This window comes from Micromonospora narathiwatensis (genome assembly GCF_900089605.1).
GTDB classification, from domain to species: Bacteria; Actinomycetota; Actinomycetes; order Mycobacteriales; family Micromonosporaceae; genus Micromonospora; species Micromonospora narathiwatensis.
Map to the genome: position 1 here is coordinate 2,340,873 of NZ_LT594324.1, position 224,333 is coordinate 2,565,205.

The window sequence follows — 224,333 nt, forward strand, 5'->3', positions numbered from 1 at the left end:
CCGGCACCTCCCGGCGGGCGAGCAGGATCCGGCGCGGGCGCGGCAGTGGCTGGAACAGGCGCTCCACCTCGCCGCCGGGCTGGCCGACCCGCGGCAACGGGTGATGTCCACCGTCTTCTACGAGCAGGGTCTGGCCCTGCTGGACAGCCGGGCGGGTGAGCCGGCCCGCGCGCTGCGGCTGATCGACGACGGGCTGGCCCGGCTGACGGCCGTGCTCGCCCCCGGTGAACGTCCGCAGGATCTGGCCCGGCTCCGCCACAACCGGGCGCAGGTGCACCTGGCCCTGGGCGATCCGGAGCGGGCGCTGGCCGACCTCGACGTCGTGATCGCGCAGGATCCCGACAACTGTGAGTACTACGTGGACCGGGCCGCCCTGCACCGGGCGGCGGGCCGGTGGCGTGCCGCGATCAGGGACTACGACACCGCCGTCCGCCTCGGACCGCACCTGCCCGAGGCGTACTACAACCGGGCCGTGCTGCGGCACGAGCGGGGTCGCTCCGAGCGGGCCCGGGTCGACCTGGAGCGCGTACTCGCCATCGACCCCGGGCACCTCGACGCCCGGATCGCCCTGGTCAACCTGCACCTGGAGGGCGGCACGGCCGACGCTGCCGAGGCCGCCGCGCGGGCCGGGCTGACGCTCGCCCCGCAGGAGCCCGCGCTGCTGTGCACCCTCGGGCTGATCCGCTCCGAGCGCGGCAGCCTCGCCGAGGCCGAGGAGCTGCTGAGTCGGGCCCTGGACGGCGATCCCGAGCTGGTCGAGGCGTGGACGAACCGGGCCGCCGTACGGTTCGACCGTGGCGAGTTGGTCGCCGCCGTGGCCGATCTGGACCGGGCGGTCGCGCTCTCCGCGGCGCCCGTGCCCCGCTACAACCGGGGTACGGCGTTGGCGCGGCTGGGGCGGTGGGACGACGCCGCCCGCGATTTCGCCGACGCGCTCGCCCAGCCCGGTGTGGACCGGGCGCTGCGCCGCGACCTGCGCGCGGAGCTGGCCCGCTGCCGCCGAGCCCTGGCCGGATGATCCCGCCCGCCGCCCGCCGCCGGCGGGACGGGATGACCTCGCCGCCGATCGCCCGCCTGGCTGGCCGGTGGCGGTCGACGGTCGGCTACCAGGTCACCGGCAGCGCCGGAGGGCCGAGGATCGCGTGCCCTGCCTTCCACGACACCTGATCGGCGGGCACCGCGAGTCGCAGACCGGGAAGCTCCCTCAGCAGCAGCGCGATGGCGGTGCGGACCTCGAGGGCCCCCAGGTGGGCGCCGATGCAGTGGTGCGGGCCGTACCCGAAGGACAGGTGCGGGTTCGGATCACGAGCGAAGTCCATCCGCTCCGGGTCGGGAAAGACCGCCGGATCACGGTTGGCGGCGTCGTGCGACGGGATGACGATGTCGCCCTCGGCGAGCCGGGCGCCGCTGGGCAGCTCCACGTCCGCCATGACCCGGCGCGGCATCTCGTCGCCGTTGGAGGTGGAGTAGAGCCGTTCCAGCTCGGTGACGGCGGAGTCCACCTGCTCCGGATGGTCGAGCAGGTACTCCCACCCGGTCCGGTCCTTCTCGTACGGGCGGGTCCGCAGCACGTGGACGAAGGTGGCGATCGAGCTGGCGGCGGTCTCCCAACCGCCGACCACCAGTGAGATCGGCAGCTTGACCTGGACGTCCATCGGTTCGGTGGCGGCGGCCGTCGCGATCCGGGTCAGCAGGTCGTCGGTGGGACAGCCGCGTCGCTGGTCGAGCTGGTTCCACAGGTAGCCGCCCATTTCGTCGGCGGACCGGGCGGCGTCGTCGCGGCTGAGATCGCCGGCGCCGAGGAACATGTCGCCCCACCGGCGGAACTGCAGCCGATCTTTCTCGGGCAGGCCGAGCAGGTCGCAGACGACGTCGAGGGTGAAGGGGATGGCGAAGTCCCGGACCAGGTCGGCCGGGTGGCCGCCGGCGATCAGTTCGGCCAGTCGGGCCTCGGCCGCCGCCCGTACGGTGGTGTGCAGGTCGGCCACCGCCCGCTTCGTGAACGAGTCCTTGACCGTGCCCCGCACCCGTGCGTGCTCCGGACCGTCCATGCCGAGCATCGTTCCCGCCACGTCGATCTGATCGGCGTGCGCGGCGGCAGCCCGAGAGAACACGTCCTGCCGGCGCAACACCTCCCGCACGTCCGCGTACCGGCAGATCAGCAACGCCGGGACCAGCTCGCCACCGACCTGGCGGACGATCGGCACCACGCCGGACCCGGAGGCGGCGAACCGCGCGTAGTGCGGGTGCTTCTCGGGGCCGGGCGGGCGGTTCACGCCGTCGGCGTCGACGTAGAAGGGATGGGGCAATCCAGTGGCGATGTCCTGACCCGGGGTGATCATTTGCACACGATCTCATCGACCAGCACTCTCGGCAATCGGTCGATGGCGAACTGTTATGTCACCTCGTGTTCCTGCCTGGGACAGGAACTGTCGGGCACCGTGCTAACGGCCCTTGGCGTCCTCGGTGGCGGCTTCCCGGACCAGTTGGTTGGCCTGTTGGGGGGCGATGCCGGTAGCGCGCATCAGATCGCTGGCGGCGCTGCGAATCTGCAACGTGATGGTCTCGCCGAACGGGCCGATCTGGGCCCGGTCGCTCTGCCCGGCCAGGCGGGCGGCCTCGAGGATGCTCTTCCGGGCCTGCCCGGATCCCCGGGCGGTGGCGCACTCGCGGCGAAGATGGCTCAGGGCGTCACCGAGGGCGCTGACCGCCCGGTGCAGCGACGGCGGTAGTGGCTCCTGGTACTCCAGGAGGGTGGCCACCCGCCGGATCATCACCCGGATGTCGGTGGTGAAGCCGTCCAGCTGGTTGGCGGCGGCGCGGATCTGCTGGTAACGGCTGCGACGCTGGTGGCGCCACCACGGGGCGATGGTCACGACCTCCTCGGCGCCCAGCAAGGCTTCGTTCAGGTGTTTGGCGTCGGTGTCGACGGTGTTGAGGCGGCCCATTGCCTGCATGGCCAGGTTCCGGTCGCCGGCGGCGAGGGCCTGGGCGGTGGTGTGGATGGCGGCGGCGAGGTTGGCGAAGAACGGCTTGGCGGCGCGGTCAACGGACCGTAACGGGTCCAGGGGCAGCAGCGTTGCCACCGCGAGGAAACCGACCGAGGCGCCCACGGCGGCGTCGAGGATGCGGGGTAGTTCGAGGTTGCGCTGGTTGCCGGCGAGCGTGGCGAACAGCGTGGCGGTGGCGCCGGCCTGACTGACCAGGGCGCCGCTGCGGCCGGCGACCAACAGGCCCAGGGCGATGGAACTGGAGACGACCAGGGCGATCTGCCACGGTCCGCTGCCGATGAAATAGAGCAACGCGTCGGACACGGTGATGCCCAGTCCTACGCCGATGAGTAGTTCCACGGTCTGTCTGGTGCGTTGTCCGGTTGCGGAGGCGATGGTGGCGAGGGCGGCGGCGGGCGCGAAGACCGGCGCGTTGCGGCCGAGGAAGTCCGTGGCGATGATCCAGGCCGCGGCCGTGGCGAGCCCGGCCTGAACGGCGATCACCGCGATGGCGGCCAGTTGCCGGGTGGCGAAGAAGGACCGTACGGCCGCCCGCGCCCGCCCGGAGGGCCCGGCCGGATCGCTGGGCCGCTGGTTTCGGGCACCCCGGAAGGCCATGGGACGGCCTTCCCGATCCGCCGGAAACAATTCCGGTCACCAGACCTTATCCGGGCGGGTCCGAGCCCGATCAGCGCTGCTCGGCCCGGGCACCGACGGTGAGGGTGCTCGGCGTTGAGGCGAGCGCGGTGCCCGGTTTCGACCTCGCCCGTTCCGTCGCGCTGCTCCTGTTCCCGGACAGCCTTCCACCGAGCCGGACGACGGCCCCGCGTAACCGGGCACCGCAGCGCCCGGCAGGGATCACGTGACAGCGGAGAAGAATGTGGTGTCCTCGGTGAACCTCCTGCGGCCCAGACGCAACAGAGAAGGCGATGGACAACGAGGAACTGATCGCCGCCATGGCGGGCGGTGACGACACGGCACTGCGCGAGCTGTTCTCGCGGCATGCGCCGTGGCTGGCTGCCCGGCTGCGCGCGGTGCTGCCCGCCGCCGACGTGGAGGACGTGCTGCAGGAGACGTTCCTGGCGGCCTGGCGGGGGGCCCGAGGCTACCGGCGGGAGGGTGCCGGCGGGTGGCTGTGGGGGATAGCCCGCCGGCAGGCCGCGCTGTGGCTGCGCCGGCGCGGGCGGCCCGAGGCGTTGCTGTCCGCGGTGGGCGACAGCCACGAGCCGCAGTCCGCGGACCCGGTGGAGGCGGCACTGTCCAGGCTGGAACTGGCGGATGCCGTCGAGGCGTTGGGGCCGGCGGGCAGTCCGCAGCGCGAGACGTGGCGGCTGATGTATGTGGAGGACAGGGCGGTGGCGGAGGTGGCTGAGCTGATGGAGGTTCCCGAGGGCACGGTGAAGAGCCGCGCGTACCAGGTCCGCCGGCTGTTGCGGGCGGCGCTGCGGCGGGACCGGCCTCTGCGGGACGGGAGCGGGCGATGACCGGTGAACATGAGGTGACCGGCGACCGCGAGAACCCGGCAGACGTCGATCTGGGCCGGGTCTGGATCGGGGTGGCCGCGCAGGTGTGGCGCCGCCGTCCCGGGCCGGTGGAACGGCTGGCCGCTCGGGTGCTGCGCGCACCGGGCCTGGCCCGGGCGCTGGTGACCACGCCGTCGCTGCTGCTCGGGTGGATCATCGCCACCGCGGTGGTGCTGGTCGCCGGGACGCTGGCCACCCGGGGGACCGGGACACCGTACGTGGCTCTGCTCGCCCCGGGCGTCGCCGCGGCGGGCATCGCGTACGCGTACGGGCCGGGAGTCGACCCCGCCTGGGAGCTGTCGTGCAGCATGGCGGTCAGCGACCGGATGGTGCTGCTGGTCCGGGCACTGGCGGTGTTCGGCCTGAACGCGGTGCTCGGGCTGGCCGCCTCGGCCTCGTCGGGCGCCGTCACGGCGGTCACGTTCGGCTGGCTGGTCCCGATGACCGCGGTGTGCGCGCTGGCCCTGGCCGCCGCGACACTCGCCAGGTCCGCGAACGTGGGCGTGGTGGCGGGTGTCGCCGGCTGGGTGATCACAGTCTTGTCCGGGCAGGTGGTTGCCGGACGGCTGACCGCCGCGGTCACCGATTCCACGCTGGCGCTTCCCTATCTGGCATTCGCCGGCTGCTGCGCGGCGATCGTGCTGTACACGACCCGGATCCCGAAAGGAGCGTCATGAACGTCGAGACCACCGAGCTGACCCGGCGACTCGGCCGAACCCAGGCGGTGGCCGGGGTGACGATGGCGACCGGACGCGGGGTGTTCGGACTGCTCGGCCCGAACGGGGCGGGCAAGACATCGCTGCTGCGGATGCTGGCCACGGTGCTGCCGCCGACCTCCGGGCGTATCCGGCTGCTCGGCCGCGATCCCGGCGACTACGGGCAGCGCAAGCAGATCCGGCGCAGGCTCGGCTACCTGCCGCAGAACCTGGGTTACTACCCGGGGTTCACGGTCGTGGAGTTCGTCGAATACTTCGCTCTGTTGAAGGAGATGCCGCCGTCGGAGGTGCACCGCGCGGTGGCGGCTGCGGTCGAGCGGGTGGGCCTGGGTGACCAGGCGAAGGCGAAGCTGCGTACCCTCTCCGGCGGGATGCTGCGCCGGGTGGGGGTCGCCCAGGCGATCGTCAACGAGCCCGAACTGCTGCTGCTGGACGAGCCGACAGCCGGACTGGATCCCGAACAGCGGGTGGCGTTCCGTGCCCTGCTGCGCGACGTCGGACAGCGCGCCACCGTGATCGTCAGCACGCACCTGGTCGAGGACGTCGGTGCCGCCTGCACCCAGGTCGGCCTGATGGACCGCGGAAGGATCGTCTTCCGTGGCACCCCGGAGGAGTTGACCGTCCGCGCCGAGGGCACCGACGCGGCGGGAGATTCCCCGCTGGAACGCGGATACAGCGCGATCCTGGCGCAGGCACGGGCATGACCGCCGCGCACCCCGCACCGGTACCGACCCGGGCGGCGCCGGATTCGCCCCGCCGGCTCGACGCGGCCGGGCGGCTGCTGCGGCTGGAACTGCGCCGCAACGCGATGCTGTGGATGCTGCCGCTGACCGCCGCGCTGTTCTGGCTCGTCAACCACCGGCAGAGCATGGCGTACCCACCGTTGTGGAATGTCCGCGCCATGACCATGCAGACCACGGCGGTGGCGGTTCTCGCGCCGACGGTCGTCGGTGCCGCGGCCTGGACCGGGTCGCGGGAGGGCCGCCATGGCCTGGCCGATCTGGTGGTGGGCACCGCCCGGCCCCGCTGGGCCCGTCAACTCGCCGCCTGGGCCGCCACCACGGGCTGGGCGATCGTCGCCTACCTCGGCTGCGTCGCTGCCGTGTACGGTGCCACCGCCTGGCAGGGTGCCTGGGGCGGTCCGCTGTGGTGGCCGGCGGTGGTCGGCGCGGCGAGCGTGCCGGCGTTCGCCGCGCTCGGGTTCGCTGCCGGGGCGCTGCGCCCCAGCCGGTTCACTCCGCCGCTGGTCGCGGTCGGCGCTTTCCTCGCGCTCGAACTCGGCGCACAGTTCATCCACGGGGACCGGTCGTACTGGCAGATTTCCCCGCTGGTCGCCGGTCCCTGGGAGATCGGCCCCAACGAGGGCGCCGCGATCTTCCACCCCTACCTGCCCGACCTGCCCATCGCCCAGGTGATCTTCCTCGCCGGTCTCACCGCGGCCCTGCTGGGCGTACTCGGTCTGCCCGTCGGCTCCGGTGGGCGGTGGCTGCTCCGGTGCGCCGTGGTCATCACGGCGGTGGGTCTGCTCGCGGCCGGCAGCGCCGTCGCCCTGGCCGGCACCGGCCGGCTCGGCGCGCACGGCATGATTTCCATCCCCGCCCTGCACGATCCGGCCGATGACCGTCCGATCCGCTACACCCCGGTCTGCAGCAACACTCCGATCCCGGTCTGCCTGCACCCCGCCTATTCCTTTGAACTATCCGTGGTGGCGGACGCACTTGAACCGGTGCTCGACGAGGTGGCGGGCCTGCCCGGCGCGCCGGTTCGCATCGAACAGGTTGCCGCGAACTATGCGCAGGGAGCGGACAACACCGTCGAGGTCCGGGCGGACGTCCCTTCGTCGAGCGGCGCGACGCCGGTGCTCCATCTGCTCCTGCCCAACCAGCTACCGGGCCCCCACCTGACCGGCCGCGAACTGGCTGCCACGGTGGCGACGCAGACCGGGCACGAGATCGTGGCGAGCGTTGTGGGCGCGGGCCGCCGCCCCACGTCCGCCCAGCAGGCGGTGACCGCGGCGATCCTGAAGACCTTCGCCACAGAGCCGGACGCGCAGATCGCCGCCGCGGCTCAGCGGTTCGCCGCGCTGCCGTCCGACGCGCGGCGCGCCTGGCTCAGGGAGCATCTGGCCGCGCTGCGGGCCGGCCACATCACCCTGGCGCAGCTGCCATGACCGGGGACAAGGCGCGTCAGGCGACGGCCGGTGGGGTGGCTCACCTCCAGGCGCTTCGGCCGGGCCTGCGCCTGGCGCGTCTGCATCTGGCCAGCCGCCGGGTCCCGGTGGCGCTGGCCGCGGTCGCGGCCTGCGCCGTCCTGCTGCGGGTCGCGCTGCACTGGCCCTGGGACGCCTACGGCGCGCTGCAGTTGCCGCTGATCTTCGAGGCCGCGTGCGCCGCGGTCATCGCGGTCACCACGGCAAGCCCGTTCGGTGGGCCGGAACGCGCCACCGGCCGGCGGCTGCCGTTCCTCCGGCTGGGCGCCGTCTTGGCGCTGACCACCATCGCGGCCGGTGCCCTGGCGGCCGCCGGCGTCGGTGCGCACCTGGCGGGCGGCACCCTGGAGGTGCTCCGCAACACGGCCGGGCTGACCGGCATCGGCCTGCTCTGCGCCGCCCTGCTCGGCGGGGCGCTGGCCTGGACCGGCCCGACGGTCTACCTGATAATCGCCGTGTACGCGCTGTACACGCAGTGGCACGGTCCGGCCCTGACCACGCCCTGGATCTGGCCGGCCCGACCCGGGCACGACATCGGCGCCGTACTGTGCGCCGGCCTGGTGTTCGCCGCCGGAATGTTGCTCGTCACGGTGCGCGGAGCCCGCGATCCGGTCGACTGAGCACGTGTCGACGGGCAGCGCCCGGAACATCCCTCAACGAGGTTCCGCGCTGGACGGCGTTCGTGCGAGGGCCGCGGCCCGCGGTGGTTGACCTTGGTCGGCGGGTGGTTGCGGCGCGGTGGGCCGCGCTGTCTCGCCGGTGGCGAGCGCCGCTGCCGCATCCGGTCCGGCCCGGAGCCGCCCGCCGTGGACGGCGCCGACCGCGGCCACCAGACAGATCGTGGCGGCCGCCAGGAGCGTCAGCCGGTCGCCAACGTGGACGGCGGCGGAGCCGAGGGGGATCGCCAGCGCGATCGGACCGAACATCGCGGTGTTGGCGGTCCCGGCCGCGCGGCCGAGCAGCGCGGCCGGCGTGTACGTCTGCACCGCGGTCACCGCGGCGACCAGGGCCCAGGGCAGGCCGACGCCGGCGATCACCGAGGCGACCACCGATCCGGGCCACCAGGGCAGGCAGCGGAGCAGGCAGTTGACGGCGAACAGCGCCGTGCCGGCGACGCCCATGGTGACCGGGCTCCACCTGTTGATGAGCCGCCCGACGACGAGACCGCCGACGACGGAACCGGCGCCCTGTGCGCTGAGCAACACCCCGAGGAACGTCGCCGGCAGGCCCAGCTCCGTGGCGACGATCTCGTAGTTGGCGGCGGTCGTGAACCCGGACATGGCGATCGACACGGCGGCGAGCCCGACGGTGACACGCGTCGCCCGCTCCGCGAGCAGGACGGCGAGCCCGGCGCGCATGCCGTGCTGGCGAGCAGCCGGTTGGCCGGGTTGCGGATGCGTCAGCCGCACGGCCGCGTACAGGACGGCGACCAGGACCGGCATCGCCGCGCTGAGCAGGGCGACCGCGTGGCCCCCGCGCCACGCGTACAGGCCCACGCCGGCCAGGGGCGCGACGAGCTTCATGCCCTCCTGCGCGCTGGAACGCCAGCCGTTGACGTCGCCGAGTTCCGTGGGGGACAACGCGGATGGCAGCAGCGCCGTCTCGCCCGCGTCGATCAGCACGTAGCTGACCCCGTACGCGCCGGACACCAGGAAGATCAGCCACGTCTGGTCGGTGTCCCGGACCGCGAGGAGGCTCAGGAGAACGGCGGACAACCCGAGGTTGACCGCCATCACCAGCGGTCGCCTCGGTGCCCGGTCGAGCAGCCCGCCCAGCCAGGGGCCGGCGAGGACCGGGGTGTAGACACAGAGCCCGGCGAGGGCCGCGAGGCTGGTGGATCCGGTGAGGTCCAGGATCCAGATCCCGGCGACCAGTGCCATGGCGCCGCTGCCGAAGCCGGACAGCAGCGAGATCGCCACGAACAGGCCGGCGTTGCGGCGCATCGATCCTCCAAGGTTGAGTCGAGACGGCTCAAATCCTCAACCTTGAGCAGAGGTCAGGCAATATGGTTCGGAGGTGTCAATGTTCTGTTGACACGAGTGCTCCCAAGTTTGTCGCGACCGCCTGCGTCGGCCCTGGCAACCGTTCGGCTCCCGCTTCGGCCAGGTCGACCGCGAGGAGCGAGGCCAGCGCGTACAGCGCGCCGGGATCGGCGTCGAGGGCCACCTCCGCGGTCGTCCGCACGAGGGCCGCACGCCGGAAGCGCGTATCCCACCGCCGGTCCGCGTCGATCCATCGCTGGAGATCGAGGACCGCACTCCGGATCGCCGCGATCCGGGTCGAGTATCCGAAATCCTGTTCCTGCCGCCGCGACCGTCGCGCGGTGGCCAGGCGCTGCCGGCGTTGCTCTGCGGCCTGCCGGCTGCCGAGGCCGAGAGCGGCAGCGATCTGAGCCCACGTCGCACCCGCGTGGCGCACCCGGTCGATCAGCGCCAACTCCCGCTCGTCCAGCCGGACGCGATCGGCGGCGATGTCGGCCAGCTGAGTCAGGTCGGGCGTCACATGTCAACGCTACATTGACAGCGGAGGGCGAAGGCCGCCCGGTTGGCGGGCGGCACGCCACGGACGGCGATCCTGCCGGAGGCAGGGCTCAAAGCATCTGGAGATACTCGCCGTAACCCTCACGTTCGAGATCGTCACGAGGGACGAACCGAAGTGCGGCGGAATTCATGCAGTAGCGCAACCCGCCGGCTTCCACGGGACCGTCGTCGAACACATGACCGAGGTGGCTGTCCCCGTGTGCGGACCGGACCTCGGTACGGGTCATGCCGAGACTGGACTCCTGACGTTCGACCACGTTCTGCGGTTCGATCGGCCTGGTGAAGCTCGGCCAGCCGGTCCCGCTGTCGAACTTGTTGGTGGAGGCGAACAGGGGTTCACCGGACACGACGTCGACGTAGATGCCCGGCTCCTTGTTGTCCCAGTACGCGTTGTCGAAGGCTGGTTCCGTCCCCGCCTCCTGAGTCACTCGATACTGGTCCGGCGACAGCCGGGAGATCGCCTCAGGGGTCTTGCGATACGGGTGTGACACCGGTTGCTCCTCCCGGACGGGTCGTAGACAGGAGAGGCTCGGCTCAAGCCGACCACCGCACGCGTACCCCGCCTGCCCGTGACTAGTCGCGGCCTCGGCGATGGGTGGTGCCGGACGGGACGGCCCGGCGCGCGCGAAACGCTCGGCACGGCGGCGGTCAGCCGGCCAGCCAGAGCGAGGCCCGCTTGATGTACACGACCTGTGCGGCGAACGCGACCAGGGCCACCGCCACCCCGAGTCCGATCGCCAGCGCGGTGCCTGCGCCCGACACCCCGGTCAGCAGGGCCGCGCACACGCCGATCAGCAGTGCGTTCACCGCGCCGACCATCGCCGCCGTGGTCAGCAGCAACTGCCACCGATTGGGCTTGGTGGCCACCGCTGCCGAGATCGCCCGGACGTCGCCACCGCCGGTCACCGCGTCGGCGAAGAAATCGTGCTCGCCGGCCAATCGCTGGTGGTAGTACGCACGGATGCGCTGGATGCGCTTGAGGTCCAGCGAGTTCTCCACCATGTTCTGCACCAGCCGGCCGAAGGTGAGCAGCCCGGTGATCACCAGGGTCGGCAGCACCGCGCCCAGGTACGGCTTGGTCAGGTGCCCGCTGCTGGAGACGAAGCCCAGCCCGATCAGCGAGGCGGAGAGCAGCGACAGGAACACGGTCGCCCGCCCGACGGACTCGGTGATCGTGGCGCTGCGGGAGGTCTGGAGCACGAAATGCTCGGTGGTCAGGGCGCTCAGCAGCCCCTGTTCGCGCGCGTCGTCGTCCATGCCGCCCCCCCCAACGGTGCTGGATACGGCCAGGATACGAAGGTCAGAGCGCCCCGTGGTCCGGTACGGAGTTAGCCGAGACGCCGGGTGAGCAGCCGGTCCAGGGCGGGACCGTACGGGGTCGGGTCGATGTCGCCCTCGAACACGACGGCCAGCTCGTCGACGTCGAGGTCGGGGGACACGCAGTAGTCGACCATGCCGCCGTTGGAGGTGACCAGCAGCAACCGCGTCGAGGCGATCTCCTGCTCCTCGTCCCAGTCCGCGAGGCCGTCGGGCTCGCCGGCCTGCTCGGCGATGGTCCGCATGTGCCTCGGGTGCATCGGCCCGAACGCGGTGCGCCCGCCCGAGGTGAAGCCGGCGTGGACCTGCCGCAGGAACGCCCGCAGCGGCTCGGGGAATTGCTCCCAGAACGGCGGCTCCACGAAGCTGGCCGGGTCGAAACCGATCCAGGACAGCAGCCGGCCGTCGGAGTCTGTGGCCAGGTAGAGCAGGGCGGGCTCGTCGTCGGCGAGGTACGCCCGGACGTCGGCGAAGCGGGTCCGCAACGCCACCGCGAACTCCGGCAGCGCCGCGAGAAGCGGCTCGTTCCACAGCGCCAGCGCCGCCGCGAGCCGGGCCCGCGGGTCGGTCGCCGTCGCGATCGGCTGCCACTGGTACGGCAGGCGCCGCGCCTCGGCCGAGCCCGGTTCGACGAGCACCAGGTCCAGGCCCGGCAGGGTGTCCGCGACGGCGGCGAGATCAACCTGCGACACCGTGTTCTCCTGTCAACCCTGGCTGCGCAGCAGCTGGCCGATCGTATCCCGGAGCTGCTTGCGTACCGCGGACTCCAGCTGGAGCTGGCTCGCCTGCCATTGCGGGTCCACCCCGCTCATGCCGGCGACGCTACGTGAGGACTTCGACAGGTTCGACTTGTACGACAGCCATTGCAGGTTCACCCGCGCGTTGACCACCTGGTACATGTTCTGCGGGCTGAGCCGCAGGAAGCCGGGCATGTGAATGATCTCCGCCAGCGGGATGATGTGGTCCGGTGACACCGCCGACAGGCCGTTCGTGTTCGGGCCGCCGATGGTGTGCCCGGAGGACGCCGGATACGCCGGATCACGGGCGCCGATCGGCGGGCGGGGCTGGCCGCGCAGGCTCACGTTGCGGAAGTCCGGTGGGCTGAGATCGCGAAGCACGCGGTAGAGCGGGCGGACCGCCGAACTCGGCGGGACGCGCCAGTGCTTGCCCGGCGCCGGTGGGGCCGGTGGCTGCCAGCCGGCGGGCACCTGCTTGGTGGCGTCCCCGATCGCCTTGAGATCGGCGGGCCTCGGTCGGGTGAGCTCCGGTGAGCCGGCGGCGGTGTCCTCAAGCGTCTTCATCGCCTCGATGCAGGCGTTGATCCGCGCCTTCGCCTTGGCGAGTTCGGCGTTGAGTTTCGCGGCCTCGGCGTTGTACGCGGCGTAGGCGCCCTGCTGCCGCGGCAGGGTGAACAGGTGCGGCTTCGCGTTGTGCGCCTTGATCTTCGCGTCGACCCCCAGCAACGCGGCGAGCGGCTCCGCGCACAGGTCGGCCGGGGCCGCGGACGCCGGGGCGCCCGGGAGGACCAGGAACGCGCAGGCGAGGACGAGGACGAGCAGGCGTGCGCCTCGGCGCGTTGACGCAGGTCGCAGCATCGGTTGCCGACCCTCCGTGATCGCGGTGATACGCTATCGATCCAAAACATATCGAACGACCGCCATGTTGGGAAAGTCAGCCCACAGTGGCGTCGCGACTGTTCGCGGTTGCCCGGTGGTGACATGCCAGGGGAGGCGTAGGTGTCACAGGAGCCGGGACAGCCCACGCCGCCGCAGTTCCCGCCACCCGACGACGCCCCATCGACGGGCGCGCAGCCGCCCGCCAGCGAGCGTCCGCCGATCCCCGAACCCCGGGACCACGAACCGCCGCAGGCCGGGGAAGCGGTCCCGCCCGGCCAACCGCTGCCATCGCCACCCGCACCGCCGCCACCGCCCCCGCCGAATGCCCCCGGCCAGCCCGTGGCACCGCCACCCCGGCAGCCCCTTCCGCCGCCACCCGGCTATCCCGTGCCGCCGCCACCGGGACATCTCATGCCACCGCCACCCGGGCAGCCTGCGCCGGGATACTCCGGCCCGCCGGTCCAGCCCGCGCCGTGGCCGATCGCGCCGCCCGGGTACGGGCCGGGCGCGCCAGCGGGGCCCCCGGTCGGCCCGCTTGTGCCCGGAGCGCCCGGCGGGCAGCCGCCCTACCCACCCGCGCCCACCGCCGTCGGCGGCGGCAAACGGGTCTGGATCATCGCCGCGGTGGCCGCCGGGGTGCTGCTCCTGGCCGCCTGCGGCGTCGGCGCGTACCTGGTGGTGGGTCACACCGGCGTGTCGAAACCGCCCGCCGTCACCGACGAGACCCGGATCCGCAAACTCGTCGAGGACTTCGCTGCCGCCGTCGACCGTGACGACCAGCAGGCAATCCTGAATCAGGTCTGCGCCGCCGAGGCCGAGGACATCATGGCGGACGACGACTTCGACCCCTCCCTCGCGCCGCCCGCCAACCCGCCCTCGGTCCGGCCGGTGACGGTCGCTGACATCCAGGTCAGCGGCGACACCGCCAGCGCCCGGGTCTCCCGCCCGTCGCAGCCGGACGTGACCCTGCACTTCCGCAAGGAGGGCGGCGCGTGGAAGGTCTGCGCCCCAGCGGGTGACCCCGCCGAGCCGAGCGCGAGTGCCAGCCCGACCGGCTGACAACGGGGCTCACCCGGGCCGTGGCGTTCCCGCAACGACCACGACCACGATCACGGCTCGGGCGTACCTTGATCCTGCCCGACCGCCGCGCGGCGCTGCCGCTGGGCGGTGGCGAGCCGGACGGCTGCCCAGACCGCGGTCGCCCACGCCGCGGCGAGCAGGTACCCGCCCAGAACGTCGGTGAGCCAGTGCACGCCCAGATACAGCCGGGAGAAGCCGACCAGCAACACCAGCAGCCCGGCGCCCGCCCAGGCCGACACCCGCACCGCCGGCACCGGCCAACGTCGACAAGCCAGGTACGCCAGCGACGCGTACGCCGCGACCGCCTGCGCGCTGTGCCCGGACGGGAACGAGAACCCGCTCGCCGCCGAGATCATGTCCGGCAGCGTCGGCCGGGGGCGGGCGATCAACAGCTTCACCCCGTTGACCAGGGCGCTGGTGCCCCCGCTGACCAGCACCATCAGCGCCGCGGTGCGCCACCGGGAGCCGGGCAGGGGCATGGCCAATGCCGCGACGGCCACCAACGCCAACGCCATCCAGATCCCGCCCAGCTCGGTGACCACCCGCAGAGCGGCGGTGAGCCCCCCGGTCCGGTGAGCGACCACCCAGGCGGTCGCCGCGGCATCACCCGCCGCCAGATCGTCGTTCTCCCGTACGCTGTCGGCGAGCTCGCCCAGCCCCCACCCGGCGGCGGCGATCATCAGGAAACTGACGGTCAACGGCAGACCGAGCGCCCCACCGGGTGTGAGGCGGGCAGCCAGCCAGGACCGTACGGCCATGCTGCCGACAGTTTGCTCTCGCGGACTCATGCGTTGATCACCACCCGTGCGACGGTAGCGCGTGGGGATGGTGGCACCGGGCGTCGCCCCGGACCTGTGCTCTGCCTACTGGCCGAAGGTGAAGCGCAGGTTCGCGTTGATCAGTTCGTTGAGTCGTCTGCGCAGGTGTCCCAGCAGCGACGGGTCGGGCACCGGTTCGGCCACCAGCAGGCTCCAGCGCAACCGCGTACCGCATCCGCCGTCAGGCACCAGGTCGAAACGCACCTGAGCGTCCGGTAGCCTGGGCCACAGCGACGACCAGACGACCAGGCGCGGATGCTCGGCGCGCAGGATACGGGGTGCCTGTTCGTCGTCCAGCAGGTGCAGCCAGGGACGTGCCGGGTCGCGGGCGGGCTCGGTGAGCGCCTCGAAGACCACGGCCGGTGGTGGCGGCTGGGTGCGCGTACGGCTGCCGGCTTCGAGCATGTCTCGGGCTACTGGCCCTCGCCGGCCTCGACGAGTCGGGCGAGGTTCGCCAGCGCCATGCGCGTACCGGTCTCGTTGTCGGCGGCGGGGACACTGTCGGGGATGCCGTCGTGTACGACGAGGACGTCGGTGCCGCCGTCCACGTCGGTCAGCGTGGTGGTCATCGTCATGACGCCGCCAAACGCCGGATCACCGGTCTCGAACTCGAACTCTTCGACCACCTGCTCGTCGGGCACGAGCCGGAGGAAACGACCGTGGTAGGTGTCGGTGTGGGACGACGACTTGCCGGCACCCTCGGTCGTGTCGTAGGTGAGCGAGACGCGGAAGGAACCACCTTCGCGGGCGTCGAAGTGATGGACCTGGCTGCTCATGCCGGCTGGTACCCGCCACCTGGCGATCGCGTCGGCATCCACCAGCGCCCGGTAGACGGCGGCGCGTGGGGCCTTGACCTGCTGAGAGACGCGAGTCGAATACATGGGCTCAACATAGTGCGTACGCCGGTCCGGCACCGGGTGACCGGATCGACCCGGGCGCCGGCGAGGGATGATGGCCGGGTGGGCAGAGGGCGATGGGCGGGCGTGCCGCGCCCGGTTCGGGTGATCGTCACGGCCGCCGTACTCGTGTTCGCCTACGGCGGGTTCGTACACCTCATCGACCTGTTCGGCGGCAGGGCCGGCCCGCTTCCGTCGACCCCTGCCTGGCTGTCCCTCTACTTCGTGTCGCTGACCGTGCTGGACCCGCTCGCGGCGCTGCTGCTGGCGTTGCGCCGGGTCGAGGGGCTGGTGCTGGGCTGCGTCGTTCTCGCCACCGACGCGATGGCGAACGGGTACGCCAACTACGTGCTGGACGGCACCGAGGGAGTCACTGCCGGGCGGATCGGGCAGGCAGTCGTCGCGGTGCTCGCCGTGGCGCTGGTCGTGGCCGCGCCGCGTATCGCGCCATGGCTTGAGCCGGTGTCGGGGCTCCGCGGAGATCCGCGCCCTCGTCGGCGAGGCGCTCCTTGGAAAGGTCGTCGATGCCGAAGCGCGTCCGGCCGGCCAACAGGTCGGTGCGCCCTCGGCGTCGACACTAACCCCAAACCGAACCCACTCGACCTGAAACACCCACACGGCCAGTGACGGCTTGCCTCACACCACCAGGGGCTCTTCTGCTCACTCGGCTCGTGGCGGATGCGGCTGGGCATGTCGGGCGAGGGCCGCCGCGGCGGTGACAGCGAGCACGAAGCCCAGCACCGCCACCGGCGCGAACCCGGACCGGACGCGGTCGCCGAGCAGTAACCAACCGACCAGCGCCGGCGCCACGGTCTGCCCGACGATGGTCGACGCGGAGGCGACCGTCACCGACCCGCGTTGCAGCGCGGTCGCGTACAGGAGCAGCCCGTTCAGGCCTGCGATCACCATCGCGTAACTGATCGGGTTGGTAATCAGGGCCCATACCGTGTCGATCCGGCCGAGCAGCCGGGCTCCGAGGGCCGCTGACCCGAAGGACAGCCCGGCCAGCAGGCCCGGCAACGCGGGACTGCGCATCCGAGGGCTTCCCAGATATGCGCCGACGGTCAGCGTGATCACCGCCCCGAGCAGCCACCAACCGGCCATCCTCGGCACCTCGGACGGCGGCCCGGTGACGGCCGAGATCACCAGCAGCGCCAGTCCGACGATCACCCCGCCGATCGCGATCGCGTCCTGCATCACCAGCCGGACGCGCAGTACCAGCATGGCGAGGACCGCGACGATGCTGAGGTTCGCCGCTCCCACCGCCTGGACCGCGAAGAGCGGTACGGTCCGTAGCGCGGTGAAGGTGAGTCCGGACGATGCTCCGTCCAGCGCCAGGCCCGCGGCGTACGGCCCGGTGCGCAGCAACCGCCACAACAGCCGAGGATCAAGGTGCGCGGTGGCCGCGATCCGCCGCGCCCCGATCGACTGGAGCGTGGCGGCGGTGGCACTGCACAGCGCGGCGCCGAGCGCCAGCACGAAGCCAAAACTCATGATCGGCCCCCGGGTCGTCGATGCCGGAAACAGTCGGTGGAGACCTGGACATACCCGTCTGCGCGCCGGATTCGCGGGGAGGGGCCGAAAGGGTGCGTGGCCGATGGCGGGTCCGGGGGTCGGGAGCGTTCCCGCGCAGTTGCGTCACCCCGGCGGATGACCCGGGACGGGGTGTGCTCGATCGTGCTCCGTCGATCGTTCCCGGGCGTTGTCGACGCGGCTGCCGCCCACCAGGCCCGACGTGCTGTTAGCGCTAACGATCATGGTGGTCCCTCGCTTTGCCTGAGGGGCTCAAGTCCCTCCCACCTACGCGTCCGCGGCGGGTGGCCCCCGGAGCGGCGCGCGCCGTGGTGCCGACCGGCCTGGGCGCGCCGTTCGCGTCAGCGGCGGCGGTGGCGTTACGGGCAGCGCGCCGGCGGTTGCGACCACGCTCGGCTCGGAGGTGGGCGCGTGCGGCAAGCGATCTCGACCCGGCTCCGACGTCGGCCAGTTCCCACGCGGGCGGGTGTGGATCAGCGCCCGGGTTTCACCGTTGCCGTGCCCTTCGTCCGCGACGGGGTCCGGGCGTACCCGTGGTTTGGCGGGGGCGGCACCTCCAGGTCCGGTGGCCGTCGACCCCGAAGGGCCGGTTCCCGGGTTCGCCGGTAGCCGCTGGTTCGCCACCAGGGTCCGCCTCCGCCATCCCGGCAGGTGCTCGCCCCCACTGTCGACGTTGCGAGATCGTGACATTGAGGTTTCGGCCAGGTGTTGACGATCTTGATGTGAGCGCTAACGCTATCCACAGTGCAACGTGTACGGCCGGCGATGGCACCCGTTTCGCGGAGGGGAAGAGCGTGAGTAGGAGACTGTGGACCGCTGTCGGAGGCGCCCTGCTGGCGCTGAGTTTGGCGGCATGTAGCGGTGAGGGTGCGGGCGGCGACGGTGCCCGTAGTACGGACAAGCCCGGTGACCTGACGATCGGCGTCTCGATGCCCACCCAGACCTCGGAGCGATGGATCGCCGACGGCAAGGCGGTGAAGGAGAAGCTGGAGCAGAAGGGCTACAAGGTCGACCTGCAGTACGCGGGGGACGACATTCCCACCCAGTCACAGCAGGTGGACCAGATGATCACGCGGGGTGCTGACGTGTTGATCATCGCGGCGATCGACGGCACGGCGCTGAGCAGCCAGTTGCAGGCCGCGGCGACCGCGAAGATCCCGGTCATCGCGTACGACCGGCTGATCCGGGACAGCCCCAACGTCGACTTCTATGTCAGCTTCGACAACTACAAGGTCGGAGTCGCCCAGGCCAATGCGCTGCTGGTGGGTCTCGGTCTGCTGAACAAGGACGGATCAAAGGGCACCAAGACCGGGCCGTTCAACATCGAGCTCTTCGCCGGCTCGCTCGACGACAACAACGCGCACTTCTTCTTCAACGGGGCGATGGACACGCTCAAGCCCTTCCTGGACAACGGCTCTCTCGTCGTCAAGTCCCGGCAGACCGGCATCGAGCAGGTGGCGATCCTGCGGTGGCAGCAGGAGACCGCGCAGAAGCGGATGGAAGACCTGTTGACCTCGAGCTACAACGACCGCTCGCGCGTCGACGGCGTCCTCTCGCCGTACGACGGGCTGTCCCGCGGCATCATCACGGCGCTGCAGAACGCCGGGTACGGAACGGGGACCAACACGATGCCGATCGTGACCGGTCAGGACGCGGAGATCGCCTCGGTGAAGCTCATCAACGACGGAGTCCAGAGCTCCACCATCTTCAAGGACACCCGCCTGTTGGCCGAGCAGGCCGTCATCGCGGCCGAGGCGTTCCTGCAGGGCAAGGACGCGGAGGCCAACGACACCAAGACGTACGACAACGGGGTCAAGGTTGTTCCGTCGTACCTCCTGCCGGTGCAGACGGTGTACAAGGACGACATCAAGCCGGTCCTGATCGACTCCGGCTATTGGACGGCCGAGGAGGTCGCCACCGGACGGGCCAAGAGCTGAGTCGACGCTCGGGCTCGGTGGCGGCGACGTCACCGAGCCCGAGCGGGCGAGGTCGCCACCGAACCCGCGCCCACTCCGTCCCGTCAGCTGGGACGGACCCGAGGACCCAGACGACGAGGAACCAGGACGATCGCCATGGACGACACGATCCTCGAGATGCGTAACATCACGAAAACCTTTCCGGGGGTGAAGGCGCTCCACGATGTCACGCTCGCCGTCCGGCGAGGAGAGATCCACGCCATCTGCGGTGAGAACGGCGCCGGCAAGTCCACCCTCATGAAGGTGCTGTCCGGCGTCTACCCGACCGGCTCGTATGACGGTGAGATCGTCCTCGACGGCAAGCCGGTGCATTTTCGCGGCATCCGGGACAGCGAGGCTGTCGGCATCGTCATCATCCACCAGGAACTCGCCCTGGTGCCGTACCTGTCGATCGCCGAGAACGTCTTCCTCGGCAACGAGCGTCGCGGGACCGGCGGCCTCATCGACTGGAACCGGGCCAACGCCGAGGCCGGTGCGCTCCTGGCGTCCGTCGGGCTGCACGAGAACCCGGTCACCCCGGTCATCCAGCTCGGCGTCGGCAAGCAGCAGCTGGTGGAGATCGCCAAGGCGCTTTCCAAGGAGGTACGTCTGCTGATCCTGGACGAGCCGACCGCCGCGCTGAACGACGTCGACTCGGCGCACCTGCTCGACCTGCTGCGTCGGCTTCGCGAGCAGGGGATCACCTGCATCATGATCTCGCACAAGCTCAACGAGATCACCGCGATCGCCGACTCGACGACCGTCATCCGCGACGGGCAGACGGTCGAAACGCTCGACATGAGTTCCGGCGAGGTGACCCAGGAACGAATCATCCGCGGCATGGTGGGTCGCGATCTGGAGAGCTACTACCCCGACCGGGTCTCGACACCGGGCGCGGAGGTGCTCCGGATCGAGGGGTGGACGGTGCGGCACCCCGTTCAGGACCGCAGGGTGGTCGACGGGGCCAGCCTGAACGTCCGGGCCGGTGAGGTCGTCGGCATCGCCGGGCTGATGGGGGCCGGCCGGACCGAGCTCGCCATGAGCGTGTTCGGCCGCTCGTACGGACGCGACATCACTGGCCGGTTGTTCGTGCACGGCACGGAGGTCAAGGCCGGGACCGTCGCGGAAGCGATCGAAAACGGCATCGCGTACGCCACGGAGGACCGCAAGCGTTACGGGCTCAACCTCATCGAGGACGTGTGCCGCAACATCTCGGCGGCGGCGCTCGGCAAGCTCGCCCGCGCGGGACTGGTGAACGGCAACGAGGAGATCAAGGTTGCCGAGCGGAGTCGGCGCGACATGAACATCAAGACGCCGAGCGTGATGACCGCGGCCGGGAAGCTCTCCGGCGGCAACCAGCAGAAGGTCGTCCTGTCGAAGTGGCTGTTCACCGACCCGGACGTGCTGATCCTCGATGAGCCGACACGCGGCATCGACGTCGGCGCGAAGTTCGAAATATATACGATCATCAACCAGCTTGTGGCCGACGGAAAAGCGGTCATCCTCATCTCGTCCGAGCTGCCCGAGCTGCTCGGGATGTGTGACCGCATCTACACGCTCTCTGCTGGCCGCATCACCGGAGAGCTGCCGGTGGGCGAGGCAACCCAGGAGAACCTCATGGAGCTCATGACGAAGGAGAAGGAGCTCGCCGGATGACAAGCACCAAGGAACCCGTCGCGCCGGACCGCCTGTCGTCCCAGAGTTCGTCGGCCGTCGCGTTGCACACCGGGACCAGCGACCCGCGTACGCTGATCATGCGCAACCTGCGACAGAGCGGCATCTACGTGGCCTTCGTGGTCATCGTCGCGCTCTTCGCGATCCTGACCGACGGTGTCTCGTTGAGCCCCGGGAACATCACGAACATCGTCCTGCAGTACTCATACATTCTGGTGCTGGCGATCGGCATGGTCATCGTGATCATCGGCGGCCACATCGATCTGTCGGTGGGATCGGTGGTGGCGCTGACCGGTGCGGTCTCCGCCGTCGTGGTGATCCAGCAGGGCCACCCGTGGTGGCTCGGGATCCTGGCCGCGCTGGCCGTGGGCATCGCGGTCGGCGCCTGGCACGGCTTCTGGGTGGCGTACGCCGGTATCCCGGCCTTCATCGTCACCCTGGCCGGCATGCTCCTGTTCCGCGGTCTCACCCTGCGGGTGCTCGGCAACATCTCGCTGTCACCGTTCCCGGCCGAATACCAGCAGGTCGCCGCCGGCTTCTTGAACGGACTGATCGGCGGAGACGGCTACGACGCCTTCACCCTCCTCATCGGCGCCGTCGCGGCGGCGGGCTACGCGGTGAGCGGCTTCCGTACCCGCGTCGCGCGCGTCCGCTACGACCAGCCCGTCGAGTCGTTCCCGCTGTTCGTGGCCCGGGTGCTGCTGGTGGGGGCAGTGATCATGTACTTCGCCTGGCAGCTCGCCCACGCGCGCGGCCTGCCGATCGTTCTCATCGTTCTCGCGGTCCTTGTCCTCGTCTACGCCCTTCTCACCCGGCGCACGGTCTTCGGCCGTCAGGTCTACGCGATCGGCGGTAACCTCTCGGCGGCGATGCTGTCCGGGGTGAAGGTCCGTAAGGTGAACTTCTGGATGTTCGTCAACATGGGCTTCCTGGCGGCGGTGGCCGGCGTCATCTACTCCTCGCGGTCGAACGGTGCTCAGCCCGCCGCCGGCAACATGTTCGAGCTCGACGCCATCGCCGCGGCCTTCATCGGTGGCGCGGCGGTCACCGGCGGGGTCGGCACCGTGGTGGGCGCCATGGTCGGCGGCCTCATCATGGCGGTGATGAGCAACGGGATGCAGCTCATGGGCGTCGACCAGTCGATACAGTCAGTCGTGAAAGGCCTCGTGCTGCTCCTCGCCGTGGCATTCGACGTGTACAACAAGCGGCGCGCTGGAGCCACCCGCTGACGGCACGGAGCCGGAGACGACGTAGAACCGCGTCCGCGGCGGGACCCTCCGCCCGGTGACCCTTCGGTCAGACGGCCGGGTCACCGGGCGGTGCCGCACCCGCCCGGGCCTCCCACCTGTCGTCGCCATGATCATCGGCCGTCGCCGGCCACTCAGGCGGTCGGCGCGCTTTCGGGTTTGAGCGGATGGAACGGCATGCCGGTTGGTATGCCTGTGGGGTGACGGAGCAAGCCAACAACGAGCAGCCCCCGGGGGGCGGCAACGGGCCGACGGAGGACGGTGGAACAGCCTCCCAGACACCGCTGACGGGTCACCCCACGGCAGGCAGGACCGCGGGGCTGACGCTGCTGCTCGGCGCGTTGGGCGTGGTGTACGGCGACATCGGCACCAGCCCGCTGTACGCGCTGAAGACGGTCTTCACCCTCGACCGCAACCTGAACCCGAACACCCACGACGTGTTCGGCGTCATCTCGCTGATCTTCTGGACCATCACCCTGATCGTGTCGATCAAATATGTGATCTTCATTCTGCGGGCCGACAACGACGGCGAGGGCGGGGTGATGGCCCTGGCCGCTCTCGCCCAACGGGCGCTGCGCAACGCCGGTGGCCGACGCGCCACGGCGGTGTTGGGTCTCGGGGCGCTGGGCGCCGCCCTGTTCTACGGCGACAGCGTCATCACCCCGGCGATCTCGGTGCTGTCGGCGATCGAAGGTCTGGAGGTCAGCTCGCCGGAATTGGCGGTGGTGGTGCTGCCGATAGCCGGGGTCATCCTCACCCTGCTGTTTGCCTTCCAACGATGGGGCACCGGGCGGGTCGGAACGATATTCGGGCCGATCATGGTGCTCTGGTTCGCCTGCCTGGGCGTGGCCGGCGCGGCAGAGGTGCTCCGGCATCCGAGCATCCTGGCCGGGCTGTCACCGACATATGCGGTCCTGTTCATCGTGCACCATCCGCTCATCGCGTTCATCGCGATGGGCGCGGTGGTGCTGGCGATCACCGGCGCCGAGGCGCTCTACGCCGACATGGGTCACTTCGGCCGCGCCCCGATCCGCCGGGCCTGGTTCGCGATCGTGTTTCCCGCGTTGACCCTCAACTACCTCGGCCAGGGGGCGCTGATCCTCCGCGCACCGGACAGCCGGGCCAACCCGTTCTTCCTCCTGGTGCCGCACTGGGCGCAGCTGCCGATGGTCATCCTGGCCACCGTGGCCACCGTGATCGCGTCCCAGGCGGTGATCTCCGGGGCCTTCTCGGTATCCCGGGAGGCGATGCGGCTGGGTTTCCTGCCGCACCTGCGCATCCGGCAGACGTCCCACCGCGAGTACGGGCAGATCTACTCGCCCGGGGTGAACTGGAGCCTCTTCGCCGCAGTCCTTCTCGTGGTGTTCGCGTTCGGGTCCTCCACGAAACTCGCCGCCGCCTACGGAGTGGCGGTCACCGGCACATTCCTGATCACCACGACCCTGGTCCTCGTCGTCGCGAGGGCGCGGTGGCGCTGGTCCACCCGGCGCGTGGTGCTGTTCGGGGTCGTCTTCGGCAGCATCGAGCTGATCTTCTTCACCGCGAACCTGGCCAAGGTCAGCCACGGCGGCTGGTTGACGCTGCTCATCGCGATCGTCCTGTTCACGATCCTGGTGACCTGGCGGCGCGGAGCCGCGCTGGTCACCCCGCGACGCACCGAACGGGAAGGCCCACTGGCCGACTTCATCGACGCCCTGCACGCCGCAGACATCCCGCGAGTGCCGGGCACCGCCGTGTTCCCGCACCCGAACAAGGACACCACCCCGCTGGCACTGCGCGCGAACGTCGCGCACAACCACGTCCGGCACGAGCGGATCGTGCTCATCACCGGCCGCACCGCGAACGTCCCGCACATTCCCTGGGATCAGCGACTGACCATCGACGACCTCGGCGACCCGAACGACGGCATCATCCACATCACCGCCGTCTTCGGCTTCCAGGACCCCACCGACTTCCCCGAGGTCCTACGCCACGCCGCCAGCCATCCCCTCGCCAGCGGAATCAACCTTGATCAGGTCTCCTACTTCGTCTCGAGGATCACCCTCCGGTGCACCCCACATCCCGGAATGGCCATCTGGCGTAAACGTCTGTTCATCGGCCTGGCCCACAACGCGGCCAGTCATGTCGAGTTCCTTCACCTGCCCGAGGAACGGACCATCGTCCTCAGCGCCGAAGTTCCCGTCTGAATCCGATCAGACGCGCCGCCAGTCGCGCCCTTCGTGACCGCCCCGCTGGCGGGCCACGTCGAGCAGTCCGTCGAGGGCTTCCCGCGACCGGCCGGTCGCGGTGGCCAGCGCCCCGAGCGGGTCGGCGTGCCCGCGCCCGGTCAGGTCCTCGAAGACGGCCAGTAGGTCCGCTTCGAAGCCGTCGGCGGTGGCACCGCGGGCCTGGGCCAGCTCGGCCAGCCGGCCCTCGATGTAGCGGCGCACCATCACCTGGTACGCCCCGACGCTTGGCAGTTCGTGGAACTCGGCCACCATGTCGTCGACCTGCCGGCCCAACCGGTGCAGGGTCGCCGAGGTGATACCGCGTTCCCGGATCTCGGGTGCCGCGTCGTCGGCCAGCCGGATGACGACCTCGTCCGGGCCGGTGATGCCGCCCGATCCCGAACCGGTGCGCCAGCGGGCCGTGACGGCGCAGCCCTGGTTCCTGCGGGACAGCTCAACGGGCCGGTCGCGATTCTCCTGGGACATGCCCATTCCCCCTATCGAGGTACACCCCGTGCACACCCTCGTTGCACGCCTGGTACGTGCCGACTGCCCGCCGCCTGTGCCGGCCGGCGGCCCAGATACCCGAGCGCGTCCCCACCCCGCTCGGCGTTGTCGAACACCGCCAACGCGACCATCGTGGCCAGCCGCCGGGACGCGGCCACGATGGCCCCCTCGATGTCCGTCGCACCCCGGGGCCATGCGATCTGATGGCGGGCCGCCTCGATCGCCGAGCGACACAGCTCCGCCACCACAGGCCCGCGGACCTCGGCGACGATCTCCTCGTTACGCGCGAGGGGCATACGCGTCGTCCAGGTAGCGGGCCACCGGAACGGAGCCCGGCCGCAGGGTCACCACCGACCGCTTGGCCCGGGTCACCTCGATGATGCGGGCGGCACCGAGGGCGAGCCGGCCGAGCGCGTCGGGCAGCCGGGTGTCGTGAGTGAACACCACCACCTGCCGCTGTTCGGCCAGCTCGGCGAGCAGCCGCGCCAACCCGTCCACCTTCGCCGGATCCATGCTCTGCACCGGGTCGTCGACCACGATGAACCGGAACGGACTCTCCGGCGCGCAGCCGCGCGGCAGGAACGCCGCCAACCCCAGGGCGTGCATCTCGCCCTGGCTCATCACGCCCAGCGCGGTGCCGTTGTCGGCGCCGTCCACGCTGACCGGGATCGCCACCTGCCGCCGGGTGTTCGCACCCTGCAGGGTCATCGCACCCAGCTCGACGTTGCTCTCCTGTCGCAGCTGCGCCCACATCCGCTGCGAGTGCTCCGCGAACGGTGCCACCCGCTGGTTGCGCAGCTGCGCCCCGGTCGCCCGCAACCACGCCCGCGCGGCCTTCACCCGGGCCAGGGCGCGTTCCCGCTCCGGCAGGGCCTTGGCCGCCGCGATCCAGGCCCGCAGGTCGCCGGCCACCGCCTGCCAGCCGGTGTCACGCCGGCGCAGCAGATCCTTCGCGTACGCCTGCACGGCCGGCGCCGCCGCGAGCACCGCCGGGTAACGGGCGGTCAGGTGGTCGGCCAGGTCCTCCGGCCCGCCCGGTGCCAGCCGCAGCGCCGCCGTGGCGGCGTGCAACTCGTCGACTGGCACGCCGGCGGCGGTGCCGTCGGGCACGTCCAGGTCGTCGATCAGGTGGTGCGCCCGCTGCAGCAGCGCGGTCAACCGGGCGGCGGCGGCCTGCGCGGCGAGCGTACGGTCACGCAGCTCGCCCAGGGACGCGGCGGCGGTGGCCCACCAGTCGCCGTCGAGGCGACCCGTCGTGCAGACCGGACACTGCCCGTCACCGACGTCGTCGTGGTGCTCGATGGCCAGCCGGAGCAGCTCGGCGCTGCGCAGCGACGCCCGCGACCGGCCGCCGTCGTGCCGGCGCGCGTCGACGGCAGCCTCCCGCAGATGCCCGGCGAGGCGGGTCACCTCGTCAGCGTCGGGTAGCTGCATTGTCACCAGCCGCCGGCACAGCAGCACCGCCTTGTGGGCGGTCGGCTCGTCCGGCTCGTCGACGATCGCGGCCAGCGCCGCCAGGTCGGGGCGGGTCACGAGCAGTACCGCCGCGCGGCGCGCCCGGTCGTCCGGCACCTCGGCGAGGATGGCGGCGAGGCCGGCGCGCTGTGCGCGTACCTCGTTGATGGCGGCGTCGATCGGGCGTGCGGCGGCCAGCAGCCGGCCGTCGGCGTCGGTGATCGCCTCCAGGCCGAGGATCGCGGAGATCGCGTCGAACAGCTGGCTCTGCGTGCCGGCGGTGAGCCGGCCCAGCTCGGCGGCGCTCAGGAACGGTCGGTACAGCTCCAACGGCCGGGCCAACCCCAGCTCGGTGAGGTCCGTGTGGCTGCCGTGCGCGCTGGTGACACTCACCTCGGCCGCGCCCAGCTCCGCGCCAGCGGGCCACGAGCGGACCACCCGGGTCGGCGTAGCGTCCCCGTCGACGCGCAGTTCGACGGCGATCCGGCACTGGTCACCGGCGTGCAGGTTGCGCCACCCGGTACGCCACACGCTGTTGCGGTCGGCCCAGCGGGCGCTGTCCCCGGTCAGGGCCAGCTCCACCGCCTCAGCGAAGCTGGACTTGCCGGAGCCGTTACGGCCGACCACCACCGTCAGCCCCGGGCCAGGCTCGATGGCCAGAGTGCGCTCCGGGCCGACGCCGCGGAAACCGGCGACGGTGACCGACGAGAGCCAGATCCGCGCCCGCGGCTCATCCGCCGCGGTGCCGCGCAGCTCTAGGGCGGTGGGCTCGCCGGCCAGCGCCGCGTCCAGGTCAGCCTCGCCACTGAGCGCGGCGAGGACCACCTCGGCGGTGTCATCGGGTACTCGGTCGGCGGCGAGCCGATCGAGGATGAGCTCGACCAGGGGTTCGGTGCGGTTCATGCGGTGACCTCCGCTTGATGCGGGTGGGGGAGGGCGTTCGAGTGCAGTGGTGGTGCTGGCCCGAGACGAACCGCAGGCGGTGGTGATGTGACGACGCCCTGTAGTTGCCTCTACTTATGGATCGGCGATCAGTTCGCCAGCGCAACGCGCCCGTCGCGGCTTGGCGCTGGGCAGTGAGGCCGACCTGGGAAGGGCGTCAACGGGCGGGGCGCCACTCGCCGCAGTTCTCCGAATGGAAGGCGTAGTCGGAAGAGCGGATGGTGACCTGCACGCGGCGGGCGCCGTTGGTGAAGTAGTTGTCGATCGTGTTGCCCGCACGGTCCTGGCGCTCCCAGTAGCAGCCCTCGACGTCGCGGGTGACGTAGGTGCCGGCCTTGATCTCCTTGCCGACGCGGTAGGTGCCGGAGCCGAACAGCCGCCCCTGGGCCTCCAGGTCCGCGTCCGCCTGGCCGCGCTGCACCGCCTGCCGCCACTTCTTCGCATGCGGGTGGGTGGGGCAGAGGGTCAGCGCCGCGTTGATCTCCGGGATCTGCTCGCTGCTGGCCGCGAAGTTGGCCTCGGCGTAGACGTCGTCCGGGTCGACCTCGGCGCACATCTCGTACAGCGTGGAGATGTCCTGGTCGTTGTACTTGGAGATCTTGTAGGCCTGCTTCTCGACAGCGGTGACGATGTCGAGGCTGCCGACGACCTCACAGGAGCTCGGCTTGGCTGCCCAGACCTCCGCGAAGCCGGGCCGGCCGTCCTTCCCGCCGTGCACGGTGAATGGCGAATCGCCCCATTCGCTGTCGGTCTCGCACTGCAGTTTGACCGGCACCTGGTGGGGGATGTTCTTCGGGTCGTCGGGGTAGGTGTCGCTGCTGTCGGGGATGCCGTCGCCGTCCCGATCGGAGGGCTGTGTCGGGCTCAGTGTCGGACTTGGCGTCGGGGACGGGCTCGGTGAAGCAGACGAACTGGCGGAAGAGGTTGGCCCGCTGGCGCTCTTCCGGCCGTCTCCGCAACCGGCCAGCGCGAGGGCCGGCAGCAGAAGGGCAACCAGAACAGCGCCGGCCGATCGGCCAGGGTGAAGGGTGGACTTGACGGGGCTGGTGGCCCGTGCAGGTGTCGAAGGAATCGTGCGGTCGTGGCGGGCCATGGTTACTCCGGGTGAAGATCCGGCTGGGGCAGTTGCCGCGCTGGGAGAAGCCGGGGCGGTGAGGTAGCTGCGGAGACGTTGTGGCGTTGATGTCGCGAACGGATCGGTGGCCTGTTGACCCCTTACCGGACCAGGTGGCCAGGCGGAGGGTGGTACCTGGTCTGCTGCCGTCTTTAGTCGGTGACGGTGATGACCATCTGGAGGCCGCTATCCGGGTGGTAGCTCCAGGAGGCACGGAGTTGGTCCCATTCACCGCTCTGCCGGCCGTCCAGAGCCCGGGTCGCCAGGACCTCCTGCCTGACCGAGTCGGGCATCTTCAGCTCGGACCAGTAGCACTCCAACTTGCTGAAGCTGAGCCCGCGGCTCTTCTCGCCAGCGCCGTGCAGGATGAGCGTCCGGCCCCCGTCGCCCAGTACGGCGTCGCCCGCGTGGGTGCTGCCGCACTCCTCATTGGCCGATTCGAGCGGCGACTTTCGCTGGACCAGCGTTGAGGCGGCCGTGCTCGTCCGAAACGCCGTGTAGACACCGGCACCGGCCAGCAGAAGCGCCGCGACAGCGCCTACCGCGATCAGCGTGATCGCGCGGCCGCTGAGGTTGGGAGTCGGCTTGCTCCCGGCACTTTCCGCCCCACCCGCGCCCGGCTGCTGTGCGGTGTTGGGCTCTTGCAGGGAATCGGCCGGCGCGGGTGGTCCGGACTGGCCCGTGGGTGGCGCGAACGGGGTAGCGCGGGCGGGGTCGGTCATGACGATTTCCTTTGTGAACAGGGGCCAGGGACAGGGGAAGGGCGGGGCGGGCGGTGGTGCCCGCCCCTGGGCGAGTGGTTGATCAGGCGAGGGAGACCGTCACGCCGCCGGAGAACAGCGAGTCGTGGAGCTCGAGCTTGGCGAGCTTGACGTTCTTCGGGATGTCGAAGACGACGACGCCGGTGACCTGGTTGCCGGGGTTGATGTCGTTGAGGAACGTCTCGGCGTTCTTGTTGGCGTAGAGCGCGGCGCTGCTGTCCGACGAGTACTCGGTGCCGTCGGCGGCGTACGCCTTTTGGCTGCTGCCGTCGAACATCTGCGACTCCTTGCCGATGTTCTTGACGTTGATGGTGACCAGGCAGAACTGGCCCTGCGCCTTCGCGCCCAGCATGTCGTTGCCGATCTTGGCGACGCCGCACTTCGACGACTTCACCGTGAACTCGAACTTCCCATCGCGGGCGGGCTGGCCGATCTTCGTGGTCTTCGGCTTGTCGTTGCCCTTGGCGCCGCCGGCGTCGGCCTTGCTGCCGGTGCCCTCGTCGGTGCTGCCGGCGCCGCAGCCCAGCGCGACGAGGGCGGTGGCGATCAGGGCGAGGGTTGTGGTCTTGCGCATCGATTCCTCCTGCTGTGAGCGTGGCGGCGTCAATGAGAGCATCATCTGTGAACTCTGTCAACGGACATGATGCTTGACAGGTGTGACACACTGCGGAGGTGCAGGAGACACCGACCATCACGGCGGCGGAGATCGCCCGGCTCGCCGGGGTCGGTCGCGCCGCAGTCAGCAACTGGCGCAAGCGACACGTCGACTTTCCCGCCCCGGTAGGCGGCACCGCGGCCAGCCCGGAGTTCGACCTGACCCAGGTCGAGCAGTGGCTCCGCGCCCAGGGCAAGCTCCCCGAGCTGGCCACCGCCGAGCGGCTGTGGCGACGCCTCGCCGCGGCCAGCGAATCCCCGGCCGCCGGCCTTGCCGCCGTCGGCGCCCTGCTGCTGGCCCGGCAACGCGGCCAACGCCCCCGCCGACCAGCCGACCCGCACCTCAAACCGCTGCTACCCGACATCGACGCGCTCGCCGACGAACTCGGCCCGCAGGGCGCCTTCGACGAGCTGTGGCAACGCTTCTCCGCACCCGGACCCGGCCGCCCGTTCGCCACCCCCGACGACCTTGCCGACCTCATGGTCGAGCTCGCGGGCGTCGGCGGCGGCTCCGTCCTGGACCCCGCCGCCGGCTCCGGCGCCACCCTGCGGGCCGCCGTCCGCTCCGGCTGCACCTCGGCCTACGGGCAGGAACTCGACGAGGATCTCGCCCGGCTCGCCGGACTGTGGCTGGCCCTACGGGAGGTGCCGGGGGAGGTCTGCACCGGCGACTCGCTGCGCGCCGACGCGTTCGCCGGCCGCACCTTCGACGCGATCGTCTGCCACCCACCGTTCGGCGTCACCAACTGGGGCGATGAGGAACTCGTCCATGACCCACGCTGGATCGTCGGCACCACACCACGTACCGAACCGGAACTCGCCTGGGCCCAGCACGCCCTGGCCCACCTGCGGGTCGGCGGGCACGCCGTACTGCTGATGCCGCCCACCGTTGCCAGTCGCCGCGCCGGCCGACGCATCCGCGCCGAACTGCTGCGCCGTGGTGCCCTGCGCGCCGTCATCGCGCTCCCGCCCGGGGCCGCCGCGCCGCACGGCGTACCGCTGCACCTGTGGGTGTTGCGGCGGCCCGCGCCCGACGCGCCGCCACCGGCGCGGGCGCTGCTGGTCGACGCCGCAGGCGCCGACCTGACCGAGACGGGTCCGCGGATCCTCGCCGCGTGGCGGGCCTTCACCGTCGCCCCCGAGGCCGAGGTCGAGGAGGCCGGCTTCGCCCGCGCGGTCCCGGTGATCGAACTGCTCGACGAGGAGGTCGACCTCACCCCCGCGCGCCGGCAACCCGCCGTCGAGGGCAAGGCCACCGGAGAGCATCTGGTACGCACCAGAGAGCGTCTGGCCGCCATCGTGGGCGACCTGCCGGCGCTGATGCCGCAGGTCACGCCCGCGCCCGAGGGGCCGGACGGGGAGTTCCTGTCGGTGGGGGAGTTGGCCCGGGCCGGTGCGCTGCAACTGATCGGCCCCATCCGGGCCGCGTCAGCCGAGGGCGGCGAACCGTCAGCGGGCGGGCCGCCGGTACTGACCGTGCAGGATGTGCTGAGCGGTGAAGGCCCTTCCGGGCGGGACGACGGCCGGCTCGGGCAGGAAATCCCGCTCGCGGTTGGGGACGTGGTCGTGCCGATGATCGCCCGGCAGCTCACCGCGCGGGTGGTCACGACCGAGGGGGCGCTACTCGGGCGCAACCTCTACCTGCTGCGGCCCAATCCGGCCGCGCTGGACCCGTGGTTCCTCGCCGGGCAGCTGCGGACGTCGGCGAACGAGAAGCAGGCGTCGAGCCTGTCGGGGACGCTGCGCTTCGACATCCGGCGGGCGCAGGTGCGGCGGCTGTCGCTGGACGAGCAGCGGGCGCACGGTGAGGCGTTCCAGCGGCTGGACGCGTTTGAGGCCGCGATGCGGCAGGCAGCATCGCTCGGCGCGGAACTGGTTCAGCTCACCGCCGACGGGCTGGCCCGCGGCGCAGTCCGCCCTGACGGGGAGTCGCGGTGAGGTCAGACCTCCAGGATCTCCCAGCCCTCGCCGAGCACGACCTGGATCTGGTCGGGTCGCGAGGTGATGACCCCAGCCTGGTTGGCCAGCGCCACCCAGGCGGCGTGACCGGCACCGAGCCGGCCGGTGTGCCGGGCCATGCTGCCGATGGTCGGAGCCTCGTCGTCGTTGTCGAGGTCCAGCGCCGGCAGCACAGTACGCACGGCGGGGTTGCGGCGCAGCATCCGCAGCAGCTCGTGCTCGTCAGGGTCCAGCAGGCTGTACGCCTCGAGCAGGCAGGCCAGTGGCACCGCCACCGTGCCCTCGGCGTCGGCCACCTCGACGACCGTTTCACCGACGGCCGGTACCCCATGCACGTACGCGAGCAGGGCCCCGGTGTCGAGCACCCAGTACGGCCGACTCACGCGGCCGAGCGCCGGTCCAGCTCCGCCCGCAACTCGTCGGCCGGGCGGCCCAGCAGCTCCGCCACCCGGGCGATGGCAGCCTCGCGCGCCTCCGGCGTGACCTGGCGTGCGGCCAGCCGCTGCGCGGCGCCGATCGGGTCGTACGGGAACTCGCCGTGGCCCGCAGCCCGCAAGGCGGCCCGCATGTCGTCGGATATCCGACGGCGGCGCAGCGCCTCGGTGACGTACGCGGAAACCTGGCGGGCGGGCAGCGCGTCCAGCTGCTCGGCCACGTCATCCGGGACGGAGATCGTCACACGCCGACTCATACACCGGAGCCTAGCGGAGTATGAATCCTCCGTCAGCAACGCCCCGCTGACGTTCGGTTGATCAATCCCGCCGACCGGACGACCGCAACAAAGCGGGACATCGGTCATACTGCTTGACTTAAAGCAATCGAAAGGAATCTGGTGAGCACCAAGCACCAAGAGCTGGCGAACTTCATCTGGTCGGTGGCCGACCTGCTGCGCGGCGACTACAAGCAGTCCGAGTACGGCCGGGTGATCCTCCCGCTGACCGTGCTGCGCCGCCTCGACTGCGTGCTCGAACCGACGAAGGACGCGGTGCTCGCCCGGCACCAGCAGCTCAAGGACATGGGCGTGCAGAACATGGACCCGGTGCTGCGCAAGACCGCCGGGCTGTCGTTCTACAACACCAGCGAGATGTCCTTCCGTAAGCTCCTCGGCGACCAGGACCACGTCGCGCTCAATCTGCGCGCCTATATCGGCGGCTTCTCGCCCGGCGCGGTGGACGTGCTCGACAAGTACGGCTTCGACACCCAGATCAGCCGGCTCGCCGAGGCCGGGCTGCTCTATCAGGTGGTCGCCAAGTTCGCCGACATTGACCTGCACCCGGACGTCGTCTCCAACCACCAGATGGGCTACGTCTTCGAGGAGCTGATCCGCCGCTTCTCCGAAATCAGCAACGAGACCGCCGGTGAGCACTTCACCCCGCGTGAGGTCATCAAGCTGATGGTCAACCTGCTGCTCGCCCCCGACGAGGACGAACTGATCACGCCAGGCATCGTCCGCAAGGTCTACGACCCGGCCTGCGGCACCGGTGGCATGCTCACCGAGGCCCAGGAACACATCCAAGCCCACAACCCGCACGCCACCGTCGAGGTGTACGGGCAGGAACTCAACGGCGAGACGTACGCGATCTGCCGCTCGGACATGATGCTCAAGGGAGGCGACCCGACCAAGATTGCCTTCGGTAACTCGTTCGGCCAGGACGGCCACGAGGGTGAGCGCTTCGACTACATGCTCGCCAACCCGCCGTTCGGCGTGGAGTGGAAGAAGGTCGAGAAGTTCATCAAGGACGAGCACGCCCGCGGTCACGCCGGCCGCTTCGGGGCCGGCCTGCCTCGGATCAACGACGGTTCGCTGCTCTTCCTCCAGCACATGATCTCGAAGATGAAGCGCCCTGAGGACGGCGGCAGTCGCCTGGCGATCGTCTTCAACGGCTCGCCGCTCTTCACCGGTGCTGCCGGGTCGGGCGAGTCGGAGATCCGCCGGTGGATCCTGGAGAACGACCTGCTCGAAGGCATCGTCGCCCTGCCTGACCAGCTCTTCTACAACACCGGCATTTCCACCTACTTCTGGATCCTCACCAACCGGAAGGAGCCGGCCCGCCGACGCAAGGTCGTGCTGCTCGACGGCCGCGACTACTGGACCAAGATGCGCAAGAGCCTCGGCGACAAGCGCAAGATGCTCACCGACGAGCACATCGCCGAGCTGACTCGCGCCTACGTGGAGGCGCTGTCCATCGCGGACGACCCGGAGCACCCGCAGTACGCCAAGGTGAAGGTCTTCAAGACCACCGACTTCGGCTACCAGCGCATCACCGTCGAGCGCCCGCTGCGCCTGCGCTTCGAGGTCACCGAGGAGACGGTCGCGCTGCTCGCGGAGGCGAAGGCGGTCCTCAAGTACGCCGAGCGGGAGTCGCTGCTGGCGGCGGTGAAGTCGCTGATCGGTACGCAGTCGAGGACGCGGGCTGAGTTTGCGATGAAGCTGAACGGGCTGGGGAAGCTGCCTGCGGCGGTGGAGAAGGCGGTGTGGGAGGCGTTCTCGGTCAGCGATCCGCAGGGGGAGGTGCAGACCGACCGCAAGGGCAACCCGCTGCCGGACCCTGATCTGCGCGACAACGAGAACGTGCCGCTGGACGAGGATGTCCACGACTACCTCAACCGCGAGGTGCTTCAGTACTTCCCCGACGCGTGGATTGACGAATCCAAGACCAAGATTGGTTGCGAGATCCCCTTCACGCGGAACTTCTACGTCTATCAGCCACCTCGACGACTGTCCGAGATTGACGGCGAGATTAAGGCGCTTGAGGCAGAGATCCAGACACTGCTCGGCCAGGTGACCAAATGAGCGGTGGCTTGGGCGGCCCAGGTATGCGAAGAATCAAGACGGTTGTCACCAAGATTGGAAGTGGTAAGACTCCGAATGGTGGTGGCCGGTCTTACCAGGACGACGGAGTTATGTTTCTTCGAAGCCAAAACGTGCACTTCGCCGGCCTCCGGCTCGACGATGTTGCGTTTATTGGTGAGGATGTCCATCGAGAGATGAGAGCGTCCTGTGTGCTTTCAGGTGACGTGCTTCTCAATATTACGGGAGCGTCCCTCGGCCGGGTTGCGCGAGTGCCGGACAACTTCGGTGAAGCAAACGTTAACCAGCACGTATGTATTATTAGGCCAGGTGCTGGGGTCGATTGCCGCTTTCTCGCCTATGCGCTTTCGTCATCGAATGTTCAAGAGCAGATCGCCGCACTGCAAATGGGTGGCAATCGCGACGGATTGAACTTCGAACAAGTGGGAAACCTGGCCATTCCGTTACCGTCGGAGACTAGCAAGCAGGAGCGCATCGCCGACTTCCTCGATGCCGAACTGGCTAGCGTTGATGCCTTGGTTGGGGCTAAGATGCGGCAGATTGCCCTGCTGCATGAGCGACGCGAAGCAATAGTGGCATCGCGTGTTTCGGAGCTATGCAACGACCATGGCTCAGTTCCGTTGCGACGGATTTGGTTGGGAATCGAGCAGGGCTGGAGCCCGCAATGCGACGATGCTGAGGCTGACCGCGATAACTGGGCTGTTCTTCGGACCAGCGCTGTCAGCTCCGGCAGATTCGATCCACTGGCACACAAACGACTTCCAGTCGATGTTCAGCCAGACTTGCGCTATGTCATTAACGATGGCGATCTCTTGTTAACAAGGGGAAGTGGCTCTGCGGCGATGGTCGGGGTTGCGGCAGTTGCAGATACAGATGGGAGGCGTCTGCTGCTGAGTGACCTTCTCTATCGGGTGAGACTGCAGCCGGGGTGGCCAAGCGGGCTAGTGGCCTCGGTGATTGGTAGTCGTCCAGCAAGGGAGCAGATTTCGTTGCTGCTTAGGGGGCAGTCAGGGCAGACGATTAAGCTGCGCGGCCAAGATGTGGGCGAGATCCTAATCCCTTGTGTACCGCCTGATCGCCGCGGGGCGATCGCAGCCGAGATCGCGGTCACTTCTACTTCACACGTTAGCGCTGCCAGAAAGATTGAAAATAGCCTTGCCCTCCTGCATGAGCGACGGCGTGCGTTGATTACCGCAGCCGTAACCGGACGCCTTGATCTACCAGCGGCTTGGGAGGCGGTCGCATGAGCCCAGTACATGGGGAGCAAACCTTCGAGTCGGCAGTCGAAGGTTCGCTGCTTGGCTCGGGTTGGCTGCGTGGCGCGTCGAGTAACTGGGACCGGCAATTGGGACTCGACACTGCTGAGCTGTTCGCGTTCGTCGGCAGAACGCAGCCGGACGAGTGGACGAAGCTGCTGGCCTACCACGGGAACAACCCGGATGAGGCGCAGCGGCACTTCGCTCAGTACCTCGCCAAGCAGGTCGACGAGCGTGGCCCCCTCGACGTCCTCCGTCGTGGTGTCAAGGACAAGGGTGTCCTGATCCGCCTTGCCTACTTCAAGCCAGCCCACGCCATCACCGACGATGCGCTCAAGCTCTACCGCGCCAACCGCCTCACCGTCACCCGGCAGCTCGCCTACTCGACGAGCAACAACAACACCCTCGACCTGGTCCTCTTCGTCAACGGCATCCCGCTCGCCACGGCCGAGCTGAAGAACCCGCTGACCGGCCAGACTGTCGAGGACGCGAAGGGGCAGTACCGCAAGGACCGAGACCCGAGGGAACTGCTCTTCGCGCGGCGTACCCTTGTGCACTTCGCCGTGGATCCCGACCTGGTCTTCGTCACCACGAAGCTGGCCGGCGACAAGACCCGGTTCCTGCCCTTCAACACCGGCTCCGACGGTCCGGGCGTCTCTGGCGGCGCCGGCAACCCGCCGGCGGGCGCCTCCGGTTATCGCAGCTCGTACCTGTGGGAGCAGATCTGGCACCCGGACACCTGGATGGACCTGGTCCGGCGGTTCCTGCACACCGACAAGGAATCGCGGAACCTGATCTTCCCGCGCTACCACCAGTGGCATGCGGTCACCCAGCTCACCGACCATGCCGCCCGCAACGGTTCCGGCCACAACTACCTGGTCATGCACTCCGCCGGGTCGGGCAAGTCGAACACCATTGCCTGGTTGGCGCACCGGCTCTCCAGCCTGCACACCGCACCAGCGCTCGACGAGGACGCGCGGGCGAAGGGGCTGCGCCCCAACGAGCCGGTCTTCGACAAGGTCATCATCATCACCGACCGGGTGGTGCTGGACCGGCAGTTGCAGGACACCGTCTTCCAGTTCGAGCACGTGCCCGGCGTGGTGCAGCGGATCGACAAGGACTCCGCCCAGCTCGCCGCCGCCCTCCAGGGCGAGACCGCGAAGATCATCATCACCACGATGCAGAAGTTCCCCTACATCCTCGACAAGGTGCAGGGGCTCAAGGGCAAGCGGTTCGCGGTCATTGTCGACGAGGCGCACTCGTCGCAGTCCGGCGACTCGGCCGCCGCGCTGAAAAAGGTGCTGCTCAAGCTCGGCAGCGACGACGTGGACGAATCGGGCGATCTGCTCACCGCGTCGGCCCTGGCGCGCGGCCGGCACGAGACGCTGTCGTACTTCGCGTTCACCGCCACCCCGAAGCCGAAGACCCTCGAACTCTTCGGCACGCCGCACCCGGTCACCGGCAACCCGCAGCCGTTCCACACGTACTCGATGCGCCAAGCCATCGAGGAGGGCTTCATCCTCGACGTGCTGCGCAACTACCTGACCTACAAGGCGTACTGGAAGCTGGCCAACGCCAACCCCGACGACCCGGAGGTCGACCCGAAGAAGGCCGGCGCCCAGCTTGCCCGCTTCGCCAGCCTGCACCCCACCATGCAGGCGCAGAAGGCCGAGATCATCGTCGAGCACTTCCGCAAGCACACCGCGCCGCAGCTCGGCGGGCGCGCCAAGGCCATGGTGGTCACCGGCTCCCGCGAGGCCGCCGTCCGCCTGCACACCGCCATCCGCAAGTACGTCGAGATGCATCAGTACGTCGGCTGCGACTCCCTGGTCGCCTTCTCGGGCGAGCTGGAAATCGACGGCGTCGAGCACACCGAGGCGCGGATCAACGGGTTCAGCGAGGGCGAACTGCCCGAGAAGTTCGCCTACACCGCCGCCGACGACAAGCACGCCGGCACGCCCAGGGCGAAGCAGGACACCGAGTACAAGATCCTGGTCGTCGCCGAGAAGTATCAGACCGGCTTCGACCAGCCGCTGCTCACCACCATGTACGTGGACAAGCTGCTCAAGAGCGTCGCCGCGGTGCAGACCCTGTCCCGGCTCAACCGCACCCACCCGCTCAAGGCCCAAGGCGACGTCTTCGTACTCGACTTCGTCAACGAGGCCGGCGACATCGCCGAGCAGTTCAAGCCCTACTTCGAAACCGCCGCCACCACCCCCACCGACCCCAACCTGCTCTACACCGCCCAGAACGCGGTGACCGGCTACCCGATCCTGGTCGACTCCGAGATGCAGGCGTACGCCGAGGCGCTGCTCGCCGCCGAGCAGAAGGCGACCAGCGACACCGCGCTCCAGCGGGCCCACGCCTCCCTCTACCGCTTCACCGAGCCGGCCGTTCAGCGCTTCAAGGCCTTGGCCGAGGACGACCAGGAGGCCGCGGACGACTTCCGGTCCGCGCTGCGCGACTACACCCGGATGTACGCATTCCTCAGCCAGATCGTGCCGTATCACGATGAGGATCTGGAGCGCCTCTACCTGTACGGGCGGGCGCTGCTCAACCGGCTGCCGCGTCGGCAGGACCCCTCCGTCGACATCGGTGAGGTGCAGCTGACCCACCTGCGGGTCAGCAAGACCGGCGAGCACGACGCGTCGCTGTCGCCGGAGGGGGAGCAGATGCTGCCCGGCTTCGTCGGCGGGGGAGCGGGCCGGCAGCACGACCCGGAGAAGGTCGCGCTGTCCGAGCTGATCGACGCGTTCAACGACAAGTTCGGCATCGGGCTGGGCGAGGCCGACAAGGTCTGGGTCGAGCAGCAGATTGTCGCCCTGGCCGAGGATGGCACGCTCGAAGCTGCCGCGCTGGTCAACGACGAAAGCAACTTCGGCGTCGTCTGCGACAAGCGGATCGAGGACGTGATCCTGTCCCGGCACGACGACAACGGCAAGCTCATGCAGCGCTACCTCGACGACGACAACCTGCGCTCGCAGCTCAACCAGTTCGCGCGCCGCCAGGCATACCAGATGATCCGCCGCCGCAAGGGCATCGCCTGACTTTCGACCACAGCCGAGAGGAGGACGGGTGTCCCCGTCCGAGCCCCCCTTCCACCTTTGGATTGCCGCGGACGAAACGCGGACGGTGGTCGCTCTCGCCCCGCTCAAGGTGTCCGGGGCACCGGTCAAGCACGAGTGGGGAAGCATCACGGACCTGCGAGCCGTACCGGTGCCCGAGAAGGCTCCCAACGTCGCCGGCATCATCGTGCTCGCCACGCTGGTGCTGATCGGTGCCTTCGGGCTGTGCCTCAGCGGCGCGCCATTCCTGGTGATCTTCTTCCTGGCTGCGCTCGTGTTGGGCATCGGCCTGGCGGCGGCGTTGTCGAAGGCGTCTCCTTCTCAGGTGGTGGCACCGGACCAGGTAGCGTTCCCGAACCTTCACCAGACGCTCGACGAGGAGGAGCGCGAGGACTTCCTCGACCTGGTGGAGTCGGCCGAGCGAGCCGGCCGCGCCCTGCCGGGCGTGGAAAGGGTGCTCGATCCGGCAGAAGGAGGAGAGCTGCTCGCCCAGGTCTTGTGGGAGGCAGCCGACGTGCTCAGCCGCCGGCAGCAGCTACGCCCCCAGGTGGTGCGCCAGCAGCAGCCGACACCGACCGCCTCGCCGACTAGTCCTGCCGCCCAGGCGCTGGCCGAACAGCGGGAAAAGGCGAGGGCGCTGTGGGAGGAGACCGAGGTGGAGCTGTCCCGGATCCGCACCGCGATCGAGCTCGCCGCAGTGGCCGCAGAGAACGCCGCTCACGACCCGAGCGCCCACGATGCCGTTCGTGAGGCGTATCGGGAGTTGGCTGACGTGTACGGCGAGCGTTTCTAGGGGGAACCGGATGCAGGCGCAGGAGCGCGTCGCTGAGCGGTACGAGCTGACGTACCCCCTCGGCCACGGAGGTATGGGCGAGGTTTGGGCCGGCTTCGACGAGAAGCTGGACCGGCCCGTCGCCATCAAGTTCCTCCGCAAGCTCACCATCCCTGAGAGCGAGCGGGACGCCGCGGTCGAGCGGTTCATGCGGGAGGCCCGGGTCACCGCACGACTCGACCACCCCGGCGTGCCCAGCGTCCACGACGTGGGCCACCACAGCGACGACCTCTACATCGTCATGCAGCTCGTGCCGGGCATGCTCCTCTCCGACCTGATCGCCGAACATGGCCGGCTCGCCGTACCCTGGTCTGCCGCCATCGGGGCGCAGATCTGCTCGGTGCTCGCGGTGGCGCACGCCGCCTCGCTGGTGCACCGCGACCTGAAACCGCAGAACGTGATGGTCACCCCGACCGGTTCGGTGAAGGTGCTCGACTTCGGCGTGGCGGCGTTGCTCGGTGCTGACGTGCCCAGGCTGACCGCCACCAGCCACACCCTCGGCACGCCCACCTACATGGCGCCCGAGCAGGCACTTAACAGCGCGGTCGGTCCGCGCGCCGACCTCTACGCGCTCGGCTGTGTCCTCTTCGAGTTGCTGACCGGCGACCCGCCCTACCGGGCCGACAATCCGCTCGGCATGCTGCACCGGCACATGAGCGACCCGATCCCGTCGGTCGCTGAACACCGTGCCGGCGTACCCGACGGCCTAGTGCAGCTCGTCTTCCGGCTGCTCGCGAAGGACCCGCAGCACCGCCCCGCCTCGGCCACGGAGGTCTACGAGATCCTGGCACCGCTCGGCAGGGTCGAGCAGGACTCGGCCGGAGACCTCGCGATGACCGTCGCCGACGGGCAGCCGGTCGACCCGACCATGCCCTACCGCTATCCCTTTGGCCCCCTGCCACCCCGCACGCCGCTGCCACCGACACGAGTCGACGTCGTCCAGCCACGGGTCGCAGCGGAGGTCATCGAGCCGCCGTCCCTCGACGAGCTGGCCGAGGTGGAAGACCGCGCCTGGGAGTTGGCCGAGGAAGAGCGATTCACCCAGGCCGCTGCCCTGATCGAGACGGCGCTGCGTCCGCTGCGGAAGGGGCATGCCGCCAAGCAGCCGAGGGTCCTGGAGTTGCGGCTAAACCTGGCCAACCTGTACGTCCTCGCCGGAGCGTTCCGGCAGGCGCTGCCCGAATTCCAGCGACTCATTCCCGACTTGGCCGAACGCCCGGTGCCGGATGAGGAACTGATCTGGCAGTGCCGGCAGCAGGCGGCGGTCTGCCAGGCGGAGCTGGGCGAGGCAAGCGGCGCCTTGATCGAGCTCCGCGCGCTCCTCGCCGAGGAACAGCAGGTGATGCCGCCGGACGCGCCGGAGTTGTTCCCGCTACGGCAGCAGATCGCCATGCTCGCCGCCGGCGTAGGCGAGGTGATTGATGCCCGACGTGAGCTGACTGAGCTGTGGCGTGACGTGAGCGCCCGGTACGGGCCGGAATCAGCGCAGGCGACCGAGATCAAGGCTCTGCTGACTCACCTGGAACGGCTGGGGGAGAGCGTGCCTGGGGTGGCCGACAGAACTGCTGGACGACACGGGACGGCGTGAGAGGCGAGAAGCATGTTCGAACTGGAAGATGCGGTCAAGCAGTGCGTCGAGCGAGTGGCGCGGTTCCGCCGGCAACACCAGCGCATTGGCGAGCAGAACACCAAGGCTGGGCTCATCGAGCCGATTATCGGGGCGCTGGGCTGGGATCTGTTTGACCCAGACGAGGTGCACCGTGAGTACCGGCGGCGGGGCGTTGACAATCCTGTGGACTATGCCCTGCTGCTCTTGCGCACCCCCCGGCTGTTCATCGAGGCGAAGGGGCTGGGCGAAAATCTCGACGACCCGCGCTGGGCCAACCAGACGATCGGCTACGCGACCATGGCTGGGGTGGAGTGGGTCGCCTTGACCGACGGCGCGGAGTGGCGGGTCTACAACGCGCACGCTCCGGTGCCCATCGAGCACAAGCTCTTCCGGGCGGTCCGGCTCGAGGACGACGTCGATGCAGCCCTCGAGCTGTTGTGCCTGCTCAGTAAGCAGAACATGGGGGACAACCGGATTGAGGACCTCTGGAAGGGATTCTTCGTCGACCGGCAGGTCCACACCGAGCTGACTGATCTGTTCGCTGGATCGGACCCCGCATCCGAACTGGTTGACCTGCTTGATAGCCGGATGCCAAGGCTGAGCCGTGAGGAGATCCGGCAGAGCCTCATCCGCGCGCGGGCCACCTTCGACTTTCCGATGTCGGCGGCAGTCGCCGCTCCGCCGGCCCAGCGGCAATCCCTTCCGCCCCAGGCGTACGAGCCTCCTACACAGCGGGCGGCGCCCGAGCCGGTCCCGGTGGCATCGGCGTATCCGTCGCCTGTAACGAGAAGTTCGAAACGAGCACCACACGTGACGCCGGACGAGCGGAGGCTGAAGCTCGTGGATCTCCTCGCCGCCGGGCGCCTACGGCCGGGCACCACGCTCTTCGGCCGCTACCTCGGGCAGCAACACACTGCGGAACTGCTAGCGGATGGCCGGGTGCGGTACCGGGGGGAGGTTCACAACTCACCCTCCAGCGCAGGGGAGGCGGTGAAGATCGCGATCCATGGCCGGGACATCACCGACAGCCGCAAGGCGACCGACGGACTCGACTTCTGGCAGGCGCAGGATGCGGTGACGGGTGACGTGGTCACGCTTAAGGAGATCCGCCGTCGCGTCGCGTCGGGGAGGTAGCGATGTCGTCCGGTTGGCTTGGACTGCGCGACCTCATTGCCGTGCTCGATGACGAGCACTCAGGCACCGCCCTCCGGCGCTACTTCGCGCCCGGCGCTTTCACTGGCAGCCAGTTCGAGGCGTTGGGCGGCAGCCCAAAGGCCCTGCACCGGGACGCGGTGGTCGCCGAGGACCTGATCGCTGTTGAGCTGCTGAACGCGCGCGTCCCTCCCGGGGTTGCTCTCGACCTCCTGCAGGGCGATCTTGGTCAGCGGATCAGCGACGAACTGCGCAAGATCCCGATCGGCGTGGACCTGAGCGACGAGAGTGCGAGGACGTACATCGAGGACGGTGGTCCAGCAGAGCTCGCGTGGCGGCTGCTGACCAACCGTCATGGCGTGAACAAGGCCATCGCTGGGAAACTCCTGGCCCGCAAACGTCCGAGGCTCATCCCGGTTTACGACAGTGTCGTGGCGTGCGCGCTTCGTGGCCGCCCTGGGTTTTGGCTCTGGCTACACGAGCAACTCCGAGCTGAGGATCTTCTCATGACGCGGATGTTGCGGAAGCTACGGGTCGAGGGCGATGTCCCGACGCATGTATCCGACATACGCATTTTCGACATCGTTTTCTGGATGCGTCATAGAGGTGACCACAGAAGTCGTGGCTGTCCCGGGCTGCCGAATGTCGGCCCAAGCCTATGAGTCTTGCTCCGACGTGTCCGCGACGAAGACGCCGATGCCCATTCGACCGACAAGCTCACCCAGCTCAATCATCGAGTCCAGGGCGCGCCGCACCGTGACGTGGCTCGTGTCGTACTCCTCAGCAAGGAGGCGAGCGGACGGGAGCTTACTTCCCGGCGGATAGATCCCAGCCCGGACCTTCGCGCGGAGATCATCTCTGATCTGGCGCCAGAGCGGCTGGGCGTACGGCATGCGGCCAGCAAAGCAGCCGTCGAGATGAGCATGTAAAGCATCCCCATCCTATCTTTACAGGCTTTACAGGTTTGCTAACCTTCTCCCATCAGCGACAGGGAAGAGCGGGAGGGACATGGGCAGGCGGTGGAAGTGGTTCTTGCGGCCGGGACGCGTCGCGATTGACCTGGTCGGACCGGTCGTACCGGATGGCAACGTGCCGGGGAGCTGTCGGCGGCCGACGGGGGAGGACGGCGTACTCGATGGGCGGGTGACCTCGCGGTGCGACGGCGCGGTCGTCTACGAGCGGCCCGAGCGGTGGCGGGCGGCTCCGCCGCGGAACCAGCGCGCGGACCGCGACGACCCGCGGCCGCCCGGCGAGCAGCCCGACCGGCAGCGGCGGGGGAGTGGCCCGGTCGAGGGGCGGGGTTCGGATGGCTGAGGACGTGGGGTCGACGGTGCCGCGCCGGCAGCTCGGGCGGGCGTTGCGGGAGTTGCGGACCGAGGCGCGGATGACGTTGGACGGCGCGGCGCAGGCGTTGCAGTGCAGTCGGCAGAAGGTGTGGCGGATCGAGGCGGGGCTGTGTGCGGTGCGTGGGTTCGACGTGCGGGGGATGTGCGAGCTGTACGCGGCGACGCCCGAACTGACCGGCGCGCTGGTCGCGTTGGCGGGGGAGACGCGGGCGAAGGGCTGGTGGCACTCGTACGGCGACACCATCCCGGACTGGTTCGAGCTGTACGTCGGGTTGGAGGCCGCCGCCGGCCGGCTGCGCGAGCACGCCGACGCGCTGATCCCCGGGTTGTTGCAGACCCGGGGGTACGCGACGGCCGTCTGCCAGCACCGGCCGGACCTGCCCGACGAGGAGCGGGAGCGCCTGGTCGAGGTGCGGCTGCAACGGCAGGGCCTGCTGCTGCGGCGGCTGCCTCCGCCGCCCCGGTTCGACGTGATGCTCTCCGAGGCGGTGTTGCTGCGGGTCGTCGGTGGCCCGGCGACGATGGCGGAGCAGCTTCGGCACCTGGTGGAGGTGAGCCGGCTGCCGCACGTGTCGATCCGGGTTGTGCCGTTGGCCGCCGGCCCGCACGTGGGTGCCGTCGCGGGCGCGTTCGTGCTGCTGGACTTCCTGCCCACCAACCGGGTCGAGCCGGAACCGTCGGTCGTCTACAGCGAGTCGTTGACCGGCGCGCTCTACCTCGATCGGAAGGAGGAGATCGCCGCGTACGAGAGGGTCTGGGTCAGCCTCGACTCGCTGGCCCTGGACCGGGTCCAGTCCCGACACCTGATTCGCAAGATCCTGGAGGAGGTTCACCATGGTTGACCTGACCGGCGCGCATTGGCGCACCAGCACCCGCAGCGGCGACAACGGCGGCAACTGTGTCGAGGTTGCCGACAACCTGCCCGGCGTCGTCGCCGTACGCGACAGCAAGGACCGCAGCGGCCCGGTCCTCACCTTCACCCCGGACGCCTGGGCGGCCTTCGTCCGCGTAGTGCCGCCGTCGCGCTGATGAGCGAGCGGTCGCGGTGACGCGTCGGTCCCGGACAGTCGCGAGCCGGCCCCCGGACCGCCTCATCCGGTCCACGCGACCACTGCTGCGGTCCGGGACACCGCCGTCGCGGTCCTTGCCCCGGCGGGGCAGCGCTCGGCGGTCCCAGACGGTGTTCGCGGTCCCGGGCGGTACTCGGCGGGCACGCCGGTCCGGGACCGAGGCCCCGGTACCGTCGCTCCGGTCCCGGCCGCCCGGGCCGCCGCCCAAGCTTGAGCTCACGGGACACTGCGGTCCCGCAAGGTGCTCAACCGATAGCCACGCGCTGGCGGGCACCAGCTGTCCAAGCGCCATCGCTGCCGGGTTCGTCACGTCCTGCGCGTCGAAGCCACCACACCCGACCATCTCGCGCCCGGCCTGTTAGGCCGGGCGCCGCGTGACAGGCCACCACTCGCGATTCCTGTCGGATCAAGCCGTCCCGGTGGCGCTTCTGTCAGCAAGCCCGCCGGCCCACCGTCTGACAAAATCTGACCCGATCTAACAGGACCTGACCCGGCGGGTGGGCCAACGGCTGGTATCGATAGGACCCGGGGCGGTTAGGATCGGCGACGCTGTCAGTCCTGACAGAGGCTGACTATGGATGCAGCTGCGGTGCGGCATTCCGCGGCTGTCGCCGTGGCCTGCGGGCGATGCGGCGACCCGTGCGAGCGGTCGAGAGGGACTGTCTTGGGCGCTCGTCGCGGCCGAGATGGCCGTGTGGTTGTCAGCCCGCGTGTGGGGGCTCGGCTGGGTGCGGCATTGGGGGCTCGGTTGGGGGCGTCGGCGATTCGAGGCCCCAAACGAGCCTTGCCGGCCGGCCCTGTCAGGTGACTGAGCTGCGGAAACCTGAGCCGATAGGAACCCGTCGGCAAGATCAACCCGCCCAGACTCCCTAACTTCTTAGGGACTCTCAGGGGGTTCTTACGCGGGTAGGACATGTTTCGCACGGACAGTCGCCGGCCACAGTCCGACATCTGATGCGGAAAGAACCTGGAGCGCAGGTTCGCCATGGTTGACCTGACCGGCGCGCACTGGCGCACCAGCACGCGCAGCGGCGACAACGGCGGCAACTGCGTCGAGGTCGCCGACAACAACCTGCCCGGCGTCGTCGCCGTGCACGACAGCAAGGTCGGCACTGGGCCGGTCCTCACATCCCCGACTCCTGGGTGGCCTTCTTGGGCGCAGCTCCATCGTCGAGCTGCGGGGGGTGAAGCGGTGCGGGCCCGTCCGCGTTGGCCCGGGTCCGTGCCAACGCACCTGCCGACTCGTGAATGCGCTTCGGTCGCCGGTCTGTCAGGAAGCCGACAAAGTCGCCAGGGGCTCAGCTAGCCTTTCCCGCCTATGGTGGACTGCTCCGCCCGCCGATGGACCGGTTGTCGTGCCGGCTCAGGGCCTAAATCCGTGGTAGACGAGGAGTCGGTGCATGGTCGCGGCACGCGAGACGACGCTGCAGGAGTTGCTGGAGGGCTCGAAGCAGTATCAGGTGCCGCTCTACCAGCGCACCTACTCGTGGACCAAGTCGCAGCTCGCTCGCCTCTGGGACGACATCCTGAAGTTGGCCGAGGACCGGGTCGACGAGGCAAACGCCACCCACTTCATCGGCTCCCTCGTGCTCGCGCCCAGCCCGACCATCAGCCCGGCCGGCGTGGCCGAATACCTGGTCGTGGACGGACAGCAGCGGCTCACCACCCTGACCATCCTGCTGTGCGCCATCCGCGACCACCGCGCCCAGCACGAGGACCCAATGCATCGCGACCGGCTCAACCAGCAGTACCTGGTCAACCCGTGGAAGCCGGAGCCGCAGCGGCTGAAGCTCGTCCCCACCCAGGCCGACCGGGCCGCCTACCTGGCCTGCCTCGACTCGACCCCGGAGGCCGGGGGCGCCGACCCGGTGGGCGCGGCGTATCGGTTCTTCGTCGCGCAGCTGGCCGCCGCCGACGACCCGGACGACCCGCTCGACATCGAGCGCATCGAGAACGCCGTCATCTCCGGCCTTGCGCTGGTGTCCGTCACCGCCCAGGCCGGCGACAACGTCCATCGCATCTTCGAGTCGCTCAACAACACCGGCCTCAAACTCACCCAGGCCGACCTGCTGCGCAACTACCTGTTCATGCGGCTGCCCACCCGGGGCGAGACCGTCTACCAGTCACTCTGGCTGCCGCTGCAGAAGCGGCTCACCTCGGAGCAGCTGGAGCTGCTGTTCTGGCTCGACCTGGTCCACCGCGACCAGCGGGTCAAGCAGACCGACGTCTACTCGGCCCAGCAGACCCGGCTCAACCGACTGCACTCCGAGGAGGAAATCGAGGCGGAGGTCAAGCGGTTCAGCCGCCTCGGCGCGCTGCTCCGGGTCATCCTGCACCCCGCCGAGGAGAAGGATCCGGGCGTACGGCGGCGGCTGGCGCGGCTCAGCGCCTGGGGCACGACCACGGTGTACCCGCTCCTGCTGCACCTGCTCGACCGGCGTGACCAGGGCAGCGCAACCTCCGAGCAGGTCGCCTCGGCGATGCTGTACGTGGAAAGCTTCTTCGTGCGGCGCCTCCTGACCGGCCGTCCCACCAACAACCTCAACCGGATCCTGCTCGCCGTCGTCACCGAGATGGACCAGGACCCGCCGGTGGACCAGGCCGTGCGGAGCTACCTGTCGATCGGGCGCAAGTACTACTCCAACGACGCCAGCGTGCGGGCCGCGGTACGGTCGATTCCGTACTACCTCAACGGCCGCGCGCACCAGCGCAAGCTGATCCTCCAGTGGCTGGAGGAGTCGTACGGCAGCAAGGAGCCGGTGACGCCGGACTCCCTGACCATCGAGCACGTCCTGCCGCAGAGCCCCACCACCGAGTGGCGGCAGATGCTGGCCGCCGATCTCGGGCCCGACGAGAACTTCCGCGAGGCGCACGAGGCCCTGGTCCACACGCTGGGCAACCTCACCCTCACCGGCTACAACTCCGAGCTGAGCAACAGCTCCTTTCCGGTCAAGCGGCTCCAGCTCGACAAGAGCGGAGTCCGACTCAACCAGGAGATCGCCGCGCGGGAGCGGTGGGGCCGCCCCGAGATCCATGCCCGCGCCGACGACCTCGCCGAGCGCATCGTCGCCATCTGGCCGGGCCCCAACGAGCAGGCGGCCGACTCGCCGGAGGTGCCCTGGGACGTCATGGCCAAGGCCCTCGCCGAGCTGCCCGCCGGCTCCTGGACCACGTACGGCGACCTGGCAGCACTGATCGGCAGCCACCCCGTGCCGGTCGGGGCCCGGCTCGCCAACCACCCCGTGCCCAACGCGCACCGGGTGTTGCAGGTCGAGGGGACCGTCTCGCCCAGCTTCCGGTGGTCCGACCCCGACCGTACCGACGACCCGCGCGACCTGCTGCGTGCCGAGGGCGTGAAGTTCGACGAGTACGGCCGGGCCGATCAGGCGCAGCGCATGGGCACCGAGGATCTGGCGCAGCTCGCCGGGGTGACGCCCGAGGACGTGCCGGAGCGACTGCCTCGACCCCGTTCGGGCGAGGACGTCGACTACGCCGAGCGGTTCATCGAGCAGCTCACCGCTCTGCAGGGCCCGGCGGTCGCGACCGCCACGCACGTCGTGCTCGACGCGTGGACGACGATGGGTGGCACCCTCCTGTACGGCATCGGCGGGGAGACCTCCTGCTTCCTGATGGCGCGCCCCAGGCGACACGAACTTGGCGACATCTGGCCGGCGGCGATCTACCCGAGCGGGAAGTTCGAGGTGGTGTTCCAACACCTGAGCACCCGTACGCCATTCGACGACGTCACCCTGCGGGAGGAGCTTCGGCAGCGGTTGAACCAGCTGCCGGGCGTGGACATCGCCCCCGCGAAGATCGCCCTGCGGCCGGGCTTCCCCCTGACGGTCCTCGCCGACGCCGATGCGCGGGAGGCACTGCTGGATCACCTGCGCTGGTTCTACGACCAGGCGCGGACGCCCGCCGAGGACAGCCTCGCCATGGACTAGTCTCCCACCACCCACCCCGGAGGGTCCGACCGTGCCCCAGCTCGCCTTCGCCAACACGTTCTGGCAGAGCTACGACGTCCTGGAAAAGCCGGTCAAGGCCGGTGTTCGTAAGGCGATGGAGAAGTTTCAGCAGTTCAGCATCGCCGATCTGCACGCCGACAAGGGCCTGCACCTGGAGTCGGTGCACAACGCCCGGGACTCGCGGATGCGGACCATCCGGATCAACGACTTCTGGCGCGGTGTGGTCCTCGCTCCTGACGACGGTAGCGACACGTTCCTGCTGCTGAGCGTCGTGCGGCACGACGACGCGTACACCTGGGCGGCGAAGCGCCTCTACACCGTCAACACGGCGACCCGGGCCCTGGAGGTCCGCAACGTCGTCGCGATCGAGCAGCTCACGCCTGCGTTCGAGAAGGCGGCAGCCAAGGCACCGACGCTGCTCTTCGCCGGGCATTCGGACACCGTGCTGCGCGACCTCGGCATCGACGACCAGGTGCTGCGGGCGGTCCGCACGATCATCGACCAGTCGCAACTGGAGGCGTTCGGCACGCTGCTGCCCGAGGACCAGTTCGAGGTGCTGCAGTACCTCGCCGAGGGATTCTCGCCCGACGAGGTCTACCGTGACCTCGTCGCCGAGCGTCGGCCGTCCGACGCCACGCCGGAGCCGAGCGAGAGCCTGGCGATGGCGATCGCGAACACCACCAGCCGAATCACCCTCGTCACCCGGCCCGACGAACTCGCCGAGATCCTCGACAAGCCGTTCGAGGCCTGGCGGGTGTTTCTCCACCCATCGCAGCGGCGCGTCGCGTACCGGGTCTCCTACCACGGGCCGGCCCAGGTGACTGGCGGGCCGGGCACCGGGAAGACGGTGGCGGCGCTGCACCGGGTCAAGCACCTGCTCTCCCGTACGCCCGATGCTCGGGTGCTGCTCACCACGTACACCAATGCCCTTGCCGCGACCCTGCGGGAGCACCTGGCGCTGCTCCTCGGCGACGAGAAGCAGCTGGCGCGGGTGGAGGTGACCACGGTGAACGCCTTCGCCAACCGCACCGTGCGCACCCTCGCCGGCCGGGTGCCGACCCCGATCGGGGACGCCGATGAGCGGCAGGTCTGGCGACGGGTGTGCCGGAAGTTGACCCTGCCCTGGAGCGAGCAGTTCCTGGCTCAGGAGTTCCGGCACGTCATCCTCGCCCAGGACGTGCACAGCCGGGACGGCTATCGCGCGGCCAGCCGGCGCGGCAGGGGGTCGGCACTTGGCACCCGGCAGCGCGACCGAGTCTGGGACGCCGTCGAGATGTTCCAGGCCGAGCTGTCCGCGGCCACCTCCGCTACGCATTTGCAGATCTGCGCCCGGGCGGCGCAGTTGCTCGCCGACGCCGACCTTACCGTCCATGGGTTCGGGCACATCGTGGTCGACGAGGCGCAGGACCTGCACCCGGCACAGTGGCGGGTGCTGCGGTCCGCGGTGTCGCCCGGCCCGGATGACCTGTTCATCACCGGCGACCCGCACCAGCGGATCTATGACTCACGGGTGTCGCTCAGCGCCCTCGGCATCTCCGTCGCCGGTCGCAGCAGCCGGCTCCGCATCAACTACCGCAGCACCGAGGAGATCCTCTCCTGGTCGACCCGAGTCCTTGTCGGGTCGCGAGTCGATGACCTCGGTGGCGAGGGTGAGGACAGCCTCATCGGCTACCGGTCCCTGCTGCACGGCAAGCGACCGCAGGCGCAGGGGCATCCGACGCCGCAGGCGGAAGCCGCAGCCCTCGTCAAGCGGGTGGGGGAGTGGGTGGAACACGGCGTCGCGCCGAGTGAGATCGCGGTCTGCGCGCGGTTCAACACGACGCTGAGCAACGTGTACGACGAGTTGGCCGGTGCCGGCATCCCGGCGGTGCGGGTGCGGGACCAGCCGGGTGCGGACGTCGAAGGAATACGGCTCGCCACGATGCACGCGATGAAGGGCCTGGAGTTCCGCTGCGTCGCGGTGGTGGGGGCCACGGCGAAGGCCGTTCCCTTCGCCAAGGAGGTCACGCCGAGCGAGGTCGATCAGGTCCAGCACGACAGCGACCTGCTCCGGGAGCGCTGCCTGCTCTTCGTCGCCAGCACCCGCGCCCGGGAGGCGCTGTACGTGTCGTGGAGCGGCGAGCCAAGTCCGTTCCTGTCGTTTGTCTCTGGCAGCCAGCCCAGCTGATCCCGAAGGAGAAGCATGAAGGAGCCCCTGGCCTTCGCCGAGATCCTGGCCGTGCTGGATGATTCTCGCTCGGTCCCCGACCTTCAGCGCTACTTCCTGGCGGATGGCGATGCGGCATTCACCGGTGGGCAGTTCGACCGACTTGGCGGCGGCGGGTGCCGTCCCGAAATCGCGAACATCCTTACCGCCGAGGACCTGATCGCGGTGGAACTGCTCAGTGTGGAGGTGCGGCCGCGCCCGGCGCTCGACCTGTTGCAGGGGCAGCTCGGCCGAAGGCTGGCGGCGGACTTGGCGAACATCCCCGTCAACGTCGAGCTGGGCGCTGACGACGCGTTCCCGCTGATCGTGAAGGGTGGTTACGCGGACAAGGCGTGGTGGACGCTGCGCGATGCGGACGACATCGGCTGGGTCATCGCCGGCAAGCTGCTCGCCCGCAAACGCCCGAAGCTCGTGCCGGTGTACGACGAGGTGGTGTCCTGCGCACTCGGCACCGGAAGCGGCTTCTGGGAGTGGCTGCACGGCAAGCTCCGCGAGGAAGGCAATGTCCTGGCACAGCGCCTCGACGCCCTGCACGGGAAGGCCGGCCTGCCGGCGGCGGTCAACCGCCTTCGGGTTCTTGACGTCGTGTTCTGGATGCGACACCGAGACGGCCATGGCGGTAGGGCGTGCCCCGGGCTGCGGCTGCCCTGACATCAGACGACCACGGTGGGGAGCGACAAGATGCGCGAAATCACGGTTCGCCTCGACGGTGTGGACCCCGACAAGTACGCAGACATTGCGAACGCCATCTGGATGCAGATGAAGGCGACCGGCTGTGACTTCACCGTCACACCGGACGAGGAGTCTGTGCCAGACCAACTCGACAAGCGCTGGGACGAATACAGTCAGGTGTCGTGGGAGGAAGGTGGACGACGCGGCACCCCGCAGGCAGCCGCGGCCAGCGCGGACCGGGCTGACATCCGGGATCGTGCCGATTCAGACGAGTGACAATGCGAGCGAGAGGCGCAATGCACTCCGCTGAACGCGCCTGCGTCAACTGCGGCGAAGCCGTACACGGCCGGGCGAACTCGCGCCATCGTGGCCCGGACATCGCGTGGTTCATCCATTGTCACCCGTGCGCCGCCCTGGTCGCGGACCAGATGGAGCCGCTCGACCTTTTGCCCGACGGCAGCGGCGCCGACATCTATCGGTGCCGAAACTGCGGCATCCACCGCGTCTGCCGCACGGGGTGGCGGACCCGGTGCCACGTCTGCCTGGACGAGCGCTCCTCCGGGCTCGCCCTGGCAGCCGGCGAGCGGCTGCTGTTCCGACTGCCGGCTGAGCCCGCCCTCGCGCAACAGGTAGGTCGGTTCGCCGGACTCTCTGGCGGCGAAGCCGTTCCCGTGCGTGCCGCCGCCGAATTCCAAGCCGCGATCGCACTCGGCGAGGAACTCGACCGGCGTCGCCGCGACGGTTGGACTGATCTGGCCGGTGACGTACACGGGCTGCCATGGTATGGCGAACGGCAGGCGACCTCGTCCCACGGGACCTGGGGTGTCCACGCCCGCTGCGGGTCGTGGCAGCGGGTCCGCGACCGGTCATGCCCAGAGTGCCCGCCGGAGCCAGAGGACCGGTCGTTTACAGCGCTGCGGGACACGCCCTACCTGCTGTACCTGGTGCGGCATCGCGGGCTGCTGAAGTTCGGTGTTGGCGGCGCGCGCCGAGTGCGGCAGCACCTGCTCGCGGGCGCGGAACTGGTGGAGGTCGTCGAGGGCCGTCACGCCGACGTCATCGCCGCTGAGGCGACCCTCAAGCGGCAGAAGCGGCATACGGCGGTGCCGCTGCGAATCTGGCGAACCTGGCGGATGCCGGCCTCGTTCGGAGCAGGCACCGAGGTGGTTCGAGCCGATGTTCGAATCCGGCTCGCGGACGTCCTGACCGAAGGCCAAGACGTCACCGGTCGTTTTGCGAGGTATGGATCCGCTGCCAAATATTGCGCGGACCCAGGTCTCAGAAGCAGCCCACGGCGCTGATGCGTGACGGTCACCCGAACGGCTATGGTCGATGGATCGTGGAACGCCTCCCCTCGACCATTGCCAGGCGGATCATGCGACTGTTGGCGGCAGGGGTGTGCAGCCGAGATCGATGCCGACCGTGTGCCCTCCGCACTCGCTCGCGATGGGCTGGTATTCATCCGGCAAGGCAGCATCGGCGGGGTCAGAGAATTGCTCGATCACTGGACCGAACCGGTCAGCCACCCACATCAGTCAACCGACGGACTGACGGTCATCGTGCCACGACACCGGTCCGTCGATGGGGAGAACGAAGCCGGATTCTCCGCTGCTGGCCTGTCTCCGCACACAGACCGGAGCCTGGTCGCCCGGCCTCCCAGTGTGCTGGCCACGGTGATGGTTGTGCCGGCACTCACCGGCGGAGAGTCCGTACTGGTCGATGGGGCTCGCGTGCTGGCCCTCCTTCGCCGTGACTTCGACGACGGGGTGATCGCCGGGCTGAGACTGAGGCCACGAAGCGGCGGCAACGGACCACCCCTCATCGAACTGCGTGGCCGCCTCGCCCGTCTTCGCTATCGCGACGACCAAATCGGCAGCCCGCACAGCCTCAGCGGGCGGGAGGACGTCCTGGCGGCGCTCCGTCGCCTGATCGCCGCGACGAGGAACAGGTTTCGTCTGGCCGACGGCGACGGCTATCTCGTCCACAACCACCGGGTCCTGCACGGGCGGACGGCATTCAGTGGTAGTCGTCGCCTGGTACGGCTGCTCGCCGAGGTTGAGGGCGGTCACCCGTACGCCTGGCTGAACCGGGGGTTCCGACTTGCGGATTCCTAGACCCAGACCGACTTCGGCGCTCAGCTCGGAACGCGTCCGGCTTGCGGCGGCCTTGGCCAAGGCACCGGTGCCCGCCGACAGCGCCTTCCCGCTGGTGATCCGAGACGTCCTCGAGGCACACCCCGATCCCGAGCCGACGCTGCGTCAAATTCTCGATGACCGGACCGCCCGGGCGCGGCTGCGGTTCGCGGCGCTGTACGCGCTTCTGCTGCGCCTGCGGCGCGAGGAACGCCATGCCGAATACAGCGCAGTCGTCCGCCACTACGAGGGCGAATTCGGGGCGGAGCCGTACTTCGACACCTTCCGGGCGATCGTGGCCCGCACCCGGGGCGACCTCGCCTCGCTGCGCAGCGCCGTGGAGTACTCCCGGCAGGCGGTTGCCTCGATGCCGGACGTTGCCGCAGTGGTGCACCAATTGGCTGCCTTCTGGGTGGAGTTCCTGGAACGCCTGGAGCAGCCGGGAAGTGCACGCGACCTCGACGAGGTGGAGCGGCATATCGACCGAGCGATCACCCTGTCGCAGGGCAGGATTGCCCACTATTTCGAGACGAAGGGCCGTCTGCTCGCGCTGCGTGGGGAGTTCGAGGCGGCCAGATCAGCCGTCGCACAGGCGATCGAGTTGGAACCGCGCACGTCCCGCGACTACCTGCGCCGACTGACCCAGTACCAAACCACCCGAATCCGAATCGACCTGATGCAGGAGCGGGCCCGGTGGGCTCAGGCTCATGATCGGTTCCGGACCGAGTTGACCGAGTTCAAGGCCCAGCAGCTCCAACTGCTCGGCCTGCTGGCGGCGGTCGTTGCATTCATCGCCACCGCGGGTAACATCGCGAGTCAGAGCGAAGGAATAGACGGTGTTCGGCTGATGCTTGTGGCATCCGGCGCGGTTGGCGTCGTATTCGGTACCTTCTCCCTGGTCAACAACAGCGGCATTCGCCGAGTGATTGCCGCGGTCGTACTCGGCTGCGCGCTGATCGGAGCGGGGATTCTGGTGCCGGCCGCGTGGATGTCATGAAAGACGAGCCAGCGGTGAAGGTACGAGCACTGATCACCACAGCGGGCGGCGCGAGGGCGAATGAGGACCGCGCCGGCCACCGGGGCACCCTGGCCTGGGTGATCGACGGTGCCACCGACCTCTACCAGGATGGCGCGCTTCCCGCAGACAGCGATGTGCAGTGGCTTGTGGACACTGTCGACCAGCATCTGACGTCCGCCGGCGCGGACGGATACCGCGGGGCAGCCGCGACGCTGCTCGACATCGTCGCCGACGATGTCGCCAGGCAACAGCGGGCCTTGGGGTTCCCCACCGGTCGGGTCCCGCCCGCCTGCTCGATTGCACTCTGCGTCGACCAGGGCCTTCGGTATGACATCAGCCGGGTTGGTGACGCTACAGCCGTCGTCGCAGGTCGCGAACCTGCCGTCCTGGCCACCGGATACTTCGATCGCCGAGAGGCGGCGGCAGTCGAGATGGGCGAGGCCGACCCGCAGCGGGTGATCGCCGCGATGCACGAGCGGCGGCTTCACACCATGACCTCTGGCGACACCGAATCCGTCTTTTCCGGCCATCCTCGGCGTCAGTTGCGTCCACACAGTGTCGCCGGCACCTGGGTGGCCACCGACACCATCCTGCTCTGCACCGACGGCTTCGCCCGGCTGGTCACCGACTATGGGCTTTACCAAGAGTGGGCAGACGTGATCACCGATGCCATCGAGCGCGGGCTGCCGTACCTGGAAGCGCTGATCCGGCAAGCCGAGGACGGGGCGGCAGGTGGCGGTCGCCGGTTCAAGCGGGCCGACGATGTCGCCGCCGTGCTGCTCACCCGCAACTGACTCCGCGCCCTGATGGAAGGACCCAGATGACCGACCGACCCCCGTACCTGGTCGAGCGCAACCCAGGGTATTTCGAGTATCAACTGCCGATCTCCGTCAAGTTGGTTGTCGACTATCACGGTCGGGTTCCGTTGCTCAGGAACGAACGCGACGAGTGGGAGCTGCCGGGCGGCAAGCTCGAGGTGGGCGAAACACCCGAGGAGGGGGTGTGCCGGGAAGTCGCAGAGGAACTCGGACTGAGCGTCACCGGGGTCGACATCATTGACAGCTGGGTCTATGAGATCACCCCGGTCCGGCACGTCTTCATCGTCAGCTACGGAGCCGTGTACCTGGGGGATGAGGAGCTCGCGTACTCCGCCGAGCACAAGGAGCTCGGGGTGTTCGCGTACGACGACGTGCCGGGGCTGCACATGCCGGAGCCGTACAAGCGGACCGTCGCCCGCTGGCGTGAGCGCAACCGGTCCTCGACCCACGCCACCTCCATGTGAGCTGATCGTCGGAAGGGCCGCGGATCGTTACGGCGTATCCTCGGTGGCTCGGGAGCGTCCACGACTGGCGAGGGCGGGACGGATGCGCGATCCAGACGACTTCGATCTTGAGGAGATAGCGGCCGCGCTGGAGGACCAGAGCGCGTACGACCACCGGTGGTTGATCGACCCGGCAACCGGCGAGGTGCTGCTCTGGACGGCCGATGGCGGCATCGACGGCAAGACGCCGGTGGACCTCGACGAACTCGACCTCGTGCTCATCGATCCGGCACCGCCCCGGGTCTGGTACCGGGACATGGCCGACTTCGCGGATCTGCTCAGCGACGAGGGCGCCGGCCGCAGGCTGCGGCGAGCGATCGAGGGCAAGGGCGCGTTCCGGCGCTTCCGCGGCGAGTTGTACGAGGAGTATCCGCGCCTGGTATCGGCCTGGCAGGGCTTTCACGACGCCCGGGCGCTGCGGCGTGCGATCGACTTCCTGGTGGACAACGACCTCATCGCGCAGGAGGCGGCGGAACGCGCCCGAGCCGAGCATCTGGACCCGGCGGTGCCCTGACCGCTTGCCTCAGCGGTGGGGCTGGGCCTTGACGGTGGAGAGGAAGGCGGCCCATCCGGGCTGGGTGAACCGCAGGCTCGGTCCGGATGGGTCCTTGGAGTCCCGTACGGCGACGACGTCGGGGAGGTTGGTGGCGACCTCGACGCAGTCGCCGCCGTTGTCGCCGCTGCGTGTGCTCTTGCGCCAGGCGGCGCCGGTCAGGTCAGTCATGCCGCATCTCCCCGATGATCCGCTTGATCATGTCCTTCGATTCTGCCTCACCTAACGTGAGGGCCTCTACACCATTCCAGGTGTTCTGGTAGGCCGCGAGTTCGTCGGGCTTGTCGAGGTAGAGCGCCCCGGTCAGCGATTCGCTGTAGACGACGGATGGTTCGGGTGCTGTTCGTCCCCCCTTCGTGGCGGGAAAGTCGAGGATGACGAAGGATCCGGCTACCGCCCCGGGGTGCGGCCCCGCGGCAAGCGGCACCACGCGCACCGACACGTTCGCCAGCTCGGAGGCTTCGAGCAGGTGGCTGAGCTGACCGGTCATGACGGAGGAACCGCCAACCGGCCGACGGAGCACAGCTTCGGATAGGGCGACCTCCAGCCGTGGCGGCTTCGGTAGGCGCCGCGTCAACAGACTCTGTCGCTGCATGCGCACCTCAACGGCGCGCTCCCGTTCCTCGCTGCTGAGCCGGCTGCCTGGGTGGTACAACCCCAGCGCGTACTGCCGGGTCTGAAGCAGGCCGGGGATCAGGGACTCGTCGTAGCGGCGGAGGCGGGCGGCGGCGGATTCGAGGCCGACGTACAGCTCGAACCAGCTCGGCACCGCGTCCCCGTACGCGTGCCACCAGCCCTTCGACTTCGTCTCGGCGGCCAGGCCCCTCATCGCGTCGGTCATCTCGGCCGAGACGCCGTACAGCTCGCACATCGCCTTGACGTCGAGCACTCGGACCGCACCCAGGCCGCACTCGATCCGCCAGATCTTCTGCCGGCTGTATTCGAGTGCCTCGGCGGCGGCGTCGAGCGTCACGCCGGCCTCGGTGCGGTACTGGCGCAGCAGCCGGCCGAGCTGCCGGCGCGGCACGGTCGATCCGATGTCCTCAGCCATTCGAACACTCCCCGGTTCCGTCCTGCAACGCTGCGTGACGTCGCCCTGTAACTGCTACACGTTTCAGTAAAGAAAGTCAATGCATCTGGCGAGAAATCCGCTGTGGAACGTTGCGTTGCTGCGTCCCAGTGTCACAAGCTGACCACAGAGAGCCGTGTCGTCGTACCGCTGAACGGAGCTGCGGCGGCAGGGCCGGGGTGGGTCGGCCGTGCGGGGAGGGCGGGCGACCCACCCCATCCAACCCCCACCGCGAGAGGCAGGCGACCGCATGAACGTCCGCAACCAGCGACCGACGCCCGGGAGCGGTGGCACGACTTACCGCTCCACCGCGTACACCGGTCTGCTGCCGTGGCAGGTGCGTGAGCGCCGGTTCAAGCCCGTCGGACTCGGACGCCGTGGCCTGGACCCCGACGACGTGTACGCCTTCCTCGACCGGGTCGCCCGCGACCTGGCCGCCGTCCACGCCGCCCTGGCCGGCAGCCGCCGGGAGACCGCCGCGATCAAGGACGCGTTGCGCCGCTGGCAGTCCGAGCACGCCCGCGCCCGCGACGCCCGGGAAGACGCGCGGTGAGCCAGCGGTACGTCGTCCACCTGCCGGTTGTCGCCGCCGACCTGCCGGCCGCGCAGCGCCTGGCCCGGGTCATCGGCCGCTGGCTACTCGTGCTGCCGCAGGCCGACCCGGGGGAGGCCACGGTCTCCGCGGAGGACGACCAGAACGTGCGCTACCGGGTTTTCTGCGACCTGCGGATGCCCGGCGGCCGGCGTTGCCTGCTCCGCGCCGACCACGACGGCCCCTGTACCCGCCGTCTGCGCCGCTGACCTACCCGGCGATGCCTGTCCGGCAACTCGCAGCGGGTCCGCCGCTGGCTCAGGCGGCTGGCGAGATCCTCTGCGTCGAACATCTTGCCGATTTCGTCGTCGCGGGTCACCTCGTAGCCGCGCTGGCGGAGCTTCGCCAACAGCGCGACCGTCCCGGTCCGCCGGAATATCGACGATGTCGCGGTAGCGAGCGTTGTAATTCGCCCGATGAGGATGAGGCAGCGTCACCCCCAGTGCTGTCGAGGTGCCGTTCGCTCGGCGGCCGGTTGAGGCGAGGTTTGCATGACCGCTCTTCTGGCCGGGTAGGCCCGTTCGAGCACGTCGTGACGCTGCCGGGCGACGTCGAGCAAACAGCGGACGCGAGCCTCCGGCCGGGAGTTGCCGTACGTGCAGACATGGCGCAACTGAACCCAACCGCGGCGCCCTAAGGTCAGGGGCTCGTAACGGCCTGTTCGACGGCGATCCGGCCGGAGAGGAGCATCAGGTGGAATACCAGGACTTCATCAACGCGGTGGCCACGCGGGCGAAGGTGTCGACCGATCAGGCGGCGACACTCACCGGCGCGACGCTGGAGATATTGGCAGATCGGATCACCGCCGGCCAGGCTGAGGACCTTGCCTACCAGCTTCCGGACGAACTGGCCGGTCACCTGCGCAGACCGCTTGGACGGGAACGTGCCACGTCGTTTGGGCTTGACGAGTTCGTGCGGCGGGTGGGGGACCGCCCGAACGTCGACCGTGCGCTCGCCGGTGCCGCTGTCCCCGCGGTGCTCACCACGCTACGGGAGGCGGTTACCCGTGACGAATTCGAGAACGCGGCGGCCCAGCTTTCGAAGGAGTTCTGGCAGGTGATCGAACCGGTGGGTGTCGGTGGCGGGCGGCGCCCCGGCTCGTAGCCAGCACAGTTGAGGCAGGAGCAGTGCGCCACTGGCGAAAGGTTGCGCCTGACCAGGCGCGCGCCCGCGACGCACACCCGCGCGTCGGGCAGGCTAGCTCCTCGGCGTTGCCCGCCAACACCACGGTGATTCCCGACGCGGCAGGAAGCTGTCCCCGCCCCGCCCCGCCGGGCGGAGCGGGAACAGCTAAGAGCGGTCAGTTCAGCCGTACGGATGCCGTATCGAGGCCGCCGCGAACGCTGACTGCCTTCACCGTGGCGGTGTTGCCGCCGGTCTGGACCACTCGGAGGCGAAACTTGTCGCCGCCGTTCCAGATCTCGTCGCCGTATCAGACCGCGCCGTACCGAAAGTAGCCGACGTCGGGGCCGTGGCCGAACAGCGGCGTCGGCTGGCCACCATTGCGTGTGGCGTAGTCGATGTAGACGCTGACTGACTCCTTACCCTGGGCGAGCGGTGAGCCGGCGGTACGTCGTCCACCTGCCGGTCGTCGCCGCCGACCTGCCCGCCGCGCAGCGTCTGACCCGGGTGGTCGGCCGTTGGCTGCTGGTGCTGCCGCACGCCGACGCGGGGGAGACCACCGTCTCCGCCGAGGACGACCAGAACGTACGCCATCGGGTCTTCTGCGACCTGCTGATGCCCGGCGGCCGGCGGTGCCTGCTCCGCGCCGACCACGACGGCCCCTGCGCCCGCCGCCTCCGCCGTTGACCGATCGTCGGATCGGCGTGGTATCCGTTGCAGGCGGGTCATGTGAACGCCGAGTTCGATAGCGGCGTGGTAATTCAAGAACGAAATCGGTACCGTGTCCCGGTGACCTTCAGGGAGACGGAACGCACCCGGCACCGTCGACTGCGGGAGCAGGGCAGCCTGAACCGGGCTGACCTCGACGCGATCCTCACCGCCGGCTTCGTCTGTCATCTCGGGGTCGTGATCGACGGCTGCCCGATGGTGGTGCCCACCGTCTACGGCGTGGCGCCCGGCGGCGATGTGGTGTTCTTCCACGGTTCGGTGGCCAGCCGAAGCCTCGTCCAGTCACCCACGGCCACCGTGTGTCTGACCGTCACCCACGTCGACGGACTGGTGCTGGCCCGGTCCGTGTTCGAGCACGGCGTCAACTACCGCAGCGCGATGATCTACGGGACGCCAAGGCTGATCACCGACCCCGAGGAGAAGCTGGCCGGCCTGCGCCAGCTCACCGAGCACATCGCGGCCGGGCAGTGGGACTACGCCCGCCAGCCCAACCGCAGGGAACTGGCGGCCACGGCGTTGCTCGCCCTCGACGTGGCCGAGGCGTCGGTGAAGATCCGCACCGGTCCGCCCGACGACGGCGACGGACCCGACGCGGGGCTGCCGGTCTGGGCCGGTGTCCGCCCACTGCGGACGGTCTGGGGCGAGCTGGAGCCTGACCCGTCGCTGGCCCCCGGCATCGACGTACCCGACCACCTGCGCTGACGTTCGGCCGCCGGCGGCGGTGGACCCCGCCGCCGGCGGGCAGGTCAACGCGCTGTCTCCGGCTTGTACGCGGTGACCAGCTCCCAGGCGCCGGACAGCACCGCCACCCGCTCGAAGCCGACCTCCTTGAGCAGCCCGGTGTAGAACTCGACCTCCCGCAGCCGGCTCACGCAGCTGTCGACGCCGATCAGGAAGTAGCTCCAGAAGAACTGCATCGCCAGGCGGTCCGGGGTGCGGAACTCCTCGCCGATCACCAGCAGCCCACCCGGTTCCAACGCCGCGTACGCCTTCTCGACCAGGCGGCGGGCCACCTCGTTGGGCCAGTCGTGCAGCACCCGGACGAACGACATGGCGTCGTACCCCGCCGGGAGCGGCTCGGCGAGGAAGTCGCCGCCGACGAAGCCCAACCGGTCCGGGTGTCCCCGGTCGACCCGGGTGGCCCGCACCAGCGGTTCCACCGCCGGCAGGTTGTAGACGTCGGCCCGCAGCCCGGGGGCGCTGTCGAGCAGGTGCGCGGCGAGCGTGCCGTCGCCGCCGCCCACGTCCAGCAGGCGCCGCCGGTCCGACCACAGCCGGTCGGCGTGCCGCCGGGTCGTCTCGATCACCGGGCCGAGCCCGACGGCCATGCTGCGTTCGAAGTCGGCGGTCTGCTCGTCGGTCTGCGGCGGCCACGCGAAGTCGTCGTCGCTCATGCTGACCTCGCCGCGCAGGCTCTCGGCCAGCCGGCCGTGCAGCCGCCGCCACGGGTAGCGGTCCCGGTCCCGTTCCTGCGCGTTCGGGCCGACCACCGCCACGACCGCTTCGCGCAGCCCGGGCACCGCCCGGTAGCTGACGGTGGCGATGTCGTCGCCGGATTCGCTGCGGGTGAGGAAGCCGAGGCTCTCCAGGCAGTCGAGGAACTTGTACAGCCGCAGCGGCCGTACCCCGAACCGGGCGGCCAGCGCGTCGAGGCGGGCCGGCCCGGGCTCCAACGCGTCGAGCAACCCCATGGTGAGCGCGGTCTCCAGCACGTCCATGGCCTTGGGGCCGTTGGCGAGCAGGCTCATCAGTGCCCGCGGCGACAGGGTGACGGTCATCGGCCCAGCTCCTTCTCCAGCGCGTCCATGAACGCGTCGACCTCGTCGAGGGTGTTGTAGACGTGCGGACCGACCCGCAGGTAGCCCCGCCAACTGCAGATCATGTTCCGCTCGGCCAGCCGCCGCTTGACCGCCTCGCCGTCGGCGACGTCGAGGCACACCACGCCGCCGCGCCGGTGCGGTTCGGTGGGGCTGACCACGTCGATGTCGGCCGCCGCGGCGCGGTCCAGGACGCGCTGGGTCAGGGCCAGCGAGTGCCGTCGGATGGCGTCGACGCCCACCCCCGCCAGCAGGTCCAGGCCGACCTGGGAGACCAGCGAGGTGAGCGGGTACGGCGTCCCGCCGGCGAACCGTTGCGCGCCGGGCGCCCAGCCGGTGGACGGCAGGAAGGTCAGCGCCCGGTCTCCGGCCTGCCAGCCGGTCGCCGCCGGCTCCAGCTCCGCCACCAGGTCCGGCCGTACGTACAGGAAGGCGGTGCCGACGCCGCAGAGCCACTTGTGCGCGCCGCCGAGGACGACGTCGACGCCGAGCGCGGTCACGTCCAGCGGAACCACCCCGACGGTCTGGAAGGCGTCCACGACCACCAGGGCGCCGACCTCGTGGGCGCGGTCGACCAGCCGAGGCAGGTCGATGGTGGCGCCGGAGGTGAAGCTGGCGTGTGACACGCACACCAGCAGCGTCCGCTCGTCGATGCGTGCCGCCAGGGCGTCCTCGTCGAACCGCGGCCCGCCGGTGCCGACGACGTCGAGGCGGGCGCCGTAGCGGCGGAACGCGTTCCAGATGAACGGCACGGTCGGATATTCGAGGTCGGTGGTGACGATCCGGTCGCGCGGCGGACGGTAGTCGAAGCAGGACGCGATCCGGGCGAGCAGCGTGCTGAGGTTCGCGTCGGTGATCACGCTGCCCGGGGGCGCGCCGAGGAGGGCGGCCACCGAGTCGGCGTACCGGTCGAGGCCGACGTGCCAGCCCTGCCAGACGTCGTCGCGCCAGGTGCGCAGCGTCTCCCAGTAGCCGCCGAGCACCTGTTCGACGCCCCTGGGTACCGTGCCGGTGGAGTTGTTGTTCAGATAGACGCAGTCGGCCAGCAGCGGAAACTCGGCGCGTAGGGCCGCGTGCGCGGTGGCGTCCAGGCATTCGGGCCGGTGGCGGTCGGGGGCCAGGTCGGGTCCGCTCACTCGGGGGAGCCTCCAGTCGGGTCGGTCGGGGACGGGCGGGGACCGTCGGGTACGGCGGTGAAGACCGGGATGGCGCGGGTCGCGGCGAGGTAGGGGGTGCCCTCGGTGTAGCCGGTGCCGGGGCGGGGGCCGAGCATCCGGGTCGCCAGCCGGTGGTGCGTACGCCGCCACTGGAGCACGGCCTCGGCGAACGCCCGCATCCGCCGCTGCACCAGGTCGCGGTCCGGGCCGTCGAGCCGGCCGTCGCGTACCGCCGCCCGGAAGGCGTCGTCCACGGACGGCTGCCCGGCCCGTACCCGGTCGCGGACCTCCGGCACCGACCGGTACGCGGCCGAGTCCAGTCGCACCCCCTCCGGGGTACGGCACAGCGACTCCATGAGCTTGTAGGAACGGGACTGGATGGCACTGGCCCCTTCGGTGTACTGCCGGAAGGTCCGGAACGACTCCGGTTGCATGGTGGCCAGCAGCGAGAAGAGCGGGCTCGCGGTGGTGAGCTGGCCGCTGGCGTACGCCAGTCGGTCGGCCGCCGGTCGCGCGTGGCCGGCGGACAGCGCGGCGATCGTGGCGCGCAGCTCGTCGACGAGGCCCGCGAAGAGACACTCGTACGCCTGGAGCACCCGGATGAACAGGTACTCGTCGTGCGACACGTAGACCGGCAGCATGCTCAGCCGCAGAACGAGCTCCCGTACGCTGTCCTGGTCGGCGGTGATGCCGGCGTGCAGCGCGGCTGCCGCGGCCGGCGGCTCCCGGTCGGCGGGCGGCTCGGCCAGCCCGAGGCGGGCCACTGTGGAGGAGACGGCCCGTACCCCGAGCCGGCAGCGTTTGACCACCAGTTCCGGCGTCGGACGCTGCTCGGGCAGCAGGTCGGTGGCCCCGGACGCCGCGGCCAACTCGAAGGCCAGCGCGTCGGCGACCAGGCCGACGAGGAGCCGGTCGCGTCCCTGCCGCACGCCGGCCGGGTCGACGTCCCAGCCGGCTCCGTCGCCCTCCCCGGGTGGTTGGAAGTCCTCCCCAGGCGGTCGCCGGTCCTCCCCGCGCGGCCCGGAGCCCTGGCCCGGCAGCCCGGCGTCCGGCCCGTCGGGCCGCCCGAGCAGGCGGAGTCCCAGGTAGGTCCGGTAGTCGTAGCGACCGTCCCACTTGTCGAGCGCGACGTCGAGGAAGTCGGCCAGGAGGCGGGTGCCGGCACCGAGGCCGGTCGCCGTGGTGTCGGCCCCGGTTGGGGTCACCCGCGCCCGGACCTCGTCGAGCAGGGCGAGCAGTTCCTTTTCGACAAAGTGTTTACCGACCCGGTGGAACCTTTCCAGCACGGCGGCGTACGGGAAACGATCGGGGTCTGACGTGCCGGACAGCCAACTCGTCAGCTCGCGCACGAACGCACCTCGACATTTCCTTCCGGTAAATTGCGGGGGAGGGGGCTTGGCAATTCCGGGGCGGGTCCGAGTGTCAGGGGCGGGAGGGGTGATAATTGTCACTGCCCGACTCTCCGGTGGGGTTCACCCGGGCCTGCCACAGTTCGGGGAAGAACCGGTGCGCGGTGAGCTTGGCGAGCATGGTGGCCGGGCTGCCCGGGGTGCCGGCGGGGGCGTGGCCCCCGATCCGCAGGGCAACCTGCAAGTGCCGGACCCGCCACAGCGACACCTGCTCGTCCCAGTCGAGCATCGCCTCGGCCAGCCGGTGGACCGGGTCGCTCGGGGGCGTTCGCCGTAATCCCTCCGGGCTGATCCCCCGGGCGGCGAGGTGTTCGCCGAAGGCCCGGCCGAGCTGGCGGCTCGCGGCCTGGACCTGCCGCCAGCCGGGCGATTCGGCCCCGGAGCCGTTGCCCAGCGCCGGCTGCATCTCCTGGAACGCGGCCGGCGACAGGTGCCGGAACATGTCGAGTTCGTCGGTGATCAGCCGCACCGCGAGGGTCGCCCGGGTCAGCAGCGGCTCGGCCGCGTCCGGGTCGCCGGCGTCGACCCGGGCCACCGCCTCGACCAGCTCGGCGTGCGCCAGCTTCAGCCACAGTTCGGCGGACTGGTGCACCACCTGAAAGAGGAGTTCGTCGCGGTGGATCCGTTCCTCCGGACGTCGTTGCAGGTCGAGCAGCGTTTCCGTGCGCATGTAGCGCGCGTAGTCCGTGGTGCCGTTTCCCGGCAGCACGGCTGAGTGGTCCCGCTTCACGGAATCGACTCCTTCGATAAGCGTCGGGACAGCGACGAAAGCGACGGTGCCACGGCGCATGACTGCGGAATTATCCAACGACGAATGGCAATGTGTCACCCCCCGCTGGAGATTCAGTCGAAGCTGAATGCGGGGAGATTTACTGACTTTCCACAGTGAATTGATCTTCCTGCTAACATATGGGCCAAATCAGGCAGAGAGATGCCCCGCCGGGTGCCGGCAGGGCCGGGCGGCCGCGGGCCGACGGTCGCCGTCGGGCGCGACCACGGCCTCAGACGTGCCGACCGTCAGGCAGCCCGGTGGTTGTTGGACCGTCCCACCCGTTGGATGAGGTGCTCCACCCACCGCTGGAACTTGCTGCTGGCCCCGCCGAGCAGGCCGGTGAGTTCGTCCTCCGTCACGCCGCCCCGGGCGGCCAGCGACTCCACCAGTGTCCGCAGCTTCCGGTGGTCGTCGTCGTCCGAGCCGGCGTCGGGGGCGCCGGTCCCCAGGTGGCGCTGCACGTCCTGGAGGATCTCCATCATCTGCGGCAGCGTCTCGATGATCTGTGACAGGCCGGCCTCGTGCGGGCTGGACGATCCGCGCAGCTCCTGCAGGGTGAGGGCGACCGACATCGGGGTGACGATGTCGGCGTCTCGGCCGATCGCGTCGATGGCCCGACCGAGCTGCTCCTTGGCGGTGTGCACGCTGTCGAGGTCGGTGTGGTCGACCAGGATCGTCCGCATCCCCTGCACGTCGAAGGGGAGCTGCTGGTCCTTCGCCATCAACTGCACGAAGGGTTTGCGCAGCGCGTGCCGGACCGCCAACTCGTAGAAGACGTTGGCGTTCTGGTCGGTCAGGTCGGCGATGACCAGGTCGTTCTGGATGATGCGGTCCAGCACCTGCGAGGTGATCAGGCCCGCGCGCTCGATCTCGTCGCCGCGCACGGCGACGAAACCCCGCTCCTCCACCACCGGCCGGATGACGTGCTTGAGGATCTGGTCACTGCGTTTGCGGATCTCCGAACCCTCGGGACCGATCGGTGCGATGACGAAACACTCACGACGGGTGGTCCGGTCGTTACCCTCCCCCATGGACCCAGCGTAAGGGAGATCGGCCAGAAGCGGTGTCACCCGGTGCGTGCCGGTGTCCGCGCCCATCGCCTCCGGTGCGCGTCTAGCAGCCGGCCGGCCTCTGCCGCCGCCTCCGGCGGGACCGGCTCCCGGGCCCAGCCGCCGAGCACGTCGGCCATGCCGTCGACCAGCCGCCGGCCCACCGGCGTCAGCCGCCGCTGCCCGCCCAGCACCCGTACGGTGTCACCCGTCGCCCTGGTCCATCGCGCGAATTCGACCTCGGCGCGGTGCCGCTCCGCGCGGTCACCCGCCGCCCGGCGCTCCCGGCGCCAGAACCCCGCCACGCCCAGATGCGCGTACGCGCCGTGCAGCAGGCCGTCGAGGGGGCGGGGATCGGGGCGCCACGGCGCGTAGAAGAACTCCGGCGGTCCGGGCTCCACCAGCGCGAACATGTCCGCCAACGCGGCCAGCTTGAGGTGCTGGATCTCGTGGGCGAGCGTGACGGCCGCCGACCGGGAGTCCGGCGGCAGCGACATGGCCACCGACCCGAAGGCGTGGTGGAAGGTGCCGCTGCGGGTGCCGGCCGGGGGAGGGGCGACCGGCAGCAACGCCCGCAGCGCCGGCGAGATCTCCTCGGCGACCGGCCGGTGCCCGTCGACCAGGACTCGCCACGCCCCGTCGAGGCGGTCCCGCCAGCGCCGCGGGTCGGTGACGCCGCCGGCCCGGTGGCCCGCCCCGCTGGGGACGTGCCGCCACGCCCGGGTGTCCAGCAGCAGGGACAGCGGCAGTCCGTGGTGCGTGAGCCGCAGCCGGGGCACGGGCAGCCACCGGTGGTCGGCCGACGGACCGGCGCCGATCTCGATCCGCTCGCCGGCACAGCGCACCTCCGCCCGCCCGGCGGCGCACCGGATCCGGGCGCGGGCCGCGTGCGCCGGGACCGCCACCGTGCCCAGGCCGGGCAGGTCCAGCCGGCCGGGCGTGCCGGCGGCGAGCGGGACGTCGAGGTCCGCGTCGACGCCGGACCGGACGGCCGCGGCCACCGCCACGGCCGCCAGCAGCCCGGGGTACGCCGACCGGTCGCCCCGGCGCAGCAGCGACGCGGTGCCGAACGCCCACGCGGCGACCGGCGGATGCCCGAGCGCCGCCGCCCGCTCGTCGGGGCGCAGGCTCGCCAGGACCTGGTACGCCGCCTCGACCGCCGCCCGGTCCGGATGGCCCGTCTCCCGCGCCAGCAGCACCAGCGTCCGTACCAGCAGCAGGGTCTTGCTGCGCTGCGCCGACGCCAACCGTGCGACGGCGTCGGGCCCGCCCCGGCCGGCGGCGAGCTCGTCGAGGACCGACCCCGGCAGCAGGTGTACGGGCGGGTTCACCGCGACGCCGCCCGCAGCGCCGCCACGTCCCGGCGTACGGTGTGCCGGACGTGGTCGATCAGGGCGTACAGGTCGGCGCAGTAGACCGACGGATTGTCGAAGCCGTTGCCGGCGCGGTACCGGTGGGTGCGCAGCCCGCCGCCGCACACCCGGCCCAGCTCGCAGGCGCGACAGGTCGCGCAGAGCGCGTCCCGGCCGGCCTGCTGCGCCCGTACGGCCGGCAGGTCGAGCGCGGCGTCGAACGGGTCGCGGGCAACGTGCAGCCCGGTGCGCGCCGCGTCGGCGTGGGCCGCGCCGAGCGTGTCGTCCAGCTCGATGGCGCCGTCGGTCTGCACCACGGCCACCGCGACCGGGCTGGTGCCCACCCCGGCCAGCCGGGACGTGCCGCCGAGCAACACCTGGATGATCTCGTCGAAGAGGCGGACCCGGACGGGCGGCCCGGGCGTGTGGTACCACTCGTCGAAGACCGCGATCAGCCACGCCGCGTACGGAGTCTGCCGGGGGTCGGGCGGTCGGCCGGGCGGGGGAGTGCTCCAGGTGCCGTGCGGCAGCAGGAAGTCGACTGTGGGCGGTCGGTGCGCCAGCAGGGCCCGGTAGGTGGTGACCGGATCGTTGCGCAGGTCGACCGTGCACAACAGACCGTTGAACAGTCGCGGATATCCGGTGGTCAGCCGGCGTAGCCCGGCCGTGACCCGGTCGTGGCTGCCCCGTCCGTCGGGGCCGCGTCGGTGCCGGTCGTGGGCGGCCCGGTCACCGTCCAGGCTGACGCTGACCCCGATCTCGAGGCGGTCGAACAGCCGCAGGAACGGCTCGTCCAGCCGGGTGCCGTTGGTCTGCGCCGTCACCCGTACCGGCACCGGCGCGGCGGCCTGTCGGATTTCCGTCACGGCCCGTTCGATCCGCGCGGTCCCGGCCAGCAGCGGCTCCCCGCCGTGCAGGATGACGTCCACCCGGTCGAGCCGGTGCGCCCGGGCGTGCTCGCCGATCCGGTGCGCCGTCTGATCGAGCACCCGTTCGGGCATGGACCGGGGCCGCGAGCGCCAGCGCTGGTCGGCCATGGTGTAGACGTAGCAGTGGTCGCAGGCCAGGTCGCACCGGCTGTGCAGCTTGACCACGAACTGTCGGAACGCGACGGCGGGCGCGGGGCGGGCCGCCGTGCCACCGGCCGGCCGGTGGCCGTCCTCGGATCCGGGCATCAGCCGCTCCGCCATCATGTCGGTGGCCGGTCCGGCCGCCGTTCGAAACGTCCAGCATACATTGACGTGCACCGCTCAGCTGGGCGTCCTCAGGAGATGCGCCAGCCACGCGCGGTCCTGTCCGGACCGACGGGACGGCCGACGGCACGCCCGTCACCGCAGGCCACCAGGGAGGCGGCCCACCGTTATCATGAGCACACGCAGCGGATCTGGCCACCGGTCGATGTCCGGCTTCGTGGCAGGGGCGACCGTGGTGTGGGACGCAGACAGGCGGTGATCGGGGGATGGACACCGGGGAGGATGTGTTGCGCTCCGATCTGATCGACCTCACCGACCTGGATCCCGCCGCGCTCGACGCGTTGCCGAGCACGGTTCTCGTGGCGGCGCTGCGCCGGCTGGAACGCCGCAGCGCCGCCCCCGGCGACCAGTACGCGGGCTTCGAGAGCGCCCTCGATGGCGAGGACTGACCCGATGGGCGGCCCGTCCACCCTGGCCGGCGTGCCGCACCACCGTCCCGCGCCCGGCCGGGCCGCCCGGCCCGGCGCCGACGAGACGCCCGGCACCTGCACGATCGTGTCCTTCGTGTCACCGACCAACGGCACCGGGCGCAGCAGTGCCGTCGCCAACGTCGCCTGGATCCTCGCCGGGAACGGCAAGCGGGTCCTCACCGTCGACTGGTGCGCCCGTACGCCCCGGGTCTACGACTACCTCCGCTCCTTCCAGGTGGACGCCGTCCCGGCGGCCGGCGTGCTCGGCGGGGAGCTCGCCACCCTGATCTGCCCGCATCCGGACGGTCCGTCGCACCGGGCCGCCGCGGTGATCGCCCCGCCCGCGCCCGAGCAGGGCACCCTCTACCGGTACGCGGTGCCGGGTTCGAGCTTCGGGTTCGACATGGTCGGGGTCGGCGCCGACGCCGAGGAGCGGCCCGAGGGCGACCCGGCGCGGATCCGGCAGCTGCTGCAACACGCGCCGTACGACTACGTCCTGATCGACACGCCGGTGGACCTCACCCTGACGGGCATCACCCACACCGCGGTGCTCAGCGACGTCGCGGTGGTCTGCATGCCGCCCCGCCGGCAGGCGATGCAGCAGGCCGCCGAGCTGACCGGTCAGCTCCAGCGGCAGGCCACCGGCGGCATCCGGGTGCTCGCCGCGCCGACGCTGCGCGACGTCAGCCAGCCCTGGTACGGCGAGGACCGCGACTCGGCCCGCCGGGCCTTCGCCCGGCTGCTCGACGGATCCGCCCGCGACGCGGCCCCAGTCGTGGAGATCGTCGAGGTGCCCCAGCAGTCCTACGACACGTACGACGACGTGCTGGCCGCGCTGGCCGACCAGCCCGGCGACGCGACCAGCCTGCTGGCGGCGTACGAGCGGATGACGTCCTGGATCAGCGGGGGCGCGGTGGTCGGCGCGGCGGTGGTGCCGGAGCGGATCCGCCGCCGCTACCGGCGGGGCGTGCTGCTGGAGCGGGCGGAGAGCATCGACGACATCGTCGTGCTCTACGACCCTGTGGACCGGCCGTGGGCCGACTGGATCGGCGGACATCTGCGGCGGGCCGACGTGCGCGTGCGGCGCCGCGCCGTGCGGCCCGGCGCCCCGGTGGTGGTCGAGGCGGACACCACCGTCCTGGCCGTGCTGTCCCCGAGCGTGCTCCGCGCGGTCGGCGCCCGGCTCTCCGCCCCGCCCACGGGCGCCGACGGCGACGACGCCGAGGTGCTCGGCGTGCTGACCGGCGGCCGGGACCCGGCGGCGCGGGTCGACCCGAGCCGGCTCGTCGACCTGCGGACCGCGGACCCGGCCCGGGCGCAGTCGCTGCTGCTGAGCCGGCTCGGTCTGATCGCCCCGGCCCAGCCCGGCGGGGACCTGCGGGCGGTCTCGCGCTACCCGGGCGAGACGGATCGCCGGCTGCGGACCAACCTGCCGCCGCGCAATGAATCCTTCGTCGGCCGGGGCGAATACCTGGAACGGCTGCGCGACCGGCTGACCGACAGCAGCGGCCCGGTGACCCTCACCGGCGGCGCCGGCGTCGGCAAGAGCGAACTCGCCCGCGAGTTCGCCCACCGGTTCGCCTACGACTACGACCTGGTCTGGTGGATTCCGGCGCAGGACCGGGAGACCGTGCAGACGAGCCTCGGCGAGCTGGCCGACGAGATCAACGCGGTGGACGGCGCCGGGGCCGCCGAGTCGGCGCTCGCGGCGCTGTCGACGCCCCGCGGCGCCGTCGCCCGGTGGCTGCTGGTCTACGACAACGCCGACGACGGGACCGTGCTCTCCACCGACCTGATGCCCCGCGCCGGCGCCGGGCACGTGCTGATCACCTCCCGGGACGACGGGTCCTCCAACCTGCCCGCGCCGCTGGAGGTCGCGGCGTTCACCGGGGACGAGAGCGTCGCCATGCTGCGGCGGGTGCTCGGGATCAGCACCCACGACGCCCGGTCCATCGCCGTCGCCCTGGAACACCTGCCGCTGGCCCTACGGCTGGCCACCGCGTGGATCCGCCAGAGCGCGCGAGCGCTGGAACGCGACGGCGTACCCAGCCTCGAGGCGGTGAGCCGCTGTGTCGCCGAACTGCTGGCCCGGCTGCGCCTGCGCCCCGACGTGGACCCGGCCGAGCGGATCCCCGGATCGCACACCTCCACCGTCGCCCGCGTCCTGGACATCACGCTGGCCACCCTCCAGCACACCGACTTCGGGCCCCTGGCGATCCACCTGGCCGAACTCAGCGCGTTCCTCTCACCCGAGGGCATCGGGCTGCCGCTGCTGCGGTCGGCGTCGATGCTGACCCAGCTCGCCGCCGCGGCCGGCGTCGACCCGCAGGAGTTGCTGCTCACCGCCGGCGAGATCGATCTCGTGCTGACCGTCGGGGCGCGCTTCGGGTTGTACGACGTCGACTGGGGGCGCGGCGCGGCGCTGCGGATGCACCGGGCCATCCAGGTCCTGCTGCGCGAGGGGATCAGCGAGCCGCACCGGCGCGAGCGGCACCGCCAGGTCCTGCACGGCCTGGCCGGGTACGCGCCGACGGACCCGGAGGCCGACGACCCCCGCTACGCCGACGTCTTCGACGAGCTGCAACGACACCTCGTGCCCTCCGGCGCGCTGGAGGCGGACGACCCGCAGGTGCGGCACTGGGTCGTCAAGCAGCTGCGCTACCTCTACCTGCTCAACGACAGCGACGCGTGGCAGTCCGCGTTGCAGCTGGCCGAGCCGGCGTGTGAGCGGTGGCGGACCGCCGGTGGCGTCGACCAGCTCACCATGCGGCTGTTCGTCCAGGCCGCCAACCTGCACCGGGCGCTGGGCCACTACCAGGACGCCCTGCGCCTCGACGAGGAGGTGCTCAGCGAGCAGCGCCGCCAGCACGGGCTGCGGCACTTCCGTACCCTGATCGCCGGTCGCGGCCGGGGCGGTGACCTGCGCGGGCTCGGCCGCTTCGAGGACGCCCTGGTCGAGGACCAGGCCACCTTCGCCGGCTTCCAGGCGGTGGTCGGCGACGACCACCCCAACACCCGGATGGCGGTCAACAACCTCGCGATCTCCTTCCTGCTCACCGGGGACGCCCGGGAGGCGCTGCGGCTCGCCCGCCAGGAACGGGACCGGCGGATGACGTTGTTCGGCCCGGAGGATCCGCGGACCTGGCGGGCGTCGTGCCAGGTGGGCACCTTCGAACGGGAGGTCGGCGAGTACGACCAGTCGCTGGCCACCCTGCGTGCGGCGCTGGAGCGCGTCCACGAACTCCAGGCCGCCGGCCACCTCGACGAGCTGCGCGTCAACCGCAGCCTCGCGGTCACCGAGCGCCGCCTCGGCCTCACCATCGCCGCCAAGAAGCGCAGCACCGAGACCTTCCGTGGCTACCGCGACCACCTCGGCGAGGACCACCCGCTCACCCGCTCCAGCCTGCTCAGCCTGGCGGTGGACTACTACCGCACCGGCGACGCCGCCATCGCCGTCCAGCACGCCATCCGCTGCCTGCGCGGCTACGAGCGGCAGCTGGAGCCCGGCCACCCGTTCAGCGCGGCCTGCTCGGTCAACCTGGGTCTGTTCCAACGCGGCGCCGGCGAGTACGACCAGGCCGTCCTCGACGGTGAACGGGGTCTGCGCGCGCTGCGTACCAGGCTCGGCGACGCCCACCCGTGGGCACTGACGGCGGCCACCGCCCAGGCCGGCCACCTGGCCGCCCGCGGCGACCTCGACGACGCCGCCCGGATCCAGGAGGAGACGCACCAGACCTGCGTGCACTATCTCGGCCGGCGCCACCCGTGCACCGTCGACGCCGCGGCGAACCTCGCCGCGATCCGTGCACTGCGCGACGGCAACACCGCCGACGGCCCCTCCGCCTTGACCGACACCGACATCGACGTGCCGCAGAGCTGAGGAGTGACGAGGTGACGGATCCGCAGCTGCTCGACGCCCTGGCGGAGGAGTCGGCCGAGCAGGACGTCCCGGGGTTCCTCAAGAAGCGGGACCTGTGCCGAGGGCTGCTGCTGCGCGGCTGCGGCGTCTACCACATCGCGCACTACACCACCGGCGTGCTCGACTTCGCGCTGGACCTGCTGGCGCACGAGTCCGCCCCGCCCGCGGTCGACGACGCCGACCTGGCGCAGCGCCGCGACGTCCACCGCCGGGTGGGCGCCCAACTGGTCTACCGGGCGAACGAACTCAACCGGCGGCTGGGGGAACTGCAGAGCGGAGCGCTGATCCGGACGGTCGCCCAGACCCGCGCCGGTGTCGTCTTCTGCAACTCGGTGGTCGGCAGCGAGCACGTGGTGGGCTTCGGTGCGACCCCGACCGCCGTCGGCGCGGTAGCCGATCCGACCGGGGCCAGCGAGATCGACCGGGCCGCCGCCGCGCTCGCCAGCGACCTGCGCCATCTGGTGCGGCAACGGTCGCAGAATCCGGGCGGCTGGCTGACCGCCGGGGACGCCCAGCCGTCGCAGGAGCCACCGGCGACCTCCGGCGACACCGTCCCGCCCCACGTCGACGGCTCGACCGACCCTGGCGGGATTCTCGCCGCGGCACTGCGGCCCGCCGGGCTGCACTACCTCAGCCATCACCGGGCGGGGGAGCAGGTGTCGGCGGTCGACATCCTGGAGCACCCGGACCTGGAGCCGTTCTTCAACCGGGGCATCACCGTGCCCGACCGCCGCAGCCGCTACCAGCGCCTCGCCGCCGACCTGTCGCTGCTGGCGTTGCAGGTCAGCCGGGACCTGCGCCGGGCGGTCGTCGGCGACGTCGCGCGGCTGGTGCTCGACGTGGAGATGGGGGCCGTCTACTACTACCGGCTCGCCCCGGACGACTACCTGTTCGGGGTCACCCTCGACCAGGACGCGGTCAGTCAGGCCGACAACGCCGTGTGGACGGTGGCGCGGCAGCTCACGGGGCTCGCGGCCTGAGGCGTACGTGAAACCACTGGCACGATCGGCGGCAGTGCTCGGCTCCGGGCTGGCCGGCCTGCTGGTGGCCTGGGCCGGTGACCTGCACGGGCTGGAGAACTCCCCGTCGTATCTCCTGCTCGCCTCGACCCTGCTGGCGGTGGGCCTGGTGGGCAGCACCCGGGACATCAGCCTCGCCGAGGTCCGCGCCCACCTGTCCACGGTGCTGCTCGCCGTCACGGTCGGGGTGATCGCCAAGGCGGCGCTCATCGCCGGGGTCATGTTCCTGGCCTTCCACGATCCGGCGGCGCTGGTCCTCGGCGTGGCCGTCGCGCAGATCGACCCGCTGGCGGTGGCCGCGATGAGCCGCCCGGACCGGACGTCGCCCCGGGCCCGGTCGATCCTGTCGATCTGGGCGTCGTTCGACGACCCGGTGACCGTCCTGGTGACCGTCTACTTCTCCGCGGTCGCGCTGGACCTGCGCGGCGGCGGCAGCGGCACCGCGCCCGGCCTGCTCGGCGACCGCCCCGTCGACCTCCTGCTCGCCTTCGCCGCCAACCTCGCCCTCGCCGCGGCCGCCTGGCTGCTGTGGAAGGGGATGCGGGCCGCCGGGCTCCGCGAGGGCAGCCCCGCCGGGCCCCGCACCCGGGCGGCTCTGCGCTGGACGGCCGTCGCTCTACTGGTCGTGCTCGTCCTCGTCGCGGCCTGGCAGTTCCTGATGCTCGGCCTGGCGATCGCCGGGCTTTTCTTCCGGCCGCGCCTCGGCCCCGTCGTCGGCCGGTCCACCCAGGCCGCCTACCTCGTCGCCACCTTCCTGCTCGGCCTGCTGCTCGTGCAGGGCGTCCACGTGGTCGAGGGACTGGTACTCGGTCTGGCCGCGGTGGCCGCCCACCTGCTGGTGTCCCTGCCCATCTCGCGGGGCCTGCCGGCGGCCGATCGGCGCTACCTCGCCTGGGGGCAGCAGAACGGGCTGACCGCGATGATCCTCGCCCTCGTGCTGGAGCGCGACTTCCCCGGCACCGTCGGGGTCGTCGCCACCGCGATCATCGTGATCAACTCCATCCACGCGCTGGCCACCGTGCTGCTCGACCGGCGTCGGCCACCGACGGCTCCGGGTGGTGGCGCGGCGTCGGACCCACCGAGCCGCAGCGGTCGGAACGGGCACCCCGACCCGGCGCCACGGGATGCCGACGGCGGGCTGCCCCGGATGCGCGAGGTCCCCCCGACCGGGGCGCTCGAACCGGATCGGTGACCGCGGACGCCCGCCGCCGGGCCACCGCCCGCGGATCAGGCGGGCACCATCAGCTGCCGTACGTGGCCGCTCAGCCCGTCGAAGACCGACCTCGCCCCCGACCAGTTGCGTGACCGGTCCGGCGGATCGATCGCGTCGTCGTCGCCCGTACCGGGGGTGGCCAGGTCACCCAACGCGTCGAGCTGGAACAACGGCAGGTACTCGGCGATCCCGTCGTAGGTCTCGCAGAGCCGGTCGAGCTGTTCCAGGTCCGCCGGTTGCGGGTCGCGGCTGTGGCGCTCGTACCACTGTTCGACGCCGTACCGGAACGCCTCGATCAGCCGTCGCAGCACCATCGACGTCCCCAGGGCCCGCTGCACGTCCCGGGAGCGCAGCCGCGACCGCAGCGGCGCCCCACCCTCCTCGGTCGACCGCCCCGCCCCGGGCCGGGGTGGAGTGAACGCGTCCTGGAGGTGCCGCTCGAAGCCGCTGAGCTGATCCAGCGCCTGGATCGCCTCGACGAAGACGCGGGCCACCCGGCCCGGTAGCGGCGACGCGACGCCGGTCGCCGGGCCGCGCCGGATCGTGGAGCCGGCGTCGAGCCGCGGACCTCTGAGGTCCTCGTGCAGCTCACCGCGCATCTCGTCGAGCTGGTACGACAACCGTTCGATGGACCGCTGGGTGTTGCTCTGCTGGCGTTGGATGCGCTCGACCCGCTGCCGTACCGAGGTCAGCGCGTCCGCGCCGACCACCTGCTCCAGCCGGCGCATCAACGCCTTGACGCTGCCCGACAGGTCCTCGGCGAACGTCTGCGGGTCGTAGACGATCGGCTCCACACTGAACGTGGCCGCGAGGTCCGCGGCGTGGTCCGTCGGCAGGTGCCCGACGACGACCAGGATCACCTCGCTGTCCGGCACCGCCGCCCGGATCGCCACCACCCTACGGTTGAGTTCGTCGACCTCCTCGGACTTGAGCACCGACTCGGAGAGCAGCACGCAGCAGCCGGCGTCCTGCTCGTCCAGCGGCACCCAGAAGTCGACCGGCAGGTCCCGCATCGACCCGACCAGGTGATCCCGCTGGTACGACCAGCCGTCCTGGGTGAGCACCCGCCGTACGTCCGCGCCGACATCCTGCCGGCTGGCCAGGTCGAACTGCACCCGGACCGCCTCGCGGACCATGACGTGGGTGACCGGGGTGCGCGCCTGGGCCGCCCGCTGGTAGAGGTGGTAGCAGAGCCGGATGATCCGCCTCGGCACCCCGTCGGCCAGGTTGGTGAGGTAGTCGGTGGTCTCCTCCGTGAACGGCGCCAGCCGGGCGTGGCCGAACGCCCGTGCCTGACTCTGCCGGATGAACTCCCGCACGTCCGCCGGGCTCAGCGCCGACATCCGTACGATCGGCCCGATCCGCTGCCGCACGTCCGGGCTGAGTAGATGAAGCATGTCGGGCAGCCCGGCGATCACCAGGAACGCCCCGGCCGACCCGAGAACCCCGATCATCCGCGCGAAGCGGGCCATGATCTCGTCCCCGGGCCGCCCGGCCGCCGAGAGGATCTTGTCAAGCTCGTCGAGCACCAGGACGAAGCGCTCGTGCCGACGCCCGTGCAGCAGGGCGAGCACACCCATCGTCTCCACCGCGCCGGCCTCCACGTCGGCCCGTGCGGTCACCCCGGCGGCCACCAGCGCCGGCCCCGGCGGATAGCCCATCAACCAGTCCCAGGCCATCGCCTCCGTGGCCGGATCGAGCAGCATCGCCAGGACCGTGCCGAAGGACGGGTCGGCGGTGACCTCGGCCAGTTCCTCGCGTAGCCGTCGGGGGAGCGGATCGGTCGCCGGCTCCGGGTCACCGTCGCACGTCGCCGGCGGGGCGGGTGACTCCGCCCGCCACTCCGCGACGAGGGCGCGAACCGCGTCGCGGGACAGCCGGCCCAGGAACCGGCGGCTCAGCGACAGGAACGTGTCGGCCGGCGCGTCGAGGTAGATCGCCGTCCCGGCCGGCCCGACGGTCCGGCGGGCGTGGGCCAGCAACTCGACCGCGAGGTGGGTCTTGCCGGTGCCGTAGTCGCCCACCACCGCGACCGTCCCACCGCCGCCGGTGCGCAGGTAGTTGTCCAGGTGAGCGAGCGCGTCGCGGATGGCGACCGTGACCACCGTGATGGTGTCCGTGCCGTCCGCACTCACGCGGGCGACGGCCGTCGCGGAGAACGGATTGACCGGACCGACCGCCGGTGGTCCGAGTGCGTCCATCTTCCTGATCCTCCGGTAGCTCCGGTCTGGGCACCAGGCATTCCCGTACCGCGGCCCGCTCCGCTCGTACGCCGACTTCGGGCCGTCTTCAAATCGTAGCCGTCCGTAGCCAGCGTGGCGGACCCGTCACCGGCCATCAGCTCGGGCTCACCTGCGAAAAGAGCCAATCGGCCAGGTGCGCCGAGCACCGTCGCGATCGACTACGTCCAATACCATAAGGGTCATGGTCGCAACCTGGTGGCGGCGACGCCGATCCCGGCGCCCCGGCGTGTTCGGCGCGTGGCACCACGGCCCCGCCGACCCGGGAGCCACCCGATGACGCACCCCCTCGCCGGCTTCTCCCGCCCGACCACGCGATGGCTGCGGGTCGTGTTCGGAGTCATCGGCCTGCTCTCCCTGGTGCTCGGCTACCTCGGCTTCGAGCGCCTGATGCAGGCCCGACCGGAGAACCTCCACGACCGGTACGACGTGCTCTACTACGACATCCAGCTCTTCGTCCTCGGCGCCGAACCGTTCCAGGAGCCCGGCCCCTACCCGTGGCAGTTGCAGGTCGCCCGCTTCACCGCCCCGTTGTTCACCCTGCTCGCCGTGGTCGAGGCCAGCCGGCTGCTGCTGGCCGCCGAGATCCGCCGGCTGCGCGCCCGGCGGGCCCGTGGCCACGCCCTGGTCTGTGGTGACTCCCAGTTCGCCCAGATGCTCGCCGACCGGCTCTTCGCCGACGGCGAACGCGTCGTCGTGGTGCGCTCCGAACCGTTCGGGCCGCTGGAGTACCGCCAGCGCCGCTACCTCGGCGTCGTCGGCGATCCGACCAGCGCCGAGGTGCTGCGCGGCGCGGGTCTGCCCATGGCCCGCACCGTCTACGCCTGCACCGGGAACGACGACCGCAACCACGCCATCGCCAACACCGCCAGCCGGCTCATCCACGACCGGGGGCAGCCACCACGGGTCTACATCCAGGTCCACGACCCCGAGATGTGCCTGTCCCTGCAGGCGCGGCGGCTCGGCGCCGCCGGATCCAGCCGGCTGCGGCTGGACTACTTCCACGTCGACGACATCGCCGCCCGCGCGTTGCACGAGCACCACCCGCTGCGCGGCCCCGTCCCCGGCCGGCCGACGAAGGTCCTCATCGCCGGCACCGGCGCCTTCCGCCGCGCCCTGCTCGTCGAGACCGCCCGGCACTGGCGCAAGCGCCGGGCCGACCTGGGCTCCGGCGAGCCCGTGCCACCCCTGTACGTGGACCTCGTGGCACCCGACGCCAGCGCCGAACTCGCCCTCACCGCCGCCCGCTACCCGTTCCTGACCACCGTCTGCCGGCTCGCCGCGCACGATCTCGACCTCGACCGGCTCACCGGCCTGCCGCACGTGGCCACCGGCGGCTACGACCGCATCTACCTCTGCGGCCCCGACGAGCGCAGAGGGTTGCAGTTCGTGCTGGACAGCCCCGCGCTCTGGCGGGGAGCGGAGAGTTCGGTCTTCGTACCGGTCTACCGGCAGGCGGCGCTCGCCGCCGCCTTCCATGGCGACTCCCGCCACGACCTGCTCGACGAGGTGCACGGAAAGCTGCGGCTCTATCCGGTGCTCACCCGCGCCTGCGACGCCCGACTGATCGCCGAGGACCTCACGGAACGGCTGGCCCAGCAGATCCACGACCGGTACCTGCGCGCCCAGCGGCGGGCCGGGGTGCGCCCCGGCGACGCGCCCGCCATGGTGGACTGGTCGCGCCTGCCCGAGTCGCTACGGCGGGCCAACCGCGCCCATGTCCAGGACATCGCCGCCAAGTTGTTGAATCTCGGCTGTGTGGTGGCGCCGCGGCAGGGCGGCGCCGGTGACGCCTCGGCCGCCGGGCAGGCCATCGACGACCGGATCGACGAACTCGCCCAGCTCGAACACGAGCGGTGGTGCCGGGAACGGCAGGGCGAGGGCTGGACGTACGGTGAGCCGCGTGACGACGTCCGGCGGCGGCATCCGGCACTGCGACCCTGGCACGAGCTGACCCCCGACCTCCAGGAGCAGAACCGCGAGGAGATCCGGGCGCTGCCCGACGTGCTGTCCGACAGCGGGTTCGAGCTGATCCGGCTGGCGCCCGCCGTGCCGGCGCAGCGGAGAGGATCGGCCGATGGGGCCTGACCCCGCGCCGCTGCGCGTCGGCATCACCGGGCACATCCACCTGACCCCCGCCACCGAGCGGCTCATCGCCGACGCGCTCCGCGTCGAGCTGCGCCGGATCAGCGACCGGCCGGTGCACGGCGTGACCTGCCTGGCGGCCGGCGCCGACCAGATCTTCGCGCGCGCGGTCCTGGCCACCGGCGGCACGTACGAGGTGATCCTGCCGGCCCCGGACTACCGTTCCGTGGCGATCGGGCCGGACAGTCGGGACGCCTTCGACGAACTGCTCCGGCTGGCGACCCGGGTCGTCCACACCGGCCACCGGCGCTCCGGCACCGCCGCCTACGTGGCGGCCAACCGGGAACTGCTCCGCCGGATACAGCGACTCGTGGCGGTCTGGGACGGCGAACCCGGCTGTCATGCCGCGGCGACCGACCGCACGGTCGACGGGGCACGGCAGCGCGGCATTCCGACCACGATCCTGTGGCCCACCGGTGCGCGACGGGCGACCGCCACGGAGTGACCGGCCCGACGGGCGTCACGCGCCGCCGACCCGTGGATGCTGATGGTCGGTCAGTCGGAAGCCGACACCGCGTACGGCGTCGATGGTGACGCCGGTGCCGAGCTGGGTGAGCTTGCGCCGCAGTCGCTTCACCAGGGACTGCACGTCCGCCTTGCGTTGCAGCCGCTCGTCACGCCAGACCGAGCGGTGCAGCTCGGTGTAGCTCCAGACCCGGACCGGCTCGGTGGTCAGGCAGGTCAGCAGGTCGTGCTCGAGCCGGGTGAGATCGACCTTCCGGTCTCCGCAGCGGGCGGTGGACCGGGTGGCGTCGATCAGCAGGACGTCGTCGGACACCGGAGGCGCGGCCGGCGCCGCCGGGGGCTGCCGCGGTGCCGCGATCAGCTTGCGCAGCTCGTCGAGGTCGGCCACCAGCAGCAGTGGTGCGACCCCGTCGAGGAGTTCCGCGAGCCGGATCCGTTCGGCTGGCGACGGTGTCACCGCTATCAACAGTGGAAAGATGTTCTCAGCCGGCGCGGATCCGTCCGGCACCGTGTTTTCGTCGTCCTCGGCCACGCCACCCACCCCGAAACGATGGGCAATTTCTGCCCAACTTCGTCTTGGCCGTGACAGTAATTGTCAATTCTGCCGCGAACTAGGCAACCGTTAGTCACAAGTTGCTCACGTCCTGTGCTTGATCGTCCTTTCTTCTAGATCATAGTGTCCAATCGGGCAGCCGGCGTGACCCGCACGGCCGCCCAGGGGGGCATGGGGGTTCGTTCGTTCCGGCGTGACCCTGACGGGAACGCCTTCCTGCACCCTTCGCCATGGCTCGATCGACTGCGGGTCGTTCTGGAGGAGGCAGCAGCGATGCTGAGACGTCCACACACGAGGCGCGTAGCCAGATCTCTGGTGAGCGCAGGCGCGGCTCTGGCCCTCGCCGCGACAGCTCTGGTCACCAGCAGTACCGGCGCACAGGCCGGAACGGGAACGGGCGCGGCGTCCCCCTCGGACAAGATCCGCCCGGATCTGGCGAAGCAGTTGCAGGGCAAGAGCGAGGGCGACTTCTGGATCCACTTCAAGGACAAGGCCGACCTCAGCCAGGCCAGTGCCATCAAGGACTGGACCAAGCGTGGCACCGCGGTCGCGGAGGCGCTGCAGAAGACCGCCGCGGCGAGCCAGGCCAAGGTCCGGGCCGAGCTCGAAACCGCGGGCGTGAAGTACGAGACCTTCTGGGCGACCAACGCCATCAAGGTCGACGGCGGCTCCTCGACGATGGCGCAGAACATCGCCGCCCACGCCGAGGTCGACGGCCTGTACGCCCCGATCGAGTACAAGGTGCCCGAGGTCACCGAGGGCACCAACGAGAAGACGGTGAACGCCCTCGAGTGGGGCATCGCGAACATCAAGGCCGACAAGGTCTGGTCCCAGTACGGCGTCAAGGGCGCGGGCATCACGGTGGCGAACATCGACACCGGCGTCCAGTTCAACCACCCGGCCCTGGTGAACTCCTACCGCGGCAACAACGGCGACGGCACGTTCGACCACAACTACAACTGGTACAACGCCGCCGGAACCTGCGCCACCGCCCCCTGTGACAACAACGGCCACGGCACCCACACCATGGGCACCATGGCCGGCCTCGACGGGGCGAACCAGATCGGCGTCGCGCCCGAGGTCAAGTGGATCGCCGCGAACGGCTGCTGCCCCAGCGACGCCGCGCTGATCTCCTCCGGCCAGTGGATGCTCCAGCCCCGGGACCTCAACGGTCAGAACCCGGACGCGAGCAAGCGGCCGAACATCATCAACAACTCGTGGGGTACCACGCTGCCCTCCAACGATCCGTTCATGGAGGACGTGACCGACGCGTGGACCGCCTCGGGCATCTTCGGGTCCTGGTCCAACGGCAACAGCGGTCCCGGCTGCCAGACCAGCGGCTCCCCGGGCAGCCTGACCAGCAACTACTCGGTCGGCGCCTACGACATCAACAACAACATCGCGAGCTTCTCCTCGCGGGGCGCCGGGCAGAACGGCACGATCAAGCCGAACATCGCGGCTCCCGGCGTGAACGTCCGGTCGAGTGTTCCGGGCAGCAGCTACGCCAGCTTCAACGGCACCTCGATGGCCTCGCCGCACCTGGCGGGGGCGATCGCGCTGCTGTGGTCGGCGGCACCGTCGCTGGTCGGTGACGTCAACGCGACCCGTACCCTGCTCAACACCACGGCCATCGACAAGGCCGACAGCCAGTGCGGCGGCACCGCGGCGAACAACAACGTCTACGGCGAGGGCCTGCTGGACGCCCTCGCGCTGCTGAACGCGGCCCCGATCGGCGACACCGGCACCCTGGCCGGCACGGTCACGGACGCGGGCACCGGCACGCCGATCCCGGGTGCCACGGTGGCCCTGACCGGTGCGGCCAGCCGCGAGCTGACCACCGGGAGCGACGGCAAGTACTCGTCCCTCCTGCCGGCCGGCGACTACCAGGTGGCCGTGTCGGCGTTCGGCTACCAGAGCAAGACGGTGTCGGCGACCATCACCAAGAACGTGACCACGACGACCAACGTCGCGCTGGCGGCGGTGCCGAGCGTCACCGTCAGCGGATCGGTCACCGACGGTTCCGGACACGGCTGGCCGCTCTACGCGAAGGTGAGCGTCGCGGGCCCGTCGGGCGTGTCCGACTACACCACGCCCGCCGACGGCCGCTACAGCTTCAAGCTCCCGGCCGGGTCGACGTACAGCGTGAAGGTCGAGCCGCAGTACCCGGGCTACCAGACGGTGACCAAGGACGTCGTGGTCGGCTCGACCAACGTCGTCAACAACGTGGCCGTGCCGGTGGCCGCCAACTCCTGCACCACGGCGCCCGGTTACCGCAACGGCTCCGACGGCGTGTACGAGACCTTCGACGGCACCGCTCTGCCGTCGGGCTGGTCCCTGGTGGACGGGCTCGGCAACGGCCACGTCTGGCAGTTCAACGACCCCGGCAACCGCGGCAACCTGACCGGTGCCACCGGCAACTTCGCGATCCTCGACAGCGACAAGTACGGCAGTGGCGGGCGGCAGGACGCCTCGCTCGTCAGCCCGGTCGTCAACCTGACCAACGTCTCGGCGCCGGTGATCCGGTTCAACCAGGACTTCCGCCAGCTGGGCTCCAACAAGGCGGACGTGGACCTGAGCCTCGACGGGGGCACCACCTGGACCAACGTGCTCCGGCAGTCGACCAGCGTCCGCGGACCGCTGGTGACCGAGGTCAAGATCCCGCAGGCCGCCGGCAACGCGCAGACCCGCGTCCGGTTCCGCTACTACGACGCCTCGTGGGCGTGGTGGTGGCAGGTCGACAACGTGCTGATCGGTAGCCAGGTCGTCTGCCAGCCGATCGACGGTGGCCTGGTGCTCGGCCACGTACAGGACAAGAACGACAACAGCTACGTCAACGGCGCCACCGTCACCAGCGACGACAAGCCGGCGGAGAAGGTCACCAGCGTGGCCACCCCGGACGACACCAAGCTGCCCGACGGCTTCTTCTGGATGTTCTCGTCGCTGACCGGCTCGCACAAGTTCACCGCGAGCGCCGGTAAGTACGTCAGCCAGAGCAAGCAGGTCAACGTCGCGACCGACTGGGTGACCGCCACGAGCTTCCAGCTCGCGGCCGGTCAGTTGTCGATCAAGCCGGCCGAGATCGTCGGCACCGCGAAGATGCCCGACGGCAAGGTCAGCAAGAGCTTCACGGTGACCAACACCGGCGGCGCTCCGGTCGACGTCGAGTTCAGCGAGCGGGACGGCGGCTTCGTGCTCCAGCGGGCCGACGGCTCCCAGTTGAGCAAGCAGCAGTTGCTCGCCTCCAGCGGCGCACCCGAGCAGCGGCTCAACGTCGCGACGTCGTTCGCCGCGCAGGCGTCCGGCAAGGCGGCCACCGGCGCCTCCGCCGCGGTCGGCCCGCAGGCCGCGCCCTGGACGAACATCGCCAACTACCCGGCGAAGGTGATGGACAACCGGGTGGTGAACCTCGACGGCAAGGTCTACTCGATCGCCGGCGGCGACGGTACGGCCTCGACCGCGAAGAACTACGTCTACGACCCGATCGCGCAGAACTGGGCGCCGATCGCCGATCTTCCGGGCGCGCGTAACGCCGTGACGGTGGGCGTCGCCGACGGGAAGATCATCGCGACCGGTGGCTGGGGCGCGTCCGGGCCCGACGGCACCACCTGGACGTACGACCCGGCGGCCAACACCTGGACGAAGAGGGCCAACAACCCGGCGCCGCGTGCCGCGGCCGGCCAGGCGGTCGTCGACGGCAAGCTGTACGCCATCGGCGGTTGCACGACCTCGTCCTGCACGCCGATGTCGAACTCCGTCGTCCGCTACGACCCGGGCAGCGACAGCTGGGCGACGTTGCCCAACTACCCGAAGTCGGTGGCGTTCCTGTCCTGCGGCGGGATCGACGGTGTCGTCTACTGCACCGGCGGTAACGACGGGTCGGTGGCGCAGAAGGCCAGCTACGCCTTCGACCCGGGCGCCAACGCCTGGACCGCCATCGCCGACGCGCCGGCCGACAGCTGGGCCAGCTCGTTCGCCGTCGCGAACGGCAAGCTCCTGGTCGTCGGTGGCGTGCAGGGCGGCGCCATCACCAACGCGGGCTTCGCGTACGAGCCGGCCAGCAGCTCGTGGTCCAGCCTGCCGAACGCCAACACCGCCCGCTACCGTGGCGGCGCGGCGTGCGGCTTCTACAAGATCGGCGGCTCGTCGGGCAGCTTCGACGCCGCGGCCGAGAGCGAGGCGCTGCCCGGGTTCGAGCAGTGCGCCGCGACCGTGGCGGACGTCAGCTGGATGACGATCGACAAGACGTCGGCCACGCTGGCGCCGGGTCAGAAGGTCACGGTCACCGTCGGGATGTCGGCGAACGTCGACCAGCCGGGTACGTACACCGCAGCGGTCGCGATCAAGCAGAACACGCCGTACACGGTGCAGCCGGTGCCGGTGACGCTGACCGCGAACCCGCCGAACACCTGGAGCAAGCTGATGGGCACGGTCACCGGGACGAGCTGCCAGGGTGCGAAGGCACCGCTGGCCGGCGCGGTCGTCCAGGTCGACTCGTGGGCCAACTCGTACACCTTCGCCACCGACGCCGACGGCAAGTACGCCTACTGGATGGACCGTCGGAACAACCCGTTGACGCTCATCGTCGCCAAGGACGGCTGGAAGCCCCAGACCCGTCAGGCGAAGCTGGTCGCCAACACGCCCACGGTGGAGGACTTCGCGCTCTCCCCGATCCGCTGTTGACAGTCTGACCGTCAGTTGACAGATCCGGCCCGCCTGGTCACCGACCAGGCGGGCCGGACCGCGTGGGTGAGTGTGGGTCGGCCGGGGTGGGAGCGTGTCCCTGGGCGGTGAGGGTCAGGCGGTGGCCAGGCGGAAGCCGACCCCACGGACCGCGTGGATCGTCGCGGCGGCGTCCAGCCTGGCGAGCTTGTGCCGTACCCGGCGCACCACCGAGTGCATGTCGGAGCCGCGCCCCAGGTGCCGGTTGCCCCAGACCTGCAGGTGCAGCCGCTCGTAGGTCCACACCTGTCCGGGCGTGCCGACCAGGCAGCGCAGGAAGTCGTGCTCCAGCGGGGTCAGTTCGATCTCGCGGTCCGACCAGCGCAGCACCCGTCGGTCGGAGTCGACGCTCAGTCCGGGCGGCGTGCCGACGTCCGCCACGGCCTCGGGGACGGCGGGTTCGACGGCCGGCGCCGTGACGCGGGGCGCCCCGGGCACGCCGAGGAACTCCCGGGCCTGGTCGACGCTGGAGACGATCAGGAAGGCCGCCGTCCCGGCGAGCAGTTGCGCGAGCTGCTTGCGTTCGTCCGGCGAGGACGCAATGCCGATAACCAGGGACGCGGTAGGAATTCCCCTCATTTTCCGCCCTCTTCCGGTTCCGCCTGTTCCAGGGTCATTTCTCCGTGGCGTCGATCGGTTGGCCGGCCCCGGCCGGGTCGAGGCTGGTGCAGGCGGCTGCAAATGGTCAGCAGGTGACTGGTCCGGTACGGACCAGCTTGAACACCGAAATTCCCGTCTACTCGGATTGTTCGGACGTGTGGCCTTTGGTGGGGTCGCCGGTTGAAGTCGTTGTGAGGCATTTCTTCCGGCGGTCACCTGACCGTCGCTTTAATTGATATAGTATTGTACATCGATGTAATGAGCAGATCAAGATTCGGTCGTTACATCCCCGGGTAGGCCGTGTTTCGCCCGCGAGTCGCCGACGGCGTTGGTCACCCGCCTGACCGGGTACGCGGGGCAAATGGCCGAGCTGATCGAGGACGGGGACATCTACTTCCTCTACCGCCCCCGCGTCGACGAGGAACACGTCGACTCCCTGGCAGAGGTCCAGCGGCTGCTGGTGGTGCTGCACCCGTGGCACGGGCGGCACCTGCGGCTGCTGGTGGTCGGGCGCAAACGCCTGCCCGACATCGAGGGGCACGACCGCTTCTGGGCGTTCGTCGACGAGGTGGTGGACCGGCCCCAGCAACTGCACGAGGCCCTGCGGGCGCGCAGCTACCGGACGAGGGCCCGCGACGACCGCCGACAGCCCCCGGCCCGGCCCGCGGCCGAGGGCGCGTACGTGATCGCGCGGCACGACGACCACACCCACCTCGCGTACGAGCTCGAACTCCCGCCACGTCTCGGCGAGGCGCAGCGCGACCTGAGCATCGAGTCGGAGGCGAGCTACATCGTCACGGTGAAGAACCCCCAGGCGCCCTCCCCGCCCGGTGTCGGCCTGCGCGGGCCCCGGAAGGTCCGGCTGCCCGCCGCGCTGCAGGCGGCGTTCCACGGCCGCCGGTTCGCCCCGCTCGATCCACCCGACTTCCTCGACCACCCCGGGACCGAGCTGGTGCTGATCGGGGCGGCCCACGACGCCTCGGCGGAGCTGCGGATCGACCTGGACGCGGAGGTGGACCGGGCGGAGCGGAGCACGGTCTTCGGGGACCTGCGGATCGGACGCCGGGAGCGCCCGGTCACCCCGCTCTTCACGGGGGAGTGGGCCTGACCTCCCGCGTCGGCGCCGTCACCGCCCCGGTCCCACCGCCACGAGCACCGCCCCCGGCCAGCTCCAGCACCATGCTCGTCCACGCGTACGGCCGGCACGCCGGCGCGCCCGCTCACCCCAGCCGGGCCGCCGCCAGTCCGGCCAGGCCGCGCACCCGGTCCGGCTCCGGCGGGTACGCCCGGACCGTGGTCACCACGTCCCCGACCCGTACGACGGCGATGTAGTCGACGTGCTGCGTGCCGGCCGAACTCGGCCGTAGCTGCACCACGTCCTGCCGGACGAGCAGGGACTCGTCGCCGGCGAAGCCGGTGTCCACGATGGCGAAGCGCTCCACGGTCGGCGTCGCCGACGTGGGCATCGGCTGCCCGCACCGGTCGATGACGGCGCGGACGTCGGTCAGGTTGTCGGGGCCCCCGCCGGGGGCGTACCGCTCGACGATCTGCGACACGCTCGCGCCGCCGGATGTGCCGCCGGTCCGGTAGGCGACCGTCTGCAGGGCCGCCTGCCGGGGCAACGACAGGAGGGGACGGGACCGGTAGGCCGGGCACATGCCCTCCCAGAATCCCCAGTACCAGCGGTCCGGGTTCTCCAGCTGTTCCGCCTCGAAGCGCCGCCAGTCGCCGGGGCCGAGGTCCTGCGGCTGGAGCAGCGGGGTGGCGGAGGCCGGTGCGGACGGGCCGGCCACCATCGAGGGCGCGCCGGTGGACGGGGACGGCGCGACCGACGCCGACGCGGCCGACGAGGAGGTGGCCGACACGGCCGGGGCGGAGACGACCTCCGGTCGTGACCCGGTCAGGCCCGCGCCGAGCACCCCGGCGACCGTCGCGACGGTGAGCACGCCGCCACCGGCCGCGAGAACCTGGCGGTGGCGTCGTTGCCGGCCACGCCGGCGTACCTGCTCGGCCGGCGCGAAGGCGGCCGGCGGCGGTGTCCCGCGTACCGCCGTGAACAGCGCGTCAAGATCGTCAGACATGGCTCGCCTCCTCCAGGTCGACGCCGAGCAGGCCGGCGAGGGCACGTCGACCACGTGCCAGCCGGGCCTTGACCGTGCCCTCGGGCGCGTTCGTCTCCCGGGCGACCTCGGCCACCGGCAGGTCGCAGAGGTGGTGCAGCACGATGGCGGTGCGTTGCTCGACCGGCAGACGGGCGAGCGCGGCGAGGAGCGCGACCCGGTCCGCGTCGGGACCGGGTATCTCTCCCGGCGGGCCGGACCGGCGGTGGGCGATGAACCGGTTGCGGGCCCGCCGCCACCGGCTCACCGCGATCCGCCGGGCCACGGTGCGTACCCACGCCTCGGGCGCTTCGTACGTGTTCACCGTCGACCAGCGCTGCCACGCCCGGGCGTACGCCTCGTGCAGCACGTCCTGGGCCTCGGTGGCGTCCCCGGTCAGGGCGTGGAGGAAGTCGAAGAGCCGCTGCCGGGTGGCCCGGTAGAAGGCGTCGAAGGAGGTCGCCTCGTCACTGCCGGCTGACGACGAGCCGACGTCGGCGTACGGCATGGTGGCAACCCCCGGTGGCATCTCGTCGAGCCGAACTGGCGGCCACGTCCGGCCTGACATGCTAGGGGATGTCCGGTTGCGGATGCCCCGACGGGCCTCCCGCGCCACCGCGACGCCGGCACGGCCTCCCGGCCGCGCCCGCTCAGGAGAAGTGGGTACGCGGCCGGTCCAGCCGCTCCCCGTCGACGATCAGGTCGACCTTCTCGTTGTAGAAGGCGACCAGCCCGGCGATCGGCAGCAGCGCGGCGGTCGGGAAGCTGTACGACCAGGCCAGGTCCGGGTGCGCCGTGCCGTCGCCGCGTACCGACCAGTAGTTGCTGGTCCGGCCCTTGTACGGGCACGCGGTCGCGGTGTCCGACGGCATCAGGTGCCCGAAGTTCACGTCGGTCCGGTCGAGGTAGTAGCGGGTCGGCAGGCCGGTCTCGAAGACCAGCACCGGCGAGGTCGACTCGGCCAGCACCGTCCCGTCCAGCTCCACCCGGACGCGGCGCGTGGAGCGCAGCGCGTCCACCCGGGCGTACGGGTTCCGGGGATGGACGAACACCTCCTCGTCCTCCTCGAACCAGCCGTCCAGCGCGGCCCAGTCGAACCGGACGGTGTCCGCCAGCCCGGGCAGCGCGTCGTCTCCGTACCACCGCGCGCAGCCGGCCCGGGTGGTGGCGCCGACCCGCAGCCCGTGCAGCCGCGCGGTGCCGCGCCGCGACGGCTCCGTACGCTGCTCGTCGACGAGCAGGTCACGACGCACGTCCGCGCTCGGGACGTAGTACTGCGGGTAGAACGGCCATTCCCACACGTACCGGGCCCGCGTGGTGTCCAGCACCGGCTCGGCGGCGAGGAACGCCCGGACCCGGCGGGGCACCGGCTCGATGTGGTCGACGGGGGTGATCGCCTTCGGAAAGTCCGGCACCAGGTCCTCCACTGCTGGCCAGAGTCGCTGCCCGTTCAACGATCGACGCGGCCGAGCGTTCGCGCAGGTGTGACCTGAGGCACCATCTTCCCGACCGGGAATGAGATCAGGCGCCCGGTGATTTGGTGGCTGATGTGACTGCCGCACAGATCTCCGTCCGGCTCCGGACGGGCCTGACCTCATGACCGCGACCGTCGAAACAATCGAGACACCCACGCCGCCCCCGCTGGCCGGCGACCTGATGAGCACCCGGCAACGGCTGCGCCTCGTCCTCGTCCTCGGCTCGCTGATCGCCATCGGGCCGCTGACCATCGACATGTACCTGCCAGCTCTCCCGGCCATCACCACCGACCTGCACACCACGTCGGCGGCCGTCCAGCTCACCCTCACCGGCACCCTCGCCGGCCTCGCCCTCGGGCAGTTGCTGATCGGCCCGCTCTCCGACGCGGTGGGTCGGCGCAGGCCGCTGCTCGCCGGCATCGGCCTGCACATCGTGGCGTCCGCGCTGTGCGCGATCGCGCCGGACATCGGCGTGGTCGGGGCCCTGCGCGTGCTCCAGGGGCTCGGTGTCGCGGCCAGCTCCGTGGTGGCGATGGCGGTCGTCCGCGACCTGTTCAGCGGCGCCGCCTTCGCGAGGCTCTTCTCCCGCCTGATGCTGGTGATGGGCGTCGCCCCGATCCTGGCCCCGACCCTCGGCAGCGGGCTGCTGCGCTGGTCGGACTGGCGGGGCGTGTTCGTGGCCCTCGCCGTCTTCGGCGTACTGCTGGTCGCCGTCGCGGCCGTCGGGCTCCCGGAAACCCTGCCGCCCGAGCGGCGCCGCCGCGGCGGGGTGACCGCCACCGCCCGGGACTACGCCACCCTGCTGCGCGACCGGACGTTCGTCGGCCTCGTGCTGGTCGCCGGCCTCGCCATGGCGGCGCTCTTCGCGTACGTGGCCGGCTCGTCGTTCGTCTTCCAGCAGCAGTACGGGCTCGACGAGCAGCAGTTCGGGCTCGCCTTCGGCGCCGGTGCCGTCGGGCTGATCACCGCCACCCAGCTCAACGTGCGGCTGCTGCGCCGCTACCCGCCGCAGCGGATCCTCGTCACCGCGCTCGGGGTGGGCACCCTGGCCGGACTGGTGCTGCTCGTCGTCGCCGCCACCGGCTTCGGCGGCCTCGCCACCATCCTGGCCTCGCTGTGGGTGGTGCTCGCCGCGGCCGGGCTCGCCATGCCGAACGCACCCGCCCTGGCACTGTCCCGGCACGGCGAGGCGGCGGGCACCGCCGCCGCGCTGCTCGGCGCGGTGCAGTTCGGCGTCGGCGCCCTCGCCGCGCCGCTGGTCGGCGCGCTCGGCACCGGAAGCGTGGCGATGGCCTCGGTGGTCGCCGGCGGCATGGTCACGGCGACGGTCGTCCTGCTGACCGTCGTCCGGCCCGCGCGGCTGGCCGAACTCGAACCGACCGCGGTCGCCGTGGCCGCACACTGACCGGATCGCACCGGCCCGCCGTTCAGCCCAGAAGCGGCGGGCCGGACGCGGGGGCTCTCACTCACGCGGCGGCGTCCCGTCGCTCGTCGGCTCCGGCACCCCGCGCCGGTCGAGGTCGACGTCGCTGCGCCGGCCTGCGCTGGTCGGCGGCCGAGGCTCAGCCCCGGCGGTCCTCGTCGGGCACCGGAATCTCCTGGTTCTGCTCCAGCGCGTCGGCGGCGGTGAGGTCGCCGCGCACCGAGCTGGCCAGGTCGGCCTGGTCGCTCGGCGGCACCAGGACGCCCTGCTCCGCGAGGTCCGCCTCGGACGCCTCCGGCACGGCGTCGGAGACCCGCTCGGCCGGGCCGACGACCGTCTCGTCCTGCCGCTGCTCCTGCGCGTCGGCCGGCGGCGGTTGGCGCAGCGGATCGGCCCGCTCGTCCCGGTCGGCGCTCACCGTGACCTCCCCACGGCGCGCTCAGCGCGTGCGCTCGACGAAGGGGGCGGTCAGGTCGGCGACGTCGCCGTACTCCGCCGGAAGCTGCGAGACGACATCGTCGTACGCGTCCGGCGGCAGGGCCTCGCGGAGGACGTCGAACACCGCCGTCACCGCGTCCTTCGCCTGCGTCACGTCGACGTCGCCCCGCCCGCTGACCCGCTCGACGAAGACATCGAGCCCGAACCGCTCGGCGGTCTCACCGGAGGCGAAAGCGTACGGCCGCAGACCCCGCGGAAGCTGGCCGGCCAGGTCCCGCGCCTCGCCGCCGTCGATCCGTTCCGCCAGGGTGGTCAGCGTGGCCCGGACGAGGGCGGTCGCCTGCTCCGACGACGTCCCCGTACGCTTCGCCACCAGGCCGATGAACTGATTGTCGTCCACCTGCAAGGCCCTTCTCTCGGCTGGATGGCCCCGGTTTCCCCGCCAGCACCGCCTCAAACGGCACGCCGACCCGACCAGTGTCGGGCCGGATCGGCGTCGTGGTGCGGCCACGGACGACGACGGCCCCCGGGGTCACCCCCGGGGGCCGCCGGCCGAAGGACGTCAGCGGTAGATGTGTACCGGCGTGCCGACCCGGATGGTCGACCAGAGCCGGTTCATCGCCGGGATCGGCACCCGTACGCACCCGTGGCTGGCCGGGTACGCCGGCACCGACGTGGCGCCGTGCACCGCGTAGCCGTTGTAGAAGTAGTTCGGCCGCCACAGCAGGCCGAGGTCACTCTGCCGCCAGCCGTCGATGCGCCGCTGCACGGTGTAGTTGCCGGTCGGGGTCGGCGTGCTGGCCTTGCCGCTGGAGGCGTCCAGGACGCGCACCACCGTGCCGTTCTTGGCCAGGTACAGCACCTGCTTGGTGAGGTTGGCCTCCACCGAGTAGCCCGGGTGGGTGTACTTCGGCTTGGGCACGACCGGGCGGTCGAGCGCCGACCAGGTGCGCGGCCCCACGATGCCGTCGCGGGTGAGGCCGTTCACCTTCTGGAAGGCGACGACCGCGTGGAAGGTCGACGGTCCGAAGTCGCCGTCGACGGTGCCGACGTCGTAGTGCAGTGCGGTGAGCCGGCGCTGCAGCGTGGTCACCGCCGTGCCCTTGGAGCCCTGCCGCAGGACCGACTGGCTGGCGGCGGCGAGCGTCACGGGGGCGGCGCTGGTGACGGTGGTCGCGCCGGTGACCGGTGCGGCCGCCGACGCCGGTCCGACCGGGACGGCCAGGCCGGCGGCCACCAGCAGGGCCATCCCGAGGGCGGCCCGCGAGGCGGGGTGGTGGGTGGTTGGTGGTCTGACGGGCAACATCGCCCCTCCCTTTCGTACTCCTGGGGTTTGACCGTAGTGCGTGGAGACGAGAACCGCGTTCCCGTCCGAAGTCAATTGTGGATGTATCGCCGGATCGGGCGACAGGGGGAGGGCCGTGATCGGCGGGCCCGGGCGGGGTTCGACGCGCCCGGTTCGGCGGCGCGGGTAGCGTGCACGGCGGAACGCCAGCGCGAGGAGGTCCCCGCAGTGCAGACGACGACCGTGGACGTGCCGACCGACGACGGCGTCGCCGACGCGTACCTTGTCCGGCCGGACGGGGACGGGGCCTTCCCGGCCGTCCTGTTCTTCGCCGACGCGTTCGGGCTGCGCCCGGCCGTGGCGCGGATGGCGGAGACGATCGCCGCCCGCGGCTACGTCGTGCTGGTGCCGAATCTCTTCTACCGCTCCGGCCGCGCGCCGCTGATCGACCTGTCCGCGCTCTCCGACGCGAACCGGCGCGGGGAGCTGTTCGAGCGGATCGGACCCATGATGCGGGCCCTGACCCCGGAGGTGGTGGCCCGGGACACCGCCGCCTACCTGGACTTCCTCGCCGGGCAGCCGGTTGTCGCGTCCGGCCCGGCCGCGATCACCGGTTACTGCATGGGCGGCACGAACGCGCTGCGGGCCATCGCGGCGTACCCGGACCGGATCGCCGCGGCGGCCGCCTTCCACGCCGGCCGGGTGGTCACCGACGCCCCGGACAGCCCGCACCTGGCCGTCGGCTCGGTCACCGGCGAGCTGTACTTCGGCCACGCCGACCAGGACTCGTCGATGACCGTCGAGCAGATCGCCACGCTGGAGAAGACCCTGGACGCGGCCGGGGTCAGGTACCGCTCGGAGCTCTACACCGGCGCCCCGCACGGCTACACCCAGTCCGACACGCCGATGTACGACGAGCAGGCCACCGAGCGACACTGGGCCGCGCTGTTCGACCTCCTCGACCGGACGTTGCGCCGCTGACCCCGTTCGGCGGACCCGGCTCGGAACCGGCGTAGGCCCGGCGGCAGGCCACCGACCGGAAACTGGCCCGTGTCCCGGTCCGTCCCGGCTGGCTACCGTCGGGCCATGACCATGGACCCGGACAGCCTGCGCCGGCGGTTCGCCGCGCTGACCACCGCCCACGTCGCCGACGCCTGCCTGCGGGCCGACGTGCCGGTACGATGCGCCCCGCCCGGGGTGCGGCCGGTGCTGTCCGGCGGCCGGGCGGCCGGCCGGGTGCTGCCGGCCCGGCACGTCGGCAGCGTCGACATCTTCCTCGAGGCGATCGACCGGTCCGCGCCCGGCGACGTGCTGGTGGTGGACAACGCCGGGCGTACCGACGAGGCGTGCGTCGGTGACCTGGTGGTGCTGGAGGCACAGGCGGCGGGACTGGCCGGCGTGGTGGTCTGGGGTCTGCACCGCGACACCGGGGACATCCGCGCGGTCGGGCTGCCGGTGTTCAGCCTCGGCGCCACGCCGACCGGGCCGCGGCGGCTCGATCCCCGGCCGGCCGAGGCGCTGGCCTCGGCCCAGGTGGGGCAGTGGCGGGTCGGCCCCGACGACCTGACCCTGGCCGACGAGGACGGCGTGCTCTTCGTACCGGCCGACCGGGTCGGCGAGCTGTTCGACCTGGCCGAGTCCATCCGGGACGTCGAGCGGCGACAGGCCGACCGGATCCGGGCTGGCGCGCCGCTGCGGGCGCAGGTGGGGTTCGGGGCGTACCTGACCGCGCGGGGGAGCGAGCCGGCGTTGACGTTCCGGGAGCACCTGCGCCGGGTGGGCGGCGCGATCGAGGAGTGAGGAGCGGAGGGTCGGCCAAACGGGCTCGCCTTCGGTGACCGGCCGGTACAGTCGCCAGGATGCGGCTCACCGTGCTCGGCGGGTCCGGCGTGTGGCCCGCCCCGGGTCAGTCGTGCAGCGGTTTCCTCGTGGAACAGGACGGGTTCCGGCTGCTCGTCGACCTCGGCTACGCGACCCTGCCGCGCCTGTTGCAGCGGGTCACCGCCGACGGGGTCGACGCGGTGTTCATCAGCCACGGGCACCCCGATCACTGCGCCGACCTGAACCCGCTGCTGCGGGCGCGTACGCTGCGTGACGATCCGCCCCCGCCGCTCCCGGTGTACGCGCTGCCGGGTGCCCTCGACGCGGTGCTGGCGTTGGACCGCCCCGGGATGCTGGACGCCGCCTACGTCCTGCACGGGTTCACCGCCGGCGACCGGCTCGACATCGGCCCGTTCCGCGCCCAGACCCGGCCACTGCCCCACTTCGTGCCCAACGCGGGCGTCCGGCTGGCCGCCGGTGACCGCGTCCTGGCGTACACCGGGGACAGCGGCCCCTGCCCCGACGTGGTGGAACTGGCTCGGGACGCCGACCTGCTGCTCGCCGAGGCCACCTACCTCGACCAGGTGCCGGCCGACTCTCGGGGCCACCAGTCGAGCGCGCGTGAGGCCGGCCGGCAGGCCGCGGAGGCGGGCGTCGGGCAGCTGCTCCTGACCCACCTCCGGCCGGGCGCCGACCCGGCGGCGGCGCGAGCCGCCGCCCGGGACGGGTACGCCGGCCAGGTCGGGGTCGCCGCCGCCGACCTGGTGCTCGACCTGCCCTGAGGGATGACCGGGGACCGGCGATTCCGTCGGGACCGCGCGGTCAGGACAGGCGGTCGATCGTGGCGGGGAGCAGACCCTGGCCGCGCGCCAGGTCGGTGAGCCGGCGCAGCAGCCGGCGCAGCGGGTCGGCGGCGACCGGCTCCGACGTCACGTCGACGCACCATGCGCCGCCGACGTGGCGCAGGTCCCAGCGGAGGTTCGTGCCGTCGACCCGCAGCCGCCCGGTGCCGACCACGCCGGGTCGCGCCCCGGTCGCGCTCGGGGCGTCGTCCAGTCGCAGCAGCGCGCTCAGCTCGGCCAGCCGGCGATCGTCCAGCTCGCCGGCGAACAGCACCCGGTGGACGTCGGGGCCGGCGCCCAGCCGCAGCGGCGCCCCGGACGACAGCGGCAGGTCCTCGTGGAAGCGGTCGCGCAGCGCCGCTTCGCCGGGCAGCGTACCGCCGCCGAGCCGCTGGTAGGTCGCCTCGGCGGCGGCGCGGTCCACGGCCGCCAGGCGGGCGCGGAGTCGCCGGTCCGCGCGGACGGTCCGGGCGTACGCGGCGGAACTCCACCAGCCGCCGTCGGCCGGTGTCCAGCCGGCGCTGCGGAGCAGGGTCGCGGAGAGGTCGTCGGCCAGCACGAACTCCTCGACCACGAGCCCGGTCGCCTCGACGTCGTCGGCCTCGGCGCGCAGCAGGTAGTAGTCGAGGGCGGTGGTGTCCGTACGCCGCATCGGGGTTCGCGTGGTCACCCCGGGACCGTACCGCCGCCGGTGGCCGCCGGCACGGATGCCGGCACCCGCCGTGGAGACGGAGACGGTGTGCGCCGTTGGGACCGGGCGGGACCCGGTGATCCCGCCCGGTCCGGCGCCGATCCCGCCGGTGGCGACCGCCCCGCCCGGCTCAGGCGGGGACGACGGCGAGTCGGGGGCCGGCGGGCGGCGTGCCGGCCAGACTCAGCAGGGTCTGCCCGCTGGCGTCGTCGACCACGGCGACCCGTACCGCGTCGGGCTCCCGGTCGGTCAGTGGCACGGCGAACACCGCGGTCACCGGGCGGCCCCGGTACTGCGCGGCGTGCCCGACGAAGCGCCAGTCGCCGTCGTCCCAGTGCTCCCGCACGTCGGACCGGAGCAGCGGCGCGACCCGCCGGTAGGCGTCGCTGAGCTGGAGCTGCTGCACGGTGGCGAGCAGTGGTACGCCGGATCCGCCGCGCAGCGGGTGGGTCAACCGGGCGCGCAGCCGGCGCAGCGGCAGCAGCCAGGCGGCGTCCAGCTCCGGCGAGAGCGCCACCACCGCCGCCAGCTCGGCGACCAGCACGACGGTCCCGGCCAGCGGTCGCTCGGACAGCGCGTCCGACCAGCCGCCGGGGGAGACGGCGGCCAGTCCGCCCGCCGCCACCAGCAGCGCGGCCCGGGCCAGGCTACGCCCGGAGACCGGGGCCGTACGGGCGCTCAGGCAGCCGCACGAGGAGGTGGGCGCGGCCCGGCGGGCGTACGTCAGATAGCCGAGAAAGCCGACGGCCAGCACGGTCGCGGCGACCGCCTCCAGCCGCAGTACGGGCGGCAGCAGGAGCAGCGCGCCGAGGGTCAGCTCGACGCCGCCGAGCAGTCGGTACGCGGGCAACGCCCGCCGTTGGCCGAGCAGCCGGACGAGTGCCGACCCGTGGGCGGCCGCGGCGGCGTGCCGGCTGAACAGTTTGACGCGTGCGGACCAGATCAGCACCGCACCGACGACCAGCGGTTGCAGCGCCGCGATCAGCTCGATCATGGGTTCTCCCATCGGTTGGTCCGGCCGGCGGGGCCCGGGCGGTACGCGGCCGCGTACCGTCCGGGCCCGCGCCGATCAGGCGGCGGCGTAGACGGTGGCGATGCTGATCTCGTTGGTGTCCGGATGCCAGGCACCGAGCACCTGGACGTGCCGGCCGACCCGCAGCAGCGACATGTCGCTGATCGCCGGGGTGCCGTTGTAGACCGCGGCGGATCGTCCCGGCACGACGTGCGCGACGATCCGGCGGCCCTGGTGGTCGAGGTGCAGCACGTTGCGGCCGACCGACGCGATGTGCGCGTGCAGGTTGACGATGTTGACCCAGACGGAGTCCGCGGCGAGCGTGCCGTCGGGCAGGCGGACGCCGCGGGCGTAGAGCCCGTCACCGACCGCCACCTGGTCGAACGTGGTCGGATTCAGCTTCCAGATGCTGGTGCCGTCGGTGATCCGGATCGAGTGCAGGACCAGGTCCGACCCGGTGACCAGCAGCATGTGCCCGGAGATCTTGGTGATCCGGCCCTCGGCGAAGTTCGGGTCCGGCGCGCCCGGCTCGACGGTGGCGGCCTCGGCGGCGAAGGCCGCCTCGGGGGCGAGCGAGCCGAGTCCGGTGGCGCCGACCACGCCGCCGAGCGCGGCGGTGGTGAGCAGCCGCCGACGGTTGAGGGTCTGGTTCATCGTGGCGCCCTCCCGTTCAGACGGTGTCGACCGAGCAGGGCCGCAGCCCGGTGGTGAGACTGGCGATCGCGCTGTACGCCGCGGGCGTCAGGTCGACGATCCGGTTGCTTCCGCAGGCCGAGCCGCAGCACGTGCGCTCGCCGCAGAACGAGACGGTGCGCGGCCCGCAGTCGGCGATCGAGGTGCCGACCCGGGCGCCGTTGCAGAGGTTGGTGGTGTAGTGCACGAAGCCGCAGCCTCGGCGGGTCATGCCGAGTCCGCAGGCGTCCGGCCGGGTGATGGCGTAGCACGCGTCCGAGGCGTTCGGCCAGGCGTGCTGGTAGTTGCCCGATCTGCAGGTGCCGCAGGCGCCACCGCCCGCGGTGCCGCAGGGACCCCAGGCGCTGCCGCAGCAGAACCAGGACACCTCGCCTTGCAGAGCTGCCATGGGTACCTCCTCCCATAGTCGGTCATCGACAGCGATGGATGTCGATATAGATGGCGATTGTTGTGTTAGAAATCACCAAAGTCAACGACCTGGGGGAAGATTTCCTACGGGCGGGATTCGTCGCCGTTTCACCTCGTCCCGCCGCTGTCCCCGTACGGTGGGCAGCCGGGGTCATGGGGCGTCGGACGGCGTGCCCGCGACGGGCATTCCACGGCCGTCCCCCGGGCGGCGTCGGGGCCGTGGCTCCGGCGTCAGTCGGCGAAGTCGACCTTGACCAGTCGGACCTGCCGGTACGCGGCCAGCCGCTCGGCCTGCTCGGTGACGGCGGCCCGGAGGCGGGTGGCCGCCGCCGACCACAGCAGCACCTGCACGGTCAGCTTCCCGCCGGACTGACGTGGCCGCCAGGTGCCGGCCAGTTCGCCGTCGGCGATGACCGCGCCGGGCCGGCCGAGCACCGGCCAGAGGACCTTGGCCCGGGCCGGGTCGTCGACCAGCAGCGGTCGGTCCTTCGCCTGCAGGAACAGGTCGAACGGGCCGAGGAGCCGGACCAGTTGCGGGCGTGGCGCGTCGAAGCGGTCGGCGTCGGCGGACAGCACCCAGCGGGTCTCGCCGGCGACGGACACCTCGACCGCGTCGGCCGGCCAGTGGGCCTTGACGTCCTTGACCGGTGCGTCCAGGTAGTCGGCGACGTGCTTCGGGGTGGCCGGGCCGAGGAGCCGCAGATAGGCGCGGATCAGGTCGAACCGCTCCGGCGCGTGATCCGCCGGCCGGAAGCCGGCGATCGGTTGCAGCACCGGTGGGGACGTGCCGGCCCGCAGCTCCAGCCCGGCGCGTACCGCCGCGAGCCGGAACGGCATCTCGTAGAGGTGGGTGGCGTCGCACGGCCGGCAGAACCGCAGGTAGGGCTCGGGCATCAGGGCGGCCACCCGGGTCGACACCTCGCCTTTGACCAGCGGCGCGGTCACCACCGACCGCATGGCGTCGGCGACCGCGTCCAGCGCGGCGAGGTTGCCGATGCCGGCCGCCTTCAACGGCCTGGCCGCGTCGTAGATGCGCTTGCCGGCGTCGGCGTCGGAGAACGGCGCTACGGCGGCGGCGATCTGCGGCAGGTCCTCGCGGCGGTACAGGTGGGGAGCGCCGCGCACGGTCCAGAGCGTGGCCAGGTCCGGTTCGGCGAGCGTCGGGCCGGCGAGGCCGCGGTTGAACAGTGCCCACCGCCCGCCGTCCGGCCCGGTCTCCTGCACGCCGATGTCGAGCACCGCGGTGTCGGTCACCGTGCCGTCCGTGCGGTCGAGCTGCTGCGCCCGTGCCCGGAAGCCGAGCACCTGCACGCGCTCGATCGAAACCACCACGGACCCCAGGGTACGGCCGGCCCCCGACAGGATCGCCCGAGGCTCGACCCACCCACCCGGCCGGACGTCGGCACATCGTGCGACGCGCCGGTGCGGCCCTTGACAGGTGCACCGATCGCGACAACCCTGTCCTATAGTCCTACTGCCGTAGGACAATAGAGAGGATCGTCCTGGGTGATCGAGTTTGTGCTGGACAGCCGGTCGAAGGTGAACACCTACATGCAGCTGGTGCAGCAGGTGAAACAGGCGCTGCGGGTCGGCCTGTTGGCACCCGGTGACCAACTGCCGAAGGTTCGCGACGTCGCGCAGTCGTTGGCGATCAACCCGAACACGGTGCTCAAGGCGTACCGCGAATTGGAGATCGAGGGTCTGGTCGGCGGCCGACCCGGGGTCGGCACGTTCGTCGAGCGGACCCTGGCGGGCGCCTCCCTGCCCAACCAGGCCGAGCTGCGCGAAGACCTGGTGGCCTGGCTGCGCCGGGCCCGCGCCGCGGGGCTCACCCCCGAGGACGTCGTCGCCCTGGTGGAGACCACCATGCGGGCCGCGCTCGCCGACGAAACACCGCAGAAGGAGCCCGCGTGAGCGGAGGAGAGGACAGAGGATGGACGTGGTCCTGGAGGCCGACCAGCTAGGCAAGCGGTACGGCAACACCTGGGCGCTGCGGGACTGCTCGCTGCACCTGCCGGCCGGACGGGTCACCGCCCTGGTCGGGCCGAACGGCGCGGGCAAGAGCACCCTGCTGCACCTGGCCGTGGGCCTGCTCCGGCCCGACGCCGGGGCCGTACGGGTGTTCGGCGAATCGCCCTACAACAACACCGGAACCCTGGCGGACATCGGCTTCGTCGCCCAGGACACCCCGCTGTACCGGGACTTCACCGCCGCCGAACTGGTCACCGCCGGCGCGAAGCTGAACCGGCGGTGGGACGCCGACCTGGCCCGCAACCGGCTGGCCCAGCTCGGCATCCCACCCAACCGGCCGGTCGGCAAACTGTCCGGCGGGCAGCGGGCCCAGGTGGCGCTCGCGCTCGCGCTGGCCAAACGGCCCCGGCTGCTGCTGCTCGACGAGCCGGTCGCCAGCCTGGATCCGCTGGCCCGGCGGGAGTTCCTGCAGTCGCTGATGGGCAGCGTGGCCGACGCCGGCACCACGGTCCTGCTCTCGTCGCACCTGCTGGCGGACCTGGAGCGGGTCTGCGACTACCTGATCGTGCTGCAATCCGCCCAGGTGCGACTCGCCGGCCCGGTCGACGACCTCGTCGCCGAACACCGGCAGCTGGTGGGCCCCCGACACGACGGCGGCCCGCTCGGCGGGGTCGCGGCCGTGGTCCGGGCCAGCCACACCGACCGACAGTCCACACTGCTGGTGCACACCAACGGGACGATCGACGATCCCGCCTGGACCGAGCGCGAGGTCGGCCTGGAGGACATCATCCTGGCCTACCTGGCCGACGGCGACACGGCAGCGAGTCACACCGAATGGGGGGTGCCGGCATGATCTGGCTGACCTGGCGGCAACACCGCAAACAAGCTCTGTTCACCCTCGTCGCGTTCGCGGCGCTCGCCGCGCTGATGATCCCGATCGGCCTGTCGATGCGGCACACGTTCGCCGACCTCGGCCTGGCCGACTGCGTGCGCCAGCTCGCCGACACCGACGCGGCCCCGCAGACCGTAGGCAGCTGCGACGGGGCGTTCCGGCAGTTCACGACCCGGTACGGCAGTCTGAATCTGGTGGCCGTCCTGCTGCTCGTCCTGCCGATCCTGGTCGGCCTGTTCTGGGGCGCCCCGCTGGTCGCCCGGGAGGTGGAACACGGCACGCACCGCTTCGTCTGGACCCAGGGCGTCGGCCGCACACACTGGGCGCTGGTGAAGTTCGGGCTCGTCGGCGCAGCCACGCTCGCCCTCGCGGTCTGCTACGGGCTGGGCATGTCCTGGTGGGTCAGCCCGCTGACCCAGGCCGCACACGAGGGCCGGATGGGCGTCATCGTCTTCGACCTGCAGGGCGTCGTTCCGATCGGCTACACCCTCTTCGCCGTGGCGCTCGGCATCTTCGCCGGCACCGTCTGGCGTCGCATGCTGCCCGCCATGGCCGTCACCCTCGTCGGATTCGTCAGCGTACGGGCAGCGGTGGCGATCCTGGCCAGGCCGCACTACCAACCCGCCCGCACCGTCACCTCTCCCATCATGGGGACGGACCGACCGCTCATGTCCCGGGGCGACTGGGTCCTCTCCAGCGGGGTCCGCAACGCCGACGGCCGAATGGTGGCGGCCGACACCCACATCGCCTGCCCGCCGGGCGGTAAAGGGCCGGACGGCCAGGCCTGCGGTGCCGAGCTGGGCCTCGGGCCGGGCGCCTACAACTGGCAGCTCTACCAGCCGGGGAGTCGATTCTGGCTCTTCCAAGGCGTCGAAACCGGCATCTTCGTGGTACTCGCCCTGCTCCTGGTCTATCTCGCCATCCGCCGGATCCGCCGCATCGCGTAGCCGCGTCCGCGACGATCGCCGGTCCTTCCGGGTCCGGCGATCACGCGCACGCCGACCTTTCACCGTGGCCCGTGCGGTCCCGCCCGGCCGACCGATCGGCCGGGCGGGACTCAGGTCGTGCCGAAGCGGGCGGCGAACGCCGCGCGTACCGGCCCGTCCGCGCGGTCGAGCACGGCGAAGGTGACCTGGTCGAACCAGCCCGCGGCGTCGTCGAGGGCGAGCGCGAACGCTTCCGCCACCGTCGCCGGGTCGTTGCGGAACACCCCGCACCCCCACGCGCCGAGCACCAGCCGCCGGTGGCCGTAGGCGGCGGCGACGGCCAGCACCCGACGCGCCCGGGTACGCAGCGCCGGCCCGACCCGGTCGGCGTCGGCGGGCTGGTTGCGCAGCACCGCGCCGCGGTTGGTCGCGGCGGCGGTCAGGAACGACACCTCGTGGACGGCGTCGAGCAGCCGCCCCTTGTCGTCCCGGAACACCGGCACCCGGGGCGAGTGGACGACCCGGTCACTGTAGAGCAGGTCCCGCTGGTCGCGGTGGAAGTCGTAGAACTCGGGAACCGAGGTCAGGCAGGGGAAGAGCGCGGAGGCCCGGGCGACGCTCTCCTCCTGCGCCTGCGCCCCGGTGCGGAAGCCGCCGCCCGGGTTCTTCGCCGAGGCGAAGACCAGCGCGGCGACCTCCCCGCCGCCGGCCAGACGCCGGGCGGCCAGCAGGGTGCTCTCCCCGGTCACCTCGACGGCCGGGCCGGCGCCGCCGACCGGCGGGGTGGGCAGCGGGTCGTCGGGCAGGTGCAGGCGGGTGCCGGCGACGGCGGCACCCACCGGCTCGGCGAGGTGCACCGTCTCGCCCCGGCCGTTGACGTACCGGCCGGCGTCCAGGATTTCCAGGGTGTCGCGGGCGATGGCCCGCAGTCGCGTACTCATGATCGACCGATTGTGCGGCAGCGGCCGACGCCGCGACGACCGGTTATCGGGTCGGCAGGTGCTGGACGATCTGGATCGGGTTGCCGTCCGGGTCGGCCGTCCAGGCGATCAGCAGCCGGTCGAGCCAGACGTGCGGGGCGGCCAGGGCGGGCGCGCCGCCGGCGGTGACCGCCGCGTACGCGGCGGCGGTGTCGTCGGTCCACAGGACGACCGCCGCGCGCTGACCCGACGGCACCGGGTCCAGACCGTGGTCGGCCCGGCTGGACGCGACCGAGGCGATCCCGATCCGGTGACCGTCGAGGGTCAGGTCCACGTGGATCGGCTCGCCCTCGGTGGGCACCCGGAACGTCTCGGTGAACCCGAGCCCGGCGTAGAAGGCGGCGGCCCGGGTCACGTCCTCGCTGAACAGGATCACCTGGGGCGTCCGGAACGTCGACATCCGCGCACCCTACCTCGGCGGTCAGTCCGGCAGCCGGGGCATCTCCAGGCCCGGGTCGCGTCCGAGCAGCACCGCCCGGGTCAACGCGGCCGAGCCGAACCGGTCCCGGACCGCGTCCACCGCCGCGTCCAGCTCCGCGCCCGGGTCGTGGGTGAACGGCAGCGTCAACTGCACGTGCCCGTCGTCGAGGTTGCCGACGGAGACCCCGAGCAGCGTCACCCCCCGGGTCTCGATCTCCGGTAGCGCCGCGCGCAGCAGCGTCCGCGCCGCCTCGCGCAGCGGCCGGGTCTGCGCGGTCGCCTTGTCGAGGGTGTGTGAGCGGGTCGCCCGGGTGTAGTCGGCGAAGCGCAGCCGCAGGGTCACGGTGCGCCCGGTGCGCCGCGCCGAGCGCATCCGCCCGGTCACCCGGTCGACCAGCCCGGCCAGCACGGCGTCCAACTCGGCGGGGGAGTGCGGCGTACGGCCCAGCGCGTGCTGGGCGCCCATCGAGGACCGCCGCCGGCCGACCTGCACCGCGCGCGGGTCGCGGTTGTGGGCGAGGGCGTGCAGGTGGCGGCCGGCGCCCGCGCCGAGCAGCGACACCAGGGCCGCCTCGTCGAGCCGGGCCACCTGCCCCACCGTACGGATGCCCCGGTCGCGCAGCCGTTCGGCGGTGACCGGCCCGACGCCCCACAGCCGTTCCACCGGCAGCGGGTGCAGGAACGCCAGCTCCCGCTCCGGCGCGACGACCAGCAGCCCGTCCGGCTTGGCCACCCCGCTGGCCACCTTGGCCAGGAACTTCGTCCGGGCCACCCCCACCGTGATCGGCAGGCCGACGTGCTCGCGTACCTCCTCGCGCAGCCGCGCCGCGATGTCGGCGGGCGGGCCGACCAGCCGGCGCAGCCCACCCACGTTCAGGAACGCCTCGTCGATGGAGAGCCCCTCGACCAGCGGGGTGGTCCGCCGGAAGATCTCGAAGACCGCCCGGCTCGCCGCCGTGTACGCGGCCATCCGCGGCGGCACCACGATCGCCTCCGGGCAGAGTCGCCGGGCCTGCCGCCCACCCATCGCGCTGCGCACCCCGCGCGCCTTCGCCTCGTAGCTGGCCGCCAGCACCACCCCGCCACCGACGATCACGGGCCGGCCACGCAGCCGGGGATCGTCGCGTTGCTCGACCGACGCGTAGAACGCGTCCAGGTCGGCGTGCAGGATCGTGGCCTCGTTCGACACGCGCCCATGCTCGCACATGTGTTCGAATGAGGGGTGTCTACCCGGCGTTTCTTCTCGGGCGCCGGTGTTCGGGCCGGCCGCGACGCGCGGGCTGGCGCACGTGGTCCACGCCAGCCGGTGGCATCAGGCAATCCCCCTGTTTCTGCAACATATCGGATCGTCTTGGCTACTGTCGGCCCGTCAGGTTGGCCGGGCGGTGCCGGGGGTCGGCGAAGATGGAAGTCGAAGTCGACATCCGGGTGGACGGGACCCCCGCACCGGCTAACCGTGGATGTCCGCACCACGTTGCTCGACGCCCTGCGCGAGCGGCTGGGCAACACCAGTGCCAAGAAGGGGTGCGACCACGGGCAGTGCGTGCACGGTGCTGCTCGACGGCCGGCGGGTCAACAGCTGCCTCGCGCTCGCCGTGGCGCACGACCGTGCGGAGATGGTGACGGCCGCCGGGCTGGCGCCGGACGGTGAGCTGCAGGACCCGTACGTCAACCCGATGGGGACCAAGGGCGTCGGTGGGATCGGCATCGCCGGCGTGGCGGCGGCGATCGCCAACGCCGTCCACCACGCCACCGGCGTCCGAATCCGCGACCTGCCGATCAGCCTGGACAAACTCCTCCCAGACGAGCGGACCGCCGGCCAGGGCGAATCCTGACTTCGGCGAGGTCACCAAACCTTGACAAACTCCTGAAATGCGCCGAACAGCCCGATAGCGTGACGGCGTCGTGGGTGACGTCGACGGATGCGGAGACCGGTGATGGGTGCCGAGCAGCGCAACATGGAACTCATGCAAACACTCGACGATGCCTGGAACGCCCAGGATCTCGAGACGTTCAACAGCCGCCACACCGACGACGTGGTGGTCCGGTGGCCGGGCCGGCCCGAGACCCACGGCCGGGACAACCACGAGGCCGAGGCGAGGGAGTTCTTCACCGCGTTCCCCGACCAGCGGCTCGGCAACCGGCCGTACAAGGTGCTGTTCGCCTCGGGTGAGTGGACCTGCTCCATCGCCCGCTTCACCGGCACCATGACCGGCCCGATGACGGGCCCGGACGGCAACCAGATTCCGCCCACCGGCAAGTCGTTCGACGTGGACTTCTGCACGGTCGCCCACTGGGTCGACGGCAAGATCGTCGAAGAGAACCTCTTCTACGACCTGACCACCTTCATGAAGCAGATCGGCCTCGGCTGAGCCGGCACACGGCCGGCTCAGCCGCCGTGCGCCGGCCCAGCCTTTGTCACGCGCCGCGGGCCCGGGCCCGGCCGGCGGAGCGGCGCAGCGAACTCGGGGCGTTCACCCCCGCCTCGTCGCTCACGCCGACGCCGAGCCGCTCGACCAGCTCGCCGCCGAGCCAGCCGGTCACTCCGGCGAGCACGATGCCGACGAAGCTGCAGATCAGGGCTCCGGCGCTCGGGTCCCAGTTGTCGGCGGCCAGCCGCTGGAACCAGCTCGCCGCGAACAACGCCAGCACCACCACGTTGCCGAGGCCGTGCACGGCGCCGACCCGCTTGGCCCGTGTACCGGCCGGGATGCCCATCCAGTCGATGAATCCGAACACCCCGGCGAGCAGGCCGCCAAGGATGCCGAGGCCCATCGTGTACGCGGCGGAGATCTGGAATCCCGTCCGGTTGGTGGCCAAATAGAGGATGTCGAAGATCACCGCGGTGGCGAGCAGCCCCAGCGGGAACACGATCAGGATGGGATGGATCCCGTGGCCCATCGCCTTGGCGCGACTCTCCATGCCGGTCCCTTTCGTCTCGGTCCCAGTTCGGGGCGGCATTCCCCGCCGGGATCCGGCTACACCCCACCGCCCGTCATCGACGCCGGCGGGTGGTGATCGCCTGGCGGGGAGCCAGGCGGACCACCGCCAGGCGGTCGCCGCGCGCGGTCACCGAGGTCCGCCCGCCGCGCCGGCGCCGCACGGTCAGGTCGACCGTGGCGCTCCCGACCCGTACGCCCTCCAGCCGCAGGTCCGGCAGCCACTCGGGCAGATGGGGATCCACGAAGACCGTGCGCAGCGGCGCGGCCGGCCGCAGCGCCAGCAGCGCCTGGACCAGGGCCACGATCGAACTGGCCGACCAGGCCTGCGGGGAACACGAGTTCGGGTAGACGCCGGGGTGCGGGTGGTCCGGGTCGCGGGGCAGGCCACTGAGCACCTCGGGCAGCCGATGCTCCTCGAACAGCGAGGCCGCGGCGAACATCCCCTCGGCCAGCCGGTGCAGGTGCGCCCAGCAGCCGTACCGGGCCAGGCCGAGGCCGATCGTGCCCGCCTCCACCGGCCAGACACTGCCCCGGTGGTAACTGAACGGGTTGTAGGCGGGGTGGTCGGCCGACAGCGTCCGTACCCCCCAGCCGCTGAACATGTCCGGCGCGAAGAGCCGGTCGGCGACCAGTTCGGCGGCCCGGGCCGGCACGATGCCGGCGGCCAGCAGATGCCCGTCGTTGGAGTTGGTCGAGCGCACCGGTCGCTTGTCCGGCCCGAGCGCCATCGCATAGCAGCCCCGGTCCGGCAGCCAGTACGCGCGGTGGAAGCGGCGGCGTAGTGCCCGGGCCCGGGCCAGCAGGGCGGCGCCCCGGGCCGGATGACCGGTCACCGTGAAGACCACGGCGGCGTGCCGCAGGGCGGCGTACCAGTAGGCCTGCAGCTCGCTGGTCGCGATCGGATTGGTTACCAGCTGCCCGTCCTCGTCGACGATCGCCGTGTCCGAGTCCTTCCAGCCCTGGTTCTTCAACCCCGCGCGGGAGCGGCTGTGGTACTCCAGGAAGCCGTCGCCGTCGGGGTCGCCGTACCGCTCGATCCAGCCCAGCGTCCGCTGGGCCGTGGGCAACAGCTCCCGTACGGTTTCCAGGTCGCCGGTCCAGGCCAGGTACTGCCCGAGGAAGACCAGGAAGTCCGGTGCCGTCGACCAGTCGCCGTAGTAGCTGGTGAACGGGTTCAACCCGAGCGCGGAGACCGGTCCCTGGCGGGCCTCGTGCAGCGGCTTGCCCGGTTCCTCGTCGCGCCAGTCGTCCAGCCGCTCACCCACGTGCCCGGCGATGAGCCGCAGGCTGTCGCCCAGCATGGTCGAACCGGCCAGCAGCGCCTGCCAGGACGCCGTCATCGTGTCCCGGCCGAAGATCTCCTGATAGATCGGCAACCCGGCGATCGGTGCCGTCGGCCCGGCCGGTTCGCCGAGCGGCAGCACCGCCAGGTCGTGCGTGGCGCACCGCCACGCCGCCGTCACGTCGAAGTTGCTGCTGCTCAAATCGGCCAGCTCGCCGATCAGCCGGGACCGGGCCCGGGCGGCGGAGTCGTCGGGCTCGGCGAAAGTCGCCGGGGGAGCGGGCAGCCGTGTCCCGTCGAACACCGGCTCGGCCAGCAGTTCGACCTGGGTGCTGCCCCGTGGCGGCACCGCGAGTTCGACGGTGAACGCGCCGTCGGCGTACCCGACGGGGGCGTCGGCCCGGATCTGGACCGCCACCGCGCGGTCGAGGTCATCGCGCAGGTAGGTCAGGCGAAGTTCCCCCGCCGCCGGGTCCCACGTGGCGTCGACGTCGCCGACCTGCAACCGGTGGCCGGTCTCCGCCTCACTGGTGTCGGCGAAGTCCGCCTCGACGTGGATGCGGACCGGGAACCGCAGCGGCTGCTGGGCGTAACTGACCACGGTGAGCCGGGTGCGCAGCCCCGGGCCGACGAACCGCTCGGTGAGCAGGTACGCGGCCCGCGATGGCAGCGCCTCCCCGTTCCCCAGCTCGGCGTACGAGAGCTGGGCGTGCCCCCGCACGTTCGCGGTGGCGAACGGGACCGGCTCCCGGCCGTCGACCGTGATCCGTTCCCGGGCGATCACCCGGGTGTTGCGGGCGAAGAAGCCCTGCGGGTCGGTGCCGCTGATCCGCCCCCGCACGTCGGTGACCAGGGTGCTCCACCCGCTCGCGACGTAGAGCAGGTCGGGCCGGACGCGTAGGTTGCGGACCCTGGTCATTGGTCCGGCTGTACCCCTTCGCGTCCCCGGTAATCGCGCCCGGCCCCCGCCGGCCTCAGGGCGCGGTGCGGGCCCGGTGGCGGACGAGCAGTTCCAGGGCCAGCGCGATGGCCACGGCCTCGACCGCCAGCAGGGCGAGCAGGATGAGCAGCTGGGTTGCCCCGGCCTCCAGCGGCCCCGCCCCGCCCAGCAGTACGCCGACGAACGCGCCCGGCAGGGTGACCAGCCCGACCGTGCGGGTCTGGTCCAGCGCGGGGATGAGGGCCTGCCCGGCGGCCGGGCGGCAGATCTCCAGCGCCGCGTCGCGGGGCAGCAGCCCCAGGGCCAGCCCGGCCTCGTACTCGCCGTGCCGGGTCCGCAGCTCGTCGAGGGCGCGCCGGCCGGCGAGGCTGGTCGCGGTCATCGCCCCGCCGATCAGGATGCCCGCCGTGGGCAGCACCACCAGCGGCGTCGCCGGCAGCGCCCGGCTGGCCAGCAGCACCACCAGGCTCGGCACCACCCCGGCCGCGATCGCGAGGGGGGCGACCCGGCGGGGGCAGGACGGCCCGATCCGGCGGCGGGCGGTGACGCCCGCGACCACGTACATGAGCAGGATGAACGCGCCCGTGCTCCACCAGGCACGCAGCACGGCGACGATGACCAGCGACACCACGCCGAGCTGTACGGTGGCCCGGACGGCGGCGGTCAGCACGGCCCGGCCCCGGCCGATCCCGCTCAGCCAGAGCACGGCGGCGGCGGCCACCGTCAGCCCGGCGAGGGCGGAGACCAGGGTCGGCCCGATCGGCACCGTGCCGGCGCTCACCGGCCCGCCCGATGCTCGTCGTGGGTGGTGTCGTCAGCGCCGGCCACCGGATGATCGTATGCGGGCGGGCGGTGGCGGGACCGCGCGACGGTCGGTCCGCCGCAGGGTGGCTACGGGCGCGCGCGTCACCTCGCCGGGCGGCGCGCGCTCCGACGAGCGCAAGCCGAACAACGACAGCGACAGCCCCGCGCCGACCCCGGTGATCGTGCTCGGCGCCGTGTCGGTGGTCAGACCGGCCACCCACGCCGCGACGGCGGTGGCCGTGACGAGGACGCCGACCAGCGCCCCGGCGACCGCGAAGAGCAGGGCGGCCACGCTGCCGACGGTCAGCCACGGATCGAGCCGCCAGGTGGGGCCGCGTGTCCCCAGCCGAACCAGGCCGCGCCGAAGAATCCCTCCACCAGCGCGGTGATGCCGCCGTTGCGGCGCGGCTGCCGTGTCCTGCCCATGGCTGGCCACCCTAGGTGGTGGGGCCGGTCCACCGTCCTCAGGCAGCCGTGCTTCGGCGAGTGCCGACGTTCCGCGCCGGTCAGCCCGGCTGGCCGATGTTCACCAGCCAGCCGATGCCGAACCGGTCCACGCACATGCCGAACTCGTCGCCCCACATCTGCTTCTCCAGCGGGACGGTCACCGTGCCGCCGTCGGAGAGCTTGTCCCAGTAGCCCCGCAGCACGTCCGCGTCGTCGCCGCTCAGGCTCACCGCGATGTTGTTGCCGACCGTGTGCGCCATCTCCGGCGGCGTGTCGGAGGCCATCAGCGTGAAGCCGCGGTCCGTCTCGAGCTGCGAGTGCATGACCAGGTCAGCGAGCGCGGGCTCCGGGTTGCCGAGGTCGCCGAAGGTGTTCAACGTCAGGGTGCCACCGAACACCTGCTGGTAGTACTCCATCGCCGCGCGGGCGGTGTCGCGGAAACTGAGGTACGGGTTGAGTCTGATCATGTCGCCTCCTTTGTCGGTGATCTGCGCATCGTCGCAGAGTGACGAGGCGGTACCAACGAGGCGCGACGAAGCGATGCCCGACGGGTGCGCGGTGGAGGTGGCGCCGTTGACACCTCCACCGCTCTCCCCGGCGGTACGTCGGTCAGCTCTTCTGGAACGACTGACGCACCACGCCCCCCACCAGGGCGCACCAGGTGGTGGTGCTGACCTTGCCGTTCGGCTCCAGACCGTGCAGGTGCTGCAGGTCCTTGAGAGCCTTCTTCGTCGGGTAGTCGTAGGTGCCGGTGACCGTGACGTCGGCGTAGCCCTTGGAGTTGAGCATGAACTGCACCGCGCTGACCGGGATGCCGACCGCGTCCTTGTCCAGCTCGGGCGCCAGGGTCTCCCAGGTCGGCGCGGTGAGGGTGGCGTCGATGTCGACCGGAATGCCGTTGCGGGCCTGCCAGTCCTGCACGGCGGCGACGGTGGCGGCGTCGAAGACGCCGTTGACCGGGACGGTGTAGCCGCGGAACGTGAGCAGGTACTGCGCCACCTTCACCACCGGGCCACCGACGAAGCGCCAGATGTCCGGCCAGCGGCGGGCCGGCACGTCGGACAGGTTGGTGCCGAGCCTGGCGAAGACCCGGCGGCGCAGGGTGGGGAACTCCCGGTAGAACATCGCCCCCGGGCACAGCGTGGCCCGGAAGTCCCAGTGGCCGAAGATGTCGTGCGCCTGCAGCCCGTACTGCTGGCAGATGGTGGTGCAGAGCTTGATTAGGGCGTCGAGCAGTTCCTGCGGCGGGTTGTCGGTGACGTAGGTGCCCTCGTTCTCGATGCCGATGGCCCGGCCGTTCTCGCCGGGGCAGTGCGCCGAGATCATCTGCCGGTCGCCGGCCCGCAGTCGCTCCAGGCTGCCGTGCCGGCCCTCCAGGACGTGGCCGCCCCGGCTGACCGTGAAGTGCTGGCCGGTGTCCGACCAGCCGTTGCCGTCGATGTGCAGGTTCTGGCAGTCGCGGGCGAGCTGCTTGGCGTGTTCCTCGGAGTAGTCGGTGCTGTTCGGGAACGCCATGTGGTGCACGATGATCTTGTTGCTGGGGATGGCGCTGATCGACAGCGGGTCCGCCGGCGGGCGGGCGCCCCACCCGTCGCAGCTGATGATCCAGTCGAGGTCCGCGCCCGGGGCGGCCTGCGCGGCGGCGGGGAAGGCGAGTTCGTTCCCGACGACCGCGACGGCGGCGGCGCCGAGGCCGGCCCGCAGCAGCGTACGGCGGTCCAGCTCAGGGTGGTCGAACATGTCATCTCCTCTGTGACCGGCCAGGGGCGGCCCGTGACGGCACGCGACGACGGGCGGCGGCCCGTCCGGGGGTATGAAAAGGAACTCCAAGAGCCTCGCGTGCTGTGGAGGATATTGCCAGGATCGACCGGAGCGCTAGAGGGGGAGCTGGATCGATGTGATCGGTGCGCATGCGACGGCGGCGAGCCCCGGCTGGCCGGCGTACCGCGAGCCTCAGGCTCGGCTCCGCCGGCGGGCGGAGACCAGGACCAGTAGGAGGACGAACGCGACCAGGGCGGTGCCGGTGCGTACGTTGTTGAACATCTCCCAGCGGCGCAGGATCGCCTCGTGGTCGGGCGGTGCGGTGCTGACCGCCCACACCTTGATCTTCGCGTTGATCGGCACGTTGCCGAACCGGGTCACCAGGAACGAGGTCGCGACCAGGGTGCTGGCGGTCGCGGCCAGGCGGCGGGCCGCCCCGCGACTGAGCAGCGCGAGAACGGCGCTGCTCACCACCGCCAGGCCCATCGTGGTCTGCATCACCGGGCCGTTCATTCTCATCAGTGCGGTGTGGAAGGTGAGCCGGACGTCGAGCGGCACCGCGTTGAACGCCTGCACGACGTTGAGCGCCCCGTAGCCGAACGCGCCGGCCAGCAGCCCGGTGCTGAACAGGGCGGTCGCCTCCACGGCCCGCCGTCGCCGGCCGGCCGGGTTGTTTCGGTCGTCGTCGCGGCCGGCTCCGGTGGTGTCGGCGGTGTCGGCCGGGCGGGTCACCGGTGCTGCTCCGTGTCGAGCGTGCGGGTGAGCTGGTCGACCCGGCGCAGCCGGCCGTCCGGTGCCAGCCGGCCGAACATGTGGATCTCCGTGGCGATCGTGCGACCGCGTGTCACCGCGTGCAACGTGAAGCGGGCTGCCACCCGGTCGCCGCAGGCCAGCGTGTCGTGGATGTCGAGCGCGCAACTGGTCACCGTGCGGCGGGCCGGCCGGGCGTGCGCCGCCAGGCGCTCACGATCGAGGTGCAGCCCGTCGGAGTGCCAGGCGATGTCGGGGGTGTGATAGCGGTCCATGACCACGTTCGGCTCCTCGTCGCCGAAGGCCATCTCCTGCACGTACGACCGCAGATAGCCGGCCAGGTCGCGGCCCGGGGTGGGTCCTGTCTGGGTACTCACGGCATTCTCCCGTCCACTTAGCTCTGACGATGATGTCAAGGTTAGGCGCCTCGGGTAGCCTTGACAACCGTGTCTGAGAACAGCTCTCCGGAGCGCCGGCGACGCGTTCGGGCAGAGGCCCGGCGGAACGTCGCCGCGATCCTCGACGCCGCGATCCAGGTGCTCGGACAACGACCCCAGGCCGCCATGGACGACATCGCGGCCGCCGCCGGCCTCTCCCGGCAGACCGTCTACGCGCACTTCCCGTCCCGGGACGCGCTCGTCACCGCCGTCTTCCAGCGGCTGACCGACGAGGTCCTCGCCGGCCTGGACGCGGCGCGGCTCGACGAGGGGCCGGCGTCCGCGGCGCTGCGGCGCCTGCTGGACGTGAGCTGGCAGACCTTCGACCGGTACCCGGCGCTTCCGGCGCCCGCGGGATCCGCGGACGTCGACCTGCACCAGCCGGTCATCGACCGGCTCACCCGCCTCATATTGCGAGGACAGCGGGCGGGTGAGTTCGATCGGTACGCAGCCCCCGGCTGGCTGATCGCCGCGACCATCGCGCTCGGCCACGCCGCCTGGGCGGAGGTCGTCGCCGGCCGGATGCCCGCCGCCGAGGCGGCCGCCGCCGTGCGGGCCAGCGTCCTGCGGGTGTACGGAGTTGAGCCTCCCGCCGCCTGACGGCCGCGCTGAGGCCGTGGTGGCCGGCCCGGAAAAGCGATCGAGGGGACCGCTGCCGGTCTGCCACCATCCCGGGATGCTGCTCGTGCTGACCGGATCCAGTTGTGCGGGCAAGTCGACGCTCGCCTTCGCGGTGGCCGACCGGTTCCGGGACCTCGCCGTACACGACTTCGACGAGGTCGGCGTGCCGGCGGGCGCCGATCGCCGCTGGCGTCAGCGCACCATGGAACGGTGGGTGCGCCGCGCGCTCGAGTACCAGGGCCACGGCGTCGACCTGCTGCTGACCGCGCAGTCTCCGCTGGGTGAGATCCTCGCGGTCCCCTCGGCGACGCTGCTCGACGGAATCGCGGTGTGCCTGGTCGACGTGGCCGACGAGGTACGACGCGACCGGCTCGCCGCGCGTGACCCCGGTCGGTGGGACGCCCCGGCGGTCGACGCGTTCCTGGGCTGGGCCCACTGGCACCGCGGGCACGCCCGCGACCCCCGTCACCGCCCCGACGCCATCGCCGAGGACGGCTGGCCGGCGATGGCCTGGGACCGGTGGACCGGGTGGGCCACCGCCGACCCACGCTGGCGTACCGATCGGATCGACACCGGCAACCAACCGGTCCGGCACTCGGTCGACCAGGTCGAGCGGTGGGTCGGCGACCAGCGCGACGCACACCGGTCCGGCCACCTGCCGCTCAACCGGGGCTGGGCGGAAGAATCGCCGCATCGCGAGCCCGCCCGCTGATCTCTTTCGGACAGACCACCCCCGTTCGCCCCCGATGCCGTCCGTTCGGTGCGGGCTCGGGGAGCGGTTCGTCCGGTTTCGTCGCTGCGGCCTTCCTCCGGTCGGGGTGAGCGGGCAGGATCGGTGGGTCCACACACGACGGGGGATCGCATGGCGCATCGGCTCGACGAGACGGCCGCGCAGGGCGTACCGGCCCCGTCGGCCGGCCGCGATCCGTCCCGCCCGCGCCGCGCCGGTCGACGCGGCTCTCCGCTGCCGTGGTCGGCCCCCTGGTGGGGGGTACGCCAGGGGCCGTGGTCCCTGCTGGTGCTGCTCGTGTTCACGGTGCTCGCCACCGCCAGCGCGGCGCCGCCGATGTTCGCCGAGGCGTCGGAGAACGCGGCGTTCGAAAGCGCCCGTGCCGCCGTACCCGCCGGCGCCCGCCAGAGCGACGCGGACGTCGTCCGGCTGACCGCGTCGGCGTCGCCGTCCAGCGCCGACCAGCGCGCCGTCCTCGACGAGATCCGCGCCATCCCCGGGCTCTCCGCGCCCACCCTCAACGGGAAGTCGGTGGCCGTCGAACTGAACCGGTCGTCGCTGTGGGAGTCCTTTCTCGGGCACGGGGCCCGTGGCGAGCGCGCCCGTCTCTTCGCTCTCCCCGACCCGGCCGAGTACCTCGTACCGGCGGGGGACGGGGTCGCGGGGCGGGCCGGCGGCGGGGTCTGGCTGCCGGTGCCGCTGGCCCGGGAACTGGGCGTCGAGGCGGGGGACCCGGTGACCTTCTCCAGCCGTACCCGCAACGGTGAGGAGCGGCGCGTCGACACCACCGTCGCCGGGAGCTACCGGGTCGCCGAGGACGGCCGCCGGCCGCTGGATCCCGCGGGCCGCCGGGACTGGTCCCTCCGCAGAGGTGAACTGCCACCCGACAGCGCCCTGGAGACGCTGCCGGCGTACCTCGTGATCGGCGACGTCGCGACCGCCGAAGCGCTGGCCGGCGAGGTCGGCGACCAGATGCTCTGGTCGGTGGACGCCGCGCTCGCCCCCGGCCTGACGCTCGCCGAGGCGCGGGTGGTGGCGGACCGGATCGACCTGCTGCGCAAGCGGTACGTCCAGGGCCGGGCCGAGGGTGAGATCCTCGCCCGCCGGGTGGCCAGCGGCATCGGCGACCTGAGCGAACAGGCCGGCGACGTGGCGGCCGGGGCGCGGCGACGCACCCTGCCCCTGGAGTGGGCCGCCGTGCTGGTCGCGCTGATCTCCCTGGTCGCGGTGGTGGCCGCCGCGCTGCGTCGCCGGGACGTCGAGCTGCGCCACGCCGTCGGCGCCGGCACCCCCACCACCCTCGTCGCCCTGCTCTGGGCGCTCGAACACCTGTTGCCGGCCGCGCTGGGCGGCGTGCTCGGTTGGCTCTGCGCCTGGGCGATCGTCGGGCAGGTCGGCCCCACCGGCGCGGTGACCGCTCTGTCCGTCGTGCCGGGGCTGCGGTTCGCGGCGGTGTCGGTGGCGGTCGGCGTCGTCCTGGTCGGCGCGTTCGCCGGCGCCGTCGCGGCCCGACGGGTCCGTCCGGCCGCCCCGGGCGCCGGCCGTCGTCGCGTACCGTGGCTGGTGCTCGTGGTCGCCGCGGCAGTCACCGCGACCGCGGGCCTGGCCGCCGCGGACCGCACCGACGGCGATGCCCGGAGCACGGATCTGCTCGTGCCACTGCTCGTCTTCGTCGCGGCCGGCGCCCTCGGCATGCGGCTGCTGCCCTGGCTGACCCGGGCCGGTTGGCGCCGGCCGTCGCGGCCGGCGCGCCCGACGGCGGGGTGGCTCGCCCGCCGTCGACTCGGCGCGGCCGTGCCCGGCCGTGCTCCCGTCGCCGCCGCGGTGACCGCCGGGCTCGGCATGGTGCTGTTCGCCCTCTCGGCGGTGGCCTCGACCCGCACGACGATCGAGGACCGGGTCGCCGTGCGGTCCGGCGCCGAGACGGTGGCCGCCATCGAGGCGGCCTGGCAGCTCGACGACGATCCGGTGCTCGCGCCACCGCGTCCAAAGGCCGGAGAGCCGGCGTCCGACGAGCCGGTGCCCGAGGCGCGTACCCCGCCGCTGCCCGCCCGTACCACGCTGGTCTGGCGGATCGACGTCACGAACGCGGCGACCTTCGGTACGCACCAACTCCTCGTCGTCGACCCGGCCACGCTCGTCGACGCCGCCTCCTGGGGACACGGGCCGGAACTCGCCCGGGCCCGTCGCGCGCTGAGCCGGCTCTCCGCCACCGACCCGTACGACCCGATTGTCGGCCTGCCGGCGATCGCCGTCGGGGTGGACGGCGTCGAGGTGGACGACCTCGTCCAGGTCGAGGCCGGGCCGTGGCGGGAACGCCTCCGGATCGTGGACGCCGTCGACGTGTTCCCGCGCTACGCCGGCGAGCCGATGTACGTGGTCCCCGCCGGCCCGGCGTTCCCGACGTTCGGCCCGGTGGACCCCCGGCTCAAGCCACGCGACAACCTGGCGGACGGGATCTTCGCGCGTACCGAGCTGTGGGGGGCGTCGGACGTGACGGTGGACGCCGTGCTGAGCGCGCACGGCGTGCAGCCGCGCCAGCTCGACACCGCGACCCAGCTGCGCCGCCGGGACATCTTCGTCGCCGCCGAGCAGGCGGGCGGCTACCAGTTGGCCGTCGCCGGCTACCTGGCACTGCTCGCGGTGCTGGCGTTGTGCGTGCACGCCCAGCGCCGCGCGGCCGCCGACCGGCCCACCGACCTCATGCTCGCGCGGCTCGGCTTCGGGCGGTCCCGGGTCCTGCTGTCGCGGGCCGTCGAACAGGCCGCCCTCGCGGCCCTCGCGCTGCTCTGTGCCGTGGCGGGGTTGCTGCTGCTCAGCCCCCTGGCCGGGCGGCTGCTCGACGTCGCCCCCGACGAGGCCCCGGCGTTCCGGCTGGTCGTCACGCCGGCGGCGCTCGGGGCGGCGACCCTGGCGGCGTTGCTGGCGGCCGGGGCGGCCACGGCCGTCAGCGGGCAGCGCTCCGGCCGTGGCGAGGAGGAGGCGTACCGCACCGATGCCTGACGATGCCACCCGGCCGCTGCTCGACGGCGCCGAACTGCTCCAGCTCTATCCGACGCCCACCGGCCCGACCCAGGCGCTGCGCGGCGTCGACGTGCGCATCCGCACCGGTACGCTGACTGCGATCACCGGCCCGTCCGGGAGCGGGAAGTCCACCCTGCTGGCGGTCCTCGCCCTGCGGGAACGGCCGGCCGGTGGCACGCTGCGCCACCGCGGCGTGCCGGTCACCGCGCTGACCCGGCGGCAGTTGCAGCGGCTGCGCCGACGTCACATCGGGTACATCGCCCAGCGGCCGGCGCACGGGCTGTTCCCGCAACTGTCCGCCCGGGCCCAGGTCGAGCAGACGGCGTGGCTGCGGGGCAAGCCGGTCGACCCGGTCGCGGTGCTGGGCGACGTGGGGCTCGTCGAGCGGGCGGACGCGCTGCCCGCCGCGCTGTCGGGCGGGGAACAGCAGCGGCTCGCCGTGGCCACGGCGTGTGTCGGGCCACCGGATCTGGTGATCGCCGACGAACCGACCGCCGAACTCGACGACGCCACCGCCGACCTCGTGCTGGGCCGGCTGCGCCGGTGCGCGGAGCAGGGCGCGGCGGTGGTGCTCGCCACGCACGACGCGCGGGCGGTGGCCGTCGCGGACGTGGTGCTGCACCTGCGGCACGGGGTGCTCTCGGCCGAGCAGCACGGTACGGCGGGACGGACCGCGGCCATCGACGGGTACGGGCGGGTGCAGCTTCCAGAGCAGGCGTTGGCCCTGTTCCCGGGCGGCCGGGCGGTGGTCGAGGTGCACGCCGACCACGTACGCCTGTTGTCCCCTGACCGTTCCGGCATCCGGGAGGAGGGCGAATGACCGGCGATTCGTCCCCGGCGCTCGTGGACGTCCAGGCGCTCACCCACACGCACGGGCGTGGCGCGGCGGCCGTCACGGTGCTGCACGAGATCACGGTGCGGATCGGCGGGGGAGTGCTGGTGGCGCTCGCCGGCCGCTCCGGGTCGGGCAAGTCCACCCTCTGCCATCTGGTGGCGGGTGTGATGGCGCCGACGGCCGGCCGGGTGCGCGTCAAGGGCGAGCCGGCGACCGCGGTGCGGGACTGGGCCGGCGTCGCGCTGGCGCCCCAACGGCTGGCGCTGGTCGGTGAGCTGACCGTCGCCGAGAACGTCCACCTGCCGGCCCTGCTGCGGGGAGCGCCGGTCCATCCGGACCTGCTGGCCCGGATGGACCTGGAACGCATCGCGCGGCGCCCGGCCCGGGAGACGTCGCTCGGCGAGCAACAGCGGACGGCCCTGGCCCGGGCGCTCGTCCTCGCCCCCGACCTGGCGGTGCTGGACGAACCGACCGCCCACCAGGACGACGGGCACGTCGAGCAGGTCGTCGCGGCGCTCCGGGAGGCGGTGCGGCGGGGGACGACCGTGCTGGTGGCCACGCACGACGCGCGGCTGATCGAGGTGGCCGACACCGTGCTGAACCTGCACTCCGGGCGGCTCGTGCCCGACGCGGTGGGGCAGGGCGCCGCCCGGCACGACGACTGACAGATCCCCGCTGCGCCGTACGCGGCGATCCTCCGGGCCTACGGCCACCACGCCGGTAGGCCCGCGCGGGAATGGACGGCGGCGAAACGGGTAGGCCCGGCGCCGGGAGGCGGGGGCCTCCGGGATCGAGGGGGACCATGGCAGTCGCCGGCGTAGTCGCGCTGGTCATCGTCGTCGTGATCGTGCTGCTCGGGCTGTCGCTGAGCGTCCGGTTGGTGCAGCAGTACCAGCGCGGCGTGGTGTTCCGCTTCGGCCGGGTGCTGGAGCAGATCCGGCAGCCCGGTCTCCACCTGATCATCCCGATCGCGGACCGGATGGTGCGGGTCAGCATGCAGACCACGGTGATCGGGGTACCCGCGCAGGGCGTCATCACCCGCGACAACGTCACGCTCACCGTCGACGCGGTCGTCTACTACCGGGTGGTCGACCCGGTGAAGGCCCTGGTCAACGTGCGGGACTATCCGGCCGCGGTGCTTCAGGTGGCGCAGACCGCGCTGCGGTCGGTGATCGGCAAGGCCGACCTGGACACCCTGCTGCGCGACCGGGACCGGATCAACGCGGAGCTGAAGTCGGTGATCGACGCGCCCACCGAGAAGCCGTGGGGGCTGCTCATCGAGCGGGTCGAGGTCAAGGACGTGTCGCTGCCCGAGGGGATGAAGCGGTCGATGTCCCGCCAGGCCGAGGCGGAGCGGGAGCGGCGGGCGCGGGTGATCGCCGCCGACGGTGAGTTCCAGGCGTCCCGCCGGCTCGCCGACGCCTCGCGGGCGATGGCGAACACGCCGGGGGCGTACCAGCTGCGGTTGTTGCAGACGGTGGTCGACGTGGCGGCGGAGAAGAACAGCACCCTGGTCATGCCGTTCCCGGTGGAGCTGCTCCAGTTCTTCCAGGAGTACGGGCGGCGGGCCCGCGAGCAGGCGGCACCCGCTGGGCCGGCGGCGGAGCAGGGCCCGGGGCTCGGCCCGACCACCGAGCGGGTGGCCGCGGCCGCCGAGGGGGACGGGCACCGACCACGCGAGTGACAGGGCCTGGGTCGACGCCGCCGCGGTGACCGGCGTCCTGGCGGCGCTGCTGCTGTTCACCGCCGCCGGGTGGAGCCTGCTCGACCAGGTGGCGCCGGATCCGCTGCGACCACCGCCGCTGCGGCCCGGCGCCCCGGACCAGGTCGACTGGCTGCGACTGGGCGGATGGGCCGCCGTACTCGTGGCCGCGCTGGTCGGGCTCCGGCGGGTGGCCGCCGGGCTCGCCTGGGCCGGCGTGGCGGCCTGGGCGGTCCTGGTCGGGTCGACGGTCGCCGGCCAGCCGGCGTACGTGATCGACACGCTGCCGCAGTTCGCGCTCGCTGTGGTGGCCGCCGGCGCGCTCACCCTGCCCGCGCCGCCCCGGCGGGCCCTGCGGGTGCTCGGCCGGCGAGGGCTGGGTGCGTTCAGGCTGGCCGGGGTGCTGGCGGTCGGGGTGCCGGTGGCCAACCGGCTGAGCTATCCGAGAGTCGACCCGGCCGGCGAGAACCCGTGGTACTCCTTCCACGGACTGAACGCCCCCAGTTTGGCGGTGATCCTGTGCTACCTGGCCGCCCTCGGCGTCGCGACGGTGGCCGTCCTGTTCGGCCTGGCGGCCCTCGGCCCGATGTTCCTCGCCGGGGTGGTGCTGCTCCGCCGTCGGGAGGAGACACGGCGGCTGGTGGCCCTGGGCCTGGCCACCGACCGGGAGACCCCCGCCCCCTGAGCGGTTGCCGCTGGTGCTCAGCGGAGCAGGTCGCCGGTGGGCAGGGGCAGCCCCGGCAGTGGCGGGAGCAGCGACCGGGTGGGTAGGGGCAGGGGCAGCTCGGGCAACGGCAGCAACGGACTCCTGTCCGTACTCGGCGACCCGCCCGGTTCGGCGGTCGCGGTGGCCGCCTGGGACGGGGTCGGCCCGGGGGCCGACGTTGTGGCGTCCGGCGTTGTGGCGGGCCCGGTCGGCCGTACGGCTGGGGCGAGGGAGGGCGGAACGGTCGTCGGGGGAACCCCGGTCGGGGCGGTCACCAGCTCCGCCGACAGGGCGTCGAGTTCGGCGCGCAGCCGGTCGACGGTGGGCGGGTCGCTGACGCGGGCCAGCTCGTCGCGGGCCCGGTCGACGAGCTGCCGGGCGTCGTCGAGCCGCCCGGCGGTCAGCGCGGCCCGGGCCTCGGCGATGGTCCGCTCGACGGCCCGCACCTCGGCCTGCTCCGGGTACAGCAGCTTCGTCAGGGACCAGAGCGGGCTGCCCGGCTCGGCGTTGCGACTGCCGATGCCCAGCCCGGAGAGCAGGGCGAGCAGCGCGACACCGGCGGCGGCGAGGCGAAGCGCCCAGGGCCGGGGCCGGCGGGAGCGGCCCGCCGGGCGCAGCGGGACCGCCGGTACGGGCGCCGGGGGGTGATCGTCCGGTGCCGGCGGGCGGAGGCTCGCCGGCTCGGGAACGCCGTCGGCGAGGTCGGCTCGCCAGGCGGCGAGCAGCCCGGCCAACTCGTCGCCGGCCGGCGACGGCTCGCCCCGGCCGAGCGCGTCGAGCAGCATGTCGTCACGGGCGAGGACCTCCAGGTCCATCGCCTCCTCGCCGCTGCCCGGCGTGCGCTCACTGGCACTGGTTTGATGATTCGCTCGCTGGCGCTCGCTCATGCCGCCACCTCGTCCAACGCGTCCCCGGCAAGGCTACGAAGCCGGGCCAGGGCACGGGACTGGGCCATCCGCACGGCCGCCGCCGACATCCCGACGATCGCCCCCACCTCTTCGGCCGACAGCCCCACCGCGACCCGCAGCAGGACGATCTCCCGCTGCACGTCGGGCAGCCGGTCCAGCAGCGCCGACAGCCGGCGCGCGAGGTCGGTCGCGACCGCCTGCGCCTCCGGGCCGGGAGCGCCGTCGGGCCTGTCCAGCGGCGCGTCCACCCGGGTGACGGCGGAGTCGCGGATGGCGGCACGCTGGGCGTCGGCCACCTTGCGCGCGGCGATGCCGTAGACGAACGCGGCGAAGGGAACGCCCTGCTCCTGGTACCGGGGCAGCGCCCGCAGGACCGCCAGGCAGACCTCCTGGGCGACGTCGTCGGCCGTCGTGTACGCCCCGCCGACCCGGCCGAGCCGGCCACGGCAGTACCGGACGAGGCCCGGGCGTACGTCCGCGAGCAGCTCCGCCATCGCGGCCCGGTCACCGTGGACGGCCCGACGGACCAGCTCTGGATCGACAGTTCGGATCATGGGGCTGCGAGACACCTTCATTACCGACGACTGACCGCACCGTACTGAAGCCGGCCGGTTTCCGCACCTTTCACGCTCGGTAGCGCGGCGACGCCGAAAAGAATTCGAAACAGACCTGTTGCGATCCGGGCGCTCCCGACGATGTCTCAGTCAGGACAGGTGACGGGAGGGTTCGATGGGCGTCGAGGTGGCCGTACGAGGGCTGACGAAGTCCTTCGGTGGCCAGCCCGTCTGGTCGGACGTCACCCTGACCCTGCCGGCGGGCGAGATATCCGTCCTGCTCGGACCGTCCGGAACGGGCAAGTCGGTGTTCCTCAAGACCCTGGTCGGCCTGCTGCGCCCCGATCGGGGCGACGTCTGGATCGAGGGACAGAACCTGCCCCGGCTCTCCGAGCGGGCGCTGTACGAGGTGCGCAAGCTCTTCGGCGTGCTGTTCCAGGACGGTGCCCTGTTCGGCTCCATGAACATCTACGACAACGTGGCGTTCCCGCTGCGCGAGCACACCCGCAAGACCGAGTCGCAGATCCGCGCGGTGGTGAACGAGAAGCTCGACATGGTGGGCCTGACCGGCGCCGAGCGGAAGCTGCCCGGCGAGATCTCCGGCGGCATGCGCAAACGGGCCGGCCTGGCCCGGGCGCTGGTGCTCGACCCGCAGATCATCCTCTTCGACGAGCCGGACTCCGGGCTGGACCCGGTCCGCACCGCCTACCTCAACCAGCTCATCATCGACCTCAACCAGCGCACCGAGGCGACCTTCCTGATCGTCACCCACGACATCAACACCGCCCGGACCGTCCCGGACAACATCGGCCTGATCTACCACGGCCACCTGGCCATGTTCGGCCCCCGGGAGATGCTGCTGTCCAGCACCGAGCCGGTGGTGCGGCAGTTCCTCAACGCCCAACGGATCGGGCCGATCGGCATGGCCGAGGAGAAGGACGCCGAGGAACTCGAGGCCGAGGCGCAGGCCGGGGTGGAACTGCCGCCGCTGCCGCCCATCCCGCTGCAACTGCCCCCGTCCGACGGGCTGCCCCGCCGGGCCGAGCGGCCACCCGGACAGTGGTGCCGCGAGCACGACGTCACCCCGCCACCCGGCTCCTTCGAGGGCCGCCGGGACGCGGAACGCCCCACCATCGACCTTGGCCCGCACCTCGTCGCCGACGGGCGTCACCAGCGGGAGGTGACCGGGTGAGCGGCCCCGCGACCGTCGTACGCGGCTCCGGCGAGTTCTTCGCGTTCTGCCTGGACACGCTGCGCGGTCTGGGCCGGCGGCCGGTGCAGCTCCGCGAGTTCGTCCAGCAGGCCTGGTTCATCAGCTCGGTGTCGATCCTGCCCGCCGCCCTCGTGTCGATCCCGTTCGGCGCGGTCATCGCCCTGCAACTCGGCTCGCTGGTCCGCCAACTCGGCGCGCAGTCGTTCACCGGCGCCGCGTCGGTGCTCGCCGTGGTCCGCGAGGCCGGCCCGATCGTCACCGCCCTGATCATCGCCGGCGCCGGCGGCTCGGCGATCTGCGCGGATCTGGGCGCCCGGAAGATCCGCGAGGAACTGGACGCCATGCAGGTCCTCGGCATCGACCCGATCCACCGCCTGGTGGTGCCCCGGGTGCTCGCCTCGATGCTGGTCGCCGTCCTGCTCAACGGGCTGGTCAGCGTCGTCGGCGTGACCGGCGGGTACGCCTTCAACGTCGTCCTGCAGGGCGGCACGCCGGGCGCGTACGTGGCCAGTTTCCAGGCTCTCGGGCAGCTACCCGACCTGCTCGTCGGCGAGGTCAAGGCGCTGCTGTTCGGGGCGACCGCCGCGCTGGTCGCCTGCTACAAGGGCATGACCGCCAGGGGCGGGCCGAAAGGTGTCGGCGACGCGGTCAACCAGAGCGTCGTCATCACCTTCATGCTGCTGTTCGCGCTGAACTTCGTCGTCACGGCCGGGTACTTCCAGGTCGTACCGCAGAAGGGAAGCTGACATGGCACCCCTGCGCCTCCTCGACGACCTCGGCGGCCAACTCGCCTTCCACCTGCGCGCCCTCGCCTGGACGCCGCGTGCCCTGCGCCGCTACCAGCGCGAGGTGATCCGGCTGCTGGCCGAGGTCAGCTTCGGCACCGGCGCGCTCGCGGTGCTCGGCGGCACCGTCGGCGTCATCTGCTTCCTCACCTTCTTCACCGGCACCGAGGTCGGCCTCCAGGGATACCAGGCGCTCGACCAGATCGGCAGCAGCGCCTTCACCGGCTTCGTCTCGGCCTACTTCAACACCCGGGAGATCTCGCCGCTCGTCGCCGCGCTGGCGCTGTCCGCCACCGTGGGCTGCGGGTTCACCGCCCAGCTCGGTGCGATGCGGATCTCCGAGGAGGTCGACGCGCTGGAGGTGATGGGCGTGCCGTCGCTGCCGTTCCTGGTCACCACCCGGATGATCGCCGGGTTCGTCGCGGTCGTCCCGCTGTACGTGATCGGGCTGCTCTCCAGCTACCTGGCCACCCGGGCCATCGCCGTCGGCTACTTCGGACAGTCCGCCGGCACCTACGACTACTACTTCCACCTCTTCCTGCCGCCCGGGGACGTGCTCTGGTCCTTCGGCAAGGTGCTGGTGTTCAGCGTGATCGTGGTGCTGGTGCACTGCTGGTACGGCTACACCGCCCAGGGCGGGCCGGCCGGCGTCGGCGTCGCCGTCGGGCGGGCCGTGCGGACCGCCATCGTCGCGGTCAACGTCGTCGACTTCTTCCTGTCCCTGGCCATCTGGGGCGCCACCACCACGGTCCGGATCGCGGGGTGACCATGAGACATCGCATCCTCGGCATCGTCTTCATCGCCGTGCTCACCGCGGCGTTGACCGCCTCCGTCCTGCAGTACCGCAAGGCGTTCACCCCCGTCGACCGGGTCACCCTGCGCGCGGACCGCGCCGGCCTGCAACTCCTGGAAGGCGCCGACGTCAAGGTACGCGGCGTCGTGGTCGGCGACGTCCGATCGGTGCGCAGCGACGGCGGCGGGGCCGTCATCGGGCTCGCGCTCGACCCGGCCACCACCGACCGGATCCCCGCCGACGTGACCGCCCGGCTGCTGCCCAAGACCCTCTTCGGCGAGCGGTACGTGGAACTCGTCCCACCGGCGGCCAGCACCGCCGGGCCGATCCGCGACGGCGCGGTCATCGACCAGGACCGCAGCCGCACCGCCGTCGAGCTGGAACGGGTGCTCGACCAGGCGCTGCCGCTGCTGCAGTCGATCCGACCCGACCAGCTCGCCACCACCCTCGGCGCGCTCGCCACCGCGCTGGAGGGACGCGGCGACCAGCTCGGCGCGAACCTGACCCGGCTCGACGCGTACCTGCGGCAGCTCAACCCCCAACTGCCGACCCTCGCCGAGGACGTCCGCCGGCTCGCCGCCGTGCTGGACAGCTACGACGCCGCGCTGCCCGACCTGTTGGCGCTGCTACGCGACGTCACCGTCACCGCCGACACGGTCAGCGACCAGCGCACCCAGCTCGCCGCGTTCCTCGCCGACACCACCGACACCGCCGACACCACCCGCGCGTTCCTCGACCGGCACGGCGACCAGCTCGTCCGCCTCGGCCAGGTCAGCCGCCCGGTGCTGGAGCTGCTCGCCACCTACGCCCCCGAGTACCCGTGCCTGGTCAGCGGGCTGGTCGCCCTGCAACCCCGGGTCGAGGAGGCGTTCGCCGGCGGCCGGATGCACATCACCCTCGAGGTCACCCGCGACGGCGGCCCGTACGAGCGGGGCCGCGACGAGCCGGCCTACGCCGCCCACAACGGACCGAACTGCCGGCACCTGCCGAACCCGCCGGCACCCGCCCCCGAGGTGCCGGTCGCCGACGGCTACGACCACGGCGGCACCCGCACCCGCCCGCTGCTGCCGGTCGGGCTGCCCGCCGCGTCCGGTGCCGCCGCCCCGGCCGCCGCCCCGGCGATGGGCCAGGCGGGCACCACCGAGGAACGGGCCCTGGTCAAACCCCTCGTCGGCGGGCTCACCGGCACACCCCCGGCCGAGGTGCCGGACATCGCGGTGCTGCTGTGGGGACCGCTGCTGCGCGGCGCGGTGGTGAACGCCCGATGAGCAGGACGACGCCCGCGCTGGTCAAGCTGCTGCTCTTCGCCGCGGTCACGCTGCTGGCCACCGCGCTGCTGGCGCAGACCCTCGGCGCGTTCCCGCCCGACGGGGTCACCTACCGGGCCCGGTTCACCGACGTCACCGGGCTGCTCCCCGGCGACGACGTGCGCATCGCCGGGGTACGCGTCGGCCGGGTCAGCGACATCGCCGTGGTCGACGACAACGTCGCCGAGGTGGCCTTCACCGTCGACCGCGACGTGCCGGTGGCCACCAGCGTCCGCGTCGCCGTCCGCTACCGCAATCTCGTCGGCCAGCGCTACCTGGCGTTGAGCGAGGGACCCGGGGACGGCCGCCCGCTGCGGGCCGACGGGCTGATCCCGCTCACCCAGACCAGGCCGGCGCTGGACCTGACCGTGCTGTTCAACGGCTTCCGGCCGCTGTTCACCGCGCTCAACCCCGACGACGTCAACAAGCTGGCGTACGAGATCATCCAGGTTCTTCAGGGTGAGGGCGGCACGGTCGCCGGCCTGCTGCGCCGTACCGCCTCGCTGACCAACACCCTCGCCGACCGCGACGCCGTGATCGGCCGGGTCGTCACCAACCTCAACGCCGTCCTGTCCACCCTGGCCGACCACGACCGCGAGCTGGACCAGAGCGTCAGCCAGCTCCAGCAGTTCGTCTCCGGGCTGACCGCCGACCGTGCCGCCATCGGCGAGGCGCTGGTCAACCTCGCCGACCTGACCGACACCACCGCCGGGCTGCTGCGCCAGACCCGACCGCCGCTGGCCGCCGACGTACGCGCCCTCGACGACCTCGCCGGCACCCTCGACCGCAACTCCGCCGTCATCGACGCCACCCTCGGCCGGCTGCCGCAGCGCTACGAGGCACTGACCCGGGTCGCCTCGTACGGCTCCTGGTTCAACTTCTACCTCTGCGACTTCGACGGCCGGGTGGCCGTCGCCGGGCACGCGCCGCTGACCACGCCGGGCGTCAGCGCCACCGCCGCCCGCTGCGCCACCGGAGGCAGCCAGTGAAACCCTTCCGCGAACGCAACCCGGTCGTCGTCGGCGCGGTCGGGCTGACCGTGATCGTCGCCGCCCTGCTCGGAGCCTTCCAACTCGACCGGCTCGCCGCGCTCACCGGCCGCGCCTACCAGGCGGCGTTCCACGACGCCAGCGGCATCGCCACCGGCAACGAGGTCCGGGTCGCCGGGGTACGCGTCGGCGTGGTCACCGCCGTGGAACTCGCCCGTGACCCCCAGCCGTACGTGCGGGTCCGCTTCCGGGTCGACGACGACGGCGTACGCCTCGGCCGGGACACCGGCGCCACCATCCGGATCAAGACCGTGCTCGGCCAGAAGTACCTCGCCCTCGCCCCGGCCGGCCCCGGCCGGCTGCCCGAACACGGGCAGATCCCGCTCGACCGGACCGCCGCCCCGTTCGACGTGGTGCAGGCCGTGACCGGGCTCGCCGACACCCTCGACCGGGTCGACACCGACCAGCTCGCGCAGGCGTTCACCACCCTGTCGGAGACCTTCGCCGACACCCCGGCCAGCGTCAACGCCTCGCTGACCGGCCTGTCCCGGCTGTCCCGCACCGTCGCCGACCGCGACGCCGAACTGCGTACGCTGCTGGCCCGCGCCCGGGACGTCACCGGCGTGCTCGCCCAGCGCGACGAGGAGTTCCGCAAGCTGGTCACCGACGGGGAGAAGCTGCTCGCCGAGGTCAGCCGCCGCCGGGACGCGATCCACCAGCTCCTCGTCGGCACCGACCAGCTCGCCACCCAGCTGTCCGGCCTGGTCGCCGACAACCGCGCCCAGCTCGAACCGGCCCTACGCAAGCTGCGCGACGTGGTCGCCGTCCTGCAACGTAACCGCGACGACCTGGAGCAGACCGTCAAGCGGATGGGACCCTTCGTCACCGCGTTCGCCAACGTGGTCGGCAACGGCCGCTGGTTCGACTCGTACGTCGACGGTCTGCTCCAGCCGTACCTGCCCGCGACGGGAGGACGCTGATGCCCGGTCCGGTCCAGCGCTGGCGGCGTCCGCTCGCCGCGGCCACCGTCCTGCTCACCGCCGTCGCCGTCGGCGTGGTCGTCTGGCGGCACGAGACACCCCAGCGGCGGGTGGTCGCGTACTTCACCCGCGCGGTCGGGGTCTACCCGGGTTCCGACGTGCGGGTGCTCGGCGTGCGCGTCGGCGAGGTCGAGAAGGTCGTCCCGCAGGGGCGTACCGTCCGCGTCGAGCTGCGCTACGACCCGACGCTGCGGATCCCCGCCGACGCCCAGGCGCTGATCGTCCCGCCCAGCGTGGTCAGCGACCGGTACGTCCAGCTCACCCCGGCGTTCACCGGCGGATCCGCGCTCGACGACGGCGCGGAGATCCCGGTCGGGCGGACCGCCGCGCCGATGGAGATCGACGACATCTACCAGGCGCTCGACGAGTTCAACCGGGCACTGGGCCCGCAGGGCGCCAACGCCGACGGCGCCCTCGCCGACCTGGTCGCCACCGGCCGGGCCAACCTCGACGGCAACGGCGCCACCCTGCACGACGCCCTCGACGGACTGTCCCGCGCGCTGACCGCCCTCTCCGACGGGCGCGGCGACCTGTTCGCCACGGTGGCCAACCTGCAACGCCTGACCACCGCGCTGGCCGAGAGCGATCAGCAGGTACGCCGGTTCAACCAGCAGCTCGCCGACGTCGCCGAGCAGCTCGCGGGGGAGAAGGAGGAACTGGCCGCCGCCCTGCGCAACCTCGCCACCGCGCTGGCCGACGTCACCGACTTCGTCCGGCGCAACCGGTCCGCGCTCAGCACCAACGTCACCGCGCTGGCCGACGTCACCGGCGTCCTGGTCCGCCAGCAGCAGGCCGTCATCCAGATCCTCGACGTCGCCCCGCTGGCGGTGAGCAACCTCAATCTCGCGTACAACCCGCGCTCGGGGACCCTCGACACCCGCGACAACCCGCTCGGGCCGTACGATCCGGCCAGCTTCGTGTGCTCTCTGATCGTGGATCAGTTGCCTCTCGGCGAGGTGCCGGCGAAGTGCAGCGCCCTCGCGCAGACCCTGCAAGCCCGCAAACTGCCCCTGACCGACCAGCTGCGCAAGCTGCTCAAGCTGCCGCCCGGCGCCCCGGCGGCCGGCGGGTCCCCACCGGGCTCCATCAGCTCCCCCGGTGCGCCGATCCCCGCCGAGGCGCCGGGCGGCCTCCCGCCCACCACGACGAGCGACCCCACCCTCGGGGGCATCCTGCGGGGGCGGGCATGAGCGAGCGTCAGCGAGCGAATCATCAATGCGGCGTCGCCCGGCCGCTGCGCATCCTGGCCGGCGTGCTCGCGGTGGCGCTGCTGCCCGCCGGCTGCGGCCTGCCCGAGGTCGTCGACCTGCCGCTACCCGGCGGCAGGCCGGCCGGTGCCGGCTACACCGTCACCGTCGAGTTCACCGACGTGCTCGACCTGGTGCCGCGAGCCGCCGTCAAGGTCGACGACGTCACGGTCGGCACGGTGGAGCGGATCTCCCTGGCCGGCTGGCACGCCCGGGTCCGGCTGCGCATCGACCGCGCGGTGCGGCTGCCCGGCAACGCCACCGCCGCCGTACGCCAGAGCAGCCTGCTCGGCGAGAAGTACGTCGCGGTGGCCCCGCCGCCCACCGAGCCGGCCCGCGGTCGCCTCGCTGACGGCGACCTCATCCCGCTGTCCCGCACGACCCGCGGCGCCGAGGTGGAGGAGGTCCTGGCCGCCCTCGGCCTGCTGCTCAACGGCGGCGGCCTGGCCCAGCTCCGGACCATCAACATCGAACTCGGCAAGGCCCTCGCCGGCCGCGAGCCGGCCCTGCGGGACACCCTCACCCAGCTCGACACCTTCCTGGCCGGGCTCGACCGGCAGAAGGCCGACATCGTCCGCGCCATCGACGCTCTCGACCGGCTCACCGGCCGCCTCGCCCGGCAACGCCAGGTCGTCGGCGAGGCGCTCGACTCCCTCGCGCCCGGCCTGACCGTCCTGGCCCGGCAACGCGCCCAGCTCAGCGGGGCGCTGACCGCCCTCGGCCAGCTCGGCACGGTCGGCACCCGGGTGGTCGAGCGCAGCCGGGCGGACACCGTGGCGAGCGTGCAGGCGCTGCAACCGATCCTCGAACAGCTCGCCCGGGCCGGCGACGACCTGCCGAAGTCGCTGGACTTCATGCTGTCGTACCCGTTCCCGCCCAACGTCACCGGCGCGATCGTCGGCGACTTCGTCAACCTCTCCGTCACCGCCGACCTGGACGCCGCCAGCATCCTGGCCAACCTGCTGGCCGCCGCGCCCACCCCGACCCGCCGGGACGCTCGGCCGAACACCCCGACCCCGTCCCGGCCGTCCAGCGCCGGCCCCGCCAAACCGGGCGGCAATCCGGGCGGCAAGGCCGGCGGCAAACCCGGCGGCGGCGTCCTCCCCGACCTGCCGCTGACCGGGTGCCTGCCGGACCTCAAGAACTTCCCGGCCACCTGGACCCCGCCCGAGGAGTGCGGGCTGCCGGAGGGCTGCCGGCTGCTCAAACCGGGCTCCCCGGTGCCCCTCGGCGGGCTGCTGCTGCCCAAGGGTGTCGTGCCGCCCGGCACCGCGTTCGCCGCCGGCACCGAGCTGCCGGCCGGCACCGTGCTCACCGCCGACTGCGTGCTGCCGCTGACCGGGGAGGTCACCGGCCAGCTCGGCGGCCTGCTCGACGTCCTGGGTGGAGGGTTGATCCAGTGATCGGACGTACCGCGAAACTCCAGGTCATCGCCTTCGTGCTGGTGAGCCTCCTCGGCATCGGCTACGTCGGGATCCGCTACGTCGGGCTCGGCGACCGGCTCCTCGGCGCCGGCTACGTGATCCACGTCGACCTCGCCCGCGCCGGCGGCCTGTTCGCCAATGCCCCGGTCACCTATCGCGGCGTACCGGTCGGCCGGGTCACCGCCGTCGAGCTGCGCCGCGACGGGGTCCGCGCCGACCTGCGCGTCGACCGGGGCGTACGGGTGCCCGACGCCCTGCGGGCCGTGGTCACCCAACGGTCCGCCGTCGGTGAGCAGTACCTCGACCTGCGCCCCGAGCGTGACGGCGGGCCGTACCTCGCCGACGGCGCCGTCGTCCCGGCCGACCGGACCGGGCTCCCGCTCGCCCCGGAGACCCTGCTGACCAACCTGGACGCCCTGGTCCGCTCGGTCGACCCGGACGACCTGACGGTGCTGATCACCGAGCTGGGCACCGCGTTCGAGGGCAACGAGCAGGCCCTCGCCCGGATCCTCGACGCCGGCGACGCCCTGCTCACCGAGGCGGACGCCCGGCTGCCCGAGACGCTCACCCTGATCCGCGACGCGCGTACCGTGCTCACCACCCAGGCCGAGTCCGCCGAGGCGCTGCGCCGCTGGTCGGCCGGCCTGGCGCAGCTCGCCGCCGCCGTCCGCGCCGCCGACCCGGACCTGCGGCGGCTGCTGGCGGCCGGGCCACCGGCGGGCGCCGAGCTGCGGGCGCTGCTGCGCGACCTGGAACCGGACGTCGGGATCCTGCTCGGCAACCTGGTCACCGTCAACGGGATCGCCGCCCGGCGGCTGCCCGGCATCGAGCAGCTCCTGGTGGTCTACCCGATCGCGGTGGCCGGCGGGTTCACCGTCACCCCCGGCGACGGCACCGCGCACCTCGGCCTCGTGGTGAACGTGGGCGACCCGCCGTCCTGCGTCTACCGGGGCGGCAGCACCACGTGCGGCGCCACCGAACGCGCGGCGGGCGCAAACGTCCGCGGGGCGCGGAACGCACCCCGACCGTCCGGCCGGGACCCGGCGCCGCCGCCGTCGGACGAGAGCGCCACCGCCGGGTACGACCCGGCGACCGGCCTGGTGCTCGGCGCCGACGGCCGCCCGCTGCAGTTCGGCGGGACCGGCGGCCAGTACCGGACGGCCGGTGACCAGTCCTGGAAACAGCTCTTGCTCGCCGGGGTGACCCCGTGACCGGCGTACCGGAGGAGGTGGCGGTGTCCAGCCGCAGGAACCCCACACTGAAAGTCATCAAGGGCGCCAAGGCCGGCGGCCCGGCCCCGGCGCGCCGCCGCCTGGTCACCCGGCCGGTGCCTCGACCGAACACGCCGATCGAGCAGGTGCTGGAACGCCTCGACCAGGAGCCGGTGGAGGACCCGATGGAGTCCGGCGCCCAGGCCGCCGGTGGCGACGCGGTCACCGGGGCCGACGCGGGCCGTCGAGGCGAGGCCAGTGACGGCCACCCCACCGCGGCCGGGTCCGGTCCGGCCGGCCGGCGCCGGGCGCTGACCGGCCTGCTCGTCGTGCTGCTCGCCGCCGCCCTGGTCGGCGCCGGCGGCTACGGCCACCGCTGGTACGCCGACCGGGCCACCGACCAGGCCCGGCGGGATGCCGTGGCCGCCGCCCGGCAGGCCGCCGTCAACTTCGTCTCGGTCAGCGCCGCCAGCGTCGACCGGGACCTGCACCGCATCACGGCCGGCGCGACCGGCGACTTCAAGGATGAGTTCACCCGTGGCCAGGCGCAGGTACGCACGGCGGTGGTGGAGAACAAGGTCCAGTCACAGGGCAGCGTGCTGCGCGCCGGCCTGGTCTCCGGGGACCGTCGGCACGCGGTCGTGCTGGTGGCGGTCGACGCGACCGTGAAGAACGTGAAGGCACCCGAGGGCCGCCCGTCGCACTACCGGATCCAGCTCGACCTGGTCCGGGACCGGGACTCGGGCGACTGGCTGGTGTCCAGGCTGCAGTTCGTCGGCTGACCCGGAGGAGGAGACCGATGCGTGTCCCGACCGTCCCGCGTCGACGCCTGGCGCGGATCCGACCCGTACCCGTCCTCGTGGTCGCGATCGTGCTGGCGGCGGCCGTGGCCCTCGCCGGCTGGTACGCCGACCGCCGCGCCAGCCAGCGCGACCAGGCCGTACGCCAGGCGCTGGCCACCGCGCCCGCCGCCGCCAAGGCGCTCTTCTCGTACGACTACCGCACCTTCGACGACAGCGTCGCCAACGGCCGCACCTTCGCCGCCGGGGCGTTCGCCGACGAGTACGCGCAGACCACCACCGCGCTCAAACAGACCGCGACGAAGCAGCAGGCGGTGGTGCTCGCCGAGGTCTCCGCGACCGGCGTGATCAGCGCCGACCCCGACCGGGTCGAACTGCTGCTCTACCTCAACCAGTACCGGCGCAACGTGACCACGGCGGGGGAGAAGGTCGACCAGAACCGGGTGGTGCTCACCATGGCCCCGGTCGACGGGGAGTGGAAGGTGATCAAGGCCACCGCGATCTGACCGGCGGGCTTGCCCGCGCCTGGTACCACTTGCGACGTGTCCGTAACCGATCACATCGCGGTCGCGTCGCCCGGCCGGCGTCCGGCCGGCCCCGTACCCGGCCGGTCCGCCTGGTCAGCGGTCGACGTCCGGCTGACGGAAGCACCCGTTGCGTCGATGGCCGGCGGCTCCGGCGGGACGACACTGACCACCGAGGCGGTGGCCGACACCCGTCCCTGGAGCGCCCTGGAGTACGCATGAGCGGCTGGCAGCTGTCCGGCTACACGCCGATCCGTCAGCTCGGTGCGGGCGCGTCGGGCAGTGTCGTGCTCGCCACCCACGACGCGACCGGCACCCCGGTCGCCATCAAGTACCTGGTGCGCGACATCGGCGACGACCCGTCGTTCCGGATCGCCTTCCGCGAGGAGGCCCGGCTGCTCGGGGAGATCGACGACCCGCACGTCTCCCGGCTCTACGAGTACGTGGAGTCGCCCGCCGGCGCGGCCATCGTGATGGAGCTGGTCAACGGGGTGTCCCTGCGGCAGATGCTCCGCGAACACGGCCCCACGACTCCCGAGGCCGCGCTCTGCGTGTTGAAGGGCTCGCTCGCCGGGCTCGCCGCCGCGCACGGCCACGGCGTGGTGCACCGCGACTACAAACCGGAGAACGTGCTGGTCGCCGGGGAGGGGCTGAGCAAGCTCGCCGATTTCGGCATCGCCGTGCCGGTCGGTCAGGGCTCCGGCGCCACGGTCAGCGGCACGCCCCGCTACATGGCGCCCGAGCAGTGGACCGGCGCCGCGGCCAGCCCCGCCTGTGACATCTACGCGGCCACCGCCACCTTCTTCGAATGCCTGACCGGTCGGCCCCCGTACGACGGCCGGGACCTGTTCACCCTGCGCGAGCAGCACGCCTCCGCGCCGATCCCGACCGACCCGGCACCAGTGCCGGTGCACGAGCTGCTGCGGCACGGCATGGCGAAACAGCCCGCCGACCGGCCGCAGCCCGCCCAGGTGTTCCTCGACGTCCTCGACCGGGTGGCCGGCGAGGCGTACGGGGCGGACTGGGAGGAACGCGGGCTGCGCGAGCTGGCCCGGCGTGCCGCCCTGCTCGCCGCGCTCTGGCCGTTCCCCGACGGCGCCGGCGGCGCCACCAGCCTCGCCAGCACCACGCTCGGCGCGACCGCGGGCAAACGGCGCGGCCTGCTCCACCGTGGACGCAAACGGACGGTGCTGGTCGGTGGCACCATCGTCGCGGCCCTGCTGGCCGGCGGGGCCGGCTACAGCTACGCCGCGAACGACGACCCGGTCGCCGCGGGCGGCCCACCGCGTCCGGCCGGCGTCGACCCGGCGGTGACCGGCCCGCCGAGCGTCCCGACCGACACCCCGGCTCCGAACACCACCCCGTCCACGCCGGGCGCGGGCACGGTCACGCCGACAGCGACCCCGACCGCCACGCCGGTCCGCTCCGGCTCCGCCGCGCCCACCCGCTCGCCGGTACGCACCAGCGCGCCGGCCCCGACCCCGTCGACCAGCGTCTCTCCACCGCCCCCGCCCGACGTCACCGCGCCGACCGTCGGCGACGTGACCGCCAACCCGAGCGAGCTGCGGCCGAAGGACTGCCCGTACGGCTACCAGACCAGCACCGTCACCGTCACCGTCACCGACGACCGCAGCGGCCCGGCCGCGCTCGCGGTCACCTTCCGTTACACGCTGGAGGGCGTCACCTCGACGGTGCGGATGAGCTCCGTCGGCCGGGACGTGTTCCAGGCGACGCTGGGTCCGCTGCCGACGCCCAAGCAGGGCAGCCGCATCCCGATTCAAGCCACCGCCGTCGACGCCGCCGGCAACCCGGGCACCTCGGCGTCCCCGGTGTACGTGACCCTCTACGACTGCCCGCCCATCATCCGCTAGGAGCCGGACGTGCCCGCTGCCCAGACCCCCACCGTCACCCCGGGACGGCTCCCGTGACCCGGCCCGAGGAACCCACCGAGGCGCTGCCCGCCCGGGCCGTGCCGCCGCCCGTCGACCCGGGCGCGACCGTCGACCTCGGGCGTACCCAGCCGCCCGCCGAGCCGACCGTCTACCTCGCCGCTGCCGAGCCGACCGTTCATCTCCCCGGTGTCGAGCCCGCCGTCCATCTCGCCGCCGCGGAACCCACCGTCCATTTCGCCGCCGCCGAGCCGACCGTCCATTTCGCCGCCGCCGAGCCGACCGTCCACCTCGCCGGTGCCGAGCCGACGGTCCACCTCGCCGGTGCCGAGCCGACCGTCCACCTCGGCGCGGGCGAGGCGAGCACGCGCTCGGGTGGTGGCGACGCGACCGTGCGTCCGCCGGATCCGGACGCCACCGTCCACCTCGGCGGCGCACCCACACCAGGGGCAACGACCGGCTATCCCCGCGCCGCCACCGGGTACCCCCGTGCCGGAGCCGTCGGGGCGACCGCGGCCGGGGCGTACCAGGAGGTGACGGCGCGGGCCGGGACCGGCCCGTCCCAGCCGGTGCCCGGCGGCGAGGTGCGCTTCGGGCCCGGCGTGCCGGCCACGCCGCCGGCCGCCCCCGCCTGGCCTGCCCCGGCGCGGCGCTCACGGTGGCGGGCGGTCGTCTCGGTGCTCTCCACCCTGCTGACGGCGGCACTGCTCGTCGTGGTGGGGCTCTACGTGTGGCAGCGGCTCAGCCCGGTGGAGGTGGAGGGCGTCACGGTGGCCGTGCCGCAGCCGGCCGGCGACCGCTGTGACGTGACGGTCGACGTGGTGGCGACCGTCCGCACGAACGGGCGGGGTGGGTCGATCCGCTACCAGTGGCTGCGCTCGGACGCGCCGCCGGGTGGCCTGCTCACCGAGCGGGTGGGCCGAGGGCAGCGGAGCGCCACGCTCACCCTCAAGTGGACGTTCAGCGGCGTCGGCAGCACCACCGAGACCGCCACCGTGAACATCGTCGAACCGTCGCCGGTGCAGGCCGGCACGCAGGTCGGCTACCGCTGCCGGCGGAGCTGAGGGCGTTTCTCCGCCGCCGGGGTGGGGTAGGTCGAGGCGGATCGACCCGAACCTGTGCGTGGAGGCCTTAGATGAGAGACAACTTCGGCAACGCGGTGGGTGACGCGTTCCGTTCGGTGATGCTGTTTCTGCCCAAGGCGGTCGCCTTCGTCGCGATCCTGGTGGTCGGCTGGCTGGTCGCCAAGGCCGTGCTGAAGGTCGTGGACCGGGTCCTGGAACGGGTGCACTTCGACCGGGTCGTCGAGCGCGGTGGCCTCAGGACCGCCCTGGCCCGCTCGACGTACGACGCCAGCGACATCGTCGCCAAGCTGGCCTACTACGCGGTGCTGCTGGTGACCCTCCAGCTCGCCTTCGGCATCTGGGGCCCGAACCCGATCTCGGACCTGATCCACGGCGTGGTGGCATGGCTGCCCAAGGCGTTCGTCGCCATCGTCATCGTGGTGGTGGCCGCGGCCATCGCCAAGGCGGTGAAGGACATCATCTCCAGTGCTCTGGGGGGCCTGTCCTACGGCCGGGTGCTGGCGAACATCGCCTCGGTGCTCATCCTGGGCGTGGGCGTGATCGCCGCGCTCAACCAGATCGGGGTGGCCACCACGGTGACCACTCCGGTGCTGATCGCCGCCCTGGCCACGATCGGCGGCATCCTGGTCGTCGGCGTCGGCGGCGGTCTGGTCCGTCCGATGCAGAGCCGCTGGGAGACCTGGCTGGCCCGGGCCGAGGAGGAGTCGCGGACCATCGCCACCCACGCCCGGGCGTACCAGGCCGGGCGGCGGGACGTCGAGGCCCGACTGGGCCAGCCGGCCGGCGCGTACGCCGGGGCGGAGCCGACCCAGCCGATCCCGCCGTACGCCGACTCGGAGCGCACCCAGCCGACGACGCCGGGGCGGCCCGGCGCGCAGCAGCCGGCGGACAGTGAGGCCACGATGGTCATCCCGCAGGCGGACGTAACGAGGTCCCGCCGCTGACCGCCGGTTCTCGCGTCCGGTGCGCAAAACATTGACGACTGCCTATGCATGGATGCGATCATGGGCGTAGCCGGCTGCGCCGGTCGCCAGCCGGTGCCGCGACCGCAGAGGAGCCTCCATGCGTCCACGTTCCCTCCGTCTTGCCGTGTTCGCCCTCGGCCTGGCGGCAACCACCCTGATCGCCTCGGCGGCGACACCCGCCCAGGCTGATCCGGCCCACGCGCCGCGCGGGACCGACGCCGCCCCGGCCGGCGTCGGTCCCGTCTTCTCGGCCACCGACCGGCTCGCCCGCGAGGTCGCCGGCGCGCTCGCCGACCCCGCCACCCGTGACCGCGTCGCGTCGGCCGTCACCGCCGGGCCGGTGGACCTCTTGACGGCCGGATTCGGCGCGCGGGCCGACCGCACCGCGCGGTCGCTGAATCAGGCGGTGCTGGCGGCGAAGGGGTTGCCGGAGACCACCGGCTCGGTGCTGCGACTGCGGCTCGGGCACGACGGCATGGCAGGCGCTTTGGCCCGGTCCGAGCGCCCGCTCGTGGCGGCGGCATCGACCGACGACACGACGACCGGCGTGGTCGCCTACGACTCCGCCGGCGGACGCGTCGTCCTCGACCCGATCCGGCTGCCCGCCCGCCCGGTGCTGGTGGTCGAGGTCGACGTACGGAAGGCGATGGACCGTGGCCTGGCACAGGTTCGGCAGGAGTTGGTCGCGCGGGGCCTGACGCCGGTCAGGTCCACGGTGACGGCGCAGGCCGGCTACTGGGCCACCAAGGTCAACGCGATCCGGCTGAACGACGACAAGGAGCCGTGGATCAAGGGCGCCGCCGAGATCTTCAACGTCGTCGGCGGCTTCGGGCTCGACGGCAAGCCCACCGTCAACATCGTGGAGATGCCGTACCTCGACAACGACGGCACGATCTACTACCCGAACCAACTGCTGGTCCACTTCAACAACTACAAGTACAACCTGGCCGACGTGGTGATGTGGGAGGACGACGGCGACACCAACTACCGCGACCTCGCCAAGGCGCTGATCACCGCCCTGCTGACGGTCGTCGACTACGGGACCTACACCCCGCTGGTCAACGCGATCATCGACGCCATGCCGGCCAGCTGGTGGACCGACGACCCGGACTACGTCGACTCCTGGTACACCCTGAGCACCGGCAGCTCGGGCCGCCTCAACGGCGCCGCCGCCAACGGCTGGATGGACGTCGCCCCGTACTGGGTCCAGCAGTTGTGACCACGGTGCCGCCTCCCTTCTGCTCGGCCATGGGGGAGGCGGCACCCCTCGCCGGGGACACGCGAGCGGTCGGTGCCCGATAGCATCGGCGCATGACCTGGCGATGTTGATCCTGCCCTAGAGGCCGCGGGCCGCCGCGGACGCCGCTCGTCCGGTGTCCGTTCCGTCCCCCCGAGAAGGCCTCATGATCGTTGCTCCCGCGCGCGTGCCCGCGACCGGCCGGCTGGCCGCCACGCTCTACGGCTACGCGTTCCTCACCGACTTCGTCCTGCTCTACCCGCTGTACGTGTTGCTGTTCGCCGACACCGGGCTGTCGGTCGGGCAGATCTCCTCGCTCTTCGTGATCTGGTCGGCGACCGGCATCGTGTTGGAGGTGCCCTCCGGCGCCTGGGCCGACACGGTGTCCCGGCGGCTGCTGCTCACCCTGGCCCCGCTGCTGCCAGCCGTGGCCTTCGCCCTCTGGGTGCTCGTCCCGTCGTACCCGGCGTTCGCCGTCGGGTTCGTGCTCTGGGGCGCGAGCGGGGCACTGCGCTCCGGCACCCTGGAGGCGTTGGTCTTCAGCGAACTCGACCGGATCGGCGCCGCCGACCGGTACGCCCGCCTGCTGGGTCGGGCGCGCACCGCGGAGGTGCTCGCCGCGGCGGGTTCCGGTGCGCTGGCCGGGCCGATCTTCGCCGTCGGCGGCTATCGGGCGGTCGGCGCGGCCAGTGTCCTCGCGGCTCTGCTGGCCGCCGTCGTCGCGACCCGGTTGCCTGAGCACCGGCCGCCCCGGTCCGCGGTGGCCGCCGCGCCGGCCGTGGCGGCCCAGGGCGACGAGGTCGCGGCGGCCGCACACGACGAGGCTGTTGCGGCCCAGGGCGACGAGGCCGGGTGGCTGGGCAGCCTGCGCGCCGGCCTGGCCGAGGCCCGCGCCGACCGCACGGTACGCGCGGCTCTGCTGCTCGTCCCGGCGGTGACCGCGGTCTGGGGTGGCCTCGACGAGTACACCGGGCTGCTGGCCCGGGACACCGGCGTCGCCGGGGCCACGGTGCCGCTGCTGCTCCTGCTGCTCTGGGCCGGGATGACCGTGGGCGGGCTGCTCGTCCCGGTGGGGGAGCGGCTGACCACCGGCGGGTACGCCGGCCTGCTGGTGCTCGCCGCGTCGGCGCTGGCGGCGGGCGCGCTGGCCGGCCGTCCGGCGGGCTTCGTGCTGCTCGCGGTGGCGTTCGCCGCGTTTCAGCTCGCCACCGTGCTCGCCGACGTGCGGTTGCAGGCCCGGATCACCGGGCCGGCCCGGGCGACGGTGACGTCGGTGGCCGGGATGGCCACCGACTTGACCATCGTGGTGTTCTATGCCGGCTACGGCCTGGTCGCCGGCGTGACCGGCAACCGGGTCGCCTTCGCGCTGGCCGCGCTGCCCTACCTGGCGGTGGCGGCCTGGCTGGTCAGCTCCCGGGGCCGGCGGGCGCGCACGGTGCCGCCGGCTCGCCGCCGGGTCGGCGTGCCGTGACGTACCCGGTGCGTCACCTGCGGTGCTGACAACTGGCAGTTATCGGACAATACGGGGGCCTTCCTGGCTACCGTGTGGGCGAGAGGGCCTGGCGAGGCGGCCGGACCGGCCGGGACGCGATGGCCCGGCCGGGAAGGGCCGATCGCGGGAGGCGATACCGGTGACGATGGAAGCGGAGCGCACCCTCGGCGACGAGGAGGTCACCCGGCTGGGTGAACTCGCCGCACAGCTGCGGGTGGACTCGATCCGGAGCAGCACGAGGGCCGGGTCCGGGCACCCGACCTCGAGCCTGTCCGCCGCCGACCTGATGGCGGTGCTGATCGCCCGGCACCTGCGGTACGACTGGGTGAACCCGCCGACCCGGGCCAACGATCATCTGATCTTCTCCAAGGGGCACGCCTCGCCGCTGCTGTACGCGATCCTGCGGGCGGTCGGCGCGATCAGCGAGCAGGAGCTGATGGACACCTACCGCCAGCTCGGGTCGCGCCTGCAGGGGCATCCCACCCCCGCCCTGCCGTGGGTCGACGTCGCCACCGGCTCGCTCGGCCAGGGACTGCCCGTCGGTGTCGGGATCGCGCTGGCCGGACAGTATCTCGACCACCTGCCGTTCCACGTGTGGGCGCTGTGCGGGGACAGCGAGATGGCCGAGGGTTCCATCTGGGAAGCCCTGGACAAGGCCGGCCACTACGGGCTGCGCAACCTCACCGCGATCGTCGACGTGAACCGGTTGGGGCAGCGCGGACCGACCGAGCTGGAGTGGGACCTGGACACCTACCGGCGGCGCGTCGAGGCGTTCGGCTGCCACCCGATCGTCGTCGACGGCCACGACCTGGTGGCGATCGACGAGGCGTTCGGCCAGGCCCGGCAGGCGACCGGTCCGACCGTGGTGCTCGCCCGCACGGTCAAGGGCAAGGGGGTGCCCGAGGTCGAGAACAAGCCGGGGTGGCACGGCAAGCCGTTGAAACCCGACGTGGCCGAGCGGGCCGTACAGGCGCTCGGTGGCGTCCGGCAGATCCGCGTCAGCGGGCCCCGACCCGAGCCCGTTCCGCCCGCCGGGAAGCCCTCCGCCCAGCAGCCGCCCGAGCTGCCCCGATACGAGAAGGGGGCGATGGTCGCCACCCGGAACGCGTACGGGGACGCGCTGCGCGCGCTGGGCTCGCGACCCGAGGTGGTCGCGCTGGACGGCGAGGTCAGCGACTCCACGAGGGCCGACAAGTTCGGTGAGGCGTACCCCGACCGGTTCTTCGAGATGTTCATCGCCGAGCAGCAACTGGTCGCCGCCGCCGTCGGGTTGCAGGTACGGGGCTACCGGCCCTTCGCCGCGACCTTCGCGGCGTTCCTCTCCCGCGCGTACGACTTCATCCGGATGGCCGCCATCTCCCGGGCGGACCTCGCCCTGTCCGGCTCGCACGCCGGGGTGGAGATCGGGGCGGACGGTCCCTCGCAGATGGGGCTGGAGGACCTGGCCGCCCTGCGGGCCGTACAGGGCTCGACGGTCCTCTATCCCAGTGACGCCGTGTCCTGCGCCGCCCTGGTCGCCGGGATGGCCGACCGCAAGGGCATCGCCTACCTGCGCACCACCCGTGGCAAGTACCCGGTGCTCTACGACAACGGCGAGGACTTCCCGATCGGCGGCAGCAAGCTGCTCCGCGCCGGCAAGGACGACGACGTCGCGCTGGTCGGCGCCGGGGTGACGGTGCACAACTGTCTCGCCGCCGCCGACGAGCTGGCCCGCGAGGGGATCAAGGCCCGGGTCGTCGACCTCTACTCGGTCAAACCGCTGGACCGGCAGCGGTTGCTCGACGCCGTACGCGACACCGGCGGCCGGCTGGTGGTGGTCGAGGACCACTACCCGGAGGGCGGGCTGGGTTCGGCCGTGCTGGAGTCGCTGGCCGACCTCGCCGAGCCCGTTCGGGTGGCTCACCTGGCGGTACGCGGGCTGCCCACCTCCGGTACCTCGACCGAGCTGATGGACCAGGCGGGGATCGGGGTGAACGCCATCGTCTCGGCGGCGCGCGCGCTCTGCTGACCCGCCCTAGGATCGGCTGATGTTTCAGCCGGCGTACCCGATCCGAACCGCCCGCCTGACCCTGCGCCCGGTCACCCTCGACGACCTCGACGACGTGTACGCGTATCAGAGCCGACCCGACGTCGTCCGCTGGATGCTCGGTACCGGGCCGCGTACCCGGGAGCAGTCGCGGGCGTCGGTGGTGGCCATGACGGGCGAGGACGCGCTGCGCGCGGAGGGCGACTGCCTGACCCTGGCCGCGGTCACCGACACCGGGGTGATCGGCACCGTGGAGTTGGTCTGGCGCAGCCGGCTCGACCGCACGGCCGAGCTCGGGTATGTGTTCCACCCGGACCACGGAGGTCGGGGGCTGGCCACGGAGGCGGCCACCGCGCTCCTCGACTGGGGGTTCGACGAGTTCGGGCTGCACCGGATCTACGCCCGGTGTCACGGCCGCAACGACGCGTCCGCCCGGCTGATGGCCCGCCTCGGCATGCGGCAGGAGGCGCACCTTGTCGAGAGCTACCTGTTCCGGGGCGAGTGGGCCGACCAGCTCGTCTTCGCCGTCCTGGCCCGCGAGTGGCGGTCCCGGGCCGGGCGCTGACGCTACGCTTGCAGGCGGATCTCGGTCGGTTCCCGGTCGCTGCGCAACCCCTTCCACGAGGGGTGACGGAGCCGGCGGTCGGGGGTCCAGGACCGGAACGTGACGTCCCCGACCAGGTTCGGGTCGACCCAGACGGCGTGACGGGCGTGTTCGCGCGGCACCGGGGAGTCGAAGGGCGAGTCCGGCCGGCTCAGCGGCTTCAGGCGCTGCTGAAGGTCGCGCAGCACGGTCTGGGTGAAGCCGGTGCCGACGTGCCCGATGTAGTGCAGTCTGTCGTGCGCGTCGTACATGCCGAGCAGCAGGGAGCCGATCGTGCCGGCCCGCCGGCCGGCGCCCGGTTTCCAGCCGCCCACGATGACCTCGACGGTGTCGTTGAGCGGCACCTTCACCCACGCCGGCGCGCGGCGGCCCGGCTGGTACGGCGACCGGAGCTGCTTCGCGACGACCCCCTCCAGGCCGAGTTCCGCCGCCGCCGTGGCCAGATCCCGGCCGGCCTCGCCGGTCCAGTAGGGCGGGGTGTCGACGCTGTCACCGCTGAGCCCCAGCTTCTCCAGCGCCGCGCGCCGCTCGGTGTACGGCAGCGGCGTGAGATCGCGTCCGTCGAGGTGCAGCAGGTCGAACAGGTACACCCGTACCGGGGTCGCCGCGACCAGCGCGGCGGCCGGCGACCGGACGTGCATCCGGCGCTGGAGCGCGGCGAAGCTGGGCCGGTTGTCGCCGTCGAGCGCCACGATCTCTCCGTCGAGCACCGCCCGCCGCCCGGCCAGCAGCCGGGCGAGTTCGTCCAGCTCCGGGTACGCCCGGGTGACGTCCCGGTCGTTGCGGCTGAGCAGTCGGAACCCGCCGTTGACGTAGCCGATCGCGCGGACGCCGTCCCACTTGAACTCGTAGCCCCAGCCGGGTCCGGTGGGCAGGGCGCCACTGGAGGCGAGCATCGGCGGCACGAGCTGCGGCATCCTGGCACCCACGCCTCCGATCATTGCCAACTTCGTACCGTTCTGTGCTGATTTCTGGCCTTTGCCTGGCTGTTCGGACCGCGATCGTTTGTGGGCGTCGGTCGCGGGTAGCCACGCTGTCGCCGGGACGGGGAGGACGAAGCATGGCTGACCTGGAGTTCTTCGAGAAGGTGGCGGCACGGGCGGGCGTCCCGTCGGAGACGGCGCGGTCCCTGGCCGAGGCCACGCTGCGTACCCTCGCGGAGCGGATCAGCGGCGGCACGGCGGCGGACCTGGCCGACCACGTGGCCCACGAGCTGCGTCCGCTGCTGGCCCGGGCCCGCCCCGAGGAGCCGCAGGCGTTCGGCCACGACGAGTTCCTGCGGCGGGTCGCGGAGCGTGCGGGGGTGGCGCCGGACATCGCCGAGCGCGGCGTGCCGGCCGTCCTGCAGACCCTGGACCCGGTGGTCGGGCACCAGCGGTTCGAGCAGGCGATGTCGCAACTGCCGGCGGAGATCCGGGCCCTGGCCCAACCGGTGCCGCGCCGGCGCTGATCCGACCGGCGGTCGGGTCGGGCGTCTAGGTTGGGCTGATGACCGGGCTGAGCTTCGACCGACACTGCGCCGAGATCGTCGCCCAGAGCGACCTGCTGCGCGCCCATCTCGACCGGGCCGACCTCACCGTCGCCGTGCCGTCGTGCCCCGGCTGGAACCTGGGCCAGCTGGTGCGGCACCTCGGTGGTGGCCAGCGCTGGGCCGCCGAGGTGGTACGGACCCGGGCGACCGTCCCGCCCACCGACACGCACTTCCGCGACCTGTCGGCGTACGCGCGGGAGGAGCCGGCGGTGGTCGGCCCCTGGCTGGTCGAGTCCGCCGCCGAGCTGGCCGGCGCGCTGAACGCCGCCGGCCCCGAGGTCATGACGTGGACTCCGCTGCCGGTCCCGGCCGCGACGGTGTTCTGGGCCCGTCGGTTCGCCCACGAGACGCTGATGCACCGCGCCGACGCCGCGCTCGCGCTGGGCGAGGACCTCGCCGTCGACCCGGCGGTGGCCGTCGACGCGCTGGACGAGTGGATGGAGCTGGGCTCCCTGCCGATGATGTTCGACTTCTATCCGGAGCGGCGCACGCTGCTCGGCCCCGGCCGTACCCTGCACCTGCACGCCACCGACCTCCCGGCCGAGGCGGGTGCGGAGTGGCTGGTCGACCTCACCGGCGACACGCTGGCCTGGCGGCGGGCGCACGAGAAGGCCGCCGTGGCCGTACGCGGGCCGGTCACCGAGTTGCTGCTGCTGGTCTATCGACGGCGGCCGGTCGGCGAGGCGGCCGTCGAGGTCCTCGGCGACGCCGCGCTGCTCGATCTCTGGCTGGACCGGGTCCAGTTCGGCTGACGGTGGCCTGGCCGCCGCCGCTGCCTACCGGGCGGGCTCGGCGGTCTGGTCCCAGATCGACTTCATCTCGTCGAACGCCTGCTCCATGAGCTGAACCATCGCCTCCCGGGCGCGCTCACCGTCGTGCCGCTGGATCGCCTGGGCGACCTCGGCGTGCAGTTGCAACGCCTGCTCGTGCGGGTGGTGCGGCATGAGGTGGTGCTTGTGCCGGCCGGTGAGCACCTCCGCGACCAGATCCTGCAACCGGACGAACATCTCGTTGCCGGAGGCGAGCAGCACCCGTCGGTGGAACTCGATGTCGAGGCGCAGGAAGCGCTCCTCGTCGCCGGCCTGGCCGGCGGCCCACATCTTCGCCGCGAGCCCGACGAGGTCGCTCGCCTCGTCGTGACCGACCCGGCTGGCGGCCAGCATGGCGGCGTGCGGCTCGATGGCGGTGCGCAGCTCGGTGATCGACCGGAGCTGGGCGATCCGGCTGTCCGAGGCGAGCCGCCACCGGATCACCTGCGGGTCGAAGACGTTCCAGTCGTGCGCCGGCCGGATCGTCACCCCGACCCTTCGGCGGGTCTCGATGAATCCGATCGATGCCAGCACCCGCAGCACCTCGCGGACCACCGAGCGGGACACCTCGTACCGGTCGACCAGTTCGTCGATGTTGAGGACCGCCCCGGGGGCGAACTCGCCGCCGCAGATGGCGGTGCCGAGGTGCTCGAGCACGCGGGCGTGCAGCCCGGCTTCGGCAGGGGCGTGCTGGGCGGCGATGCCCCCGGAGGAGTACGGTTCCACGCCAAGGATCATATCAGTTGGATCAACCCCTTGAATAAGTCAGCTTTTTCGGCCTAGCATCCCGACGTAAAGCAGACGTTACAACGTTGTGGCGCTCTTCCCCTTGGGCGGCGACCACGTGTAAAGGAGAGATGACGTGCGACGTCGATCGATAATCGGTACGTCTCTGGCCGTGGTTGCCGCCATGGGCCTGTCCGCCTGCGGCGGCGGGGGTGACGGCGGCAGTGGGTCGAAGACCCTGCGCGTGACGCTGGTGAACCACGTCTGGACCGAGAACATCAAGAAGGCCCTGCCGGAGTTCGAGAAGCAGACGGGCCTCAAGGTCGAGGTCACCCAGCTCGGTGAGGACCAGCTCTCCGACCAGTACAACGTCAAGCTCAACGCCGGATCCAGCGACCTCGACGTGATGATGTACCGGCCGCTGCAGGAGGGGAAGCTGTTCGCCAAGAACAAGTACCTCGCCGACCTGACCGAGCGGACCAAGTCCGACGGCGCCTTCGACTTCAGCGACTTCCAGGCCGGCCCGGTGCAGGCCACCACGTACGACGACAAGGTCGTCGGCGTGCCGATCATCACCGAGTCGGAGGTCCTCTACTACCGCAAGGACCTGCTGGAGAAGTCCGGTTTCACCACCCCGCCGAAGACCCTTGACGAGCTCAAGGAGCAGGCGGCGAAGGTCGAGGCCGACAACCCCGGGGTCGCGGGCTTCGTGTCCCGTACCGGCAAGGCCGCCGCCGTCACGCAGTTCTCCAGCTTCCTGTACAGCTTCGGCGGCGACTTCGTCGACGGCAGCGGGAAGGCCTCGGTCAACACCGAGCAGGCCAAGCAGGCGTACGCCTACTACGGCGGGCTGCTGCGCGAGCACGGCCCGAAGAACATCAGCACCGACATGAGCTGGTCCGAGGCGATGGCGATCTTCACCCAGGGCAAGGCGGCCTTCTACACCGAGGCCAACTCGCTCTACAAGAACGCCACCGACCCGGCCAAGTCGAAGGTCTCCGACACCGTCGGCTTCGCGGCCTTCCCGGCCGGCCCGGCCGGCTCGAAGCCGTACAACATCCCGTCCTGGGCGCTCGGCATCAACGACGGGTCGAAGAACAAGGACAACGCCTGGAAGTTCATCCAGTGGGCGGCCGGCAAGGAGCAGTCCCTGGAGCAGCAGAAGGCCGGCGTCCCCGGCGCCCGCGCCTCGGTCTGGGCCAACCCGGAGGGCATCGCCACCTACCCGAAGGACCTCGCCGAGGCCACCACGGCCAGCACCGCCAACGGCGTCGGCCACGACCGTCCGCTGGTCGTGAAGGTCGCCCAGGCGCGCGAGATCGTCGGCCAGCCGATCGTCGACGCGATCACCGGCAAGGACGCGGCCGCCTCGGCGGACGCGGCGAACACGGCGTTCCAGAAGTTCCTCGACGACGAGGCGAAGTAGCCCGACCGCGGGGTGGCGGGGCCGGTCGGCCCCGCCACCCGGCGCTGGGACCCTGGCCCTGAGCACCCGGAGACCTCATGTCAGCCGTCACCACACCCGTTACCAGATCGCCCGACGCCGGCCCGGCACCCGCGGCGGAGTCGGCCTGGTCGCGCTGGGCCAACGCGCACCGCAAGTGGCTCTTCGCGGCACCCGCCATGGCGTTCGTCGCCGCGCTGATCATCTTCCCGGTGGCGTGGACCGGATACCTCAGCCTGACCGACGCCGAGGGCTCGGTACGCGCCGAGAGCAACTTCATCGGGTTCCAGAACTATCTCGACGTGCTCAGCGACACCGAGCGGTTCTGGCCGGCGGTGTGGCGCACCGTCCTCTTCACCGGCGTCGTGCTCCTCGTCGAGGTCGCGCTCGGCATGGCGATCGCCCTGCTGCTGTGGCGGCCGTTCCGCGGTGAGAAGTGGGTCCGGGTCGCCATCCTCCTGCCGCTGGTGGCCACCCCGGTCGCGGTCGGCATGATGTGGCGGCTGATCTTCGACCCCAACATCGGCATGGCGAACCAGCTGCTCAGCTGGGTCGGCATCGGCCCACAGCCCTGGCTGGCCGGCCAGAACTCGGCCCTGCCGACGACGATGTTCATCGACATCTGGCAGTGGACGCCGATGGTCGTGCTGATCCTGCTGGCCGGCCTGACCGCGCTCTCCGACGAGCCCCAGGAGGCGGCCCTCATCGACGGCGCCAGCACCTGGCAGCGGTTTCGGCACGTCACCCTGCCGCTGCTGATGCCCACCGTGATCGTCGCGATCCTGCTGCGTGGCATCGACGCGCTGAAGACCTTCGACATCCTCTACGCCACCAAGGGCCGCGGCGGCGGGTCGTTCCACGAGGTGGAGACCCTCAACGTCTACGCGTACGGCCTGAGCTTCGACTACAACGAGTACGGCGTGTCATCGACGGTCCTCATCATCTTCTTCCTGATCATCATCGGGGTGATGTGGGCCCTGACCTACCGCAAGAAGGGGCTGGAGCGATGAACCCGAGCCGGCCGTTCAAGGTCTTCAAGGCGCTCGCCCTGGCCGTCGTGGTGCTCTCGCTGGTCGCGCCGCTGCTGTGGATGATCGCCGCCTCGTTGAAGACCAACGTCGACATCTACGACACCGAAAAGGCGTTCGCCTTCTCGCCCACGCTGGACAACTACCACAACGTGCTCCAGCAGGCGAACTACGTCCAGTTCATCGGCAACAGCCTCTGGGTGGCGTTCGCCGCCACGGTGCTCTCCCTCCTCCTCGGGGTGCCCGCCGCGTACTCGATGAGCCGGTTCAACATGAAGAAGTCCGCGCTCGTCGTGCTCATGGCCCGGGTCATCCCCGGCGTCTCGCTCCTGGTGCCGTGGTACTACGTCTTCTCGAACCTGCACATGGTCGGCGGCTTCACGGTGCTGATCCTGAGCCACATGTTCGTGTCGCTGCCGCTGATCGTCTACATCATGATGGGCTTCTTCGACAGCCTGCCGGAGGACCTGGAGGAGGCGGCGCTGGTCGACGGGCTGACCCACATCGGCGCGTTCCGCCGGATCACCCTGCCGCTCTCCGTGCCGGGCGTCGCCACGGCCGGGATCCTGTCCTTCATCTTCTCCTGGAACAACTTCATGTTCGCCCTGGTGCTCTCCGGCGCGGACACCAAGACCCTGCCGGTGGCGATCTTCGACTTCGTCGGCTACGCCAGCATCGACTGGGGCGGTCTGATGGCCGCGGCCACCGTGGTCACCCTGCCGATCATGGTGATCGCCCTGTTCGTGCAGAAGTACATCGTCTCCGGCCTCACCGCCGGTGCCACGAAGGGCTGACCGGCATGACCACCATCGCGCGCATCGAGACGTTCCTCGTCGCCCCCCGCTGGCTCTTCGTCCGCGTCGAGACCACCGACGGGATCGTCGGCTGGGGGGAGGCGACCTGCGAGGGCCGGTCCGAGACCGTCCGCACCGCCGTCGAGCAGCTCAGCGAGCTGCTGATCGGCCGGGACGCGCTGCGGATCGAGGACCACTGGCAGGTCATGACGAAGGGCTCCTTCTATCGCGGCGGGCCGATCCTGGCCAGCGCCGTGGCCGGCCTCGACCAGGCACTGTGGGACATCGCCGGCAAGCACTACGGCGCCCCGGTGCACCAGCTGCTCGGCGGCCCGGTCCGGGACCGGATCCGGGTGTACGGCTGGGTCGGCGGCGACGAGCCCAGCGAGGTCCGCGACCAGATCAGCGCCGCCGTCGAGACGGGCCTCACCGCCGTGAAGATGAACGCCTCGGGCCCGATGAGCCCGGTGGCCTCGGTGGCCGAACTCGACGGCGTGGTCCAGCGGGTCGCGGCGGCCCGCGAGGTGCTCGGTGACCACCGGGACGTCGCGGTCGACTTCCACGGCCGGTTCAGCCTCGCCACCGCCCGCCGGGTCGCCCCGCTGCTCGAACCCTACCGGCCGTTCTTCCTGGAGGAGCCGGTCGTCCCGGAGAACTCGCACCTCATCGGCGAACTGGTCCGCGCCACCACCACGCCGGTGTCCACCGGGGAACGGCTCTACAACCGGCAGGAGTTCCTGCCGGTGCTCCAGGCCGGCATCGCGGTGGCCCAGCCGGACCTCTCGCACGCCGGCGGCATCACCGAGGTCCGCAAGATCGCCGCGCTGGCCGAGGTGTACGACGTGCAACTCGCCCCGCACTGCCCGCTCGGCCCGATCGCCCTGGCGTCCTGCCTGCAGGTCGGCTTCGCCACGCCGAACTACCTGATCCAGGAGCAGAGCATCGGCATCCACTACAACCTCGGCGCCGAGGTGCTCGACTACTGCCTCGACAAGAAGCCGCTGACCTTCGTCGACGGCCACGTCGAGCGGCTCACGGGACCCGGCCTCGGCATCGAGATAGACGAAAACGCGGTGCGGGTGGCGGACAAGCGCGGGCACGCCTGGCGCAGCCCCACCTGGCGGCACCGCGACGGCTCCTATGCGGAATGGTGATCACGTGACCGTCAATCTCACCGCCGAACTCACCGCCACCCGGATGCTCGCGGTCATCCGTGGCAGCGACACCGCCGGCGCGATCGCCGCCGGCACCGCCCTGCTGCAAGAGGGCGTACGCATCGTCGAGGTGGCCCTCACCACGCCGAACGCGGCCTCGGCCGTCGAGGCGCTGCGCGCGGTGGCGCCCGCCGGGTCCCTGGTCGGCGCGGGCACCGTGCTCACCGCCGCCGACGTCGCCGACGTGGCCGCCGCGGGTGCGCAGTTCGTGGTGACGCCGGCCGTGGTCGAGTCGATTCCCGCGGCGGCCCGGCGCGGCCTGCCCGTCGCCGCCGGAGCGCTCACCCCGACGGAGGCGTACACCGCGATGCGGATGGGCGCGTCGGCGATCAAGCTGTTCCCGGTCTCGGTGGGCGGTCCGGCGTACCTGAAGGCGGTGCGCGACCCGTTCCCGGACATCCCGTTCGTGGCGGTCGGCGGGGTGGGGCTGGCCGACCTGCCCGGGTACTTCGCCGCCGGGGCGATCGCCGTCGGCGTGGGCGGACCGCTGGTCGGCGACGCGGCCTCCGGTGGCGACCTCGACGCCCTGCGCGAGCGGGCCCGCGCCTACCTCGCCGCCGTCTCATGACCGCCACCGACCTCGACGCCGTACGCGAGCCGGGCCCCCGCCTACCCGGCCCCCGCGCCGCGACCGGCGTCGACCTGCTCACCTTCGGCGAGGCCCTGGTCTCGCTGCGCTCGGCCGGACCGCTCGCCGCCGGCGGCCCGCTGCACCCGCACCTGGCCGGGGCGGAGTGCAACGTGGCCGTCGGCGTGTCCCGGCTCGGCCACCGCGCGGCCTTCGCCGGCCGGGTCAGCGGCGACGAACTCGGCGGGTTCCTGCTGCGGCAGCTGCGCGCCGAGAGCGTGGACGTCGCCCACGTGACCCGCGACCCGGAGCGTTCGGCCGGGCTGATGTTCCTGGAGCGGCGTACCGCCGACCTGACCCGGGTCGTCTACCAGCGGGCCGGCTCGGCCGGGTCGGCGCTGTGCGTCGACGACCTGCGTCCCGCTTTGGCGGCCGGGGCGCGGGTGTTGCACCTGACCGGGATCACCCCGGCGCTGTCCGACAGCGCCCGGGAGGCGACCCGGTGGGCGGCGGAGACGGCGTGCCGGGCCGGGACGCTGGTCTGCCTCGACGTCAACCACCGGGCGAAGCTGTGGAGCCGGGACGCGGCCCGGGCCGTGCTCGCCCCGCTCGCCGGGCACGTCTCGGTCGTCGTGGCCTCCGCCGACGAGCTGGACCTCGTCGGCACGCCGGGTGCCGACGAGCCGACCGTCGTGGCCGAGCTGCTCGACCGGGGCGTGTCGACCGTGCTGGTGAAGCTCGGCGGCGACGGCGCGCGCGCGTACACCGGGGAGGGCCGGCTGGAGGCGGCGGCGCTGCCCGTGACGGCGGTCGACACCGTCGGCGCGGGGGACGCCTTCACCGCCGGCTACCTCTCCGGCCACCTGGACGGACTCGACCTGGCCGGGCGGCTGCGCCGCGCGGTCACCCTCGGCGCCTTCGCCGTCGCCGGCCACGGCGACTGGGAGGCCCTGCCGCGCCGCGACGAGCTGTCCCTCCTGGACGACCTGCAGCCCGGCAGCACCCTTCGCTGAACCACCCTGAGAAAGGCACGCGCGTGAAGATCGTCGCAGCGGACGTCATCGTCTCCAGCCCCGACCGCAACTTCGTCACCCTCAAGATCACCACAGACGACGGGCTGACCGGGCTGGGGGACGGCACCCTCAACGGGCGGGAGCTGTCGGTCGCGTCCTATCTGGCCGACCACGTCGTCCCCCTGCTGATCGGGCGGGACCCGCACCGGATCGAGGACACCTGGCAGTTCCTCTACCGGTCGGCGTACTGGCGGCGCGGCCCGGTCACCATGGCCGCCATCGCGGCGGTGGACGTGGCCCTCTGGGACATCAAGGCCAAGGCCGCCGGGATGCCGTTGTACCAACTGCTCGGCGGCGCGTCCCGGACCGGGCTCATGGCGTACGGGCACGCCTCCGGGCGGGACCTGCCGGAGCTGTTCGACTCGATCCGCCGCCACCTCGACCTCGGCTTCCGGTCCATCCGGGTGCAGACCTCGGTGCCCGGCATCAACGCCGTCTACGGCGTGGCCGCGCAGCCCAGCGCCGACGGCAAGCGTTACGACTACGAGCCGGCCCAGCGCACCCCGCTGCCCGTCGAGGAGGACTGGGACACCCGCGCCTACCTGCGCCACCTGCCCGGCGTCTTCGAGGCGGTACGCAACGAGTTCGGTCCCGAACTGCCGCTGCTGCACGACGGGCACCACCGGATGACCCCCATCCAGGCCGCCAAGCTCGGCAAGGCGCTCGAACCGTACGACCTGTTCTGGCTGGAGGACTGCACCCCGGCGGAGAACCAGGAGGCGCTGCGCCTGGTCCGCCAGCACACCACCACCCCGCTGGCCATCGGCGAGGTCTTCAACACCGTCTGGGACTACCAGACGCTGATCCGCGAGCAGCTCATCGACTACGTCCGGTCCGCCGTGACCCACACCGGCGGCATCACCGCCATGCGCAAGCTGCTCGACTTCGCCGCCCAGTACCAGATCAAGTCCGGCATCCACGGCCCCACCGACATCTCGCCGGTCGGCATGGCCGCCGCGCTGCACCTGGACCTGGCCATCCACAACTTCGGCATCCAGGAGTACATGCAGCACGGCCCGCTCACCAACGAGGTGTTCCGCCAGTCGTTCACCTTCACCGACGGCTACCTGCACCCGGGGGAGCAGCCCGGCCTCGGCGTGGAACTCGACGAGGAGGCCGCCGCCCGATTCCCGTACCAGCCGGCGTACCTGCCGTTCAACCGGCTGAAGGACGGCACCGTCCATGACTGGTGAGCAGCGCGCCACCCGGCACATCGTCGTGATGGGCGTGTCCGGGGCGGGCAAGACGACGGTGGCCCGGGGGATCAGCGAGCTGACCGGCCTGCGGCTCGCCGAGGCGGACGAGTTCCACACCGAGGCCCACGTGGAACAGATGCGCGCCGGCATCCCGCTGAACGACACGGACCGGGAGCCATGGCTGCGCGCCCTGGCCGGCTGGATGGCCGAGCGGCACGCCGAGGGGGTCTCCACCGTGCTGGCCTGCTCGGCGCTGAAACGCGCCTACCGGGACGTGCTGCGGCAGGGGCCGCAGAGGGTCGAGTTCCTGCACCTGGACGGGTCGGCGGAGCTGATGCGGGAGCGGTTGGACAGGCGGGTCGGGCACTACATGCCGGCGAGCCTGTTCGACTCGCAGCGGGCGATCCTGGAGCACCTGGAGCCGGACGAGTCCGGCATGGTGCTGGAGGTGGAGGCGCCACCGGACGACCTCGTCCGAGCGGCGATCGACCGGCTCGGCCTGCCGCTGCGCGAGGCCGCCGCCGGCCGCTGACCGCGCCCGCCCCACGCCGGGCCTCGGCGCCTTCCGGTCCCGGGCCCGGCCGTCGGGGCGGCGCTCAGCCTCGGCGACGTCCGTCCCGGGCCCGGCCTCGACCCTGTCCCGGCCCGTCGGGACGCGCCCGGACCACGTCCGGACGCCGTCGCGGTCAGTCGGGCGTGGCGTCCAGGTAGACCCAGCGGCCGTCCTCCCGGACGAAGCGGCTGTGCTCCTCCAGCGTGCCGGGGCGGCCCGCCTCCCGGTGGTGGGCGCGGAAGCGGACCGTGCCCGTGGTGTCGAAGAGGCCGCCCCGGTCGCCGCCGAGGACCTCCAGCCGCAGCCACCGCAGCCCCGGGTCCAGCCGCAGCCGCGCCGGCTGGGTCGAGGAGTGCCAGCTGTGCAGCAGGTAGTCGGCGTCGCCGACGGCGAAGGCGCTGAACCGCGACCGCATCAGCGCCTCGGCGGTCGCCGCCGTCGCCGCGCCCCGGTGGATCGGGCCGCAACATTCCGCGTACGGCAGGCCCGTCCCGCAGGGACAGGCCCCGCTCGCCCGTTCGGCCGCGCTCCGGCCCGCGCCACGTCTCGCCACGGTCGCCATCCTGCCGCAGCGGCGAGCGGCCGGGGCCGCCGGGTGACCTTGCGCGGCCGCGCTGCAATGGCCCCATGAACGGGGACGTGACACGGCGGCTCGCCGAGGCGGTCGAGCGACTACGCGAACACGAGACGATCGGTGGGCAGGTCGAGCTGCTGCGCCGCCGGGTGGACGAGGCGGAACGGCAACTCGACCGGCTGCGCGACGCGCACGAGCGGGAGCAGCAGGACGTCGAACGCCTGGAGGGCCGATCGATCACCCGCGTCGTCGCCTTGCTGCGCGGCACCCGCGACGACGATCTGGCCCGGGAACGCGCCGAGGCAGGGCTGGCCGCCCGACGCGAGGCGGACGCGCGGGCGCACCTCGCCGGGCTGCGCCGCGAGCACCGGGCCGCCCAGGCGCGCCACGCCGAGCTGGCCGACGCGCCCGCGGCGTACGCGGCCCTGCTCGACGAGCGGGAACGGCTCCTGATCGCCGGCCGGGACCCCCGGGCGGCCCGCCTCGCCGCGTTGGCCGCCGAACGGGACCGGCTCGCCACCCGAGCCCGACAGGTCGACGAGGCGGCCCGGGCGGCGACGGCTGCGCGGACCGCCCTCGTCGCGGTGCGCGACCACCTGGCCAAGGCGAACGGCTGGTCCACCTACGACACCTTCTTCGGCGGCGGGATCGTGGGCAGCATGATGAAGCACAGCCGGATGGACGACGCCGCCGCGGCGGCCCGGGTCGCGGACCGGCGGCTGGCGGTGCTGCGTACCGAGCTGTCCGACCTGCCCGGCGGGTGGCTCGCGCCGGAGCTGGAGGTGGGCGAGCTGACCCGCTTCGCCGACATCTTCCTCGACAACATCTTCACCGACCTCGCCGTACGCGGGCGGATCCGGCGGGCGCAGGACGCGGTCGACCGGGCCGGTACGGCGGTCGCCCGGCTGCGGGACCGGCTCGCCACCGAGGCGGGCGAGTTGCACCGGTGTCGCACCGCCGTCGCGGTGGAACGGGTCGGCCTGCTCACCGCCCCCTGAGCGGGCACGGCGCGGTCTCAGCGGGCGCTCGTCCGGGCCGTACGCCGGTTGCCGAACGACTCCATGGTGGTCGCCTTCCTCGCCGGCGTCCGGGTCTCGGCGATCCGGCGGGCCCGGGCGGTGGCCGTGACCTTCTTCGCCGTGGCCTTGCGGGCCGTGCCCTTCCTGGTGGTCGTCTTCTTCGCGGTGGCCCGCGTGGCGGGCGCCTTCTTCGCCGCGGCCTTGGTGGCCGGGGCCTTCTTCGCGGCGGTCGCCTTCTTCGCGGGCGTCGCCTTCTTCGCGGCCGTCGCCTTGGCGGTCGGCCGTCGGGTGGGCGTGGCGGTGGTGGCCGCGGTGTCCTTCTTCTTCGCGGTCCGGGCGGTCGTCGGGGTGGGCTTTCCGCCCGGCGTCTTGGCCGCGGTCGCCCCCGTCGCCCGCCTGGTGGCGGTCGCCACCTTCTTCGCCGCCGCCTTGTTCGGCATCGGGGCCTTCCGCGCCCCGGTGGCCTTCCGAGCGCTGCTGGGTCTGGTGGCCGCCTGGGCCATCGTTCCTCCCTCGCTCCTCCGCCGCGGCCCGGACGGGTGGGTGCCGTCCGGCGACGTCGGGCCGACCGGCCCACGCGGCGCGCGTGTCTTCCCACCGGGCCGCCGGTCAAACACCGTGGACCCGGTTCGGACGGGCGGCGCGCGGCCCGCGATTGGCCCAATGGTCGACGCATCGATCGGCTCTGCTGTTGGGCCGCTTCCGGGCTTAGCGTCAGTACGTGACCGAGACCGGACAGGGGACCGAGACGATGACGACGACCGCCGACATGTGGTTCGACCCGCGCTGCCCGTGGGCGTGGAACGCCTCCCGCTGGCTGCTGGAGGTGGAACAGGTCCGCGACGTGCGGGTCCGGTTCCACGTGATGAGCCTGTCCGTGCTCAACCAGGGGCGCGACGGGCTGGAGGAGTGGTACCGGGAGTGGCTCGAGCCCGGCATGGGCCCGGTCCGGGTCGCCGTGGCCGCCGCGCAGAAGTTCGGCCCCGAGGTGCTGCGCGACCTCTACACCGCACTGGGCAACCGGATCCACCACGAGCGGGCGCCGATCGGCCGGGAGCTGTACGTGGCGGCGCTGACCGAGGTCGGCCTGCCCGTCGAACTGGCCGACGCCGCCGACTCCACCGACCACGACGAGGCCCTGCTGGCCAGCCACCACGCCGGCCTGGAGCCGGTCGGCGAGGACCTGGGCACCCCCACCATCCACGTCACCGGCCCCGACGGCCGGGTGAACGCGTTCTTCGGTCCGGTCGTGGCGCCGATCCCGCGCGGCGCGGCCGCCGGCCGGCTCTGGGACGGGGTCCTGCTGGTCTCCGGCACCGACGGTTTCTTCGAGCTCAAGCGGGCCCGCACCCGCCGGCCGATCGAGCGCTGACCCGTGCCCGGCCGTCTGCTGCCCGAGCCCGGACCGGCGCGTACGCTCGCGCTGGCCCAGCTGAGCAACTCGATCGGTGACGGGGCGTTCCTCGTCACCTCCGCGCTCTACTTCACCCAGGTGGTCGGCCTGTCGCCCGGGCAGGTCGGGCTCGGGCTCTCCGCCGGCTGGGCGGTCGGTCTGCTGGCCGGAGTGCCGGCGGGTCACGCGGCCGACCGGCGTGACGCCCGCCGGGTGGCGGTCCTGCTGGCCGCCGTCACGGCCCTGGCCGTCGCTGCGTTCCTGCTGGTCCGCCAGCCGGCCGTCTTCGTCCTGGTGGCCGCCCTCTACGGCAGCGGTCAGACCGGTCTGGCGGCGGTGCGCCAGGCGCTGCTGGCCCGGCTGGTGGAGCCGGCCCGGCGTACCGAGGTGCGGGCGCGGTTGCAGTCGGTGGTCAACGCCGGTCTCGGTCTGGGGGCGGCCCTCGGCGGCCTGGCGCTCTGGGCGCACACCGCCGGGGCGTACCGGTCGGTGCTCGTGGTGGACGCGGCGGCCTTCCTGGTCGCGGCGCTGCTGCTGTGGCGGCTGCCGGCGCGGCGGCCCACGGCGGCCCGGCCCGGGGCCGGCGGCGGGCGCCTCGCGGTGCTCCGGGACCGGCCGTACGCGCTGCTCACCGCCCTGAACGCGGTGATGATGCTGTACCTGCCGCTGCTCAGCCTGGTGCTGCCGCTCTGGGTGGCGCGGCGCACCGCGGCCCCGTCCTGGCTGGCGGCGGCGCTGCTGGTGGTCAACACGGCGGCGGTGATGCTCGCCCAGGTGCGGGTGGCCCGGCGGGTGGTGGACCCGGCCGGCGCGGTGCGCTCGCTGCGGCGGGCCGGGGTCACCATGGTCGTCGCCTGTGGACTCTTCGCGCTCTCGGCCGCCACCACCGCGCCCTGGGCGGCGGCGGCGATCCTGCTGGCCGGCGCCGGCGCTCAGGTGTACGCCGAGATGGCGCACGGCGCGGGCGCCTGGCAGCTCAGCTTCGACCTGGCGCCGGCCGACCGGCACGGCCTGTACCAGGGCTTCTTCGGCAGCGGGGTGCCGCTGGCCCGGATGCTCGGCCCGGTGCTGCTGACCTGGCTGATCGTCGACGGCGGGTCGGTGGGCTGGTTGGCCTTCGCCGGCCTCTACGCCGCCGCGGCCGTCGGGATCGGCCTGGTGGTACGGGGTGCGGGGCGTCCGGCGCCGGCTGACGCCTCCCGAGCACCGGCCCTACGGGCGGGGTGAGGGCGTCCGCCGCCGCGTCCCGGGACACCATGCGGCGGCCCCGACCACTAGCGTGGAACACGAGATGGACCTGTCGACGAAACACGCCACCGCCCTGACGGGACAAGCCGGATGAGCCCCACCCAACGGCGCCTCGATCCGGACCAGGTCCGGCGCTACGTCGCGGCGTCCCTCGGTCCCACGCCCCGGGTCGTCGAGTGCGGTCCGTTGACCGGCGGCGGGTTCGCCGCCGTCTGGTGGGTGACCCTGGACGACGGGCGGGCCGTGGTGCTGAAGGTCGGGCCGCCGCCGTCCGTGCCGCTGCTGCGCTACGAGCTCGACATGATCGGCGCCGAGGCCCGCTACCTGCGGCTGGTCGCCGAGCGGGCGCCCGCCGTTCCGGCCGCGCCGCTGCTGCACCACGGCAGCGACCCGGTGCTGGGCGACTGGCTGCTCACCGGCCTGCTACCGGGCCGGACGCTCTGGGCGCTGACCGAGGCCGGCGTCGACACCGCCGTGGTCGAGGCCGAGTTCGGCGTCGCGCTCGCCACCCTGCACGGCATCACCGGTGACCGGTACGGCTACGACGGCGGGCGGGCCTGCGCCGACACCTGGCGGGCCGCGTACCTGTCCATGCTGGACGACCTGCTCGCCGACGCCGCGGACTGGCGGGTGCCGCTGCCGCTGCCGGCGGCCCGGATCCGGGAACTGGTCGACCGGCACGCCCACGTCCTCGACGTGGTACGCCGCCCGGCGCTGCTGCACTTCGACTGCTGGGCGGGCAACGTGCTCGCGACGGACGGCCCGGACGGCACGCCCCGGCTCAGCGGCCTGGTCGACGGCGAGCGTTACCTCTGGGGCGACCCGCTGCTGGATCTGGTCTCGCCGTTGCTGTTCCGGCGTACCGAGGACGAACCGGAGCATCCGGTGGTGCGGGCGTACCGGACGATCTCGCCGTTCCCGCTCGACGCCGGCGTACGCCGCCGGCTGGGCCTGTACCGGCTCTACCTCTACCTGTTGATGACGGTGGAGATGCCCAGCCGGGGGATCACCGCCGAGTCCGAGCCGTGGCGGGTCACCCACCTCGCCACGCTGCTCGACCAGGAACTGTCCGACCTCGACAAACCCTGAGCCGGCCTACAGCCAGCCCGAGCGCCGGAACAGCCGGTGCAGGGTTACCCCGGCGACGGCCATCACCAGCAGCGCCACCGGATAGCCGTACCGCCAGCCCAGCTCCGGCATGTGGTCGAAGTTCATGCCGTAGACCCCGGCCACCGCGGTCTGGGTGGCGGCGATCGCCGCCCACGCCGCGATCTTGCGCATGTCGTTGTTCTGGTCGACGGCGAGCTGCGCAAGCCGCGCCTGGAGCATCGAGTTGAGCAGTTCGTCGGCGGAGCTGACCCGGTCCACGGCGCGGGTGAGCCGGCCCTCCACGTCCACGAACCAGCGGTGCAGCGCCGGGGGTGGGCCGCCGACCCGTTGTTCCCGTACCGCCCGCAGTGGCGCGGCCAACGGCAGCACCGCCCGCTTGAACTCCACCACCTCCCGCTTGAGCTGGTAGATGTGCTGGATGTCGGCCCGACGGTCGCGAGCGAAGACGCTCTCCTCCACCCGTTCGAGGTCGCTCTCCAGGTGCCCGGCGACCTCCAGGTAGAGGTCGACCATCCGGTCGCAGACCGCGTACGCGACGGCCCACGGTCCGGCGGCCAGCAGACCCGGGCGGCGCTCGATCCCCGCCCGGACCCGGGTGAGGGCACCGGTCGCGCCGTGCCGGACGGTGATGACGAACCGGTCGCCGAGGAAGACCATCACGTCGCCGGTGTCGATCACCTCGGACGTGTCGGTCAGCTCGGCGTGCTCGACGTACCCGGCCGTGCGCAGCACCAGCAGGGTGACATCGCCGTGCCGCTGCGCCGTGGGACGGTGCCCGTCGGTGCGGGCCTGCGCGACGGCCAACTCGTCCAGGCCGAAGGTGCGGCCGACCGCCGCCAGCACGTCCGCGTCCGGCTCGTGCAGGCCCAACCAGACGAACGACCGACGGTGCCGCCGGCTGCGCGCGTACGCGTCGGCGAAGTGCGGCCGGCCCGGTTCCCGCCGGCCGGTCACGTAGACCGCGCAGTCGACCACGGCGTCCGGATTGGACCGTGGCGCGGGCACCCTCGCGTCGGCGTTCCGCCTGGTCAGGCGGGTGAGCAGGGTGGAAAGGCGCCGCCCGCCCCATCGGGTCCGTGCCGCCGACCGGTCCACCGCGCACCTCCTCCGGCAACCCCGGCTCGGCGCGAGTCCGGAGCCGCCGTCCGCCGGGAACTGACGGCCAACCGTACGGCGTGCGCGCGGGTCGGTGTGTCCGGCGCGCGTCAGCGGGTGGCGGTGGCGAAGACGACGATGTTGTCCGGATAGCTGCCGGTACGCGGGTTGAAGCGGCCGCCGCAGGTGATCAGGCGCAGCCGTGCCTCCGCGCCGCCGCCGTACACCCGGTCGGTGGGGAAGCGGTCCTTCGGGTACGCCCCGACGCCGTCCACGGTGAACGTGGCGACCTGGCCGTCGACCCGGCTGATCCGTACCGTGTCTCCGGGGCGCAGCCGGCCCAGGTCGAAGAAGACCGCCGGCCCGTTCTGCGAGTCCACATGCCCCACCAGCACGGCGTTGCCCGCCTCGCCCGGGGTGGGGCCGGGACGGTACCAGCCCGCGATCTCCGGGTGGTCCAGCGGCGGCACCTCCAGCTCGCCGTCGTCGTCGGTGGCGACCGGGACGATGGCGGCGTCGACGCCGATGCGCGGAATGGTGACGCGGGCCGGTTCGGAGCGGGGCAGCACCGGCCCGGGTGAACCGGAGGGTTCGGCCGTCGGGGCCGCCGAGGCCCCCGGCTGGGGCGGTCGCAGGGAGGTGGTGCCGAGACCGGCGGCGACCAGGCCGGCGCCGGTCGCTCCGGCGATGGTGACCGCGGCGACGACCGCCGCGGTGCGGGCCTTCGACGGCCCGTCTCCGTTGCTGCTCTTCGGCGACAGGTTCCACCTCCGGTCCGACGTGGGCGCGGCGCCCGCGCCGGACGTCGTCCGGCGCGGGCCTCCTCGCCCAGGGATGGTGAGGCGAGGTCGTCAGGCGGCGGTCGCGCGCCGTCGGCGGCGCACCAGCACGTACGTCCCGCCGGCGACCGCTGCGGCGGCCAGCGCGCCGCCCGCGACGAGCACGCCGGTGTCGCCGTGCCTGCCGCCGGCGCCGGCCTGGGCGCCGCCGATCGGGGTGGCGCCGATCGCGATGACGGTGAAGGTGGCCGTGCCGCCGTTGCTGCCATCCCCGCAGGTGGTGTTGACCGTGTACGTGCCGAGGGTGAACCCGGCGGTGAAGAGTTCGGCGCTCAGCCCACCTCCGGCCGCGGCCGTGGTGGACCGTACGTTCTCGTCCCGGTCCGGCCCGGTGATGTGGAACAGCGCGTCGCCGTTCGCCGGGTTGCATTCCGTCGTGGTGAGCACGACCGTCCCACCGACCGGGGTGGTGGCGGGCGAGACGGTGGTGTCCGCGAGCGCGGCGGCCGGGAGCAGGAGCGTGCCGAGGCCCACGCCGACCGCCGTCGATCCGAGAATTCTCTGTGCCTTCATCCGCGTCTTCCCTCACTTTTCGTCCGCTGACTGCGTGGGACGTCGTTCGGGTGGCCAACTCCGTGACTAGCACCGGTGTGGCCAACACTAGGAGGGTTGCGGCGGTCACTCAGCGTAAATGAGAAATCTTCGTTGCCGTCACGAGTCCTCCCTCCCGCCGGGGAGCGCCGGACCTGCCCGCCCAGCCGCGTCCCGAGCGCCGAGGCGTCGCGGTGCCCGCTGCGCCGGCTGGTCCCGTTCGGGGTGAGGCGGCCGGACGCGGCCTGTGGGGCGGTCCGAGACATCACGTCCCCGATGTCCGATCTGGCCTCGGCCCCCGACAGCCGCTCACGCCATCGCCTTTCCCGGGCGAGCCATGATTCGCAAGGATCGACGCCACGGCTTCGCTGGATCCGCATTCCGCCCCGGACGAGACGACGATCCCTGGCGGTGTCGCGCCATCCGCGCGGCAACAACTCATCTGCCGACCCGAAAGAGGCAACGACCCCCGTTCGTCGTCGCGTACGGCCCGCCGCGGACCCCCGACGCTCGCCGGCCGGGCGCATCCTCGTGACCAACGGCCCTGGCCGTTCCGGGGGTGGGGGAGGACCGTGGTGGACGTGAGCACCACGAGCAGAGCGGCCAGGCCGGCGGCGAGTTGCCCGATCCGCCCGGGTGAGCCGTGCACCCTGTGCCAGCTCGACGTCACCGGGCCGCAGGACTGCCCGCTGGTCTATCTGGTGATGGGGGACGACGAACTGCGGGACGGGCTGCACCAGGCCCGACTGGCCCGGCCCGGCACGCGGCGGCCCCGACCGGCTCGGCACGCCGGGGCGGCGCACCCGTCGCCGTCCGGGTGCTGAACCCGCCGCTCGGTGGCCACCTGCCGGTGCCGGTGCTGTTCACCGAGCCGGTGGGTCAGCGCGGTCCAGACCTGTCTCGTGCGCGAGGACGACCGCCTGGACCCGGTCGCGCAGGCCGAGCTTGGTGAGGACGGCGGAGACGTGGGTCTTCACCGTGGCGGTGCTCAGGTGCAGCCGGGCGGCGATCTCCGCGTTGGGCGGCGAATCACACGATCGCCTCTTGTCCGGCGGCCCTGCCAGGGAGTTGGCTCATCGGCATGGCCCGTATCGCATACGACCACGCCGACGCGGCGGCGTTCGAGGCAACCCGCCATCTCGCCGATGGCGGGCTCGCCTCATGGCGGGCCGCCGCGATCCGGCACCTCGCCCCGCACCCGGGCCTCCGGCTGCTCGACCTGGGCGCCGGCACTGGTAGCTGGGCGCGGGCCTTCACCACCTGGTTCCCCGGCGCCGACATCATCGCCGTCGAGCCGTCGGCGGCAATGCGCGCCCGTTCCGTGTTCGCGCCCATCCTCGCCGGCGACGCCGCACACATCCCGCTCGAGGACGACAGCATCGACGCCGCTTGGATGTCCACTGTCATCCACCACGTTCCCGACCTGGCCGTCGCGGCCCACGAACTGCGCCGAGTCCTGCGCCCCGGCGCTCCCGTGCTCATCCGATCGGCGTTCGCCGGCCGCCATCAGGCGATCACCCTGTTCCGCTACTTCCCGGAAGCCATCCGAGTCCTCGACACCTACCCCAGCATCGCCGACGTCGAATCCGCCTTCGCCGACGCCGGGTTCGCCACGGTGGCCATCGAACAGGTCCCCCAGATCACCGCCCCATCGCTTCGGGAGGCGGCCACCACACTACGACGGGAAGCGCACACTCCGCTTAAACTGATCACCGACGACGAGTACGCCGCCGGCGTCAGGCGACTCCGCGAAGCCGCGCAGGTCGACACCGGACCGGTGATCGACGCACTGGACCTTCTGGTTCTGCGGTGAACATCGGCAGTGTGCCGAAAGCTCGAACCTGGCGGGCGCCGAGCCGGCGGGGGGTGGCAGTGGCTCGCCGGTCTCCAGCGGTGTCTTGAGGCTGGCGAGCAGCGCGGGCCGGCCGCCGCTGCCGTCGAGCCGACCGCGCGGTGCATTTCGCTGCGGGGGAGAAGTCGTCGTGGGTCACGGTCAGCAGGACGGTGTCCCCCGTACGGCGCGAGGTCGAAGGTGGCCTTGTCCGACCGCCTTAAACCCAGCCTCCTAGGATGCCGAAGGGGAGTGTGGCCTCCCCGACACGACGACGCGAACCGGCAGAACACCGCGTGGGCGGCAGCCACACCCGGAGCGCCGACCAGCAGGGGGCGCGGATCGGCCTGCGGACCGCGGCGTACCTGGTCCGGCATCAGTTCCGCCCGCTGCGGTGAGCGTCGCCCCGGCGCGCTCGACAGCGATGGTGTGGTGGACGGATCCGGCACCGTAAACCGGGTCGGCGGAAGCTGCCACCGCTGGTAGGTTCGCTGGCCGTGACGGGGACTGCGGGGGAACGGCTGGACGGGCGCTTCGCGCGACTCTGGGCGGCCAGCACCATGTCGGCGTTGGGCAGCGGGATGGCCGTCGTGGCCGCGCCGCTGTACGTCGCGTCGCGGACCGACGATCCGCTGATCGTGTCGGCGGGTGCCGCGGTGGCGTGGCTGCCGTGGCTGCTGTTCTCGCTGCCCGGCGGGGTGCTCGTGGACCGGGTGGACCGGCGTCGGCTGATGGTGGTCATCGACTGGGTACGGGTGGCCGTCCTGGTGGTGCTGGCCGCCGCGATGCTGACCGGTCGGGCCGGGGTGGCGCTGCTCTACGCGGTGCTGTTCGTGATCAACACCGGCGAGGTGGTGTTCCGCAGCGCCGCCCAGGCGGTCGTGCCGGCGGTGGTGCCCCGGTCGCGGCTGGAACGGGCCAACGGCTGGCTCGGCGGCGGCACCCAGGTCATGCAGAACATGGTCGCCGGCCCGCTCGGCGGGTTCCTCTTCGTGGTGGCCGCCGCCATCCCGTTCGGCGTCAACGCCGGCACGTACGCGCTCAGCGCCGTGCTGGTCGGCCTGCTCGCCGGGTCGTACCGCGGCTCGCCGGAGCCGGGCCGGCGCCGCTCGGTCCGCGCGGAGGTCGCCGAGGGGTTCCGCTGGCTGCTGTCCCAGCGGCTGCTGCGCACCATGACCCTGCTGATCGGCATGCTCAACGTCACCCTCACCGCGGCTCTCGCGGTGCTGGTGCTGTTGGCCACCGAACGGCTCGGCCTCGGCTCGGTCGGCTACGGCGCGCTGTTCACCTGCATCGCCGTCGGCGGGCTGCTCGGCTCGGCGGTCGGTGACCGGCTCGTCGCCGCGATCACCGCCACCTGGACGATCCGGATCGGCCTGCTGATCGAGGCCGGCCTGCACCTGGCCCTGGCCGCCTCGCGCAGCGCCGCGGTCGTCGGGGCGGCGCTGTTCGTCTTCGGTGTGCACAGCGCGTTGTGGAACATGGTGGCGAACTCGCTGCGCCAGCGGCTCACCCCGCCCGCGCTGATGGGCCGGGTGGGCAGCACCACCCTGTTCATCGCCGCCGGCGGCAACTGCGTCGGCGCGTTGCTCGGCGGGGTGGTCGCCGCCCGGTTCGGGATCACCGCGCCGTACTGGGTGGGTTTCGTGGTCGCGCTGGTGGTGATCGCGCTGACCTGGCGGGTCTTCGACCGGGCGACGGTCGCCGCCGCGTACGCCGAACCGCCGGCCGCGACGCCGGAAACGCCGGCGAGCGTCGGCTGAGCAGGCGGCGCCGTTCCGGTAGCGCGCCTGGCCCGGGCGGACCTGGGCGGACGGTCCCGGCGCGGCCACGCCGCCGGCCGTGTGGCAGCGTGGGCGGGTGGACGCATCCCCGGTCGAGGTCGACCTCGCGCTGCTGGGCGGTGGTGGCGCCGCCTCCCTGGTGCTGGCCGCCCTGGACCGGCACGACGTCGCCGGCCTGCGGGTGGCCGTGGTCGACCCGGTGCGCAGGCGCGGCCAGGACCGCACCTGGGCGTTCTGGGGCGCCCCCGGTGGCGAACTCGACCCGCTGCTGAGCGCCAGCTGGTCGCGGGTCGACGTGGTCACGCCCGCCGGCCGCCGCGTCCTGCCGCTCACCCCGCTGCGGTACGCGATGCTCCGCTCCGCCCCGGTCTACGACCGGGCTGCCGAGGCCGAGCGCCGGCTCGGCGCGGTCCGGATCGGCACGCCGGCCGGGGTGTTGCACGACGACGGCCACCGGGTGACGGTCCGCGACCCGGACGGCCGGGTGCTGCTGCGGGCCGGCTGGGTGCTCGACTCGCGCCCCCGACCGCCGGAACGACCCGGGCGTACCCGGTGGTTGCAGCACTTCCGGGGATGGTGGCTGGCGGCCGACCGGCCGGTGTTCGACCCGGGCCGGGCGGTGCTGATGGATTTCCGTACCCCGCAGCCCGCCCGTGGTGTCTCGTTCGGCTATGTGCTGCCGGTCAGCGACCGGTACGCCCTGGTCGAGTACACCGAGTTCTCGCCGGCGGTGCTCGCCGACGCGGCGTACGACGCGGCGCTGCGCGGTTACGTCGGGCTGCTCGGCCTGGACCTGGCCGCGGTGCGAATACGCGAGGTGGAGCAGGGGGTCATCCCGATGACCGACGGCCCGTTCGTCGCCCGCCCGTCGCCCCGGGTGGTCCGACTCGGCATCGCCGGCGGCGCCACCCGCCCCTCCACCGGCTTCACCTTCGCGGCCATGCTCCGGCAGGCCGACCAGATCGCCCGTGCTCTCGCCGCCGGCCGGCCGCCGGTGCCGGCGCCCGCGTATCCCCGGCGGCACCGGTGGCTGGACGCGGTGGCGCTGCGCGCCCTGGACCGGGGGCACGTGGGCGGGGTGGAGTTCTTCACGCGGCTGTTCGACCGCAACCCGCCCGAGCGGGTGCTGCGCTTCCTCGACGGCGTCACCACCCCGCTGGAGGAACTGGCGGTGATGCGGTCCAGCCCGTTGCTGCCGATGACCGCGGCGGTGCTCGGTGACACCGTCGCCCGGCTGCGCCGCGATCCGGCACCCGGCGATGTGCCGGAGACCGGCGCGCGGGCGGCGGATCGGGCCGGCTCGTAGCCGGCGGCCGGCCGGGGCGTTCGTCGCGTGCCCGGCCGGCCGCCGGGGGTGGCCTACCGGCCGAGTTCCCGGGCGACCGTGTCCCGGACCAGCACCCGCAGCCGCTCCATCGGGTCGCCGTCGCCCGCGCCGAGCCGGTTGCGCAACGCCGCCACCGTCAGCCCCAACTCCGGGTACGCGAACGCGAGGCTGCCGCCGCTGCCGGCGGTGCCGAACGACCCGTCGTCCTGGACCGCGTACCCCAGGCCGAAGGTGGCCTCCTGCCCGAAGACCCACTCCTCGGCGCGCACCGCCACCGCCGACACCTCACGCAGGCGCTCCGGCGAGATCAGCCGTACGCCGTCGACCGGTCCGAGCAGCGCCGCGTACATCCGGGCGACCGCTCGGGCGCTCATCGTGCCGACCGCCGGCACGTCGGCGCGCAGCACGTCGGGACGGCTGCCGATGGTCGCGTCGGGTCGTACGCCGGGCGGGGCCACCGCGTCGAAGTTCGGCAGGTGGGCGCTCGCGTACGCGATCATGGCCGCCAGGCCGGCGTCCTCCAGCCGGGCCAGCCGGGGCAGGTCCGCCTCGGGCACCGCGAGGAAGAGTTCCCCGGGTACGCCGAGCGGGCCGGCGACCTCGTCGGCGAGCACCTCGGAGATCCGCCGGCCGGTGACCCGCCGGACCACCTCCCCGACGATCCAGCCGAACGTCCACGCGTGGTAGGCGAGCCGCGTGCCGGGGGCCCAGCGAGGCTCGGCGTCGGCGACCAGCGCGCACATCCGGTCCCAGTCGGTGAAGTCCTCGCCGGTGACGTCGGCCGGCAGCGCCGGCAGCCCGGCGGTGTGGGTGAGCGCGTGCCGCAGCGTGATCCGGTCCTTGCCGTGCCGGGCGAACTCCGGCCACACCTCGGCGATACGCAGGTCGTAGTCGAGTTGTCCCCGTTCGGCGAGGACGTGCACCACGGTGGCGGTGAGGCCCTTGCCGGTGGAGACCGCGTGGATCGGCGTGTCGGCGGTGAGCGGTCGTCCGGTGTGGCCGTCGGCCAGACCGGCCTGTTCCAGCACGATCGGCTGCCCGTCCAGGTAGGCGGCCACCTGCACGCCGGTCTCCCGGCCGGAGGAGACCAGGTCGTCGATCGTTTTCCGTACCTCGGCCCGTAGGCCGTCCCACTGTCCGTCCACGACTGCTCACCCTGCCAGGGCACCCCGTGCCGTGTCGTCGCTATTTCGTCGGTGGCCGGGGCCGTGGCACGCCGGGGGAGCGGCCGCGCCGGCGCGGCGGGTCGGCTTGCCCGGCCGGTCGGCGTACCGGGTAGGTTGCCGGCATGGCGGAGACGGCGACCGGCCGGGTCGTGGAGATCTGGACCGACGGGGCGTGCAGCGGTAATCCCGGGCCGGGCGGCTGGGGCGTGGTGCTGCGCTGGGGCGACCATGAGCGTGAGCTGTGCGGTGGCGAGGCGACGCCCACGACGAACAACCGGATGGAGTTGACCGCCGCGATCCGCGCGTTGGAGAGCCTGACCCGGCCGGTCACGGTACGCCTGCACACCGACAGCACGTACGTGCGCAACGGGATCACCGGCTGGCTGGCGTCGTGGAAGCGCAACGGCTGGTTGACCGCGGCGAAGCAGCCGGTGAAGAACGCCGACCTGTGGCAGGAACTGGAGGCGGCCTGCGCCCGGCACGACGTGACCTGGCTCTGGGTGAAGGGCCACAACGGACATCCGGAGAACGAGCGGGCCGACGCGTTGGCCAACCGGGGCATGGCCGAGGCCCGGGCGGAGGCGGTCGCGGCCCGCTGACGCCGACGGGTTGTGTCGAACCCGGTCGATGAGTAGCGTAACGAATCGATACCGTCACGGACAGTCGCCCTCGGAGGTGCTCGCGTGACTGTTGCGCCGCTCACCGACCTGCCGCTGTGGCCGCCGATCAACCTCGACCGCGACCCGCTCGTCCCGCTGGATGCGGTGGAGCGGCACCGCTTCTCCGGGCCGGTCACCCGGGTCCGGCTGCCGACCGACACGGCCGCCTGGCTGGTCACCCGGCACGCCGACGTCCGGCAACTGCTGCGCCATCCCGACTTCAGCGCCGACCTCACCCGTCCGGGTTTCCCCCTGCTGCGCCGGCTGACCCCCGCCGCGTTCGGCAGCCGGCAGGGCGGCTTCATCCGGATGGACGGGGCGGAGCACTCGCGGCTGCGCCGAATGCTCACCGCCGAGTTCATGATCAAGAACGTCCGGCGGATCGAGCCACTGATCCGGCAGACCGTCGACCGGGCCCTGGACGGGCTGCGCGACGCCGGTCCTCCCGCCGACCTGGTGACCCACTTCGCCCTGCCGGTGCCGTCCATGGTGATCTGCCACCTGCTCGGCGTCCCGTACGCCGACCACGACTTCTTCCAGGAGCGCAGCCGGACGCTGATCGACCGCGACGCGCCACCGGAACGCGTCCAGCGGCACGCGCAGGAGCTGCGCGACTACCTGCACCGGTTGGTCGAGACGAAGGTGGCCGCCGGCGACCGCACCGACGACCTGCTCAGCCGCCTGGCCCGGGACCGGGTCGACACCGGTGAGCTGGCCGTCGACGAGCTGGTCGGCATGGCGGTGCTGCTGCTCATCGCCGGCCACGAGACCACCGCCAACATGATCGGGCTGAGCACCCTGCTGCTGCTCCGGCACCCGGCCCGGTACGCCGCCCTGGGCGAGGACCCGGGGCACGCCGACGGTCTGGTCGACGAGCTGCTGCGCTATCTGAGCATCGTGCGCAGCGGCCTGCCCCGGCTCGCCCTGGCGGACGTCGAGATCGGTGGGCAGCTCATCCGGGCGGGAGAGGGCGCGATCGGGGTGCTCTCCCTGGCCAACCGCGACCCGGGTGCCTTCGACCGGGCGGACGAGTTCGACCCGTACCGGCAGGCACAGCAGCATGTGGCGTTCGGGTTCGGTGTGCACCAGTGCATCGGCCAGCCGCTCGCGCGGGCGGAACTGCGGATCGCCCTGGTGGAGCTGGCCCGACGGTTCCCCCGGCTGCGCCGGGCCGACCCCGACGGGCGGCTGCCGGCCCGGGACGCCTCGGTCGTCTTCGGCCTCGAGGCGCTGCCGGTGACCTGGTGACCTGGTGACCGGGGAGGTGGCCGTGCGCGTACGGGTGGACCGGGACCGCTGCTGCGGGTCGGGCAACTGCGTGGTGACCGCGCCGGAGGTCTTCGACCAGGGCGACGAGGACGGCCTGGTGCTGCTCCGCTTCGCCGAGCCGGCGCCGGACGTCGTCGACCGGGTCCGGCGGGCCGTCGACCTGTGCCCGGCCGGGGCGATCAGCCTCGACGAACCGCCGCGCCGGCCGGATCAGGCCACGTTCGGGGGCTCGCCGGTGCAGCGGACCTGATCGGCGCAGTGGCCGGCCCGGCTCGTCTCCGGGGCGGAGCGCCGACGCCCGGTCAGCGGGGCGCGTCCGGGTGCGTCGGCATGGACGAGCCACCGGCGCTGCTGCCCGACGACCCGCCGGCCACTCCGGATCCGTCGTCCTCGGTGACCACGTCCGGCTTCGGTGCGCCCGGTTCCGGCGCCGGCACGTCGGTGTCCGCGTCGACCTGGACCAGCCGGGCCTGGCCGGCCTCGTCCTCGGCGTGCGCCGGATCGACCGGCTGCTCGCCCTGGCGTACCCGATACTCCACCCGTCCGCCTCCCGTCGGTGTCGCGCCGCCCGAGGTGACGCCGACTCGGGCTACCCCGCCGTGCCGTCCCGAAACGTGTGCCGCCGGCTGGGCGGATCGCGGTACGGCGGGGTGTCCGCGCGGTGTGCCGCCAGGATCCCCCTGGCCAGGGACCGCGCGGTGAGACGCCGGAGTCGATCACTGCCGGTCGGGGCAGGGGATGCCCGTCAGCCAGCCGGCGGTCAGCGGCGACGCGTGGCGGCCCGTCCGCGCGGCGTCCGGGTCGAAGTGACCGTCAGCGACCAGTGCGTGGGGCGGCGCAGGCCCGGCGGCAGGACCGTCCGGTGGTCGCCCCGGGCGGCGTCGACCTGTGACTGGTGCACGAACAGGCACCGGCCGAGGTCGGTGCCGCGCAGGTCGGCGCCGCGCAGGTCGGCTCCGGTCAGATCCGCCGCGCCCAGGTCGACCCCGCGCAGGTCCGCGCCGATCAGGCAGGCCCCGCGCAGGTTCGCCCCGGACAGCCCGGCCCGGCGCAGGTCCGCCCCGATCAGGATCGCGCCGCGACGGTCCACCCCGGCCGGTGCGCCCCGGGCCTGCTCGCCGGCCCGGGACAGCAGCCGGTTGACCCGGTCGCGGTGCGCGTCGACGTCCAGGGCGAGCAGGTCGTCCGGGCTGCCGTCGGTGAGTCGCCCGGTCTCCGCCAGGGCGGCGGCCAGGTTTTCGCGCAGCGGCCCGGGTGAGGTCAGCGCGAGGGCCTCGGTGAGATACCAGAGCAGCTCGTGCAGTGGCCGCATCACCGCGAAGGTGTCGAACATGAGCCGGGCGGTGGCCGGATCGCCGCGCCAGTCCCGCCCGCCGAAGGTGCCCTGCGCGACGTGTTGGCCGGCGCCGAAACAGTCGAAGACCGTGCAGCCGGGGAAGCCCTGCTGGCGCAGGTCGCGGTGGATGTCGCAGCGCGAGTCGGCCCGCAGGTTCGGGCAGGGCTGACCGGCCGGCTTGTCGATGGCGAAGTCGGCGGAGGCGGCGAACGCCGGCGCGACGCAGCAGATCCCGAAGCACCGGGCGCAGTCGGCTCGCAATTCATGCCCTGCGCCCGCCGTCCGCCGTTCCGCCGCCTCGGACACTTTGCCCGGCCTCCCACGTCTCGCCACCGCCGGCCGCGACCGCCGCGCCCGGGGTGCCATTCTCCCGCCCCCGGTGCGGCTGGGCGGCGGCCGGGTCGGTCGGTGTGACCCGACGGCGGGCCATACGAGCGGGGCGCCGCGCGGACGCCTGCTCAAGCCGTATCTCGGCGCGGTGCTGCCGACCCTGGTGATCACCGGACTGCTCACCTCCGCCCGGCTGGTGCGGGACATGGCGGAGGACACGCTGGGCCTCATGCGCATCCAGCGCATCCGCGCCTGGTACCACCGCCAGTTCGCCGGTGAGCACGAGTTCTTCGCCGACGCGGTGACCAGCGGCGGCATGCAGGCGACCTGGTCGTAGGTGGGCATCCGCCCCGGGCGCGGGCACGCCCTGCTGACCACGGCCGCGTTCGTCGGCGCGGTCAACGCGCTGCTGCTCGGGCTCGGCGCCACCCTGCTGAGCGGCCTGTTCAGCGCCGCACTCGGCGTCGCGATCGCGATCGGCGTGGTGGTGGCGCTGGCGGCCTTCGCCGTCCAGGTCGGATACATCAACCGGGCCTCCGTCTCGCTCGGCCACTGAGCCGGGCCGCGGCGCCGCGCCGGAAATGCGGGAATGCCCGAACGGGTGACAACCGGAACCCCGGTACGCCGCAACGTATTCAGGAAGTGCCGGGAAGATGGCTGAACGGATGACAACCAAATCGCGCCGTTATTGCACCGAGTCATTGCGTAAGCCGGATCGTTGTCAATGCGTGACAACCGATCCAGCCGTTACCGGAACGATTCAATTCGCCGTTCCCTGACGGTTTACCTTCGGGTGAAGGACGTATTCGTCGCCGTCGGGAGGGTTCCTTATGAGCGACCGGTCCCACCCACCCTCGTTGGCCACGCCCGGTGATTCGGCCGCCCCGGCGCTCGCCGTCGACGCCGAGTCCCCGCCGGCCGCGGCCGGCCGCCGGGAGATCGTCGGCCGATCCCCCAACCAGCTTGCGTGGCTGCGCCTGAAGCGCGATCGGACGGCACGGTTGAGCGCACTGACCCTGGTCGTCGCCGCGATCGTCGCCGTCTGCGCACCGCTGCTCGGCTGGCTCACCGGAATCGACCCGACGGACAAGTTCGTCGACCGGCTCAACGATTTCGGAATGCCGGTCGGATACGCCGGCGGCATCACCACCGCGCACTGGCTCGGTCTCGAACCGGGCAGCGGCCGCGACATCCTCCTCCAGTTGGTGTACGGCCTGCGGACGTCGCTGTTCATCGCCTTCGCCTCGGCTCTGTTGGCCTCGCTCATCGGGGTGACGGTCGGCGTGCTGGCCGGTTGGGCGCGAGGCTGGCTGGACAGCGCGGTGAACTGGCTGATCGACATCACCCTGGCGTTTCCGTTCCTCATTTTCGCCCTCGCGGTGATCCCGATCCTCGAGGACCGGTTCTACACCGAGCGGGAGGCACCGTCACCCGCCTTCCGGGTGGCGCTGATCATCGCCACCTTCGGATTGTTCAGCTGGACGTACACGGCGCGGCTGGTGCGCGGGCAGGTGATCTCGCTGCGCGAGCGGGAGTTCGTCGAGGCCGCCCGGGCCGCCGGCGCGGGCACCTCGCACATCCTGTTCCGGCAGCAGCTGCCGAACATCTGGGCGCCGATCCTGGTCACGGTCTCGCTGAACGTGCCGCAGTTCATCGCCATCGAGGCGGCGCTGGCCTTCGTCAACATCGGTGTCACCGAACCCACGCCCGACCTCGGCCGGATGATCTACAACAGCATCGGCTACGTCGCGAGCGACCCCTGGTACACCCTGTTCCCCGGATTGACGATCTTCCTGCTGGTCCTGGCGTTCAACCTCTTCGGAGACGCGCTGCGCGACTCGCTGGATCCCCGATCGACCCGGTAACCCCTCGGCCATCAACACGCCCGGCCGGCGGGGCCGCCCGGGCGGGAAGGGAGCACACCGTGCGAGCAAGGACCCGGACACTGACCACGGGTGTCCTCGCCGCGGCGCTGTTCGCCGCCGGCTGCAGCCCGACCACCGACAGCGGTGGCGGTGGCGGCGACGACAAGACCAAGACCCAGACCGGCTCGATCTCCTACGAGACGGCCGACAACCAGGGCCCGGCGAAGGCGGTCGACGGGGCCAGCCGTGGCGGGACGCTCACCATCATGCAGAACTCCGACTTCGAGCACCTCGACCCGGCCCGCAACTACGTGAACGTGCAGCAGGTGACCGGCGGGCTGCTCTATCGGGCGCTCAACGGTTACAAGGAGGACGGCAGCGGCAACCTCCTGCTCGTCGGCGACCTCGCCACCGATCCCGGCAAGGACGTCAACGACGACTGCAAGGTGTGGCAGTTCACCCTCCGGGAGGGCGTGAAGTACGAGGACGGATCCCCGGTGACCAGCAAGGACGTCGCGTACGGCATCGCCCGCTCGTTCGCGGCCAACCTCAACGAAGGGCCGCACTACATCCAGCAGTGGCTCTACCCGGGCGGGGCGTACAACGCGAAGTACCAGGGGCCGTACGACGGTGGCAAGACCGTCCCGGACGGCATCGAGACGCCCGACGACCGGACCATCCGGTTCACCTTCCCCGAGCCGCACTGCGACATGCCGTACGCGGCGGCGCTGCCCACCAGCGCCCCCGTCCCCGCGGCGAAGGACACCCGGGCCAACTACGACCTGCGGCCCTTCTCGTCCGGGCCGTACAAGGTGAAGTCGTACCAGCGGGACGTCGCCCTGGAGTTGGAACGCAACCCGAACTGGGACCCGAAGACCGATCCGCTGCGCAACGCCTACCCGGACACCGTCCGGTTCACCTTCGGGCTGGAACAGGCGCAGATCGCCGAACGTCTCGTCGCCGACGCCCCGGCCGACCAGGCCGCGCTGAGCTGGACCGACGTGCCGCCGGCGGTGCTGCCCCGCACCACCACCGCCGGAGTCGTCGAGCGGGTGGTCAAGGGCCCGACGCAGTACACCTGGGTGCTGAACATCAACACCCAGCGGGTCACCGACCTGAACGTCCGCCGGGCGCTGAACTACGCCGCCGACAAGGACGCCGCGCTCAAGGCGATCGGCGGGCAGGCGGCCGGCTCCCCGGCCACCACGCTCATGTCGCCCACCACCGCCGGCTGGAAGAAGTACGACGTGTTCAACGCCCCGGTCACCGGTGACAAGGCCAAGGTGACCGAGTTGCTCGGCGGCAAGCGACCGAAGCTGGTGTTGGCCCACGCCAACACCGAGCTGCGGACCCAGCAGGCCGAGGCGATCCGGAAGAACCTCACCGACATGGGCTTCGACATCGTGATGAAGCCCATCGAGAGCAGCAGCTACTACGACCAGGTCGGCCGCCGGAACAACCCGTACGACCTCTACCTCGGCGGCTGGGGCTCGGACTGGCCGACCGGCTCCACCGTCATTCCGCCGCTGTACGACGGGCGGGAGATCGTCGCCGAGGGAAACAACAACCTCTCGTACCTCAACGAGCCGACGATCAGCGCCGAGATCGACCGGGTCCGCGGCCTGCCCGCCGTGGAGCAGGACGCCGGCTGGACGGCCCTGGACGAGAAGATCATGCGGGAGTACGCCCCGGTCGTGCCCCTCTACTACGACGCCGCCTACGAGCTGCACGGATCGAAGGTCGGTAACACCTTCCTCAGCGACGCCTACGGCATCATCTCGCTGAACGGCATCTACCTGAAGCAGTGACCGTCCGTGGGGGCGGCCCGGACCGGGGCCGCCCCCACCGTCCATCCTCCGGGGAGGTGCTCCCGTGCTCCGTTTCGTCGTCCGGCGGCTGCTCGTCGCCGGGCTCACCCTCGTCGTCATCAGCCTGATCACCTTCGGTCTCTTCTTCGCGGTGCCGAGCAGCCCGGCCAAGGTGATGTGCGGCAAGAACTGCACCGCCGAGGACATCGCCCAGGTCGAGCAGCGGCTCGGCATCGACCAGCCGCTGCCCCGCCAGTACGCCGACTTCGTCAAGGGCGTCCTCGTCGGCCGCACCTACGGGTCCGGGGACTTCCGGCAGGAGTGCCCGGCGCCGTGCCTGGGCTACTCGTTCCGCAACAACCAGCCGGTCACCGAGATCATCGTCCAGCGCCTCCCGGTGACCTTCAGCATCGTCTTCGGCGGCGCGGTGCTCTGGCTGGCGCTGGGCATCTCGCTGGGTATGGTGTCGGCGCTGCGCCGCGGGACGGCCTTCGACCGGGCGGCGATCGGCATCACCCTGGCAGGGGCGTCCATGCAGGTCTACTTCTTCGGGCTGATCCTGCTCTACCTGCTGGTGTACGCCACCGGGCTGCTGCCGTTCCCCAGCTACACGCCGCTGACCGAGAACCCGGCCCGCTGGGCGGTGGGCCTGCTGCTGCCCTGGATGACGCTCGGCTTCCTCAACTCCGCCCTGTACGCCCGGCTGTCGCGGGCACAGATGTTGGAGACCCTGTCGGAGGACTTCGTGCGTACGGCCCGGGCGAAGGGGCTGTCCAGGCGGCAGGTGCATCTGCGCCACGCGCTGCGGGCCGCGATCACCCCCATCGTCACGATCGCCGGGCTGGACATCGGGACCAGCCTCGGCGGCACCTTCATCACCGAGACCATCTTCGGCCTCCAGGGGCTGGGCAAGGCCACCGTCGAGGCGGTGCAGTTCCTCAACCTGCCGGTGGTCATGGCGACCGTGCTGCTGGCGGCGGTGTTCATCGTGGTCGCCAACATCGTGGTCGACGTGCTCTACGCGGTCATCGACCCGCGGGTGCGGCTGAGCTGACGGAGGAATCGACATGGCGGAACTTCCGGCGCCCCGCTCGGGCGAGGGTCCCTATCTGCGGGTGAAGGATCTGCGGGTGCGGTTCGACACCGAGGACGGTGTGGTCCGGGCGGTGGACGGGGTGTCGTTCTCGGTGGCGCGGGGTCGCACGTTGGGGATCGTCGGTGAGTCGGGCTCGGGTAAGAGTGTGACGTCGCTGGCGATTCTGGGTCTGCACAACGCCAAGCGCACGAGCATCACGGGGGAGATCTCCGTCGGGGGCCGTCAGTTGGTCGGGCTTTCGGAGGAGGAGGTGCGGCGGCTGCGGGGTCGGGACATGGCGATGGTCTTTCAGGATCCGTTGTCGGCGTTGCATCCGTACTACACGGTGGGTCGGCAGATCGCTGAGGCGTTTCGGGTGCATCACCCGGGGGCGGGGAGGCGGGAGGCGCGGCGGCGGGCGGTGGACATGTTGGGTCGGGTGGGGATTCCGCAGCCGGGGCGGCGGTTCGATCAGTATCCGCATGAGTTCTCGGGTGGGATGCGGCAGCGGGCGATGATCGCGATGGCGTTGGTGAACGATCCGGATCTGTTGATCGCGGATGAGCCGACGACGGCGTTGGATGTGACGGTGCAGGCGCAGATTCTGGATTTGTTGGCGGATCTGCAGGCGGAGTTCCGGTCGGCGATTGTTTTGATCACGCATGACCTGGGTGTGGTGTCTCAGGTGGCTGATGACGTGTTGGTGATGTATGGGGGGCGGGCGGTCGAGCACGGTGGTGTGGAGCAGGTGTTGCGTCGGCCGCAGCATCCGTACACGTGGGGGTTGTTGTCGAGTGTGCCGTCGTTGCGTGGTGACGCGGGCGCGGATCTGGTGCCGATTCGGGGTAATCCGCCGTCGTTGATCAATTTGCCGTCGGGGTGTGCGTTCCATCCGCGTTGCCGGTACGCCGGCCGCAACGGCGACCGCTCCCGCACCGATGTCCCCGAATTGCGGCAGGTGACCGAGCGCGGCCACCTGGTCGCCTGCCACCTGCCGGAAGCCGCCCGACAACGCATCTACCGCGACGAGATCGCTCAAGTGGGGGTGGCGAGATGAGTACCGTCAACGGCCGCCTGCCGGCGGCCATCGTCGGCGAGCCCGAGCCGCGCGCGGCCGAGCCGCTGCTGCGGGTGCGTGGGCTGACCAGGCACTTCCCGATCAGAAACGGGTTCCGTTCCGGTGGGACGGTGCGGGCCGTGGACGGCCTGGATTTCGAGGTGCGTCCGGGTGAGACGTTGGGCCTGGTCGGGGAGTCCGGGTGCGGCAAGACCACCACCGGACGGATGCTGGTACGCCTGCTCGAACCCACCGCCGGGACGATCGAGTTCGCCGGCCGGGACATCACCCACGCCCGCCGTGGCGAGTTACGGCCGCTGCGGCAGGACCTCCAGATCATCTTCCAGGACCCGTACGCCTCGCTGAACCCCCGCCACACCGTCGGCCGGATCGTCGCCATGCCACTGCAGGTCAACCGGATCAACCCACCCGGCGGCACCAGGAAACGCGTCCAGGAACTCCTCGAACTCGTCGGCCTGAACCCCGAGCACTACAACCGCTACCCCCACGAGTTCTCCGGCGGGCAACGCCAACGCATCGGCATCGCCCGCGCCCTCGCGCTGCGCCCCAAACTCATCGTCGCCGACGAACCCGTCTCCGCCCTGGACGTCTCCATCCAGGCCCAGGTCATCAACCTGCTACGCGACCTGCAACGCGACCTCGACCTGGCCTTCGTGTTCATCGCCCACGACCTCGCCGTCGTCCGCCACTTCTGCCACCGCGTCGCCGTCATGTACCTCGGCAAAATCGTCGAGATCGGCGACCGCGACGACATCTACACCCGACCCCAACACCCGTACACCCGCGCCCTGCTCTCCGCCATCCCCGACGTCACCACCCTCGGCCCGGCCGGACGGATCCGCCTCACCGGCGACGTACCCACCCCACTCAATCCACCCTCGGGCTGCCGCTTCCGCACCCGCTGCTGGAAAGCCCAGGACAACTGCGCCACCGACGAACCCACCCTGATCACCCGCGACGGCGGCAACCAACTCACCGCCTGCCACCACCCCGAGCACGGCACGCTCGAGCCAACCCAAGCCGCCGCCGTGGGTTGAGCCGGTCGGCCCCACCCTCTACCTGAAGCGCCACGAAGAAGGAAGCGTGGAAGCCTGTGGCCCCATCAGCAGCATCCCGCCGTCCACCGGCCACGACGCCCCCGTCACATAGGCCGCGGCGGGGGACGCCAGCAGCGTCACCACCGCGGCCACCTCCCGGGCGTCCCCGGGCCGGCCCACCGGCACGCCGGAGCGCTCCTGCGTGAACGGGTCGACGTCCTCCTGGCCGGTCATCGGGGTGCTGATCTCACCGGGCGCGACCGCGTTGACGGTGATGCCGTCGGCCGCCAACTCCTGCGCCATCACCTTGGTGAGCAGGCCCAGTCCGCCCTTCGCGGCGCAGTACGCCGACGCGCCGACGCGGGGCGCGTGCTCGTGCACGCTGGTGACGTTGATGATTCGGCCGCCCCGGCCGGCCGTACGCATCCGCCGCGCCGCCCGCTGCGAGCAGACGAACGGCCCGTCCAGGTCGACGGCGAGCACGTCCCGCCACTGCCGCCAGGTGACGTCGACGAAGGGCGCCGCGAGGCCGGTTCCGGCGTTGTTGACCAGTACGCCGAGCCCGCCGAGCCGGTCGGCCAGCTTGTCGATCACCGCGGCGGCGTCGGGCAGCCGGGTCAGGTCCATCTCTGCCGCCTCGCAGCGACCGCCGGTGCCGCGGATCTCGGTGGCGGTCCGCTCGGCGCCTGCCCGGTCGCCGTACCAGGTGATGCCGATGGCGAAGCCGGCCTCGGCGAGCGCCACCGCGCAGGCCTTGCCGATGCCGGAATCGGCGCCGGTGACGACAGCGATTCTGGGGTAGTTGTCGTATCGCTGGGGCATGTCGCCGCACTACCCGCCCGCCCCGGCCCTAACCAGCCCGGGTGTAACCGGCCCGGAGCGGGGTAGCCCGGCGCATGGAGCTGGTCGAGGAGTCGCCGTACCGGTTCCGGATCGACCGGCATGACCCGATGCGGGTCCCGGGCGTGGTCTTCGCGTCCCGGTCGCTGTTGCCGGACGCCGGGGCGGACAGGTCGCTGGACCAGGTGGCGAACGTGGCCACCCTGCCCGGCATCGTCGGCGCCTCGTACGCCATGCCGGACGTGCACTGGGGTTACGGCTTCCCGATCGGCGGGGTCGCCGCCACCGACGTCGAGGCGGGCGGGGTGGTCTCGCCCGGCGGGGTGGGTTTCGACATCTCCTGCGGGGTGCGGCTGCTCGCCGCCGGGCTCGACCGCGACGAGCTACGCCCCCGCCTCGACGCGCTGATGGACAGCCTGGGGGAGGCTACGCCGCGCGGCATGGGCAAGGGCGCGGTGTGGCACCTGGCCGACGGGACGGAACTCGACGGCGTGCTGCGCGGCGGTTCCCGGTACGCCGTCGAGCGTGGCTACGGGGTGCAGCGCGACCTGGACCGGTGCGAGGACTACGGCGCGGTCGGCGACGCGAACCCGGCCCAGGTGAGTGAGCGGGCGGTGCAGCGGGGCGCGGGTCAGGTCGGCAGCCTCGGCTCGGGCAACCACTTCCTCGAGGTGCAGGCCGTGGCGGAGGTGTACGACGAGCCGGTGGCCGACGCCTTCGGGCTGCGCGCCGGCCAGGTCTGCGTCATGATCCACTGTGGTTCGCGCGGGCTCGGCCACCAGATCTGCACCGACTACGTGCACGCGATGGAGAAGGCGATGCCCGGGTACGGCATCCACGTGCCGGACCGGCAGCTCGCCTGCGCGCCGGTGTCGTCCCACGAGGGGCGGGCGTACCTCGGGGCGATGGCCGCCGCGGCGAACTACGCCCGGGCCAACCGCCAACTGCTGCACCACGCCGCCCGGCAGGTCTTCGAGCGGGTCACCGGAAGCGACCTGAGCCTGGTGTACGACGTCTCGCACAACCTCGCGAAGATCGAGACCCACGGCGTCGACGGCGACCAGCGGCAGCTCTGCGTACACCGCAAGGGCGCCACCCGGGCGCTGCCGCCGGACCACCCGGACCTGCCGGACGACCTGCGCCCGGTCGGGCAGCCGGTGCTGATCCCCGGGTCGATGGGCACCGACTCGTACGTGCTGGTCGGGACGCCGGGCGCGCCGGCCTTCGCCTCCACCTGCCACGGCGCCGGCCGTACGCAGAGCCGCAAGCAGGCCACGAAGGCGGTGCGGGGGCATGATCCGCAGCGGGAGCTGGAGGCGCGGGGCATCGCGGTGCGGGGCAAGTCCCGGCGTGGGCTGGCCGAGGAGATGCCGACCGCCTACAAGGACATCAACGCCGTCATCGAGGCCACCGAGGGGGCCGGACTGTGCCGGCGGGTGGCCCGGCTCGTCCCGGTCGGGGTGGTGAAGGGCTGACCCCGTACGCCGGTGGTCAGACGTCCAGCGTCACCGCGCAGGACCAGCCGTCCCGGTCGGGGCCGAAGCGCAGCTCGTGCAGGGACACCGCCTTGGGCACCGCGCCGATCAGCTCCACCGCGTCGGCGTCGACCGTCCACCACCGCACCAGCAGCCCGCCGTCGGCCGCGCGTACGTCGCTGGCCAGCGGCAGCACGCCCGCCGTCTCCAGCCGGAAGATCACCTCGTCGAGGACGGCGACAAGCATGTCGGCATCGTCGCCGGGCGGCACGGCGTACCGCGTCTCGCTCGTCGCGTCCGCCGTCGCGCCGGCGGTGTCGACGAAGACGTCCAACATCGCGGCCACCGCCTCGGCGACGCATTCCTCCCGGTCGGGCGCCCACGCCTCGATCCGCACGTCGGCGGTGTGCGGCACGTTCCGGTGGCCCCGTGCCGGTCGTCGCTCCATGCCCTGATCATGCCGCCACCGGTCGATCGCCCAACGGGTTTTGTCGCATCCGAATCACCCCGCCGACCAGCAGAGGCCCGGAGACATCGACTCCGGACGCCCGCACGGGTTCGGCTCGCGGAGCGTGGCCCGCTCAGCGAGCCGGCGGCCCCGGCCCGTGACCGGCGGGACCCGGTGGCGCCGCCGTCGGCGCTCAGCCGGCCGTCGCCCGCGCCACCGCGAAGACCGGCGCATCGGCGGTCAGCACCGCCGTCCGGGCCGGCGCCCGCCACAGGTCCTCCAGGGCCGACGACAGCTCGGCGAGCATCCGGGGCACCGTCTCCGCCGCGCCGTCGTGCAGCGCCTCGATGACCACCAGCACCTCGGTGGTGTCGTCGCGTACCGCGGACCAGCCGCTCTGCCGGTGGGTCCAGCGCCGGGAGTGCGCCCGGCCGGCCGAGTCCGCGAAGACCATCTCGTTCCGCTCGGGGCGTTCGTCGTCGCCGCCGAGGGTCAGGTACGTCTCCTCGCCGGTGGCGGGCCGCACCGCCAGGTCACCGGCGATCCGGTCGACGTCGAGGACGGCCACCGGCACGGCGTACCCGAGGGAGAGGGCGTTGCCCAGGTCGACCAGCGGGTGCAGCCGGGGCAGCGCGCCGTCGCGGCGGAAGCGGCGCAGCAGCGACTCGGCGGCGCACCGGTAGCGGGTCGGCGGCAGGCCCAGCCGCGCGAAGGCCCGCCGCCACGCCTGGATCTCCGGGAAGCCGCCCTCCGGTCCGGCGGTGAGCCGGGCCCGGGCCGTGTCGGCGTGCCGGGCGAGCCGCGGGCCGACGTCGACGGTGGGGGTGACGCCGGTGGCGTGCAGGACGCCGCAGACCAGCTCGGGGAAGTCCGACCAGACCTGCGGGGAGTGCCGGAAGCGCACGGGAGGCTCCTATCGGGCGGTGAGGGCCAGGCCGAGGCCCAGCGCGAGGAAGCTGCCGGCGAAGCCGCGCCGCAGCAGCGCGGTCAGCCGGGGTCGGGCCAGCACCCGGTGCCGGAGCGTGCCGGCCAGCACACCGAGGCCGGCGAAGGCCACCAACGTGATCAGCATGAAGACCACGCCATGCAGCAGCATCCGGCTGGTGGCCGCGGGTGCGTGCGGAGGCACGAACTGCGGCAGGAACGCCACGAAGAACACGGTCACCTTGGGGTTGAGCAGGTTCGCCAGCACTCCGTCGCGGATCACCCGGGAGGCCGGCCGGGGCGGGCGGGCGTCGTCGAACGGCAGCGGGCCCCGGTCGCGCAGCGCGGACCAGGCCATCCACAGCAGATACGCCACACCGAGCCAGGTCACCACCCGGAACGCCGGGGTGCCGGCGCGTAGCACGGCGGCCAGGCCGGTGACCGCGGCCGCCAGATGCGGCACGAGGCTGATCGTGCAACCGGCGGCGGCGAGGAGTCCGGCGCGCCGGCCCGCGCTGAGCGCGGTGGAGAGCGTGTACACCACCCCGGTGCCCGGGGTGGCCACCACGACCAGCGTGGTCAGCAGGAAGGCGATGCTCACGCGGTCCAGCCTCCGGCCATAATGGTCCGGTGGACAGGGCCAAACCGTCGCCGGCCGAGGAGTCCATAACGGCCGGCGCGGATTTCCTGCAACTCGACGTGGGCGAAGCTCCGCCCGGTGGACGCGCCGACTGGCTCGCCGCCCGGCTCCGGGCGGCCATCGCCGACGGCCGGGTGCCGGTGGGCGCCCGCCTGCCGGCCAGCCGGGTCCTCGCCGCCGAACTGGGCGTCTCCCGGGGCGTGGTGACCGAGGCGTACCAGCGGCTCACCGAGGACGGTCACGTGCTGGGGCGCGGCCGGGCCGGCACCGTCGTGGTGGCCACGCCCGCCGTGGTGGTCACCCCCGCACCGCGGCCGCCCGCCCGGACCGAGGTGTTCGCCGGCTCGCCGGGCACCGACGTCTTCGACGCGCTGCGTACCGCCCCGGCGGGGCTCGACCTGACGCCCGGCGTACCCGATCTGGCGGCCTTCCCCCGCGCGGCCTGGCTGCGCGCGGAACGCGCGGTGCTGCACCGCCTCGCGCCCGCCGCCTTCGGGTACGGCGACCCGACCGGCGCGCCCGCGCTGCGGCTGGCGGTCGCCACCTGGCTGGCCCGCAACCGGGGCATCCGGGTCGACCCGGCCGAGGTGGTGATCGTCGCCGGGGTGACCCAGGCGCTCGGCCTGCTCGCCCAGGTGCTGCACGCCGACGGCGTCCACACCGTCGCCGTGGAGGACCCGGGCTCCCTCGGCGTACGCCAGCACCTGCACAACTGGCGACTCGACACCCCGCCCGTCCCGGTGGACGGGCACGGGCTGCGCGTCGACCGGCTGGTGGCCACCGGTGCCCCGGCGGTGATGCTCACCCCCGCGCACCAGTTCCCGACCGGCGTGGTCCTCGACGGCGAGCGGCGTCGCCGGCTGCTGCGTTGGGCGCAGCGTGGTGGCCTGGTCATCGAGGACGACTACGACGCCGAGCACCGTTACGACCGGCCGCCGGTGCCGGCGTTGCGCGGCATGCTGCCCGAGCGGGTCTGCTACGCCGGCAGCGTCTCCAAGCTGCTCGCCCCGGCACTGCGTCTCGGCTGGGTCCTGGTGCCGCCCCGGCACCACGCCGCGCTGGTGGCCGCCAAGCGGATGGCCGACCTCGGGAACGCGGCCCTGCCGCAGCTCGTGCTGGCCGAGCTGATGGACTCCGGCGCGCTGGAACGCCACCTGCGGCTGCTGCGCCGCCGGCACGTACGCCGCCGGGACGCGATGATCCGCGCCATCGGCGAGCACCTGCCCGGTGCGGTCGTGCACGGCGCCGCCGCCGGCCTGCACCTGCTGGTCACCCTGGACGGCGACGTCGACGACGTCACGCTGGCCGCCGCCGCGCTGCACCGGGGTGTCAAGGTGCAGCCGCTGTCCTGGCACGGCCAGTTGCCGCAGCCGCCCGGTCTGGTGCTCGGCTACGCCGCCAACCCGGTCGGCGACATCGAACGCGGCGTCGCCGCCGTCGGTGAGGCCCTCCGCGAGCTGCGCTGACGCCGTCGGGGTGGCGGCGTTGACCAAGAGGTGTGCGAACTTATTGATCAACGGGGCTGGGGCAGGCCAGGGAGGGGCGGGCGGTAGAGGGCGGCGAGGGCGGCGGCGGTGCCGGCGAGACGGTCGCGCAGCGCGGCGGGGGAGAGGACCTCCACCTCGGCGCCGAGCCGCAGCAGCTCGCCGTGGGCGTGGGTGAGCGACTCGATCGGGATGACGGCGTGCACCCACCCGGCCTGGTCCGGTGGACCGGCGGTGGCGTCCAACGCCGCAACCACCGGGTCGCTCGCGATCTCCCGTAGCCGTTCCCGGCCGCGCGGGGAGAGCCGTACGGTCGCCTCGTCCCGGTGCAGCCGGGCCCGGAAGTCCACCACGTGCGCCCGCCACCAGCCGGGCAGGTCGAACTCGGGCCGGTCGAACGGCTCGTCGAGCGGGGTCAGGTCGAGGATCTGGTTGACCCGGTAGGTGACCGGTTCGGCCCGGTCCGGCCGGGCCGCCACCACGTACCACCGGCCGCCCTTGAGCACCAGGCCGTACGGTTCCAGGACCCGGGTCACCTCGCCGGTCCAGCTCCGGTAGCGGACCCGGATCCGGTGCTGCCGCCACACCGCCTCCGCCGTCGGCGCGAGGTACGGCGACGGGTCGCCGTCGGAGTACCAGCCGGGGGTGTCCAGGTGGAACCGCTGTTCCAGCCGGGCGGCCCGGTCGGCGAGCGGCGGCGGCAGCGCGGCCCGCAGCTTGAGCTGGACGGTGGCCACGACCGACTGGTAGCCCAGCTCGGCGGCCGGCCCCGGCAGCCCGGCGAAGAGCAGCCGATCGGCCTCCTCGGCGGTGAGCCCGGTCAGCCGGGTCCGCCAGCCGTCGACGAGCTGGTAGCCGCCGGCGTGGCCGGCCTCGCCGTACAGCGGGATGCCGGCGGCGTGCAGCGACTCGACGTCCCGGTAGATGGTGCGTACCGACACCTCCAGGCGGCGTGCCAGCTCGGTGGCGGTGAGCCGGCCGTGGGCCTGGAGCAGCAGCAGGATCGACAGGAGGCGACTGGCCCGCATTCCACTGACACTAGCTGTCAGGGGAATGTCCCTACCGTGCGGGCATGGCATTCCACGACAAGGAGCTGACCGTGCCGGGGACCGTCGAGGTCGCCGGCTGGCACGTCAAGCGCTACCACATCGACCAGCCGGACCGCCGCCTCGAACCGGAGGTGGTCGAGTCCGCGTACGCCCACCTGCCGAAGCTTTTGCCCGAGCCGGACGGGACGACGCCGCCGGCGAGCTGGGTGGTGCTGCACCGGGGCGCGGACACCGGCGCGTACCTGCTGGCGTACACCTGGTTCTGGGACAACGTGGTGGAGTGCCGGATCGCGATCGCCGGTCAGCCGGCGCTGGACTGCCCGGACGACGACCCCACGCACTTCGTCCCGCTGGACCGGCCCGGGGCGGGCTGCGTCTGGGAACTGGGCGTGCTGGAGCACGAGCGCGCCGCCTGGGTACGCCACCTGCTCGCCCCCGACGAGCCCGACCTGGCCGGCTACCTGGCCGACACCCGCGCCGCCGGGCCGGTGGGCCACTGATGGGCGACTTCGACTTCTTCATCGGCACCTGGGACGTGGCCAACCGGCGGCTGACGAAGCGGCACGTCGGTAGCGACGACTGGGACGAGTTCCCCGGCATCTCGGTGGCGCACTCGTTCTTCGACGGCGCGGGCAGCTTCGACGAGATCCGCTTTCCGACCCGCGGCTTCTCCGGGTCCACGGTGCGGATCCTCGACGCGGAGACCGGGCTCTGGTCGATCTACTGGATGAACAGTCGCCGGGGCGTCCTGGAACTGCCGCCGGTGGTGGGTCGGTTCGTCGACGGTGTCGGCACCTTCTACGCCGACGACACCGACGAGGGGCGGCCGGTCCGCTGCCGGTTCATCTGGTCCGGCATCACCCCGACCTCGTGCCGGTGGGAACAGGCGTTCTCCGTCGACGGTGAGCGCACCTGGGAGACGAACTGGATCATGGATTTCACGCGGGCCGGCTGATCGGTCGCGCCACCGTCGCCGATCGCGCGGCCCGTTCGCCGGCCGCGCGTCGGCGCGGTACTGTCCGGTCACCCCGCCCGAACCGGAGACCGCCATGGCCGACCACGTCGACGTCCTCATCGTGGGTGCCGGGCTCTCCGGCGTCGGCGCCGCCGCCCAGCTACGGACCCGCTGCCCGGGCAAGACCTACGCGGTGTTGGAGGCGCGGGCCGCCGTCGGCGGCACCTGGGACCTGTTCCGCTACCCCGGCATCCGCTCCGACTCGGACATGTTCACCCTCGGCTACGCGTTCAAGCCGTGGACCGACCCGAAGGCGATCGCCGACGGCGACTCCATCCGGGCGTACGTGCGGGAGACCGCCCGCGAGTACGACGTCGAGCGGCACATCCGCTTCCACCACCGGGTGGTCCGCGCCGAGTGGGACAGTGCCACCGCCCGCTGGACGGTCCACGCCCACCGCGCCGACACCGGCGAGGACGTCGTCCTCACCTGCGGGTTCCTGTTCACCTGCGCCGGCTACTACCGCTACGACGAGGGCTACACCCCCGAGTTCCCGGGCGTCGACCGGTACGCCGGCCGGCTGGTGCACCCGCAGCACTGGCCGGCGGACCTCGACTGGACCGGCAAGCGGGTGGTGGTGATCGGCAGCGGCGCCACCGCGGTCACCCTGGTCCCGGCGATGGCCGAGCGGGCCGGCCACGTCACCATGCTCCAGCGCTCACCCACGTACGTCGTCGCGCTGCCCTCGCGCGACCGGCTCGCCGACGCGCTGCGGCGCCGGCTGCCCGCGAAGGCCGCGTACCCGGTGGTGCGTTGGCGGAACGTGCTGCTCGGGGTGGCCAACTTCCAGCTCAGCCGGCGTGCCCCGGGCCTGGTGAAGCGGTTCCTGCGTCGGGCCGCCCGGGGCCGGCTGCCGGTCGGGTACGACATCGACCGGCACTTCTCGCCCCGTTACCACCCCTGGGACCAGCGGCTCTGCGTCGTCCCCGACGGCGACCTCTTCACCGCGGTCAGCGACGGGCGGGCCTCGGTGGTCACCGACACCATCGACACCTTCACCGAGCGGGGCATCCGGCTCGGCTCCGGCGCGGAACTGCCCGCCGACGTCGTCGTCACCGCCACCGGCCTCAACCTGCTCGCCCTCGGCGGCATGTCCCTCGCCGTGGACGGCGCGGAGGTGGACCTGGCCGGCACGGTCGCCTACAAGGGCATGATGCTCTCCGGCGTGCCGAACTTCGCCCTGACCATCGGCTACACCAACGCCTCCTGGACCCTCAAGGCCGACCTGGTCGCCACGTACGTCTGCCGGCTGCTGCGCCACCTCGACGCCACCGGCCAGCAGATCGTCACCCCGCTCGCCCCTGACTCCGGCGAGCTGGCGCCGCTCATCGACCTGAAGTCCGGGTACGTGCTGCGCGCCGTCGACCGGCTCCCGAAGCAGGGGCCGAAGGCGCCCTGGCGGCTGCACCAGAACTACCCCCTGGACGTGCTGCTGATGCGGCACGGCCGGCTCACCGACGAGGGGGTGCGCTTCTCCCGGGCCGGCGCGCCCGCCTCCGCCGGTGCCGATGCCGATGCCGCGCGGCCCACCGCACCCATCGCCTGACCGAGAGGAGCACTTCCGGATGCGTGACTTCGTCTTCCCCGGCGGCACCGCGGTGGTGACCGGCGCGGCCAGCGGCATCGGCGAGGCCCTCGCGTACGGGCTGGCCCGTCGCGGCGCCGACCTGGTCCTGCTGGACCGGGACGCCGAACGCCTCGACGCGGTGGCCGCCGCGATCCGCGTCGCCCACCCCGACCGACGCATCGACACCCACCTGGTCGACCTCGCCGACGCCGACGCCACCGACCGGGCGGCCACCGAGCTGCGCCGACGGCATCCCCGGATCCGGCTGCTGGTCAACAACGCCGGGGTGGCGCTGGGCGGCCGGTTCGACCAGGTGACCCTGGACGAGTTCCTCTGGGTTATCGAGATCAACTTCCGGTCCGTGGTCCGGCTGACCCACGCCCTGCTGCCCGCGCTCAAGGCCGAGCCGGGCGCCCACCTGGTCAACATCTCCAGCCTGTTCGGGCTGATCGCGCCCGCGGGGCAGACCGCGTACTCGGCCAGCAAGTTCGCCGTCCGGGGCTTCACCGAGGCGCTGCGGCACGAACTGGTCGACGACGGCGTCGGGGTCACCTCGGTGCATCCCGGCGGCATCCGGACCCGGATCGCCGCCAGCGCGCGGGTGGGCAGCGGCGTCCCCCGCGAGGAGTTCGAGGCCGGCCGCCAGCAGTTCGAGAAGCTGCTCTCCATCGACCCCGCGAAGGCCGCCGAGGTGATCCTGCGCGGCGTCCGCCGTCGCCGGGGGCGGGTGCTGATCGGCTGGTCGGCCAAGCTGCCCGACCTGCTGGTCCGGCTCGCCCCCGCCTCGTACGGGAGGATCCTGGCGCTGGGGACCCGCGTCCGGATGCCGGCGGGCCGGACCGCTCCGGAGCCCGTCGCGCCCGGTCCGGAGCGGTCGGCGTGACCGTCGCCCCGCCGCCGGCCGACGAGCTGACCGTCGCCGGCCGGCGGGTCCGCTGCCGGATCGCCGGCGACGGCCCGCCGGTGGTGCTGTTGCACGGCATCGGCCGTACCCTCGACGACTTCACCGCCCAGCACGCGCTGCTGTCCCGCGACCACCGGGTGGTCAGCGTCGACCTGCCCGGTCACGGCGGCAGCGCGCCGCTGGACCCGCCGCACACCCTCCCGGCCCTGGCCGCAGCCGTCGCGCAGACCCTGGACGCCGCCGGGATCACCGGCCCGGCGCACCTGGTCGGCAACTCCCTCGGCGGCGCGGTGGCGATGCGGCTCGCCGCCGACGACCCGACCCGCGCGGCGAGCCTGGTGCTGGTCAACAGCGCCGGCTTCGGCCGGGAGGTCACCGTCGCGCTGCGGCTGCTCGCGCTGCGCCCGCTGGGCCGGCTGCTGCTGCGCCCACACCCGGCGATCGCCCGCCGCACCGAGCGGGCCATCTTCCACGACCCGGCGTACGTCACCGAGGAGCGCGTCGCCGCCGCTCTCGCCGTGGCCCGGCAGCCGCACGCCGCCCGGGTGATGCTGGAACTGGTCGGCAGCCTGGGCACCTGGCGGGGGGTACGGCCGCAGTGGCGGCAGGAGTTGCTCACCGCGGTGGCCGCACTGGACCTGCCCACGCTGGTCGTCTGGGGCGACCGGGACCTGATCCTGCCGGCCGGTCACCTGGCCAACGCCCGCGCCCGGCTGCCGAAGGCCCGCAGTCACCTGTTCCAGGACACCGGGCACATGCCGCAGATCGAGCGGGCCGCGGCGTTCCACGCGCTGGTCACGCAGTTCTGGTCGCGCCACGCGCCCGGATAGCGGGGCCCGACCTCATCCCGCGAACTGTTCCTTGACGAGGGCCAGCAGGGCGCGGTGCGTGTCGTGGTCCGCGGCCACCAGCAGTCCGCCCGCGCCGGTGTGCAGCGGCTGACCGTGAATGCCGGTCACCACGCACCCGGCGGCCCGGCACAGGGCGATCCCGGCGGCGAAGTGCACGCTGTCCCGCAGGTGACCGTCGGTCACGTACGCCGCGCGCCGGCCGGCGGCGACCCAGGCCAGCGCCAGGGTCGTGGAGACCACCCGTGGCCGGAACCGCGCCACGAACTCCGGGTGCCCGAGCAACCGTACGGCCCGGAACGCGGGATCGTTCGGAAACGGCGGGTCGAGGTTGACGTCCACCAGCCCTGACTCGGCGGACGGGGTGAGCGGTTCGTCCACTCCGTCGCGGCGGACCCGGGCCGGGCCGCCGTCGGTCCGGAACACCTCCCCGGCGAACGGATCGGCCACGGCGGCCACCGTCGTGTCGGTGCCGGTGCGCAGGGCCACGTTCACCGCGACCAGCGGCATCCGTGCCGCGTAGTTCAGGGTGCCGCACAGCGGATCGACCAGCCAGGTGCGTTCGGCTGCGGGCCCGGTGTGTCCGCTCTCCTCCCCGAGCACCGCGTCGTCCGGCCGGGCGGCCCGGATGACGTCGAGGATCGCCTGTTCCGCCTCGATGTCGGCGGCGGTGGCGAAGTCGCCTCCGGACTTGGGCACGCGCGCCAGCGTCGCCCCGTACCGGGAACGCACGACGGCGGCGCCGGCCTCCGCCGCCGCCACCGCCACGTCGGAATCCATGATCAGCATTCGGGCAGGATAGAACTGCCGGGCTCCGACGGGTGCCCGCCGCGGGTCGCCCTCGCCGTCCGCCCGGCTTCGCCCGTCCACGAGGTGCGCGAACGGTGGAGGCGGGAACACGACGGGCATGGCCGAGGTGACCCTCTTCCTCGCCGGCGACGTGATGACCGGCCGGGGCGTGGACCAGATCCTGCCCCACCCGGGGCCGCCCGCGCTGCGGGAGCAGGCGGTCACCGACGCCCGCCGCTACGTCGAGCTGGCCGAGTCCGTCAACGGTCCGGTGCCGCGAGCGGTTCCGCCCGAATGGCCGTGGGGTTCGGCGCTGCGCCTGCTGGACGCCCTGCGCCCGGACGTCCGGATCGTCAACCTGGAGACGTCGGTGACCGGCCGGGGCGAGTACGCCCCCGGCAAGGGCATCCACTACCGGATGAACCCGGCCAACCTGGCCTGCCTCACCGCCGCCCGGCTCGACGTCTGCGCGCTGGCCAACAACCATGTTCTCGACTTCGGCCCGACCGGGCTGGCCGACACCCTCGACGCCCTGCGCGGGGCGGGCCTGTCGACCGCCGGCGCGGGCCGCGACGCCGACGAGGCGTGGCGGCCCGCCGTGCTGCCGCTGCCCGGTGGGCGTCGGCTGCTCCTCTGGTCGGTGGGCGCCCCGTCGAGCGGGGTGTACCCGCAGTGGGCCGCGGCCGAGGGGCGGCCCGGGGTGGCGTACCTGGACGTCTCGGCAGGGTCGGCCGAGGCGCTCGCCGACCGCGTCGCTCGGTCGGCCGGGCCACGGGACCTGGTGGTGGTGTCGGTGCACTGGGGCTCGAACTGGGGGTACGAGGTGCCGGACGAACACGTCCGCTTCGCGCACACGCTGATCGACGCCGGAGTGCATCTGGTGCACGGCCACTCGTCGCATCACCCGCGTCCGGTCGAGCGGTATCGGGGGCGGCTCGTCCTGTACGGCTGCGGTGACCTGATCGACGACTACGAGGGCATCGGCGGGCAGGAGTCGTACCGGCCGGAGCTGCGGTTGCTGCACCTGCCCACGCTCGACGCGGACACCGGTGAGCTGCGCGGGCTGCGCCTGGCGCCGGTGCGGACGCGGCGGATGCGGCTGGAACCGGCCGCGCCGGAGGAGGCCCAGTGGCTGGCGGAGCTGCTCGACGGCCTCGGCACGCCGTACCGGACCCGGTTCGCGCTCGGCGACGACGGCCTGATCGCCCTGCGAACCGGCTGACCCGGAGTGGCCCGGACCACGATCCGGACAGCGCCGGACCGCCCCGGACCAGGTGGTACGCATCATAGATACATGACGCGTCCCACCCCCTCGGCGAGCGCCGCCGCTCCGTCGTGCGCCGAGCGGGCGTACCGGCACCTCAAACGGGCCATCCTGGAGCAGGTCTACCCGGGCGGCCTGCTGATCAGCGAGGGGGAGATCGCCGAGGCGGCCGGAGTCTCCCGTACCCCCGTGCGGGAGGCCCTGCTGCGCCTGGAGGCCGAGGGTCTGGTCGCGCTCTACCCGAAGCGCGGCGCCCTGATCCGGCCCGTCTCGGCCCGGGAGATCGCCGACGTGATCGAGGCCCGGCGCCTGGTCGAGCTGCACTCCGCCGAGCGGGTCTGGCCCCGCCGGGCCGCGCTCCGGCCCGACCTGGCGCGCTGGCTCGACGAGATGCGCCGGGCGCACGTCGCCGGTGACGTCACCGCCCTGATGGCCGCCGACCGGGCCTTCCACGCCACCGTGGTCGAGGCGGCCGGCAACGAGATCCTCGCCGAGTTGTACCACCGGCTGCGTGACCGGCAACTGCGGATGGGCGAGGCCAGCTTCCGGCTCTCGCCCGGCTGGGCCGAGGTGGCCCTCACCGAGCACGCCGGCCAGCTCGCCGCGCTCGACGGGGACGACCCGCAACCCTGGCTCGACGCGGTCGGCGCGCACATCGACAACGCCGCGACCGTGCTGCGGACGCTGCGGTGACCGCCGCCGGTCCGTCCGCCGCCCGTTCAGCCCGCCGCCCCGCCGCCCTGGTGTACGCGGTCGCGCTCACCGCGTACCTCGTCGCGGTCTTCCAGCGCAGCACCCTCGGCGTCACCGGAGTGGACGCGGCGGACCGCTTCCACATCAACGCCTCCGCGCTGGCCACCTTCTCCGTCGCCCAACTCGCCGTGTACGCGGCCATGCAGGTGCCGGTCGGGGTGCTGCTCGACCGGTTCGGCTCCCGCCGGCTGCTGGTGGCCGGCGGCGCGCTGATGGTCGCCGGTCAGCTCTGCTTCGCCGTCGCCACCGACGTCCGCCTCGCGATCGTCGCCCGCGTACTGGTCGGCCTCGGCGACGCGATGACCTTCATCAGCGTGCTGCGCATCGTGGCGTTCTGGTTCCCCGGGCGACGCAACCCGCTGCTGGTGCAGCTCACCGGCACCGTCGGGCAGCTCGGCGCGGTGCTCGGCGCGATCCCGCTGGTGGCGCTGCTGCACCACGCCGGCTGGACGCCCGCGTTCCTCACCGCGGCGGCGCTCGGCACCACCGTGCTGCTGATCGTCCTCGTCGCCGTCCGCGACACCCCGCACACCGGGCACAACGCGGCCGTCGCCCCCGACCTGCGCGGCGTACGCCGACAGCTCGCCGAGGCCTGGGCCCAGCCGGGCACCCGCCTCGGCCTGTGGACCCACTTCGTCACCCAGTTCTCCGGCTCCGTCTTCGCGCTGCTCTGGGGCTACCCGTTCCTGGTGCAGGGACAGGGGCTCTCGCCCACCGCGGCGGCCGCCCTGCTCACCCTGATGACCATGGTGACCCTGGTCTGCGGCCCGGTGATCGCCCACCTGTGCGCCCGGCACTCGTACCACCGCTCGGTGCTGGTCTTCGCGATCACCGCCGCCACGGCCGCGATCTGGGCCGTCGTGCTGGCCTGGCCGGGACGCGCGCCGTACGGACTGCTGGTGGCCCTCGTCGTCGTCCTCGCGGTCAACGGGCCCGGCTCGGTGATCGGCTTCGACTACGCGCGCACCGCCAACCCGGTGCACCGGATCGGCAGCGCCACCGGCATCGTCAACGTCGGCGGGTTCGTCGCCTCGATCCTGCTGGTGCTGGCCGTCGGCGTGGTCCTCGACCTGGCCACCCCGGCCGGGCGGGGCACCCCGCCGCTGGACGCGTTCCGCTGGGCGTTCGCGGTGCAGTACCTGCTCTGGGCACTCGGCGCGGTCCAGGTGCTCCGCTACCGCAACGCCGCCCGTCGCCGGCACGCGGCCGAGCGGGCCGCCGTCGCGGTCCCCGCACCGGTCGGCACCTGACCGCCGTACGTCCGACGCCGCGCGTCGCGGTCCGGTCGTCGTTCGGTGTCAGTGGCGCCGCCGGCCGTGGGTCAGCGAGTCCAGCATCAGGGTGAGCCCGGCGCCGACCAGCCACACGTCCTTGGCGATGCCGGTGCCGGCCTGGGTGGGTCGCAGGCTGTTCGCCTCCCGCAGCCCGGGTGTCTTGAGGTAGAGCTGCACCAGCCCGGCGCCGAAGGCGGTCAACGCCGCACCGGCCAGCAGCGACGGCACGAACGGCACGAGCAGCGCGGCGCCGAGCGCGGTCTCGCCCCGGGACAGCAGCTTCGCGAACCGGTTCGGCTCGATCTGCCCGAGCTGGGGGAGCGCGCCGACGGCCATGCCGTGCACCGCCTGCGCCGCCTCGCCCTCCAGGCCACGCTTGCTGAGCCCGGAATTCAGGATGAACGCGCCGATGGTGAGCCGGAGCGGCGTGTGCGTCAGCCTCATGATCACTCCCGTCGGATCCGGAGAACGGCTCCCGCGTACCCCGGGACGCGCGAGATAACCCGCCGCGCACGGGTGGGCCACCCGTGGTGATCGGCGGTAGGTTCACGGGGTACGGATTCCGACGCAGGCGGGAGGGGACCGTGAGCCAGCGAGTCCGGGGAGTCGTGTCGCGGCGCAAGGGCGCGCCGGTGGAGGTCACCACGATCGTGGTGCCGGACCCGGGGCCGGGCGAGGCGGTGGTCCGGGTCCAGTCCTGCGGGGTGTGCCACACCGACCTGCACTACCGCGAGGGTGGCATCACCGACGACTACCCGTTCCTGCTCGGCCACGAGGCCGCCGGCGTCGTCGAACGAGTCGGCGAGGGCGTCACCGACGTGGCCCCCGGCGACTTCGTGGTGCTCAACTGGCGGGCGGTCTGCGGGCAGTGCCGGGCCTGCCGCCGGGGTCGCCCGTGGTACTGCTTCAACACCCACAACGCGGCCCAGAAGATGACGCTCACCGACGGCACGGCACTCGCGCCGGCCCTCGGCATCGGCGCGTTCGCCGAGAAGACCCTGGTCCACGCCGGCCAGTGCACCAAGGTGGACCCGGCCGCCCGGCCGGCCGCCGTCGGTCTGCTCGGCTGCGGGGTGATGGCGGGCCTCGGCGCGGCGATGAACACCGGCCAGGTGACCCGGGGCGACTCGGTCGCGGTGATCGGCTGTGGCGGCGTCGGCGACGCCGCGGTGGCCGGCGCGGCCCTGGCCGGGGCGACGACGATCATCGCGGTCGACACCGACTCCCGCAAGCTCGACTGGGCGCGCCGGTTCGGCGCCACGCACACCGTCAACGGCTCCGAGGACGACCCGGTCGAGGCGATCCGCGCCGCGACCGGCGGCTTCGGCGCCGACGTGGTGATCGACGCGGTGGGCCGCCCGGAGACCTGGAAGCAGGCCTTCTACGCCCGGGACCTGGCCGGCACGGTGGTGCTGGTGGGCGTACCCACCCCGGAGATGCGGATCGAGCTGCCGTTGCTGGACGTCTTCGGTCGCGGCGGTGCGCTCAAGTCCAGCTGGTACGGCGACTGCCTGCCCAGCCGCGACTTCCCGATGCTCACCGAGCTGTACCGGCAGGGCCGTCTCGACCTGGACGCGTTCGTCACCGAGGAGATCACCCTCGACCAGGTCGAGGAGGCGTTCACCCGGATGCACCACGGCGACGTGCTCCGCTCGGTGGTGGTCTTCGCGTGACCGCCCGCGTCGACCACACCGTCACCTCCGGCACGTTCTCCCTCGACGGGCAGACCTTCGACGTCGACAACAACGTCTGGGTGATCGGCGACGACACCGAGTGCGTCGTCGTCGACGCGCCGCACGACGTGGCCGCCATCCGCAAGGTCGTCGGCGACCGCCAGGTGGTCGCCATCCTGGCCACCCACGCCCACGACGACCACGTACGGGTCGCGCCCGAGCTGGCCCGGACCACCGGCGCGCCGGTGCTGCTGCACCCCGCCGACCGGGTGCTCTGGGACCTGGTCCACCCCGACACCCCACCCGACGGCGAACTGGCCGACGGTCAGACCGTCCAGGTCGGCGGCGCCACCCTGCGCGTGCTGCACACCCCCGGCCACAGCCCCGGGGCGTGCAGCCTGCACGTCCCCGACCTCGGCGTCGTCTTCACCGGCGACACCCTGTTCGCCGGCGGGCCGGGCGCCACCGGCCGCTCCCACAGCGACTTCGGCACCATCATCGAGTCCATCCGCACCCGGCTGCTCACCCTGCCGCCGGAGACCGTCGTCCACACCGGACACGGCGACGACACCACCATCGGCGCGGAGGCGCCGCACCTCGACGAGTGGATCGCCCGGGGACACTGACGCCCGCGTCCGGCCGGGCCTCGACACCATCGCCCTTCGCCAGGGGTCGTCCCGCCAGCACTGACGAGGTCTCGGTCGGGAAACCGGTTGAGTCCTCCTTCCGCGTTCCCGTAGGTTGCCTGGGCCCGTCGCAGTGAGGACAGAGGACAAAACCGCGTGACCCCGCCTGCTCTCTAGACCTGACACCTTCTTCCGCTCGCCTGTAGCCGACGCTCCCGTCGGTTCTGCCGGGCTGCCCTCGTGCGCCCGGTCATACAGCGTTTGAGGTCGCGCGTAATCGGCCTCGTGTCGGGTCTAGAGATCAGGTCTAGAGATCATGTCTTCACAACCTCATACCGTGCTGCCCTGGGTCGTTCGTCGGACCAGGCTGCCTCTGCTGTCGTTGCGGTGCGTGGACTGCCGGTCGGAGTCGGCCACCACCGGCGAGGGCAGGTTCCGCGTCAACGCCAACGGCAAGCTGCTGGACGTGTGGCTGCTGGTCCGCTGCGTATCCTGCGATCGGACGAGCAAGCTCACCGTGCACGAGCGGGCGCCGGTCAGATCATTCGATCCGGCCGAGCTCGACGGCTATCACGCCAACGATCCGGAGCTGGTGGCGTCCCGGCTGTTGGATCCGCTGCTCGCCCGGCGCAACCGCTTCGCCCTGGACTGGAAGGGGGCCTGGCGGCTGGACACCCCGTCGACAGGGCTCGACGAGGCGTGGCCGGTCAAGGCGGAGGTCGTCTTCGAGGATCCGGTGCCGGTGCGCCCGGAGCGGCTCATCGCGCAGGGGCTCGGCCTGAGCAGGAACGAGGTACTGCGCCGGAGCAAGTGCGACATTCCGCTGCGCCGTCCGACGAGCGCCGGTTTCACCTTTACCGTGCTGGCCGGCGACTAGCGGGGAGGTAGCCGGGCGGGCCAACCCGGCCCGCCCGGCTGCACTCGCCGAGACCATGCCAATACCGGACCCGCAGGCCATACCCGTCGCAGGGGGCGGAAAGTCCTTGCCACCGGCGAGAACACTCAGATGACGCCTGGTGGCCGGGCCGGGACCGGGTGCCGCGCGGCTGCACCACGACGACGTACCGGCCGGCGGACTCGGTGACGACCCGCTTGCCCGTCCGGCGTTGTCGGGTTAACCTGCCGATGGGCCCGGATGCCGGCGCACAGCGCCACCCGGAGTCTTGTTTCCCTCCCGACCGTTCTACGCGTCGCCCGCGACCGGTCACCGTCGACAGTCACGCGGATCCGCCGCCCGGCGCTCGCACCGGCCGACGTGCCGACCGGCGCCGAACCCGTGGCGGCCGGTCCGGCCGCCTCCGTCAACACCGGCTGCGCGTCGGCCCCGGCCCGGTCGGATGTCGCGGCGCCGGGCGGGCCCGGCGTACGCCACCCACCCGACCCGTCCGCGCGTCGGGAGCCATTCCCTTGTCGCCCACCGGCGACTCCCGCTACCGAAAGGCAACCGATGGACAACAGCGACACCCCCACGCCGGTCACCGGCATCGTCGACACCGTCGACGACCACGCCCTGATCCGCGTCGACGGATACCTGCCCGCCGCCGCGGACGCGTACGTCACCCCCGCCCAGGTACGCCGGTACGGCCTGCGCCGCGGCGACCTCGTCACCGGCGCGGTCGCCACCGGCGGGGACGGCCGCGAGGTACGCGGCGGCCCACCCCGCCGAGGCCGGCACGCCCCGCTGGTCCGGCTGGACACCATCAACGGGATGGAGCCGGAGGAGGCGCGGCGTCGGCCGGAGTTCTACAAGCTCACCCCGCTGTACCCGCAGGAGCGGCTGCGGCTGGAGACCGAGCCGCACATCCTGACCACCCGGGTCATCGATCTGGTGATGCCGATCGGCAAGGGTCAGCGGGCGTTGATCGTCTCGCCGCCGAAGGCGGGTAAGACGATGGTGTTGCAGGCGATCGCGAACGCGATCACCCGTAACAATCCGGAGTGTCACCTGATGGTGGTGCTGGTCGACGAGCGGCCGGAAGAGGTCACCGACATGCAGCGGTCGGTGAAGGGCGAGGTCATCGCGGCCACGTTCGACCGTCCGCCGCAGGACCACACCACGGTGGCGGAGTTGGCGATCGAGCGGGCGAAGCGTCTGGTCGAGCTGGGGCATGACGTGGTCGTGCTGCTCGACTCGCTGACCCGGCTGGGCCGCGCCTACAACATCTCCGTCCGGTCGGCCGGCCGTACGCTCTCCGGCGGGGTGGACGTCGCCGCGCTCAACCCGCCGAAGCGGCTGCTCGCCGCGGCCCGCGCCGCCGAGGAGGGCGGCTCGCTGACCATCCTCGCCTCGGCGCTGGTCGAGACCGGTTCGGCCGCCGACACGCTCATCCACGAGGAGTTCAAGAGCACCGGCAACGCCGAGCTGCGGCTGGACCGCGCGCTGGCCGACCGGCGCACCTACCCGGCCGTCGACGTCCGTGCCTCCGGCACCCGCCGGGAGGAACTCCTCCTCACCGACGTGGAGCGACACCGCCTGCGGGCCCTGCGATCCGCGCTGTCCCAGCTGGACCGCCAGTCGGCCCTGGACCGGCTGCTGCACCAACTCACCGCGACGGCGGGCAACGCCCAGTTCCTCGCCCGGCTCGGCGCGGCCGACAACTACGATCGACTGCCATGACCACGCCGGGGAACAACCAGCCGCCGACCGTACGCCAGCTCCGCCTCGTCGTCGAGGCCGACGACTACGACGCGGCGGTCGCCTTCTTCCGCGACGCCCTGGGCCTGCCCGAGCAGGCGGCGTACTCGGGCGGCGACGGTGCGCGGGTGGTGATCCTGGAGGCCGGTCGGGCCACCCTGGAGCTGGCGAATCCCGCGCAGAAGCGGATGATCGACGAGGTGGAGGTCGGCCGGCAGGTCGCGCCGTGCCTGCGGGTGGCGTTCGAAGTGGACGACAGCCGCGCGGTGACCGAGCGCCTGGTCGCGGCGGGCGCCACCGAGGTCGCCCCGCCGACCGTCACGCCGTGGCAGTCCCTCAACGCCCGTCTCGACGCCCCGGCGGGGCTGCACCTCACGGTGTTCCAGGAGCTGCGTACCCCCGAGGAACGTGCCGCCACGGACGGCTTCGGCACCGACGCCTGAGCACCGGAAACCCGCTGCCCCCGGCTGCCCGGCCGTTGATACCCTCGCGCGGTGTCCGACCCTGTCACCGCGCCCGGGCTGACCCCGGCGCAGGCCGCCGCCCTGCGACACATCCGCCACCTGGCGTTGCGGGACCGTCCGGCGGCCCTCGCCACCATTGGCCGGTACCTTGCCGACTCCGGGACGGCGTACCGGGTGGAGGAGGTCATCGCCGCGATGGCCGGGCACGGGCGGCTGACGGTCAACTTCCACCCCGACCGGCTGCTCCGCGACGGCCGTACCGTCGCCGAAGCGTTCGACCAGGACGGCGTCTACCGCAGCCAGTTCGAGACCGGTATCTCCAACGGCGGCCTGACCGCATACCCCGGCGGTGACCGGGACCGCTGGGAGGAGGCGATGTTCGGCGGGGCGTACCAGCGGCCGGGCGTGTCCCCCGCGGAGCGCCCGAAGTACGGCGGCCTGAACCTGCTCGACCACTCCGACGGCGCCTGTCCCCGGTTCGGCTCCTGCCACCTGCGGCTGCGCCCCGAGGCCCTGGGCCGGGCCACCTTCAGCTTCGGCGACACCTACATCCAGCCGAAGGATTTCGGCACCCTCGACGCCTTCGAACCGGTGCTGGCCGCGCTGCTCGAGGCCACCGCCGGCACCGGCGTCAGCCTCGGGACGGCCGGCATGGACACCGGCCTGCTGCTGCGTACGCTGCTCCTCCGCCGCGAGCGGGAATCCATCGCGGCCGGGCGGGCGTTGGACGACTACATCGAGTCGCAGATCCACGGCGAGCTGAGCCTCGCCCGAGACGTCGAGGCGCTGGTCGTCGACCCGTCGTTCCTGGGCACGGACACCGGACGCGTCCTCGCCGGGATCGCCGGGCGGCACGGCTTCCCGCTGCACTGGCACGGCGGATTCGAGTTGCCGGTCGACGGGGTCGACGCCGAGTTCCGCGGCCCGGTCATCCCACCGCTCGCCGTGCGGGTGCACGCGCAGTTCGCCCGCCCGGGCGAGCCCGTCCACGCCGCGCTGATCGGCCGGGCCGCCGCGTCGGTGGTACGGGAGCCGGAACGGTGGGCGGACCGGGGGCCGGTCGAGGTGACCCTCCAGCACCTCAAGCAGCTCTGGCACGTCCTCGTCCGGTTCGGGGCGCCTGCCGCCGGTTGAGGACGGCACGTCCCGTCTGACCCCTGCGTGCCGTCTCCACCCTCCCGGTACGCCCGCTGCCGGCCCATCCCGTACCCACGGTGACCTGGGCCGCAGCCGGCGTCCTGCCCGGCATTTCCGGAATGACCGACAAGGCAGGCTGGTTGTGTCCCCAGTACCCCGGGACCGCAAACCCCGTACCGGCCAGTAGCTCCCCCGAGGCCCGCTCACCCCGGAGCGCGTCGTGACGATCGAAAGGGCAACCATCGTGAAGCAGCACTTCACCCGATGGCTCCCCGCCATCGAACAGACCTCGCACCGTACCGCCGAAATGGTGAAGACCCGGTGGCTCCCCGCCATCGAACAGACCTCGCACCGCACGGCCGAGATGGTGAGGACTCGCTGGTACCCCGCCATCGAAGAGACCTCGCACCGCACGGCCGAACTCGCGAAGAACCGGTGGCTCCCCGCCGCCACCAAGACGCCGCAGCGTAAGGCCGCGCTGGGCCTCGCGGGCGTTGCTGCCCTGAGCTGCCTGGCGGTCGGGCCCAGCGCCCTCGCCGCACCGGTCACCACCGGCCCGCACGCCGGCGCCGTCGCCGCCATCGACCTGGCCACCGGCACGAAAACCGCCACCAGCGAATCAACCGCCATCAGCGGGTCGAACTCCGCCGGCGAATCCGACCTCACCACCGGCGGCGACAAGGTTCCCGCCAAGCGCAACGCGCCCAGCCGGGACGTTCTCGTACCGCGCGGTGTCGAGGGCGCGCAGTCGCGTATCCCGCTCGACAACGCGCAGGTCGCCAACGCCAAGGCCATCGTCAAGGCGGCCAAGGAGACCGGTGTGGGGGAGCGGGGCGCCGTGATCGGCGTCGCCACCTCGTTGCAGGAGTCGAAGCTGTACAACCTCGGCCACCTCGGCTCGTACAACGACCACGACTCGGAGGGCCTGTTCCAGCAGCGCCCGTCGTCCGGTTGGGGCACGTCCGACCAGATCACCAACCCGGACTACGCCTCCAAGGCGTTCTTCAACGCGCTGAAGAACGTCGGGGGGTGGCAGGACCTGCCGCTGACCGCGGCCGCACAGACGGTCCAGGTGTCCGCCTACCCGTACGCGTACGCGCAGTGGGAGGACCAGGCGGCGGACATCGTCCAGCAGGTCTGGTGAGTTCCTGTTCCTTCGCTGAACCGGCCGGCCCCTCCCCGGGGCCGGCCGGTTCCGTCTCTCCGCACTTGCTCTCGCCACTGACGTCCGCCTCGGACAGGTGGGGTGACAAGGGGCGTGAGCCAGGGGCGGACGAGGGGCCGCTGGGCGAGCGGCGTGGGGGCGTCGGCGAGGGCCGGTTGCGGGGACGTCCAGGCCTCGTCGTGTGACCAGGGGGCCAATCTCCGGGATGTGGTGGCCCTCGTTGCACCCCCGAGGGCGCTTTCGGGGATGTTGTGGCTTCCTCGCGCGAGGATTGGCCCCTTTCGGGGATGTTGTATGGATCTTGGCGGGCGTTGCCTTGGGCCGTGTGGGTGGTATGCGCCGAGTGTCCGGTTCCCGGGTGGCGGGGTGGCGTCGCGGAGGGAATGGTCGGCGGTCGGCGGGCGTTGTACCGGGCTGCACGGCCGAGGAAGGCCCCCGAACCTGGGGGCTGGTGGCCGCCCGCTGCGATCGGGGTGGCCCGGGCCCGGAATGTTGGTGGGTCGTCGGTCGTTGTACATGGTCCCGGCGCCGCGAAGAGGCGACCCCCCGTCGCCCCGTGAGTCTGCCGGTCGAAAGACTTTCCCCCCCCTTGTTTGGGCGCCTGACGGTGCTTGCGCATGCCCCGACCCCCCTGTCGGCGTGTGTGCCAAACCCCCGAATGGAGCTTTGGTCATGAATACGATGCTGCGTAAGAGTGTTCTGGGTGTTGCTGGTCTGGCTTTCGCCGGTGGTGTGTTCGCCGGTCCGATCGCCGCTCACGCCGCCGCCCCGGTGCACGCCGCTCCGGTGGCTGCTGTGCAGGCCGACAAGCCGGCCGTGGACATGGGCAAGTTGATCCCGCACGGTGTGCAGGGTGCCCAGTCGAAGATCGACCTGAACGGTGAGCAGACCGCGAACGCGAAGGCGATCGTCGCGGCGACGAAGAAGGCCGGCATGCCGGAGCGGGCCGCGGTCATCTCGATCGCGACGTCGCTTCAGGAGTCGAAGCTGGAGAACCTGGGTCACCTCGGTGACGCGAACGATCACGACTCGCTGGGTCTGTTCCAGCAGCGGCCGTCCTCTGGTTGGGGTAGCCCGGAGCAGATCACCGACCCCGAGTACGCGACGACCGCGTTCCTGAAGGGGCTGAGGCAGGTTGACGGGTGGCAGGACATGCCGTTGACCAAGGCCGCGCAGACGGTGCAGGTGTCGGCGTACCCGGACGCCTACGCCCAGTGGGAGCAGCAGGCCGCTGACCTGGTCGCCCAGAACTGGAACAGCTGACACAACACCGCTGGCCGGCACCCCTGAACATGGGGGTGCCGGCCAGCGGCGTCTCCGGAATCGGAGGTCGACGATCAGGAGGCGGCGTCGGAGCGGGCCGGGGACCCAGGACGGGACCGGCGGTGCTCCAGCACGACGTCGACCAGCGCGGCGACGAGCGCCAGCGCGATGATCCCGGCGGCGAGCACCAGCGAATGCCGGAACGCGGCCGACCAGTTCCCCCGGGTGGCGGCCACTGTCGAGAAGAACAGGGACCCGACCGCCGCGATCCCGGCGGCCGACCCGATCCGCTGACCGGTCTGCAGCATGCCTGCCCCGCTGCCGGCCTGCGGCACCGGCACCTCGGAGAGGGTCAGCGTCTGGTTCGGCGCGATGACCAGGCCGCTGCCCAGCCCGGCGACCAGGAACGGCACCGCGGTCAGCAGCGGCACCGACACGTGCGAGGAGCCGCGCAGCACCCACACGGTCGCGGCGAGGCCGACCACCACCACCAGCAGGCCGACGCCGACCAGCGGCCGGCCGTACCGGTTGACCACCCGGCCGCCCACGGCGGCCGCCACCGCCGAGCCGAGGGCGAACGGGGTGATGGCCAGACCGGCGGCGAGGGCGCTGTAACCGAGCCCGATCTGCAGGTAAATGGTGAAGATGAAAAAGATCGCGGTGAATCCGGCGAAGTAGAGCAGACCGATCAGCGTGCCCAGGCTGTACGAGCGCAGCCCGAACAGCCGTAGGTCGAACAAGGGCTGTTGGCGGCGCGCGTACCGCCGCTCCCACAGGCCGAACGCGATCAGGAAGACCAACCCGGCCGGGATGAGCAACCACTTCGTCCCGCCGTGCCACTGCTGTTGCTGCACCAGCGGGAGCAGCACCAGGGTCACCCCGACGCCGAGCAGCACCACGCCGAGCGGGTCGAGCCGGTGCCGGTCGGGTACGCCGGTGGGTCGGGCCGGCATCAGCCGCCAGCCCAGGAGTACGGCGACGATGCCGACCGGCACGTTCACGAAGAACACGAACCGCCAGCCGTGCTGCTCGCCACCGAGCTGGATGAGCAGCCCGCCGAGCAGCGGGCCGACCGCGGTGGAGATGCCGATCGTGGCGCCGAGCAGCCCGAACGCCCTACCCCGTTCGGCGCCCCGGAACAGCTGCTGGATCATGCCGCTCACCTGCGGGTTGATCACCCCGGCGGCGGCGCCCTGGACGAGTCGGGCGATGATCAGCCACAGCGGCGATCCGGCCAGCCCGGCCACGGCGCTGGTCAGCGTGAACAGGATCAGCCCGGCCACGAACGCGGTACGCCGGCCGCGCGCGTCGCCGAAACGTCCGGCCGGCACCAGGATCAGGCCGAAGGTGAGCGCGTACCCGGACAGCACCCACTGCAGGTCGCTCGGCGTCGCGTTCAGGGCCCGGTCGATCGAGGGTACGGCCACGTTGACGATGCTGACGTCCAGCAGCGTCATGAACGCGGCGACCAGGCCGACGCCGAGCGCCCGCCAGCGGCGCCGGTCGCCGTATCCGGCGGTGTCCGCCGGTGCCGACCGGTCCGTGCTCATCGCGCCCCCTGAAGGCCGTCGCTCACGTCTGCCCGATCGCTACCGGACCATCGTGGGGCAAGCGGCGCGGGTCACGCCATCTGGCGCGCGCACCACCGTGGCCCGAAGTCGAGACCCGCCATCGGGGAGTCCTCCCGGTGCAGCAGGCCCCGCTCGGTGAGCAGGTGCAACGGCTCGCGCAGCTCCTCCTCGGTCATCCCGGCCTCCTCGGCGATCAGGCCGGGATAGGGTACGTGCCCCCGGGCCTCCAGCGCAGTCACCGCCTGGTACACCCGTTGCTCGATGTCGGACAGCTGTACCTGCTGCATCGTTCCCTCCTCGGCGTGTCCCGCCCGACCGGCGGGTGGTCTGCGCCCGGCGGTTACCCCGAGGACCCCCGATGATGCCCACCCGAACGGGGGGTGCGACCGGGCGCGTGTCGGGTGTCGTCGGCCGCTCGTGCCCTAGGCTGCACCGGTGATCATCTGGGATCTGGTCATCGTCGGTGCCGGCCCCGCCGGACTCTCCGCCGCGCACGCCGCGGCCCGGGCCGGCGTACGCACGCTGGTGCTCGAACGTGCCACCCACCCCCGCTACAAGACCTGCGGCGGCGGGCTGATCGGCACGTCGCTGGCCGAGGTCGCCGAGCGGATCGACGTGCCGGTCCACGACCGGGTCGACCGGGTCACGTTCACCCGGGACGGGCGACGTGGCTTCACCCGCCGGCACCCTGAGCCGCTGGTGAGCATGATCCGCCGCGAGGAGTTCGACCACCGGCTGCGCTCCGCCGCGGTCGCCGCCGGGGCCGAGGTCCGCGAGGGCGTCGCGGTCCGCGCCGTCGAGCAGGATCCCGACGAGGTACGCCTGCGGCTGGCCGACGGCGACACCGTACGCGCCCGCGCGGTCATCGGCGCGGACGGCTCCTCCGGGGCCACCGCCCGGCACGTCGGGGTGGCCCACCGCCAGGTCGACCTGGGGCTGGAGGTGGAACTGCCCGTCCCACCCGCCGAGCAGGAGCGCTGGCGGGGGCGGCTGCTCCTCGACTGGGGGCCGGTGCCCGGGTCGTACGCCTGGGTCTTTCCCAAGGGTGACCGGCTCACCGTCGGTGTCATCTCCGCTCGGGGCGAGGGGGAGCGGACCCGGGCCTACCTGCGCGACTTCTTGGCGCGGCTCGGCCTGTCCGAGCTGACCCCGGAACACGACTCGGGCCACCTGACCCGGTGCCGGACGGAGGACTCGCCGCTGCGCCGCGGCCGGGTGCTGGTCGCCGGTGACGCGGCCGGCCTGCTGGAACCGTGGAGCCGGGAGGGGATCAGCTTCGCCCTGCGTTCGGGCCGGCTGGCCGGCGAGGCGGTGGCCGGCGGCGATCCGGGGGCCTACGAGCGCGAGGTGAACCGGCGGCTGGTGCCCGAGATGCGGGCCGGGCGCCGGCTGCTGGAGATCTTCGAACGACGGCCCGATGTGTTCCACGCGCTGCTGGCCACCCCGCCCGGCTGGCGGATGTTCGCCCGGTTCTGCCAGGGCCGGGCGAGCTTCGACCAGGTCCTGACCCGCCGCCCGGTCCGGGCCGGCCTGGCCCTGCTGGAGCGGCTGCCGGCCCGTCCGGTGAGGTCGGAGTCGCGGTCGGTCAGGGCATGATCACCGCCCGTCCGTGAATCTCGCCCCGGCGCAGCGCCTCGTACGCCTCCGACGCCCGGTCGAGGGGGAACGTCTGCACGTCGGCGTGCAACTGGCCGGCCCGACCCAGGGCGATCACCTCCTGCAGCTCGGCGCGGGTACCCCAGAACGGCACCACGACGCTGGTCTCCAGCGGCACGGTCGGTGGCTCGTCGGCGACCGGCCGGACCGGGAGCGTGCCCCCGGCGAGGCCGACCAGCAGCAACTGGCCGCCGGTGGCGACCACCTGCCGGGCGGTGGTCAGGGTGGGGTCGGCGCCCACGAAGTCGAGCACCACGTCCGCCCCGTCCGGCGGTGGGCCCACCAGTGTCCGGATCTGCTCCACGGCGTCCGGCCCGGCCCGCACCACCTCGTGCGCGCCCAGCCGGCTGGCCAGGTCCAGTGCCGCCACGCTGGTGTCCACGGCGATGATCCGTACCGCCGTGGTGGCCACCAGGATCTGCACCGCCATGTGGCCCAGCCCGCCGATCCCGATCACCACGCAGGTGGTGCCCGGGCGCAGCCTCGGCCGCGCCAGCTCGATGGCGTGGTACGGCGTGAGCCCCGCGTCGGTAAGCGGCGCCGCCTGGCTCAGGTCCAGGTCCCCGACGTGCAGCAGCCGGGACGCGGGCACCACCACGTACTCGGCCAGCCCGCCGTCACGGCTCAGCCCGACGCCGCCCACCGGCACGACCCGGCACTGGTCCTCCAGCCCACGCAGGCAGGCGCGGCAGTGGCCGCATCCGATGATCCCGTAGACCGCGGTCCGATCCCCGGGGGACCAGCCGGAGACCCCGGCCCCGACCTGGTCGACGGTGCCGGCGACCTCGTGACCGAGCGTCATCGGGGTGGGGAACATCCCCGCCGGTGCGTCGAGGATGTGCAGGTCGGAGTGGCAGGCGCCGACCGCGCCGACGCGCAGCAGCACCTCGCCCGGCCCGGCCGTCGGGACGGGCACCTCCGTCTGCTCCAGCACTCCGGGGGCGGTCATCCGCACCGCGCGCATCGTCGTCCTCCACCTCGTCGCCGACGGGCCGTCGCGGCGGCTTACCCGTGCCGTCCCGGTTGATGCGGGCGGTGGTGGGCCGGGCGCACAATGCGGTCATGAGCGAGCCGAACGAGTCGTTCACCGACGAGGAGTACGCGTTCCTTCGGCACGTACGCTTCGGCGAACTGCCGCCCGGGGTGCGTCCCGAGGACCGGGTGGAGTTGACGGAGACGGACGCCCGGCGGGACCGTCCGGAGCCGGCCGGCGGCCCCGAGGCGTGGGCACTGCGGAACAGCCCGGGCTGAGCCCGGAAACGGCCGACGGGCCGCGGGTGGCACACCCGCGACCCGTCGGACCGGTACGGATCAGAAGACCGGCACGCCCTCGCGGACCAGCTTCCAGTTCGGCACGAAGAAGTCGGCCGGGTTGATGGCGCCCTTGGCCTGCGCCCAGTCGATGAGCAGCTGGCGGATCTCCTGCTGCGCGTTGTAGACCTGGGTCTTCACGACGCCGGGGAAGTTGCCGCCACCGCTGCGCCGGTAGTTGTTGACCGCGACCACGAACTGGGCGTCCGCGGCGACCGGGGTGTCGGTGCCCGGCATGACCAGACGGGTGATCCGCTGGCCGACCGGCTTCGAGATGTCGATGTCGTAGTCGACACCCGAAAGCGTGTCGTAGTTGTAGTCCGGCACGCTCGAGTCGCTGATGTTGGCCGGGTTGACGGCCGCGCCCACCGCAAGCGTGCGGAAGTACTTCGCCGAGTACTCCAGGTACGCCTTCACCTCGGCGCCGGTCATGACGACCGCCTCGAGGGTGTTGTCGTACACGTAGAGGCCCGCGACGTCGCGGATCCGTACGTCCCCGGCGGGGAACACCGCGGTACGGCTGAACGGCGCCGCGATCGACAGCACCGGCAGGCTCCCGTACGCGGTGCCGGCGAGCGCCGCGGCCACCACGTCGGTCTGGACCTTGTTGATGAAGTCCAGGATCGGGGTGTCCTTGTACCGCGACTCGGCGGCCGACAGCTCCACGGTGCACTGCCCGACGACCTTGTTGACGTAGTCGACCGTCTTGGTGTGCTGGCCGCGCACGGCCGCGAGCACCGCCGGGTCCTCGACCACGGTGTTGGTGTTCAGCATGGTGGCCCGCTTGTCGACCACCTTCCAGCTGCCCTTCTCCCGGATCAGGGTGAAGTCCATCCGGGTCAGCCGCTGGCCCCACCTCGACGGCTCCGAGGTCAGCACCCGCTCGCCGGTCTTGGTGTTGGTGACGAACTTCTCCGCGATCTCGCTGTGGGCGTGACCGAAGAGGATCGCGTCGATGCCCGGCACCTGCTGGGCGATCAGTGCGACCGGGTTCTCGTTCGGCAGCTCCGGACCGTAGCTGGAGGTGCCGCTGTCGCCGCCGTGGGCGGAGATGATGACCAGGTCGGCGCCGCGGTCCCGCATGATCGGCACCCACTTCGCGGCGGTCGCGATCATGTCGGCGAAGATCAGCTTGCCCTCGACGTTGTCCTTGTCCCAGATGGCGACGCCGGGATTGGTCAGGCCGAGGATGCCGACGTTCAGCGCCGGCGCGCCGTGCCCGCCGAGGTTGACCGGCTTGATCACGTACGGCAGGTAGGCCGGCTTGCCGGTCTTCTCGTTGATCGCGTTGGCGGCGAGGGCCGGGAAGCCGAGCTGCTCGATCCACTTGGCCAGCAGCGGCAGGCCGTAGTTGAACTCGTGGTTGCCCAGCGTGACGGCGTCGTAGTTCAGCACGTTCATCGCGTTGGCCATCGGGTGCGTCGCACCGGTGACGGTGATCGGCTCCTGCTTGGCGTAGTACGTCGCCAGCGGGGTGCCCTGGATGGTGTCGCCGGCGTCGAGCACCATGGTCGCCTTGCCCGTGCGCTCGGCGCGGATCTGGTTGACCAGGGTGGCCAGCTTCGCGACGCCGACGTCGTTGTGCTGGCTGTCGTCGTACTCGGCGTCCTTGTAGTAGTCCCAGTTGTAGACGTTGCCGTGGGTGTCCGAGGTGCCGAGGACGGTCAGGTCCCAGATCTTGGGGGCGTTGCCCTTCGCCTCGCCCGCCTGCGCGGGGGAGCCGGCGAGCAGGGGAGCGGTCGCGGCGGCCGCCGCGACGGCCAACACCTGACGGCGCGAGGCGCCGGAGGAGGAGGTCATGAGGTGCCTTTCCAATGGGGGTGAAGCGCCTCCTAGGCGCCGTTGCGCACCATAACCACCTCCTGTCACGGGCGCCACATCGCCCCGAGGTGTTTCACCTCAGCAGCCGTTTCGGCCGTCTACGTGTAACACGGCGGTCACCCCGCAGTCGTTTCCGCACCCGGGCAGCGGAACGGAGCGGCGGGACGGAGCGGCCGCCGGATCAACGGGGCCAGACGGCCATCCGGCGTCGGACCTCGGCGACCTGATCCGCGTCCAGCCCGTAACGGGCGAAGCGTCGGTCGGGCAGCTGGTCCAGGTAGCGCCCCGCCGCCCGAACGTCCGCCCCGTCCAGCGCCGGATCCACCTGGCGGGCCAGCGCCAGCAACTCCGTCACCTCGTACCGGCCGAGCGCGGCGGAGACGTCGATGTAGTCGCGTACCTCCCGCCGGTTGACCAGCGCGGCGGTCTTGTTGGCGATCAGGTCGCGGACGTCCATCACCGGGCCCAGGTCCATCACCACCGGGCTGCGGTACCGGTCGAGCCGGGCCAGGCTGAGCCGGATCTGCCGGCCGTCCCGGCTCACCACGAAGTCCCGGAGGTCCCGGTCGAAGCCGTCGAACAGCTCCGCCAGCTCGCTGCCCGGGTCCGCGTCGACCACCGCGTACCCGGCCAGCTCCAGCGCGGCCCGCACCTCGGCCGCCGCCGCGGCGGCAGCGCCCTCTACGTCGGCGAAGAGGTCGACGTCCTCGGTCGGCCGCGTCACCAGGCCGTGCGCCGCCCAGGCCACCCCGCCGCCGAGCACGAACCGGTGCGGGCCGGCGGCGGCCAGGGCCACCCGGGCCACGTCCCGGTAGAAGTCGTGCAGATGGCTCACGCGGTACGCAGGCCCCGGTGCCGGCTCTCCCACGCCAGGCGTACGCCCCGTGGCAGGTTCAGCCGCCGCCACACCCGCCGCAGCGTCCGCCCGTCGATCAGATCGCGCAGATCGTCGATCCGGTTGGTCTCCCGCAGCACGTTCTCGTACATCCAGAGCAGGTCGTCCGGGTCGTCGAGGTCGAAGGCGCGTTCGCTGCTCCACATCAGGCGTACCGGCAGCTCGACGATGCCCCGGGTGGGGCCGGTGAGCTCGGCCAGGGTACGGGCCACCACGGCGGGACGCCCGGGGCGGGCGAGGTACGCGCTGGCGGTGGCGGACATGTTGTCAGGGTAACCCGTGGTACGTCCCTTGCGGCCCGCCGCATCCGTGAGCGGTTCGTGGTTCCCGGCGCGGGCGGGTGTTGGGCGGGGCGCAGGGGCGTGCGCGAGGGTGTGGGCGAGGGGCCTGGGCGCGAGGGCCCGCGGGGCGAGGACCGCAGGTCGAGAGTGCCTGAACGAGGGGCTGTTTCGGGGAGTTTGTGGCCTCGTCGTGTGCCGGATGGGCCGTTCTCCGGGAAGTTGTGGCATCACGCCCCCCGGTGGGTCCGCTTTTGGGGATGTTGTGGCGTCGCGCCTCGGAAGGACCGCTTTCGGGGATGTTGTGGCTTCCTCGCGCGAGGATAGGCCCCTTTCGGGGATGTTGTATGGATCTTGGCGGGCGTTGCCTTGGGCCGTGTGGGTGGTATGCGCCGAGTGTCCGGTTCCCGGGTGGCGGGGTGGCGTCGCGGAGGGAATGGTCGGCGGTCGGCGGGCGTTGTACCGGGCTGCACGGCCGAGGAAGGCCCCCGAACCTGGGGGCTGGTGGCCGCCCGCTGCGATCGGGGTGGCCCGGGCCCGGAATGTTGGTGGGTCGTCGGTCGTTGTACATGGTCCCGGCGCCGCGAAGAGGCGACCCCCCGTCGCCCCGTGAGTCTGCCGGTCGAAAGACTTTCCCCCCCCTTGTTTGGGCGCCTGACGGTGCTTGCGCATGCCCCGACCCCCCTGTCGGCGTGTGTGCCAAACCCCCGAATGGAGCTTTGGTCATGAATACGATGCTGCGTAAGAGTGTTCTGGGTGTTGCTGGTCTGGCTTTCGCCGGTGGTGTGTTCGCCGGTCCGATCGCCGCTCACGCCGCCGCCCCGGTGCACGCCGCTCCGGTGGCTGCTGTGCAGGCCGACAAGCCGGCCGTGGACATGGGCAAGTTGATCCCGCACGGTGTGCAGGGTGCCCAGTCGAAGATCGACCTGAACGGTGAGCAGACCGCGAACGCGAAGGCGATCGTCGCGGCGACGAAGAAGGCCGGCATGCCGGAGCGGGCCGCGGTCATCTCGATCGCGACGTCGCTTCAGGAGTCGAAGCTGGAGAACCTGGGTCACCTCGGTGACGCGAACGATCACGACTCGCTGGGTCTGTTCCAGCAGCGGCCGTCCTCTGGTTGGGGTAGCCCGGAGCAGATCACCGACCCCGAGTACGCGACGACCGCGTTCCTGAAGGGGCTGAGGCAGGTTGACGGGTGGCAGGACATGCCGTTGACCAAGGCCGCGCAGACGGTGCAGGTGTCGGCGTACCCGGACGCCTACGCCCAGTGGGAGCAGCAGGCCGCTGACCTGGTCGCCCAGAACTGGAACAGCTGACACAACACCGCTGGCCGGCACCCCTGAACATGGGGGTGCCGGCCAGCGGAGTGACGGCGATCACCGGAAGCGGCGGAAGACAGGCGGCCCCCGTACCGTTGTGCAGAGCGTCGGTGTGTCCAGTGTCCCCGGGCCTCACCCACATTGCCTTCGCGGAATACCGTTCGGCTGGAGCCGCGTCGCGCCACTCGCCGAGAGGCGACCTGCACACCGACGCCCAACGGCGCCCCGGCCATCCGGCCGGGGCGCCGTTGTCTTCGAGGCCCCTGAGGCTTGGCCGGACGGCCCGGCGCCCGCCCGAATCGATCCGTTGCTTGAGTCGCGGGCTCGCGGCCACTGGCCTAAGGTTCAGATGTCCAGCTTCCGCCAGTGGGGGAGGAGGTGTCCCAGTGGGCCTGAAGACGTTCATCGAAGGTTGGCCGGTCTACCGGCAGCTCACCGGCACCGACCCGCTGGGCCGGGGCGCCGCCGCCCAATCGGCCCGGTCGGCGGCCCTGACCGCGCGTACCGAGACCGCCGACAGCGTGGCCCGATCCGTCTGCCCGTACTGCGCGGTGGGCTGTGGGCAGCGGGTCTTCGTCAAGGACGGGCAGGTCACGCAGATCGAGGGCGACCCGGACAGCCCGATCTCGCGTGGTCGGCTCTGCCCGAAGGGCTCGGCCAGCAAGAGCCTGGTGACCAGCCCGCTGCGGCAGACCAAGGTCCGCTACCGCCGGCCGTACGGCACGGAGTGGGAGGACCTGGACCTCGACGTAGCGCTCGACATGATCGCCGACCGGGTCCTCGCCGCCCGCGACGAGACCTGGGAGGACGCCGACGACGAGGGCCGGCCGCTGAACCGTACGCTCGGCATCTCCAGCCTGGGCGGGGCCACCCTCGACAACGAGGAGAACTACCTCATCAAGAAGCTGTTCACGGCGATGGGGGCACTCCAGATCGAGAACCAGGCCCGGATTTGACACTCCGCCACCGTCCCCGGTCTGGGGACCAGCTTCGGTCGCGGCGGCGCGACGGACTTCCAGCAGGCCCTTGCCCACTCTGACGTCATCGTCATCCAGGGCTCCAACATGGCCGAGGCACACCCGGTGGGTTTCCAGTGGGTGATGGAAGCCAAGAAGCGCGGCGCGAAGATCTTCCACGTCGACCCGCGGTTCACCCGTACGAGCGCGCTCGCCGACACGTACCTGCCGATCCGGGCGGGCACGGACATCGCGCTGCTCGGCGGCGTCGTGCGGTACATCCTGGAGAACGAGCTGGACTTCCGGGAGTACGTGCTGGCGTACACGAACGCGGCGACCATCGTCAGCGAGCGGTTCGCCGACACCGAGGACCTCGACGGCCTCTTCTCCGGATACCGCCCGGAGACCACCTCCTACGACCAGACCAGCTGGCAGTACGAGGGACACGAGGAGCAGGTCCGGGTCACGGGCACGGGCAAGGAGCGGGAGACCGCCGCCGGGTTGCTGCACGAGTCGCACGGTGCTCCGGTAGCGGCGTACACCCGGCGGGACGAGACCCTGCGGCACCCGCGCTGCGTGTACCAGATCCTCAAGCGGCACTTCTCCCGGTACACGCCGGAGATGGTCGAGCGGGTCTGCGGCATTCCGCGGGAGAAGTTCCTGGAACTCGCCCGGGCCTGGACGGAGAACTCGGGCCGGGAGCGGACCGGCGCGCTGGTCTACTCGGTGGGCTGGACCCAGCACAGCGTCGGGGTGCAGTACATCCGCACCGGGGCGATCATCCAGCTCCTGCTCGGCAACATGGGCCGGCCGGGCGGTGGCGTGCTGGCGTTGCGCGGGCACGCCAGCATCCAGGGGTCGACGGACATCCCGACGCTGTTCAACCTGTTGCCGGGCTACCTGCCGATGCCGCATCACGCCGACCACCCGACCTTCGACAGGTGGGTGGACAGCATCCGCCACCCCCGGCAGAAGGGTTTCTGGGGCAACGCGCGGGCCTTCGGGGCGAGCCTGCTCAAGGCGTACTGGGGGGACGCGGCGACCCCGGAGAACGACTTCTGCTACGGCTACCTGCCCCGGCTGACCGGCGATCACGGGACGTACCAGCAGGTGCTGAACATGATCGACGGCAAGGTGAAGGGCTACTTCCTGCTCGGCCAGAACCCGGCGGTCGGCTCCGCGCACGGCCGGGCCCAGCGTCTGGGCATGGCCAACCTCGACTGGCTGGTCGTCCGTGACCTGTTCATGATCGAGAGCGCCACGTTCTGGAAGAACAGCCCGGAGGTGGAGACCGGCGAGATCGTGCCGGCGGAGTGCCGTACCGAGGTCTTCTTCCTGCCCGCCGCCTCGCACGTGGAGAAGGAGGGCACCTTCACCCAGACGCAGCGGCTGCTCCAGTGGCGGGAGAAGGCCGTGGACCCGCCGGGCGACTGCCGCTCCGAGCTGTGGTTCTTCTATCACCTCGGGCGCCGGCTGCGGGAGCGGCTGGCCGGCTCCGACAAGCCGCGCGACCGCGCGCTGCTCGACCTCGCCTGGGACTACCCGACGCACGGGCCGGAGGCGGAGCCGAGCGCCGAGGCGGTGCTGCGCGAGATCAACGGCTACGACGTGCGCACCGGCCGCCCGCTCGGCGCGTTCGCCGAGGCCCGCGACGACGGGTCGACCGCGATCGGCTGCTGGATCTACTCCGGCGTCTACGCCGACGGGGTGAACCAGGCCGCCCGGCGCAAGCCCCGGCACGAGCAGAGCTGGGTCGCCCCCGAGTGGGGCTGGGCCTGGCCGGCCAACCGGCGCACCCTCTACAACCGGGCCTCCGCCGACCCACAGGGCCGGCCGTGGAGCGAGCGGAAGAAGTACGTCTGGTGGGACCCTGACAGGGCCGAGTGGACCGGGTACGACGTGCCGGACTTCGAGCGGACGAAGCCGCCGACGTACCGGCCGCCCGAGGGCGCCTCGGGGCCCGAGGCGCTCGCCGGCGACGACCCCTTCGTCATGCAGAGCGACGGCAAGGGCTGGCTGTACGCGCCGACGGGGGTGCTCGACGGACCGCTGCCGACGCACTACGAGCCCGCCGAGTCGCCGATGCGCAACCCGGTGTACGGCCAGCAGGCGAACCCGACCCGCAAGGTCTATTCGCACCCGGTGAACCGGGTGAACCCGAGCCCGCCGGAACCGCACAGCGGTGTCTTCCCGTACGTGTTCACGGTCAGCCGGCTGACGGAGCACCACACCGCCGGTGGCATGAGCCGGTTCGTCCGACCGCTGTCCGAGTTGCAGCCGGAGATGTTCGTGGAGGTGTCGCCGGAGCTGGCCGCGCAGGTCGGGTTGACGCACCTGGGCTGGGCGCACCTGATCACCGGCCGCGCCGCGATCGAGGCCAAGGTGCTGGTGACCGACCGGCTCACCCCGCTGCGGGTGGAGGGCCGGGTGATCCACCAGGTCTGGCTGCCGTACCACTTCGGCCGGGAGGGGCTGGTCACCGGCGACTCGGTCAACGACCTCTTCGGGATCACCCTGGATCCGAACGTGCTGATCCAGGAGAGCAAGGTCGGCACCTGCGACATCCGGCCCGGCCGGCGGCCCACCGGGCCGGCCCTGCTCGACCTGGTCGGTGACTACCAGCGGCGTGCCGGGTTGACCGGGGAGCACCGTACCCCGATCCTCACCACCGAGGCGGGCACGGACGGGAGGCAGGAATGACGCTGCGGGAGGGGAACAGCCTCTACGGGCCGCTCGATCCCGCCCCGGACGCCGGGTGGGCCGACGCCCCGCCCCGGATGGGCTTCTTCACCGACACCAGCGTCTGCATCGGCTGCAAGGCGTGCGAGGTGGCCTGCAAGGAGTGGAACGACGTTCCCGCCTCCGGCTTCGACCTGCTCGGCATGTCGTACGACAACACCGGCGCGTTGACCGCCAACTCGTGGCGGCACGTCGCCTTCATCGAGCAGCCGCGTCCGGCTGGGCACCGTACCTCACCGTTCGCGGCGGCCCCGACCGGCCCGGCGGCCAGCCCGGCCAGCGCCGCCTCGGCGGCCGGCACGACGAGCGACAGCGGCACCGACCCCGGCGTACCTCCCGGGCAGCCGGAGCCGGCCGCCCGGATGGCCGACGGCCCGGAGTTCCTGGGCATGCCCGGCTCCCAGCCGCCGGGGCGGGCCACCGGCGTCGAGTCCCGCACCGACTTCCGCTGGCTGATGATGTCGAACGTGTGCAAGCACTGCACCCACGCCGCCTGCCTGGACGTCTGCCCCACGGGATCGCTGTTTCGCACAGAGTTCGGCACGGTGGTGGTGCAGGAGGACATCTGCAACGGCTGCGGCTACTGCATCCCCGCCTGCCCGTACGGCGTGATCGACCAGCGCAGGGACGACGGCCGGGCGTGGAAGTGCACGCTCTGCTACGACCGGCTCGGCGCCGGCCTGACCCCGGCCTGCGCGCAGGCCTGCCCGACCGAGTCCATCCAGTTCGGTCCCCTCGACGAGCTGCGCGAACGCGCCGCCCGGCGGGTCGCCACCCTGCACGAGCGCGGGGTTCCGGAGGCCCGCCTCTACGGCCACGACCCGACCGACGGCGTCGGCGGGGACGGCGCGTTCTTCCTGCTGCTCGACGAGCCCGAGGTGTACGGCCTGCCGCCGGATCCGGTCGTCACCACCCGGGATCTGCCGAAGATGTGGAAGCGGGCCGGGCTGGCCGCCCTGGCCATGGCGGCGGCCGCCGTCGCCGCGTTCGTCGGAGGTTCCTCGTGAGCCCGGACCGCGTCCCGGTCGGCGCCCTGTTCCGCCGCTTCCGGGAGCGACTGGCCACCGAGGGCCCGGATCGCCTCGGCGGGCCGGGCTCGCGTGCCGACCACGGTCCGAAGGTGACCTCGACCCGGGTTCCGCGGCCCGCCGGGAACGGCACCGGAGCCGGACCGGGGACGCGCGGCGGCCGGGTCACCACCGGCGCGGACGTGACCGGCACCGGGGCCGGGGCGGGGCCGCGGCGCGACGTCGAGGCGCGGCGCCGACGCGGGGGCCGCCGGGGCGGCGGCGAGCCGGTGAACGTGCCGCCGGCCGAGTTCACCTCCTACTACGGCCGGCCCGTTCTCAAGCCGCCGGTGTGGAAGTGGGACATCGCCGCGTACCTGTTCACCGGTGGGCTCGCGGCCGGGTCGTCGCTGCTCGCCGCCGGTGGGCAGCTCACCGGGCGGCCGGCGCTGCGCCGGGCCGGGCGGGTCGCCTCGCTGGCGGCCGTCAGCGCCAGCGCGTACTTCCTGGTCAACGATCTCGGCCGGCCGAGCCGGTTCCACCACATGCTGCGGGTGGCGAAGCTGACGTCGCCGATGTCCGTGGGCACCTGGATCCTCACCGCCTTCGGGCCGGCCGCCGGGCTCGCGGCGGTCGCCGAGGCCGCCCCGTTGCTGCCCGAGCGCGGGCCGCTCGGCCTCGGCCGTCGGCTGCTGCCCCCGGCCGGGCACGCCGCCGGGCTGGTCGCCGCCGTCACCGCCCCGGCCCTGGCCACGTACACCGGGGTGCTGCTGGCCGACACGGCCGTGCCGTCCTGGCACGAGGCGTACCCGGAACTGCCGGCCATCTTCGCCGGCAGCGCCCTGGCCAGCGGCGCGGGCGTGGGGCTGCTGGCCGCGCCCACCGCGCAGGCCGGCCCCGCCCGGCGGTTCGCGGTCGCCGGCGCGGCCCTGGAACTGTGGGGGGCGCACCGGGTGGAGCACCGGCTCGGCCTGCTCAGCGAGCCCTACCGGACCGGCGCCGCCGGCAGGCTGCTGCGGACCGGCCGGGCGCTGACCGCCGCCGGGCTGGCCGGCGCGCTGCTCGGCCGCCGTAACCGGGCGCTGTCCGCTCTCTCCGGCGGCGCGCTGCTGGCCGCCGCCGTCTGCACCCGGTTCGGCATCTTCCACGGCGGGGTCGCCTCCGCGAAGGATCCCCGCTACACGGTCGTGCCGCAGCGCGAACGCGTCGACCGGCGCGCGTCCGAGCAGGACTGACACCTCACCACCCGGGCGGCGCGGCGCTGTGGTTGACTGCTGCGTGGAGGCGTTCAGGCGGCTGGTGCCCCTCCCGGTCTTCAAAACCGGTGTGGTCCGGGACCCGGGCCAGGCGGGTTCGATTCCCGTCCGTCTCCGCCAAGGGCCACCGCCTCCGCGAGGCAGGCCAGGGGATTCCGCCTCCGCGAGGCGTGCCAGGGAGATGACCGCATGCGTGACGCCGACCCGCGGCGGCGCGTGCCGCGTACCGACGCGCTGCTCGCCGACCCGGCCCTGGCCGCCGCCGCGGGCACGCTCGGCCGCGACCGGGTGAAGGCCGCGATCGTCCGGGCCCAGGAGCGCGCCCGCCGCGGCGAGCTCACCCCCGAGCGGGTACGCGACGCCGCGCTGGCCGAGCTGCCCGCGCCGGTGCCCCGTACGGTGCTCAACGCCACCGGCGTGGTGCTGCACACCAACCTCGGCCGGGCCCCGCTCTCCGCTGCCGCGGTCGCGGCCCTCGTGGCGGCCGCCGGGCACACCGACGTGGAACTGGACCTGCGGACCGGGCGGCGGGCCCGGCGCGGCCGGGACACCCTCGCCGCGCTCGCCGCCGCCGTGCCGGACGCGCCGGCCGTGCACGTGGTCAACAACGGCGCCGCCGCCCTGGTGCTCGCCGCCACCGCCCTCGCCGCCGACCGGGAGATCGTGGTCAGCCGTGGCGAGCTGGTCGAGATCGGCGACGGCTTCCGCCTGCCCGACCTGCTGGAGAGCACCGGCGCCCGGCTCCGCGAGGTCGGCACCACCAACCGCGCCACGCTCGCCGACTACGCCGCGGCCGTCGGCCCCCGTACCGGGTTCGTGCTCAAGGTGCACCCGTCGAACTTCGTGGTCACCGGCTTCACCTCGGCCGTGCCGGTCCGGGACCTGGCCACCCTCGGCGTGCCGGTGGTCGCCGACATCGGCTCCGGGCTGCTGGCCCCCGACCCGCTGCTGCCCGCCGAGCCGGACGCCGCCAGCACCCTGCGCGCCGGCGCCCACCTGGTCACCGCCAGCGGCGACAAGCTCCTCGGCGGCCCGCAGGCCGGCCTGCTGCTCGGCGCGGCCGACCTGGTCGACCGGCTGCGCCGGCATCCGCTGGCCCGGGCGCTGCGGGTGGACAAGCTGACCCTGGCCGCGCTCGCCGCCACCCTGCACGGGCCGGCCACCCCCACCCGGGAGGCGCTGCACGTGGACCCGGCCGCGCTGCGGGACCGGGTGGAACGGCTGCGTGACCGGCTCGCCGAGGACGGCTGCAAGGCCGAGGTGGTGCCCAGCGTCGCGGTGGTCGGCGGCGGCGGGGCCCCCGGGGTGCAGCTCGACTCGTGGGCGCTGAGCCTGCCCGAGCGGTACGCCGAGCCGCTGCGCACCGGCGAGCCGCCGGTCCTCGGCCGGGTGCTGCGCGGCCGGCTCCTGCTGGACCTGCGCTGCGTACCGGCCGACGCCGACGAGACCGTCCGCACGGCGGTGCTGCGGGCGGGCGACTGAGCATGTGGGTCGTCGCCACCGCCGGGCACGTCGACCACGGCAAGTCCACGCTGGTCCGGGCGCTGACCGGGATGGAACCCGACCGGTGGGCGGAGGAACGCCGCCGGGGCATGACCATCGACCTCGGCTTCGCCTGGACCCCCCTGCCCTCCGGTGGGACCGTCGCCTTCGTCGACGTGCCTGGGCACGAACGGTTCGTGCCGAACATGCTCGCCGGCGTCGGCCCCGTCCCCGCCGCGCTGTTCGTCGTCGGCGCCGACGAGGGTTGGATGCCGCAGTCCGCCGAGCACCTGGCCGCGCTGGACGCGCTGGGGGTGTCGTACGGGCTGCTGGCGGTGACCCGCGCGGACCTGGCCGATCCGGGACCGGCCCTGGCCCGGGCCAGCAAGGAGATCGCCGCCACCGCCGTCGGCGAGGTGGAGGCGGTGGCGGTCAGCGGCGCCACCGGCGCCGGCCTGCCCGAGCTGCGGGCCGCCCTGGACCGTCTGGTCGCCCGGCTGCCCGCCCCGGCGCTGGACGCCCCGGTCCGGCTCTGGGTGGACCGCTCGTTCACCATCCGGGGCAGCGGGACGGTGGTCACCGGCACCCTCGGCGCGGGCCGGCTGCACGTCGGTGACCAGCTCGAACTCGCCGCCACCGGCGAACCGGTCCGGGTCCGCGGCCTGCATTCGCTGAACGCCGCCCGCGAGCGGGTCGACGCGGTGGCCCGGGTCGCGGTGAACCTGCGCGGGGTGCCGCGCGACCGGATCACCCGGGGCGACGCGCTGCTCAGCCCCGGGCGGTTCCGCCGCACCGACCTGCTCGACGTGCGGCTCGCCGGAGACCCGGCCGCCGACCTGCCGGCCACGCTCACCCTGCACGTCGGCTCCGCGGCGGTGCCCGCCCGGGTACGCCCGTTCGGCCCGGACACCGCCCGGCTGCGGCTGGCCCGCCCGCTGCCGCTGCAGATCGGGGACCGGGCGTTGCTGCGGGATCCCGGCCGGCACCACGTCACCGGCGGGGTGACCGTGCTGGACGTGGACCCGCCGCCGCTGCGCCGGCGCGGGGCCGCCGCCACCCGGGCCGTCGTGCTGGCCGGGCTGGACGGCCGCCCCGACCTGGCCGGGGAACTGGGCCGCCGGCGTCTGGTCCGGGCCGGTGAGCTGACCCGGATGGGGGTGCCGGTCACCGCCGCCCCGGTGGCCGGGGACTGGCTGGCCGATCCGGAACACTGGCGGGCCCTCGGCGTGCGCCTGGGCGAGGAGGTCGCCCGGTACGGCCGGGAGCATCCGCTGGAGCCCGGCGTGCCGGTCGAGGTGCTGCGCCAGCGCCTCGACCTGCCCGACCGGGCGCTCGTGGCGGCGCTGCTGAGTCCGCCGCTGCGACTGCACGCCGGCCGGGTCACCGCCGCCACCGGCGACGCGCTGCCCGCACCGGTGGCCCGCGCGGTCGACCGGGTGCGCGCCGAGTACGCCGAACGTCCGTTCCAGGCCCCGGAGGCGTACCGCCTCGCCGCCCTGGGCCTCGGCCCACGGGAGATCGGCGCGGCCGTACGGGCGGGCGCCCTGCTGCGGCTGGCCGAGAACGTGGTGCTGCTGCCCGGCGCGCTCGACGACGCGGTCCGGGTGCTGGCCCGGTTGCCGCAGCCGTTCACCCTCAGCGCCGCCCGGCAGGCCCTCGACACCACCCGCCGGGTGGCGGTGCCGCTGCTGGAGCTGTTGGACCGGCGCGGCGCCACCCGTCGGCTGCCCGACGACGCCCGCGAGGTGGTCGCACCACCCGGCTGATCCGTCGCGCCGGCGAGCGGGCGTGGGTGGGCCAAGCGGCACCGGTGAGGGCCTCCCGTCACCTACGGTGACGCCATGGACCCTTCGGCGGTCTGGCGGGACAAGAACCACAAGTGGCGGATCGAGGCGTACCGGGCACCCGACCTGCGGTTCGCCATCTTCGCCACGAACGGCACCACCGAGTCGGCGCCGCTGTGGCTGTTCGGGATGGCCGCGCTGGCCCGGTGGCTGATGACCCACGCGATCTCCCTGGACGACCTGGAGCAGGACTGACCGTCGGGCCGGAGGGGGTGTACGGATGGCGGGACAACTCGTCCTGGTGGCGATCCTGGTGCTGATCAACGCGGCGCTGTCCGGCAGCGAGATGGCCCTGGTGACGCTGCGTGAGGGGCAGTTGCGGCGGCTGGGCCGATCGGGGCGGGCCGGGGCGCGGCTGGTGCGGCTGAGCCGGGAGCCGAACCGCTACCTGGCCACCGTGCAGCTCGGCATCACTCTCGCCGGCTTCCTCGCCTCGGCGGCCGCCGCGGTGTCCCTGGCACGACCGCTGGTCGGCCCGCTGGGCTTCCTCGGCCGGCTCGCGCACCCGGCCGCGGTGCTGCTGGTGACCGTCCTGCTGGCCTTCGTCACGCTCGTCGTCGGCGAGCTGGCCCCGAAGCGGCTGGCGATGCAGGCGGCGGAACGCTGGGCACTGCTCGCCGCCACGCCGCTGGACCTGCTGGCGGGGCTGTCCCGCCCGGCGGTGTGGCTGCTCAGCCGTACCACCGACCTGCTGGTCCGGCTCGCCGGCGGGGATCCGCGGGCGAGCCGGCCGGAGGTGACCGAGGAGGAGCTGCGGGAGCTGCTGGCCAGCCAGCGCGGGCTCTCGGCCCAGCAGCGGGAGATCCTGGCCGGGGCGTTCGAGATCGCCGGTCGTAACCTGCGGGAGATCCTGGTCGCGCGGCGCGACGTGACGGTCCTGCCGGCGGCGATGCCGGCGGCGGAGGCGATGCGCCGGCTCGCCGCCACCGGGCGCTCCCGCGCGCCGGTCACCGGGCCGGGCGGCCTGGACGACGTGTGCGGGGTGGTGCACATCCGCGAACTGGTGGACGGCGACGGGGTCACCACCGGCGAGCGGGCCCGGCCACCGCTGCTGCTGCCCGGCACCCTGGCGGTCGCCGACGCGATCCGTCAGCTGCGCCAACGTCGCGAACAACTCGCCCTCGTCGTCGACGAGTACGGCGGGATCGACGGCCTGGTCACCATGGAGGACCTGCTGGAGGAGGTCGTCGGCGAGGTGTACGACGAGACCGACCGGTATGTGCGCCGGGCGGAACGGGAGCCGGACGGCGCGCTGCTGCTGCCCGGTGACTTCCCGCTGCACGACCTGCCCGACGCGGGCGTGCGGCTGACCTTCCCGCTGTCCCGCGAGTACGCCACGGTCGCCGGGCTGGTCCTGGCCGGTCTGGGCCGGCTCCCGTCCGGCCCGGGGGAGCGGGTGCGGCTGCCCGGGCTCACCATCGAGGTGGTCGAGGTGGCCGACCGGGCGGTGCGCCGGGTGCGCCTGCGTGGCCCCGCCGTGGACGGCCCGGAGCGGTGAGCCGAGGCCACGGCGCCGGTGACCCCCGGACGGGGGAATGTCGGCTCGAGGCGGCACGAACCGGTGCCGACCGGACGTACGGTCCGGGACGTGAGGGACCGAGGATTGCGGACGTTCATCGCGCTGCTGGCCGGGCTGGCGGTGATCTACTTCGGGGCGACCGGGCACCGCAGCAACGGCGGCGAGGGCAGCGGCGTCTCCGGCGGCGTCGTGCTGGTCGCCCTGCTCGTCGCGGGGCTGGTCTGGTACCTGATCCGACCCGGCCCGGCGAAGTGACGCCCGCCGTCGATCCCGCCCACCGACCGGGACCCGGCACGGTTCAGGCCGCCTGAGCCCCGGCGCGGTTCAGCGGGCCGCCGCGGTCCGGCCCACCTCGCCCGCCGACTCCTCGCCGAGCGCCACCCGTACCAGCGCCGAGGCGAGCCGCCCGAAGTCGGCCTCGCCCACCAGGCCGGCCAGCCCGCCGGGATTCGCCGGCAGGCCCAGCTGCCGTGCCCCGGCGAGCGTCCGTCGGTCGGCGTACGGGCGCAGGTCCGGCCAGACGGTCTGGGCCTCGCGCAGGAAGATGTCGGCCCCGGTCGGGCCGATGCCGGGGAACTCGACGAGCAGCCGGCGCAGCGCCGTCCGGTCGCCGTCGGCCTCCCGGTGCATCCGGCGCAGGTCCCCGTGCCACCGGTCCAGGCAGAGCCGCGCGCCGGTGCCCAACATGGTGGCGGTGCGCTCGTCGTAGCGCCGGTAGTGGCCGCGGCCGAGCGCGTCGACCCGGTCCTGCCAGGTCGCCGCCTCCATCGCCTGCGGGGTGCGGTAGCCGGCGGCGAAGAGTTCCCGGGCCGCCGCGAGCGCCACCCCGGCCCGGATCCGGGTGCTCAGCAGCATGGTGAGCACCAGCAGCTGGTAGAGCGGTCCGGGCCGGTCGGCGAGGCTGATCCCCGCCTCCTCGGCGTACGTGCGGCCCTGCCGGTCCAGCAGCGCTCGCGCCACGTTCCGATCGTTCGGCATCCCGTCGGGTTACCCGTCGCGGGTCGGACCAGACGTCCGACCGGCCCCGGAATGCGCCCGGCGGGGGCGGGTACCCCGGTCACGTGCGCGGTCCGACGCCGCGTGCTCCACCGGAGGGAGAGACCCGTGGTCAATCCGCAGCAGGAGGAGTTCCGCCGCAACAACCGGGGTGCCACCAGCCAGGACAGCAAGGTGCCCGGGGCCGCCGGGAACCCGCGCAATGGCGGCACGTCGAACGCCGACGTCGGGCGACCGGTGCCCAAGGGGCAGGTGTCGCCGTACGGCCCGGCCGGTGAGCCGGTGGCCGACGACGAGAGTGGCCGTCGGGGCTAGCGTCCCCGGCGCCGCGAGGGCGGCCGCAGCCTCCGCCAGGTGGCTGCGGCCGCCACTCCGTACGCCACGTGCGGTACGAGGTCCGACAGCCAGTCGGCGGGTCGCCACGTACGGGGGTCGCTCACCCGGAGCACGGCGAGCGACCCGTCGGAGGTCGCCATCACCCCGCCGCCGAGCAGCCCCGCGGCCACCGGCAGCGGGATTCGCCGCCGGGCTGCCAACACACCGAAGGCGGCCCCGGCGGCGATGCCGGTGGCGTAGCCGATGATGGCCCCGATGCCCGACCGCCGGTTGGCCGCCTTCTTCTCCGGCCCGAGGCTGATGTGTGCCTCGTCGGCCAGCCGCCCGGCGGTCTCGTCGGGCGTGCTGCTCGCCGGGCGGGCCCGGGTCGTGATGTCCAGGTAGGTGACGATGTTCAACGCGGCGGTGCCGACGGCGCCGGCGATGGCGCCGTCGACGACGGGTGCCGCCCTCACTTCGGGTCGCCCGGTTCGCGCTCGCCCTTCGGGCCGAACGTCCGCTCGCCCCGTACGACGCCCCGCTGGCCGCGGTCGTCCTGGAGGATCCGGTTCGCGACCTGGTTCGCCTCCTGGTCGGCGGCCCGCCCGGAGTTCTCGATCAGATCGCGCAACCGTGCCCGTTCCTTGTCGTACGCGTTGCTGCCCGGCCGTGGTCCTGGCATCCCTGCCTCCTCCGGTCGCTGTGGTTCCGGGACCGTCTACCCGCCCGCAGCGGCGCCAACCGTTCAGTCGGGGGAGCGGACCACGGTGACCGGACAGTCGGCGTGGTGCAGCACTCCCTGGCTCACCGACCCCAGCAGCAGCCCGCTCAGCTCGCCGCGACCCTGCCCGCCGACGACCACCAGTTGGGCGGTGCGGGAGGCCTCGGTCAGCACGGCGACCGGCCGGCCGCGCACCACCTCCCGGGTCAGCGGCACCTCCGGCCAGCGGTCGGTCAGCCCGGTGAGCGACTCGGCCAGGATCCGGTCCTCCTCGCCACGCAACTGGCTCTCCTCGTAGACCAGCGGTTGCATGTCGCCGGGGCC

General features: G+C 72.3%; 221 protein-coding genes, 1 tRNA gene and 3 pseudogenes (2 of these 225 cut by a window edge). 140 read left to right on the plus strand and 85 right to left on the minus strand.

What is annotated here, in order from left to right; genetic code table 11:
* Window positions 1–1,018 carry the 3' portion of a tetratricopeptide repeat protein gene (locus GA0070621_RS10135; protein ID WP_091193829.1) on the plus strand. It extends 683 nt beyond the left edge of the window, so only the last 1,018 of its 1,701 coding nucleotides appear in the window; its start codon lies beyond the left edge, outside the window; the stop codon is at window positions 1,016–1,018.
* Window positions 1,019–1,103: 85 nt separating this feature from the next.
* Here the strand turns inward: GA0070621_RS10135 and GA0070621_RS10140 are convergent, their stop codons facing one another.
* Together GA0070621_RS10140 and GA0070621_RS10145 are read right to left on the minus strand one after the other, a co-directional pair.
* Window positions 1,104–2,342 (minus strand): cytochrome P450, encoded by a 1,239-nt coding sequence (locus GA0070621_RS10140; RefSeq protein WP_091193831.1) that lies wholly within the window; start codon window positions 2,340–2,342, stop codon window positions 1,104–1,106.
* Window positions 2,343–2,444: 102 nt separating this feature from the next.
* Entirely contained in the window at window positions 2,445–3,608 is a 1,164-nt protein-coding gene (locus GA0070621_RS10145; RefSeq protein ID WP_091193833.1) for an FUSC family protein, read from the minus strand.
* Window positions 3,609–3,919: 311 nt separating this feature from the next.
* Here GA0070621_RS10145 and GA0070621_RS10150 point away from each other — a divergent pair, with 311 nt between their 5' ends.
* Genes GA0070621_RS10150 through GA0070621_RS10170 form a run of 5 tightly spaced genes read left to right on the plus strand, consistent with a single transcriptional unit; the run spans window position 3,920 to window position 8,058 of the window.
* Window positions 3,920–4,474: an RNA polymerase sigma factor gene (locus GA0070621_RS10150; protein WP_091193837.1), complete on the plus strand. Its 555-nt coding sequence runs from the start codon at window positions 3,920–3,922 to the stop codon at window positions 4,472–4,474.
* On the plus strand, window positions 4,471–5,190 hold the full coding sequence (locus tag GA0070621_RS10155; RefSeq protein WP_091193840.1) for a hypothetical protein: 720 nt from the start codon (window positions 4,471–4,473) through the stop codon (window positions 5,188–5,190). Before GA0070621_RS10150 ends, GA0070621_RS10155 begins: the two co-directional genes overlap by 4 nt.
* The gene (locus tag GA0070621_RS10160) at window positions 5,187–5,933 is read left to right on the plus strand and encodes an ABC transporter ATP-binding protein (protein ID WP_091193842.1); all 747 of its coding nucleotides are present in this window, start codon (window positions 5,187–5,189) and stop codon (window positions 5,931–5,933) included. Before GA0070621_RS10155 ends, GA0070621_RS10160 begins: the two co-directional genes overlap by 4 nt.
* Entirely contained in the window at window positions 5,930–7,399 is a 1,470-nt protein-coding gene (locus tag GA0070621_RS10165) for a hypothetical protein (RefSeq protein ID WP_091193845.1), read from the plus strand. The genes GA0070621_RS10160 and GA0070621_RS10165 overlap by 4 nt, the downstream gene beginning before the upstream one ends.
* On the plus strand, window positions 7,396–8,058 hold the full coding sequence (locus GA0070621_RS10170) for a hypothetical protein (protein ID WP_157739925.1): 663 nt from the start codon (window positions 7,396–7,398) through the stop codon (window positions 8,056–8,058). Before GA0070621_RS10165 ends, GA0070621_RS10170 begins: the two co-directional genes overlap by 4 nt.
* Before the next feature lie 33 nt (window positions 8,059–8,091).
* Here GA0070621_RS10170 and GA0070621_RS10175 read toward each other — a convergent pair whose 3' ends face one another.
* From GA0070621_RS10175 to GA0070621_RS10200, 6 genes are all read right to left on the minus strand, one after another.
* Window positions 8,092–9,381 carry an MFS transporter gene (locus GA0070621_RS10175; RefSeq protein WP_091193850.1) on the minus strand — a complete coding sequence of 430 codons (1,290 nt, stop codon included), beginning with the start codon at window positions 9,379–9,381 and terminating at the stop codon, window positions 8,092–8,094.
* Between the two features lie 76 nt (window positions 9,382–9,457).
* The gene (locus tag GA0070621_RS10180; protein WP_091193852.1) at window positions 9,458–9,940 is read right to left on the minus strand and encodes a hypothetical protein; all 483 of its coding nucleotides are present in this window, start codon (window positions 9,938–9,940) and stop codon (window positions 9,458–9,460) included.
* An 88-nt stretch (window positions 9,941–10,028) separates the two neighbouring features.
* Window positions 10,029–10,469, minus strand: a complete 441-nt coding sequence (gene msrB / locus GA0070621_RS10185; RefSeq protein WP_091193858.1) for a peptide-methionine (R)-S-oxide reductase MsrB — start codon at window positions 10,467–10,469, stop codon at window positions 10,029–10,031.
* 157 nt (window positions 10,470–10,626) lie between these two features.
* Entirely contained in the window at window positions 10,627–11,235 is a 609-nt protein-coding gene (locus tag GA0070621_RS10190) for a hypothetical protein (protein ID WP_091193859.1), read from the minus strand.
* Window positions 11,236–11,306: 71 nt separating this feature from the next.
* Window positions 11,307–11,987 carry a hypothetical protein gene (locus GA0070621_RS10195; RefSeq protein WP_091193861.1) on the minus strand — a complete coding sequence of 227 codons (681 nt, stop codon included), beginning with the start codon at window positions 11,985–11,987 and terminating at the stop codon, window positions 11,307–11,309.
* Between the two features lie 12 nt (window positions 11,988–11,999).
* Entirely contained in the window at window positions 12,000–12,890 is an 891-nt protein-coding gene (locus GA0070621_RS10200; protein ID WP_091193864.1) for a hypothetical protein, read from the minus strand.
* A gap of 558 nt (window positions 12,891–13,448) precedes the next feature.
* On the opposite strand from GA0070621_RS10200, the gene GA0070621_RS10205 reads away from it, so the two are divergent.
* Window positions 13,449–13,970 carry an Rv0361 family membrane protein gene (locus GA0070621_RS10205; RefSeq protein ID WP_091193866.1) on the plus strand — a complete coding sequence of 174 codons (522 nt, stop codon included), beginning with the start codon at window positions 13,449–13,451 and terminating at the stop codon, window positions 13,968–13,970.
* A 50-nt stretch (window positions 13,971–14,020) separates the two neighbouring features.
* Here the strand turns inward: GA0070621_RS10205 and GA0070621_RS10210 are convergent, their stop codons facing one another.
* The 3 genes from GA0070621_RS10210 to GA0070621_RS10220 all read right to left on the minus strand — a co-directional run bounded on the left by GA0070621_RS10210 (window position 14,021) and on the right by GA0070621_RS10220 (window position 15,723).
* Window positions 14,021–14,749: a phosphatase PAP2 family protein gene (locus GA0070621_RS10210; protein ID WP_157739926.1), complete on the minus strand. Its 729-nt coding sequence runs from the start codon at window positions 14,747–14,749 to the stop codon at window positions 14,021–14,023.
* A 105-nt stretch (window positions 14,750–14,854) separates the two neighbouring features.
* Window positions 14,855–15,214, minus strand: a complete 360-nt coding sequence (locus GA0070621_RS10215) for an SRPBCC family protein (protein ID WP_091193872.1) — start codon at window positions 15,212–15,214, stop codon at window positions 14,855–14,857.
* An 8-nt stretch (window positions 15,215–15,222) separates the two neighbouring features.
* Window positions 15,223–15,723 carry an SRPBCC domain-containing protein gene (locus GA0070621_RS10220; protein WP_197673953.1) on the minus strand — a complete coding sequence of 167 codons (501 nt, stop codon included), beginning with the start codon at window positions 15,721–15,723 and terminating at the stop codon, window positions 15,223–15,225.
* A 45-nt stretch (window positions 15,724–15,768) separates the two neighbouring features.
* Here GA0070621_RS10220 and GA0070621_RS29915 point away from each other — a divergent pair, with 45 nt between their 5' ends.
* Window positions 15,769–16,332, plus strand: a complete 564-nt coding sequence (locus GA0070621_RS29915; protein WP_167666769.1) for a hypothetical protein — start codon at window positions 15,769–15,771, stop codon at window positions 16,330–16,332.
* Between the two features lie 33 nt (window positions 16,333–16,365).
* Here the strand turns inward: GA0070621_RS29915 and GA0070621_RS10230 are convergent, their stop codons facing one another.
* Window positions 16,366–17,199, minus strand: coding sequence for a DMT family protein (locus GA0070621_RS10230; RefSeq protein ID WP_157739927.1), 834 nt, complete (start codon window positions 17,197–17,199; stop codon window positions 16,366–16,368).
* An 833-nt stretch (window positions 17,200–18,032) separates the two neighbouring features.
* Between GA0070621_RS10230 and chvE the strand changes: the two genes are divergently transcribed.
* The 4 genes from chvE to GA0070621_RS10250 all read left to right on the plus strand — a co-directional run bounded on the left by chvE (window position 18,033) and on the right by GA0070621_RS10250 (window position 24,300).
* Window positions 18,033–19,175, plus strand: coding sequence for a multiple monosaccharide ABC transporter substrate-binding protein (gene chvE / locus GA0070621_RS10235; RefSeq protein ID WP_091193883.1), 1,143 nt, complete (start codon window positions 18,033–18,035; stop codon window positions 19,173–19,175).
* A gap of 135 nt (window positions 19,176–19,310) precedes the next feature.
* Window positions 19,311–20,849: a multiple monosaccharide ABC transporter ATP-binding protein gene (mmsA, locus tag GA0070621_RS10240; protein ID WP_091193885.1), complete on the plus strand. Its 1,539-nt coding sequence runs from the start codon at window positions 19,311–19,313 to the stop codon at window positions 20,847–20,849.
* The gene (gene mmsB / locus GA0070621_RS10245; RefSeq protein WP_091193888.1) at window positions 20,846–22,096 is read left to right on the plus strand and encodes a multiple monosaccharide ABC transporter permease; all 1,251 of its coding nucleotides are present in this window, start codon (window positions 20,846–20,848) and stop codon (window positions 22,094–22,096) included. Before mmsA ends, mmsB begins: the two co-directional genes overlap by 4 nt.
* 218 nt (window positions 22,097–22,314) lie before the next feature.
* On the plus strand, window positions 22,315–24,300 hold the full coding sequence (locus tag GA0070621_RS10250) for a potassium transporter Kup (RefSeq protein WP_167666771.1): 1,986 nt from the start codon (window positions 22,315–22,317) through the stop codon (window positions 24,298–24,300).
* A gap of 6 nt (window positions 24,301–24,306) precedes the next feature.
* Here GA0070621_RS10250 and GA0070621_RS10255 read toward each other — a convergent pair whose 3' ends face one another.
* From GA0070621_RS10255 to GA0070621_RS10280, 5 genes are all read right to left on the minus strand, one after another.
* Window positions 24,307–24,807: a hypothetical protein gene (locus GA0070621_RS10255; RefSeq protein WP_157739928.1), complete on the minus strand. Its 501-nt coding sequence runs from the start codon at window positions 24,805–24,807 to the stop codon at window positions 24,307–24,309.
* A gap of 300 nt (window positions 24,808–25,107) precedes the next feature.
* Window positions 25,108–27,186, minus strand: a complete 2,079-nt coding sequence (locus GA0070621_RS10265) for an AAA family ATPase (RefSeq protein ID WP_091193898.1) — start codon at window positions 27,184–27,186, stop codon at window positions 25,108–25,110.
* Window positions 27,187–27,382: 196 nt separating this feature from the next.
* A complete protein-coding gene (locus GA0070621_RS10270) occupies window positions 27,383–28,000 on the minus strand; it encodes a hypothetical protein (RefSeq protein ID WP_091193901.1) in 618 nt (205 codons plus the stop codon).
* Between the two features lie 491 nt (window positions 28,001–28,491).
* The gene (locus GA0070621_RS10275; RefSeq protein ID WP_091193904.1) at window positions 28,492–29,061 is read right to left on the minus strand and encodes a hypothetical protein; all 570 of its coding nucleotides are present in this window, start codon (window positions 29,059–29,061) and stop codon (window positions 28,492–28,494) included.
* Window positions 29,062–29,143: 82 nt separating this feature from the next.
* Window positions 29,144–29,674: a DUF4352 domain-containing protein gene (locus tag GA0070621_RS10280; protein WP_091193907.1), complete on the minus strand. Its 531-nt coding sequence runs from the start codon at window positions 29,672–29,674 to the stop codon at window positions 29,144–29,146.
* Between the two features lie 98 nt (window positions 29,675–29,772).
* Here GA0070621_RS10280 and GA0070621_RS10285 point away from each other — a divergent pair, with 98 nt between their 5' ends.
* Window positions 29,773–31,692 (plus strand): N-6 DNA methylase, encoded by a 1,920-nt coding sequence (locus GA0070621_RS10285; RefSeq protein ID WP_091193910.1) that lies wholly within the window; start codon window positions 29,773–29,775, stop codon window positions 31,690–31,692.
* Window positions 31,693–31,694: 2 nt separating this feature from the next.
* On the opposite strand, the gene GA0070621_RS10290 is transcribed toward GA0070621_RS10285, so the two are convergent.
* Together GA0070621_RS10290 and GA0070621_RS10295 are read right to left on the minus strand one after the other, a co-directional pair.
* On the minus strand, window positions 31,695–32,096 hold the full coding sequence (locus GA0070621_RS10290; protein ID WP_091193913.1) for a hypothetical protein: 402 nt from the start codon (window positions 32,094–32,096) through the stop codon (window positions 31,695–31,697).
* Window positions 32,093–32,404: a hypothetical protein gene (locus GA0070621_RS10295; protein ID WP_157739929.1), complete on the minus strand. Its 312-nt coding sequence runs from the start codon at window positions 32,402–32,404 to the stop codon at window positions 32,093–32,095. Before GA0070621_RS10295 ends, GA0070621_RS10290 begins: the two co-directional genes overlap by 4 nt.
* Window positions 32,405–32,545: 141 nt before the next feature.
* Here GA0070621_RS10295 and GA0070621_RS10300 point away from each other — a divergent pair, with 141 nt between their 5' ends.
* The 7 genes from GA0070621_RS10300 to GA0070621_RS10330 all read left to right on the plus strand — a co-directional run bounded on the left by GA0070621_RS10300 (window position 32,546) and on the right by GA0070621_RS10330 (window position 43,101).
* Complete coding sequence (locus GA0070621_RS10300) at window positions 32,546–34,507, plus strand: type I restriction-modification system subunit M (RefSeq protein ID WP_167666772.1); 1,962 nt, start codon at window positions 32,546–32,548, stop codon at window positions 34,505–34,507.
* Complete coding sequence (locus GA0070621_RS10305) at window positions 34,504–35,772, plus strand: restriction endonuclease subunit S (RefSeq protein WP_091193920.1); 1,269 nt, start codon at window positions 34,504–34,506, stop codon at window positions 35,770–35,772. The genes GA0070621_RS10300 and GA0070621_RS10305 overlap by 4 nt, the downstream gene beginning before the upstream one ends.
* Window positions 35,773–35,870: 98 nt before the next feature.
* Window positions 35,871–38,828 carry a type I restriction endonuclease subunit R gene (locus GA0070621_RS10310; RefSeq protein ID WP_167666773.1) on the plus strand — a complete coding sequence of 986 codons (2,958 nt, stop codon included), beginning with the start codon at window positions 35,871–35,873 and terminating at the stop codon, window positions 38,826–38,828.
* A 28-nt stretch (window positions 38,829–38,856) separates the two neighbouring features.
* Entirely contained in the window at window positions 38,857–39,639 is a 783-nt protein-coding gene (locus tag GA0070621_RS10315) for a hypothetical protein (RefSeq protein ID WP_091193926.1), read from the plus strand.
* A gap of 10 nt (window positions 39,640–39,649) precedes the next feature.
* Entirely contained in the window at window positions 39,650–41,266 is a 1,617-nt protein-coding gene (locus GA0070621_RS10320) for a serine/threonine-protein kinase (protein WP_091193929.1), read from the plus strand.
* Window positions 41,267–41,278: 12 nt separating this feature from the next.
* Window positions 41,279–42,421, plus strand: coding sequence for a restriction system modified-DNA reader domain-containing protein (locus GA0070621_RS10325; RefSeq protein WP_091193932.1), 1,143 nt, complete (start codon window positions 41,279–41,281; stop codon window positions 42,419–42,421).
* 2 nt (window positions 42,422–42,423) lie between these two features.
* A complete protein-coding gene (locus tag GA0070621_RS10330; protein WP_091193935.1) occupies window positions 42,424–43,101 on the plus strand; it encodes a DUF6308 family protein in 678 nt (225 codons plus the stop codon).
* Here the strand turns inward: GA0070621_RS10330 and GA0070621_RS10335 are convergent.
* Window positions 43,096–43,332, minus strand: a complete 237-nt coding sequence (locus tag GA0070621_RS10335) for a GntR family transcriptional regulator (protein WP_091193938.1) — start codon at window positions 43,330–43,332, stop codon at window positions 43,096–43,098. The two genes, GA0070621_RS10330 and GA0070621_RS10335, sit on opposite strands and share 6 nt — an antisense overlap.
* A 413-nt stretch (window positions 43,333–43,745) precedes the next feature.
* Between GA0070621_RS10335 and GA0070621_RS10340 the strand changes: the two genes are divergently transcribed.
* The 13 genes and pseudogenes from GA0070621_RS10340 (at window position 43,746) to GA0070621_RS10400 (ending at window position 56,683) form a co-directional block, all read left to right on the plus strand.
* Entirely contained in the window at window positions 43,746–44,627 is an 882-nt protein-coding gene (locus GA0070621_RS10340) for a helix-turn-helix domain-containing protein (RefSeq protein WP_091193941.1), read from the plus strand.
* The gene (locus tag GA0070621_RS10345; protein WP_091193944.1) at window positions 44,620–44,814 is read left to right on the plus strand and encodes a DUF397 domain-containing protein; all 195 of its coding nucleotides are present in this window, start codon (window positions 44,620–44,622) and stop codon (window positions 44,812–44,814) included. Before GA0070621_RS10340 ends, GA0070621_RS10345 begins: the two co-directional genes overlap by 8 nt.
* A gap of 1,026 nt (window positions 44,815–45,840) precedes the next feature.
* Window positions 45,841–46,029, plus strand: a pseudogene (locus tag GA0070621_RS31090) (DUF397 domain-containing protein); the annotation flags it as partial.
* Window positions 46,030–46,255: 226 nt separating this feature from the next.
* Complete coding sequence (locus tag GA0070621_RS10355; protein WP_091193949.1) at window positions 46,256–48,799, plus strand: GmrSD restriction endonuclease domain-containing protein; 2,544 nt, start codon at window positions 46,256–46,258, stop codon at window positions 48,797–48,799.
* A gap of 31 nt (window positions 48,800–48,830) precedes the next feature.
* Window positions 48,831–50,987: a UvrD-helicase domain-containing protein gene (locus tag GA0070621_RS10360; RefSeq protein ID WP_091193952.1), complete on the plus strand. Its 2,157-nt coding sequence runs from the start codon at window positions 48,831–48,833 to the stop codon at window positions 50,985–50,987.
* 15 nt (window positions 50,988–51,002) lie between these two features.
* Window positions 51,003–51,677, plus strand: a complete 675-nt coding sequence (locus GA0070621_RS10365) for a DUF6308 family protein (protein WP_091193954.1) — start codon at window positions 51,003–51,005, stop codon at window positions 51,675–51,677.
* A 30-nt stretch (window positions 51,678–51,707) separates the two neighbouring features.
* Complete coding sequence (locus GA0070621_RS10370; protein WP_157739930.1) at window positions 51,708–51,974, plus strand: hypothetical protein; 267 nt, start codon at window positions 51,708–51,710, stop codon at window positions 51,972–51,974.
* A 20-nt stretch (window positions 51,975–51,994) separates the two neighbouring features.
* Window positions 51,995–52,999: a hypothetical protein gene (locus tag GA0070621_RS10375; RefSeq protein WP_091193959.1), complete on the plus strand. Its 1,005-nt coding sequence runs from the start codon at window positions 51,995–51,997 to the stop codon at window positions 52,997–52,999.
* Between the two features lie 24 nt (window positions 53,000–53,023).
* The gene (locus GA0070621_RS10380) at window positions 53,024–53,812 is read left to right on the plus strand and encodes a TauD/TfdA family dioxygenase (RefSeq protein ID WP_091193962.1); all 789 of its coding nucleotides are present in this window, start codon (window positions 53,024–53,026) and stop codon (window positions 53,810–53,812) included.
* 67 nt (window positions 53,813–53,879) lie between these two features.
* Window positions 53,880–54,827 carry a tetratricopeptide repeat protein gene (locus GA0070621_RS10385; RefSeq protein ID WP_091193965.1) on the plus strand — a complete coding sequence of 316 codons (948 nt, stop codon included), beginning with the start codon at window positions 53,880–53,882 and terminating at the stop codon, window positions 54,825–54,827.
* Window positions 54,824–55,642: a protein phosphatase 2C domain-containing protein gene (locus GA0070621_RS10390; RefSeq protein WP_091193968.1), complete on the plus strand. Its 819-nt coding sequence runs from the start codon at window positions 54,824–54,826 to the stop codon at window positions 55,640–55,642. Before GA0070621_RS10385 ends, GA0070621_RS10390 begins: the two co-directional genes overlap by 4 nt.
* Window positions 55,643–55,668: 26 nt before the next feature.
* A complete protein-coding gene (locus GA0070621_RS10395; protein ID WP_091193971.1) occupies window positions 55,669–56,130 on the plus strand; it encodes an NUDIX hydrolase in 462 nt (153 codons plus the stop codon).
* Window positions 56,131–56,212: 82 nt separating this feature from the next.
* Window positions 56,213–56,683, plus strand: a complete 471-nt coding sequence (locus GA0070621_RS10400; protein WP_091193974.1) for a UPF0158 family protein — start codon at window positions 56,213–56,215, stop codon at window positions 56,681–56,683.
* Window positions 56,684–56,692: 9 nt separating this feature from the next.
* Here the strand turns inward: GA0070621_RS10400 and GA0070621_RS10405 are convergent, their stop codons facing one another.
* Together GA0070621_RS10405 and GA0070621_RS10410 are read right to left on the minus strand one after the other, a co-directional pair.
* On the minus strand, window positions 56,693–56,893 hold the full coding sequence (locus GA0070621_RS10405; RefSeq protein ID WP_091193977.1) for a DUF397 domain-containing protein: 201 nt from the start codon (window positions 56,891–56,893) through the stop codon (window positions 56,693–56,695).
* The gene (locus GA0070621_RS10410) at window positions 56,886–57,773 is read right to left on the minus strand and encodes a helix-turn-helix domain-containing protein (protein WP_091193981.1); all 888 of its coding nucleotides are present in this window, start codon (window positions 57,771–57,773) and stop codon (window positions 56,886–56,888) included. Before GA0070621_RS10410 ends, GA0070621_RS10405 begins: the two co-directional genes overlap by 8 nt.
* A 268-nt stretch (window positions 57,774–58,041) precedes the next feature.
* Here GA0070621_RS10410 and GA0070621_RS10415 point away from each other — a divergent pair, with 268 nt between their 5' ends.
* The 5 genes from GA0070621_RS10415 (at window position 58,042) to GA0070621_RS10435 (ending at window position 60,936) form a co-directional block, all read left to right on the plus strand.
* The gene (locus GA0070621_RS10415) at window positions 58,042–58,344 is read left to right on the plus strand and encodes a DivIVA domain-containing protein (protein WP_091193984.1); all 303 of its coding nucleotides are present in this window, start codon (window positions 58,042–58,044) and stop codon (window positions 58,342–58,344) included.
* The gene (locus GA0070621_RS10420) at window positions 58,341–58,592 is read left to right on the plus strand and encodes a hypothetical protein (RefSeq protein ID WP_091193986.1); all 252 of its coding nucleotides are present in this window, start codon (window positions 58,341–58,343) and stop codon (window positions 58,590–58,592) included. The genes GA0070621_RS10415 and GA0070621_RS10420 overlap by 4 nt, the downstream gene beginning before the upstream one ends.
* 484 nt (window positions 58,593–59,076) lie before the next feature.
* Window positions 59,077–59,487: a DUF2267 domain-containing protein gene (locus tag GA0070621_RS10425; protein WP_157739932.1), complete on the plus strand. Its 411-nt coding sequence runs from the start codon at window positions 59,077–59,079 to the stop codon at window positions 59,485–59,487.
* A 453-nt stretch (window positions 59,488–59,940) separates the two neighbouring features.
* Complete coding sequence (locus GA0070621_RS10430; protein WP_091193992.1) at window positions 59,941–60,192, plus strand: hypothetical protein; 252 nt, start codon at window positions 59,941–59,943, stop codon at window positions 60,190–60,192.
* A 102-nt stretch (window positions 60,193–60,294) separates the two neighbouring features.
* Complete coding sequence (locus GA0070621_RS10435) at window positions 60,295–60,936, plus strand: pyridoxamine 5'-phosphate oxidase family protein (protein WP_091193995.1); 642 nt, start codon at window positions 60,295–60,297, stop codon at window positions 60,934–60,936.
* Window positions 60,937–60,980: 44 nt separating this feature from the next.
* Here the strand turns inward: GA0070621_RS10435 and GA0070621_RS10440 are convergent, their stop codons facing one another.
* The 7 genes from GA0070621_RS10440 to GA0070621_RS10470 all read right to left on the minus strand — a co-directional run bounded on the left by GA0070621_RS10440 (window position 60,981) and on the right by GA0070621_RS10470 (window position 68,965).
* The gene (locus GA0070621_RS10440; RefSeq protein WP_091193998.1) at window positions 60,981–62,012 is read right to left on the minus strand and encodes a methyltransferase; all 1,032 of its coding nucleotides are present in this window, start codon (window positions 62,010–62,012) and stop codon (window positions 60,981–60,983) included.
* Entirely contained in the window at window positions 62,009–63,187 is a 1,179-nt protein-coding gene (locus tag GA0070621_RS10445) for an aminotransferase class V-fold PLP-dependent enzyme (protein WP_231920999.1), read from the minus strand. Before GA0070621_RS10445 ends, GA0070621_RS10440 begins: the two co-directional genes overlap by 4 nt.
* The gene (locus GA0070621_RS10450) at window positions 63,184–64,557 is read right to left on the minus strand and encodes a tryptophan 2,3-dioxygenase family protein (protein WP_091194001.1); all 1,374 of its coding nucleotides are present in this window, start codon (window positions 64,555–64,557) and stop codon (window positions 63,184–63,186) included. Before GA0070621_RS10450 ends, GA0070621_RS10445 begins: the two co-directional genes overlap by 4 nt.
* 73 nt (window positions 64,558–64,630) lie before the next feature.
* Window positions 64,631–65,347, minus strand: coding sequence for a tryptophan 2,3-dioxygenase family protein (locus tag GA0070621_RS10455; RefSeq protein WP_091194003.1), 717 nt, complete (start codon window positions 65,345–65,347; stop codon window positions 64,631–64,633).
* 287 nt (window positions 65,348–65,634) lie between these two features.
* Window positions 65,635–66,420: a hypothetical protein gene (locus GA0070621_RS10460; protein WP_091194007.1), complete on the minus strand. Its 786-nt coding sequence runs from the start codon at window positions 66,418–66,420 to the stop codon at window positions 65,635–65,637.
* Window positions 66,421–66,455: 35 nt separating this feature from the next.
* On the minus strand, window positions 66,456–67,769 hold the full coding sequence (locus tag GA0070621_RS10465; RefSeq protein WP_157739933.1) for an HEXXH motif domain-containing protein: 1,314 nt from the start codon (window positions 67,767–67,769) through the stop codon (window positions 66,456–66,458).
* The gene (locus GA0070621_RS10470; RefSeq protein WP_091202247.1) at window positions 67,766–68,965 is read right to left on the minus strand and encodes an FxsB family cyclophane-forming radical SAM/SPASM peptide maturase; all 1,200 of its coding nucleotides are present in this window, start codon (window positions 68,963–68,965) and stop codon (window positions 67,766–67,768) included. The genes GA0070621_RS10465 and GA0070621_RS10470 overlap by 4 nt, the downstream gene beginning before the upstream one ends.
* A 284-nt stretch (window positions 68,966–69,249) precedes the next feature.
* On the opposite strand from GA0070621_RS10470, the gene fxsA reads away from it, so the two are divergent.
* The 4 genes from fxsA to GA0070621_RS10490 are packed head-to-tail and all read left to right on the plus strand — an operon-like array spanning window position 69,250 to window position 75,583.
* On the plus strand, window positions 69,250–69,432 hold the full coding sequence (fxsA, locus tag GA0070621_RS10475) for an FxSxx-COOH cyclophane-containing RiPP peptide (protein WP_091194013.1): 183 nt from the start codon (window positions 69,250–69,252) through the stop codon (window positions 69,430–69,432).
* The gene (gene fxsT, locus GA0070621_RS10480; protein ID WP_157739934.1) at window positions 69,419–73,333 is read left to right on the plus strand and encodes an FxSxx-COOH system tetratricopeptide repeat protein; all 3,915 of its coding nucleotides are present in this window, start codon (window positions 69,419–69,421) and stop codon (window positions 73,331–73,333) included. The genes fxsA and fxsT overlap by 14 nt, the downstream gene beginning before the upstream one ends.
* Before the next feature lie 11 nt (window positions 73,334–73,344).
* The gene (locus GA0070621_RS10485) at window positions 73,345–74,352 is read left to right on the plus strand and encodes a hypothetical protein (protein ID WP_091194017.1); all 1,008 of its coding nucleotides are present in this window, start codon (window positions 73,345–73,347) and stop codon (window positions 74,350–74,352) included.
* A gap of 34 nt (window positions 74,353–74,386) precedes the next feature.
* Complete coding sequence (locus GA0070621_RS10490) at window positions 74,387–75,583, plus strand: cation:proton antiporter (RefSeq protein WP_091194019.1); 1,197 nt, start codon at window positions 74,387–74,389, stop codon at window positions 75,581–75,583.
* Between the two features lie 35 nt (window positions 75,584–75,618).
* Here the strand turns inward: GA0070621_RS10490 and GA0070621_RS29920 are convergent, their stop codons facing one another.
* Entirely contained in the window at window positions 75,619–77,805 is a 2,187-nt protein-coding gene (locus GA0070621_RS29920) for an AAA family ATPase (protein ID WP_091194021.1), read from the minus strand.
* 315 nt (window positions 77,806–78,120) lie between these two features.
* Here GA0070621_RS29920 and GA0070621_RS10500 point away from each other — a divergent pair, with 315 nt between their 5' ends.
* Entirely contained in the window at window positions 78,121–79,932 is a 1,812-nt protein-coding gene (locus GA0070621_RS10500; RefSeq protein ID WP_091194023.1) for a RyR domain-containing protein, read from the plus strand.
* A complete protein-coding gene (locus GA0070621_RS10505; protein ID WP_167666776.1) occupies window positions 79,922–80,434 on the plus strand; it encodes a hypothetical protein in 513 nt (170 codons plus the stop codon). Before GA0070621_RS10500 ends, GA0070621_RS10505 begins: the two co-directional genes overlap by 11 nt.
* A gap of 15 nt (window positions 80,435–80,449) precedes the next feature.
* Here the strand turns inward: GA0070621_RS10505 and GA0070621_RS10510 are convergent, their stop codons facing one another.
* A complete protein-coding gene (locus GA0070621_RS10510) occupies window positions 80,450–80,911 on the minus strand; it encodes a winged helix-turn-helix domain-containing protein (protein ID WP_167666777.1) in 462 nt (153 codons plus the stop codon).
* A 411-nt stretch (window positions 80,912–81,322) separates the two neighbouring features.
* On the opposite strand from GA0070621_RS10510, the gene GA0070621_RS10515 reads away from it, so the two are divergent.
* Window positions 81,323–85,687, plus strand: coding sequence for a S8 family serine peptidase (locus GA0070621_RS10515; protein ID WP_167666778.1), 4,365 nt, complete (start codon window positions 81,323–81,325; stop codon window positions 85,685–85,687).
* A gap of 114 nt (window positions 85,688–85,801) precedes the next feature.
* Here GA0070621_RS10515 and GA0070621_RS10520 read toward each other — a convergent pair whose 3' ends face one another.
* A complete protein-coding gene (locus GA0070621_RS10520) occupies window positions 85,802–86,305 on the minus strand; it encodes a winged helix-turn-helix domain-containing protein (protein ID WP_091194028.1) in 504 nt (167 codons plus the stop codon).
* Between the two features lie 382 nt (window positions 86,306–86,687).
* Here GA0070621_RS10520 and GA0070621_RS10525 point away from each other — a divergent pair, with 382 nt between their 5' ends.
* A complete protein-coding gene (locus GA0070621_RS10525) occupies window positions 86,688–87,434 on the plus strand; it encodes a hypothetical protein (protein ID WP_091194030.1) in 747 nt (248 codons plus the stop codon).
* A 112-nt stretch (window positions 87,435–87,546) separates the two neighbouring features.
* On the opposite strand, the gene GA0070621_RS10530 is transcribed toward GA0070621_RS10525, so the two are convergent.
* The 3 genes from GA0070621_RS10530 to GA0070621_RS10540 all read right to left on the minus strand — a co-directional run bounded on the left by GA0070621_RS10530 (window position 87,547) and on the right by GA0070621_RS10540 (window position 89,840).
* On the minus strand, window positions 87,547–88,407 hold the full coding sequence (locus GA0070621_RS10530) for a hypothetical protein (protein WP_091194032.1): 861 nt from the start codon (window positions 88,405–88,407) through the stop codon (window positions 87,547–87,549).
* Window positions 88,400–88,933: a SigE family RNA polymerase sigma factor gene (locus GA0070621_RS10535; protein WP_091194033.1), complete on the minus strand. Its 534-nt coding sequence runs from the start codon at window positions 88,931–88,933 to the stop codon at window positions 88,400–88,402. The genes GA0070621_RS10530 and GA0070621_RS10535 overlap by 8 nt, the downstream gene beginning before the upstream one ends.
* A gap of 142 nt (window positions 88,934–89,075) precedes the next feature.
* Window positions 89,076–89,840, minus strand: a complete 765-nt coding sequence (locus GA0070621_RS10540; protein ID WP_167666780.1) for a DUF427 domain-containing protein — start codon at window positions 89,838–89,840, stop codon at window positions 89,076–89,078.
* 181 nt (window positions 89,841–90,021) lie between these two features.
* On the opposite strand from GA0070621_RS10540, the gene GA0070621_RS10545 reads away from it, so the two are divergent.
* On the plus strand, window positions 90,022–91,305 hold the full coding sequence (locus GA0070621_RS10545; protein WP_167666781.1) for a multidrug effflux MFS transporter: 1,284 nt from the start codon (window positions 90,022–90,024) through the stop codon (window positions 91,303–91,305).
* A gap of 157 nt (window positions 91,306–91,462) precedes the next feature.
* Here the strand turns inward: GA0070621_RS10545 and GA0070621_RS10550 are convergent, their stop codons facing one another.
* The 3 genes from GA0070621_RS10550 to GA0070621_RS10560 all read right to left on the minus strand — a co-directional run bounded on the left by GA0070621_RS10550 (window position 91,463) and on the right by GA0070621_RS10560 (window position 93,067).
* Window positions 91,463–91,741 (minus strand): hypothetical protein, encoded by a 279-nt coding sequence (locus tag GA0070621_RS10550; protein WP_091194037.1) that lies wholly within the window; start codon window positions 91,739–91,741, stop codon window positions 91,463–91,465.
* A gap of 21 nt (window positions 91,742–91,762) precedes the next feature.
* Window positions 91,763–92,161: a DUF2267 domain-containing protein gene (locus tag GA0070621_RS10555; protein ID WP_091194039.1), complete on the minus strand. Its 399-nt coding sequence runs from the start codon at window positions 92,159–92,161 to the stop codon at window positions 91,763–91,765.
* Window positions 92,162–92,323: 162 nt separating this feature from the next.
* Window positions 92,324–93,067 (minus strand): L,D-transpeptidase family protein, encoded by a 744-nt coding sequence (locus GA0070621_RS10560; RefSeq protein ID WP_091194041.1) that lies wholly within the window; start codon window positions 93,065–93,067, stop codon window positions 92,324–92,326.
* 207 nt (window positions 93,068–93,274) lie between these two features.
* On the opposite strand from GA0070621_RS10560, the gene GA0070621_RS10565 reads away from it, so the two are divergent.
* The 3 genes from GA0070621_RS10565 (at window position 93,275) to GA0070621_RS10575 (ending at window position 95,649) form a co-directional block, all read left to right on the plus strand.
* Window positions 93,275–94,027, plus strand: a complete 753-nt coding sequence (locus tag GA0070621_RS10565; RefSeq protein ID WP_091194042.1) for a dienelactone hydrolase family protein — start codon at window positions 93,275–93,277, stop codon at window positions 94,025–94,027.
* Between the two features lie 105 nt (window positions 94,028–94,132).
* Window positions 94,133–94,846 (plus strand): RraA family protein, encoded by a 714-nt coding sequence (locus GA0070621_RS10570; RefSeq protein ID WP_197673954.1) that lies wholly within the window; start codon window positions 94,133–94,135, stop codon window positions 94,844–94,846.
* Window positions 94,847–94,905: 59 nt separating this feature from the next.
* Entirely contained in the window at window positions 94,906–95,649 is a 744-nt protein-coding gene (locus tag GA0070621_RS10575; protein WP_091194044.1) for an MBL fold metallo-hydrolase, read from the plus strand.
* A 40-nt stretch (window positions 95,650–95,689) separates the two neighbouring features.
* Here GA0070621_RS10575 and GA0070621_RS10580 read toward each other — a convergent pair whose 3' ends face one another.
* From GA0070621_RS10580 to GA0070621_RS10600, 5 genes are all read right to left on the minus strand, one after another.
* Window positions 95,690–96,379 (minus strand): hypothetical protein, encoded by a 690-nt coding sequence (locus GA0070621_RS10580; protein WP_157739935.1) that lies wholly within the window; start codon window positions 96,377–96,379, stop codon window positions 95,690–95,692.
* 151 nt (window positions 96,380–96,530) lie between these two features.
* Window positions 96,531–97,394: a MauE/DoxX family redox-associated membrane protein gene (locus tag GA0070621_RS10585; RefSeq protein ID WP_167666782.1), complete on the minus strand. Its 864-nt coding sequence runs from the start codon at window positions 97,392–97,394 to the stop codon at window positions 96,531–96,533.
* Window positions 97,395–97,469: 75 nt separating this feature from the next.
* Complete coding sequence (locus GA0070621_RS10590) at window positions 97,470–98,066, minus strand: cell wall protein (protein WP_091194048.1); 597 nt, start codon at window positions 98,064–98,066, stop codon at window positions 97,470–97,472.
* 16 nt (window positions 98,067–98,082) lie between these two features.
* Complete coding sequence (locus tag GA0070621_RS10595) at window positions 98,083–98,493, minus strand: RlpA-like double-psi beta-barrel domain-containing protein (protein WP_091194050.1); 411 nt, start codon at window positions 98,491–98,493, stop codon at window positions 98,083–98,085.
* Window positions 98,494–98,744: 251 nt separating this feature from the next.
* Window positions 98,745–99,845 (minus strand): DNA glycosylase AlkZ-like family protein, encoded by a 1,101-nt coding sequence (locus GA0070621_RS10600; RefSeq protein WP_091194052.1) that lies wholly within the window; start codon window positions 99,843–99,845, stop codon window positions 98,745–98,747.
* A 174-nt stretch (window positions 99,846–100,019) separates the two neighbouring features.
* Here GA0070621_RS10600 and GA0070621_RS10605 point away from each other — a divergent pair, with 174 nt between their 5' ends.
* The 3 genes from GA0070621_RS10605 to GA0070621_RS10615 are packed head-to-tail and all read left to right on the plus strand — an operon-like array spanning window position 100,020 to window position 102,323.
* Window positions 100,020–100,427, plus strand: a complete 408-nt coding sequence (locus GA0070621_RS10605; protein ID WP_091194054.1) for a GntR family transcriptional regulator — start codon at window positions 100,020–100,022, stop codon at window positions 100,425–100,427.
* Window positions 100,428–100,446: 19 nt separating this feature from the next.
* Window positions 100,447–101,337, plus strand: a complete 891-nt coding sequence (locus GA0070621_RS10610) for an ABC transporter ATP-binding protein (RefSeq protein WP_091194056.1) — start codon at window positions 100,447–100,449, stop codon at window positions 101,335–101,337.
* On the plus strand, window positions 101,334–102,323 hold the full coding sequence (locus GA0070621_RS10615) for a transporter (RefSeq protein WP_091202252.1): 990 nt from the start codon (window positions 101,334–101,336) through the stop codon (window positions 102,321–102,323). Before GA0070621_RS10610 ends, GA0070621_RS10615 begins: the two co-directional genes overlap by 4 nt.
* A 110-nt stretch (window positions 102,324–102,433) precedes the next feature.
* On the opposite strand, the gene GA0070621_RS10620 is transcribed toward GA0070621_RS10615, so the two are convergent.
* From GA0070621_RS10620 to dinB, 3 genes are read right to left on the minus strand one after another with little or no spacing between them, the layout of a single operon-like run.
* Window positions 102,434–103,243 carry a TIGR02452 family protein gene (locus GA0070621_RS10620; protein WP_091194059.1) on the minus strand — a complete coding sequence of 270 codons (810 nt, stop codon included), beginning with the start codon at window positions 103,241–103,243 and terminating at the stop codon, window positions 102,434–102,436.
* A gap of 43 nt (window positions 103,244–103,286) precedes the next feature.
* Window positions 103,287–103,682 carry a VOC family protein gene (locus GA0070621_RS10625; protein WP_091194061.1) on the minus strand — a complete coding sequence of 132 codons (396 nt, stop codon included), beginning with the start codon at window positions 103,680–103,682 and terminating at the stop codon, window positions 103,287–103,289.
* 21 nt (window positions 103,683–103,703) lie between these two features.
* Window positions 103,704–104,891 carry a DNA polymerase IV gene (dinB, locus tag GA0070621_RS10630; RefSeq protein ID WP_091194064.1) on the minus strand — a complete coding sequence of 396 codons (1,188 nt, stop codon included), beginning with the start codon at window positions 104,889–104,891 and terminating at the stop codon, window positions 103,704–103,706.
* 361 nt (window positions 104,892–105,252) lie between these two features.
* On the opposite strand from dinB, the gene GA0070621_RS31270 reads away from it, so the two are divergent.
* Entirely contained in the window at window positions 105,253–105,537 is a 285-nt protein-coding gene (locus tag GA0070621_RS31270; protein WP_167666440.1) for a (2Fe-2S)-binding protein, read from the plus strand.
* 87 nt (window positions 105,538–105,624) lie between these two features.
* Window positions 105,625–106,074 carry an ester cyclase gene (locus tag GA0070621_RS10640; protein WP_167666784.1) on the plus strand — a complete coding sequence of 150 codons (450 nt, stop codon included), beginning with the start codon at window positions 105,625–105,627 and terminating at the stop codon, window positions 106,072–106,074.
* 46 nt (window positions 106,075–106,120) lie between these two features.
* Here the strand turns inward: GA0070621_RS10640 and GA0070621_RS10645 are convergent, their stop codons facing one another.
* The 9 genes from GA0070621_RS10645 to GA0070621_RS10680 form a co-directional block, all read right to left on the minus strand.
* Window positions 106,121–106,624, minus strand: a complete 504-nt coding sequence (locus tag GA0070621_RS10645; RefSeq protein ID WP_091194069.1) for a DUF2231 domain-containing protein — start codon at window positions 106,622–106,624, stop codon at window positions 106,121–106,123.
* A gap of 73 nt (window positions 106,625–106,697) precedes the next feature.
* On the minus strand, window positions 106,698–108,845 hold the full coding sequence (locus GA0070621_RS10650; RefSeq protein WP_091194071.1) for an amylo-alpha-1,6-glucosidase: 2,148 nt from the start codon (window positions 108,843–108,845) through the stop codon (window positions 106,698–106,700).
* A 55-nt stretch (window positions 108,846–108,900) separates the two neighbouring features.
* Window positions 108,901–109,647 carry an ABC transporter permease gene (locus tag GA0070621_RS10655; RefSeq protein ID WP_231921000.1) on the minus strand — a complete coding sequence of 249 codons (747 nt, stop codon included), beginning with the start codon at window positions 109,645–109,647 and terminating at the stop codon, window positions 108,901–108,903.
* 33 nt (window positions 109,648–109,680) lie between these two features.
* Window positions 109,681–109,962 (minus strand): hypothetical protein, encoded by a 282-nt coding sequence (locus GA0070621_RS10660; RefSeq protein ID WP_091194074.1) that lies wholly within the window; start codon window positions 109,960–109,962, stop codon window positions 109,681–109,683.
* 11 nt (window positions 109,963–109,973) lie between these two features.
* A complete protein-coding gene (locus tag GA0070621_RS31095) occupies window positions 109,974–110,096 on the minus strand; it encodes a hypothetical protein (RefSeq protein WP_269455530.1) in 123 nt (40 codons plus the stop codon).
* An 80-nt stretch (window positions 110,097–110,176) separates the two neighbouring features.
* On the minus strand, window positions 110,177–110,584 hold the full coding sequence (locus tag GA0070621_RS10665) for a VOC family protein (RefSeq protein WP_091194078.1): 408 nt from the start codon (window positions 110,582–110,584) through the stop codon (window positions 110,177–110,179).
* 142 nt (window positions 110,585–110,726) lie between these two features.
* Entirely contained in the window at window positions 110,727–111,857 is a 1,131-nt protein-coding gene (locus GA0070621_RS10670) for a peptidoglycan recognition protein family protein (protein ID WP_091194079.1), read from the minus strand.
* 213 nt (window positions 111,858–112,070) lie between these two features.
* A complete protein-coding gene (locus GA0070621_RS10675) occupies window positions 112,071–112,610 on the minus strand; it encodes a DUF1772 domain-containing protein (RefSeq protein ID WP_167666785.1) in 540 nt (179 codons plus the stop codon).
* On the minus strand, window positions 112,607–113,005 hold the full coding sequence (locus GA0070621_RS10680) for a nuclear transport factor 2 family protein (RefSeq protein WP_167666786.1): 399 nt from the start codon (window positions 113,003–113,005) through the stop codon (window positions 112,607–112,609). Before GA0070621_RS10680 ends, GA0070621_RS10675 begins: the two co-directional genes overlap by 4 nt.
* Before the next feature lie 69 nt (window positions 113,006–113,074).
* On the opposite strand from GA0070621_RS10680, the gene GA0070621_RS10685 reads away from it, so the two are divergent.
* From GA0070621_RS10685 to GA0070621_RS10715, 7 genes are all read left to right on the plus strand, one after another.
* The gene (locus GA0070621_RS10685; RefSeq protein ID WP_167666787.1) at window positions 113,075–113,665 is read left to right on the plus strand and encodes a TetR/AcrR family transcriptional regulator; all 591 of its coding nucleotides are present in this window, start codon (window positions 113,075–113,077) and stop codon (window positions 113,663–113,665) included.
* Window positions 113,666–113,741: 76 nt separating this feature from the next.
* A complete protein-coding gene (locus tag GA0070621_RS10690) occupies window positions 113,742–114,398 on the plus strand; it encodes a nucleoside/nucleotide kinase family protein (protein ID WP_091194085.1) in 657 nt (218 codons plus the stop codon).
* Window positions 114,399–114,548: 150 nt separating this feature from the next.
* Window positions 114,549–117,419, plus strand: a complete 2,871-nt coding sequence (locus GA0070621_RS10695; protein ID WP_091194087.1) for a hypothetical protein — start codon at window positions 114,549–114,551, stop codon at window positions 117,417–117,419.
* On the plus strand, window positions 117,412–118,260 hold the full coding sequence (locus tag GA0070621_RS10700) for an ABC transporter ATP-binding protein (RefSeq protein ID WP_091194090.1): 849 nt from the start codon (window positions 117,412–117,414) through the stop codon (window positions 118,258–118,260). Before GA0070621_RS10695 ends, GA0070621_RS10700 begins: the two co-directional genes overlap by 8 nt.
* Window positions 118,257–118,940, plus strand: a complete 684-nt coding sequence (locus GA0070621_RS10705; protein ID WP_091194092.1) for an ABC transporter ATP-binding protein — start codon at window positions 118,257–118,259, stop codon at window positions 118,938–118,940. Before GA0070621_RS10700 ends, GA0070621_RS10705 begins: the two co-directional genes overlap by 4 nt.
* A gap of 137 nt (window positions 118,941–119,077) precedes the next feature.
* Window positions 119,078–119,959, plus strand: coding sequence for an SPFH domain-containing protein (locus GA0070621_RS10710; RefSeq protein WP_091194095.1), 882 nt, complete (start codon window positions 119,078–119,080; stop codon window positions 119,957–119,959).
* Between the two features lie 25 nt (window positions 119,960–119,984).
* A complete protein-coding gene (locus GA0070621_RS10715; protein WP_091194097.1) occupies window positions 119,985–120,662 on the plus strand; it encodes a hypothetical protein in 678 nt (225 codons plus the stop codon).
* A 17-nt stretch (window positions 120,663–120,679) separates the two neighbouring features.
* On the opposite strand, the gene GA0070621_RS10720 is transcribed toward GA0070621_RS10715, so the two are convergent.
* Window positions 120,680–121,570, minus strand: coding sequence for an anti-sigma-D factor RsdA (locus tag GA0070621_RS10720; protein ID WP_157739936.1), 891 nt, complete (start codon window positions 121,568–121,570; stop codon window positions 120,680–120,682).
* Window positions 121,567–122,145 carry an RNA polymerase sigma factor ShbA gene (gene shbA, locus GA0070621_RS10725; protein ID WP_231921001.1) on the minus strand — a complete coding sequence of 193 codons (579 nt, stop codon included), beginning with the start codon at window positions 122,143–122,145 and terminating at the stop codon, window positions 121,567–121,569. Before shbA ends, GA0070621_RS10720 begins: the two co-directional genes overlap by 4 nt.
* A gap of 175 nt (window positions 122,146–122,320) precedes the next feature.
* On the opposite strand from shbA, the gene GA0070621_RS10730 reads away from it, so the two are divergent.
* The 19 genes from GA0070621_RS10730 (at window position 122,321) to GA0070621_RS10815 (ending at window position 142,737) form a co-directional block, all read left to right on the plus strand.
* The gene (locus GA0070621_RS10730) at window positions 122,321–123,337 is read left to right on the plus strand and encodes an ABC transporter ATP-binding protein (protein ID WP_091194106.1); all 1,017 of its coding nucleotides are present in this window, start codon (window positions 122,321–122,323) and stop codon (window positions 123,335–123,337) included.
* Complete coding sequence (locus GA0070621_RS10735) at window positions 123,334–124,104, plus strand: MlaE family ABC transporter permease (protein ID WP_091194109.1); 771 nt, start codon at window positions 123,334–123,336, stop codon at window positions 124,102–124,104. Before GA0070621_RS10730 ends, GA0070621_RS10735 begins: the two co-directional genes overlap by 4 nt.
* Before the next feature lies 1 nt (window position 124,105).
* Window positions 124,106–124,909, plus strand: a complete 804-nt coding sequence (locus tag GA0070621_RS10740) for an MlaE family ABC transporter permease (protein ID WP_091194112.1) — start codon at window positions 124,106–124,108, stop codon at window positions 124,907–124,909.
* A 2-nt stretch (window positions 124,910–124,911) separates the two neighbouring features.
* Window positions 124,912–126,204 (plus strand): MCE family protein, encoded by a 1,293-nt coding sequence (locus GA0070621_RS10745; protein ID WP_091194116.1) that lies wholly within the window; start codon window positions 124,912–124,914, stop codon window positions 126,202–126,204.
* Window positions 126,201–127,232, plus strand: a complete 1,032-nt coding sequence (locus GA0070621_RS10750) for an MCE family protein (RefSeq protein ID WP_091194119.1) — start codon at window positions 126,201–126,203, stop codon at window positions 127,230–127,232. The genes GA0070621_RS10745 and GA0070621_RS10750 overlap by 4 nt, the downstream gene beginning before the upstream one ends.
* Window positions 127,229–128,212: an MCE family protein gene (locus GA0070621_RS10755; RefSeq protein WP_091194122.1), complete on the plus strand. Its 984-nt coding sequence runs from the start codon at window positions 127,229–127,231 to the stop codon at window positions 128,210–128,212. Before GA0070621_RS10750 ends, GA0070621_RS10755 begins: the two co-directional genes overlap by 4 nt.
* Window positions 128,212–129,462 (plus strand): MCE family protein, encoded by a 1,251-nt coding sequence (locus GA0070621_RS10760; RefSeq protein WP_091194124.1) that lies wholly within the window; start codon window positions 128,212–128,214, stop codon window positions 129,460–129,462. Before GA0070621_RS10755 ends, GA0070621_RS10760 begins: the two co-directional genes overlap by 1 nt.
* Window positions 129,459–130,922, plus strand: coding sequence for an MCE family protein (locus tag GA0070621_RS10765; RefSeq protein WP_091194127.1), 1,464 nt, complete (start codon window positions 129,459–129,461; stop codon window positions 130,920–130,922). Before GA0070621_RS10760 ends, GA0070621_RS10765 begins: the two co-directional genes overlap by 4 nt.
* Window positions 130,919–132,154 (plus strand): MCE family protein, encoded by a 1,236-nt coding sequence (locus GA0070621_RS10770; protein WP_157739937.1) that lies wholly within the window; start codon window positions 130,919–130,921, stop codon window positions 132,152–132,154. The genes GA0070621_RS10765 and GA0070621_RS10770 overlap by 4 nt, the downstream gene beginning before the upstream one ends.
* On the plus strand, window positions 132,151–132,936 hold the full coding sequence (locus GA0070621_RS10775) for a hypothetical protein (protein WP_091194134.1): 786 nt from the start codon (window positions 132,151–132,153) through the stop codon (window positions 132,934–132,936). Before GA0070621_RS10770 ends, GA0070621_RS10775 begins: the two co-directional genes overlap by 4 nt.
* Before the next feature lie 17 nt (window positions 132,937–132,953).
* Complete coding sequence (locus tag GA0070621_RS10780; RefSeq protein ID WP_157739938.1) at window positions 132,954–133,460, plus strand: hypothetical protein; 507 nt, start codon at window positions 132,954–132,956, stop codon at window positions 133,458–133,460.
* Window positions 133,461–133,496: 36 nt separating this feature from the next.
* Window positions 133,497–133,700, plus strand: a complete 204-nt coding sequence (locus GA0070621_RS29495) for a hypothetical protein (protein WP_157739939.1) — start codon at window positions 133,497–133,499, stop codon at window positions 133,698–133,700.
* On the plus strand, window positions 133,697–135,349 hold the full coding sequence (locus GA0070621_RS10785) for a serine/threonine-protein kinase (RefSeq protein ID WP_091194139.1): 1,653 nt from the start codon (window positions 133,697–133,699) through the stop codon (window positions 135,347–135,349). Before GA0070621_RS29495 ends, GA0070621_RS10785 begins: the two co-directional genes overlap by 4 nt.
* Window positions 135,350–135,402: 53 nt before the next feature.
* Entirely contained in the window at window positions 135,403–136,431 is a 1,029-nt protein-coding gene (locus GA0070621_RS10790; protein WP_091194141.1) for a hypothetical protein, read from the plus strand.
* A 71-nt stretch (window positions 136,432–136,502) separates the two neighbouring features.
* Window positions 136,503–137,396 (plus strand): mechanosensitive ion channel family protein, encoded by an 894-nt coding sequence (locus GA0070621_RS10795; RefSeq protein ID WP_091194144.1) that lies wholly within the window; start codon window positions 136,503–136,505, stop codon window positions 137,394–137,396.
* Window positions 137,397–137,514: 118 nt separating this feature from the next.
* Window positions 137,515–138,636 (plus strand): DUF3103 family protein, encoded by a 1,122-nt coding sequence (locus tag GA0070621_RS10800; RefSeq protein WP_091194146.1) that lies wholly within the window; start codon window positions 137,515–137,517, stop codon window positions 138,634–138,636.
* Window positions 138,637–138,820: 184 nt separating this feature from the next.
* Window positions 138,821–140,125: an MFS transporter gene (locus tag GA0070621_RS10805; RefSeq protein WP_091194148.1), complete on the plus strand. Its 1,305-nt coding sequence runs from the start codon at window positions 138,821–138,823 to the stop codon at window positions 140,123–140,125.
* 166 nt (window positions 140,126–140,291) lie between these two features.
* The gene (locus GA0070621_RS10810; RefSeq protein ID WP_091202256.1) at window positions 140,292–142,154 is read left to right on the plus strand and encodes a transketolase; all 1,863 of its coding nucleotides are present in this window, start codon (window positions 140,292–140,294) and stop codon (window positions 142,152–142,154) included.
* 19 nt (window positions 142,155–142,173) lie between these two features.
* The gene (locus GA0070621_RS10815) at window positions 142,174–142,737 is read left to right on the plus strand and encodes a GNAT family N-acetyltransferase (RefSeq protein ID WP_091194151.1); all 564 of its coding nucleotides are present in this window, start codon (window positions 142,174–142,176) and stop codon (window positions 142,735–142,737) included.
* 2 nt (window positions 142,738–142,739) lie between these two features.
* Here the strand turns inward: GA0070621_RS10815 and ligD are convergent, their stop codons facing one another.
* A complete protein-coding gene (gene ligD, locus GA0070621_RS10820; protein WP_167666789.1) occupies window positions 142,740–143,693 on the minus strand; it encodes a non-homologous end-joining DNA ligase in 954 nt (317 codons plus the stop codon).
* Window positions 143,694–143,836: 143 nt separating this feature from the next.
* Between ligD and GA0070621_RS10825 the strand changes: the two genes are divergently transcribed.
* Window positions 143,837–144,226, plus strand: coding sequence for a DUF2267 domain-containing protein (locus GA0070621_RS10825; protein ID WP_091194154.1), 390 nt, complete (start codon window positions 143,837–143,839; stop codon window positions 144,224–144,226).
* Window positions 144,227–144,264: 38 nt separating this feature from the next.
* On the plus strand, window positions 144,265–145,059 hold the full coding sequence (locus GA0070621_RS10830; RefSeq protein WP_091194157.1) for a maleylpyruvate isomerase family mycothiol-dependent enzyme: 795 nt from the start codon (window positions 144,265–144,267) through the stop codon (window positions 145,057–145,059).
* Between the two features lie 24 nt (window positions 145,060–145,083).
* Here the strand turns inward: GA0070621_RS10830 and GA0070621_RS10835 are convergent, their stop codons facing one another.
* Window positions 145,084–145,842: a FadR/GntR family transcriptional regulator gene (locus GA0070621_RS10835; RefSeq protein ID WP_167666790.1), complete on the minus strand. Its 759-nt coding sequence runs from the start codon at window positions 145,840–145,842 to the stop codon at window positions 145,084–145,086.
* Window positions 145,843–146,026: 184 nt separating this feature from the next.
* Here GA0070621_RS10835 and GA0070621_RS10840 point away from each other — a divergent pair, with 184 nt between their 5' ends.
* The 8 genes from GA0070621_RS10840 to GA0070621_RS10875 all read left to right on the plus strand — a co-directional run bounded on the left by GA0070621_RS10840 (window position 146,027) and on the right by GA0070621_RS10875 (window position 153,691).
* Complete coding sequence (locus GA0070621_RS10840) at window positions 146,027–147,268, plus strand: ABC transporter substrate-binding protein (RefSeq protein ID WP_091194162.1); 1,242 nt, start codon at window positions 146,027–146,029, stop codon at window positions 147,266–147,268.
* A 77-nt stretch (window positions 147,269–147,345) separates the two neighbouring features.
* On the plus strand, window positions 147,346–148,296 hold the full coding sequence (locus GA0070621_RS10845) for a carbohydrate ABC transporter permease (RefSeq protein ID WP_167666791.1): 951 nt from the start codon (window positions 147,346–147,348) through the stop codon (window positions 148,294–148,296).
* Window positions 148,293–149,108 carry a carbohydrate ABC transporter permease gene (locus GA0070621_RS10850; RefSeq protein WP_091194163.1) on the plus strand — a complete coding sequence of 272 codons (816 nt, stop codon included), beginning with the start codon at window positions 148,293–148,295 and terminating at the stop codon, window positions 149,106–149,108. The genes GA0070621_RS10845 and GA0070621_RS10850 overlap by 4 nt, the downstream gene beginning before the upstream one ends.
* A 5-nt stretch (window positions 149,109–149,113) precedes the next feature.
* Window positions 149,114–150,262, plus strand: a complete 1,149-nt coding sequence (dgoD, locus tag GA0070621_RS10855) for a galactonate dehydratase (RefSeq protein WP_091194166.1) — start codon at window positions 149,114–149,116, stop codon at window positions 150,260–150,262.
* Between the two features lie 4 nt (window positions 150,263–150,266).
* Window positions 150,267–150,890, plus strand: coding sequence for a bifunctional 4-hydroxy-2-oxoglutarate aldolase/2-dehydro-3-deoxy-phosphogluconate aldolase (locus GA0070621_RS10860; RefSeq protein ID WP_167666792.1), 624 nt, complete (start codon window positions 150,267–150,269; stop codon window positions 150,888–150,890).
* Window positions 150,887–151,903, plus strand: coding sequence for a sugar kinase (locus GA0070621_RS10865; protein ID WP_091194171.1), 1,017 nt, complete (start codon window positions 150,887–150,889; stop codon window positions 151,901–151,903). Before GA0070621_RS10860 ends, GA0070621_RS10865 begins: the two co-directional genes overlap by 4 nt.
* A gap of 23 nt (window positions 151,904–151,926) precedes the next feature.
* Window positions 151,927–153,156, plus strand: coding sequence for a D-mannonate dehydratase ManD (manD, locus tag GA0070621_RS10870; RefSeq protein WP_091194175.1), 1,230 nt, complete (start codon window positions 151,927–151,929; stop codon window positions 153,154–153,156).
* Window positions 153,146–153,691 carry a gluconokinase gene (locus GA0070621_RS10875; RefSeq protein WP_091194178.1) on the plus strand — a complete coding sequence of 182 codons (546 nt, stop codon included), beginning with the start codon at window positions 153,146–153,148 and terminating at the stop codon, window positions 153,689–153,691. Before manD ends, GA0070621_RS10875 begins: the two co-directional genes overlap by 11 nt.
* A gap of 154 nt (window positions 153,692–153,845) precedes the next feature.
* Here GA0070621_RS10875 and GA0070621_RS10880 read toward each other — a convergent pair whose 3' ends face one another.
* Window positions 153,846–154,265: a YchJ family protein gene (locus GA0070621_RS10880; RefSeq protein WP_167666793.1), complete on the minus strand. Its 420-nt coding sequence runs from the start codon at window positions 154,263–154,265 to the stop codon at window positions 153,846–153,848.
* Between the two features lie 74 nt (window positions 154,266–154,339).
* Here GA0070621_RS10880 and GA0070621_RS10885 point away from each other — a divergent pair, with 74 nt between their 5' ends.
* Window positions 154,340–155,284 (plus strand): hypothetical protein, encoded by a 945-nt coding sequence (locus GA0070621_RS10885; protein ID WP_091194185.1) that lies wholly within the window; start codon window positions 154,340–154,342, stop codon window positions 155,282–155,284.
* A gap of 17 nt (window positions 155,285–155,301) precedes the next feature.
* On the opposite strand, the gene GA0070621_RS30415 is transcribed toward GA0070621_RS10885, so the two are convergent.
* Window positions 155,302–155,808, minus strand: coding sequence for a histone H1 (locus tag GA0070621_RS30415; RefSeq protein WP_197673957.1), 507 nt, complete (start codon window positions 155,806–155,808; stop codon window positions 155,302–155,304).
* Window positions 155,809–156,056: 248 nt separating this feature from the next.
* On the opposite strand from GA0070621_RS30415, the gene GA0070621_RS10895 reads away from it, so the two are divergent.
* The 3 genes from GA0070621_RS10895 to GA0070621_RS10905 all read left to right on the plus strand — a co-directional run bounded on the left by GA0070621_RS10895 (window position 156,057) and on the right by GA0070621_RS10905 (window position 159,035).
* Window positions 156,057–156,677: a DsbA family protein gene (locus GA0070621_RS10895; RefSeq protein WP_091202259.1), complete on the plus strand. Its 621-nt coding sequence runs from the start codon at window positions 156,057–156,059 to the stop codon at window positions 156,675–156,677.
* Window positions 156,678–156,680: 3 nt separating this feature from the next.
* Window positions 156,681–157,925 carry an MFS transporter gene (locus tag GA0070621_RS10900; RefSeq protein ID WP_091194189.1) on the plus strand — a complete coding sequence of 415 codons (1,245 nt, stop codon included), beginning with the start codon at window positions 156,681–156,683 and terminating at the stop codon, window positions 157,923–157,925.
* A gap of 111 nt (window positions 157,926–158,036) precedes the next feature.
* Window positions 158,037–159,035, plus strand: a complete 999-nt coding sequence (locus GA0070621_RS10905; protein WP_091194191.1) for a phosphotransferase family protein — start codon at window positions 158,037–158,039, stop codon at window positions 159,033–159,035.
* Window positions 159,036–159,041: 6 nt separating this feature from the next.
* Here the strand turns inward: GA0070621_RS10905 and GA0070621_RS10910 are convergent, their stop codons facing one another.
* From GA0070621_RS10910 to GA0070621_RS10920, 3 genes are all read right to left on the minus strand, one after another.
* Entirely contained in the window at window positions 159,042–160,151 is a 1,110-nt protein-coding gene (locus GA0070621_RS10910) for a magnesium and cobalt transport protein CorA (RefSeq protein ID WP_091194193.1), read from the minus strand.
* 110 nt (window positions 160,152–160,261) lie between these two features.
* Entirely contained in the window at window positions 160,262–160,912 is a 651-nt protein-coding gene (locus tag GA0070621_RS10915) for a class F sortase (protein WP_091194196.1), read from the minus strand.
* A 90-nt stretch (window positions 160,913–161,002) separates the two neighbouring features.
* Entirely contained in the window at window positions 161,003–161,503 is a 501-nt protein-coding gene (locus tag GA0070621_RS10920; protein WP_091194199.1) for a hypothetical protein, read from the minus strand.
* A 599-nt stretch (window positions 161,504–162,102) separates the two neighbouring features.
* On the opposite strand from GA0070621_RS10920, the gene GA0070621_RS10925 reads away from it, so the two are divergent.
* A complete protein-coding gene (locus GA0070621_RS10925; RefSeq protein WP_157739940.1) occupies window positions 162,103–162,345 on the plus strand; it encodes a DUF6767 domain-containing protein in 243 nt (80 codons plus the stop codon).
* Between the two features lie 39 nt (window positions 162,346–162,384).
* Here the strand turns inward: GA0070621_RS10925 and GA0070621_RS10930 are convergent.
* Window positions 162,385–162,540, minus strand: a pseudogene (locus tag GA0070621_RS10930) (response regulator transcription factor); the annotation flags it as partial.
* A 62-nt stretch (window positions 162,541–162,602) separates the two neighbouring features.
* Here GA0070621_RS10930 and GA0070621_RS10935 point away from each other — a divergent pair.
* The 3 genes from GA0070621_RS10935 to GA0070621_RS10945 all read left to right on the plus strand — a co-directional run bounded on the left by GA0070621_RS10935 (window position 162,603) and on the right by GA0070621_RS10945 (window position 166,442).
* Window positions 162,603–163,334 (plus strand): class I SAM-dependent methyltransferase, encoded by a 732-nt coding sequence (locus GA0070621_RS10935; RefSeq protein WP_091194204.1) that lies wholly within the window; start codon window positions 162,603–162,605, stop codon window positions 163,332–163,334.
* Between the two features lie 515 nt (window positions 163,335–163,849).
* A complete protein-coding gene (locus tag GA0070621_RS10940) occupies window positions 163,850–165,115 on the plus strand; it encodes an MFS transporter (RefSeq protein WP_167666795.1) in 1,266 nt (421 codons plus the stop codon).
* Window positions 165,116–165,194: 79 nt separating this feature from the next.
* Window positions 165,195–166,442: a lycopene cyclase family protein gene (locus GA0070621_RS10945; protein WP_091194207.1), complete on the plus strand. Its 1,248-nt coding sequence runs from the start codon at window positions 165,195–165,197 to the stop codon at window positions 166,440–166,442.
* 53 nt (window positions 166,443–166,495) lie between these two features.
* Here GA0070621_RS10945 and GA0070621_RS10950 read toward each other — a convergent pair whose 3' ends face one another.
* Window positions 166,496–167,608 (minus strand): serine hydrolase domain-containing protein, encoded by a 1,113-nt coding sequence (locus GA0070621_RS10950; protein WP_091194209.1) that lies wholly within the window; start codon window positions 167,606–167,608, stop codon window positions 166,496–166,498.
* A 143-nt stretch (window positions 167,609–167,751) separates the two neighbouring features.
* Here GA0070621_RS10950 and rnhA point away from each other — a divergent pair, with 143 nt between their 5' ends.
* The 3 genes from rnhA (at window position 167,752) to GA0070621_RS10965 (ending at window position 169,807) form a co-directional block, all read left to right on the plus strand.
* Window positions 167,752–168,228 (plus strand): ribonuclease HI, encoded by a 477-nt coding sequence (rnhA, locus tag GA0070621_RS10955; RefSeq protein ID WP_157739941.1) that lies wholly within the window; start codon window positions 167,752–167,754, stop codon window positions 168,226–168,228.
* An 84-nt stretch (window positions 168,229–168,312) separates the two neighbouring features.
* Complete coding sequence (locus GA0070621_RS10960) at window positions 168,313–169,536, plus strand: cytochrome P450 (protein WP_091194212.1); 1,224 nt, start codon at window positions 168,313–168,315, stop codon at window positions 169,534–169,536.
* A gap of 4 nt (window positions 169,537–169,540) precedes the next feature.
* The gene (locus GA0070621_RS10965) at window positions 169,541–169,807 is read left to right on the plus strand and encodes a ferredoxin (protein WP_407940334.1); all 267 of its coding nucleotides are present in this window, start codon (window positions 169,541–169,543) and stop codon (window positions 169,805–169,807) included.
* A 52-nt stretch (window positions 169,808–169,859) separates the two neighbouring features.
* Here GA0070621_RS10965 and GA0070621_RS10970 read toward each other — a convergent pair whose 3' ends face one another.
* Window positions 169,860–170,096: a preprotein translocase YidC gene (locus GA0070621_RS10970; protein WP_091194215.1), complete on the minus strand. Its 237-nt coding sequence runs from the start codon at window positions 170,094–170,096 to the stop codon at window positions 169,860–169,862.
* 221 nt (window positions 170,097–170,317) lie between these two features.
* Window positions 170,318–171,154 carry a pentapeptide repeat-containing protein gene (locus tag GA0070621_RS10975; protein WP_167666797.1) on the minus strand — a complete coding sequence of 279 codons (837 nt, stop codon included), beginning with the start codon at window positions 171,152–171,154 and terminating at the stop codon, window positions 170,318–170,320.
* A gap of 217 nt (window positions 171,155–171,371) precedes the next feature.
* Here GA0070621_RS10975 and GA0070621_RS10980 point away from each other — a divergent pair, with 217 nt between their 5' ends.
* The 7 genes from GA0070621_RS10980 (at window position 171,372) to GA0070621_RS11010 (ending at window position 178,086) form a co-directional block, all read left to right on the plus strand.
* The gene (locus GA0070621_RS10980) at window positions 171,372–171,560 is read left to right on the plus strand and encodes a hypothetical protein (protein ID WP_157739942.1); all 189 of its coding nucleotides are present in this window, start codon (window positions 171,372–171,374) and stop codon (window positions 171,558–171,560) included.
* Window positions 171,561–171,779, plus strand: a complete 219-nt coding sequence (locus GA0070621_RS10985) for a hypothetical protein (RefSeq protein WP_091194226.1) — start codon at window positions 171,561–171,563, stop codon at window positions 171,777–171,779. It abuts the gene before it with no gap.
* A 274-nt stretch (window positions 171,780–172,053) separates the two neighbouring features.
* Entirely contained in the window at window positions 172,054–173,088 is a 1,035-nt protein-coding gene (locus GA0070621_RS10990; RefSeq protein ID WP_091194229.1) for an ABC transporter permease, read from the plus strand.
* Window positions 173,089–173,147: 59 nt separating this feature from the next.
* Complete coding sequence (locus GA0070621_RS10995) at window positions 173,148–174,896, plus strand: ABC transporter substrate-binding protein (protein WP_091194232.1); 1,749 nt, start codon at window positions 173,148–173,150, stop codon at window positions 174,894–174,896.
* Between the two features lie 64 nt (window positions 174,897–174,960).
* The gene (locus tag GA0070621_RS11000) at window positions 174,961–175,950 is read left to right on the plus strand and encodes an ABC transporter permease (RefSeq protein ID WP_091194235.1); all 990 of its coding nucleotides are present in this window, start codon (window positions 174,961–174,963) and stop codon (window positions 175,948–175,950) included.
* Between the two features lie 13 nt (window positions 175,951–175,963).
* Complete coding sequence (locus GA0070621_RS11005) at window positions 175,964–177,028, plus strand: ABC transporter ATP-binding protein (RefSeq protein WP_091194238.1); 1,065 nt, start codon at window positions 175,964–175,966, stop codon at window positions 177,026–177,028.
* The gene (locus GA0070621_RS11010; protein ID WP_167666798.1) at window positions 177,025–178,086 is read left to right on the plus strand and encodes an ABC transporter ATP-binding protein; all 1,062 of its coding nucleotides are present in this window, start codon (window positions 177,025–177,027) and stop codon (window positions 178,084–178,086) included. Before GA0070621_RS11005 ends, GA0070621_RS11010 begins: the two co-directional genes overlap by 4 nt.
* A gap of 18 nt (window positions 178,087–178,104) precedes the next feature.
* Here the strand turns inward: GA0070621_RS11010 and GA0070621_RS11015 are convergent, their stop codons facing one another.
* Window positions 178,105–178,908, minus strand: a complete 804-nt coding sequence (locus GA0070621_RS11015; RefSeq protein WP_091194240.1) for an SDR family oxidoreductase — start codon at window positions 178,906–178,908, stop codon at window positions 178,105–178,107.
* 74 nt (window positions 178,909–178,982) lie between these two features.
* On the opposite strand from GA0070621_RS11015, the gene GA0070621_RS11020 reads away from it, so the two are divergent.
* Window positions 178,983–180,401, plus strand: a complete 1,419-nt coding sequence (locus GA0070621_RS11020) for an RtcB family protein (RefSeq protein WP_091194243.1) — start codon at window positions 178,983–178,985, stop codon at window positions 180,399–180,401.
* 16 nt (window positions 180,402–180,417) lie between these two features.
* On the opposite strand, the gene GA0070621_RS11025 is transcribed toward GA0070621_RS11020, so the two are convergent.
* From GA0070621_RS11025 to GA0070621_RS11035, 3 genes are all read right to left on the minus strand, one after another.
* On the minus strand, window positions 180,418–180,849 hold the full coding sequence (locus tag GA0070621_RS11025) for an archease (RefSeq protein WP_091194246.1): 432 nt from the start codon (window positions 180,847–180,849) through the stop codon (window positions 180,418–180,420).
* A 193-nt stretch (window positions 180,850–181,042) separates the two neighbouring features.
* On the minus strand, window positions 181,043–181,753 hold the full coding sequence (locus GA0070621_RS11030) for a B3/B4 domain-containing protein (protein WP_091194249.1): 711 nt from the start codon (window positions 181,751–181,753) through the stop codon (window positions 181,043–181,045).
* Window positions 181,754–181,762: 9 nt separating this feature from the next.
* The gene (locus tag GA0070621_RS11035) at window positions 181,763–182,374 is read right to left on the minus strand and encodes a LysE family translocator (RefSeq protein ID WP_091194251.1); all 612 of its coding nucleotides are present in this window, start codon (window positions 182,372–182,374) and stop codon (window positions 181,763–181,765) included.
* 29 nt (window positions 182,375–182,403) lie between these two features.
* On the opposite strand from GA0070621_RS11035, the gene pdxR reads away from it, so the two are divergent.
* Window positions 182,404–183,879, plus strand: coding sequence for a MocR-like pyridoxine biosynthesis transcription factor PdxR (gene pdxR / locus GA0070621_RS11040; protein WP_091194254.1), 1,476 nt, complete (start codon window positions 182,404–182,406; stop codon window positions 183,877–183,879).
* Between the two features lie 47 nt (window positions 183,880–183,926).
* Here pdxR and GA0070621_RS11045 read toward each other — a convergent pair whose 3' ends face one another.
* Window positions 183,927–184,925 carry a helix-turn-helix transcriptional regulator gene (locus tag GA0070621_RS11045; protein WP_091194257.1) on the minus strand — a complete coding sequence of 333 codons (999 nt, stop codon included), beginning with the start codon at window positions 184,923–184,925 and terminating at the stop codon, window positions 183,927–183,929.
* A gap of 44 nt (window positions 184,926–184,969) precedes the next feature.
* Here GA0070621_RS11045 and GA0070621_RS11050 point away from each other — a divergent pair, with 44 nt between their 5' ends.
* The 5 genes from GA0070621_RS11050 (at window position 184,970) to GA0070621_RS11070 (ending at window position 189,262) form a co-directional block, all read left to right on the plus strand.
* Window positions 184,970–185,446: a hypothetical protein gene (locus tag GA0070621_RS11050; protein WP_091194260.1), complete on the plus strand. Its 477-nt coding sequence runs from the start codon at window positions 184,970–184,972 to the stop codon at window positions 185,444–185,446.
* Window positions 185,446–185,901, plus strand: a complete 456-nt coding sequence (locus GA0070621_RS11055) for a hypothetical protein (RefSeq protein ID WP_091194262.1) — start codon at window positions 185,446–185,448, stop codon at window positions 185,899–185,901. The genes GA0070621_RS11050 and GA0070621_RS11055 overlap by 1 nt, the downstream gene beginning before the upstream one ends.
* A 94-nt stretch (window positions 185,902–185,995) precedes the next feature.
* Window positions 185,996–187,507, plus strand: a complete 1,512-nt coding sequence (locus GA0070621_RS11060; RefSeq protein WP_091194265.1) for a flavin-containing monooxygenase — start codon at window positions 185,996–185,998, stop codon at window positions 187,505–187,507.
* Window positions 187,508–187,526: 19 nt separating this feature from the next.
* A complete protein-coding gene (locus GA0070621_RS11065; RefSeq protein ID WP_091194269.1) occupies window positions 187,527–188,411 on the plus strand; it encodes an SDR family NAD(P)-dependent oxidoreductase in 885 nt (294 codons plus the stop codon).
* On the plus strand, window positions 188,408–189,262 hold the full coding sequence (locus GA0070621_RS11070) for an alpha/beta fold hydrolase (protein ID WP_091194272.1): 855 nt from the start codon (window positions 188,408–188,410) through the stop codon (window positions 189,260–189,262). Before GA0070621_RS11065 ends, GA0070621_RS11070 begins: the two co-directional genes overlap by 4 nt.
* A gap of 12 nt (window positions 189,263–189,274) precedes the next feature.
* Here the strand turns inward: GA0070621_RS11070 and GA0070621_RS11075 are convergent, their stop codons facing one another.
* Entirely contained in the window at window positions 189,275–190,069 is a 795-nt protein-coding gene (locus GA0070621_RS11075) for an inositol monophosphatase family protein (RefSeq protein WP_091202263.1), read from the minus strand.
* 118 nt (window positions 190,070–190,187) lie between these two features.
* Between GA0070621_RS11075 and GA0070621_RS11080 the strand changes: the two genes are divergently transcribed.
* The 3 genes from GA0070621_RS11080 (at window position 190,188) to GA0070621_RS11090 (ending at window position 193,336) form a co-directional block, all read left to right on the plus strand.
* Entirely contained in the window at window positions 190,188–191,291 is a 1,104-nt protein-coding gene (locus GA0070621_RS11080; protein ID WP_091194274.1) for a CapA family protein, read from the plus strand.
* A gap of 72 nt (window positions 191,292–191,363) precedes the next feature.
* Window positions 191,364–192,026, plus strand: a complete 663-nt coding sequence (locus GA0070621_RS11085) for a GntR family transcriptional regulator (RefSeq protein ID WP_091194278.1) — start codon at window positions 191,364–191,366, stop codon at window positions 192,024–192,026.
* The gene (locus GA0070621_RS11090) at window positions 192,023–193,336 is read left to right on the plus strand and encodes an MFS transporter (protein ID WP_091194281.1); all 1,314 of its coding nucleotides are present in this window, start codon (window positions 192,023–192,025) and stop codon (window positions 193,334–193,336) included. Before GA0070621_RS11085 ends, GA0070621_RS11090 begins: the two co-directional genes overlap by 4 nt.
* Window positions 193,337–193,384: 48 nt before the next feature.
* Here GA0070621_RS11090 and GA0070621_RS11095 read toward each other — a convergent pair whose 3' ends face one another.
* Window positions 193,385–193,804 carry a hypothetical protein gene (locus GA0070621_RS11095; RefSeq protein ID WP_091202264.1) on the minus strand — a complete coding sequence of 140 codons (420 nt, stop codon included), beginning with the start codon at window positions 193,802–193,804 and terminating at the stop codon, window positions 193,385–193,387.
* Between the two features lie 140 nt (window positions 193,805–193,944).
* Here GA0070621_RS11095 and GA0070621_RS11100 point away from each other — a divergent pair, with 140 nt between their 5' ends.
* The 8 genes and pseudogenes from GA0070621_RS11100 (at window position 193,945) to GA0070621_RS11135 (ending at window position 202,323) form a co-directional block, all read left to right on the plus strand.
* Window positions 193,945–195,033: an S-(hydroxymethyl)mycothiol dehydrogenase gene (locus GA0070621_RS11100; protein ID WP_091194284.1), complete on the plus strand. Its 1,089-nt coding sequence runs from the start codon at window positions 193,945–193,947 to the stop codon at window positions 195,031–195,033.
* Window positions 195,030–195,659 carry an MBL fold metallo-hydrolase gene (locus GA0070621_RS11105; protein ID WP_091194287.1) on the plus strand — a complete coding sequence of 210 codons (630 nt, stop codon included), beginning with the start codon at window positions 195,030–195,032 and terminating at the stop codon, window positions 195,657–195,659. The genes GA0070621_RS11100 and GA0070621_RS11105 overlap by 4 nt, the downstream gene beginning before the upstream one ends.
* A gap of 391 nt (window positions 195,660–196,050) precedes the next feature.
* Window positions 196,051–196,536, plus strand: a complete 486-nt coding sequence (locus GA0070621_RS11110; RefSeq protein WP_167666799.1) for a DUF1062 domain-containing protein — start codon at window positions 196,051–196,053, stop codon at window positions 196,534–196,536.
* A 561-nt stretch (window positions 196,537–197,097) separates the two neighbouring features.
* Window positions 197,098–198,276: pseudogene (gene rho, locus GA0070621_RS11115) on the plus strand (transcription termination factor Rho); the annotation flags it as partial.
* A complete protein-coding gene (locus GA0070621_RS11120; protein ID WP_091194296.1) occupies window positions 198,273–198,737 on the plus strand; it encodes a VOC family protein in 465 nt (154 codons plus the stop codon). The pseudogene rho and the gene GA0070621_RS11120, both read left to right, overlap by 4 nt.
* 51 nt (window positions 198,738–198,788) lie before the next feature.
* Window positions 198,789–199,892, plus strand: a complete 1,104-nt coding sequence (locus tag GA0070621_RS11125; protein ID WP_167666800.1) for a DUF3626 domain-containing protein — start codon at window positions 198,789–198,791, stop codon at window positions 199,890–199,892.
* A 367-nt stretch (window positions 199,893–200,259) separates the two neighbouring features.
* Entirely contained in the window at window positions 200,260–201,039 is a 780-nt protein-coding gene (locus tag GA0070621_RS11130; RefSeq protein WP_407940343.1) for a hypothetical protein, read from the plus strand.
* A 693-nt stretch (window positions 201,040–201,732) separates the two neighbouring features.
* A complete protein-coding gene (locus tag GA0070621_RS11135; RefSeq protein WP_091194299.1) occupies window positions 201,733–202,323 on the plus strand; it encodes a hypothetical protein in 591 nt (196 codons plus the stop codon).
* Between the two features lie 74 nt (window positions 202,324–202,397).
* Here GA0070621_RS11135 and GA0070621_RS11140 read toward each other — a convergent pair whose 3' ends face one another.
* Window positions 202,398–203,873: an MFS transporter gene (locus tag GA0070621_RS11140; RefSeq protein WP_091194303.1), complete on the minus strand. Its 1,476-nt coding sequence runs from the start codon at window positions 203,871–203,873 to the stop codon at window positions 202,398–202,400.
* Between the two features lie 71 nt (window positions 203,874–203,944).
* Entirely contained in the window at window positions 203,945–204,181 is a 237-nt protein-coding gene (locus GA0070621_RS11145; protein ID WP_091194305.1) for a hypothetical protein, read from the minus strand.
* 148 nt (window positions 204,182–204,329) lie between these two features.
* Between GA0070621_RS11145 and GA0070621_RS11150 the strand changes: the two genes are divergently transcribed.
* A complete protein-coding gene (locus GA0070621_RS11150; protein WP_091194308.1) occupies window positions 204,330–205,490 on the plus strand; it encodes a geranylgeranyl reductase family protein in 1,161 nt (386 codons plus the stop codon).
* On the opposite strand, the gene GA0070621_RS11155 is transcribed toward GA0070621_RS11150, so the two are convergent.
* Window positions 205,480–206,514, minus strand: a complete 1,035-nt coding sequence (locus GA0070621_RS11155) for an NAD(P)-dependent alcohol dehydrogenase (protein ID WP_091194311.1) — start codon at window positions 206,512–206,514, stop codon at window positions 205,480–205,482. The genes GA0070621_RS11150 and GA0070621_RS11155 overlap by 11 nt on opposite strands.
* Window positions 206,515–206,612: 98 nt before the next feature.
* On the opposite strand from GA0070621_RS11155, the gene GA0070621_RS11160 reads away from it, so the two are divergent.
* Window positions 206,613–206,801 (plus strand): hypothetical protein, encoded by a 189-nt coding sequence (locus GA0070621_RS11160; RefSeq protein WP_167666802.1) that lies wholly within the window; start codon window positions 206,613–206,615, stop codon window positions 206,799–206,801.
* A gap of 60 nt (window positions 206,802–206,861) precedes the next feature.
* Here GA0070621_RS11160 and GA0070621_RS11165 read toward each other — a convergent pair whose 3' ends face one another.
* From GA0070621_RS11165 to GA0070621_RS11175, 3 genes are all read right to left on the minus strand, one after another.
* Window positions 206,862–208,661 (minus strand): bifunctional metallophosphatase/5'-nucleotidase, encoded by a 1,800-nt coding sequence (locus GA0070621_RS11165; RefSeq protein ID WP_091194314.1) that lies wholly within the window; start codon window positions 208,659–208,661, stop codon window positions 206,862–206,864.
* Window positions 208,662–208,863: 202 nt separating this feature from the next.
* Window positions 208,864–209,517 carry a nucleotidyl transferase AbiEii/AbiGii toxin family protein gene (locus tag GA0070621_RS11170; RefSeq protein WP_091194317.1) on the minus strand — a complete coding sequence of 218 codons (654 nt, stop codon included), beginning with the start codon at window positions 209,515–209,517 and terminating at the stop codon, window positions 208,864–208,866.
* Window positions 209,514–209,840, minus strand: a complete 327-nt coding sequence (locus tag GA0070621_RS11175; protein ID WP_091194321.1) for a hypothetical protein — start codon at window positions 209,838–209,840, stop codon at window positions 209,514–209,516. The genes GA0070621_RS11170 and GA0070621_RS11175 overlap by 4 nt, the downstream gene beginning before the upstream one ends.
* A gap of 740 nt (window positions 209,841–210,580) precedes the next feature.
* On the opposite strand from GA0070621_RS11175, the gene GA0070621_RS11180 reads away from it, so the two are divergent.
* From GA0070621_RS11180 to GA0070621_RS11225, 10 genes are all read left to right on the plus strand, one after another.
* Complete coding sequence (locus GA0070621_RS11180) at window positions 210,581–211,171, plus strand: hypothetical protein (RefSeq protein WP_091194299.1); 591 nt, start codon at window positions 210,581–210,583, stop codon at window positions 211,169–211,171.
* Window positions 211,172–211,560: 389 nt separating this feature from the next.
* Entirely contained in the window at window positions 211,561–214,830 is a 3,270-nt protein-coding gene (fdh, locus tag GA0070621_RS11190; RefSeq protein ID WP_269455531.1) for a formate dehydrogenase, read from the plus strand.
* A 2-nt stretch (window positions 214,831–214,832) separates the two neighbouring features.
* Window positions 214,833–215,876, plus strand: coding sequence for a 4Fe-4S dicluster domain-containing protein (locus GA0070621_RS11195; RefSeq protein WP_091202268.1), 1,044 nt, complete (start codon window positions 214,833–214,835; stop codon window positions 215,874–215,876).
* Between the two features lie 203 nt (window positions 215,877–216,079).
* Window positions 216,080–217,111 carry an NrfD/PsrC family molybdoenzyme membrane anchor subunit gene (nrfD, locus tag GA0070621_RS11200; RefSeq protein WP_091202269.1) on the plus strand — a complete coding sequence of 344 codons (1,032 nt, stop codon included), beginning with the start codon at window positions 216,080–216,082 and terminating at the stop codon, window positions 217,109–217,111.
* Between the two features lie 45 nt (window positions 217,112–217,156).
* Window positions 217,157–217,252: transfer RNA gene (locus GA0070621_RS29505), tRNA-Sec, on the plus strand.
* A 69-nt stretch (window positions 217,253–217,321) separates the two neighbouring features.
* Window positions 217,322–218,614 (plus strand): L-seryl-tRNA(Sec) selenium transferase, encoded by a 1,293-nt coding sequence (selA, locus tag GA0070621_RS11205; protein ID WP_091194328.1) that lies wholly within the window; start codon window positions 217,322–217,324, stop codon window positions 218,612–218,614.
* 2 nt (window positions 218,615–218,616) lie between these two features.
* A complete protein-coding gene (gene selB, locus GA0070621_RS11210; protein ID WP_091194330.1) occupies window positions 218,617–220,380 on the plus strand; it encodes a selenocysteine-specific translation elongation factor in 1,764 nt (587 codons plus the stop codon).
* A gap of 75 nt (window positions 220,381–220,455) precedes the next feature.
* Window positions 220,456–220,653, plus strand: a complete 198-nt coding sequence (locus GA0070621_RS11215; protein WP_091194333.1) for a hypothetical protein — start codon at window positions 220,456–220,458, stop codon at window positions 220,651–220,653.
* 25 nt (window positions 220,654–220,678) lie between these two features.
* Complete coding sequence (locus tag GA0070621_RS11220) at window positions 220,679–221,956, plus strand: hemolysin family protein (RefSeq protein WP_091194337.1); 1,278 nt, start codon at window positions 220,679–220,681, stop codon at window positions 221,954–221,956.
* A gap of 90 nt (window positions 221,957–222,046) precedes the next feature.
* A complete protein-coding gene (locus GA0070621_RS11225) occupies window positions 222,047–222,232 on the plus strand; it encodes a hypothetical protein (RefSeq protein WP_091202270.1) in 186 nt (61 codons plus the stop codon).
* A 69-nt stretch (window positions 222,233–222,301) separates the two neighbouring features.
* On the opposite strand, the gene GA0070621_RS11230 is transcribed toward GA0070621_RS11225, so the two are convergent.
* Window positions 222,302–222,955, minus strand: a complete 654-nt coding sequence (locus GA0070621_RS11230) for a hypothetical protein (protein ID WP_091194339.1) — start codon at window positions 222,953–222,955, stop codon at window positions 222,302–222,304.
* A gap of 126 nt (window positions 222,956–223,081) precedes the next feature.
* Here GA0070621_RS11230 and GA0070621_RS11235 point away from each other — a divergent pair, with 126 nt between their 5' ends.
* Window positions 223,082–223,288 (plus strand): hypothetical protein, encoded by a 207-nt coding sequence (locus GA0070621_RS11235; RefSeq protein ID WP_091194340.1) that lies wholly within the window; start codon window positions 223,082–223,084, stop codon window positions 223,286–223,288.
* On the opposite strand, the gene GA0070621_RS11240 is transcribed toward GA0070621_RS11235, so the two are convergent.
* The 3 genes from GA0070621_RS11240 to GA0070621_RS11250 form a co-directional block, all read right to left on the minus strand.
* Window positions 223,285–223,764 carry a hypothetical protein gene (locus tag GA0070621_RS11240; protein ID WP_091194341.1) on the minus strand — a complete coding sequence of 160 codons (480 nt, stop codon included), beginning with the start codon at window positions 223,762–223,764 and terminating at the stop codon, window positions 223,285–223,287. The two genes, GA0070621_RS11235 and GA0070621_RS11240, sit on opposite strands and share 4 nt — an antisense overlap.
* Entirely contained in the window at window positions 223,761–223,970 is a 210-nt protein-coding gene (locus GA0070621_RS11245; RefSeq protein WP_091118689.1) for a phosphatidylethanolamine-binding protein, read from the minus strand. Before GA0070621_RS11245 ends, GA0070621_RS11240 begins: the two co-directional genes overlap by 4 nt.
* Window positions 223,971–224,033: 63 nt before the next feature.
* Window positions 224,034–224,333 carry the 3' portion of a universal stress protein gene (locus tag GA0070621_RS11250; RefSeq protein WP_091202271.1) on the minus strand. The gene runs 582 nt beyond the window's last position, so the window shows 300 of its 882 coding nt (coding positions 583–882); its start codon lies off the right edge, out of view — the gene reads right to left on this strand; it ends in the stop codon at window positions 224,034–224,036.

Bases quoted from the DNA above. Each gene is read 5' to 3' on its own strand.
- GA0070621_RS10295 (WP_157739929.1), bottom strand. From the start codon at position 32,404: ATGAGTCGGCGTGTGACGATCTCCGTCCCGGATGACGTGGCCGAGCAG.
- GA0070621_RS11230 (WP_091194339.1), bottom strand. From the start codon at position 222,955: ATGCCGAACGATCGGAACGTGGCGCGAGCGCTGCTGGACCGGCAGGGC.
- GA0070621_RS10415 (WP_091193984.1), top strand. From the start codon at position 58,042: ATGAACGTCCGCAACCAGCGACCGACGCCCGGGAGCGGTGGCACGACT.
- GA0070621_RS10505 (WP_167666776.1), top strand. From the start codon at position 79,922: ATGGGGCCTGACCCCGCGCCGCTGCGCGTCGGCATCACCGGGCACATC.
- GA0070621_RS10355 (WP_091193949.1), top strand. From the start codon at position 46,256: ATGGTCGCGGCACGCGAGACGACGCTGCAGGAGTTGCTGGAGGGCTCG.
- GA0070621_RS10670 (WP_091194079.1), bottom strand. From the start codon at position 111,857: ATGTTCGACCACCCTGAGCTGGACCGCCGTACGCTGCTGCGGGCCGGC.
- GA0070621_RS10395 (WP_091193971.1), top strand. From the start codon at position 55,669: ATGACCGACCGACCCCCGTACCTGGTCGAGCGCAACCCAGGGTATTTC.
- GA0070621_RS10330 (WP_091193935.1), top strand. From the start codon at position 42,424: ATGTCGTCCGGTTGGCTTGGACTGCGCGACCTCATTGCCGTGCTCGAT.
- GA0070621_RS29920 (WP_091194021.1), bottom strand. From the start codon at position 77,805: ATGGACGCACTCGGACCACCGGCGGTCGGTCCGGTCAATCCGTTCTCC.
- GA0070621_RS31095 (WP_269455530.1), bottom strand. From the start codon at position 110,096: ATGGGCAGGACACGGCAGCCGCGCCGCAACGGCGGCATCACCGCGCTG.
- GA0070621_RS10400 (WP_091193974.1), top strand. From the start codon at position 56,213: ATGCGCGATCCAGACGACTTCGATCTTGAGGAGATAGCGGCCGCGCTG.
- GA0070621_RS10695 (WP_091194087.1), top strand. From the start codon at position 114,549: ATGGCGCATCGGCTCGACGAGACGGCCGCGCAGGGCGTACCGGCCCCG.
- GA0070621_RS10160 (WP_091193842.1), top strand. From the start codon at position 5,187: ATGAACGTCGAGACCACCGAGCTGACCCGGCGACTCGGCCGAACCCAG.
- GA0070621_RS10215 (WP_091193872.1), bottom strand. From the start codon at position 15,214: ATGCTCGAAGCCGGCAGCCGTACGCGCACCCAGCCGCCACCACCGGCC.
- GA0070621_RS10625 (WP_091194061.1), bottom strand. From the start codon at position 103,682: ATGTCGACGTTCCGGACGCCCCAGGTGATCCTGTTCAGCGAGGACGTG.
- GA0070621_RS10280 (WP_091193907.1), bottom strand. From the start codon at position 29,674: ATGCGCAAGACCACAACCCTCGCCCTGATCGCCACCGCCCTCGTCGCG.
- GA0070621_RS10935 (WP_091194204.1), top strand. From the start codon at position 162,603: ATGGCCCGTATCGCATACGACCACGCCGACGCGGCGGCGTTCGAGGCA.
- GA0070621_RS10530 (WP_091194032.1), bottom strand. From the start codon at position 88,407: ATGTCTGACGATCTTGACGCGCTGTTCACGGCGGTACGCGGGACACCG.
- GA0070621_RS10375 (WP_091193959.1), top strand. From the start codon at position 51,995: ATGCACTCCGCTGAACGCGCCTGCGTCAACTGCGGCGAAGCCGTACAC.
- GA0070621_RS10335 (WP_091193938.1), bottom strand. From the start codon at position 43,332: ATGCCGTACGCCCAGCCGCTCTGGCGCCAGATCAGAGATGATCTCCGC.
- rnhA (WP_157739941.1), top strand. From the start codon at position 167,752: ATGGCGGAGACGGCGACCGGCCGGGTCGTGGAGATCTGGACCGACGGG.
- GA0070621_RS10720 (WP_157739936.1), bottom strand. From the start codon at position 121,570: ATGAGCGAGCGCCAGCGAGCGAATCATCAAACCAGTGCCAGTGAGCGC.
- GA0070621_RS10210 (WP_157739926.1), bottom strand. From the start codon at position 14,749: ATGGCCGTACGGTCCTGGCTGGCTGCCCGCCTCACACCCGGTGGGGCG.
- GA0070621_RS10730 (WP_091194106.1), top strand. From the start codon at position 122,321: ATGGGCGTCGAGGTGGCCGTACGAGGGCTGACGAAGTCCTTCGGTGGC.
- GA0070621_RS10365 (WP_091193954.1), top strand. From the start codon at position 51,003: ATGAAGGAGCCCCTGGCCTTCGCCGAGATCCTGGCCGTGCTGGATGAT.
- GA0070621_RS10520 (WP_091194028.1), bottom strand. From the start codon at position 86,305: ATGAGGGGAATTCCTACCGCGTCCCTGGTTATCGGCATTGCGTCCTCG.
- GA0070621_RS10230 (WP_157739927.1), bottom strand. From the start codon at position 17,199: ATGAGTTTTGGCTTCGTGCTGGCGCTCGGCGCCGCGCTGTGCAGTGCC.
- GA0070621_RS10765 (WP_091194127.1), top strand. From the start codon at position 129,459: ATGAGCGAGCGTCAGCGAGCGAATCATCAATGCGGCGTCGCCCGGCCG.
- GA0070621_RS11180 (WP_091194299.1), top strand. From the start codon at position 210,581: ATGAATACGATGCTGCGTAAGAGTGTTCTGGGTGTTGCTGGTCTGGCT.
- GA0070621_RS10370 (WP_157739930.1), top strand. From the start codon at position 51,708: ATGCGCGAAATCACGGTTCGCCTCGACGGTGTGGACCCCGACAAGTAC.
- GA0070621_RS10165 (WP_091193845.1), top strand. From the start codon at position 5,930: ATGACCGCCGCGCACCCCGCACCGGTACCGACCCGGGCGGCGCCGGAT.
- GA0070621_RS10150 (WP_091193837.1), top strand. From the start codon at position 3,920: ATGGACAACGAGGAACTGATCGCCGCCATGGCGGGCGGTGACGACACG.
- GA0070621_RS10850 (WP_091194163.1), top strand. From the start codon at position 148,293: ATGAACCCGAGCCGGCCGTTCAAGGTCTTCAAGGCGCTCGCCCTGGCC.
- GA0070621_RS10760 (WP_091194124.1), top strand. From the start codon at position 128,212: ATGCCCGGTCCGGTCCAGCGCTGGCGGCGTCCGCTCGCCGCGGCCACC.
- GA0070621_RS11155 (WP_091194311.1), bottom strand. From the start codon at position 206,514: ATGCGCGCGGTGCGGATGACCGCCCCCGGAGTGCTGGAGCAGACGGAG.
- GA0070621_RS11055 (WP_091194262.1), top strand. From the start codon at position 185,446: ATGGGCGACTTCGACTTCTTCATCGGCACCTGGGACGTGGCCAACCGG.
- GA0070621_RS10275 (WP_091193904.1), bottom strand. From the start codon at position 29,061: ATGACCGACCCCGCCCGCGCTACCCCGTTCGCGCCACCCACGGGCCAG.
- GA0070621_RS10145 (WP_091193833.1), bottom strand. From the start codon at position 3,608: ATGGCCTTCCGGGGTGCCCGAAACCAGCGGCCCAGCGATCCGGCCGGG.
- mmsB (WP_091193888.1), top strand. From the start codon at position 20,846: ATGACAAGCACCAAGGAACCCGTCGCGCCGGACCGCCTGTCGTCCCAG.
- GA0070621_RS10405 (WP_091193977.1), bottom strand. From the start codon at position 56,893: ATGACTGACCTGACCGGCGCCGCCTGGCGCAAGAGCACACGCAGCGGC.
- GA0070621_RS10785 (WP_091194139.1), top strand. From the start codon at position 133,697: ATGAGCGGCTGGCAGCTGTCCGGCTACACGCCGATCCGTCAGCTCGGT.
- GA0070621_RS10325 (WP_091193932.1), top strand. From the start codon at position 41,279: ATGTTCGAACTGGAAGATGCGGTCAAGCAGTGCGTCGAGCGAGTGGCG.
- GA0070621_RS10525 (WP_091194030.1), top strand. From the start codon at position 86,688: ATGGCCGAGCTGATCGAGGACGGGGACATCTACTTCCTCTACCGCCCC.
- GA0070621_RS10905 (WP_091194191.1), top strand. From the start codon at position 158,037: ATGAGCCCCACCCAACGGCGCCTCGATCCGGACCAGGTCCGGCGCTAC.
- GA0070621_RS10700 (WP_091194090.1), top strand. From the start codon at position 117,412: ATGCCTGACGATGCCACCCGGCCGCTGCTCGACGGCGCCGAACTGCTC.
- GA0070621_RS10545 (WP_167666781.1), top strand. From the start codon at position 90,022: ATGACCGCGACCGTCGAAACAATCGAGACACCCACGCCGCCCCCGCTG.
- GA0070621_RS10345 (WP_091193944.1), top strand. From the start codon at position 44,620: ATGGTTGACCTGACCGGCGCGCATTGGCGCACCAGCACCCGCAGCGGC.
- GA0070621_RS10645 (WP_091194069.1), bottom strand. From the start codon at position 106,624: ATGGAGAGTCGCGCCAAGGCGATGGGCCACGGGATCCATCCCATCCTG.
- selB (WP_091194330.1), top strand. From the start codon at position 218,617: ATGTGGGTCGTCGCCACCGCCGGGCACGTCGACCACGGCAAGTCCACG.
- GA0070621_RS10535 (WP_091194033.1), bottom strand. From the start codon at position 88,933: ATGCCGTACGCCGACGTCGGCTCGTCGTCAGCCGGCAGTGACGAGGCG.
- GA0070621_RS10575 (WP_091194044.1), top strand. From the start codon at position 94,906: ATGCGGCTCACCGTGCTCGGCGGGTCCGGCGTGTGGCCCGCCCCGGGT.
- fxsA (WP_091194013.1), top strand. From the start codon at position 69,250: ATGGACACCGGGGAGGATGTGTTGCGCTCCGATCTGATCGACCTCACC.
- GA0070621_RS10200 (WP_091193864.1), bottom strand. From the start codon at position 12,890: ATGCTGCGACCTGCGTCAACGCGCCGAGGCGCACGCCTGCTCGTCCTC.
- GA0070621_RS10595 (WP_091194050.1), bottom strand. From the start codon at position 98,493: ATGGCAGCTCTGCAAGGCGAGGTGTCCTGGTTCTGCTGCGGCAGCGCC.
- GA0070621_RS10340 (WP_091193941.1), top strand. From the start codon at position 43,746: ATGGCTGAGGACGTGGGGTCGACGGTGCCGCGCCGGCAGCTCGGGCGG.
- GA0070621_RS10560 (WP_091194041.1), bottom strand. From the start codon at position 93,067: ATGTTGCCCGTCAGACCACCAACCACCCACCACCCCGCCTCGCGGGCC.
- GA0070621_RS11245 (WP_091118689.1), bottom strand. From the start codon at position 223,970: ATGCCAGGACCACGGCCGGGCAGCAACGCGTACGACAAGGAACGGGCA.
- GA0070621_RS11065 (WP_091194269.1), top strand. From the start codon at position 187,527: ATGCGTGACTTCGTCTTCCCCGGCGGCACCGCGGTGGTGACCGGCGCG.
- GA0070621_RS10875 (WP_091194178.1), top strand. From the start codon at position 153,146: ATGACTGGTGAGCAGCGCGCCACCCGGCACATCGTCGTGATGGGCGTG.
- GA0070621_RS11025 (WP_091194246.1), bottom strand. From the start codon at position 180,849: ATGGAGCGACGACCGGCACGGGGCCACCGGAACGTGCCGCACACCGCC.
- GA0070621_RS10640 (WP_167666784.1), top strand. From the start codon at position 105,625: ATGCGGAGACCGGTGATGGGTGCCGAGCAGCGCAACATGGAACTCATG.
- GA0070621_RS11160 (WP_167666802.1), top strand. From the start codon at position 206,613: ATGAGCGAGCCGAACGAGTCGTTCACCGACGAGGAGTACGCGTTCCTT.
- GA0070621_RS10810 (WP_091202256.1), top strand. From the start codon at position 140,292: ATGGAAGCGGAGCGCACCCTCGGCGACGAGGAGGTCACCCGGCTGGGT.
- GA0070621_RS10815 (WP_091194151.1), top strand. From the start codon at position 142,174: ATGTTTCAGCCGGCGTACCCGATCCGAACCGCCCGCCTGACCCTGCGC.
- GA0070621_RS10830 (WP_091194157.1), top strand. From the start codon at position 144,265: ATGACCGGGCTGAGCTTCGACCGACACTGCGCCGAGATCGTCGCCCAG.
- GA0070621_RS11145 (WP_091194305.1), bottom strand. From the start codon at position 204,181: ATGCAGCAGGTACAGCTGTCCGACATCGAGCAACGGGTGTACCAGGCG.
- GA0070621_RS10590 (WP_091194048.1), bottom strand. From the start codon at position 98,066: ATGAACCAGACCCTCAACCGTCGGCGGCTGCTCACCACCGCCGCGCTC.
- GA0070621_RS11120 (WP_091194296.1), top strand. From the start codon at position 198,273: ATGACCACGCCGGGGAACAACCAGCCGCCGACCGTACGCCAGCTCCGC.
- GA0070621_RS11075 (WP_091202263.1), bottom strand. From the start codon at position 190,069: ATGCTGATCATGGATTCCGACGTGGCGGTGGCGGCGGCGGAGGCCGGC.
- GA0070621_RS11060 (WP_091194265.1), top strand. From the start codon at position 185,996: ATGGCCGACCACGTCGACGTCCTCATCGTGGGTGCCGGGCTCTCCGGC.
- dgoD (WP_091194166.1), top strand. From the start codon at position 149,114: ATGACCACCATCGCGCGCATCGAGACGTTCCTCGTCGCCCCCCGCTGG.
- selA (WP_091194328.1), top strand. From the start codon at position 217,322: ATGCGTGACGCCGACCCGCGGCGGCGCGTGCCGCGTACCGACGCGCTG.
- GA0070621_RS10885 (WP_091194185.1), top strand. From the start codon at position 154,340: ATGAACGGGGACGTGACACGGCGGCTCGCCGAGGCGGTCGAGCGACTA.
- GA0070621_RS10320 (WP_091193929.1), top strand. From the start codon at position 39,650: ATGCAGGCGCAGGAGCGCGTCGCTGAGCGGTACGAGCTGACGTACCCC.
- GA0070621_RS10380 (WP_091193962.1), top strand. From the start codon at position 53,024: ATGGTCGATGGATCGTGGAACGCCTCCCCTCGACCATTGCCAGGCGGA.
- GA0070621_RS10255 (WP_157739928.1), bottom strand. From the start codon at position 24,807: ATGTCCCAGGAGAATCGCGACCGGCCCGTTGAGCTGTCCCGCAGGAAC.
- GA0070621_RS10650 (WP_091194071.1), bottom strand. From the start codon at position 108,845: ATGACCAGGGTCCGCAACCTACGCGTCCGGCCCGACCTGCTCTACGTC.
- GA0070621_RS10190 (WP_091193859.1), bottom strand. From the start codon at position 11,235: ATGGACGACGACGCGCGCGAACAGGGGCTGCTGAGCGCCCTGACCACC.
- GA0070621_RS11135 (WP_091194299.1), top strand. From the start codon at position 201,733: ATGAATACGATGCTGCGTAAGAGTGTTCTGGGTGTTGCTGGTCTGGCT.
- GA0070621_RS10390 (WP_091193968.1), top strand. From the start codon at position 54,824: ATGAAAGACGAGCCAGCGGTGAAGGTACGAGCACTGATCACCACAGCG.
- GA0070621_RS10570 (WP_197673954.1), top strand. From the start codon at position 94,133: ATGACCATGGACCCGGACAGCCTGCGCCGGCGGTTCGCCGCGCTGACC.
- GA0070621_RS11080 (WP_091194274.1), top strand. From the start codon at position 190,188: ATGGCCGAGGTGACCCTCTTCCTCGCCGGCGACGTGATGACCGGCCGG.
- GA0070621_RS10800 (WP_091194146.1), top strand. From the start codon at position 137,515: ATGCGTCCACGTTCCCTCCGTCTTGCCGTGTTCGCCCTCGGCCTGGCG.
- GA0070621_RS11045 (WP_091194257.1), bottom strand. From the start codon at position 184,925: ATGCGGGCCAGTCGCCTCCTGTCGATCCTGCTGCTGCTCCAGGCCCAC.
- GA0070621_RS10740 (WP_091194112.1), top strand. From the start codon at position 124,106: ATGGCACCCCTGCGCCTCCTCGACGACCTCGGCGGCCAACTCGCCTTC.
- GA0070621_RS11010 (WP_167666798.1), top strand. From the start codon at position 177,025: ATGAGTACCGTCAACGGCCGCCTGCCGGCGGCCATCGTCGGCGAGCCC.
- GA0070621_RS11005 (WP_091194238.1), top strand. From the start codon at position 175,964: ATGGCGGAACTTCCGGCGCCCCGCTCGGGCGAGGGTCCCTATCTGCGG.
- GA0070621_RS10795 (WP_091194144.1), top strand. From the start codon at position 136,503: ATGAGAGACAACTTCGGCAACGCGGTGGGTGACGCGTTCCGTTCGGTG.
- GA0070621_RS10470 (WP_091202247.1), bottom strand. From the start codon at position 68,965: ATGCCCGGATCCGAGGACGGCCACCGGCCGGCCGGTGGCACGGCGGCC.
- GA0070621_RS10920 (WP_091194199.1), bottom strand. From the start codon at position 161,503: ATGAAGGCACAGAGAATTCTCGGATCGACGGCGGTCGGCGTGGGCCTC.
- GA0070621_RS10610 (WP_091194056.1), top strand. From the start codon at position 100,447: ATGGACGTGGTCCTGGAGGCCGACCAGCTAGGCAAGCGGTACGGCAAC.
- mmsA (WP_091193885.1), top strand. From the start codon at position 19,311: ATGGACGACACGATCCTCGAGATGCGTAACATCACGAAAACCTTTCCG.
- GA0070621_RS10705 (WP_091194092.1), top strand. From the start codon at position 118,257: ATGACCGGCGATTCGTCCCCGGCGCTCGTGGACGTCCAGGCGCTCACC.
- GA0070621_RS11140 (WP_091194303.1), bottom strand. From the start codon at position 203,873: ATGAGCACGGACCGGTCGGCACCGGCGGACACCGCCGGATACGGCGAC.
- fxsT (WP_157739934.1), top strand. From the start codon at position 69,419: ATGGCGAGGACTGACCCGATGGGCGGCCCGTCCACCCTGGCCGGCGTG.
- GA0070621_RS10615 (WP_091202252.1), top strand. From the start codon at position 101,334: ATGATCTGGCTGACCTGGCGGCAACACCGCAAACAAGCTCTGTTCACC.
- GA0070621_RS10460 (WP_091194007.1), bottom strand. From the start codon at position 66,420: ATGGGGGAGGGTAACGACCGGACCACCCGTCGTGAGTGTTTCGTCATC.
- GA0070621_RS30415 (WP_197673957.1), bottom strand. From the start codon at position 155,808: ATGGCCCAGGCGGCCACCAGACCCAGCAGCGCTCGGAAGGCCACCGGG.
- GA0070621_RS10805 (WP_091194148.1), top strand. From the start codon at position 138,821: ATGATCGTTGCTCCCGCGCGCGTGCCCGCGACCGGCCGGCTGGCCGCC.
- GA0070621_RS10175 (WP_091193850.1), bottom strand. From the start codon at position 9,381: ATGCGCCGCAACGCCGGCCTGTTCGTGGCGATCTCGCTGCTGTCCGGC.
- GA0070621_RS10745 (WP_091194116.1), top strand. From the start codon at position 124,912: ATGAGACATCGCATCCTCGGCATCGTCTTCATCGCCGTGCTCACCGCG.
- GA0070621_RS10825 (WP_091194154.1), top strand. From the start codon at position 143,837: ATGGCTGACCTGGAGTTCTTCGAGAAGGTGGCGGCACGGGCGGGCGTC.
- GA0070621_RS11050 (WP_091194260.1), top strand. From the start codon at position 184,970: ATGGCATTCCACGACAAGGAGCTGACCGTGCCGGGGACCGTCGAGGTC.
- GA0070621_RS11175 (WP_091194321.1), bottom strand. From the start codon at position 209,840: ATGTCCGCCACCGCCAGCGCGTACCTCGCCCGCCCCGGGCGTCCCGCC.
- ligD (WP_167666789.1), bottom strand. From the start codon at position 143,693: ATGCCGCAGCTCGTGCCGCCGATGCTCGCCTCCAGTGGCGCCCTGCCC.
- GA0070621_RS10990 (WP_091194229.1), top strand. From the start codon at position 172,054: ATGAGCGACCGGTCCCACCCACCCTCGTTGGCCACGCCCGGTGATTCG.
- GA0070621_RS11015 (WP_091194240.1), bottom strand. From the start codon at position 178,908: ATGCCCCAGCGATACGACAACTACCCCAGAATCGCTGTCGTCACCGGC.
- GA0070621_RS10840 (WP_091194162.1), top strand. From the start codon at position 146,027: ATGGGCCTGTCCGCCTGCGGCGGCGGGGGTGACGGCGGCAGTGGGTCG.
- GA0070621_RS11130 (WP_407940343.1), top strand. From the start codon at position 200,260: ATGGTGAGGACTCGCTGGTACCCCGCCATCGAAGAGACCTCGCACCGC.
- GA0070621_RS11020 (WP_091194243.1), top strand. From the start codon at position 178,983: ATGGAGCTGGTCGAGGAGTCGCCGTACCGGTTCCGGATCGACCGGCAT.
- GA0070621_RS10690 (WP_091194085.1), top strand. From the start codon at position 113,742: ATGCTGCTCGTGCTGACCGGATCCAGTTGTGCGGGCAAGTCGACGCTC.
- GA0070621_RS10620 (WP_091194059.1), bottom strand. From the start codon at position 103,243: ATGAGTACGCGACTGCGGGCCATCGCCCGCGACACCCTGGAAATCCTG.
- GA0070621_RS10710 (WP_091194095.1), top strand. From the start codon at position 119,078: ATGGCAGTCGCCGGCGTAGTCGCGCTGGTCATCGTCGTCGTGATCGTG.
- GA0070621_RS10665 (WP_091194078.1), bottom strand. From the start codon at position 110,584: ATGATCAGACTCAACCCGTACCTCAGTTTCCGCGACACCGCCCGCGCG.
- GA0070621_RS11215 (WP_091194333.1), top strand. From the start codon at position 220,456: ATGGACCCTTCGGCGGTCTGGCGGGACAAGAACCACAAGTGGCGGATC.
- GA0070621_RS11095 (WP_091202264.1), bottom strand. From the start codon at position 193,804: ATGAGGCTGACGCACACGCCGCTCCGGCTCACCATCGGCGCGTTCATC.
- GA0070621_RS10155 (WP_091193840.1), top strand. From the start codon at position 4,471: ATGACCGGTGAACATGAGGTGACCGGCGACCGCGAGAACCCGGCAGAC.
- GA0070621_RS11085 (WP_091194278.1), top strand. From the start codon at position 191,364: ATGACGCGTCCCACCCCCTCGGCGAGCGCCGCCGCTCCGTCGTGCGCC.
- GA0070621_RS10585 (WP_167666782.1), bottom strand. From the start codon at position 97,394: ATGATCGAGCTGATCGCGGCGCTGCAACCGCTGGTCGTCGGTGCGGTG.
- GA0070621_RS11165 (WP_091194314.1), bottom strand. From the start codon at position 208,661: ATGACCTCCTCCTCCGGCGCCTCGCGCCGTCAGGTGTTGGCCGTCGCG.
- GA0070621_RS10265 (WP_091193898.1), bottom strand. From the start codon at position 27,186: ATGAACCGCACCGAACCCCTGGTCGAGCTCATCCTCGATCGGCTCGCC.
- GA0070621_RS10140 (WP_091193831.1), bottom strand. From the start codon at position 2,342: ATGATCACCCCGGGTCAGGACATCGCCACTGGATTGCCCCATCCCTTC.
- shbA (WP_231921001.1), bottom strand. From the start codon at position 122,145: ATGATCCGAACTGTCGATCCAGAGCTGGTCCGTCGGGCCGTCCACGGT.
- GA0070621_RS10410 (WP_091193981.1), bottom strand. From the start codon at position 57,773: ATGGCTGAGGACATCGGATCGACCGTGCCGCGCCGGCAGCTCGGCCGG.
- GA0070621_RS11220 (WP_091194337.1), top strand. From the start codon at position 220,679: ATGGCGGGACAACTCGTCCTGGTGGCGATCCTGGTGCTGATCAACGCG.
- GA0070621_RS10895 (WP_091202259.1), top strand. From the start codon at position 156,057: ATGACGACGACCGCCGACATGTGGTTCGACCCGCGCTGCCCGTGGGCG.
- GA0070621_RS10865 (WP_091194171.1), top strand. From the start codon at position 150,887: ATGACCGCCACCGACCTCGACGCCGTACGCGAGCCGGGCCCCCGCCTA.
- GA0070621_RS10845 (WP_167666791.1), top strand. From the start codon at position 147,346: ATGTCAGCCGTCACCACACCCGTTACCAGATCGCCCGACGCCGGCCCG.
- GA0070621_RS10780 (WP_157739938.1), top strand. From the start codon at position 132,954: ATGCGTGTCCCGACCGTCCCGCGTCGACGCCTGGCGCGGATCCGACCC.
- GA0070621_RS10305 (WP_091193920.1), top strand. From the start codon at position 34,504: ATGAGCGGTGGCTTGGGCGGCCCAGGTATGCGAAGAATCAAGACGGTT.
- GA0070621_RS10500 (WP_091194023.1), top strand. From the start codon at position 78,121: ATGACGCACCCCCTCGCCGGCTTCTCCCGCCCGACCACGCGATGGCTG.
- GA0070621_RS10440 (WP_091193998.1), bottom strand. From the start codon at position 62,012: ATGACCGTCACCCTGTCGCCGCGGGCACTGATGAGCCTGCTCGCCAAC.
- GA0070621_RS10750 (WP_091194119.1), top strand. From the start codon at position 126,201: ATGAGCAGGACGACGCCCGCGCTGGTCAAGCTGCTGCTCTTCGCCGCG.
- GA0070621_RS10170 (WP_157739925.1), top strand. From the start codon at position 7,396: ATGACCGGGGACAAGGCGCGTCAGGCGACGGCCGGTGGGGTGGCTCAC.